198 protein-coding genes, 2 tRNA genes, 1 rRNA gene, 1 other RNA gene and 1 pseudogene (1 of these 203 cut by a window edge) are annotated in these 230,686 nt (G+C 61.5%); 45 read left to right on the forward strand and 158 right to left on the reverse strand.

The window, feature by feature from the left end; translation table 11 throughout:
• From LQE90_RS05440 to LQE90_RS05465, 6 genes are all read right to left on the reverse strand, one after another.
• Nucleotides 1–69 (reverse strand): 16S ribosomal RNA (locus tag LQE90_RS05440); the annotation flags it as partial.
• Nucleotides 70–488: 419 nt separating this feature from the next.
• Entirely contained in the window at nucleotides 489–1,367 is an 879-nt protein-coding gene (locus LQE90_RS05445; protein ID WP_216528852.1) for an anti-sigma-I factor RsgI family protein, read from the reverse strand.
• Nucleotides 1,364–1,855: an RNA polymerase sigma factor gene (locus LQE90_RS05450; RefSeq protein WP_216528851.1), complete on the reverse strand. Its 492-nt coding sequence runs from the start codon at nucleotides 1,853–1,855 to the stop codon at nucleotides 1,364–1,366. The genes LQE90_RS05445 and LQE90_RS05450 overlap by 4 nt, the downstream gene beginning before the upstream one ends.
• Before the next feature lie 19 nt (nucleotides 1,856–1,874).
• Nucleotides 1,875–2,324 carry a hypothetical protein gene (locus LQE90_RS05455; protein ID WP_216528850.1) on the reverse strand — a complete coding sequence of 150 codons (450 nt, stop codon included), beginning with the start codon at nucleotides 2,322–2,324 and terminating at the stop codon, nucleotides 1,875–1,877.
• Nucleotides 2,325–2,446: 122 nt separating this feature from the next.
• On the reverse strand, nucleotides 2,447–3,658 hold the full coding sequence (tyrS, locus tag LQE90_RS05460) for a tyrosine--tRNA ligase (protein ID WP_216528849.1): 1,212 nt from the start codon (nucleotides 3,656–3,658) through the stop codon (nucleotides 2,447–2,449).
• Nucleotides 3,659–3,733: 75 nt separating this feature from the next.
• Nucleotides 3,734–6,208 (reverse strand): U32 family peptidase, encoded by a 2,475-nt coding sequence (locus tag LQE90_RS05465; RefSeq protein ID WP_216528848.1) that lies wholly within the window; start codon nucleotides 6,206–6,208, stop codon nucleotides 3,734–3,736.
• Between the two features lie 132 nt (nucleotides 6,209–6,340).
• Between LQE90_RS05465 and LQE90_RS05470 the strand changes: the two genes are divergently transcribed.
• Nucleotides 6,341–8,512: a transglycosylase domain-containing protein gene (locus tag LQE90_RS05470; RefSeq protein ID WP_216528847.1), complete on the forward strand. Its 2,172-nt coding sequence runs from the start codon at nucleotides 6,341–6,343 to the stop codon at nucleotides 8,510–8,512.
• 107 nt (nucleotides 8,513–8,619) lie between these two features.
• Here the strand turns inward: LQE90_RS05470 and LQE90_RS05475 are convergent, their stop codons facing one another.
• The 10 genes from LQE90_RS05475 to LQE90_RS05520 all read right to left on the reverse strand — a co-directional run bounded on the left by LQE90_RS05475 (nucleotide 8,620) and on the right by LQE90_RS05520 (nucleotide 21,952).
• A complete protein-coding gene (locus tag LQE90_RS05475; RefSeq protein WP_216528846.1) occupies nucleotides 8,620–9,123 on the reverse strand; it encodes a hypothetical protein in 504 nt (167 codons plus the stop codon).
• Between the two features lie 69 nt (nucleotides 9,124–9,192).
• A complete protein-coding gene (locus tag LQE90_RS05480; RefSeq protein ID WP_216528845.1) occupies nucleotides 9,193–11,433 on the reverse strand; it encodes a transglycosylase domain-containing protein in 2,241 nt (746 codons plus the stop codon).
• 178 nt (nucleotides 11,434–11,611) lie between these two features.
• Nucleotides 11,612–13,000, reverse strand: coding sequence for an argininosuccinate lyase (gene argH, locus LQE90_RS05485; protein ID WP_216528844.1), 1,389 nt, complete (start codon nucleotides 12,998–13,000; stop codon nucleotides 11,612–11,614).
• 81 nt (nucleotides 13,001–13,081) lie between these two features.
• Nucleotides 13,082–14,410, reverse strand: a complete 1,329-nt coding sequence (locus tag LQE90_RS05490; RefSeq protein WP_216528843.1) for an argininosuccinate synthase — start codon at nucleotides 14,408–14,410, stop codon at nucleotides 13,082–13,084.
• Between the two features lie 260 nt (nucleotides 14,411–14,670).
• Complete coding sequence (locus LQE90_RS05495; RefSeq protein ID WP_009305040.1) at nucleotides 14,671–15,099, reverse strand: arginine repressor; 429 nt, start codon at nucleotides 15,097–15,099, stop codon at nucleotides 14,671–14,673.
• Nucleotides 15,100–15,354: 255 nt separating this feature from the next.
• On the reverse strand, nucleotides 15,355–16,632 hold the full coding sequence (locus LQE90_RS05500; RefSeq protein ID WP_216528842.1) for an aminotransferase class III-fold pyridoxal phosphate-dependent enzyme: 1,278 nt from the start codon (nucleotides 16,630–16,632) through the stop codon (nucleotides 15,355–15,357).
• Between the two features lie 10 nt (nucleotides 16,633–16,642).
• Nucleotides 16,643–17,620 carry an acetylglutamate kinase gene (gene argB, locus LQE90_RS05505; protein WP_114567629.1) on the reverse strand — a complete coding sequence of 326 codons (978 nt, stop codon included), beginning with the start codon at nucleotides 17,618–17,620 and terminating at the stop codon, nucleotides 16,643–16,645.
• Nucleotides 17,617–18,948 carry a bifunctional glutamate N-acetyltransferase/amino-acid acetyltransferase ArgJ gene (argJ, locus tag LQE90_RS05510; protein ID WP_216528841.1) on the reverse strand — a complete coding sequence of 444 codons (1,332 nt, stop codon included), beginning with the start codon at nucleotides 18,946–18,948 and terminating at the stop codon, nucleotides 17,617–17,619. Before argJ ends, argB begins: the two co-directional genes overlap by 4 nt.
• Before the next feature lie 32 nt (nucleotides 18,949–18,980).
• Nucleotides 18,981–20,045, reverse strand: coding sequence for an N-acetyl-gamma-glutamyl-phosphate reductase (gene argC / locus LQE90_RS05515; protein WP_216528840.1), 1,065 nt, complete (start codon nucleotides 20,043–20,045; stop codon nucleotides 18,981–18,983).
• Nucleotides 20,046–20,242: 197 nt separating this feature from the next.
• The gene (locus LQE90_RS05520) at nucleotides 20,243–21,952 is read right to left on the reverse strand and encodes a polysaccharide biosynthesis protein (protein ID WP_225749519.1); all 1,710 of its coding nucleotides are present in this window, start codon (nucleotides 21,950–21,952) and stop codon (nucleotides 20,243–20,245) included.
• 264 nt (nucleotides 21,953–22,216) lie between these two features.
• Here LQE90_RS05520 and LQE90_RS05525 point away from each other — a divergent pair, with 264 nt between their 5' ends.
• Genes LQE90_RS05525 through LQE90_RS05535 form a run of 3 tightly spaced genes read left to right on the forward strand, consistent with a single transcriptional unit; the run spans nucleotide 22,217 to nucleotide 24,485 of the window.
• On the forward strand, nucleotides 22,217–23,518 hold the full coding sequence (locus tag LQE90_RS05525) for a glutamate-cysteine ligase family protein (RefSeq protein ID WP_216528839.1): 1,302 nt from the start codon (nucleotides 22,217–22,219) through the stop codon (nucleotides 23,516–23,518).
• The gene (locus LQE90_RS05530; RefSeq protein WP_216528838.1) at nucleotides 23,515–24,024 is read left to right on the forward strand and encodes an FKBP-type peptidyl-prolyl cis-trans isomerase; all 510 of its coding nucleotides are present in this window, start codon (nucleotides 23,515–23,517) and stop codon (nucleotides 24,022–24,024) included. Before LQE90_RS05525 ends, LQE90_RS05530 begins: the two co-directional genes overlap by 4 nt.
• 32 nt (nucleotides 24,025–24,056) lie before the next feature.
• A complete protein-coding gene (locus tag LQE90_RS05535; RefSeq protein WP_216528837.1) occupies nucleotides 24,057–24,485 on the forward strand; it encodes an FKBP-type peptidyl-prolyl cis-trans isomerase in 429 nt (142 codons plus the stop codon).
• Nucleotides 24,486–24,757: 272 nt separating this feature from the next.
• On the opposite strand, the gene LQE90_RS05540 is transcribed toward LQE90_RS05535, so the two are convergent.
• From LQE90_RS05540 to LQE90_RS05555, 4 genes are all read right to left on the reverse strand, one after another.
• A complete protein-coding gene (locus LQE90_RS05540) occupies nucleotides 24,758–24,928 on the reverse strand; it encodes a hypothetical protein (RefSeq protein WP_181792612.1) in 171 nt (56 codons plus the stop codon).
• Nucleotides 24,929–25,054: 126 nt separating this feature from the next.
• Complete coding sequence (locus tag LQE90_RS05545) at nucleotides 25,055–26,200, reverse strand: helix-turn-helix domain-containing protein (protein WP_216528836.1); 1,146 nt, start codon at nucleotides 26,198–26,200, stop codon at nucleotides 25,055–25,057.
• An 88-nt stretch (nucleotides 26,201–26,288) separates the two neighbouring features.
• Nucleotides 26,289–27,110, reverse strand: a complete 822-nt coding sequence (locus LQE90_RS05550) for a hypothetical protein (protein ID WP_216528835.1) — start codon at nucleotides 27,108–27,110, stop codon at nucleotides 26,289–26,291.
• Between the two features lie 404 nt (nucleotides 27,111–27,514).
• On the reverse strand, nucleotides 27,515–28,975 hold the full coding sequence (locus LQE90_RS05555) for a helix-turn-helix transcriptional regulator (protein WP_225749525.1): 1,461 nt from the start codon (nucleotides 28,973–28,975) through the stop codon (nucleotides 27,515–27,517).
• A 273-nt stretch (nucleotides 28,976–29,248) separates the two neighbouring features.
• Here LQE90_RS05555 and LQE90_RS05560 point away from each other — a divergent pair, with 273 nt between their 5' ends.
• The gene (locus LQE90_RS05560; protein WP_216528834.1) at nucleotides 29,249–30,910 is read left to right on the forward strand and encodes an FAD-dependent oxidoreductase; all 1,662 of its coding nucleotides are present in this window, start codon (nucleotides 29,249–29,251) and stop codon (nucleotides 30,908–30,910) included.
• 66 nt (nucleotides 30,911–30,976) lie between these two features.
• On the opposite strand, the gene LQE90_RS05565 is transcribed toward LQE90_RS05560, so the two are convergent.
• The 8 genes from LQE90_RS05565 to LQE90_RS05600 form a co-directional block, all read right to left on the reverse strand.
• Nucleotides 30,977–31,861, reverse strand: a complete 885-nt coding sequence (locus LQE90_RS05565; RefSeq protein WP_114567641.1) for a methionyl aminopeptidase — start codon at nucleotides 31,859–31,861, stop codon at nucleotides 30,977–30,979.
• A gap of 366 nt (nucleotides 31,862–32,227) precedes the next feature.
• Nucleotides 32,228–33,088, reverse strand: a complete 861-nt coding sequence (locus LQE90_RS05570) for a DegV family protein (protein ID WP_114567642.1) — start codon at nucleotides 33,086–33,088, stop codon at nucleotides 32,228–32,230.
• Nucleotides 33,089–33,198: 110 nt separating this feature from the next.
• A complete protein-coding gene (pheT, locus tag LQE90_RS05575) occupies nucleotides 33,199–35,670 on the reverse strand; it encodes a phenylalanine--tRNA ligase subunit beta (RefSeq protein WP_216528833.1) in 2,472 nt (823 codons plus the stop codon).
• Nucleotides 35,671–35,683: 13 nt separating this feature from the next.
• Nucleotides 35,684–36,745, reverse strand: a complete 1,062-nt coding sequence (pheS, locus tag LQE90_RS05580) for a phenylalanine--tRNA ligase subunit alpha (RefSeq protein ID WP_114567678.1) — start codon at nucleotides 36,743–36,745, stop codon at nucleotides 35,684–35,686.
• A 582-nt stretch (nucleotides 36,746–37,327) separates the two neighbouring features.
• Complete coding sequence (locus LQE90_RS05585) at nucleotides 37,328–38,509, reverse strand: coiled-coil domain-containing protein (protein ID WP_216528832.1); 1,182 nt, start codon at nucleotides 38,507–38,509, stop codon at nucleotides 37,328–37,330.
• Entirely contained in the window at nucleotides 38,506–39,480 is a 975-nt protein-coding gene (locus LQE90_RS05590; protein ID WP_216528831.1) for a serine hydrolase, read from the reverse strand. The genes LQE90_RS05585 and LQE90_RS05590 overlap by 4 nt, the downstream gene beginning before the upstream one ends.
• 370 nt (nucleotides 39,481–39,850) lie before the next feature.
• Nucleotides 39,851–40,417 (reverse strand): hypothetical protein, encoded by a 567-nt coding sequence (locus LQE90_RS05595; RefSeq protein ID WP_216528830.1) that lies wholly within the window; start codon nucleotides 40,415–40,417, stop codon nucleotides 39,851–39,853.
• Between the two features lie 4 nt (nucleotides 40,418–40,421).
• Nucleotides 40,422–40,631: a helix-turn-helix transcriptional regulator gene (locus LQE90_RS05600; protein ID WP_114567647.1), complete on the reverse strand. Its 210-nt coding sequence runs from the start codon at nucleotides 40,629–40,631 to the stop codon at nucleotides 40,422–40,424.
• Nucleotides 40,632–41,410: 779 nt separating this feature from the next.
• Between LQE90_RS05600 and LQE90_RS05605 the strand changes: the two genes are divergently transcribed.
• The 6 genes from LQE90_RS05605 (at nucleotide 41,411) to LQE90_RS05630 (ending at nucleotide 45,308) form a co-directional block, all read left to right on the forward strand.
• Complete coding sequence (locus LQE90_RS05605) at nucleotides 41,411–42,052, forward strand: GNAT family N-acetyltransferase (protein WP_231088216.1); 642 nt, start codon at nucleotides 41,411–41,413, stop codon at nucleotides 42,050–42,052.
• 3 nt (nucleotides 42,053–42,055) lie between these two features.
• Nucleotides 42,056–42,982 (forward strand): helix-turn-helix transcriptional regulator, encoded by a 927-nt coding sequence (locus tag LQE90_RS05610; RefSeq protein ID WP_216528828.1) that lies wholly within the window; start codon nucleotides 42,056–42,058, stop codon nucleotides 42,980–42,982.
• 95 nt (nucleotides 42,983–43,077) lie between these two features.
• Nucleotides 43,078–43,542 carry a GyrI-like domain-containing protein gene (locus LQE90_RS05615; RefSeq protein ID WP_114567650.1) on the forward strand — a complete coding sequence of 155 codons (465 nt, stop codon included), beginning with the start codon at nucleotides 43,078–43,080 and terminating at the stop codon, nucleotides 43,540–43,542.
• 10 nt (nucleotides 43,543–43,552) lie between these two features.
• Nucleotides 43,553–44,176, forward strand: coding sequence for a DJ-1/PfpI family protein (locus tag LQE90_RS05620; protein WP_216528827.1), 624 nt, complete (start codon nucleotides 43,553–43,555; stop codon nucleotides 44,174–44,176).
• A 22-nt stretch (nucleotides 44,177–44,198) separates the two neighbouring features.
• A complete protein-coding gene (locus LQE90_RS05625) occupies nucleotides 44,199–44,585 on the forward strand; it encodes an MmcQ/YjbR family DNA-binding protein (protein ID WP_216528826.1) in 387 nt (128 codons plus the stop codon).
• 18 nt (nucleotides 44,586–44,603) lie between these two features.
• A complete protein-coding gene (locus LQE90_RS05630; RefSeq protein WP_216528825.1) occupies nucleotides 44,604–45,308 on the forward strand; it encodes a GyrI-like domain-containing protein in 705 nt (234 codons plus the stop codon).
• A gap of 1 nt (nucleotide 45,309) precedes the next feature.
• On the opposite strand, the gene ucpA is transcribed toward LQE90_RS05630, so the two are convergent.
• Nucleotides 45,310–46,101, reverse strand: a complete 792-nt coding sequence (gene ucpA / locus LQE90_RS05635; RefSeq protein WP_216528824.1) for an SDR family oxidoreductase UcpA — start codon at nucleotides 46,099–46,101, stop codon at nucleotides 45,310–45,312.
• Between the two features lie 250 nt (nucleotides 46,102–46,351).
• Between ucpA and LQE90_RS05640 the strand changes: the two genes are divergently transcribed.
• Both LQE90_RS05640 and LQE90_RS05645 read left to right on the forward strand, forming a co-directional pair.
• Nucleotides 46,352–46,789: a LytTR family DNA-binding domain-containing protein gene (locus tag LQE90_RS05640; protein WP_216528823.1), complete on the forward strand. Its 438-nt coding sequence runs from the start codon at nucleotides 46,352–46,354 to the stop codon at nucleotides 46,787–46,789.
• 21 nt (nucleotides 46,790–46,810) lie between these two features.
• Nucleotides 46,811–47,281 carry a hypothetical protein gene (locus LQE90_RS05645; RefSeq protein WP_114567656.1) on the forward strand — a complete coding sequence of 157 codons (471 nt, stop codon included), beginning with the start codon at nucleotides 46,811–46,813 and terminating at the stop codon, nucleotides 47,279–47,281.
• Nucleotides 47,282–47,331: 50 nt separating this feature from the next.
• Here LQE90_RS05645 and LQE90_RS05650 read toward each other — a convergent pair whose 3' ends face one another.
• From LQE90_RS05650 to LQE90_RS05670, 6 genes and pseudogenes are all read right to left on the reverse strand, one after another.
• Entirely contained in the window at nucleotides 47,332–48,789 is a 1,458-nt protein-coding gene (locus LQE90_RS05650; protein ID WP_216528822.1) for a sensor histidine kinase, read from the reverse strand.
• Complete coding sequence (locus LQE90_RS12555; protein ID WP_370632890.1) at nucleotides 48,777–48,962, reverse strand: winged helix-turn-helix domain-containing protein; 186 nt, start codon at nucleotides 48,960–48,962, stop codon at nucleotides 48,777–48,779. Before LQE90_RS12555 ends, LQE90_RS05650 begins: the two co-directional genes overlap by 13 nt.
• A gap of 156 nt (nucleotides 48,963–49,118) precedes the next feature.
• Nucleotides 49,119–49,460 (reverse strand): annotated as a pseudogene (locus LQE90_RS12560) (response regulator); the annotation flags it as partial.
• A 73-nt stretch (nucleotides 49,461–49,533) separates the two neighbouring features.
• Nucleotides 49,534–50,358, reverse strand: coding sequence for an ABC-2 family transporter permease (locus tag LQE90_RS05660; protein WP_216528821.1), 825 nt, complete (start codon nucleotides 50,356–50,358; stop codon nucleotides 49,534–49,536).
• Complete coding sequence (locus tag LQE90_RS05665; RefSeq protein ID WP_231088217.1) at nucleotides 50,343–51,197, reverse strand: lantibiotic immunity ABC transporter MutE/EpiE family permease subunit; 855 nt, start codon at nucleotides 51,195–51,197, stop codon at nucleotides 50,343–50,345. The genes LQE90_RS05660 and LQE90_RS05665 overlap by 16 nt, the downstream gene beginning before the upstream one ends.
• On the reverse strand, nucleotides 51,194–51,937 hold the full coding sequence (locus tag LQE90_RS05670; RefSeq protein WP_216528820.1) for a lantibiotic protection ABC transporter ATP-binding protein: 744 nt from the start codon (nucleotides 51,935–51,937) through the stop codon (nucleotides 51,194–51,196). Before LQE90_RS05670 ends, LQE90_RS05665 begins: the two co-directional genes overlap by 4 nt.
• A gap of 303 nt (nucleotides 51,938–52,240) precedes the next feature.
• Between LQE90_RS05670 and LQE90_RS05675 the strand changes: the two genes are divergently transcribed.
• A complete protein-coding gene (locus LQE90_RS05675) occupies nucleotides 52,241–53,020 on the forward strand; it encodes an SDR family oxidoreductase (RefSeq protein WP_216528819.1) in 780 nt (259 codons plus the stop codon).
• 9 nt (nucleotides 53,021–53,029) lie between these two features.
• Nucleotides 53,030–53,377, forward strand: coding sequence for a hypothetical protein (locus LQE90_RS05680; RefSeq protein ID WP_114567663.1), 348 nt, complete (start codon nucleotides 53,030–53,032; stop codon nucleotides 53,375–53,377).
• Nucleotides 53,378–53,453: 76 nt separating this feature from the next.
• Here LQE90_RS05680 and LQE90_RS05685 read toward each other — a convergent pair whose 3' ends face one another.
• The gene (locus LQE90_RS05685) at nucleotides 53,454–54,014 is read right to left on the reverse strand and encodes a hypothetical protein (RefSeq protein ID WP_216528818.1); all 561 of its coding nucleotides are present in this window, start codon (nucleotides 54,012–54,014) and stop codon (nucleotides 53,454–53,456) included.
• An 80-nt stretch (nucleotides 54,015–54,094) separates the two neighbouring features.
• On the opposite strand from LQE90_RS05685, the gene LQE90_RS05690 reads away from it, so the two are divergent.
• Both LQE90_RS05690 and LQE90_RS05695 read left to right on the forward strand, forming a co-directional pair.
• Nucleotides 54,095–55,510, forward strand: coding sequence for an ATP-binding protein (locus tag LQE90_RS05690; protein WP_216528817.1), 1,416 nt, complete (start codon nucleotides 54,095–54,097; stop codon nucleotides 55,508–55,510).
• A gap of 121 nt (nucleotides 55,511–55,631) precedes the next feature.
• Complete coding sequence (locus tag LQE90_RS05695; protein WP_216528816.1) at nucleotides 55,632–55,826, forward strand: hypothetical protein; 195 nt, start codon at nucleotides 55,632–55,634, stop codon at nucleotides 55,824–55,826.
• 484 nt (nucleotides 55,827–56,310) lie between these two features.
• Here the strand turns inward: LQE90_RS05695 and LQE90_RS05700 are convergent, their stop codons facing one another.
• Nucleotides 56,311–56,469 carry a hypothetical protein gene (locus LQE90_RS05700; RefSeq protein WP_216528815.1) on the reverse strand — a complete coding sequence of 53 codons (159 nt, stop codon included), beginning with the start codon at nucleotides 56,467–56,469 and terminating at the stop codon, nucleotides 56,311–56,313.
• Nucleotides 56,470–56,664: 195 nt separating this feature from the next.
• On the opposite strand from LQE90_RS05700, the gene LQE90_RS05705 reads away from it, so the two are divergent.
• Nucleotides 56,665–57,081: a hypothetical protein gene (locus LQE90_RS05705; protein ID WP_216528814.1), complete on the forward strand. Its 417-nt coding sequence runs from the start codon at nucleotides 56,665–56,667 to the stop codon at nucleotides 57,079–57,081.
• Nucleotides 57,082–57,326: 245 nt separating this feature from the next.
• Here LQE90_RS05705 and aguA read toward each other — a convergent pair whose 3' ends face one another.
• The 3 genes from aguA to ptcA form a co-directional block, all read right to left on the reverse strand.
• Nucleotides 57,327–58,487 carry an agmatine deiminase gene (gene aguA, locus LQE90_RS05710; RefSeq protein ID WP_114567667.1) on the reverse strand — a complete coding sequence of 387 codons (1,161 nt, stop codon included), beginning with the start codon at nucleotides 58,485–58,487 and terminating at the stop codon, nucleotides 57,327–57,329.
• Between the two features lie 100 nt (nucleotides 58,488–58,587).
• Nucleotides 58,588–60,081, reverse strand: coding sequence for an APC family permease (locus tag LQE90_RS05715; RefSeq protein WP_114567668.1), 1,494 nt, complete (start codon nucleotides 60,079–60,081; stop codon nucleotides 58,588–58,590).
• A gap of 135 nt (nucleotides 60,082–60,216) precedes the next feature.
• On the reverse strand, nucleotides 60,217–61,260 hold the full coding sequence (ptcA, locus tag LQE90_RS05720; protein WP_216528813.1) for a putrescine carbamoyltransferase: 1,044 nt from the start codon (nucleotides 61,258–61,260) through the stop codon (nucleotides 60,217–60,219).
• A gap of 285 nt (nucleotides 61,261–61,545) precedes the next feature.
• Here ptcA and LQE90_RS05725 point away from each other — a divergent pair, with 285 nt between their 5' ends.
• From LQE90_RS05725 to LQE90_RS05740, 4 genes are all read left to right on the forward strand, one after another.
• Nucleotides 61,546–62,511 carry a helix-turn-helix domain-containing protein gene (locus tag LQE90_RS05725; protein WP_114567670.1) on the forward strand — a complete coding sequence of 322 codons (966 nt, stop codon included), beginning with the start codon at nucleotides 61,546–61,548 and terminating at the stop codon, nucleotides 62,509–62,511.
• Between the two features lie 165 nt (nucleotides 62,512–62,676).
• Nucleotides 62,677–63,342, forward strand: a complete 666-nt coding sequence (locus tag LQE90_RS05730) for a GNAT family N-acetyltransferase (RefSeq protein ID WP_216528812.1) — start codon at nucleotides 62,677–62,679, stop codon at nucleotides 63,340–63,342.
• A gap of 9 nt (nucleotides 63,343–63,351) precedes the next feature.
• Entirely contained in the window at nucleotides 63,352–64,176 is an 825-nt protein-coding gene (locus LQE90_RS05735) for a MerR family transcriptional regulator (RefSeq protein ID WP_216528811.1), read from the forward strand.
• A 41-nt stretch (nucleotides 64,177–64,217) separates the two neighbouring features.
• Nucleotides 64,218–65,519 (forward strand): MFS transporter, encoded by a 1,302-nt coding sequence (locus LQE90_RS05740; protein ID WP_216528810.1) that lies wholly within the window; start codon nucleotides 64,218–64,220, stop codon nucleotides 65,517–65,519.
• A gap of 6 nt (nucleotides 65,520–65,525) precedes the next feature.
• On the opposite strand, the gene LQE90_RS05745 is transcribed toward LQE90_RS05740, so the two are convergent.
• From LQE90_RS05745 to LQE90_RS05815, 15 genes are all read right to left on the reverse strand, one after another.
• Entirely contained in the window at nucleotides 65,526–66,329 is an 804-nt protein-coding gene (locus LQE90_RS05745; RefSeq protein WP_216528809.1) for a histidine phosphatase family protein, read from the reverse strand.
• The gene (locus tag LQE90_RS05750) at nucleotides 66,322–66,804 is read right to left on the reverse strand and encodes a YbaK/EbsC family protein (RefSeq protein WP_216528808.1); all 483 of its coding nucleotides are present in this window, start codon (nucleotides 66,802–66,804) and stop codon (nucleotides 66,322–66,324) included. Before LQE90_RS05750 ends, LQE90_RS05745 begins: the two co-directional genes overlap by 8 nt.
• Before the next feature lie 181 nt (nucleotides 66,805–66,985).
• The gene (locus LQE90_RS05755) at nucleotides 66,986–67,753 is read right to left on the reverse strand and encodes an amino acid ABC transporter ATP-binding protein (protein ID WP_216528807.1); all 768 of its coding nucleotides are present in this window, start codon (nucleotides 67,751–67,753) and stop codon (nucleotides 66,986–66,988) included.
• A gap of 41 nt (nucleotides 67,754–67,794) precedes the next feature.
• On the reverse strand, nucleotides 67,795–68,448 hold the full coding sequence (locus tag LQE90_RS05760; protein ID WP_216528806.1) for an amino acid ABC transporter permease: 654 nt from the start codon (nucleotides 68,446–68,448) through the stop codon (nucleotides 67,795–67,797).
• Between the two features lie 187 nt (nucleotides 68,449–68,635).
• On the reverse strand, nucleotides 68,636–69,460 hold the full coding sequence (locus LQE90_RS05765) for a transporter substrate-binding domain-containing protein (RefSeq protein ID WP_114567680.1): 825 nt from the start codon (nucleotides 69,458–69,460) through the stop codon (nucleotides 68,636–68,638).
• Nucleotides 69,461–70,181: 721 nt separating this feature from the next.
• Nucleotides 70,182–71,141 carry an NrfD/PsrC family molybdoenzyme membrane anchor subunit gene (nrfD, locus tag LQE90_RS05770; RefSeq protein ID WP_216528805.1) on the reverse strand — a complete coding sequence of 320 codons (960 nt, stop codon included), beginning with the start codon at nucleotides 71,139–71,141 and terminating at the stop codon, nucleotides 70,182–70,184.
• A 2-nt stretch (nucleotides 71,142–71,143) separates the two neighbouring features.
• The gene (locus tag LQE90_RS05775) at nucleotides 71,144–71,803 is read right to left on the reverse strand and encodes a 4Fe-4S dicluster domain-containing protein (RefSeq protein WP_216528804.1); all 660 of its coding nucleotides are present in this window, start codon (nucleotides 71,801–71,803) and stop codon (nucleotides 71,144–71,146) included.
• Nucleotides 71,804–71,833: 30 nt separating this feature from the next.
• A complete protein-coding gene (locus tag LQE90_RS05780) occupies nucleotides 71,834–72,859 on the reverse strand; it encodes a molybdopterin-dependent oxidoreductase (RefSeq protein WP_216528803.1) in 1,026 nt (341 codons plus the stop codon).
• Between the two features lies 1 nt (nucleotide 72,860).
• Nucleotides 72,861–74,483 carry a molybdopterin-dependent oxidoreductase gene (locus LQE90_RS05785; protein ID WP_216528802.1) on the reverse strand — a complete coding sequence of 541 codons (1,623 nt, stop codon included), beginning with the start codon at nucleotides 74,481–74,483 and terminating at the stop codon, nucleotides 72,861–72,863.
• A gap of 272 nt (nucleotides 74,484–74,755) precedes the next feature.
• Nucleotides 74,756–75,688, reverse strand: a complete 933-nt coding sequence (locus LQE90_RS05790; RefSeq protein WP_216528801.1) for a slipin family protein — start codon at nucleotides 75,686–75,688, stop codon at nucleotides 74,756–74,758.
• A 22-nt stretch (nucleotides 75,689–75,710) separates the two neighbouring features.
• Nucleotides 75,711–76,085, reverse strand: a complete 375-nt coding sequence (locus LQE90_RS05795; RefSeq protein ID WP_114568038.1) for a GntR family transcriptional regulator — start codon at nucleotides 76,083–76,085, stop codon at nucleotides 75,711–75,713.
• Nucleotides 76,086–76,960: 875 nt separating this feature from the next.
• Nucleotides 76,961–78,511, reverse strand: coding sequence for a hydantoinase/oxoprolinase family protein (locus LQE90_RS05800; protein WP_114566284.1), 1,551 nt, complete (start codon nucleotides 78,509–78,511; stop codon nucleotides 76,961–76,963).
• A 4-nt stretch (nucleotides 78,512–78,515) separates the two neighbouring features.
• Nucleotides 78,516–79,619, reverse strand: a complete 1,104-nt coding sequence (locus LQE90_RS05805; protein ID WP_114566283.1) for an S-methyl thiohydantoin desulfurase family protein — start codon at nucleotides 79,617–79,619, stop codon at nucleotides 78,516–78,518.
• Nucleotides 79,607–80,719 (reverse strand): S-methyl thiohydantoin desulfurase family protein, encoded by a 1,113-nt coding sequence (locus LQE90_RS05810; RefSeq protein ID WP_216528800.1) that lies wholly within the window; start codon nucleotides 80,717–80,719, stop codon nucleotides 79,607–79,609. The genes LQE90_RS05805 and LQE90_RS05810 overlap by 13 nt, the downstream gene beginning before the upstream one ends.
• 12 nt (nucleotides 80,720–80,731) lie before the next feature.
• Nucleotides 80,732–82,120: a cytosine permease gene (locus tag LQE90_RS05815; protein WP_216528799.1), complete on the reverse strand. Its 1,389-nt coding sequence runs from the start codon at nucleotides 82,118–82,120 to the stop codon at nucleotides 80,732–80,734.
• A 281-nt stretch (nucleotides 82,121–82,401) separates the two neighbouring features.
• Here LQE90_RS05815 and LQE90_RS05820 point away from each other — a divergent pair, with 281 nt between their 5' ends.
• Nucleotides 82,402–83,085: an alpha/beta fold hydrolase gene (locus LQE90_RS05820; protein ID WP_216528798.1), complete on the forward strand. Its 684-nt coding sequence runs from the start codon at nucleotides 82,402–82,404 to the stop codon at nucleotides 83,083–83,085.
• Here the strand turns inward: LQE90_RS05820 and LQE90_RS05825 are convergent.
• Nucleotides 83,082–84,581 carry a helix-turn-helix transcriptional regulator gene (locus LQE90_RS05825; protein WP_231088218.1) on the reverse strand — a complete coding sequence of 500 codons (1,500 nt, stop codon included), beginning with the start codon at nucleotides 84,579–84,581 and terminating at the stop codon, nucleotides 83,082–83,084. The genes LQE90_RS05820 and LQE90_RS05825 overlap by 4 nt on opposite strands.
• Before the next feature lie 294 nt (nucleotides 84,582–84,875).
• Here LQE90_RS05825 and LQE90_RS05830 point away from each other — a divergent pair, with 294 nt between their 5' ends.
• Nucleotides 84,876–86,657 carry an FAD-binding protein gene (locus LQE90_RS05830; protein ID WP_216528796.1) on the forward strand — a complete coding sequence of 594 codons (1,782 nt, stop codon included), beginning with the start codon at nucleotides 84,876–84,878 and terminating at the stop codon, nucleotides 86,655–86,657.
• Nucleotides 86,658–86,757: 100 nt separating this feature from the next.
• Here the strand turns inward: LQE90_RS05830 and LQE90_RS05835 are convergent, their stop codons facing one another.
• From LQE90_RS05835 to LQE90_RS05875, 9 genes are all read right to left on the reverse strand, one after another.
• Nucleotides 86,758–87,420 carry a TetR/AcrR family transcriptional regulator gene (locus LQE90_RS05835; RefSeq protein WP_216528795.1) on the reverse strand — a complete coding sequence of 221 codons (663 nt, stop codon included), beginning with the start codon at nucleotides 87,418–87,420 and terminating at the stop codon, nucleotides 86,758–86,760.
• 180 nt (nucleotides 87,421–87,600) lie between these two features.
• Complete coding sequence (locus LQE90_RS05840; RefSeq protein ID WP_216528794.1) at nucleotides 87,601–87,966, reverse strand: cytochrome c3 family protein; 366 nt, start codon at nucleotides 87,964–87,966, stop codon at nucleotides 87,601–87,603.
• Between the two features lie 6 nt (nucleotides 87,967–87,972).
• Nucleotides 87,973–89,673: an FAD-dependent oxidoreductase gene (locus LQE90_RS05845; protein WP_216528793.1), complete on the reverse strand. Its 1,701-nt coding sequence runs from the start codon at nucleotides 89,671–89,673 to the stop codon at nucleotides 87,973–87,975.
• 284 nt (nucleotides 89,674–89,957) lie between these two features.
• Nucleotides 89,958–91,286, reverse strand: coding sequence for a cytochrome c biogenesis protein/redoxin (locus tag LQE90_RS05850; RefSeq protein WP_216528792.1), 1,329 nt, complete (start codon nucleotides 91,284–91,286; stop codon nucleotides 89,958–89,960).
• Between the two features lie 10 nt (nucleotides 91,287–91,296).
• Nucleotides 91,297–91,773 (reverse strand): RrF2 family transcriptional regulator, encoded by a 477-nt coding sequence (locus LQE90_RS05855; RefSeq protein WP_216528791.1) that lies wholly within the window; start codon nucleotides 91,771–91,773, stop codon nucleotides 91,297–91,299.
• Nucleotides 91,774–91,962: 189 nt separating this feature from the next.
• Nucleotides 91,963–92,709: a DUF975 family protein gene (locus tag LQE90_RS05860; RefSeq protein ID WP_216528790.1), complete on the reverse strand. Its 747-nt coding sequence runs from the start codon at nucleotides 92,707–92,709 to the stop codon at nucleotides 91,963–91,965.
• 75 nt (nucleotides 92,710–92,784) lie between these two features.
• Nucleotides 92,785–93,933 (reverse strand): 4Fe-4S binding protein, encoded by a 1,149-nt coding sequence (locus tag LQE90_RS05865; RefSeq protein ID WP_216528789.1) that lies wholly within the window; start codon nucleotides 93,931–93,933, stop codon nucleotides 92,785–92,787.
• Between the two features lies 1 nt (nucleotide 93,934).
• Nucleotides 93,935–95,290 carry a molybdopterin-guanine dinucleotide biosynthesis protein B gene (gene mobB, locus LQE90_RS05870; protein WP_231088219.1) on the reverse strand — a complete coding sequence of 452 codons (1,356 nt, stop codon included), beginning with the start codon at nucleotides 95,288–95,290 and terminating at the stop codon, nucleotides 93,935–93,937.
• 250 nt (nucleotides 95,291–95,540) lie between these two features.
• A complete protein-coding gene (locus LQE90_RS05875; protein ID WP_216528788.1) occupies nucleotides 95,541–97,391 on the reverse strand; it encodes an FAD-binding protein in 1,851 nt (616 codons plus the stop codon).
• Between the two features lie 310 nt (nucleotides 97,392–97,701).
• On the opposite strand from LQE90_RS05875, the gene LQE90_RS05880 reads away from it, so the two are divergent.
• Entirely contained in the window at nucleotides 97,702–99,111 is a 1,410-nt protein-coding gene (locus tag LQE90_RS05880) for a helix-turn-helix transcriptional regulator (RefSeq protein ID WP_216528787.1), read from the forward strand.
• Between the two features lie 341 nt (nucleotides 99,112–99,452).
• Here LQE90_RS05880 and recR read toward each other — a convergent pair whose 3' ends face one another.
• The 27 genes from recR to LQE90_RS06015 all read right to left on the reverse strand — a co-directional run bounded on the left by recR (nucleotide 99,453) and on the right by LQE90_RS06015 (nucleotide 126,976).
• Nucleotides 99,453–100,049, reverse strand: a complete 597-nt coding sequence (recR, locus tag LQE90_RS05885) for a recombination mediator RecR (protein WP_114566270.1) — start codon at nucleotides 100,047–100,049, stop codon at nucleotides 99,453–99,455.
• Between the two features lie 22 nt (nucleotides 100,050–100,071).
• A complete protein-coding gene (locus tag LQE90_RS05890; protein WP_114566269.1) occupies nucleotides 100,072–100,380 on the reverse strand; it encodes a YbaB/EbfC family nucleoid-associated protein in 309 nt (102 codons plus the stop codon).
• Between the two features lie 79 nt (nucleotides 100,381–100,459).
• Entirely contained in the window at nucleotides 100,460–102,646 is a 2,187-nt protein-coding gene (dnaX, locus tag LQE90_RS05895; protein WP_216528786.1) for a DNA polymerase III subunit gamma/tau, read from the reverse strand.
• 181 nt (nucleotides 102,647–102,827) lie between these two features.
• Nucleotides 102,828–103,490, reverse strand: a complete 663-nt coding sequence (locus LQE90_RS05900; RefSeq protein WP_114566267.1) for a VTT domain-containing protein — start codon at nucleotides 103,488–103,490, stop codon at nucleotides 102,828–102,830.
• A 98-nt stretch (nucleotides 103,491–103,588) separates the two neighbouring features.
• Nucleotides 103,589–103,682, reverse strand: an RNA gene (ffs, locus tag LQE90_RS05905) — signal recognition particle sRNA small type.
• A 226-nt stretch (nucleotides 103,683–103,908) separates the two neighbouring features.
• Entirely contained in the window at nucleotides 103,909–105,687 is a 1,779-nt protein-coding gene (gene aspS, locus LQE90_RS05910) for an aspartate--tRNA ligase (protein WP_114566266.1), read from the reverse strand.
• An 812-nt stretch (nucleotides 105,688–106,499) separates the two neighbouring features.
• The gene (locus LQE90_RS05915; RefSeq protein ID WP_114566265.1) at nucleotides 106,500–107,171 is read right to left on the reverse strand and encodes a hypothetical protein; all 672 of its coding nucleotides are present in this window, start codon (nucleotides 107,169–107,171) and stop codon (nucleotides 106,500–106,502) included.
• A gap of 51 nt (nucleotides 107,172–107,222) precedes the next feature.
• Nucleotides 107,223–108,599, reverse strand: coding sequence for a histidine--tRNA ligase (gene hisS / locus LQE90_RS05920; RefSeq protein ID WP_216528785.1), 1,377 nt, complete (start codon nucleotides 108,597–108,599; stop codon nucleotides 107,223–107,225).
• Nucleotides 108,600–108,653: 54 nt separating this feature from the next.
• Nucleotides 108,654–111,371 carry a hypothetical protein gene (locus tag LQE90_RS05925; RefSeq protein WP_231088220.1) on the reverse strand — a complete coding sequence of 906 codons (2,718 nt, stop codon included), beginning with the start codon at nucleotides 111,369–111,371 and terminating at the stop codon, nucleotides 108,654–108,656.
• Nucleotides 111,372–111,523: 152 nt separating this feature from the next.
• Nucleotides 111,524–111,904, reverse strand: coding sequence for a NifB/NifX family molybdenum-iron cluster-binding protein (locus tag LQE90_RS05930; RefSeq protein ID WP_216528784.1), 381 nt, complete (start codon nucleotides 111,902–111,904; stop codon nucleotides 111,524–111,526).
• Entirely contained in the window at nucleotides 111,897–112,406 is a 510-nt protein-coding gene (locus LQE90_RS05935) for a PadR family transcriptional regulator (RefSeq protein ID WP_216528783.1), read from the reverse strand. The genes LQE90_RS05930 and LQE90_RS05935 overlap by 8 nt, the downstream gene beginning before the upstream one ends.
• A gap of 312 nt (nucleotides 112,407–112,718) precedes the next feature.
• The gene (locus tag LQE90_RS05940; protein WP_114566261.1) at nucleotides 112,719–112,958 is read right to left on the reverse strand and encodes a hypothetical protein; all 240 of its coding nucleotides are present in this window, start codon (nucleotides 112,956–112,958) and stop codon (nucleotides 112,719–112,721) included.
• A gap of 210 nt (nucleotides 112,959–113,168) precedes the next feature.
• Nucleotides 113,169–113,816 (reverse strand): recombinase family protein, encoded by a 648-nt coding sequence (locus LQE90_RS05945; RefSeq protein WP_216528861.1) that lies wholly within the window; start codon nucleotides 113,814–113,816, stop codon nucleotides 113,169–113,171.
• A gap of 259 nt (nucleotides 113,817–114,075) precedes the next feature.
• A complete protein-coding gene (gene leuB, locus LQE90_RS05950; RefSeq protein WP_231088222.1) occupies nucleotides 114,076–115,185 on the reverse strand; it encodes a 3-isopropylmalate dehydrogenase in 1,110 nt (369 codons plus the stop codon).
• 91 nt (nucleotides 115,186–115,276) lie between these two features.
• Nucleotides 115,277–115,771, reverse strand: coding sequence for a 3-isopropylmalate dehydratase small subunit (locus LQE90_RS05955; protein ID WP_216528781.1), 495 nt, complete (start codon nucleotides 115,769–115,771; stop codon nucleotides 115,277–115,279).
• A gap of 15 nt (nucleotides 115,772–115,786) precedes the next feature.
• Complete coding sequence (gene leuC / locus LQE90_RS05960) at nucleotides 115,787–117,055, reverse strand: 3-isopropylmalate dehydratase large subunit (protein WP_216528780.1); 1,269 nt, start codon at nucleotides 117,053–117,055, stop codon at nucleotides 115,787–115,789.
• Between the two features lie 159 nt (nucleotides 117,056–117,214).
• The gene (locus LQE90_RS05965; RefSeq protein WP_216528779.1) at nucleotides 117,215–117,667 is read right to left on the reverse strand and encodes a spore coat protein SP96; all 453 of its coding nucleotides are present in this window, start codon (nucleotides 117,665–117,667) and stop codon (nucleotides 117,215–117,217) included.
• Nucleotides 117,668–117,961: 294 nt separating this feature from the next.
• A complete protein-coding gene (locus tag LQE90_RS05970) occupies nucleotides 117,962–118,864 on the reverse strand; it encodes a peptidoglycan-binding domain-containing protein (RefSeq protein WP_114566257.1) in 903 nt (300 codons plus the stop codon).
• 219 nt (nucleotides 118,865–119,083) lie between these two features.
• Nucleotides 119,084–120,133 carry a polyprenyl synthetase family protein gene (locus LQE90_RS05975; RefSeq protein ID WP_216528778.1) on the reverse strand — a complete coding sequence of 350 codons (1,050 nt, stop codon included), beginning with the start codon at nucleotides 120,131–120,133 and terminating at the stop codon, nucleotides 119,084–119,086.
• A gap of 247 nt (nucleotides 120,134–120,380) precedes the next feature.
• Nucleotides 120,381–120,465 (reverse strand) — tRNA-Leu (locus LQE90_RS05980).
• A gap of 93 nt (nucleotides 120,466–120,558) precedes the next feature.
• On the reverse strand, nucleotides 120,559–121,533 hold the full coding sequence (locus tag LQE90_RS05985; RefSeq protein WP_231088223.1) for a Ppx/GppA phosphatase family protein: 975 nt from the start codon (nucleotides 121,531–121,533) through the stop codon (nucleotides 120,559–120,561).
• 10 nt (nucleotides 121,534–121,543) lie between these two features.
• The gene (locus tag LQE90_RS05990; RefSeq protein WP_216528776.1) at nucleotides 121,544–122,497 is read right to left on the reverse strand and encodes an FtsB family cell division protein; all 954 of its coding nucleotides are present in this window, start codon (nucleotides 122,495–122,497) and stop codon (nucleotides 121,544–121,546) included.
• Nucleotides 122,498–122,767: 270 nt separating this feature from the next.
• Complete coding sequence (locus tag LQE90_RS05995) at nucleotides 122,768–123,148, reverse strand: metal-dependent transcriptional regulator (RefSeq protein ID WP_114566254.1); 381 nt, start codon at nucleotides 123,146–123,148, stop codon at nucleotides 122,768–122,770.
• A gap of 338 nt (nucleotides 123,149–123,486) precedes the next feature.
• Nucleotides 123,487–123,714 (reverse strand): hypothetical protein, encoded by a 228-nt coding sequence (locus LQE90_RS06000; protein WP_114566253.1) that lies wholly within the window; start codon nucleotides 123,712–123,714, stop codon nucleotides 123,487–123,489.
• A 108-nt stretch (nucleotides 123,715–123,822) separates the two neighbouring features.
• The gene (gene feoB / locus LQE90_RS06005; protein ID WP_114566252.1) at nucleotides 123,823–126,177 is read right to left on the reverse strand and encodes a ferrous iron transporter B; all 2,355 of its coding nucleotides are present in this window, start codon (nucleotides 126,175–126,177) and stop codon (nucleotides 123,823–123,825) included.
• 107 nt (nucleotides 126,178–126,284) lie between these two features.
• Entirely contained in the window at nucleotides 126,285–126,521 is a 237-nt protein-coding gene (locus LQE90_RS06010) for a FeoA family protein (RefSeq protein ID WP_114566251.1), read from the reverse strand.
• Nucleotides 126,522–126,685: 164 nt separating this feature from the next.
• Nucleotides 126,686–126,976, reverse strand: a complete 291-nt coding sequence (locus LQE90_RS06015) for a FeoA family protein (protein ID WP_225749863.1) — start codon at nucleotides 126,974–126,976, stop codon at nucleotides 126,686–126,688.
• Nucleotides 126,977–127,196: 220 nt separating this feature from the next.
• Here LQE90_RS06015 and thrC point away from each other — a divergent pair, with 220 nt between their 5' ends.
• Both thrC and LQE90_RS06025 read left to right on the forward strand, forming a co-directional pair.
• The gene (gene thrC, locus LQE90_RS06020; RefSeq protein ID WP_231088224.1) at nucleotides 127,197–128,795 is read left to right on the forward strand and encodes a threonine synthase; all 1,599 of its coding nucleotides are present in this window, start codon (nucleotides 127,197–127,199) and stop codon (nucleotides 128,793–128,795) included.
• Between the two features lie 41 nt (nucleotides 128,796–128,836).
• Nucleotides 128,837–129,181: a winged helix-turn-helix domain-containing protein gene (locus LQE90_RS06025; RefSeq protein ID WP_114566249.1), complete on the forward strand. Its 345-nt coding sequence runs from the start codon at nucleotides 128,837–128,839 to the stop codon at nucleotides 129,179–129,181.
• Between the two features lie 17 nt (nucleotides 129,182–129,198).
• On the opposite strand, the gene LQE90_RS06030 is transcribed toward LQE90_RS06025, so the two are convergent.
• Together LQE90_RS06030 and LQE90_RS06035 are read right to left on the reverse strand one after the other, a co-directional pair.
• On the reverse strand, nucleotides 129,199–129,867 hold the full coding sequence (locus LQE90_RS06030; protein WP_114566248.1) for a response regulator: 669 nt from the start codon (nucleotides 129,865–129,867) through the stop codon (nucleotides 129,199–129,201).
• Complete coding sequence (locus LQE90_RS06035; protein WP_216528775.1) at nucleotides 129,864–130,943, reverse strand: sensor histidine kinase; 1,080 nt, start codon at nucleotides 130,941–130,943, stop codon at nucleotides 129,864–129,866. The genes LQE90_RS06030 and LQE90_RS06035 overlap by 4 nt, the downstream gene beginning before the upstream one ends.
• A 198-nt stretch (nucleotides 130,944–131,141) precedes the next feature.
• Between LQE90_RS06035 and LQE90_RS06040 the strand changes: the two genes are divergently transcribed.
• The 3 genes from LQE90_RS06040 to LQE90_RS06050 are packed head-to-tail and all read left to right on the forward strand — an operon-like array spanning nucleotide 131,142 to nucleotide 134,480.
• Entirely contained in the window at nucleotides 131,142–132,080 is a 939-nt protein-coding gene (locus LQE90_RS06040) for an ABC transporter ATP-binding protein (RefSeq protein ID WP_114566246.1), read from the forward strand.
• Between the two features lie 8 nt (nucleotides 132,081–132,088).
• Nucleotides 132,089–133,270, forward strand: coding sequence for an ABC transporter permease (locus tag LQE90_RS06045; RefSeq protein WP_216528774.1), 1,182 nt, complete (start codon nucleotides 132,089–132,091; stop codon nucleotides 133,268–133,270).
• On the forward strand, nucleotides 133,257–134,480 hold the full coding sequence (locus LQE90_RS06050) for an ABC transporter permease (protein WP_216528773.1): 1,224 nt from the start codon (nucleotides 133,257–133,259) through the stop codon (nucleotides 134,478–134,480). Before LQE90_RS06045 ends, LQE90_RS06050 begins: the two co-directional genes overlap by 14 nt.
• A gap of 82 nt (nucleotides 134,481–134,562) precedes the next feature.
• Here the strand turns inward: LQE90_RS06050 and LQE90_RS06055 are convergent, their stop codons facing one another.
• From LQE90_RS06055 to cpaB (LQE90_RS06170), 24 genes are read right to left on the reverse strand one after another with little or no spacing between them, the layout of a single operon-like run.
• Entirely contained in the window at nucleotides 134,563–136,455 is a 1,893-nt protein-coding gene (locus tag LQE90_RS06055; RefSeq protein WP_216528772.1) for an InlB B-repeat-containing protein, read from the reverse strand.
• A gap of 3 nt (nucleotides 136,456–136,458) precedes the next feature.
• Entirely contained in the window at nucleotides 136,459–137,067 is a 609-nt protein-coding gene (locus LQE90_RS06060; RefSeq protein WP_216528771.1) for a hypothetical protein, read from the reverse strand.
• An 11-nt stretch (nucleotides 137,068–137,078) separates the two neighbouring features.
• Nucleotides 137,079–138,011 carry a type II secretion system F family protein gene (locus tag LQE90_RS06065; RefSeq protein ID WP_231088225.1) on the reverse strand — a complete coding sequence of 311 codons (933 nt, stop codon included), beginning with the start codon at nucleotides 138,009–138,011 and terminating at the stop codon, nucleotides 137,079–137,081.
• A gap of 51 nt (nucleotides 138,012–138,062) precedes the next feature.
• On the reverse strand, nucleotides 138,063–138,983 hold the full coding sequence (locus tag LQE90_RS06070) for a type II secretion system F family protein (protein ID WP_216528770.1): 921 nt from the start codon (nucleotides 138,981–138,983) through the stop codon (nucleotides 138,063–138,065).
• 12 nt (nucleotides 138,984–138,995) lie between these two features.
• On the reverse strand, nucleotides 138,996–140,315 hold the full coding sequence (locus tag LQE90_RS06075) for a TadA family conjugal transfer-associated ATPase (protein WP_216528769.1): 1,320 nt from the start codon (nucleotides 140,313–140,315) through the stop codon (nucleotides 138,996–138,998).
• Entirely contained in the window at nucleotides 140,308–141,210 is a 903-nt protein-coding gene (gene cpaB, locus LQE90_RS06080; protein WP_216528768.1) for a Flp pilus assembly protein CpaB, read from the reverse strand. Before cpaB (LQE90_RS06080) ends, LQE90_RS06075 begins: the two co-directional genes overlap by 8 nt.
• 17 nt (nucleotides 141,211–141,227) lie before the next feature.
• The gene (locus LQE90_RS06085; protein WP_216528767.1) at nucleotides 141,228–141,830 is read right to left on the reverse strand and encodes a hypothetical protein; all 603 of its coding nucleotides are present in this window, start codon (nucleotides 141,828–141,830) and stop codon (nucleotides 141,228–141,230) included.
• Entirely contained in the window at nucleotides 141,827–142,306 is a 480-nt protein-coding gene (locus LQE90_RS06090; protein WP_216528766.1) for a TadE/TadG family type IV pilus assembly protein, read from the reverse strand. The genes LQE90_RS06085 and LQE90_RS06090 overlap by 4 nt, the downstream gene beginning before the upstream one ends.
• Nucleotides 142,307–142,320: 14 nt before the next feature.
• Nucleotides 142,321–142,851, reverse strand: coding sequence for a TadE/TadG family type IV pilus assembly protein (locus LQE90_RS06095; protein WP_216528765.1), 531 nt, complete (start codon nucleotides 142,849–142,851; stop codon nucleotides 142,321–142,323).
• The gene (locus LQE90_RS06100) at nucleotides 142,848–143,078 is read right to left on the reverse strand and encodes a hypothetical protein (RefSeq protein WP_114566236.1); all 231 of its coding nucleotides are present in this window, start codon (nucleotides 143,076–143,078) and stop codon (nucleotides 142,848–142,850) included. Before LQE90_RS06100 ends, LQE90_RS06095 begins: the two co-directional genes overlap by 4 nt.
• 48 nt (nucleotides 143,079–143,126) lie before the next feature.
• Nucleotides 143,127–144,026 carry a prepilin peptidase gene (locus tag LQE90_RS06105; protein ID WP_216528764.1) on the reverse strand — a complete coding sequence of 300 codons (900 nt, stop codon included), beginning with the start codon at nucleotides 144,024–144,026 and terminating at the stop codon, nucleotides 143,127–143,129.
• The gene (locus LQE90_RS06110; protein WP_216528763.1) at nucleotides 144,023–144,625 is read right to left on the reverse strand and encodes a hypothetical protein; all 603 of its coding nucleotides are present in this window, start codon (nucleotides 144,623–144,625) and stop codon (nucleotides 144,023–144,025) included. Before LQE90_RS06110 ends, LQE90_RS06105 begins: the two co-directional genes overlap by 4 nt.
• Nucleotides 144,622–145,047, reverse strand: a complete 426-nt coding sequence (locus LQE90_RS06115; protein WP_216528762.1) for a DUF192 domain-containing protein — start codon at nucleotides 145,045–145,047, stop codon at nucleotides 144,622–144,624. The genes LQE90_RS06110 and LQE90_RS06115 overlap by 4 nt, the downstream gene beginning before the upstream one ends.
• Complete coding sequence (locus tag LQE90_RS06120) at nucleotides 145,047–145,616, reverse strand: hypothetical protein (RefSeq protein WP_216528761.1); 570 nt, start codon at nucleotides 145,614–145,616, stop codon at nucleotides 145,047–145,049. Before LQE90_RS06120 ends, LQE90_RS06115 begins: the two co-directional genes overlap by 1 nt.
• Nucleotides 145,613–146,050 carry a hypothetical protein gene (locus tag LQE90_RS06125; protein WP_225749856.1) on the reverse strand — a complete coding sequence of 146 codons (438 nt, stop codon included), beginning with the start codon at nucleotides 146,048–146,050 and terminating at the stop codon, nucleotides 145,613–145,615. Before LQE90_RS06125 ends, LQE90_RS06120 begins: the two co-directional genes overlap by 4 nt.
• Nucleotides 146,041–148,164 carry a molybdenum cofactor biosynthesis enzyme gene (locus tag LQE90_RS06130; protein WP_216528857.1) on the reverse strand — a complete coding sequence of 708 codons (2,124 nt, stop codon included), beginning with the start codon at nucleotides 148,162–148,164 and terminating at the stop codon, nucleotides 146,041–146,043. The genes LQE90_RS06125 and LQE90_RS06130 overlap by 10 nt, the downstream gene beginning before the upstream one ends.
• Complete coding sequence (locus tag LQE90_RS06135) at nucleotides 148,161–148,691, reverse strand: TadE/TadG family type IV pilus assembly protein (RefSeq protein WP_216528760.1); 531 nt, start codon at nucleotides 148,689–148,691, stop codon at nucleotides 148,161–148,163. Before LQE90_RS06135 ends, LQE90_RS06130 begins: the two co-directional genes overlap by 4 nt.
• Nucleotides 148,692–148,724: 33 nt before the next feature.
• A complete protein-coding gene (locus LQE90_RS06140; RefSeq protein WP_225749854.1) occupies nucleotides 148,725–148,892 on the reverse strand; it encodes a hypothetical protein in 168 nt (55 codons plus the stop codon).
• Between the two features lie 47 nt (nucleotides 148,893–148,939).
• Nucleotides 148,940–149,140: a Flp family type IVb pilin gene (locus LQE90_RS06145; protein ID WP_114566229.1), complete on the reverse strand. Its 201-nt coding sequence runs from the start codon at nucleotides 149,138–149,140 to the stop codon at nucleotides 148,940–148,942.
• Nucleotides 149,141–149,169: 29 nt separating this feature from the next.
• A complete protein-coding gene (locus LQE90_RS06150; protein WP_216528759.1) occupies nucleotides 149,170–150,099 on the reverse strand; it encodes a type II secretion system F family protein in 930 nt (309 codons plus the stop codon).
• On the reverse strand, nucleotides 150,099–151,070 hold the full coding sequence (locus tag LQE90_RS12510; protein WP_216528758.1) for a type II secretion system F family protein: 972 nt from the start codon (nucleotides 151,068–151,070) through the stop codon (nucleotides 150,099–150,101). Before LQE90_RS12510 ends, LQE90_RS06150 begins: the two co-directional genes overlap by 1 nt.
• Entirely contained in the window at nucleotides 151,040–152,362 is a 1,323-nt protein-coding gene (locus tag LQE90_RS06160) for a TadA family conjugal transfer-associated ATPase (RefSeq protein WP_216528757.1), read from the reverse strand. The genes LQE90_RS12510 and LQE90_RS06160 overlap by 31 nt, the downstream gene beginning before the upstream one ends.
• Nucleotides 152,353–153,738, reverse strand: coding sequence for a CpaE/TadZ family protein (locus LQE90_RS06165; RefSeq protein ID WP_216528756.1), 1,386 nt, complete (start codon nucleotides 153,736–153,738; stop codon nucleotides 152,353–152,355). Before LQE90_RS06165 ends, LQE90_RS06160 begins: the two co-directional genes overlap by 10 nt.
• Complete coding sequence (gene cpaB, locus LQE90_RS06170) at nucleotides 153,735–154,430, reverse strand: Flp pilus assembly protein CpaB (protein ID WP_114566224.1); 696 nt, start codon at nucleotides 154,428–154,430, stop codon at nucleotides 153,735–153,737. Before cpaB (LQE90_RS06170) ends, LQE90_RS06165 begins: the two co-directional genes overlap by 4 nt.
• A 494-nt stretch (nucleotides 154,431–154,924) precedes the next feature.
• On the opposite strand from cpaB (LQE90_RS06170), the gene LQE90_RS06175 reads away from it, so the two are divergent.
• A tRNA-Val gene (locus tag LQE90_RS06175) sits at nucleotides 154,925–154,999 on the forward strand.
• A 138-nt stretch (nucleotides 155,000–155,137) separates the two neighbouring features.
• On the opposite strand, the gene LQE90_RS06180 is transcribed toward LQE90_RS06175, so the two are convergent.
• From LQE90_RS06180 to LQE90_RS06200, 5 genes are all read right to left on the reverse strand, one after another.
• The gene (locus LQE90_RS06180; RefSeq protein ID WP_216528755.1) at nucleotides 155,138–156,718 is read right to left on the reverse strand and encodes a Cna B-type domain-containing protein; all 1,581 of its coding nucleotides are present in this window, start codon (nucleotides 156,716–156,718) and stop codon (nucleotides 155,138–155,140) included.
• Nucleotides 156,719–157,034: 316 nt separating this feature from the next.
• Nucleotides 157,035–158,228, reverse strand: coding sequence for an MFS transporter (locus tag LQE90_RS06185; protein ID WP_216528754.1), 1,194 nt, complete (start codon nucleotides 158,226–158,228; stop codon nucleotides 157,035–157,037).
• Nucleotides 158,229–158,463: 235 nt separating this feature from the next.
• On the reverse strand, nucleotides 158,464–159,111 hold the full coding sequence (locus LQE90_RS06190; RefSeq protein ID WP_114566218.1) for a DNA-3-methyladenine glycosylase family protein: 648 nt from the start codon (nucleotides 159,109–159,111) through the stop codon (nucleotides 158,464–158,466).
• 156 nt (nucleotides 159,112–159,267) lie between these two features.
• Complete coding sequence (locus LQE90_RS06195; RefSeq protein WP_114566217.1) at nucleotides 159,268–159,927, reverse strand: cytochrome c3 family protein; 660 nt, start codon at nucleotides 159,925–159,927, stop codon at nucleotides 159,268–159,270.
• Between the two features lie 141 nt (nucleotides 159,928–160,068).
• A complete protein-coding gene (locus LQE90_RS06200) occupies nucleotides 160,069–161,730 on the reverse strand; it encodes an FAD-dependent oxidoreductase (RefSeq protein ID WP_216528753.1) in 1,662 nt (553 codons plus the stop codon).
• A 387-nt stretch (nucleotides 161,731–162,117) separates the two neighbouring features.
• Here LQE90_RS06200 and LQE90_RS06205 point away from each other — a divergent pair, with 387 nt between their 5' ends.
• On the forward strand, nucleotides 162,118–163,668 hold the full coding sequence (locus tag LQE90_RS06205) for a LuxR C-terminal-related transcriptional regulator (RefSeq protein ID WP_225749845.1): 1,551 nt from the start codon (nucleotides 162,118–162,120) through the stop codon (nucleotides 163,666–163,668).
• Between the two features lie 92 nt (nucleotides 163,669–163,760).
• Here the strand turns inward: LQE90_RS06205 and LQE90_RS06210 are convergent, their stop codons facing one another.
• Nucleotides 163,761–164,471 carry a peptidylprolyl isomerase gene (locus LQE90_RS06210; RefSeq protein ID WP_216528751.1) on the reverse strand — a complete coding sequence of 237 codons (711 nt, stop codon included), beginning with the start codon at nucleotides 164,469–164,471 and terminating at the stop codon, nucleotides 163,761–163,763.
• Between the two features lie 176 nt (nucleotides 164,472–164,647).
• Between LQE90_RS06210 and LQE90_RS06215 the strand changes: the two genes are divergently transcribed.
• Nucleotides 164,648–165,430 (forward strand): 4Fe-4S ferredoxin, encoded by a 783-nt coding sequence (locus LQE90_RS06215; RefSeq protein WP_216528750.1) that lies wholly within the window; start codon nucleotides 164,648–164,650, stop codon nucleotides 165,428–165,430.
• Nucleotides 165,431–165,595: 165 nt separating this feature from the next.
• On the opposite strand, the gene LQE90_RS06220 is transcribed toward LQE90_RS06215, so the two are convergent.
• Nucleotides 165,596–167,413: an FAD-dependent oxidoreductase gene (locus LQE90_RS06220; RefSeq protein WP_216528749.1), complete on the reverse strand. Its 1,818-nt coding sequence runs from the start codon at nucleotides 167,411–167,413 to the stop codon at nucleotides 165,596–165,598.
• 312 nt (nucleotides 167,414–167,725) lie between these two features.
• Between LQE90_RS06220 and LQE90_RS06225 the strand changes: the two genes are divergently transcribed.
• On the forward strand, nucleotides 167,726–169,192 hold the full coding sequence (locus LQE90_RS06225) for a helix-turn-helix transcriptional regulator (RefSeq protein WP_216528748.1): 1,467 nt from the start codon (nucleotides 167,726–167,728) through the stop codon (nucleotides 169,190–169,192).
• A 217-nt stretch (nucleotides 169,193–169,409) separates the two neighbouring features.
• Here LQE90_RS06225 and LQE90_RS06230 read toward each other — a convergent pair whose 3' ends face one another.
• Both LQE90_RS06230 and LQE90_RS06235 read right to left on the reverse strand, forming a co-directional pair.
• Entirely contained in the window at nucleotides 169,410–170,783 is a 1,374-nt protein-coding gene (locus LQE90_RS06230; protein ID WP_231088226.1) for a helix-turn-helix transcriptional regulator, read from the reverse strand.
• Between the two features lie 191 nt (nucleotides 170,784–170,974).
• Nucleotides 170,975–172,795, reverse strand: coding sequence for a flavocytochrome c (locus tag LQE90_RS06235; protein ID WP_216528746.1), 1,821 nt, complete (start codon nucleotides 172,793–172,795; stop codon nucleotides 170,975–170,977).
• Nucleotides 172,796–173,730: 935 nt separating this feature from the next.
• Here LQE90_RS06235 and LQE90_RS06240 point away from each other — a divergent pair.
• Entirely contained in the window at nucleotides 173,731–175,440 is a 1,710-nt protein-coding gene (locus tag LQE90_RS06240; protein WP_216528745.1) for an FAD-dependent oxidoreductase, read from the forward strand.
• A 64-nt stretch (nucleotides 175,441–175,504) separates the two neighbouring features.
• On the opposite strand, the gene LQE90_RS06245 is transcribed toward LQE90_RS06240, so the two are convergent.
• The 12 genes from LQE90_RS06245 to LQE90_RS06300 form a co-directional block, all read right to left on the reverse strand.
• Nucleotides 175,505–176,782 carry a type II toxin-antitoxin system HipA family toxin gene (locus tag LQE90_RS06245; RefSeq protein WP_216528744.1) on the reverse strand — a complete coding sequence of 426 codons (1,278 nt, stop codon included), beginning with the start codon at nucleotides 176,780–176,782 and terminating at the stop codon, nucleotides 175,505–175,507.
• Nucleotides 176,779–177,129, reverse strand: a complete 351-nt coding sequence (locus tag LQE90_RS06250; RefSeq protein ID WP_216528743.1) for a helix-turn-helix domain-containing protein — start codon at nucleotides 177,127–177,129, stop codon at nucleotides 176,779–176,781. Before LQE90_RS06250 ends, LQE90_RS06245 begins: the two co-directional genes overlap by 4 nt.
• Before the next feature lie 108 nt (nucleotides 177,130–177,237).
• On the reverse strand, nucleotides 177,238–178,836 hold the full coding sequence (locus tag LQE90_RS06255) for a response regulator transcription factor (RefSeq protein ID WP_231088227.1): 1,599 nt from the start codon (nucleotides 178,834–178,836) through the stop codon (nucleotides 177,238–177,240).
• 441 nt (nucleotides 178,837–179,277) lie between these two features.
• Nucleotides 179,278–180,135 carry a hypothetical protein gene (locus LQE90_RS06260; protein WP_216528741.1) on the reverse strand — a complete coding sequence of 286 codons (858 nt, stop codon included), beginning with the start codon at nucleotides 180,133–180,135 and terminating at the stop codon, nucleotides 179,278–179,280.
• Between the two features lie 309 nt (nucleotides 180,136–180,444).
• The gene (locus LQE90_RS06265; protein WP_216528740.1) at nucleotides 180,445–181,707 is read right to left on the reverse strand and encodes a 4Fe-4S binding protein; all 1,263 of its coding nucleotides are present in this window, start codon (nucleotides 181,705–181,707) and stop codon (nucleotides 180,445–180,447) included.
• 4 nt (nucleotides 181,708–181,711) lie between these two features.
• On the reverse strand, nucleotides 181,712–182,755 hold the full coding sequence (locus LQE90_RS06270) for a 4Fe-4S binding protein (protein ID WP_216528739.1): 1,044 nt from the start codon (nucleotides 182,753–182,755) through the stop codon (nucleotides 181,712–181,714).
• Between the two features lie 4 nt (nucleotides 182,756–182,759).
• Entirely contained in the window at nucleotides 182,760–183,401 is a 642-nt protein-coding gene (locus tag LQE90_RS06275; RefSeq protein ID WP_114566207.1) for a 4Fe-4S dicluster domain-containing protein, read from the reverse strand.
• Nucleotides 183,401–184,111 (reverse strand): TorD/DmsD family molecular chaperone, encoded by a 711-nt coding sequence (locus tag LQE90_RS06280; RefSeq protein ID WP_114566206.1) that lies wholly within the window; start codon nucleotides 184,109–184,111, stop codon nucleotides 183,401–183,403. Before LQE90_RS06280 ends, LQE90_RS06275 begins: the two co-directional genes overlap by 1 nt.
• Before the next feature lie 14 nt (nucleotides 184,112–184,125).
• Nucleotides 184,126–184,887 carry a hypothetical protein gene (locus LQE90_RS06285; RefSeq protein WP_216528738.1) on the reverse strand — a complete coding sequence of 254 codons (762 nt, stop codon included), beginning with the start codon at nucleotides 184,885–184,887 and terminating at the stop codon, nucleotides 184,126–184,128.
• 42 nt (nucleotides 184,888–184,929) lie between these two features.
• Entirely contained in the window at nucleotides 184,930–186,717 is a 1,788-nt protein-coding gene (locus LQE90_RS06290) for a DEAD/DEAH box helicase (RefSeq protein ID WP_216528737.1), read from the reverse strand.
• Nucleotides 186,718–186,839: 122 nt separating this feature from the next.
• A complete protein-coding gene (locus LQE90_RS06295) occupies nucleotides 186,840–187,373 on the reverse strand; it encodes a LysR family transcriptional regulator (RefSeq protein WP_114566203.1) in 534 nt (177 codons plus the stop codon).
• Nucleotides 187,374–187,379: 6 nt separating this feature from the next.
• On the reverse strand, nucleotides 187,380–188,843 hold the full coding sequence (locus LQE90_RS06300) for a helix-turn-helix transcriptional regulator (RefSeq protein ID WP_216528736.1): 1,464 nt from the start codon (nucleotides 188,841–188,843) through the stop codon (nucleotides 187,380–187,382).
• Nucleotides 188,844–189,219: 376 nt separating this feature from the next.
• Between LQE90_RS06300 and dadH the strand changes: the two genes are divergently transcribed.
• The 4 genes from dadH to LQE90_RS06320 all read left to right on the forward strand — a co-directional run bounded on the left by dadH (nucleotide 189,220) and on the right by LQE90_RS06320 (nucleotide 197,665).
• Complete coding sequence (dadH, locus tag LQE90_RS06305) at nucleotides 189,220–192,273, forward strand: dopamine dehydroxylase (RefSeq protein WP_216528735.1); 3,054 nt, start codon at nucleotides 189,220–189,222, stop codon at nucleotides 192,271–192,273.
• A gap of 3 nt (nucleotides 192,274–192,276) precedes the next feature.
• Nucleotides 192,277–192,909 (forward strand): 4Fe-4S dicluster domain-containing protein, encoded by a 633-nt coding sequence (locus LQE90_RS06310; RefSeq protein ID WP_216528734.1) that lies wholly within the window; start codon nucleotides 192,277–192,279, stop codon nucleotides 192,907–192,909.
• Complete coding sequence (locus tag LQE90_RS06315) at nucleotides 192,909–193,778, forward strand: dimethyl sulfoxide reductase anchor subunit family protein (RefSeq protein ID WP_114566199.1); 870 nt, start codon at nucleotides 192,909–192,911, stop codon at nucleotides 193,776–193,778. The genes LQE90_RS06310 and LQE90_RS06315 overlap by 1 nt, the downstream gene beginning before the upstream one ends.
• Nucleotides 193,779–194,179: 401 nt before the next feature.
• Nucleotides 194,180–197,665: an EAL domain-containing protein gene (locus tag LQE90_RS06320; RefSeq protein ID WP_216528733.1), complete on the forward strand. Its 3,486-nt coding sequence runs from the start codon at nucleotides 194,180–194,182 to the stop codon at nucleotides 197,663–197,665.
• Here LQE90_RS06320 and LQE90_RS06325 read toward each other — a convergent pair.
• From LQE90_RS06325 to LQE90_RS06345, 5 genes are all read right to left on the reverse strand, one after another.
• A complete protein-coding gene (locus LQE90_RS06325) occupies nucleotides 197,662–198,537 on the reverse strand; it encodes a dimethyl sulfoxide reductase anchor subunit family protein (RefSeq protein ID WP_216528732.1) in 876 nt (291 codons plus the stop codon). The two genes, LQE90_RS06320 and LQE90_RS06325, sit on opposite strands and share 4 nt — an antisense overlap.
• Nucleotides 198,538–198,546: 9 nt before the next feature.
• Nucleotides 198,547–199,212 carry a Tat proofreading chaperone DmsD gene (gene dmsD, locus LQE90_RS06330; RefSeq protein WP_231088228.1) on the reverse strand — a complete coding sequence of 222 codons (666 nt, stop codon included), beginning with the start codon at nucleotides 199,210–199,212 and terminating at the stop codon, nucleotides 198,547–198,549.
• Nucleotides 199,213–199,236: 24 nt separating this feature from the next.
• Entirely contained in the window at nucleotides 199,237–199,854 is a 618-nt protein-coding gene (locus tag LQE90_RS06335) for a 4Fe-4S dicluster domain-containing protein (RefSeq protein ID WP_216528731.1), read from the reverse strand.
• A 171-nt stretch (nucleotides 199,855–200,025) separates the two neighbouring features.
• Complete coding sequence (locus tag LQE90_RS06340; RefSeq protein WP_114566194.1) at nucleotides 200,026–200,640, reverse strand: 4Fe-4S dicluster domain-containing protein; 615 nt, start codon at nucleotides 200,638–200,640, stop codon at nucleotides 200,026–200,028.
• 29 nt (nucleotides 200,641–200,669) lie between these two features.
• Nucleotides 200,670–203,117 carry a DMSO/selenate family reductase complex A subunit gene (locus LQE90_RS06345; protein WP_216528730.1) on the reverse strand — a complete coding sequence of 816 codons (2,448 nt, stop codon included), beginning with the start codon at nucleotides 203,115–203,117 and terminating at the stop codon, nucleotides 200,670–200,672.
• Between the two features lie 1,041 nt (nucleotides 203,118–204,158).
• Between LQE90_RS06345 and LQE90_RS06350 the strand changes: the two genes are divergently transcribed.
• Entirely contained in the window at nucleotides 204,159–205,682 is a 1,524-nt protein-coding gene (locus LQE90_RS06350; RefSeq protein ID WP_253288111.1) for a helix-turn-helix transcriptional regulator, read from the forward strand.
• A gap of 176 nt (nucleotides 205,683–205,858) precedes the next feature.
• Here the strand turns inward: LQE90_RS06350 and nrfD (LQE90_RS06355) are convergent, their stop codons facing one another.
• The 4 genes from nrfD (LQE90_RS06355) to LQE90_RS06370 form a co-directional block, all read right to left on the reverse strand.
• The gene (gene nrfD, locus LQE90_RS06355; RefSeq protein WP_216528728.1) at nucleotides 205,859–206,725 is read right to left on the reverse strand and encodes an NrfD/PsrC family molybdoenzyme membrane anchor subunit; all 867 of its coding nucleotides are present in this window, start codon (nucleotides 206,723–206,725) and stop codon (nucleotides 205,859–205,861) included.
• 7 nt (nucleotides 206,726–206,732) lie between these two features.
• Nucleotides 206,733–207,269 carry a 4Fe-4S dicluster domain-containing protein gene (locus LQE90_RS06360; protein ID WP_216528727.1) on the reverse strand — a complete coding sequence of 179 codons (537 nt, stop codon included), beginning with the start codon at nucleotides 207,267–207,269 and terminating at the stop codon, nucleotides 206,733–206,735.
• 1 nt (nucleotide 207,270) lies between these two features.
• A complete protein-coding gene (locus LQE90_RS06365) occupies nucleotides 207,271–209,466 on the reverse strand; it encodes a molybdopterin-containing oxidoreductase family protein (RefSeq protein ID WP_216528726.1) in 2,196 nt (731 codons plus the stop codon).
• A gap of 148 nt (nucleotides 209,467–209,614) precedes the next feature.
• Nucleotides 209,615–210,313 carry a molecular chaperone TorD family protein gene (locus LQE90_RS06370; RefSeq protein ID WP_216528725.1) on the reverse strand — a complete coding sequence of 233 codons (699 nt, stop codon included), beginning with the start codon at nucleotides 210,311–210,313 and terminating at the stop codon, nucleotides 209,615–209,617.
• A 203-nt stretch (nucleotides 210,314–210,516) separates the two neighbouring features.
• Between LQE90_RS06370 and LQE90_RS06375 the strand changes: the two genes are divergently transcribed.
• Nucleotides 210,517–212,034 carry a LuxR C-terminal-related transcriptional regulator gene (locus LQE90_RS06375; protein ID WP_216528855.1) on the forward strand — a complete coding sequence of 506 codons (1,518 nt, stop codon included), beginning with the start codon at nucleotides 210,517–210,519 and terminating at the stop codon, nucleotides 212,032–212,034.
• Between the two features lie 151 nt (nucleotides 212,035–212,185).
• On the opposite strand, the gene nrfD (LQE90_RS06380) is transcribed toward LQE90_RS06375, so the two are convergent.
• From nrfD (LQE90_RS06380) to LQE90_RS06395, 4 genes are all read right to left on the reverse strand, one after another.
• Nucleotides 212,186–213,052 carry an NrfD/PsrC family molybdoenzyme membrane anchor subunit gene (gene nrfD, locus LQE90_RS06380; protein ID WP_216528724.1) on the reverse strand — a complete coding sequence of 289 codons (867 nt, stop codon included), beginning with the start codon at nucleotides 213,050–213,052 and terminating at the stop codon, nucleotides 212,186–212,188.
• A 6-nt stretch (nucleotides 213,053–213,058) separates the two neighbouring features.
• Entirely contained in the window at nucleotides 213,059–213,592 is a 534-nt protein-coding gene (locus LQE90_RS06385) for a 4Fe-4S dicluster domain-containing protein (RefSeq protein ID WP_216528723.1), read from the reverse strand.
• 1 nt (nucleotide 213,593) lies between these two features.
• Nucleotides 213,594–215,783 (reverse strand): molybdopterin-containing oxidoreductase family protein, encoded by a 2,190-nt coding sequence (locus tag LQE90_RS06390; RefSeq protein WP_216528722.1) that lies wholly within the window; start codon nucleotides 215,781–215,783, stop codon nucleotides 213,594–213,596.
• Between the two features lie 75 nt (nucleotides 215,784–215,858).
• Nucleotides 215,859–216,488, reverse strand: coding sequence for a molecular chaperone TorD family protein (locus LQE90_RS06395; RefSeq protein WP_231088230.1), 630 nt, complete (start codon nucleotides 216,486–216,488; stop codon nucleotides 215,859–215,861).
• A 220-nt stretch (nucleotides 216,489–216,708) separates the two neighbouring features.
• Between LQE90_RS06395 and LQE90_RS06400 the strand changes: the two genes are divergently transcribed.
• On the forward strand, nucleotides 216,709–218,340 hold the full coding sequence (locus LQE90_RS06400) for a helix-turn-helix transcriptional regulator (protein ID WP_216528721.1): 1,632 nt from the start codon (nucleotides 216,709–216,711) through the stop codon (nucleotides 218,338–218,340).
• A gap of 29 nt (nucleotides 218,341–218,369) precedes the next feature.
• On the forward strand, nucleotides 218,370–219,062 hold the full coding sequence (locus LQE90_RS06405) for an aspartate/glutamate racemase family protein (RefSeq protein ID WP_216528720.1): 693 nt from the start codon (nucleotides 218,370–218,372) through the stop codon (nucleotides 219,060–219,062).
• A gap of 32 nt (nucleotides 219,063–219,094) precedes the next feature.
• Here LQE90_RS06405 and LQE90_RS06410 read toward each other — a convergent pair whose 3' ends face one another.
• The 3 genes from LQE90_RS06410 to LQE90_RS06420 all read right to left on the reverse strand — a co-directional run bounded on the left by LQE90_RS06410 (nucleotide 219,095) and on the right by LQE90_RS06420 (nucleotide 222,400).
• Nucleotides 219,095–219,745, reverse strand: coding sequence for a SanA/YdcF family protein (locus tag LQE90_RS06410; RefSeq protein WP_114566183.1), 651 nt, complete (start codon nucleotides 219,743–219,745; stop codon nucleotides 219,095–219,097).
• Between the two features lie 160 nt (nucleotides 219,746–219,905).
• Entirely contained in the window at nucleotides 219,906–220,961 is a 1,056-nt protein-coding gene (locus LQE90_RS06415; protein WP_216528719.1) for an NADH:flavin oxidoreductase, read from the reverse strand.
• Between the two features lie 35 nt (nucleotides 220,962–220,996).
• A complete protein-coding gene (locus LQE90_RS06420) occupies nucleotides 220,997–222,400 on the reverse strand; it encodes a response regulator transcription factor (RefSeq protein ID WP_114566181.1) in 1,404 nt (467 codons plus the stop codon).
• Between the two features lie 238 nt (nucleotides 222,401–222,638).
• Here LQE90_RS06420 and LQE90_RS06425 point away from each other — a divergent pair, with 238 nt between their 5' ends.
• Nucleotides 222,639–224,453 carry a flavocytochrome c gene (locus tag LQE90_RS06425; RefSeq protein ID WP_114566291.1) on the forward strand — a complete coding sequence of 605 codons (1,815 nt, stop codon included), beginning with the start codon at nucleotides 222,639–222,641 and terminating at the stop codon, nucleotides 224,451–224,453.
• Between the two features lie 76 nt (nucleotides 224,454–224,529).
• On the opposite strand, the gene leuS is transcribed toward LQE90_RS06425, so the two are convergent.
• On the reverse strand, nucleotides 224,530–227,103 hold the full coding sequence (gene leuS, locus LQE90_RS06430; RefSeq protein WP_216528853.1) for a leucine--tRNA ligase: 2,574 nt from the start codon (nucleotides 227,101–227,103) through the stop codon (nucleotides 224,530–224,532).
• A gap of 434 nt (nucleotides 227,104–227,537) precedes the next feature.
• Here leuS and LQE90_RS06435 point away from each other — a divergent pair, with 434 nt between their 5' ends.
• Nucleotides 227,538–228,791 carry a Fic family protein gene (locus LQE90_RS06435; protein ID WP_216528718.1) on the forward strand — a complete coding sequence of 418 codons (1,254 nt, stop codon included), beginning with the start codon at nucleotides 227,538–227,540 and terminating at the stop codon, nucleotides 228,789–228,791.
• A 140-nt stretch (nucleotides 228,792–228,931) separates the two neighbouring features.
• On the opposite strand, the gene yaaA is transcribed toward LQE90_RS06435, so the two are convergent.
• The gene (gene yaaA / locus LQE90_RS06440; RefSeq protein WP_216528717.1) at nucleotides 228,932–229,687 is read right to left on the reverse strand and encodes a peroxide stress protein YaaA; all 756 of its coding nucleotides are present in this window, start codon (nucleotides 229,685–229,687) and stop codon (nucleotides 228,932–228,934) included.
• A 5-nt stretch (nucleotides 229,688–229,692) separates the two neighbouring features.
• A protein-coding gene (locus LQE90_RS06445) for an amidohydrolase (RefSeq protein WP_216528716.1) crosses the window boundary here: on the reverse strand, nucleotides 229,693–230,686 show its 3' portion. Its footprint extends 221 nt past the window's final position; only the last 994 of its 1,215 coding nucleotides appear in the window; its start codon lies beyond the right edge, outside the window; the stop codon is at nucleotides 229,693–229,695.

Raw genomic sequence — 230,686 nt, forward strand, 5'->3', positions numbered from 1 at the left:
CCGTTCGACTTGCATGTGTTAGGCACGCCGCCAGCGTTCATCCTGAGCCAGGATCAAACTCTCCGTTTAAAAGAGTGCGGCATCGCTGCCGCGTTCGATCTTGGTTTCCCGCCGCCCGCCTCCCCGAGGGGTCCGCGGCCGGCCGGGGTCCGTCTCATGCGGATCCGTTCACTTGGCTTTTTTCTCGCTTGTTCTGCTTCTCAGTATCCGGTTTTCAAGGTTCTCGCGGACCCGCTTGCAGGCCCTCCGCTCGGTATGCAACCGTTTGCGGGAGGGTTCGTTTTCCCAATCGCTTTTCGGCGATTCGCGCTTCCCTCAAACGCGGGAGTTGTATATTACCGGTAAGTTCTAAGTAACGCAATGGTAAATTTCGAATTTGCTGCATATTTCGGGTGATAATTTGCAAAACCCCAGGTCACAGATTGTTGAGTTGTGAACTTTGCACACAACTGGTTTGCAACCCGAATCTAGCCCATGTAAAAGCACTCTTATAGAGAAGCACCCGGGTTCCCTCCTTGTCCTCGACCCATTCCGTTCCCGGATCCGGAAGAAGCCCCCTGCCCGAACCGTCCCCCGCCGGCTGGCCCATGACCCTCCCCTTTGCCGCCGGAAGTCGTCTCGCCATCGGGGTGAGCGCACGCCTCGATGCGATCGCGGAGCTCGCGCATGCTCATCTTCGAGCATGCTTCAAGCGTAACATTGGGATCGTACTCCATCAGCTCGAGAGCCGCACGGTAGCGACCGACCCCCATGCCCGCGTCGGCCGCAGCCGCTCGGTCTCCTTCACTTACGACGGCGCAGGCGCCCGCGCACGGCAGCGCCGCTAACTGCGCATCGCTCTCGGCCCGAAGGCTCTCAGCTTGCCGGTTGTCGCCCGACGTGACGCTCACTTCGACAAAAGACGTCTCCTGTATATAGGGAGCAAAGCCCTCGCTTTCCGTCAGCGCCTCCAATGCCGAAGCGTACGGACGATTTTCGAGCGAAACCGAATCCAGGACGGCACGGCCATCCTCGTTGAGCGCCCTTGCCTCCACGACCAATCCGAATCGGTTGACGGAAAGCTCGAGAGACGGGTTAACGTCTATTCCCACGTACGCCGTAGGCTCCGCGTACAGGCGGTATCCGCTCAGGCACGCAACCGCCAACACGAGGCACGCCGCAAGAGCCGCCACCCTGCGGACGCCATGCGCCCGGAAGTGGGAGCGCGGCGAGGGTTCTTTTTCAGAAGACGACCCCACCGGCGCGGGAACGGGAGCCTCGGCGGCGCAACGAGCCGCCTCTATGCAGGCAAGGGTTTGATTCTTCACGGATTCGGGAACCTTGACCTCGTCGAAGGCCTCTCGGACGCGCTGATCGAGATAGCTCATGACAAGACCTCCTTCAACTGCTGCTTGCCGCGCGCGATCCACGAGTAAACGGTGTTGACGGGCGCATCGACCATGCGGGCGATTTCGGGCGCGGTGTATCCTTCATAGAGCGAGAGGTACAAAGGCGTGCGCGGCGGATCGTCGAGCGACCTCATGGCGTCGGCCACCTCGCTCTCGAAAGAAGCCGGCTGAACCGCAGGATCCGTCGACACGGGATGCGGGGACGCCGCATCGGCATCGAACGAAACGTTGCGGCGGGCGGCGGCTTTCAGCATGTCTTTGCATACATTAGCTGACACGCGAATGAGCCAGGCTTTGCGATGCTCTTCGTTCTCGAACGCTGCACTGTCGGCGAGGGCGTACTTCATGAACGTATCTTGAAATGCGTCCTGAGCGTCGGCATGCGCGCGGAAATAGAGGCCGCACACGCGCCATACGGCATCGCCGTGAGCCTCTATAGCCCGCTCGATGTCTGTACCCGGTCTCATGGTGCGAACAAGTCGGCCTTTAGCCGCGCTGGCAACCGGCCCCGTAGCCGCAACCGGCTCCGCGACCCAGACCGAAGCCCTTGCCCTGGCCCTGTCCTTGGCCCTGACCCTGGCCGTACCCCGCGGAACCGCGGTTGTCGCAGACACCGTCGCCATCGGCGTCGACATAGCCGGAACCCGCGGCGCGACCGTCCACACGGTTGTCGCAGACGCCGTCGCCGTTGGCGTCGACGTAGCCCGAGCCCATGCCGCGACCGTCGACGCGGTTGTCGCAGACGCCGTCTTGATCGGCGTCGACGTAGCCCCCGCGCGCTGCGTTTGCCTCCTGATCGGCCAGTACGGGCTGCACGCGCGCGCTTTGCCCCAGCCCCATCCAAGCATGGGGCATCGCATTCGCGAACGCGACGGCGGGCACCGCAAGCGCCACCAGAGCGATGGCGGCGGCGATGGCGATGGTTTTCTTCTTCATGAATCGGTCCTCCTGGTTGTTCGTTCGTGCTTCCTTCATATACAACACGAACGAGCGGCGGCCATCCTTGCAAGAGTTTTGAAAAAAATGCAACAGAGGCGACCCGAAGGCCGCCTCTGCGATTAGACCAGCTTCACGAACTTGCGCTTGCCTACTTGCAGCACCGCGCCTTCGATTGCGGCCGGCTCCACGTTGTAGGACTTCGGAGGCAACGCTTCGCCGTTCACCTTGACGCCGCCGCCGTCGATCAGGCGCCGAGCCTCGCCGGCACTCCCCGCCAAACCGGCGTCAGCGATAAGCTTCGCCAGGTACACGAAGCCGTCCTCGTTCGGCGCCAAGTCGGCAGCGTACTCGGGGATGTCGTCGGGTACCGCATGCTGCTTGAACACGAGGTCGAACTGCTCTTCAGCTGCCGTGGCAGCCGCTTGGTCGTAGTACGCTTCCACGATGTTGCGAGCAAGCGCGCGCTTCACCTTATTAGGATGCAGCTCATCGGCAGCCAAGCCGCGCTCGATCGCGTCGATCTCGTCGACCGAGAAGGCGGAGGCCAGACGGTGGTACTTGATCATGAGCTCGTCGGGAATCGACATGACCTTGCCGAACATGTCGGCAGGCTCGTCGGTCAGGCCGATGTAGTTGCCGTAGCTCTTCGACATCTTCTGCACGCCGTCGGTGCCTTCGAGCAGCGGAAGCGTCAGGCACACCTGCGGCTCCATGCCCATCTTCTCCATGAGCTCGCGACCAGCCAACAGGTTGAACAGCTGGTCGGTGCCGCCCAGCTCGACGTCGGCCTTGATGACCACCGAGTCGTAAGCCTGCATGACGGGGTAGAGGAACTCGTGCAGGCTGATGGGCTGGTTGCCCGTGTAGCGGTTATGGAAATCGTCGCGCTCGAGAATACGGGCCACCGTGAAGTTACTGGCCACCTTGAGCAAGCCCTCCATGTTGAGGGAGAGCAGCCATTCGGAGTTGTAGCGCAGCGTGGTCTTCTCGGGATCGAGGATTTTGAACGCCTGGTCAACGTACGTTTGAGCGTTCACCTTGATCTGATCGGACGTGAGCTGCGGACGCGTGGAGTTACGGCCCGACGGATCGCCGATAAGCGCCGTGCCATCGCCGATGATGAGCGTGACGCCGTGACCGAGGTCCTGGAACTGGTGCAGCTTGCGCAGCGGAACCGCATGGCCCAGATGGATATCGGGAGCCGTAGGGTCGACGCCCAGCTTGATGTTGAGCGGCGTGCCGCGCTTGAGCTTTTCGAGCAGCGCGCTTTCCGGCACGATCTTCGCGGTGCCGGAAGCGATGATGTGCAGTTGTTCTTCAGCGGATAGCATCGTTTCCTCTTTCTTTGCCTCTACGTAAGTTGCGATTCTAGCACACATTGGGAAAGCCCGATCGAGCCCGAAGCGCTACGAAACCCCCCGGAACAGATGACCGCTTGTCGTTCCCGGCGTTTTCGCGATTGCGCTGCCGCTTGAGTTGGCGACGTTGCGCGCACGGACGACGCGAGCCACCGCCTGGGTTGTCTGCTCCACGTTCATGAGCGTGGTGTCGACCATGAGCGCGGTCAGACCGGCGCTTATCAAGTCGGGCAGCGCGTGGACCACGTCAAGCTGCACTGCGTTGTACAGGTGAGTGCGCCCGAGGGCATCGGTGACCACGGGGAACTCGAAATCTTTCCGATCGCGCAGGTAATGGGGGCTTTTGCGACGAGGGCACGCATCGCAATCCTGGTCGCACGGACCTTGGCTCATAAGCAGGCAATGCTCGGTCACCATGAGCTCTTGGGAGCCTATCACTGTAAGACCCAGCTCAACAGGGGAATCCTCCGCCAGGTCGGCGATCTGGCCCAAGGTCAGCTCGGGAGACAGCCACACGCGCTGAGCTCCTAGATTGGCGGCCGTGGCAAGCGAAAGCTCGTTCGTCACGGGAATGTGCGGGCCGACTTCCACCTGAGCTCCAAGTTCGACCGCGCGCACAAGCGCTCCCAGGTTTTCAACAAGAACGGGCTTGCCGGGCTTGACGTAGCGCCAAGCGTCGAAGTCGAGCGCCATCTCGCGCGTACCGGGCACAAGGTCATGCTCGATGGTGGGAAGGGCCACGACGGCCTGCTTCGGATAGCCGGCTTGCTCGGCCGTTTGCGATCGCTGGCCGGCAACGACGGCTTCGCCGCGCTTGTAATGCAAAGCGGGCACGTAGATGATATCCGCCCCTGCACGCTTCGCGGCACGAGCGCATGCGGGGTTCGTAGCCCATGCCGCAATGCGAAGCCCCTTCGGCCTGGCCGGCTGCGGGGTTTCGCGCACCGCCACGCGCGGAAGCGCGCGGTTGCAATCGCCTTCGAGCAGCAGGTCGACCAGTTCGTCCAAAGCTGCGGCGCGCACGCGATGCAGCTGGGAGAAGCCCACTCCCACGCCGTCGTCCAAATCGATATCCAGTCGTTCGATCGTAAACGGCGTTTGGCCGAGTCGGTCGATGTGAGCCCGCACGTCGTCTGCGGAAACGGGCTTCGTGCGCGCAGCCTCCACCACTTCGCCTTCCGCAACGGCAAGAGCTTCCGACGCAGCGGACGTGCGCGCGGCAGCCTGAGGCGCAAGCGAGAACTCGACGCGCAGCGGCTCGCCTATCTTCAGCACGGCGCGCCCGACGATCGGCACGCGCGGCTCGAACGCATCATCTTCGAAAGCTGCGGCGGCGCTGCGCACGCGAAACACGCGATCGCCCTTGCCCACCGGACGCTCCGGCGACACGCGCACGTTTCCTTCGCGATCAAGCTCGACGGAATCGAGCGTGTACGCGAAATGGCCTTTGTTCGTCCAAAACTCCAGGACGTCGCCGCGGACGAGCTCGCGCTCGGCGGCAACGGTTGCCACGCCGCCCTTGGCGGAAGCAACGCGCCCGACGAATACGCCTCGATTGTTGGGGCGCCCGTAGCTCATGATGTCATTGCCGCGCTCGCCCTCAAGGTACGCGGTGGTGAAACCGCGCGAGAACGCTTCGGCAAGCGCACGCTGCTCGTCGTCGTTCGCACGAGGGGCCTCCCCCACGCAACCCTGCGCACGCCAGGCGAGCACCCGATCGAGCACGGCCCGATACACGCTGGTGACCGCGAACACGTACTCGGGCGATTTCATGCGGCCCTCGATCTTGAACGAAGCGACGCCCGCCTGCACCAGTTCAGGCAACAAATCCACAGCGCACAGGTCCTGCGGGGAAAGCAGGTGGTCGCCCGGCGAGGGCAGGCTTTTGCGCAGCGCTTTGTTACGCAGCTCGTACGGCAAGCGGCACGCCTGCGCGCACATGCCTCGGTTTGCCGAGCGGCCTCCGATGAGCGACGACATGAAGCACTGGCCCGAATAGCACACGCACAGCGCACCATGTGCGAACGTTTCTACGTCCATGTCGAAGCCATGCGCAACCTCGGCCAAATGCGCGATCTCGGCAAGGGACAGCTCGCGAGCAAGCGTCACGCGACGCGCGCCCAAACGAGCCGCCGCCTCTATGCCCGCAGCGTTATGCGTGTTCATCTGCGTGGAAATATGCAGGCGCGCCTCCGGCAATGCGCGGGACACCTCAGCCGCCACGCCGATATCCTGCACGATGAACGCGTCGGCCCCGGCGCGGTATGCCTGTCGAATCGTTTCGAGCGCGCGCGTTAATTCGGAGGGCAACACGGCCGTGTTGAACGTCACGTACACGCTGACGCCGCGCAGGTGAGCGTAATCGCACGCCTCGGCGAACGTCTCCATCGTGAAGTTGTCGGCGCCGCGCCGAGCATTGAAAGAGTCGAGTCCGAGGTACACCGCATCGGCGCCGCCGCGAACGGCAGCATGAAGCGCGGCAGCGTTTCCGGCCGGAGCGAGCAGTTCGACATCGTGAAGCATGGCAATCCTTACCTATATATAATGAAATTCAACGGGAGGGCGCTGCGTCAAACCAGACGCGCTGCATCGCGATCCCCCGCCCCTCTGTCACTCAGCGATTCAGCTATAGCGCTATGGTAGTATAGTCGAACGATGAAAATACGCCGAAAACAGCGTGAAAAGCGCACCCATGCGGTGCAATGGCTGCTTCTTCTGACCACAGCGGCCCTGTGCTTCGTCGCCTTCTGGGGCGTACGAGGAATGCTCAACGTCATGAACCAGTGGACGGAAGATCTCCCATCCATCGAAGACACCGACTTCACCAGCCACGCGCAGGAATCCGTCATGTTCGCCGACGACGGTCAGACGGTCCTCGCCGAATTCCAGCTGGAAAAGCGCGACCCTATCGAACTGAGCCAAATAAGCCCATACGTCTTAAAAGGCACCGTAGACACGGAAGACGTGCGATTCTACGAACACGACGGCGTTGATTTTCCGGGCATCGCGCGCGCCCTCGTCAACAACCTGCGCGGCGGAAAGCTGGAGGGGGCGTCCACCATCACCCAGCAGCTTGTTCGGAACACCGTGCTGACGCAAGAAGCTCATGAGATTTCTTTCGAACGCAAGATTCGGGAAGCCGAACTGGCCGTCAATCTGGAGAAACGATTCTCCAAGGACGAAATCCTGCTCATGTACCTTAACACCATCAACTACGGAGACGGATGCTACGGCATCGAAGCGGCAGCGCGGAACTACTTTCAAACGTCGGCCGCCGACCTCACGCTCACCCAAGCTGCCACGCTCATCGGCATACCCCAATCCCCCACGTACCTCAATCCCAAGGAGCACCCCGAGGCATGCCTGGAGCGGCGAAACGTCGTGCTCGACCGCATGCTTTCTGCAGGAGACATCACGCGGGACGAGTACGAGGCGGCAACAAGCGCAGAGCTGGGACTCAGCCTTGCTCCGGACGCTCCCGCCGACGGCATCTACGCCTACCATTACTTCACCAGCTATGTGCGAGACCTTCTGCTATCCGAGAACAATCCGTACGGGTGCTCGTACGCGGACCTGTTCAAGGGCGGTTTGACCGTCTACACCTCCATCAACCCGAGCTTGCAAGACAAAGCAGAAGCCGCCTGCAGTGCGCAGCGCGAGCGGATGGATGCCGACCTAGAGGCATCGCTTGTTGCTATCGAAGCGCAAACAGGCCAGGTAAAGGCTATGGTGGGCGGCAGCGATTACGATACGAGCAAGGTGAACCTTGCAACCGGAACGGGCGGATCGGGACGCCAGGCGGGATCGACGTTCAAGGCGTTCACGCTAGCCGCCGCCATCGAGCAGGGCGTATCCCCGCAAACGCTCGTGGACTGCACGTCCCCCATGACGCATGTCATTGACGGGCAGAGCCACGAGTTCGAGAACTTCGACGGCTACAACTACGGGATTCGCAGCATCCAGAGCGCCACCGCCATCTCCTCGAACACCGGCTACCTGCGCCTTTCGGAAGCCATCGGGCAATCGTCCACCACCGAGATGGCTGCCCGCTTGGGGGTCGCATCGCCGATGACCACCGTGTATTCCACAACGCTGGGCGCCGCCGACGTTACGCCCCTTGACATGGCAACCGCCTACGCAACGCTGGCGTCGGGCGGGATCAAGCGCGCCCCTGTGGTGGTGACGAAAATCCTCGACCGCAACGGTCAGGTGATATACGAAGCTCCCGACACGAGCGAACGCGTGCTGGACGAACGCGTGACGGCAGCAACCACGAAAGTGCTGCGCACCGTATTCGAGACCGGCGAGGGCACCGCGAACAATGCGCGGCTCTACAGCGGCCAACCCGTTGCCGGAAAGACCGGCACTTCGAGCGACTTCGCCGACCATTGGCTGGTCGGCTACACGCCCGCCCTCTCGGTATCCACCTGGATCGGCAATCCGGCAGGCGCCATCGCAACCGATCGGGGCATCACCTGCAACGCGCTTTGGAAAGACTTCATGGACCGCGCGACCGAGGGGCAGGCTATCGAGCACTTCGTCTCGATGCAAGATCCTGCGTACAACAACCCGTACAACACCGCCCAGAAGAACAAGCTTGAGTCGCAGTTGAACAAGGACGAGGACGACAAGGACGATCGGCGCGATCTGCGCTCGGCCCCCAGCACCGTAGGACGCACGCTTTCGGAAGCCGCATCCATCCTCGAGGGCTACCCTGCAGGCTATCTCGAAGAGTATTCCGACACCGTGCCCGCAGGCATCGTCATAAGCCAAAGCGTACGAGACGGGCAAGTAGTCATCATCGTGTCGCTTGGACCTAAACCTTAGAACGGCGAAGCGCCGCAAGGACAATACAAGACGGGGTCAACGGCTTGCGTTCCGACCTGCGGTCGAAAACGGGCCGTTGACCCCGTCTCTTGCTTGGTTCCTTTTGCTTAGTTCTTTTCCGATGCCTTGTTGTCGCCCGACTGCAGCTTGCCGATGCCGTCATCGTACTGCTGCTTGATCTGCGCGACGCGGTCCGCGTACGTAGACCAATCGAAAGGCTGGGCTTCCGTTGCGCTGTCGATTTCGGTGTACAGGTCGATGTACGAGTTCAGCGCATCCTTCAAGCCGTTCGCTCCGTCGACGTATTCCTGCTGGATGTCCTTCAGGTCGTCGGGAACTTCAAGCTTGCCCAGCGAATCGATCGCCTTGAACGCATTGTCGGCCTGAGCGCGCATGCCCACTACGTCGCCGCGCGACACCGCGTCGGTGAAGCTGTCCAGCCTGCTTTTCAGATCCTCCATAACCTGGTTCACCTGGGTCATGTACTGACGGTTCTGGGACTGCTGCTGAGCGGCCGCAGAATCCTGCTGCGCGCAACCGCCCAAAGCGAACACCATGAGCACGCCCGCGAACAAAGCAACGAGCACTCGGGCGGATCTCGATCGTTTCATTATCTACCTGCTTTCCTGCATTGAATCGTCGTTATCGTATCGTAGCGGTTTTCGTCGGTCTTGAAACCGCTACACCGCATACAGCAAATGCTCGTACCCGAACGGTTGCCTGATCCACGCATCTACGCGCATCGAAACAGCGGCGGCCTGGGGCTTTGGATCCGGTTTCGGATCAGGCTCCGGGTCGGGTTTCGGATCGGGATCGGGCTTCGGATCGGGCGTGGGCGTAGGGTCGGGGGTAGGATCGGGCGTGGGCGTAGGCTTGGGCTTGGTGTCGCCCGTGCCGGTAGAGGGCTTCTCCTCTTCCTTCGACTCGTCCTCTTCCTTTTCCTTCGTCTCGCTGCCGTAAGCTCCGCCAATATGATACTTGGAATCGGAGTACGACGGCAGGTACTTGGGATCGCTGGCCGTCGGGAACTTCTCGGCCGGCTGACCTTCGAGCACCTGGTCCATGAAGTTGGCGAACACGTCCCCTGCGCTTACGCTCACGGGGATTTCCTCCACGTTGGAAGGATCGCCGAACCAGATAGCCACCGACAGCTGCGGGGTGATGCCGCAGAACGTGATGTCCTTGTAATCGCTCGACGTACCGGTTTTCGCAGCTACTTCCTGGCCGTTCGCCAACCGAGCGTTACCGCCCGTGCCCTCAGGATCGGTAACCACGGTCTTCATCACATCGGTTGTTGCCTTCGCCACTTCAGGAGACATGACGCGCTCGCCTCCGGGAGCCGAGTTGTCAGCAATGATATTGCCGTTCTTGTCGGAAATCCGCAAGATAGGCTGCGCATCGTACTTCGTACCGCCGTTCGCGATGGGAGCATACGACTTCGCCAAGTCGAGAACCGTCACGTTTTGCTGGCCCAGCGTCAGCGAACCTACCGGGTTCAGCGGCGAGGTGATGCCCATGTTCTTCGCAGTGTTGATAACCTTGTCGATGCCGACCGCCATCTCCAAGCGCACAAAGCCCGTGTTCGATGACTTCGCAAACGCCTTCTGCATGGAGATGTTGCCGAAGCTTTGATTGTTGATGTTGTTCAGCGGGTTGCTCGCAGGATAGCCGGCATCAGGTATAACGGCCGGAGACGTGCAGTCCACCATGGTCTTCGGATTGATCCCCGCCTCGAGCGCCGCAATGAGCGTAAACGTTTTGAACGTGGAACCGCAGGGACGACCGGGATTCGTCGGGTTCGTGCCCTTGCCCGTTGCGAGGTTCAATTCGCTGTCACCACGACCCCCTACCAGCGCCTTCACATGACCGGTGTTGGGATCGACGGCAACCAAAGCCCCTTGGATCGTGCCGCCGAGCCTCTGTTCCTTCTCCTCGATGGCGGCTTCGGCGGCCTGCTGCGCAGACACGTCAAGCGTCGTGACGATGGTAAGGCCGCCGGCGAAGATCTCGGCTACGCTGTACGTCTCTTTAAGCTTGTCGATGGCGTAGCTGGTGAAGTACTGGTAGGCCAGGATGCCATCGTTCGTGGGTACGGTTTGGTTGAGAATAAGCTCCTCGGCCTTCGCCGCATCGCATTCCTCCTGGGTGATGACCCCGTTCGAAAGCATGCGGTCAAGCACGACGTTGCGCCGAGACACGCAGTTATCCAGGTTGTTGATCGGTTCGTTGTACGTGGGCGACTGGGGAATGCCGACGAGCGCGGCTGATTCCGCCAGCGTCAGGTCGGCCGCGTTCTTCGAGAAGTAGCGCTCCGCCGCAGCCTCGATGCCGTAGGTAGCGTTGCCGTAGTTGATGGTGTTGAGGTACATGAGCAGGATCTGGTCCTTGCTGTACACCTCTTCCAGCTTGACGGACAGGTACATCTCGCGCACCTTGCGCTTGAGCGAGATCTCGGTCATCTCGTCGGACAGGATGGTGTTGCGGACGAACTGCTGCGTGATGGTGGACGCGCCTTCGCGGCCAGAGCCGGTCAACGTCACCACGGCCGCGCGCATGATGCCCCAAAGATCAAAGCCGCCATGCTCGTAGAAGCGCTCGTCCTCGGTGGCAACCGTGCCCTTCACCACGTACGGGCTGATCGCGTCGAGCGAGGAAACCGGGTCGCGGTTCTCCAGCTGCAGCTTCGCCAGCTGCGTGGTCTCATCGCTCGCGTACATTTCGGACGGATGAGAAACGTTCAGGTCCTCGACTTGCGATACGTCATACGTAGTCAAATCGCCGATCCACGACGTTCCGAGCGCATATATACCTACGCCGCCAGCGGTTACGACGGCAACGAGCACGGTGAATATCACCAAAAGGCCAATGGATGGATGCTTCTTTTTAATGCTCGGCCTGTTTTTTATCGAACGTGAAGCCACGTGACACCTCCCAGAAAACTTCGCCCAATTGTATCATCGGGACATGGCTCCCCATGAATCAACATAAACTTGTTGGAAAAAGGGCATAACGCAAAACGCCCGGTCGGAACGTAAAAGTACCGACCGGGCGGTCATGTTGCCCAGCGTTTTGCGAAGGATGCGCCTTGGAGCGAAACGGCTACAGAGACGCCTCGTCGGCAGCGAGCGCGCTCTTCGCTTGCTCCAGCTGCACCCGTACGGCGCTGCCTCCGGTTCCGCCTTCGGTGATGCGCGCGGAAACGATGCTTGCCAGGTCAAGCTCGTTCACGATATCGTCTTCGAACAGGTCGCTTGCTGCTTTGAAGTCTTCGATCGACAGATCGCTCAGGTCGCATCCGCGCTGTTCGCACGTCAAAACCAAGTGGCCAACCACCGCGTGGGCGTTTCTGAACGGCAAGCCTTTCTTAGCCAGATAATCAGCCACGTCCGTAGCCGCCAGATAGCCCTTCTTCGCTTGAGAGAGCATCGAAGCCGGCTTCACCTCCATGGTCTCGATCATGCCGGCTGCGCACACCAGGCAGTCCTCGAGGGTTTTTGCCGCGTCGACGGCACCTTCCTTGTCTTCCTGGAGGTCCTTGTTGTACGCCAGCGGCAAAGCCTTCATGGTGACGAGCAGCGCGACCAGGTCCCCCACCACGCGACCTGTTTTCCCGCGGATGAGCTCCGCGAAATCAGGGTTCTTTTTCTGCGGCATGATGGACGAGCCCGTAGAAAACGCATCCGAAAGCTCGATGAAATCGAACTCGGAGGTGGACCACAGCACGATCTCTTCGCACAAGCGCGACAGGTGCATGCACGAAACGCTGCACGCGTACGAAAGATCCAGCAGAAAGTCGCGATCGGACACCGCATCGAGAGAATTGGGGATCACGTTCGAAAATCCCAGGTCATCTGCCGTCATTTGCCGATCAAGCGGGTAGGTGGTTCCCGCGAGAGCAGCGGACCCCAGCGGGCTGGCATCCGCTGCGCGACGAGCGGCCGCCAAACGCTCGAAGTCTCGCGTGAGCATCCATACGTACGCCAGCATGTGATGGGAGAACAGCACGGGCTGCGCATGCTGCAGGTGCGTGTAACCGGGAAGAATGACGTCGAAGTGCTCCTCTGCCTGCGTGATGAGCGCCTTGCGCAGCATGACGTTCGCCTCCATAAGCTGCGTGCACCGCTGCTTCGCGAACAGGCGCGTGTCGGTTGCCACCTGGTCGTTGCGGCTGCGCCCGGTATGCAGGCGGGCGCCCGCGTCCCCTATGTCGGCGATAAGCGCACGCTCCACGGACATGTGAATGTCCTCGTCGTTGATATTGAACTCGAACGTCCCCGCATCGATGCGCGCCTTGATGCGATCAAGGCCGCCGACGATCGCGGCCGCGTCATCGTTGGAGATGACGCCCGTTTTCGCGAGCATGCGCGCATGGGCCTGCGATCCTGCTATGTCCTGCGCGTACAGCGCCTTGTCAACCGGCAGCGATGCTCCGAACCGCTGCGTGAACTCGCTCACGTCCTGGGTGAATCTACCCGACCAAAGTGCCATGGTACCGTCCCTTTTATCGTATCGTTTCAGTTCCGCGCGTCGGGCGGGCGTCCGCAACGCCCCGCCCGAACACCTGCGCGCCTACGCCAGCTCGGCTTCGGCGGCGACCACCTGCTTCCAAATGGGAGTCACGTCTTCGTACTTGCCCTTGGTCAAAGGGCCCTCCTGCTTTTCGGCGTCGAACAGCTCGGCCGGAGCGCCTTCCTTCCGGCGATTCGAGGCCCAGGTCTTCGCAGACAGCGTGTTGAGCTGGATGAAGCCCTTGGCGGCCTCGTGATCGAACACATCATCGGCGTCGTAGGTTGCCAGCGCGTAATCGTAAAGCGAATACGAGCTTCTCCGGCCGACCACCGTGCAGGATCCCTTGTAGAACTTGAGCCGAACGGTACCGCACAGGCAACGCTGCGTGTTGAGCAGGAACGCGTCGATGGCTTCCTTGAGGGGCGAGAACCACTGGCCGTTGTACACGCACTTCGCCCACGCCTGCTCCATGCCCAGCTTGAAGTGCAGCACTTCGCGCTCGAGCACCAGGTCTTCGAGCGCTTTGTGCGCCTGAATGAGCGACAGGGCACCTGGCACCTCATAACACTCCCGGCTCTTCACGCCGACCAGCCGGTTCTCGATCATGTCGATGCGACCGTAGCCGTGCTTTCCCGCAATCTCGTTCAGCGCGTATATGATGCCGAAGAAGCTTTTCTGGTTGCCATCGAGCATGTACGGCAAACCGCGCATGAACTCGATCTCGACGTACTGCGGCTCGTCAGGAGCCTCGACGGGGTCAACGGTCATGGCATAGATGTCCGCCGGAGGCTCCGCCCACGGGTCTTCGAGCACGCCGCACTCAATTGCCCGGCCCCACAGGTTGTCGTCGATGGAGTACGGGGATTTTTTGGTGGTGGGCACCTCGATGCCGTGCTGCTGGGCCCATTCCATTTCCTCGGGGCGGGTCTTCAGATCCCATTCGCGCACCGGGGACAGAATCTCGAGATCGGGGTCGAGCATCGTGATGCTGGCCTCGAAGCGCACTTGATCATTGCCCTTGCCCGTGCAGCCGTGCGCAATGTACTTCGCGCCGAACGCATGGGCTGCGTCCACGAGATGCTTGGATATCAGAGGCCGCGACAAAGCGGAGACCAGCGGGTACTTGTTCTCGTACATCGCGTTGGCGGCTAACGCCTTGCTCAGGTACTCCTGAACGAACGTCTGCCGCATGTCCACCACGATACATTCGAGCGCGCCCGATTTGAGCGCTTTCTGCTTGATCTTTTCGAGGCCTTCGTGCTCTTGCCCCACGTCGCCCACCACTGCGATGACGTCGAGGTTCTTTTCCACCTGAAGCCACTTGATGCAGCACGACGTATCCAGCCCGCCCGAATAAGCAAGTACAACTTTATCCTTCTGATCAGCCATGATTATGTGTTCCTTCCTTTGATGGCTTGTACCTGATTTCATGCCCGTTTCGCAATGCAGGTACAGAAAGCCACCCCCTTCAACCGAAAGGAGGTATGCCAAGGAAGGCGTCGAGGAAAATCGAGCGCACGTGATCCGTACATGCACCGCGGCTTTTCGCTGCGGCACAGCCAAGCCGGGCGACTTGGATGCGGGTGCTTATACTAAGCTTGGGGTGAAGGTGGGGAGGAAAAGCGTCTCCCGCAAAAGAAAGTAGACGACTAACGTCGTCGCAGTCGGTCGATGGCGCGCTCAACTTCAACGGCAGCCTCGGGGCTTTCCGCTGCGATCATGATCGTGTTGTCGCCTGCCACTGTTCCCAGAGCACCGCGCAGGCTGGCCTTATCGAGCGCAGCAGAGACGCCGGCAGCTCCGCCGGAAAACGTCTTGACTACGACCATGTTGCCTGCCACGTGTACCTCTTCGACCAATTCGGAAACCATACGCTGGAGTCGCATCTCCTCAGGGAGAACGTAATAGCCCTCGCGCGACTTCACCAGACCCATGTCCATGATGTCGCGGGATATCGTAGCCTGAGTGCACTCATAGCCAGCGGCCTGCAGCTGATTTGCGAGATCTCGCTGCGTCTTGACATTGTGCTCGCGAATGATGTCGCGAATAATGTCATGCCGTTGTTGCCGCTTCCTCATGCCTGCGATACCCTCTGTTCCTCGAGAACGATCACATACAATTCCGCTCATTCATTCTCGCATGAGGTATGCAAAATTGCGAAACACTCAGCGAAAATATGCATTAAATAGTACCTCATAATTCGGCTTTTCTAGCCCAGAATTTCAAAAGTCTCGAAACTTTTCCGGTAAGCGAGCTGCACGCGAATACCACGCACGTGCGTGCAGCTCTCACCGAGGCGCCCCAGGACCGACTCGTCCCAAGACGTGTCTTTTCTAGTACGAACTCAAGATGTCGCGCAAGCGCTCCCCCAGCGTATCGACATCGGCTTCCGTGCATACGAGCGGAGGCAGGAAGCGAAGCGTATGCGGGCCGGTGCAGTTGAGCAGCAACCCCTTGTCAAGCCCCGCGGAAACGACGTCGGACGCGTTCACGTGCTCTTCAAGGTCTGCGGCAACCATCAGCCCCAGGCCGCGCACCTCGACCACGTGCGGAAGCCCTTCGAGCATCGCGCGCAGGTACGCGCCCACCCGCTCGACGTTTTGAGCTGCGCCTTCGCTTGCCAGCGTACTGAGCGTGGCCTCGGCAGCGGCAACCGCCAAACAGCTGCCGCCGAACGTGGATCCGTGATCCCCTGCCCCGAAAGAGGCCGCCACTTCCGCACGGGCAGCGCACATGCCCATGGGAACGCCCGACGCGACGCCCTTCGCAATGGTCACGATATCGGGAACCACGCCGAAGTGCTGGAAGCCGAACGGGTGCGTTCCGCAACGGTAGATGCCGCACTGGATCTCATCGCACATGAACAGGGCGCCGCGCTCTTCGGTAAGGCGACGAACAGCTTGCAGGAATTCCGTCGTGCACGGATGCACGCCGCTTTCCCCTTGAACGCACTCCACCATGACCGCGCAAATCGCATCGCCCTGGCTTGCGAACAAGGCTTCCAGCGCTTCGACGTCGTTGAGAGGGGTTCGCACGAACCCGTCGGGCAAAGGCTGAAATGCCTCCTGCTTCGCAGGCTGGGCCGTTGCCGCCAACGTGGCAAGCGTTCGCCCGTGGAAGCTGCGATCGAGCGTGACGATGATGCGCGGTGCGGCCTCGGCGGCGGCATGCGCCGCAGCTTCGTCGGCGCCGGAAGCCAAAGCGGCAGCGCGGGCGCGCTTCTTCGCATGCAGGCGGGCCAGCTTGAACGCGCACTCGTTCGCCTCGGCGCCCGAATTGGAGAAGAAGCTCTTCCACAGCGCGCGGAGCTCTTCGGGGACGCAAGCGTTCAGAAGGTCGGACACCATGCGCGCCGCTTCCCCGCGATGCTCGATGTAGTAGTAGTTGCTCACGTGAATCAACGACCGGGCCTGCTCTTCGAGCGCCGACACGAGAGCCGGATGGCAATGCCCCAGGCTGACCGCGCCTACGCCGGAAACGAAATCGAGGTACGAACGTCCCTGCGCGTCTTCAACCCGCATGCCCGAACCGCGTACAAGCTCTACAGGCTTGCGCGCATACGTTCCCATGACGAAATCGGATTCCAGCTGCTGTTCTTCTTGAAAGCCCATGATTGCGCTCCTAACCGTTCGACGATACCGCGTTGGCTGCCTGGCGATTCTCTAAAAGCTTGGAAGCGAAGTTACCCAGCGGATGCGAATCGAACGCGCATGCCTCCTCGGTGGAATGCATGGTGGTTCCCACGCCGGTGCTGGTCAAAAGCTCCAGCAGCAAAGAATGCGGAGTTGTCCCGTTCAGGATGTGAGCGCGGAACACGCCGGCATCCAACGCGTGAATGCAGGACTTGAGCTTGGGTATCATGCCCGTGGACACGATATTGTTCTCAACCATGTACTGCGCCTCGAACAGCGTCAGGTTCGAGATGAGCGAATCTTTATTCTCGAAGTTCTCGTACAGGCCGTCCACGTCGGTGAGGAACACCACCTTGTGCGCGCCGATGGCCGCAGCTATATGACCGGCGACCATGTCGGCGTTCACGTTGTAGAAGCCGCCGTCCTCGCCAAGGGCCACCGAGGCCACCACGGGAATGTAATCAGCGCTTACGAGGTCGTCCAGAAGAGGACGGTTGATGCGCGTGATGCGGCCCACGCGGCCCAGTTCCGGCGAAGCCTGCTCGGCTACGATGACGCCCGCATCGGCGCCGCTCACGCCTACGGCGAAGTTGCCATGCTCGTTCAATGCCTCGACAAGCTCCTGGTTCACCTTGCCCATGAGCACCGTGCGCACCAGGTCCATGGCCTCGGGCGTGGTGACGCGCTGGCCTTCCCGAAACTCCACGGGAAACTGCATGAGATCCATGGCTTCGGTGATAGCTTTGCCGCCGCCGTGCACGATAACGGGATTCACGCCGACGATCTTCAGCAGCACGATATCGTTCATGACGTCGGCGCGCAGCCGCCCGTCGACCATAGCGGAGCCGCCGTACTTGATGACAACGGTTTTACCTGTAATGTTCTTAATCCACGGCAGCGCCTCGACGAGGACTTCGGCAGCCTTGGTTGATGCGCCCTTGGGGCGTGTATCCTTCGCGTATTTCATGAGCGGTAATCTCCGTTGATCGTAATGTAGTCGTGCGTGAAGTCGCACGTCCAAACCGTAGTTTCCGAATTTCCTGCGCCGAGGTCTACGTCGATGACAATCTCGGCCTCCTCGAACCGGCGCAAAGCCTCGTCCTCGTCGAACGCGACGGTCAAGCCGCCCCGGCACACGGGCATGCCCATGATGTCGATTGCAGCGTCTTCCTGGCGAAACGCGGCGCCGCTTTTCCCGATGGCCGCCGCAATGCGGCCCCAGTTGGCGTCGTGACCGAACACGGCCGTCTTGACCAGCGGCGAATTGGCCACGGCGCGGGCCGCCGCGTCAGCATCTTGGTCGGTCGCAGCACCGGACACGTTAACCGTGACCAGACGCGTTGCCCCTTCGCCGTCTGCAGCCATCGCGCGAGCAAGGTTTTGGCAAACCGCATGAAGCGCCTGCTCGAAGCGCGCGAACGCCAAGCCGGACGGATCGAACGACGGCGCGCCCTGCGGTGCAGCCTCGCCGCTTGCGAACAGGAAGCACGAATCGTTCGTCGACGTGTCGGAATCGACCGTCACCTTGTTGAAGCTGACGTCGACCGCACGAACGAGCGCGTCATGGAGCGCATTGGACGCGATGGGCGCATCCGTCGTGATGACGGCGATCATCGTGGCCATGTTCGGCATGATCATGCCGGAGCCCTTCGCCATGCCGCCCACCGTGAACGTGCAGCCGTCGTAGCCAACGCCGTCGCCCGAAAACGTGACGGCAGCTTCCTTAGGCCGCGTGTCGGTCGTCATGATGGCGCGAGCCGCCTGGGCGCCGCCTTCCGCTGAAAGCTGGCCGACCGCCTGGGGCAAGCCGGTCCCGAACGGAGCCAGGGGCAGGTGCACGCCGATGACGCCAGTGGAGGCCACCAGCACCTCGTCAGCAGGGCAACCCACGGCGTCGCCGGCAAGGCGAGCCGTCTCTTCCGCAGCTTCAAGACCGATAGCGCCCGTTGCCGCGTTCGCATTTCCCGAGTTCACCACCACCGCGCGCGCCGTGCCGTAGCCCACGCCGTCGAGGTGTCGGCGCGATACCGTGACCGGAGCCGAGCAGAACACGTTTTTCGTGAATGCGGCGGCGCAGGCGCACGGCTGGTCGGCAGCGACCAGCGCAAGATCCAAGCGACCGACCTCCTTGCGGAAGCCCGCATGCACGCCGGCTGCTCGAAATCCGCGCGCGGACGTCACGCCGCCGCCCTCGACCGGCGGAGGCACCGTCGCGCCGAATGGCGCGGAAACCGGGCGCAAAGGCGCCACGGAATCGCCCGTGGCCGATGTCGGCGAATTGGTCTGGTGCGTCATAACAGCCTCTTTCTCGTGAGGGTCGACGGGAATCACACCGGAACGGCAATCGGTTCAAGACCGCAGGTCTGGGGTATTCCCCATACCGCGTTCGCGCACTGCACGGCCTGCCCGGCCGCGCCTTTCGCCAGGTTGTCGATAGCGCATACCGCAATGAGCATACGCGCGCGTTCATTGACGGCAAGCCCGATATGGGCATAGTTCGTGCCCGCGACCGACGATGTCTTGGGCATCAAGCCGGCGTCAAGCACCTGCACGAACGGGGCATCGCGGTAAAACGCGCGGTAACGATCGAGGACGGCGGCTGCATCGTCGGCGACATCGGCAGCAAGCGGAATGTTGACGGTCGAAAGCAGCCCCCGGTTAAGCGGCGCAAGGTGCGGCGTGAACACGAGCCGCCCGTCCATGCCAAGGATCTGCTCGATCTCGGGCGTATGGCGATGCGTGGCGACACCGTACGCCTCCAGGTTCTCGTCCGCAAAGCAGAAGTGCGTGCGGGCAGAAGCCTTCTTGCCAGCGCCGGTCACGCCCGAAATAGCATCAACCACCACCGGCGCGCCATCGGCGGCAAGCCCTGCGCGCACCGCAGGCGCAGCCGCAAGCGACGTGGCCGTAGGATAGCAGCCCGCGCACGCGACCAGCACGCCCTTGCCTTCCGCCCGGTCGACAGCCGCACGGGCAAGATCGTCGGGGAACAGCTCAGGCAGGCCGAAAGCAGCCCGCGCAAGCAAGTCGGTCTGCGTATGGGGCGTTGCATACCACTGCTCGTAAACCGCAGGATCCTTCAAACGGAAATCAGCCGAAAGATCGACCACCGTTGCCCCGCGCTCAACAAGGCGCGGCGCCATGGCCATGGCCGCAGTGTGCGGCACGGCAAGAAACACGAGGTCGCATGCGTCGAGCGCAGGACCATCGTGCGTGGAGAACGCAAGATCGGTAGCTCCGGTGAACCCGGGATACTCGGAAGCGACGGACGAGCCGGCCAATTCGTTGGACGTGACCACGCGCAGTTCGAACTCGGGGTGACGTAAAATGAGCCTCGTCAGCTCAATGCCTGCGAATCCGGCCGCTCCAACGATTCCCGTTGCGATCGCCATGTCGATCCCCTCCGTCTTCCGTATGCCCGCACCGCAGGCTCGACGTTTCGGCTCGCTTGTTTTGTGCGGTTGCACAAAACAGAAGCGATTCAATACCGGAGACCATCCTAAAAAAGATCTGGCCGTTTGACAAGCATGGAAATGAAAAGGATACACGAGCAGCAGAGCAGCTGCTCGAAAACACTCCAGCTGCCCTGCTACTTATTCGGCGTGTGGCGGTACGTGGGCACGGCGCTTTCCAGAATGGCCACCGCTTCTTCGTCGCTTTTACCCAAAGCAACCTTCAGCTCATCGAGCTTCGCCGCCACCTCGTTGTAGCTGATGTCCTGACCGGTAGAGATCATGATGGATTGGTTGTCGGTGGGAAGCGTGCTCTCTTCGTCCATCAACAGCTCTTCGTACATCTTCTCGCCTTCGCGCAGGCCCGTGAACACGATTTTGACGTCCACGTCGGGCGTGAGCCCCTGCAGCTGAATAAGGCCCTTCGCCAAGTCGACGATCTTGACCGGCTCCCCCATGTCAAGAATGAAGATCTCGCCGCCATGGGCCATGCCGCCAGCCTGGATGACCAGACGCGAGGCTTCCGGAATGGTCATGAAGAACCGCTCGATTTCAGGATGCGTGACCGTAACCGGCCCGCCCGCGGCGATCTGGCGCTGGAACACCGGGATGACGCTGCCGTTGCTGCCAAGGACGTTACCGAAACGAACTGCCGAGAAGATGGTCTTCGACGTGCGTGCGTAATACTGGACCACCATTTCGCCCATGCGCTTGGTGGCTCCCATGACGCTGGTGGGGTTCACCGCCTTGTCGGTGGAGATGAAGATGAAGCGGGCGGCGCCGTAGGCATCGGCTGCGCGCACGGTGTTGAGCGTTCCGAACACGTTGTTGCGCAGGGCCTCGCGCGGGCACGACTCCATCAAGGGAACGTGCTTGTGGGCGGCCGCATGAAACACCGCGGCAGGGCGGTACTTCGAGAACACCTCGTCGATGCGCGTTTCTTCGCATACGCTTCCGATTTCGATAACCACTTCGATGTCGTCGTACTCGGACAGCAGCTCGTTGCGCAGCATATACGCATCGTTTTCGTAAATGTCGAAGATGACGATGCGCGCAGGAGCCACCTTGCACAGCTGACGGCACAGCTCGCTGCCGATGGAACCGCCACCGCCCGTGACAAGCACGGTCTCGCCCGCGATGTAGCCCGACACGGCTCGCGTGTTGAGCACGATCTCCTCGCGGCCGAGCAGGTCGGCCACATCGACGTCGCGCAAGGTGACGTCGCCGATCTCGTCAAGCGAAAGCTCGCGCACGTTCGGCAGCGTGCGCAGCTTGCAATCGGTTTTCGTGCATTCGCCGTAAATGCGCTTGCGCTCCTCGGGCGTCGACGACGGAATGGCCACGACGATCTGCCGGATGTCGTACTTGTCAACCAGCGCAACGATGTCGTCGGTAGTGCCCTCCACCTTCACGCCATGGATGCGGCTGCCTCGCTTGGATCGGTCGTCGTCGGTGGCCACCAGCGGAATGCCGGGCATGAGCGGATCCATCGAGGCCATGCGGCCGATGGCCAGAGAGCCGGTTTCGCCTGCGCCCACCACGAGCGTCCGGGGGCGATCGCACGTGCGCTGCGCCGAGGCGAGCGCGCGGCCTTTCTGCCGCATGACGCGGAAGAGGAAGCGAATGCCCCCCATGAAGAATATGAGCAGAAAGCAGGCCACGAAGAACACGCGTATGGGAAGGCGCACGTCGATGACCCAAAGAAACACGGCGCCGCCCAACGTGGAAAGCACCACGGCCAAGACGATCTGGATCGCCTCGTCAACGCTGGCATACTCCCATAAGTTGCTGTAGAGGCGGAACATTCCCAGCACAACGACGTTTATGATGGCCAAGATGCCCAGCATAAAGTAGATCTCGTTGTTGACGAAGACCTCGCCTTCCACATCGGTGAGAAGAGATGCCAGCCAATACGCGGCGTATGTTGTAACTATGTCGAGCAGTAGCAGTAGCGCTGTTCTTTTTGTGATACGAACGTCCAAACCCAGCCTCGTCCCCGAATGGAAAAGCGAATGGATATCATTTTGCCGACAAGCTCGGCGACCAAAAGAGTATTGTATAGAAAATACCGTACGATTTCATCGGTCATACGATGTTCAGGAGTCTGCTACATGAATAAAACAGCCACACGCGACGGCGCGGCTTCCGCTTGCACGATGCAGCACCAGCCCGCGCGCGAACAAAACATTGAAGCGCTGACGGCTTTTTTCGAGAGCGGCATCAAGCCCGAGGGAAGCCGCGGCCAGCTGGGAATCGAGCTGGAGCACACCATCGTGCACGACGATATGAGCCCCGTTTCCTATAGCGGTCAACACGGAGTTGCCTGGCTGCTCGAGCAGCTTCGCGCTCAGTACCCCGAAGCAACCACCGACCCCGAAGGCGATCTGCTGGGCGTGGCCCGCCCGGGCGAAGCTGTCACCATCGAGCCCGCCGCCCAGGTGGAGCTTTCTGCGGGCCCCTTCTCCGACCTGGACAAAGCTCGCGAAACGTTCGACAAGTTCGAGCGCTTGGTCGAAAAAATCCTAACGCCCGTGGGCGAGCGCATGCTCACCGAGGGGTACCACCCAACTGCAACGGCGCGCAGCTTGGAGCTCATTCCGAAACGGCGCTACCAGTTCATGAACCTGTACTTGAGCGAGAAGGACACGTGCGGTCCCTGCATGATGCGGGGCAGCGCCTCTACGCAAGTGTCCATCGACTACACCAGCACGGCAGACTGCCTCCGCAAGCTGCGTCTAGCGTATGCGCTGGTCCCGATCCTGTCGCTTATCACCGACAACACGCCCGTGTTCGAAGGGAAGCCCCGCACGCACCAGCTGGTGCGCACCAAGATCTGGCAGCACATGGACAACGATCGATGCGGACTGGTGCCGGGCGTGCTGGACCCCGGGTTCGACCTTCGAAGCTACGCCGCCTACATCCTTGACGCTCCAGCCATCCTGGTTCCCTGCAAAAAGGAGCAGTGGTGCTATTCGGAGCGCACGTTCGGCGACATCTACGCCGACCGCGTCATGACGAGCGCCGAAGTGGAGCACGCCGTGTCCATGTTCTTCAACGACGTGCGCCTGAAAACCTACATTGAGATCAGGCCCGCGGATGCCATGCCCATCCCCTACGTCATCGCGTATGCGAGCCTTATCAAGGGGCTGTTCTACTCCCCCGAAAGCCTTGATGCGCTCGACGAGCTGTTCGCACAGGTGAACGCGAGGGACTACGAGGATGCGAAAAACGCGCTCATGGCGCACGGATACGAGGCGACCGTGTACGGAAAGCCCGTCGCAAAGCTGTGCGATCGCGTGATCGAGCTGGCCAAGCGCGGACTGGAAGCCGAAGACCGCCCCCACCTGGAACCGCTTGCCCGCCTGGTCGAGCAGCGCACGACGCTGGCAACGCTTGCGGAAAGATCCCGATGAGCAACGAAGGGCGCCTGGTGAAGGTGGCGTACCGCGGGTTCTTCGACGATGGGTTCACGTTCATCGACCAAACCGAGCAGCCCATCGAATTCCCTTGCCTTGACGGGTGGATGCCGCCGGAGTTCATCGAAACGGTGCGCGACATGGCCGTTGGCGAAACGCGGCTTGCCCGCGCAGGGGCGGACGTCGCCTACGAAGATCGCCGAGACGATCGGGTCATGGAGATGCCGCTCGATCGGATTCCTTCAGACGCCCGTTTGGTCGTGGGAGAGATCGTTAGCCTGGAAGGCGTCGACGGACGCGTGTGCCCGGCTCGTTTGATCGAGTTGTCGAATACACACGCCGTATTCGACTTCAACCACGATGCCGTGTGCAAAGCGCTGAATTTCGAGATAACCCTGCTTGAGGCGCACGACATGCCTCCAAGAGGACGCTTGCAAACTTGTGGCAACTTGGAGCAAGTTTGTCCCGCCGACGAGAATGACGAAAACACTCAGGTAGACTGAGGATATTGATTTCTAGATGAAAAGGAGCTCTTATGAGCAACGAAGGCAAGAAGGTCAAGGTCCACTACACGGGAACGCTTGACGACGGCTCCAAGTTCGATTCTTCCGTGGATCGAGGCGAGCCCATCGAGTTCACGTGCATGGCCGGCCAGATGATCCCCGGCTTCGACACGGCCGTGAAGGACATGGCTCAGGGAGAGACGAAAACGGTCCATATCCCCGCAGCCGAGGCGTACGGCGAGCGCGACGACAGCATGATCCAGCAGGTTCCCATCGATCAGATCCCGAATGGCAACGAGCTTCCCGTGGGACAGACCGTGTACATGATGGGCCCTGGCGGCCAGCCCTTCCCCGTGTTCGTCAAGTCTATCGAAGATGGCGTGGCAACGTTTGACATGAACCACGAACTAGCGGGCAAGGACCTCAACTTCGAGATCACGCTGGTTGAGGCTGCCGACTAACGGTCGATGCTCCATATCTTTTCAAAGAAGGCGCCCGCGGGCGTCTTCTTGTTTTAGCGTCGATTTCCTTGGCGGCGCGCTGGCGGCAACGCGCGGAGAGAAGCGCGCAAGGCATCGTGCGAACCGCACGAAAAGGAACTGACGAAGCGCGGGCATGTTGCATGCCGCCCAAGCGAGCAATCCGAACCAGCAATGCATCGAGGGCCACGTCGCTCTCAACGCAGCCCTCGATGCATCTGGTCGGGAAACCTTTGACCGTCTGGCGAAATGTTCTATTCAGATGGAATTGCGTCCCGCTCGATCAGATCGCACAAGCCGCTGCTCGCACGCTCTCCGTCCACGCCAAGCCTTTCAAGGCGCTTTGCCAACTTGAGGCAGTACGAAAGGTCTTCAAGCGGAAGCCCGGCCATAGCCGAAACGGCTGCTTCGTTCAATCCGTTCATCTTGCTGGCTCCTTCCTGTTCGGTACGTCCAGCATAGACGACAGGGCGCGCTAGACCGTTGTACGAGCAGCCAAAGCCGCATGCAGGCTTTTGTGCAATTGCACAAAAGCCTGTACATAAGCCAGCCTACACGAACACGAGCGACAGAAAGCGAGCCAGCTCTCGATCGGATGAATCGGGCATTCCGAGCACCGCTTTGATCTTGCGCAAACGATACCGTACGGTGTTGGGGTGCTGGTAAAGAGCCTCTGCCGCGCTCCGGACATCGCCGAATGCCTCCGCAAACGCACGCGCCGTTGCCAGAAGATCGGTATCATTGCACTGGTCGTGCAGCTCCAACTCGCGCATGTACAACGCGCTTGTGCGAGCGAACAACCTATCGGCCCGCGCAGCCGCATGAAAAGCATCGACGCCGAGATCGGCCCATCGAACGACCGCCGATTCCGACTCCCGTGCGCGCTCAAGGGCGAACCGCGCCTGGCGAACGGCCAGATCGCCCTCGCCCAAAGGGACCTCTTCGCTCACCCCGCAACGCACGGAGGACATCGCCTCGATGCGACCGATCAGATCGGGTTCGGAATGAGAGCGTCCGTCAATGGGAGGCCTGGAATACGACACGAACGCCAGCAAGCAATCGTGATAGCGACACGCATACGCCGTTTCAACGCTCCCCCAGTCTTTCCTGAACGATGCGAGCACCGAAGACAATGCGCTGAGCTCCGCATACAAAGAGCAGTCGTCGCCGCCCACCGGCTGCACCGCAAAGCACTGCAGCGTCGCCCCCGTTGCGCGCGCTATGTCGTACATTGAGGCGCGGACGTCAGCCGCCACCCGATCGGCCACAAGGCCATCGATAAGGCGGCTTTTGCTGGACTGCTCTTGATCGGTTCGAATAAGGGAGAGAACCGACGACAATATCTGCTCGTAGTATCGGCCTTCGTAGAACAGGATAGGAATGCCCCGCCGTTCGCTCAGCTCGATAACGCGCGGACCGATGGCGTTTTGAGCAGCGGGCTTGATGGCAAGGGCGGCTACGCCGCATTCCATGACGGAGACGATAGCGCGCTCCGCCAAGGCAGGATCGCGCCGCGCGAACCCGAGCGACGAAAGGATGAACTCGTTCGGGAAGAACTCTCTGTACCCGTTCGCAGGAGGTTCTTCGTCCAGAATGCCCGCATTCACAACGGGACGACCGGCAAAGCCTTCGCAAGGAGCGGCTAGGCGCACGCTCTCGAACACAGGAAGGGCAAGCACGTCCCCTACGGTGATCATGGCAGCCCTCCCTTCCCTGTTCATCCGCATCGTCTTCCAACTGATCGCCATCATACGATGACGCTTGACACGTGTCCAGCGAGCCCTATCAAGAGCCCCTGCCTTCCTCCAAATCCACGATCCGACAGCAAAGATCAAGATCGGCAGCGCGATTGAGGCGAGCCACGCGCGCCGCGAAACACGCACGGCGCGCTTCGTCAAAACGATCGGGAACGATCAGCCCGAATTCCGTCGCCCTACGCAAACGCAAATCAGACACCGTGGCGGAAAGACGCCCGTCGAATACGGAATCCTCTGGGGGCGTTTTCGTTTTCGCACGCGCCTGAGCAGCCGCGACGCAGTCGCGATCGAACCCGAAATACGTCATTTCCCAGAATGCAGACGAGAGCACGAGGTAGCGTTCGTACAGGCTCCAAGAACCCCCGAGCCACACGCGACTCGATAACGCGTCCTCCCAAGGAGCAAGCGCGAGAGAATGCTCCGGTAGACTGACGCTCTGCTCAACGGACTCTGCGGGATGCGCCCTGAGCGCAGCCCGGGCAAGAGGAACGTCCGCACGGCGCATGAGCCAAACGCCCACGCGCCGCTCGATCAAGCCCGTCTGCTCATGGGGAATAAAGAACTCGCGCGGCAAAAGGACTCGATCGCGCCCGCCCTTTCGCTTGATGGGCATACGTTTCATCGAATCAAGCGTACGGGCTAGCCGACGCTCCTTCTTGCGACGCCGCTTGGGCGAATCGTCGCCGCAGGGCGCGCAAAGCCGCGCAGCATGTTCGTCCAAGACAACCCGAACGAACGCATCGACATTGCAGCATGCCAGCAAATCCTGAAGGGTAGGCAGCTTCTCGACAGGCTCTCTTCTCTGCTCCCAATACGAGCCCTCGGCCGCGTGCAGATCAAAACACGACATCGCCAACCTCCTCGGCGAATGCGAGCGCCGTCGCGCAGGGCATAACGGCAGCGCAGCGCACGGGCAGACCGAAGGACGATAAGTCAGAATCTGCGGCCGCCTCTATCTGCATTGCAAGAGCCGCAGCTTCAAGCGGGTCAATGCAGCATAAGGGCATAACTTCAACAAGCACAAGAGCTTCGGATTCGACGCAGCACATTCCTCGACGAATATCCAGCATGGCAAGCACCCCTTCGCAAGCGTCCCAAGATTTGAGAGGATCTTGCAAGCGTGGTACGGGCGACGCGGAACACCGACGCCATCTATGGGCTGCCCATCGCGAAGGCCCGATGGGAAACAGCGCTTGCACTGGCTCTTTTCTTTCTTTGACAGTATACCATAGAAAACGAACGTATGTTTGTTTTCTATTCGTAAAGACCAAGCGAGTTTATGAGTTCGTCTCGCGAGTGAACGTCGAGTTTGCGGTAAATATGCCGTATGTGAGTTTTGGCTGTACCATTCGCGATGAACAGCTCGCGTTCGATCGACCCCACCGTTTTATGCTGGGCAAGCAGCAGCAACACCTCTTCTTCGCGAGGAGACAGACCCCGCTCGCGCGCAAGCGCCTGGCAGCGATTTGCGAGCTCTTGCTTTTTGACGAGCGCCGTATCGGCCTGCGCGTTGTACTCGGCAAGAAACGTCATGCCCCAACGGCTGGAAAGCTCTTTCTCCGAAAACAAGATCATGGTAGCGGCAACCACCATGACGATCACCAGACCGCTCAACACCGCATCCGATCCCGCAAGACCAAACGTCGGAGACCCGAGCAGCATTTCAGTTTGACGGCCAAGCAGCGAAAACAGCGCACGTACGCCCCGCTCGATGCCGAACAGCCAAACAGCCGACACGCCGTAGCGATAACTCAAGTTTGCCATGATGAGCATGACGAGCACGGAAAACGCCGTATACGAAGCGCTCGTGCAGAAATCGGACATAGCCTGGTTGAGCACCCCGACGTTCGGAAGAATGAGAAACGCCGCCACCATGAGCGGCAACGTCAGCCGATAGATGATGGCGAAATCGAATTTGCCGCCGCGAGCAATGACCCCGACGAACACAATAGCTGCGACGGCGAGCGTCCCGAAAGCCGAATGAGGCCCGAAGGTCGATTGGTACATCGACGATTCCTTGAGCCCATAAGCAAACGCATAGATAGCCATGAGCAGCACGATTTTCCACGGAAACGAGAACGACGTCGCAGACGCCGAAGGCAGCTCGTCTGCCGGAAGCGATCGGAAGCTAGCTGCCGCCCACGCAAGAGACACCACGGGAAACGCCGGCACAACCACCGCAAGCCAAGAGACGGACATCCCCCGACATACATAGATGAGCAACGCCGCCGCCATCATGGAAGCCGAGTAGTACAACGCCACGCGAAACGGATTCAGACAGCTGTACAGCTCCGACCAAAGCAGGATGACCAAAGCGATGCCGAACCCGCCCAGCAAGGCGGCGGGCAATCCCATATGCACTGAAAGCGAAGGCGCTCCGATAGAGACGAACATGCAGCACGTCGAAAGGACCAGCGCGACACCCGCCAGCACGTACACCGATTTACGACCGAACAAGGGACCGATGCGCTTAGCTAAAGCCGCGCATGAGAACATCGTCGCGATCATCACAAGATCGAACACATCATGACTTGCAACCCCGGTTGCCGGAAACGAGATGAACGAACCCACGAACACGATCTCGATCCAAGCACGATACACGCCAAGCCCCAAAAAGAACACGGGTATCGCGGGCATCCAAGGAAAGAGAGGTCCCGGCGGACGATTTCCTTGCTCGGTCTGATCGCTTTTCGCCATAAGAATCTCCCCAAACACCGTTCCCCTTGCCGCATGCTTGCAGCCCATTGTACCGAAGGAAACGGCTGCTTCAAAACATCCGGAAAACTCAGCCGCAGGAAAACCCCTGGTAAAACTAGGGTGATAACAAAGGATGATAGAAATAACCCCAGGCGAAAAGCCGTAGACGAAAGACAAGCGGATCGATTGAGCGCTATGGTCTCGACCGAGGGAGCCGCCCTGAAGAAACCTTCGACCACCGGATGTCGAGCGTCAAAGCGCGGCAAGCACCGACGTTCAAGGAGGATGAACATGCCCAAGCAAAGCAAGCAGCAAGGTATCAGTCGTCGAGATCTGCTCAAATTCGGCGGCATGACAGCAGCGGGAATGGCGGCAGCAGGCGCCCTGAGCGCATGCGCGCCGCAAGAAACCGCAGCGAAAAACGCGGCGAGCGCCCAGGCCGGAGCAGGCGAGAAAACCACAGCAGCCGGTCACCTGCGAACCGGAATGCCCGCTTTCCTGGAAAAGCCCGCCGCTATTACCGATATCGCAGCCACCGAAGAATACGACGTGGTGGTCATAGGCGCAGGCGCATCCGGAGTCCCTGCTGCGCTTTCGGCTTTGGAAGCGGGCGCGCGCGTCGCACTGCTTCAGAAAGAGAATCAGGCCATCAGCCAAGGCAACTCGGGCAGCGGCATCGATCTGATAACGAGCGATCAAGCCAACATAGAGGACCTCGTTTCCCAGCTCATGACCGACAACCAGCATCGCCCTGATCGAGCGCTCATCGAACTCTGGGCGAAAAACTCAGGGGAAGCAGTGTCTTGGGTTATCGAAAAAGCAGCCGAAGGCGGCGCGCAGGTTATCGACCAAGGAAACCAACAGCATATACCCTTGATCAACCGCAAGGGCTACACCATGAACTTCGTCACGTCCTTCTTCGGACCCAAGCCCTATAACGCGGGCGACGGCATGCGGGCGCTGGCGGCCACTGCGGAAAAAGAAGGCGTCGAAATCTTCTATTCCACCCCAGCCGAGCAGCTCGTCCAGAACGAATCGGGCAAAGTAGTGGGCGTTATCGCGAAAGGCAAAGACGGCTACGTCCAGTTCAACGCGTCGAAAGGCGTGATCGTAGCATGTGGCGACTACCAAAACGACGAGGACATGCTGCACTATTACCAGCCGGACATGACGAATTTCCAGCCCAAGCAAAACAACAAGACCGGAGACGGCCATAAGATGGTAGTCTGGGCCGGCGGCAAAATCGAGAACCTTGCCCATACGAAGATGCTCCACGATTTCGATGCGGGTCCCGCATCCATGTGCGACATGCCGTTCCTTTCCGTGAAGATGAACGGCGAGCGCTTTGTGAACGAGACCGTAGAGATGTCCCTCATGAACTGCTATCTGAGATCGGCCGAGGACGCTGGACACTATTGCCAGGTGTTCGACAGCAACTACATGACCGCAGCGGCAGACTGGCCGGGAAAGCTGGTAGACCCCGAAGCCCTGAAGACCTACATGCCCGAAGAGAACGTCGAGCGCACGGGCGTGTTCGAAGGGCAGATCAATACGTTCAAGGCCGACACCCTTGAAGAACTGGCCAAAAAGCTTGGAATCACCGATACGGAAGCGTTCAAGAAAACGATCGCCCACTACAACGACCTGGCCGCGGCGGGCAAGGACGTCGATTTCGGGAAAGCGGCGAAGTTCCTTGCCCCTATCGACACCCCGCCGTATTACGGCATTCACCGTCACGTGCGTATGAGCGCCATCTGCTCCGGCGTTGACATCAACGAAAAGCACGAGTGCCTGACGCCGGAAGGCGAGGTAATAGAAAACCTGTACGCCATCGGCAACTGCTCGGGTCATTTCTATGGCGGAATCGACTACCCGCTCACCGTATTCGGACTGTCGCTCGGGCGCTGTTACACCGAAGGCTACGTCATCGGCCGCATGGTAGCCCAGAAATAACCAAGCCTTCTTATTCCCCTCCTGAAAGGGCTCGGCGCGATGCGTATCGCTGCCGAGCCCTCTTCCCTACCAGCTCAGAAGCTCGTAGCCGTCTTCGGTAACGACCAGCTGAACCTCCCACTGAGCCGTGTCGGAACGATCTGCCGTGCGAACGGTCCATCCGTTCGGATCGCTCATGTCGATTTCCTGCTCGCCCGCGTTGATCATGGGCTCGATGGTGAAGCAGCAGCCCGGAGCAAGCACCATGCCGGTACCCGCTTCGGCAACATGGCTCACGAACGGATCTTCGTGGAAGTCGAGTCCGATGCCATGCCCGCCGAACTCGCGCACCACCGAATAACCGCACGACTTCGCATGCGCGTTCACAGCCGCTCCCACATCGCCCAGCAAGCCCCACGGCTTGACCGCGGCAAGGCCTGCTTCCAGGGCTTTCTTGGTTTCCTCCACCAAACGGCGACGCTCCTCGGATACTTCGCCGATGCAGAACATGCGCGACGAATCCGAATAGTAGCCGTCCAGGATAGTAGAGCAGTCCACGTTCACGATGTCGCCTTCGCGCAGCACGTCGTCCTCTGAGGGAATGCCGTGGCACACCACTTCGTTGATGGACGTGCACACGCTTTTCGGGTAGCCCTCGTAATTGAGGTCGGCGGGAACGCCGCCGTGCTCCACCGTGAAATCGTGCACCCATCGATCGACTTCCGCCGTGGTCACGCCCGGTCCGATACGCTCGGCAACGTAATCGAGCACGCCGATATTGATAGCGGCGCTGCGCTTGATGCCTTCGATATCGGCCGCCGTTTTGAGCATGGAACGCTGCGGTACCTCGAATCCCTGCTCGTACAGCTCTTGCAGCCGCTCGTCATGGACGAGGTGACACTTCTTGTACTTTTTGCCGCTGCCGCACCAACATTCGTCGTTGCGGCCCGGACTGATCAGTCCATCATACATACGCGCATCCTTTCTTTCGCGGCCCATTGTACCGCTGTTAGCGAAAGCGAACAGTCAGAAAACGCGCGCCAACCAAAGTACTGCAACGATGCCTTGCGCCCGCTGTCAAAACGGATGAGTTTTGCGGCGGTTTTTCGCCTTGTTGGGGCGATTCTTCCGTGGGAGTTTTTTATCGCACCAGGTCAATCGCCTGACACTTCCCTTTATCCTAATTTAAGGACCAACAAAACTCTTCCATTTTGACAGCGGGCCGGCAAGGGGGCAACGGGGAAGCCGTCGCCCGGGCATCAAGGCAGGGCGACCATCGGCAGGCGAGCGGGCGCCGCCAGAAACCCGCAACGCTTCGCCGAACCGCCGCCATGCGCCCTAGTCTTGGATTTTCGCGCACCCGACGCCCAGGGCACCGGGGCCCACATGGCAGGCAATGCTCAGCGGCAAACGATCCACGAACACATCGTCGCTGCCGAATTGGTCCCGCATATCCTGCGCAAGCGACTGCGCGTCGTCGTCACGATCCGTATGAGCTACGTAAAGATGCACGTTGCCAACACCGCCGAAACGTTCGTCCACATCGCGCGCAAGCGCTTTCAACATGGTGCGCTTCGCCGCCTTCGTGGACTTGGCCACCGAAAACGCGTCGAGCTTTTCTCCCTGAATCTGCAGGACCGGCCTTATCTTGAGCACCGACCCGATGGCCGCAGCTGCCGGGGTGATTCGGCCGCTCTTGTGTAGGTAGGCCATGGTGTCCACCATGATGTAGATGCTCGCGTCGAACTTCGTGGCATGAAGGCGATCGCAAACCTCCTGCGCCGAAAGCCCAGCCTCAACCCAGCGCAGCGCGTCGATCGCCGACTCGCGCTGCATGACCGAGATGCGCTGGTTGTCCACCACGTGCACGCGGCCTTCGAAGTGCCGAGACAGGGTGCATGCCGTTTCGCAAGACCCGGAAAGCCCGCTTGACATGGGAATGTAGATGATATCGTCGTACGTGCCCAGAAGCTCGTGCCAACGCTCCCCCAAGTCGACGATAGAAGGCTGGGAGGTGACGATGTTCGCTCCGGCACGCTGCCGCTCGTAAAACCGATCGGCGTCAAGGCTCACGCCCTCGAAGCCCTCCTCGCCATCTACGACAAACGGCATAGGCACGACGAACACGCCGAGCTTCTGAGCCTCTTCGGCCATGATGCCGCTATTCGTATCCGTCATGATCGCGATCTTCTGGTTCATGCTGGTCGCCTCCCCCATGCGAAGACGGCGGGATTGCTCCCGCCGTCTGGCTGCGCGGCGCTCTCGAGCAACCGCGCAATACTCTCGATTAGTCTATTATGACCGAAACGCTAACCGCGCACCTCGGCACCCGTCGCCCCGCACACCTTCTTCACGAGACGCTCGTGAGCCTTGTCGACTTCCTCGCTGGTAAGCGTGCGATCGACCGCGCGATACGTAAGCGCATAGGCCATCGACTTCTTGCCGGCGCCCACGCGCTGCTCGTCGCGGTACACGTCGAACAGACGCGCGTCCTCGAGCAGCTTGCCGCCAGCCGAGTTCATGCACTGCATGAGGCGCTCGTGCGCAACGTCCTCGTCCACCACGAACGCCACATCCATGGACACGGCCGGGAACGTGGGCACGTCCACGTAATCGCGCGACGCGCGGCTTGACTTCACCAGCGCGTCAACGTCCAGCTCGAACGCCACCACCGGTGCCGTTGCCTCGTACGCATCGACGGCCAGCGGATGCAGCTCGCCTACCCAACCGAGCGAGGTGCCGCCCGCCAGCACCTCGGCCGCGCGTCCGGGCTGCAGATGCGGGGCCTCTTCGGCGGAAAGGGCCTTGAAGCGAAGTTTCGCAATGGCCAGCTCGCGCGCAAGGCTTTCCACAACGCCCTTGCCGTCGAAGAAGTCGAAGGCGTCGGGGCGTTCGTTCCATCCCGCATCGCGCATGGCGCCGGCCAGCACGCCAGCCACGCGACGGCGCTCCTTCGGCTGCTTGCGTCCCTCGTGAGCGAAGAACACCTGGCCGGTTTCGTACAGCTGGACGTTCTTCACGCCGCGGCTCTGGTTGTAGGCGACGCTGCGAAGCAGACCGGGAACGATGCTTTGCCGCATGACCGACTGATCGGCGTTGAGCGGGTTGATCAATTCGACCGGCTCCCCCAAGCCTCCAGAGGACATGCGCAGGCGACCCAGGTCGCCCGGCTCGGCGAACGAATACGTCATGGTCTCGTTCAGGCCGCTTGCGCGCATAACGTCGTTGACGGTATCGAGCGCATGCTCGAGCGCGGAGCGCGTGCCTACGCGACCCGGGCCGCCGGGCAACGTGGAAGGCACGCGGTCCATGCCCCACAGGCGCAGCACTTCCTCGTACAGGTCGATCTCGCGTTCGAGGTCGGGCCGGAACGTAGGCGCGACCACGGCCAGCACGTCCGCCCCGTCAGCGGACGAGACCGCGCACCCCAAGCGCTCGAGAATGTCGACGATGTCCTCGCGCGGAATGTCGGCGCCCATCATGGCGCAGAAGCGCGGAACGCGGAACTCCAGCTCGACGGCCTGCGACGGCATCGGCCACTCGTCCACGATACCGAGCTGGTTGGCTGCGGCAGCGCTCACGCGACCGCCTGCGACCTCCACGATCAGCGCAGCGGCCGCAGCGGAGCGCTCGTCGATGCCGTGGTCGTCCACCCCGCGCTCGTAGCGCATGGAGCTTTCGCTGATCAGGCCCAGGTTACGGCTGGTGCGGCTGGTGCGGCCCGGCTCGAACGCAGCAGCCTCCAGCAAGATGTCCACGGTGTCCTCGGTCACTTCGGTGTCAAGGCCGCCCATGATGCCGGCCAACGCCACCGCACCGAGCTCGGGCGTGGCGATGACGGTCATGTCGGACGTGAGCGCGCGCTCTTCCCCGTCCAGCGTAACCAGCTTCTCGCCGTCTTCGGCCGCACGGACCACGATGGAAGCGCATCCGTCAGCACCCGAAAGCTTGGCCAGGTCGAACGCATGAAGCGGCTGGCCGAACAGGAACAGGATGTAATTGGTAACGTCCACGATGTTGTTGACGGAGCGCTGGCCGATAGCGGCCAAGCGCTCGACCATCCAGTCGGGGCTCGGCCCCACCTTGCACCCGCGAATCACGCGCGCCGTATAGCGCGGGCAGCGTACCGAATCCTCAATGCTCACGCGAACCACCTGATCAACAGGCTGGTCGCTCGCATCAACCTCCAGCTTGGCAGCCATGTCGGCAAGCGGGCTGACAACGTTCGTGCGATACATAGCGCCCACTTCGCGCGCCATGCCGACCACGCTCAAGCAGTCGGGACGGTTCGGCGTGACCTCAAGATCGAGCACCGTGTCGGACATCTTCAGGTACTCGGCAATGGGCATGCCCACAGGCGCGTCCTCGGGAAGAATCCAAATGCCTTCGTGATCGCCGCCGATGCCCAGCTCGCGCTGAGAGCAGCACATGCCGCAGCTGGCAACGCCGCGCAGCTTCGACTTCTTGATCTTGAAATCGCCGGGCATGACGGTGCCGATGGTGGCAACCGGCACTTTAATACCGGCCGCGATGTTCGGCGCGCCGCACACGATCTGCACCGGTTCGTCCGCGCCCACGTTTACCGTGGTCACGTGCATGTGATCGCTGTCAGGGTGCTGCTCGCACGTCTCCACGTAGCCCACGACCACGCCGTCGAACGACGCGCCCGTCTTCTCCACAGCCTCGACGCCCGTACCGGTCAGGTCCAATCGATCGCAAAACGCCTTGACGTCGCCCGGTACCTCGACGTATTCGCTCAACCACTTCAAAGATATTTTCATAGCTTGCGGCTCCTTAGAACTGACGAAGGAAGCGCATGTCGCCTTCGAGGAGCATGCGCAGGTCGGGAACGTTGTACTTCAGGCAGGCAATGCGCTCGACGCCCATGCCGAACGCGAATCCGGAGTACTCTTCCGGGTCGATGCCCGACATGGACAGCACGTTCGGGTCGACCATGCCGCAGCCCAGGATTTCCAGCCAGCCCGTGCCCTTGCAGAAGCGGCAGCCTTCGCCGTGGCAAATGCCGCAGCTTACGTCCACTTCGGCCGAGGGCTCCGTAAACGGGAAGTAGTGAGCGCGGAAGCGCGTCTTGCGCTCCTCGCCGAACAGCTGCTTGCACAGGTAGTCGAGCGTGCCCTTGAGATCGCCGAACGTGATGCCCTTGTCCACAACCAAGCCCTCGATCTGCGTGAACTGGGGAAGGTGGGACGGATCGGCCACGTCGCGACGGTACACTTTACCGGGAGCGATGATGTAGATGGGCAGGTCCTGATCCTCCATGGCATGCACCTGCACGCCCGAGGTCTGCGTGCGCAGCAGCACGTCGGACTCGCCGCGCACCGCAGCCTTCTCGCCGGAACGGTCGACCACGTAGAACGTGTCGGCCAAGCTGCGGCTCGGATGATCGGCGGGAGCGTTGAGCGCCTCGAAGTTGTAGTAGTCGGTCTCCACCTCGGGACCCTGCGCCACCGTGTAGCCCAAGCCAAGGAAAATCTCGCTGACCTCGTCGGTTATACGGTTGATGAGGTGACGGGTTCCCATCTGCTGAGCACGTCCGGGCAGCGTCACGTCAACCGCGCTCGCGCCGATCTTGGCCTCGAGCTCGGCAGCCGAAAGCTCGGCCTTGCGGGCGGCCAACGCTTCCTCCACGGCCACGCGCACCTCGTTCACGGTTTTGCCAACCGCGGCGCGTTCCTCTTTTGCCACCTGGCCCATGCTGCGCAGGTACCCCGTCAGCGTGCCCGCCTTGCCCAGCACCGCCACGCGCACGTGCTCAAGCTCGGCGGTTTCGCCCGCCTGAGCGATCGCGTCGAGCGTCTGCGTGCGCAAGGCCTCCAATTCGTCCACGATTGCCATGTTTCGCGCTCCCTTTCCGTCTTCTTTTTGCAACGCCGCCGCAGCTCGCGCGAACGCGCTCATCGGCGGCGAAAAACAAAAGAGCCTTCTCTCGCCGTTGGTTGAGGGAATTGCTTCCCAATCCAAGGACGAGAGAAGGCTCTCGCGGTACCACCTCGGTTGACGACCTGCGCGCACGCTCGACCGGACATCGCGATGACCAGGCAAGGCACGCGACCGTTGGCCGCCCGCTCATTACGCTCTGTAACGGGAGCCCCCGTCAAAGCCTACTGCACGTCCGCGCTTGCGCGCCCCGCGTTCAGCCTTGCTGCTCGGAAGGGAATCGCCGCGTTGGCCGCCCGGGTCCTTTCAGCCGATGAGACCCGTCTCTGGAGGCGGCGCCGCTACCCGGCGCTGTCTTCGTCTTCGCATGTAACGATGCAGTATAGCGCATTTCGTCGAACGTGAGGAGATATTCCACGACGAAGCGGCGAACTGCGCCCCGCGCCGATTGACACTGGCACCACCCCGGCGCACGGGATTCCGGCCCGCGAAGAGGGAGAACGCAGGACCCGCGGCCGAACGGCGAAACGAGGCGAAACGCTACAGGATACGGTAGCTGACCGTGCGCAAGCCCCAGTCCAGACACGACGAGTACCCGAACGCCTTCCACACGCCGGGCTGCAGATCAAGAGAACGACGGCCTCCGTCCATGCCGCCGCAATCGTTGATGGTAGCGAACACGGTTTGCCCTGCGTAGGATATTTCGACGGTGCGTCCGTAGTACTGCCAGTAGTTCGGCCACGCCATGGGAACGGCCACGCCCATCGACCAGTCGTCGCAAACGGCGCCGGTAGCCGTTATGCCGGGGCTGGGCGTGTAGGGATCGGTGGATCCTCCATAAGCGGAAGCCACGCCCGTCGACCATCCGGCAGTGCTTTCACCAGGCGATTCGCTGGAGCCGCCGCCGGATCCGCCGCCGGAATCACCACCGGATCCGCCACCGGTATCGGGAACAACGGGATCCGGATCGGGCTCCACCGGCGTTGACGGAGGAACCACCGAAGGCCTGTCCACCGTGTTCGCGTCTTCGACCTCCACCGGATCCGTCACCGCGCCGGCAGCTGCCATCTCCTCTGCTTTGCGCTGCAGCTCGGCCAAGCGAGAAGCCTGGTCGCTTTCGGCGTTCTGCAGTCGCGAAGACGCGTCGGCCACCACCTTCTGCGCTTCCGCCTTCTTCGCTTCCAACTCCGCCAGCTTCTTTTCCTGTTCGTCTTTTTGGAAGTTCAAGCTATCCGCAAGATCTTGGAAACGCTTGCTGCGCTCCTGCTGCGCGGCAACCTCATCGGCCTGATACGTCATGATGCTGCTCAAATACGACATGTTGCGCAGAAGCTCGGAAAAATCGCCTGCGCCCAAGACCAGCTCGACAAGGGAGCGCGCCGAGCCGCCCGTGCGATACTCGTACACGGCCAATTTGCCCACCGCAGCGCGCCCCTCGACCACCGCTTTTTGAGCCTCCAAGACCTCCGCCGCCATGTCGTCGATCTGCGTTTGAAGTTTGTCGATCTCCTGCTTGAGCGTATCGTAATCGGAAGAAAGCGCGGCCATGCGGGATTCGGCAGCGCTCAAGCTGGAATGAGCGTCGTCGACCGCTTTCTGGGCGGCGCTCGCCTGGGCGTCCTCGTCAGCCCACGCGAAGCATCCAAGCGCGGCAAAGCCCGCCAAGACAATCGCCGTCAGCACCGCAGCAAGCAAAAGCGCAGCGCGAGAAAAAACCCTCACGAACGAACCTCCTGAACAGTAGGATGAACGAGCACTTTATCACGAGCGGCGCCCAATGCAGCTGCCAAGTCGACGATCAGGCGCTCGTTGTCTGTAAAGTAATCGCTATCGTAGTCGGCATCGGACATGATAGCCACCACGTACGGACCGTCCCCGGCAAGCACCACGCCCGCATCGTTGAGAGCTCCGGCGCCCGTTTGGGGAGTGTTTATCTCGAATCCAGGCTTCGAAAGCACCGTGCCGCGCGCACCGAGCGCAGCGCGCAGAAACGAGGAGTCCGTCTGAGACAAAAGACCGGCGCACCATGAGGCATGGCCCTGCCCGGCAGCCACGTACGACCCTACGTTCAACCACAGCTTGGCCAGGTCGAGCGGCGTGCAATACGGATACCACTCGCCTTCCCAGGCCCATGCGTCCACGCCTGCGGCGGCGCACCACGATTCGAAGTTCCCGTAACTGAAGCGCTCGCGCAACAACGCGTAGCCGGTGTTGTCCGAATGGACGATGGCATTGGCCAGCACGTCTTCCAAACGGTACTCTTCCTTATCGTCGAAAGCCATGACGCCCGTGCCCTCTACTGCCACGTCTTCGATCACCATGTCTTCGAAAGAAGCAAAGCCAAGGTCGATCTCGTCTTGCACCGCATAGACAACAAAGGGGGCTTTCATGGTGCTCGCGCAGAAAAACGCCTCGTCAGCATTGTAGTTCATGCCACGTTGGACCGAGAAATCATATACGACGAACCCAACTTCATAGCCAGCTTCGTGAAACGCGTCGACAGCCCGCACCACCTCGGGAGCTTCCTTGTTGTCAAGTTCGCGCGCAGCACCCGTTGCAGCGTCGAACACGCTCACAAGATCTGTCATGGGCGCCGCATCGAGCGCCGAACGCGCGATCTCTATTGCCGCGCGCGGATCCGAATTCGTTAATCGATCAGGAACGGCATCGGTCGATCCACGCTCTTCGCGCATGGAAGAACTTACCGGGAACGGTTTTTCGTGCCGGGTTGTGAAAGCGTCCGTTGCGCTGACGACCGCGCACGTTGCAACGGCCGTTGCAACGACCACCGCAGCTACGCCGATCCAACCGAGAGACCGACCGCGATGAATTCGCTTGTTCTGGGGCCAACCCGCCACGCACGCCTCCCCCCGGCGCGCCTGCGCCGTTCGATTCCCGGCGCTGCAACGCGCCTCCTGCATGCGCAGTATTCCCTAACGGCGGCCCAGCAACAAGCCTGCTCCCTTCAATTAACAAAGTATGGGCACGAGGTTTCCGCAACCCGATACCCTCCGCAGCGCAACGAGGGGCATCGGGCTGCAAGCGCAAAAACGTGCAGCTGCCTTAGTCGTCCAGCAGGGCCCCGATTGCCCGGCGACGGGATTTCGCCGCGCGGAACGAAACGTAGAAGGCAACCACAAGCAGGACGAACAGCAACGCCGCAATCGACAACCCCAGCACTGCGGCGGCAAACCATGCGGAGGCGCCAACCGAACCAAGTACCTGGAGTTCGGCGAGGACTCGCAAAAGTGCGATCAGGACGCCCGCGACCACCGCCGCAAGCCCCGACACCAAGGCGAAGTATCCGCCAGGGAAGCGGTCGGTTTCCGAAAAGCGGTTGCCATCGTCCGCGAACCCCTTGCGACTCTGAAGCACCGCACACGCAAGGCACGTCAGCAGCAGCCACGAGACCACCATGACGTGGAACATATCGAACTGCATAACCCCCGATCCCGTCATGTCGATCTCGTGCATCCACACGATCTGCCTGACCATGGTGTCGTAACCAAGCGCCACAAGAAGGCCGAACGTCAACATGATGAAGCCGACTTTGTAAATACGATTCGACTCGGCTTCCACCCGTTCGTCAACAGGGCCGACGTACGCCCTCCACTGCTCGATAAGCTTCATATCGCTACTCTCCTTCTTCCCAGAACAGGTCGTCAAGCGTTGCGCCCAGCACCTTGCATATCGCAATGCACAGGTTGAGCGTGGGGTTGTACCCACCGGCTTCGATAAGGCCGACGGTTTGGCGCGTCACCCCGACCGCCGCCGCCAACTCGGCTTGCGAAAGGCCGCACGCCACGCGCGCCGCCTTCATGCGCAAGTTCTTTTTCCCTCCCATAAATCACCTTCTCTTTTCCTGTTATGCCTAATATTCTGTACGCAATGTCATAAATATATTGCATATTGGGAAAAATGACAAGTATATGTTGCATTTTATTTTCGAAGTCGTCTTCCGCACGCGTTTCGGGCAAGCGAACGGGCGCCCCCTCCCGTCCGCACGGGAAGCGCCCTTGCCGTGCTGCAAGGTGACGCGCATTGCCGCTTGAGGCGTGCGAAGCGCCCCCGTCCGGCCCCTTGCAGCTTGGCAGCGCTTGAACCGTTGCCGTCCGAAACGCGCGAAACATCGCCGTCCGACTCTTCGCGAGGCGCCTCCGCACGAACCGCCGCCCCCGTCCGACCCCTTGCAGGCTTGGCAGCGCACGAACCGCCGCCCCCGTCCGACCCCTTGCAGGCTTGGCAGCGCACGAACCGCCGCCCCCGTCCGACCCCTTGCAGGCTTGGCAGCGCACGAAAAATCGCGTTCGCTGGCAGTTTTTTGCGGTTTGGGGTCCTCATGGCAGGCCCGCACGAACAGGTCGAGCGCTCGATAAATCACTGCGCTTCTCTGACCTGGTAAAACGCGATGCCGGACACGCGGCGTCAAAATCGCAAGCTCGTCCGACGACCGCAAACCGTCAGAACCTGCCAGCGAACGCGATTTTTCGTGCGCATGCGGTAGCGGATCCGACAAAGCGGATCCGATCATGCGAACGCGCGACCCTTCCGCGAAGCCCTCGCACGATTCGCGGACGTGCTACCATGAACGCCGCAGCAACTCGACCAACGCAAGGAGCAGCCGTGTCCGGAGTCGAAAACGTCCCCATTCGCATACGCCTGGCCACCGACGACGACGCCGCCGGCATCTTGTCCGTATACGCCCCTTACATCGACACGCCCATCACGTTCGAAGAATCGGTGCCCAGCGCAGAGGAATTCAGCGCACGCATAGCGCACATCCAAGCCGGCTACCCGTACCTTGTGGCAGAAACCGTCAGCACGCCCAACTCGGGCGAAACGCCGCGCATCGTTGGCTACGCGTACGCCCATGCGCAAGCCGAACGCGCCGCATACGGCTGGAACGCCGAGCTTTCGGTGTACCTGTCGCCCGAAACGCGCGGGCGCGGCCTGGGAACCGTGCTGTATCGCGCCCTTGTGGACCTGGTGCGCGAACAGGGCGTGAAAGCAGCGTATGCGCTGGTCACAGTGCCGAACGCTGCAAGCGAACACCTGCATGAAGCCTTCGGGTTCACGTGTATGGGCGTCCAGAAGAACGCGGGGTACACCTGCGGAGCGTGGCGCGACGTCGCCTGGCTCGTGCTTGCCCTTGCCCCGTTCGACGCAGAACCCGAACCCGTCGTCCCCTTCCCCACGTTGGCAAGCGAGCGGCCCGAAACGGTACGAAGCGTGCTCGCGCGCGCAAACGCCTGCGCGAAAGGCTGACCGATGCAAGCAGGCCGCCTTTTCGAGATCGTGTTCTTGCTCATGGAACGATCGCCGCGAACGACGGGCGATCTTGCAGCGCGGCTTGAGGTATCGGATCGCACGGTGCGCCGCGACGTCGAGGCGCTTTCGGCCGCAGGAGTTCCCGTATACATGACGCGCGGCAAGGGCGGCGGCGTGCACCTCATGAAGGGATACGTTCTAGATAAATCCCTTGTTACCGACAGGGAGAAAGACGACATCCTTGCCGCGCTTTCCGCGCTCAGGGCAACCGGAGCCGCCGACTCGCCCGCCACGCACGAACGGCTTGGGCGCCTGTTCCAACGGGAAGGCGCCGATTGGCTGGACATCGACCTTTCGTTTTGGGGCGCGCCGCCCGAATACAAGAACGTCTTCGACGTGGCACGACGGGCGATCCTCGAACGACGCCCCTTGCGATTCAGGTACCGAGACGCCGCGGAACGCACGAGCGAGCGCGTGGTCGAACCCGTCAAGCTCCTGTTCAAGGAGCGTTCCTGGTATATTCGCGCGTGGTGCCGGATGCGCGAGGACTGGCGCACGTTCAAGCTGTTCCGCATCGTATGGGACTCGATGGAGCTGTTGCCGGAAACGTTCGTCCCGCGCGAGCTTCCAGCCCAGATGCAGGAAGGCTATACGACCGCCTCGGCTGAACCGCTGGTGCTGCTGTTCAGCCCGCAAACGCCGCAAGACATCGGCCGCATTCGGGAAGAATTCGAACCGTCGGCCATCGAGCAGCTGGAAGACGGCCGCCTGCGCGTCCGTCTATCCTGCGACATAACCGAGCGCATGATGTTCTACCTGCTGTCGTTCGGCGACCGTTTGGAAGTAGCCGAACCCGTGCGCCTGCGCGCCTGGCTGCAATCGCAGGCGGAAGCGATCGCGCGGACGTACGAAACGCGAACCCCTTGAAAATCCCTTCGATTCTTGCTGTAGCGGACACGCCTTGTCCGGTTTTGTTTCATACAATCACCTTGCCATCGAAACCAAAATCGAGAGGAACTGCCATGGAGTACACGATCGTCGAGCTTCCCGAGCGCACCGTTGCGGGAATCACCCTGCGCACCGCCAACGACAGCCCTTCCTGCACCGCGGACATCGGCGGCCTATGGCAGCGGTTCATGGAAGAGGGCATGGACAAGAGCGTGCCGGGGGCGATTGCGAACCCCTACCCCTGCTTCGCGCTTTACTACAACTACGACCTGGCCACGAACGAGTACGACCTGCTCATCGGCTGCGAGACGAACGAAGCCGAAGCCGGCTCCGCACGCCAGGTTATACCGGCCGGCCGCTACGCGAAGGTGGAGATCCGCGGCGGCGACTGCGTGGAGAGCGTGCAGAAGGCCTGGATGGACATCTGGACCGACGAAGCGCTCATGGCGCAACGGTCGTTCACCGTCGACTTCGAAGCGTACCTGCCCGGCGAAGACATGAGCTGCGCCGACATCGATATATTCGTGGCTTTGGCGTAAAGGAGCTTCAGTGAGCGAACGCGACAACGCACTAGGACCTCAGGGGAATCGCCGCGGCACCGTACTTGCGTTCCTGCCCGATCGATTCGCAGATTGGGAGGTGGGGCATGCCTGCTCTGAAATCAACAAACCCGAAACCGGATATGCCGTGCGCACCATGGCGACGCGGCAGGGCAATGTGCGGTCGATAGGGGGACTGACCGTAGTGCCCGATTTGACGGCGGAGCGCGACGAGGTTCCCGAAGATTTGGCCCTGGCGATTCTCGTGGGCGGCGAAAGCTGGCAAGAACCGGACATCGTACGCGCGGGCGCGTGGCTGGTGGACGCGTGCCTGGCCCGCGCGGTGCCGGTAGCTGCAATCTACGGCGCATGCTCGTTTCTAGCCGAACGCGGCTACTTGGACGACTGCGATCACACGGGCAACGCGGACTACGAGTTTGCCCAGCTAGCACCCCATTATCGGGGCCACGATCGATTCCGGAACCAGCCCGTCGTAGACGGCGGGCGCTTCATCACCGCGAATGGCGCCGCGGGAATCGAACTGGCGTGCGCGCTGTTCGGACGCCTCGATATCAAGCCGTGGGGCAACGTCGAGACCTGGCGCACCGCATTCAAACGCGGGGCATTCGCATAGCACGGGCAAAGGAGCGCAAACCATGCACGACTACATAGACGCATACCTGCTTGCCAAGCCGGGCTGCACCAAAGATTACAAGGCGGAATGGGACTGGTGGCGCTACCAGGTTGGCGGAAAGATGTTCGCTGCCGCCATGAAGCCCGGCCAAGAGCACGCCGCCGCATACGCAGGTCGCTCGCTCCTGTCGCTCAAATGCGATCCAGCCTGGTCAGTTGCATTGCGCAGCGAGCATGCCGACATCCTGCCCGGCTTTTACGCCGACAAGCGCCACTGGATATCCATCGACCTGGACGGCGCGGTGCCCGACGAACTGCTGTACGAATTGTGCGATCATTCCTACAGCCTGGTATTCGGCAAGCTGACGAAAAAAGCGCAGCGCGAGATAATCGGCAATCCAGTCATCTGAGTCAAGGAGGATAGCCTCATGACATTCGATTTCACGAAGGAACACAAAGACCTTTACGTTCCGAAGACGAAGCCGGCGCTCGTGGAGGCGCCTGCCATGACGTTCATCGCCGTTGCCGGCGAGGGCGACCCCAACGACGAAAACGGCGCGTACGCGCAGGCCGTGGGACTTCTGTACGCCTTGTCGTACACCATCAGAATGGCGAAAAACGGCGATTGGCAACCGGATGGCTACTTTGAATACAAGGTAGCGCCGCTCGAAGGCCTTTGGTGGACGGCCTCCGGCGGCTTCGACGGACGTCGCATTACAGACAAAAGCAAGCTGCAATGGGTCTCTTTGATTCGACAGCCCGACTTCGTGACGACCGAAACCTTCACTTGGGCGCGCGAAAAGGCAGCCGCGAAAAAACCGGGGCTGGACACCGCGCAAGCTCGCCTGGTCCGCTTCGCCGAAGGCCCCTGCGCGCAGGTTCTGCATCGCGGTCCTTACGACGACGAGCCGGCCACCGTCGCAGCCCTGTCCGCCTTCATAGCCGACTCCCACCTGAAAGACGACATCGCCGATCCCGAGAACGCACGCGCGCTGCTCGCCGAGCTTGACGCGAACGGCGGCGTGCCCGGCGTGCGCCTGCATCACGAGATCTACCTGAGCGACCCGCGTCGATCCAAGCCGGAGAACCTGCGCACCGTGGTTCGCCACCCGGTGAGACCTGCGTCAGCTTAGCCTACACGCCTACGCTGACGGATTCCGGAAGCGTGGAGCCGCCGTCGATAACGAACTGGGAGCCGGTAATGTAGCTGGACTCGTCGCTGCCGAGAAACGCGGCCAGCTCCCCCACTTCTTCGGGACGGGCCAGCCTTCGCATCGGGATAGCCTTCGCCATCTCGGTCAAGACGCTTTCCGGATCGTCGGGATTCGACTGCTGGGCGATGCTCTCGGCCATGGGAGTGACCACGTACCCGGGCTGGAAGCAGTTGACGCGAATGTTGCGGGCGGCGAATTCCACGGCCAGTGCCTTCGTCAAGCCCACGAGCGCCGCTTTCGACAGCGCGTAGGCGCATTCGCCCGGGTCGGCAACAAGGTCGCCCGTTACCGACGAGGTGATGACCACGCTGCCGCCGCCCTGCTCGACCATGACGGGAAGCGCGGCGCGCGCGGTGTTCCATACGCCCTTGATATTGACGTCGATGTGGAAATCGCGATCGGCGTCCGTCATGCTCAGGAAGTCTCCCAACCGACACACGCCCGCATTCGCGCACAGCACGTCCAAGCTCCCGAACGTCTCGACGGTGCGCGCGACCGCAGATGCAAGCGCAGCGGAATCCGTAACGTCCAGGACGAACGCGACGGCCTCGTGCCCGGCCTCCCGCAGATCGGCGGCAACGTCCTCCACGCGCGCAGACACGTCGGCCAAGGCCACGCGGGCGCCGTGCTTCGCGCACACGCGCGCAATGCCCTCGCCGATACCCTGAGACGCTCCCGTGACGAATGCAACCTTGCCTTCGAGCTTTGCCATGGCAGATCTCCTAGCCGTACGATTTCACCATCGTTCTCAGGGCGATTGTAGCATGGGGCGCCTTCCTGGCCGAGGAAAGGGAGCGCACGTCAAACAACCGAAACCAACGCAACCTACAGCGGCCTGCCTGCAACTGAAGCTCGCCCATTTGCAACTGGGCGCACCTGCCTTGTGCGCCGCCGGAAGGTCGGGGATACTGTCGGCATCGGCCGATGCACTACCCGCTTCAACCCCAATCGAAAGCGATGCCATGAACGTAACCATTACCGAAATCCCTCGAGCGAACGGCATCAGCGTGGCCATCGAATGCCCGCGGATAGACGAGCGCGTGCAGCGCATCGTCGCCTCGCTCAACGCGTTCGATCGCAAGCTCACCGGCACCCGCGACGGCGCAACCCTGATCGTTGCAATCGGGGACGTCCTGTACGCCGAAACCGTAGACGGCTCCACGTTCCTGTACCTGAAGGACGCCGTACTGGAAACGCCGCTTCGCCTGTACGAGCTGGAGGACCGGCTAGCCGGAACCGAATTCGTGCGCGCCTCCAAGCAGTTGCTGGCAAATTTCGACCACGTTGCAGGCATCAAACCGTACCTGAACGCCCGACTCCAGCTGCTGCTGGACAACGGCGAAACCGTCATCGTATCGCGTCAGTACGCTCCCGCCATCAAGCAGAAGATCGGGCTGTAGCCCGCAGCAAAGGAGTTCGCCATGAAGCGCATAGCCATTCAAACCGCCCTTACCATCTGCGTTTTCTTCACCGTGTCCATGATCGTGTGCCTAGTCATGGGCTACATCTTCGCAGGTCCCAGCTACGGGCTGAACCTCACCGCCTCGCTGCTGATCGCCACCGTGTCGATCGGCGTGCTGCAAGCCTTCTGGTTCACCGAAGCGGTGCTCAAAAAGCCCGCTTACCTTGCCCGCATGATCGGATTCGACGCATGCGCGCTGCCCGCGCTAGCCGCCTGCGCCTGGATCGGCGCCTGGTTTCCCCCGGACATTCCCCTTGCGTGGGTCGAGTTCGTCGTGATCTTCTTCATCATATCCGCCTTGTCGACCATCGGGTACAACGCCTATTTCCGCAGGACCGCCGGCAGCTACGAGCAGGCGCTCGCCCGCTACCGCAAGCAGCAAAGCACCCAAGCGGACACGCGCACAGCGGATTCCGAACGGAAGCGATAGCACCCGCCGCAACCAGCTTTCCGCCGCTGAGGAAATCGTCGAGCGCGACTTTACGCCAGCGGCAGCTTCACCACACAGCGCGCGCCGCCCTTGCTCCGGTTGGATATCTCGAAGGATCCGCCGTGCGCCGCCGCGATGTCGTCCACAATGGAAAGGCCCAGACCGAAGTGGCCGGCCTCGGCGTTGCGATCCGCGGACCCCGTGAAGAAGCGCTCCTTTCCGCGCTCCAACGCAGCTGCGGAAAACCCGGGGCCTTCGTCTTCCACCGTCATGCGCAAGCAGCCTTCGGTCACGTCGAACGTCACCGACACCTCCGAGCCGGCAGGAGCGTGCTCGACGGCGTTCGACACCAAGTTCGCAATAGCCCGAACAAGGCTGGTCGCATCACCGCGAACAGCACCCGAGCACGTGGCGTCGAAGGAAAGCGCCGTCCCGCCCGCATCGCACAGCTGCCGCGCCTGGCGCCGCACCTCGTCGGCCAGAACGGCAACATCCACATCGGAGGCAACGGCAGGATCGCCCGCCTGGGAAGCCTCGACCAAAAGCCGTACGTAGCCTTCCATGCGTCGCACGCTATCGGACATATCCTCGACGCATGCACGCTGCTCCTCGTCGAGCGCGGTCTCGTGCAGCAGGTCGGCGTTCCAGCGCGCAACGGCCAACGGCGTTTTGAGATCGTGCGCAAGCGCCGACACCTGCCGGCGGCGCGCATCGTCGGCGGCCCAACGCGCCTGCAGAGAATCGGCCAGCGCCGCGCGCATGCGTTCCATGGCGCGCAATACGTCGTTCACCTCGCGCACGTTGGTCGACCCCACGGCAAAGTCGAGGTCCTGCCGCTCGATCTGAGCCACGGCTTCGGCCAAAGGCTGCATCTTGCGGGATATCACCCGCGCCGCGCGCACGGCGATCAGCGCGACCGTGGCAACGAACAGGACGAAGAACGCACCGATGAGCAGCGTCTGAGGATCGGGAAGCGCATCGCGCAGGGCCCGAGACGTGAAATCGGGAACGAAGTCGTATTGCAGCGCGCACCGGTTTCCATTCGGCAGCACGGCCGTTGCCTGCTGGCGGACCCCGCCCAAGCCGTCAAAGCCCGCAACGGTCGATCCGTCCTGAACGACCGTCCACGCAGCTGCCCGGTCGCCGTCCGCCATATCGGATGCGAGCACGCGCCCTTCCGCATCAAATACGCACCAGCGATAGCACGAAGGGACGTCCGCAGGCTCGACCGCGCCGGATTCGAGCGCGGCGACCATGTCGGGAGCGCGCTCGTCGGCATAATTGGCAACGTAGACGAGCCCGCTGCTGGCCATCAAGCTGAACGTCGTCCAGAAGCCGACCAGCAGCAACGCCACCGCAACCAGAACGTAGCCGAAATAGCGTACGATAATCAGCGCCAACGGAACGCCGCGACGCGAGGCGGACAAACCCGATCGCTCGTCCTCCGCATGCGTGGCACCCGCCTTGACCCGTGCAGTCCGCGACTGCGCGCCCCCTAAAGCTCCCATTTGTAACCCACGCCCCAAACCGTGCCGATAGGATTGACTCCCATCGCTCTGAACTTCGCCCGAATGGCGCTGACGTGGGCGGTGATGGTTTCGGCGCTGGCCAGCGAATCCCAACCGGACACCTCCTCGAGCAGCGCGTCTTTGGAGAACACCTGACCGCGGCGGCGCGCCATCAGCTCGCAAAGCGCGTACTCGGTAGGCGTCAGCCGAACGGGAACGCCGTCGACTGCAACCTCTTTGGCCGCAAGGTCGATGCGCACGGGTCCGAACGCAAGCGCCACATGGTGGTCGCGCTGCTCTCGTCGCAGGTGAGCCGCCACCTTCGCGCGCAACTCGGCTGCTCCGCACGGCTTGCGGATGTAATCGTCGGCCCCCAAACCGTAGCCGATCACGGCATCGCCTTCCTCGGTTTTGGCGGTAAGGAACAGGATGGGGCAGTCTACCCGGTCGCGCATGCGGCGCACCAGTTCGAAGCCGTCCATATCGGGCATCATCACATCGGTGATGACAAGATCGAACCGAGCAAGGTCAAGATCGAGCGCGCGCGTCGGACGGGACTCCGCAACCACCGTATGACCGTCCCGCTCGAGCACGCGCGCAAGCGCATCGAGAATAGCCTTCTCGTCATCGATCACCAGCAAGCGAGCCATGCCGCTCCTTTCGCCCTTCATCGCCGCAGGCCGCTATCTCGCAAGCCCCTTTGCGCGACATCGGTCTTTTCGGCTTCATTGTACCTTGAGCGCCTTACTCCCCGGCGCGCTTCTTGTCTTCGAAACGATCCGCGCCTACGAGGAGCGCCGCTACGAGCGCGATCGTCGAAACGGCGCACGCGATGCCGATGCGCACGAGCGCGTCGACGAGTACCGCCACAACCTGCGCCCCGGCCGACAGCGGACCGGCTATCGCCAGCTCTATGGCCAGCGATGCGAAACGCGAAGGCCATGCAAACGGGATGAAAACGGCAGCGTTCGCGCCGAACGATCCGCTCAGCGTACCGGTGACCAGCCCGTTTGCCAAACCGCCCATCGAGGCGAGCGCCACGCCGAATCCGATTGCGCCCAACCCGATGGCTGCGTTTCTTCCGAAGCGCAGCGCAACCCACAGCGAAAGGGCGTACAGCGCCGCGCTGCCCGCCGCGATGCCGCACGCACTCGCAAGGCACGCCGCCAGCGAAGGAGCGTCTCGCCCCGCCGCGACGACGATCCCCCAGAACAGCACCGCCGCAACAAGCGCAGCCGCGAAGCCGAGCGCCAGCAGCACCGCGCCCTTCGCCGCGAACGCGATCCTGCGCGACGGCACGCCCAGCAGGTTCGCACAATCGCCGGCCTCGCGTTCCGCATCCACGGAAAGGCCGCACGACAAGCCCACGATCAGGGGCGCACCGGCGCCCAGCAGCTGGAAGAACGCATCGGCGCCCAGCAGGCTGTCCCAAGCGGAGCTCGCGAAATACGCACCGGCGGCCGCCCCCAGGGCCAGCGCGATCACCAGGTGCATCGCCGCAAGCGGCGAGCGGCGCACGCGCACGATCTCCGAGCGAACCGCACGCCCGAACGTCATCCGAACCGCCATTTCGCCTCCCTCCTTCCATGCCATCGCGCACCGAACACGGCCAGCGCGACGAAGATCGCAACGGCGATGCCAAGCCCCTGCATCGCCTCCCACCCGAACGACAGCAACGGATCGCCCGCCTCAAGCGGCACGCCTGAAGGCGCGACGCCCATGAACGGCGACACCGCGCGCAGGGCGGTTGCCGGAGGAAAGAGGAACCATGCGGAGCTCGTCCAGAACGCGATGCCCGCTCCCAGCTGCAGCGCGACGGGAATCGCAATGCCCACAAGCGTGCCGAAACGCGTGGTAAGCACAAGCCCCGCCGGAACCATCCAGGCGTTTCCGACAACCAACAGCACCGCTGCGACCAGGCCCGCCGCCGCAGATGGCGCATCATAACCCAGAAGGTTCACCGCGACGCCAGCCGTCAGCACCACCAGGTTCGCCGCCAGCGCAAGCACCAACGCGTACGCGGTCTTGGCCCACCACGCGCTCGACGGGGGCAGCGGCAACCCAAGAACGGGCCGCAGCTTCTGCCGCGCGTCGATGTTGGCGATCGATGCGGTCATGAGCGCGACGGCAACGGGGAGCATGAGCGCGTACCAGTAGTTCCAGCCGTACGTGGCAAACGCCCCGATCGCGCCGCCGCCGAACACGCCGGCCGCCGCCATGCCCATCGCGCAGAACGGCAACGGAGCAACCAATGCGATTTTGCGAGGTGCGGCACGCTTGCCCTTGAGCACTTCGGCCCTGAATGCTGCCGCATAGGCGGCAAACGCGAAAGGGCACCCGGTACGGGCGGCGCAAGCGCGGGACTGCTCCGCGTTCGCTGCGCACTCGTCTGATCGCCGCGCCCTCATCGCATGCCCCCGTCCTCGCCAGCAGCCCTGCGTTCCACTGCCACCCGACGGCACACGTCCATGAACAGCCACTCGAGATCGGTGCCGGGCGCAAGCTCGTCTTCGTACGCCAAGCAGCCCTCGGCGATGATGCCCACATGGTCAGCCGTATGCGACACCTCGGTCAGAATATGGCTCGACACCACCACCGTCACGCCCTGCGCGGGAAGCGAACGTATCAGGCCGCGCAGCTCCTCGATGCCGATAGGGTCAAGCCCGTTGGTCGGCTCGTCCAAGATGAGCAAGCGCGGACGATCGAGCAGCGCAAGCGCAATGCCCAGACGCTGCTTCATGCCCATCGAGAACTGCCCCGCGCGCTTCTTGCCGGTTGCGGCCAGATCGACCGTTTGCAGCACCTCGTCGATGCGCGCCTCGGGGATTCCCAGCAGCGTCGTGCGCACGCGCAGGTTTTCGCGAGCCGTGAGGTTAGCGTACACCGGCGGGTTCTCGATAAGCGACCCGATGCGGTATAAATCACTGCGACACCACGGTTGACCTGCGAATAGGATATCGCCCTCGGTAGGGCGCAGCATGCCTGCGACCATCTTGAGCGTTGTGGACTTCCCCGCCCCGTTCGGACCCAAAAGGCCGTACACGGCACCTTCGGGAACATGCAAGGACACGCGGTCGACCGCCGTTTGGGCGCCCGATCCGCGACCGAATCGCTTGGTGAGATTCCTGGTTTCAAGCAGGTGGCTCATGCTGGCTTCCTTTCCTTCGCCTTCTTCGCAATCCACGATACGAGCCGTTTCTCAAGGATTTCTAAAGGAAGCGGAAAACGAGGACGCGAACGCGTTCGCGAAAAAAGGCGCACAGCAAAAAGTCAACGGCTCGCACGTTCATGCACGTGCGCCGCTCGCCGAATCGCGCAGCCCGTGCATGAAGACCAACCGACCGCTGGCCTGCTGCGGCGAGCCTCGCGTGCAAGAACTTGCTACGATTCGAAGCGAAACGACAACCATCGTCAGCAAGGAAGCAAGCACCTTGCAAGGGGAAGGACGGGCATGGGCATCTACGTCATCACCGGAGCCACAAGCGGCATCGGCGCGAAAACCGCCGAAATCCTACGCGGACGCGGCCACGAGGTGGTCAACATAGACCTGAACGGCGGCGACATCAACGCGAACCTGGCTACCAAAGACGGACGCGCGCACGCGATCGCCGAGTTGCACGAACGCTACCCCGAAGGCATCGACGCCATGATCTGCAACGCGGGCGTTTCGGGCGGCAAGGCTCCCATATCGCTTATCGTGTCGCTCAACTATTTTGGCGCCACCGAGATGGCTCGCGGCGTGTTCGACCTGCTGGAAAAGCGCGGAGGAAGCTGCACGGTCACGTCGTCGAACTCCATCGCGCAAGGAGCAGCGCGCATGGACGTAGCCGGCATGCTGAACAACCATGCCGACGAGGACCGCATTCTCGAACTGGTCAAAGACGTGGATCCTGCCATCGGCCACGTGTACTACGCGTCCACGAAGTACGCGCTTGCCCGCTGGGTGCGGCGCATGAGCCCCGAGTGGGGATCGCGGGGCGTGCGCCTGAACGCGGTGGCGCCCGGCAACGTGCGCACCGCGATGACCGACAACATGCTGCCTGAGCAGCGCGCGGCCATGGAAGCCATTCCCGTGCCCACGCATTTCGGCGAAGAGCCCCTTATGGAGCCCATCGAGATCGCCAACGCCATGGCGTTCATCGCCTCCCCTGAAGCATGCGGCATCAACGGCGTGGTCCTGTTCGTGGACGGCGGCACCGACGCCCTGCTCAATTCCGAGAAAGTCTACTAGGAGGCAGCCATGGTCATCAACGATTTCGTCGCAGCGATGCAAGCGAAGGACCACCGGGCGCTGGCCGCCTGCTTCACCGAGGAATGCCGCCTGGTCGACTACTGCCCTTCCCTGGTGAAGCGGCAAAACGCGTTTTTGTACGGGCGCAATTCCATCGAGATGTTCTTCCATAACAAGTTCGTCTTCGGAGGCTTCGCCATGCGCGACCCGCGCGTGACGAACGAGCGCACCGTGAACTTCTACGCCGACTACAACGGGGCCATCATCCATGCGCTTGCGCAGATCGAGAACTGCAGCGACGGCGCCTGCAACTTGAACGACAGCCTAATCCAGGAGCTGGTGATACGCCCGGCGTAGGAGCGGCACGAGCCGATCCGCATGCCGCGAGAAAGAAGAAGGGGGCGCCTTTTCCAGACGCCCCCTTCTTCTCGTTCTACGGATTGCATTTTGAGCAAGCGCCGTAGCCTTGCGCGATCGCGTTTGAGCGCGAGATGGGAATTTGGCTTTTCTTCAGGTACTGGCATCCGTCGCGGTGGAACTTCTCGCCCGTCTTCGTGATGTAGACCGTGACGTCGTCTCCACCACCCCCGCCTTCGCCCGAGACTGCGGCCGCAGCAGCGGCTGCTTCCTGCTCGGCGGCCGCCGCTGCGGCCTGCTCCTCGGCCGCCTTCGCCGCGGCAGCCTCCTCCTCGGCCTTCTGGCGCTCGGCCTCCTTCTCCGCCTCGATCTTGGCCATGCTCTCGGAATCGAGCTTCAGGGACAAGCGGGCCGTCTGATCCCTCGTGCCGTCGAAGGAGCACTTCACCGGATCCGATGCGAAGACGCTCTCGCCCACTTTCAAAGACGAAGGATCGAGCTTGAATACGTACGTTCCGGCCGGGTAGGCGAGCACGTAGCTTTTACCGAGCGCGGCCTCGTGCTTGTCGTCGACCTTCGTGCCGTCGTCCTGCGTGCCGGTGACGAGCGCGCGTACGGCGCGGCTTGCGAAAAGCAATGCCGCTCGACAGTAAAACTAGTACAAATGTTCGCTATAATGTGCTATACTTCTCCCCAAGAAAAGGAGGGGTCGGCAGCATGAACCTGGGGCATGAAACCGAGCGGATCGAGTTCAAGAAATCGACTTCCGAGCTCAAAGAGGCGGCCGTCTCTGTGGCCGCGATCCTCAACAAGCACGGGAACGGCACGCTGTACTTCGGAGTGAAGCCGGACGACGAGGTGTGCGGACAAGACGTGGCGGAATCGACGCTGCGGGAGGTGAGCCAAGCGATCGGCTGCGCCATCGACCCGCGCGTGCATCCCGTCGTCGAAGCACTCGACGACGAGGGGCGCCGCTACGTGCGGGTGGACTTTTCCGGAAGCGACGCTCCTTACGCCTGCAAGGGCGCCTACCGCATCCGCGTCGCGGACGAGGACGTACTCATGGCACCGGCAGAGGTGCGCCGCATGGCGGTCGAGGCCGAAGATCGGATCAACCCTTGGGATTCGCGGCTTTCGCAGCGCAACGTCGCCGACGCCAGCGAGAAAGAGCTGCGCGCCTACATCGAGCGCGGCAACGCGTGCGGCCGCATCAGCTTCGCGTACGAAGGCGTGGAGAGCACGCTCACGCGTTTGGGGCTCATGCGGGAAGGACGGCTCACCAACGCAGCCGAGGTGCTGTTCTGCGAATCCTTCTACCCCATGCTCAAGATGGCCATCTTCGCCAACCACCAGAGAGTCGACATCCTGGACATCCAGCAGGAGCAAAGCACCTTGTTCGAGCTGGCGCGCAAAGCCGAGTTCTACGTGCTCAGCAGCATCAGGAGAAGAGCCGTGTTCACCGGCAAGATCGAGCGTGACGAGATACCGGAGCTTCCCATGGACGCCGTGCGCGAGGCCATCCTCAACGCGTTCGCACACCGCTCGTACCGCTCCGATCTGGCAATCCAAGTGGAAGTTTACCCTGACAGCGTCGAGATCTTCAGCCCCGGCTGGTTTCCGCACGGCAAAACCCCGGAAGCTCACCTGTCGGGCGAGGACAAGTCGTCCACCAGCAGGAACAAGCTCATCGCCAAGGCGCTGTTCCTATCCAAGGAGATCGAGTCCTTCGGCACGGGCCTCCCCCGCATTAAAAAACTCTGCGATGCCGAGGGCATCGAACTCGAGTACCAGAAGGACATGAACGGCACCACCGTGGTCTTCCACCGCAATGATCCGTTCGCGGCGATGTCCGAACGGGAAACGCAGGCAACAACCGCCCCGAAACCCGACTGGACGCTTTCCCGGGCAGCGCTAGACGTCTTCCGTACGGTCAAAGCCGAATCCGATTTGACCGTGGCGCAAATTTCTGAGCGAACACACAGGTCGATCCGAACAGTCGAGCGTTCGCTCAAAGAGCTTCGAGACGCGGGGCTCATTACCCGAAAAGGCTCGAACAAAACCGGCAGCTGGATGGTTTTAAGCGGTGCAGATGACGGAATAAATCCTTCACAAAGCCTGACAAAAGGGACCTGAAGATAAATGGCGGGATAAATGGCGGGATAAAAACGAACTTCGATAGCGCAGACGCGAACGGGGCGTTGGCGACGCACGCAGATACCCGTCCTTCATCGTATTTGCGTTGACCACAGGCAGCATGAAGCTACAAGATGCACTCAATATACTGCTGGATCGGGACGCTCGCGGGCGCTACGTGTTCCGCAAGCGCGACCTTGCCATCGTGCTGGACGAATCGGGTCGCACACTCGACCAGACGTTCGAGAGCTTCGAGAGCGCCCTTTCGCTCTACGGCGAGATCTCGCAGATCCCGTCGACCGGCTCGCTCTCATGATCACCGGCCGCAGCGGCGAGTACCGGACGCCCTACGGCGTCATCGAGTTCACCCATACGAAGCAGTCCGTCGAGCGCATCCTGCCGTAGCTCGTCAAGCGCGAGGGCCATGCGCTGTCGCTGGCCTCGAAGCGACTCGCCTACGATGACCTGCGCTCGACCCGCCGCACCCTCGACCTCGTCGACGAAGGAAAGCCGCATGCCCAAAATTGACTTCAACGCCTACGTCGCGCAGCTCGCGCGCGAACGGTCGGCAGGCCATGACTCCCGTCATCGAGAAGGAGCTTCTACACTACGAGATCCTACGCGCCCTGGAGTAGGGCGGCTTGCTGGCGAGCCTCGCGTTCCAAGGCGGCACGCGCCCCTACCCAAACCAAGGTCGGCGCGAGCGGGCCGACGACCACGCTCGCGCGCCCAAATGCACGATTCTTCCCGAAATGTTGCGTGCGAGCACATACCGAGGCCCGCGCACCGACGGCAAGCATTTACGACCAGGCAAAACGCACAATCGCATCGAAGACATCCCCTTGGTAGGCCCTTTGAACGCAACATTGGGGGAAGAATCGTGTAAAAACAGGATGCCCGCTGCCAACGCGGGTAGCAGCCACCGAGCCGAGCGCGCGCGGCATCAGCCGTTCAGCCACGACGACGCCTTCTTCCGTCGCAAGGCTAATAAACCGTTGGGCAACAGGCGCGAAGCCCGCTCGTGCGCATTTCGCAAACCTCGTATCGTGGGAACGCGCCCTGCAGCAGCTCAAAACTCGGAGCCTGCAGGGCGCTCTGCGGTAGAATGGCACTCCATGAAACCGCAACAGCTTACTCGGCGAAAGGCAGCACACGTGAAGGACTTTTTTCAGCGCATAGCATTGAAGACCGCTCGATGGATGCAAGGGCGCTACGGGCTTGACGGATTGTCGAACGGCCTGATGGCGCTGGGCATCATCTCCATGCTGCTATCCGTGCTTCCCTACCTGGAAGCATTCTCATGGGTCGCGCTGATAAGCATGGCCTTGGCCCTGTTCCGCACCTGTTCCAAGAACTTCGCCCAACGACGCAAAGAAAACGCCGTGTACGAGCGCGTCATGGCCAAGCCGAAACACGCGTACGCCCTTGCCAAGAAGAAGTGGGTCAACCGTAAAACCACGCTGTACTTCACCTGCAAGAACTGCGGCCAAGCCCTTTCGGTTCCGCGCGGAAAAGGCACCCTGCGCGTGGTCTGCCCGAAATGCAAGACGGAGATCACCAAGAAGTCGTAGCGATCGCGTTCGACGGAAAACGAACCGGCAAGGCGAAGATGCGAATGAAGCAGGGGGACGGAGGCGATAACCTGTCCCCCTGCTTCATTGAAAAGAGCGACCCGACGATACGGGTCGCTCTTTGGCCGCTCGGCTCGATGCCCGGTGCGCACCGGATTTTCGCATCGAACCAAGCGGCTTCGCGGAAAAGGCGGAATTGCATTGCGGCAGCCTGGGCAAAGCGCAAGCCGCCGCAATCGATCAACTTACTTGCCGGCAGGCTCCTGCTGCGTGATGCAGTGGATGTTGCCGCCGCCGAAGACCACCTGGTCGGTCTTCACGCCCACGGCCTTGTACGCGCCCTCGCCCCAAGCCTCGTCGAACGCGGCCTGGATCTGCTGGACGGCCAGCGCGTCGTTCTCGTCGCCGTACTGCGGCACGATGACGCCGCCGTTGACGATGAGGAAGTTCATGTAGGACGCGATCAGCGGCTCGTCGGCAACGCGCGGCTCGGCGTTTTCGTCGATATCGATGGAGTCGCAAGAAGCCTGGTCCATGTACAGCGGCTTCACCGGCATGACGAGCTTCGTCACTTCAAGCTTGCGGCCCTTGGCATCCACGGCGTTGGACAGTGTCTCGTAAGCGGCGTGGCACTCGTTGTAGAACGGGTAGTCCGGATCGTCGGACCAGATGCACAACATCTTGCCGGGGGCCACGAAGCACGCCACGTCGTCGATGTGGCCGTTCGTCTCCTCGGGGTCGATGCCGTCCTTCACCCAGATGACCTTCTCGACGCCCAGGTAGTTCTTCAGGCCCTCGTCCATGTACGCGCGCAGCTCTTCGGACCATGCCTCGTAGTCGGTCACGGATGCGTTGCGGCCGGGATCGAGCAGGCACATGTCGGTGGTGACGACCGTGCCCTCGCCGTCCACGTGGATGGAGCCGCCCTCGAGGATGAGGCTTTCGGGACGGTAGCGGCGGCATCCGCTCATCTCGGCCATCTTGAGCGCGATCTGCTCGTCTTTGTCCCACGGGAAGTACAGGCCGTTCTCGAAGCCGCCGTACGCGTTGAAGTGCCAATGCACGGCGCGCTTGTCGCCCTCGCCGTTGACCACCCAGGTGGCGCCGGTGTCGCGCACCCATGCGTCGTCGGTGGTCATCTCGATGACGGTGATGTTCTCGTCGTCCTCGAACACGGCCTTGGCGTTGGCGTAGTCGACCTGGTTCACGCACATGGTGACGGGCTCGAACTCGGCGATGGCGCGCGCAACCGCCGCGTACTGCTTCTGAGCGGGCTTCGCGCCCCATGCCCACGTGTCGGTGCGGTGCGGCCATGCCATCCAGATGCGGGTCTGCGGCTCGAACTCGCCGGGCATGCGGTAGCCGTCGGCCTTCGGGGTGGACTGGGATTCGGTAATCGTCTTCATGATGCACACCTTTCTGTTTGGTTTGCAAATCCTGTTTCGTAGATTCTCCCACGGGCGGGACGTTCGAATCGCCCCGCCCGTCCAATCGAAATCGCAGCGTTTACGCTACTGGCTGAGCCTCGGAGTCTTTCTCCGCAGCGCTCTGCGAAGCCTCGCGCGCCTCTTCGGCGGCTTCCTCGGCCAAGCGCTCAGCAGCCAGTTCGGGCGTCAGGCCCTTGTACTCCTCCGTGCGGCCGCGCTTCGACCAGATGCGCACGACCTCGCCCAGCACGACGAACACCAGCACGCCAACCAGCATCGGAATCTTCGAAAGCTCTTCTTCCGAACCGTTCAACGGAACGATGGTAGCGATGATAGCCAGCACCAGCTCGATGGCGGGGACGGCCAGCATGACGTACATGAGCTTGCCCTTGAAGGGGAAGGTGAACACGCGCGGGCGGTTCGGATCGACCTTGCGCAGCTTCAGGAACGCGGTGAACATGGGGATGTAGCTGATCAGCAGGAACACGACGTTCATGGAGAACAGCATCCAGAAGATGCCCTCGGAGATAGCCGGAATCGGGATCAACTGCAGCATGAGGGCCAAGGACGCCACTACGCCGTTGATGATGGCCGCGCCCGTAGGCATGCCGGTCTTCGCGCTCTCATGGGCGAACAGCTTGGGCATGTTGCCGTGCTTCGCCGCATAGTCGGCCACGAAGTTCACGCCGAAGGACCAGGAAGCCATGTTCGCGAACAGCGTGACCAGGAACACCACGCAGATCAGCATGAAGATGGGGGAAGCCTCGCCCACCATGGTCATGACCGCGTAGATCATGCCGAAGTCGGGATCGATCTGATCGGCCGGAATGGCAGCGCCGATGCCGAACGAGCAGAACAGGTAGATCGCAGCGATGGCCAGGCCGCCCAAGATGATGGCCTTGGGGATGTCGCGCGAGGGGTTCTTCATGGCGTCGGCGAAGGTGCAGATGACCTCGAAGCCCATGAAGTTGAACAGGATGATGGACAGGTACGTAAGCGCGTTGGTGTTGGTGAGGTCGGGAACGAACGTAGCCGGGGACATATCGCTGGCGAAGCCGTTGTTCATGGCGTACCAAATGCCCAGACCGCCGACCGACACCGCGATGAGCACTTTGAGGATGGCGCCGCCGTTGAGGATCCACGCGGAATCGGACACCTTCGAAAAGCTCATGAACACGACGATCCATACGAATGCCAGCTCGATGGCAAGCACCGGGCCCAGCTCGAACTCAACGCCGAACACCATGCCCAGAATATCGGGGAACAGCGTTGCCAAAGACGCGATCCACAGCGGGAAGTTAATCCAATAGTACCAGGCCACACGGCTGCCCCAGCGATCGCCGAACGCCTCGCGGATCCAGTCGTACAAGCCGCCGTCGGAATCGTACGTGGTTCCCAGTTCGGCCACCACCATGCCGTACGGAAGCAGGAACGTGATGATGAGGAAGATCCACCAGAAGAACTGCTGGTTGCCGATGGCGGCTGCGGGTGCTGCGGCCTCGGCAACGAACACGACGCAGATCACCGACAGGATCACGCTCATGAATGAAAACTTTTTAACTTTGTTGCTCATGCGTATCCCCCTTCCAGGGGTTCGGCTCCACCGAGCCGCGCCGGCTTGGCGACGCGGGCCCGGCCCGGTGGAGCGCTCGATCATGGTGAACGGGTTGCGCGCCTCGCGCCGCGCAACCCGCCAAGGTCTCTTTTGCTACTTGCTGATCTTCTCGAGCACCGCGTTCATGCGGGCCTCGGCGGCGTCGGCCACGGACGCGTCCTCGACGGTCTTCGGGCACAGGTAGGCCAGGATGGCGCGGATGGAGTGCTTGCGGTTCTCGGCCTCGACCCAGCACAGCGAGCGCTCGGGGCTGTCCATGACCTCGTCGGTCACTTCCTCGCCGCGGGTGGCCGGCAGGCAGTGCATGAACTTGGAGTCAGGCCCGGCGAAGTCCATCATCTCCATGGTCACCTGGTACTTGGGGAAGAAGACGTCCATGTAGGACTCGCCGCCCTCCTCCTCGTCGTACAGGCCGTACCACACGTCGGTGTAGATGAAGTCGGCGCCCTTGATGCACTCGATGTCGTCGGAGACGGTGACGGTGCCGCCGGACGCCTTGCAGTTCTCCTCGGCGATGGCCATGATGTCGACGTCGGAGTCGACCACCAGGCCGCCGTCGGTGACCTGCTTGCCCTTGGGGCCGAAGTGCACGAAGTCCATGCCCATCTTCGAGGCGATGAACATGAGCGACACGCACACCTGGGTGGCGTCGCCGATGAAGGCCAGCTTGCAGTCCTCGATCCTCTTGCCCTCGGGCAGGTTCTCGATCATGGTCAGCAGGTCGCCGAGCTCTTGGGTGGGATGGTTGTAGTCGGACATGCCGTTGACGACGGGGGCGGCGCTGTTGGCGGCCAGGCCCACCACGTCGGGGTGGCGGTTCACGCGGGCCATGAGGATGTCGACGAGCGAGCCCATGACGCGCGCGGTGTCCTCGAGCGTCTCGTGGCCGCCCAGCTGGATGGTGCCCGGGCCGTAGAACTGCGCGTGGCCGCCCAGGTCGGTCATGGCCGTCTCGAAGGAGATGCGGGTGCGGGTGGACACCTGCTGGAAGATCATGCCGAGCGTCTTGTCCTTGAGCACCTGCGGGTAGCGCCCGCCCTCCTTGATCATGGTCTTCATGGAGCGCGCCAGCTCGATCATGTCGAGCAGTTCTTCTTTGGTGAAGTCGTTGGTGTCGATGTAGTCCTTCACGGCCATGCTGGTCCTCCTTATTGACTGCCGCGGCCGATGCCTTTTCCCGGCCGCTTCTCTTGGCGCCTACCATGCTGCGAAGATGGCTTCTTGTGAAGGAATAATGAAGATTATTTTTCGCACGCTTCTTCTATATCTCAAATAATCTTGGGTGTTTAATTGATTGATCAGGTGTTATAGTAAGCGTCGCCAATTGCCCTACAACCTCGCTACACCCTTCTAAACCTGCGAGGTAGAATTACCGAAAGCGGCACAGACACTTCGTCCATCGGAAAACGAGGGAGTATCGCCTTGGAGATCGCATTCTATTTCTATACGATTCTCATCATGCTCGTCTGCGTTGCCGCAGGAACGATTTCGCTTTCTGCATACTTCGTCTCCCGCAGGCGCAGCCATTTGTTCATGGTGGCGTTCTTCCTGTTCTACTTCCTTGATCTCGCGATCATCTTCCAAAACGAATACCTTGGGCAGAATACGGATTTCCCCCTGGACGCGTTCTACGCCATCGATCAACCGCTGCTCAGAATCTTGTTCGCAGCCGGCGTTATCGAATCGCTCTGGCTTGTCGCCTGTGACTTCGTGGATGAAAAAAGGCTCGCTTTGCGAATCGTTCCCGCTGTAGGATTCGTGATCTTGAGCGGCGCGATCGTCATCATCCTTCCCGAAGGGCAATTCAAGCAGTGGCTGTTCTACAGCATGCGGCAAGTGTTTTTGATCTGGTGCCTTGCCTACCTGCTGCGCCGGTACTGGACTTCTACGAACGAGATAGAAAAAACGCGCATGAAGCGACAGGAGCCGCTGTTCCTGATCACGATAGCGCTGACCTTGGGCATCCTTGTGGAAGACACGTTCATGATGCTGGTCTGGAACCCCGAAGCGGTATCTGCAACCATGCTTCCCCTCTACATATCCGAGCGCAACTTCTGCGAGAACTTCCTTATGCTGGCCTTCGCGTTCTTCAGCTTGAAAGAGTCGGGGGAAACGCTTCGCATGCGGTTCAAGGAACCGCCGACATCCGAGAATCCCACCGTGCAAAGGCACATCGACGACCTGCTGCCCACGTTTTGCGAGCGGCACGGCCTGACGGCGCGCGAGCGCGAGATCTTGGCCCTTGTGCTGCAAGGCAAGGACAACCAGAACATTGCAAGCGAACTGCAACTGGCGTTGGGAACCGTGAAGGCGCACGTGCACAACATCCTGAAGAAGACCGACCACGCGAGCCGCCAAGAACTGGCGCGCGACTTCTGGAAGGAATAAAGCGGCGCCGCGCGGCCAACCTTCGAGCGTACGGGGGCGGCTCGACAAGTAAGCGCGGTCATGCGAGAATCAAGGGGCAACAGAGGAGCACGCACCGCTTCGGCGTTGTCGCGGCGTTGACACGTCACCGTTGCGACAACGCCGAAGCCTCGAAAGGATCTTGTCATGAACCCGTCCGGCCTTGTCACCATCGAACCTGATCAAACCGACCTTCTTGAAGAACTCGCGCGCATGCTGGGCACCTGCTTTCGCGAAGAGCTCTGGTACGTCACATGCTTGGACGCGCTCGATGCGGACGAAGACCGCAAGCTTGCCATCACTCAGACATCGATCAGGTCGGACTTCATGACCACCGCGCCGTACGGCTGCGTGCACGCGTTGCCCGACCATGCCGGCGTGGCGAACGCCTTCCTGCGCAGCGATCTGGGCGATGCTGCATGGGCGGATCTTGAGGAGCGGTCTTGGAGCTTGGTGGAAGCGCAGCTGACGCCGGAAGAGCAGGCCGTACTGCTGCCGCGCGCCGAAGCCATGGAACCCCTGTCGGACACGAACTGGCCCTTCGCGCATGCCGCCTGCGACGAAGACTTCATCTACTTCGTGTCCATCGGCGTGGATCCCGCCCGTCGCGGCAGCGGGGCGTTCGGTCGCCTGATCAAGCCTATCCTGGCCTACGCCGACGCGCGCAACCTGCGCACGTACCTGGATTGCTACACCGATCGCCTGGAGCAGATCTACGGCCATTACGGTTTCGTCACCGTCGAGCGCAAAACGGCACCCGGCTTCGACCTGGTCGAACGCTGCATGGTGCGCGATCCGCAACCCGTCGCGTAGGAGCCTTCCGTGCGCAGCAACGAACTTGCCAAGCTTGTAGGCGTGACCGTGCGCACGCTGAGGCACTACCACGCCATCGGGCTTATGGCGGAGCCGCCGCGCGCGGAAAACGGGTACCGCGAATACGAGGCGGAGGACCTGGTGCGCCTGCTGCGCATCAAACGGCTTTCGGCTTTGGGGTTCTCGCTTTCGCGGATCGGCGAAGTGCTCGACGAGATGGACGCGAACCTGGAAGCGGCGTCCGGCCCGAACGCCGACGCCGCCCTTGACGAGCTTGACCGAGAGCTGGAGCTGCAAATTGCGCACCTGCAAGAGCAGCGGCGCACCATCGCTCTGCTGAAACGCGAGCAGCTCGATCCTGACCTGCCGATACGCTTCGCACGTGCTGCGAAAACCCTCATGGGCGATGCGTACGAGACAGCCTCCGTCCATTCAGGGAACCGCCAAACGCTCCTCATTGCCGGGCACCTCTACACCGACGAGGACGTAGCGGAGCTGGAACGCGCCGTCACCGCGCTCGATCAGCGCGGGCTTCTGGACAGGCTGCATAAGATACAGGATCAGTTCGAAAACCTGGCTCCCGACACCCCGCGCGAAGAGATCGATCGCCTGGTGGCCGAGACCATGAACTGCCTTGATCCCATTATCGATTCCTTCGATCCCGACAATTGGGATCGAGACTTCGACACGCCGGCCGATCTGCTCATAGACGAGATGGCGAAGCAGGGGCTGAGCGAAGCCCAAGCGTACGCGCAAGATCGCATCGAGGAGGAGATGGAGCGACGAATTATGAAGAAACGGGAGCTGATGCTTGACCCCGACGTTACGTCGTAGTTTTTACTGCTCGGTAGATCACCGACGCAGAAAGGACTATCATGCACGGCAAAGGCACTACCATCCGCTTCCTCGTTTCGAGTACGCTTTCGCTTCTTGGCAACTCGATCGCAGCCATCGCGCTCCCCCTCATCCTGCTCGCCACCACCGGCGACGCACTGGCGGCCGGCGCCCTGGCGCTCGTATGCGCCGTTCCGCAGATGCTGCTGGGCGTTCTGGGCGGCGCCGCGCTCGATCGCTTCAACCGGCGAAACATCTCCATCCTCTCGGACTTGATATCCGCCGCCAGCGTCGCGCTCATCCCCCTCGTGGACCTGCTTTGGGGCTTGAACTTCTGGTGGTTCGTCGTTTTGGGCCTTATGGGCGCTGTCGGAGACATCCCGGGCATGACCGCACGCGACGCCCTGCTGCCCACCGTCACCAAGCGCGACGGTGTTGACCTGCAACGATTCATGGGCATGTCGCAGTCTTTGGACTCGCTCACCACCATCGTGGGCCCGGCGATCGCCGCGCTGCTGATCGGCACGGTCGGCGGAACCTCCGCCCTTTGGTTCACGGCGGCGCTCTCCGCCGCGGCAGCCATCGTTACCATGACCCTGCCGCGCGTTGTCGGAGTTCCCGAAACCGCCGCAGGCGAACCGATCGATGCCGCAAGCCCCAGCCCTTCCCGGGGTATCGCAGCAGCCGCGTTCGGCGCGATGCGAGAGGGACTGCGCGTACTGCTTCGCAGCGATCGCGTCCTTGCCTGCTCCACCCTGTTCTCGTTCGGCATCGTCATGGTCATGGGGTCGTTTCAGGGATTGGTGCTTCCCGTGCATTTCACGCTTACGGGCCAGCCTGAGCTTTTGGGCTACGTGTTGTCGGCGCTTTCCGGCGGCATGCTGATAAGCTCGCTTGCATACGCGGCGCTCGCGCCCCGCTTGAGCAGGCGCGCGTGGTACGTGACGTCGCTCGTCGGCATGGCGGTGGGCGTGGCCCTGCTCAGCACGCTGCCGCCCTTCCCCCTCATGCTGCTCGGCGCGCTCGTGCTGGGCATTGCGGCGGGCCCGGCCTCGGCGCTATTGGGATTCTTCATGTACGACCGCATCCCCGACGCTTCGCGCGGCAGCGCGTTCGGCACCCAGAACTCCATCATGCTGATTGCCGCTCCGGTAGCCGTGTTCGCCACGTCCGTTGCCGTGAGCACGCTGGGAGAGAGGCCGGCGGCGCTGATCCTCATGGCGTGCTGGGGGCTTATCACCGTAGCGGCTCTGTTGGTGAAGCCGATGCGCCACCTGGACGATGAAAGCGAGGCCTCCGGCGAAGAGGCGTCCCCGGAGGCCGCTCCCGCCGCCGACCGCTAGCGCAGGCTAGCGGTCGCGCTCCTGCCACGACGTGGAGCCGATGCGCCCGAGCGAAAACGCCGAGCCGTCGAACGCAAGCTCCGTGACGCTCGCGTTGGGGATCTTCACGGGATCGTTGACGCGCAGCGGATCGACCAGGTACACGATCGTGCGCACTACGAACGAATGCGTCACCACCAGCACGTTGCCGCCGCCGGAACGCTGCACGGTCGCAGCAGCCTCGCAGAAGAAGCCGCGGAGCCGCTGCTCGATCGTTGCAAAGCGTTCAGCGCGCCCCGAGCAGTCGGCATTCGCCAGAACGTCGGCCACCTCGGGCAGGCGGCGGTTGTGCTCCTCGAAGGAAAGATCGGCCCCGAAGCCCGCCGTGAGCGTCGCATGCAGAAGCTCGCCTGGTTCGCCCTCCAAATCGCCGTAGCACCATTCGCGCAACCGCGCGTCATGGGCCAGGGGAAACGAAACGCCCGAACAGGACGGCTCGCCGCCGCTCAGGGACAAGAACGGCTCGGGAGCAACGTAGGATTCACCGCGCGCGTGCGACCGCGCGTCCAGCAGATGGTCGAGCGTCTGCACGGCGCGACCGCTGTCGCTTGAGTAGGCGGCTGCGAAATCCACGCTAGCCAATCCGCGCCCAAGTGCCTGAGCTGCACGAATACCCTCGTCGGTAAGCGGAGTATCGCACCACCCCTGCACTTTCCCCATAACGTTGAACAGCGTCTGCCCATGGCGGACCACGTAGAAGTTGACGGGGGCCGCTTCGCCGCGCGCAAGATCACCGCAGGGAGGTTCGCGCAGCTCGGACTTCCTATTCATGGGAATCCTGAGGCAGCTTGCACACATCGACCCACGCGCACGGAGAAGCGCATCGCTCCAGCTCGTCGGGGGTCAGGCGCACGGCGCTCGCCGCGTTGCCCGCCGCCGGGTAGACCACGTCGAAGCGTCGCAGCGATTCGTCCAAGCACACCTCAACGCCCTCGTTGACGGCGAAAGGGCACACGCCGCCCACCGCATGCCCGATCAAAGGCTCGGCCTCTTCGGCCTTGAGCATCTTGGGCTTGGCGCCGAACTGCGCTTTGAACTTGGGGTTGTCGATGCGCGCATCGCCGGCGGCCACCACAAGCACAACGCGATCCCCTACGCGAAACGAGAGCGTCTTGGCAATGCGCGCCGCCTCGCAGCCCACCGCGGCCGCCGCAAGATCAACCGTTGCGCTTGACGTTTCGAACTCGAGCACGCGATCTTCCATGCCGCGCTCCTCAAGAAACGTTCGCACCTTATCGATAGCCACGTCATGCCTCCCATCTTCAAACGACCGGCCCAGTATAGCAATCTCCTGGACGTTTCGGTCGAACTCCCGTATAGAACAGGGAGGCGGGGCAACCTTCGCCCGCCTCCCTGCATGTTCGCTTCATCCGCGCCGCCCGGCCCAAGCGGAATGCGAGCGCGTCCAAAAATCCCGCCGCGTTGCCCTATTCGTATTTGGAAAGGAACGCGCGCGTGCGCTGGTGCTGCGGGTTCTCGATCAGCTGCGCGGCCGGGCCTTCCTCCACGATCACGCCGCCGTCCATGAACACGATGCGATCCGCCACGTCGCGCGCGAAGCCCATCTCGTGCGTGACGATGACCATGGTCATGCGCTCGTCAGCCAAGTCGCGGATGACTTTGAGCACGTCCTGGGTCAGCTCAGGGTCGAGCGCGCTGGTGGGCTCGTCGAAGAACAGCACGTCGGGATCGAGGGACAGCGCCCGGGCAATGGCCACGCGCTGCTGCTGGCCGCCGGAAAGCTCGCACGGAACCATGTCTTCCTTGCCGGTCAGGCCCATCTTCGCCAGCAGCGCCTTCGCCTCGGCCATCACCTGGTCCTTGGGGCGCTTCTGCACATGGAGGGGCGCGTCGGTCAGGTTTTTGATCACCGAGTAGTGAGGGAACAGATTGAAGTTCTGAAACACCAGGCCGAAGCGCGTTTTCGCCTCGCGCAGAACCGCTTTCGACGCGTACTTCGCCCGCCCCGTCCCGTCGTCTTCGGCAACCACCAAGTCGCCGTACGCAAGACGCCCGGCATCAAGCGTTTCCAGCAGCGTCAGGCAGCGCAGAAGCGTGGACTTGCCGCCGCCTGACGGGCCGATAACGGCCACCACCTCGCCTTTGCGCACCGTCAGGGATATATCTTTGAGCACGTGCGCGTCGCCGAAGCTCTTACGAGCGTGATCCAGCTGCACAAGCGTCTGTTCGGTCATGGCTCTACTCCTTCTTGCAGGTCAGAAAACAACGAGGCGGATCAGTCGCGGTAATAGTTGAGACGCTTCTCGATGCGAGTCAGGATCATTTCGACGATGAAGTTGAATATCCAGTAGATCGCACCGGCGATCACGTACGGAACCATGCTGATCTGCGACGCCGCCAGCGCCTTCGCCTGGCTGAACATTTCCATGATGCCCAGAACGAACGCGAGCGACGTGTCTTTGACCAGCGTGATGACCTCGTTGCCCATAGCCGGAAGAATACGCTTGACCACCTGGGGAAGGATGATCTTCATGAAGGTTTGGAGACGCGAGTAGCCCAGAACCGAGGCCGCTTCGTACTGGCCGCGCGGAATGGACTGGATGCCGCTGCGGTAGATCTCGCCGAAGTAGGCCGCGTAGTTGATGATGAAGCCGATGGAACAGGCGATGTACTTCCAATCGTTGCCCATCTGCAGGCCAAACAGGTAATACGGCCCGAACATGAGGGCCATGAGCTGCAGCATGAGCGGGGTGCCGCGCATGATCGATATGTAGAACCGCGTGATGAGCGCGACCGGCTTGAACCGGCTCATACGGCCAAGCGCCACCAGGATGCCCAAGGGGAGCGCCCCCAAAAGCGTGGTCACGAAGATCTGGAAAGTGAACACGAAGCCCGAAAGCAAAAGCTCCATCATGGTGGAAAATTCCATACCCGGCCTTTCTTGAAACGTCGCAGGTCCAGCAAAGTCAGCGAGAAGCGCTGACGTGCCCCGAATTGCCCCGGTTCGCGGCCGAGCGTGCTTTGCACGTGAGGGCAAGCGAACAAGGGGCAAAGCGGGGTGCGTCAGCGCTTCGCAGCGTCGAGCGGTTCAGGCGGCCGGTCGGCCGCCTGGAGTCTTACAGCACCCAGTTGTCGTACGTGATGCCCTGATCCTTATACTTCTCGCACAGCTGCTTGACGAAGCCCTCGTCATCCAGCTGCTTCAACGCGTCGGTGACCTGCTTGGCAAGCTCCGTGTCGCCCTTCTTGAAGCCCACCGCGTAGTTCTCGGGAGCCAAAACGCCCAGCTTAACGTACGCATCGGACTTAGCGGCCATCTGGTAGCTGGCGATGGACAGGTCGCACGCCACGGCGTCTACCATGCCGGACTCAAGCTGCATGAACGCGTTGTTGTAATCGCCGATGGTCTGAAGCTCCTTGAAGGTATCGGCAAGGGCCTTCTGACCCTTCTCGTCCTCCAGCACGTGCAGCGCCGCGGAATCAACCTGCGTCAGGACGATCTTGCCCTTCAAGTCCTCAAGCGTCTTGATGTCGCTTCCGGACTTCACGACCACCATCTGCTCATTGTACATGTACGGCTCGGAGAACGTGTACCCGTCTTCACGGCCTTCCATGGTAAAACCGTTCCAGATGCAGTTGATGGAGCCGCTGTTGATGAGCGCGTCTTTGGCGTCCCAGTCGATAGGCTCAAGCTTGAGATTCCAGCCCATCTTTTCAGCCACGGCCTTGGCAAGCTCCAAATCGAAGCCCGTGAACTGGCCGTCGTCGCCCACGTAGCCGTAGGGCGGATAGCTCTGGTCGAATCCGACCGTCAGCGTGAACTGGCCGTCCTTAGCCGCATTGTCTGCCTCCTGGTTGCCGCCGGAACAACCCGCCAGCATCACCGCAGAAAGCGCCAGCGTCGCCGCAGCTGCGACAATCGCCAAAAGCTTCTTCTTCATTGCCTCTCCCATCATGTCGCGCAGGATCCGCCCCTTCCCCGGTATGCATCCTGCCACTCTTTTACTTTACTGCACTAAAGTGCTGGAGCAGAGTATAGCATAGATGACGAAAAGGGAAAGCCCCTCTTTGGACGTGACGCGGCAAGCGGCAGAACGTCGCTCGGAGCGAGGCGGGACACGGCGACGGGGCGGGCGGAGGGCGCCTCCGTTTCGAGCCCCCGCACCGCCTCCCCGTCGCCGCGCCCCGCCTCGTCTCGCCGGTTCGGGCATCTCCGCTTCGCACCCCCGTCGCCACACCCCCCGTTTCGCGCTCCCGCGCCGCCACGCACCCGTTTCGCGCTCCCGCGCCGCCCCCACCTCCCGTCCCTGCCCCCACAGCGGCGCTTGCGCGCGAAAAACCGCTCCCGCTGGCAGGTTTTGACGGTTTGAGGTCGCTTGAGCCGACCGGTCAAGCTCTCGCAAAAGCGCAGCGCAACAGCCCAAGGCCGTGACCAGGCATAACGAAAAGCGAGCCGAACGGCAACGGGAACGGCGCCAACTTCGACGACCCCTAAACGTGAAAACCTGCCAGCGGGAGCGGTTTTTCGTGCGCAAGCTAGCGAAAGGGGCGAACGGCGCGCACGCGTCGGACTCCCGCGCCGGCATCGCAAGAACGGCCTTACAGCAAACGGCGCCTCGGAGCATTTCCGAGGCGCCGTTTTCGCTATCAGATCGTGTCGTGCTAGCCGATCATCCTCATGACCGTTTCGCCCACCACGTCCGCATGGACGCCGGCGGCAAGAACCAGGAAGCGCAACGCGCACCCGCCGACGAGCGCGCCCACAGCGCCGCACGCCATCAATCTGCCCGCACCCTTCTTGTGCTTCACCAGCCCGACAACGGACGCGACCAAAGGCAACACAAGGCCGCATCCGACCACCAGACCCCAGAAAAGCGGGGCAAGGGAACCAGCAGCGAGCATCTGGGCGGACTGGGCAGCTGCTACAGCTACGGCCGACCCTTCTCCGCCCAACGAAGAAACCAAAAGAGCGCCAAGCACGAAGCATTCCACGATCACGAGCGCCACCACCGCGACTTCCATCAACCAAGAAGCACGAGATGCCAAAGGATCCTTTTTTGCCAGCACCACAGCCGTCACCTCAACCAGAGCAACGCCCGTATCGATACCTGATACCGCAAACAAACACGGCAGCAACAACGTATTCCATAGCGGCACGCCCGGAGCCATCATGAGCAGCATGCCCGTGTACACCGCCACGAACAAACCGAGCGCAATGCCGATGACCGCCAACACCTTGCGCATGCGAACAAGCCCCTTCGCTCGTTCCGCGCTGTTGGCAAGATGCCTTTCCACTTTGCCCACGGCCAGCACCGCCGACAAGCCGAACACGATAATGGCCGCAAACGCACCCCAAGCACCATACGTCATCCACGAGGTGAAGTGACTGAAGCTTTGCCACATCATAAGCCCGCGCATCGGTTGGGTCAGTTCAGACAGCAGTAGCAGCAAGCCAACGCCCAAGCACACCGCCGATGCCCACATGGAAGCACAAATAATCTTGGCGTGACGCTTCTGGTCTATCAGATAGAGCACCGCTGCCGTAACGAACCCCCCAGCTCCCATGCCGCCTAAAAACAGGTACAACGCGGGCTGCCAACCCCATATCGATTGCATCTCCATACTCACTTCTCCGTTCCCAGCAGCAAGCAAGACGGATCGTTCGCTTGGGCGATGGGAACCGCAGAGCCCCCTGTAGACTCCATCAGCTCGTCCAAAGGTCCGAATTGCAGAGCGCCGAATTTGCACGCACGCACGCAGTACGGCTCGTCCTCAATAGAAAGCCCCGACCCACGGCAGCAATCGCACTTATCCATGGCAGCCGAATCGTATCGAGGAACCTCGTACGGACACGCTTGGAAGCAGTACTTACAGCCTATGCACACGTTCTTGTTTACCCGCACAACACCGTTAACGTCCTTCGAGATCGCACCAGCCGGGCAAACCTTCATGCAGCTCGGATCGGCACAATGCATGCAGGATGTGGAGATAAAGAACGTCCGTCCTCTTTTACGCTGGTACGAGGAAACAGTCCGCCTGTCAGGAGCATCTTCGGCCAGGCCGTTATGCTTCCTGCATGCTTCAACACAACGCCCGCAGCCAGAACAGCGAGACAAGGCAACCAAGAAACCGTACCGAACGCCGTCATGCTCAGGCGCCAAATCCACTTCTTGAGCGCGCGCCTCATCGCCAGAAGTAACAACTCCTCCCAGCGCAAGCGCGCATGCGCCCGCGGCCGATGCCCGCAAGAGCACTCGGCGCGTTACGTTCGCTTCTTCTCCCATGTTTACACCTACTTTCAATGTCGACGGCGGCTATTCCTCGACGTTAAACACAACACTAGAAGCAAGGGGAGAAACAACGCCGTCTTCGGCAACGGCCCGAACGTCAAGTTTGAACGAACCCGGCTCCTCGGTCACATAGTCGAAGTGCCAATGCACCCAATCCTGCGTGGTGGCCTCAGACGTATCGAACGCACTCCACGTCTGTCCGCCGTCCAGAGAGAACTCCACGGCCTTGATCTGCTTTCCGCAATCATCCGCATAGCCCTCGAACGTGACCATGTCTCCAACCTTGAACGTATCGGAAACCGTGTTGAGCACGCTCACCTTGGCACGATAGTCTGCATCCGGGCCTTGAACCTCGGGAACCTCGTCGGACACGGATAGCTCGATATCGGTAACCGCACGCGTGAAGTACTTCGCCACGGTATCGGGAATCCAAACCTGCAAGCGCTCGCCGTCCGAAAGCTTCTGGTCGCCGATCTGGTACACCAGCATTGCTTCTTTATCCGTCACATACGTCAGCGGCATCGGCAGGCCATAGCCATCCTTGTCTTTGAACGTGATCGTGTTAACCTGCGGATCAACGTCAACCAAGGAAAGCATGTCCGACACTTTAACTCCTGTGACGCTGGCCATGGCAAGCGCGGGGCTCATGCTGCAAGTGCAGCGCATTTTCTCGGTCTCGGCCTTCATGCGCTCGATTTCCTCGAGTCCTATGGTGCGCACCTTCTCCACATTGCCGCCGATATTGACATAGTAGCTCTCGTGAGTCACCGCATCAAAGGCATAGCCAGGCTTGGCGCACATGCTGGTGGCAGCCGTGCCGAACAGGTTGAACACCTCGTCGGTTGGCGTGAGCGTGTCCTGGCAAAACGAGAAGCTACCGGCCACGTTCGCAACTTTGACGTAGTCCACTGCATTGCGCTGCATCACTTGAACAGGGCTTAAATCCTCCGCCGCAATCGCTACCCCGGGACCGAACGCGCTTATGCCGCCCAGCGCGATACTGGCACCCATCGTGCAACCCAGCACCTTCGTCCCAATGGAATGTCTCATGTTATCCCTCCACATTGCTCTTAGCAGTAACCATGACTTTTTGGTTATTAACGCTGACCAGGCCCGTTTCCGTGGTGCCGCGGATCGTCAGCACGTAGCTGCCGTCGGTTTCGGGCGTCCACGTATAGTGCCAGTACACCCACTGTCGAGGATCGGTCTGGCCCAAGTCGTAGGCAGTCCACGTTTTGCCGTTGTCCATGGAGAACTCAAGCTTGGTGACCGCTTCGTCGTACGCATCGGCATAGCCTTCGAACGTGAACGGCTTCCCGGTCTCGATGATCATGCCTTCAGGGACCTTCAGGATAGAGGCGTTGGGCTTGTTGATGTACGGGCCCTCGCCATACGAGTTGAAGCCATTCATCATCCAGTCTTCCCAAGGCTTCTCTTCGTCGGTCAGCGTATAGCCCATGCACTGCTTCACGAATGACTGAGCATCGCATCCCTCGACCCAGTTGATGCAGGGGCTACCCTGACTAGGATCGAGACGCTTGCCGCCAATTTCGTACACCAGGTACACGTCGTCGAAGCTTGCCTCCGGCACGCCACGGTTGCTATGCGTCATTTCGCCATTGGTGTGAAACTCCCGACGATCGAACAACACACCGGTAATGTCTTTGCTTGCGCCGCCGCCCTTCTCAATGAGCCAGCTCAACGGAATGCCCGTGATTTCTACGTTGGAAATACCGCCACCTCCAGGCATGTTGTCCACGCAGTGGATTTTGGAGAGTTTTGTAACCGTTGCACCGGCGCCCTCGGCCTCAGCGATGAGATCAGCAAGCTTGGCGGTATACGGCTTGTTCACCAGGCCGTTTATGGTGACTTCCCAACTGTCCACGAAGTCCTGCGGCATTTCCGCATCAAGGACGTTTTTACCCATGATATGGATCAGGTGATCGTAATTGGAATGAATCCAATCGTAGGTAAACATATCTTCGGGTGCAGTGGTGGTGGTTTGGTCGAACTTGAATTCGCCCTGGACATCCTTCACTTTAACGATCCCGTCCAGATGATCGTACTTGACCTCGTCCCAAAGCTCAGCACCGTTGCCGTTCTCAGTAATGTTATGGCAGCTGATGCATTTTCCGCCACGGTCCTCGAAGTTGGCGCCGTTGCGCTCGCCATAGTGCACGGCATGCATCACGGTACCCATTTCTTGGCCATCATCGGCGCTGTGGCACAGCATGCACTGATCGACGGTGAGCTTGCTGCCTAGCGCATCGTTCCATACGGTGGGGTGAGCATATTCCATGTTGGACAAGGCGTCGCCAAGATCTTCGTGGCAAGCTCCGCAACCACGGTTGTCGGCATCCAAGAAATAGTTATTGTACGTCGTACCTTCTTCATAGGGGCGGTTCCAGTGGTAACACTGATACTCGGATGGCGTACGCTGGACCTTGGTTCCGTCTTCCAGCGTGCGAATCTCAGGAGCGTACTCCTTGTTAATCTCCTGCCAGCGGGCATTCTCCTCGGCAAGCACCGCTTCGGACTCCTCGATGCTGTTGGCGTATTGTTTCCCCTCGCCCGAAGCATCGCCCTCTGCTGCCGGGTCCTGCTGCGCACAGCCAACAGCGCAAAGCGATCCGGCCAAGAGCACTGTAGTTACCCACACGAACTTCTTTTTCATTCCCCTTCCTTTCTCTCCCTGTGGCGCGAAGAGGACAGACGCCTCGAATCTTGCTCGTCTCAAGCATTTCGAGCGGTCTAGCTCCCCCGTCGCTTTACCTCCAAGCTGTATCGTATCATAAATCATACAAATATGTGATACTTGTCTTAGTGATATATGATTCTTTTTCAAGAATGGATCGAGCTTTGCCCAAAACGATAACCGGGCTCCTTTTCAACAAGGAACCCGGTTATCGTTTTTGCTGTTCAAAGACCTATTTTGCCGAAAATGTCCTACCCTTTTCTAGCAAGGCTCTCCAACCCCTCGAACGCATCCGACAACGCGCTGGGTATCACCACAAAGCCGCCCTTCTCCTTCACGCTATCCGACACGAAGCTCATAGCGCGAAGCTGCAGCGCCGCATCTTCTTCTTTGTACGTGCGCGCGGCGTCCACGAACATTTCGGATATCTCCTTCTCAACTTCAGCCAAGATGACGCGCGCGTTGTACTCGCGCTCAGCGCGGGCTTCAGCCGACATGGCCTCCTGCAGCTCTTCGGGGATCTTGATGTCGCGGATCTCCACCGACACCACCGTAATGCCCCATTCGCTGGTTTTCCGCTCAAGGATGGCTGCGATCTCTTTGTCGATTTGGGCGCGACGCATGCCCATCTGCGCGATATTGACGCCGCCGATCACGTCGCGCAACGTGGTTTGGGCAATCCAGAACACCAGGCGCTCGAAGTTGCGAATTTCAGAGCACGCCTTGCCCGCGTCCCACACCATCCAGAACAAGACCGCGTCTACGTTCACAGGAACCAAGTCGGAGGTCAGTACCTGCTCAGCTTTGAACGACGTCGACCGCATACGCAAGTCGATGACCGCCGACGCGTATTCGACAAAGGGAATCATAAGGATAAGACCGGGACCGGCCACGCGGTTGAACCGACCAAAGCGCATAACCACGGCGCGCTCCCATTCAAGTACAACATGCGCACAGCTGAACAAGACAGCACCTGCCACTATGCCGACCACAAGAATCGCAACCGACGATGCAAGCCATGCAATCAGTCCGAAAACAGCCACAACGGCCAGAACCAGAACCCAGCGCAACATCGTAGCGCCCCAGCGACTTGTAGCCGTATCCTTGAAATTGTCTTCGATCTCAGCCGAAACGCTCGAGCGATCCCGCTCTTCGGGCTCGCTGAAAAACGACCTCTCCCCCATGTTATCTCCCCTATTCGATCGGTTACTCGGAAAAGCGTTCCTTCACCCGCACCAACACGTCCCCCTCCGAGACGTTGCTCTCCCGAGCCACGCGTACCAGTTCGTCGATAACAAGGTCCACGGGAGATTCCGGTAGCTGCAGTACATCTTTGTCGACGTCGGCAACGAACGATCGCTTGCCGCGACTCGAACAAATGAGATTGTCCGCTTCAAGATCCTGGTACACCTTATGAATGGTGTTGTAGTTCACGCCAAGCTGCGTCGCAAGTTCGCGTACAGTTGGCAGCACATCCCCCGGCTTGATCTGGCCGCTTTTAATAAGGAAGATCAAGTTGTTGCGAATCTGCACCCATACGGGCACGCCGGATTTCTCGTTTATGTGCAATGATTCAAACAAAGGGGTGGACTCCGCCTCTCAAAAGCATCCTGCATATGTATGATACCATGATTCAAAAGAGGTCATCCAAGCAGCACAATCCGAACGCATTGGGAAACGTGCGGATCCAAGCCCGGCGGGCGTCTGGCGGGACGAGGGAACGGGACGCGGCGCGGGACTGGCGAGACGCAAGCTCGCTGCCACCCCGCCCACCGCTCCCGGCCCCGCCCCGTTCGCGCAGGCTCCTCTGGTTCGGCGGCACGAACCGAGCCAGCTCTTCGCCGGTCGCCTACCTCGTTCGCGGAGTGCGCACCCGTTTCGCGCTCCCGTTTCGCGCTCCCACGTCGCCACACCCCCGTTTCGCGCTCCCGCGCCGCCCCCACCTCCCGTCCCTGCCCCCACAGCGGCGCTTGCGCGCGAAAAACCGCTCCCGCCGGCAGGTTTTGACGGTTTGAGGTCGCTTGAGCCGACCAGACAAGCGCTCGCAAAAGCGCAGCGCAACAGCCCAAGGCCGTGACCAGGCATAACGGAAAGCAAGCCAAACGGCAACGGGAACGGCGCCAACTTCGACGACCCCTAAACGTGAAAATCTGCCAGCGGGAGCGGTTTTTCGTGCGCAAGTTAGCGAAAGGGGCGAACGGCGCGCACGCGTCGGCCTCCCGCGCCGGCATCGCAAGAACGGCGAAGGGGCATTCGATGGCTCATTGCCGACTTCTCCCTTCCCCATGCTGCGCCGGAGCTGCCTTTCGCAGCAATTGGAGCCCTTCGCGCCCGCGACCTTCGCATCATGTACGCGGGCGCCGAAAAACAAGGGCGCTCCGACCAGTTCGTCAGAGCGCCCTTGAAAATCGCATTGTCCCTGCCTGGACCAGCGGACCTGCAGGCATCCGCCTTGCTTACGCCAAGTCTCCCGCAGCCTTCACCTTCACGCGGTTCGTATGGCCAGGATAGTACGCCAAGGGAACGTCCTCGGCATCGATGACCTCCACGGTATCGCGAATGGCACCGGCTTCCACGGCAGCCTCGCACGCAGCGACGCGCGCGTTCTCCAACGCCTCTTCGCGCGGCGTCACGTCGTAGTCGATCAACGCTTCGTACACGCCGCTCACCTTCGAGATGGCCGAGCCGATAGCGTTCGCGCACCCGGCATGCTCGGGCGTAAGCACCTGAGCCGTTCCTGCCAGGTCACGCGGCAGCACGATAGCGCCGCCGCCTACCAGCACCACGTCGATGTCGTCGCTCGACACCTTCATCACGTCGATGGCTTCCTCCACCGTCTCGCGCATGGCGTCCATGGCGCGCGCAGCCACATCCTGCGGGATATCGGCCACGAGCGCCGCATCCCCCACTTCGGCCATGCCCAAGCGCACGGCGATGTCGGTGGCAGTCATAACGTCGCCGCCGAACACGAGCGCGCGCTCGGCAATCTGGTAGCCCACCGAATCCGGGCCGACCGTCACGCTGCCGTCGTCGGCAACACGCACGATGGAACCGCCGCCCAAGCCGATGGACACCACGTCGGGCATGCGGAAGTTGGTGCGCACGCCGCCGATGGTCACGGCCACGCCGCTTTCGCGCGGGAACCCGTGCGAAAGCACACCCAGGTCAGTGGTGGTGCCGCCCACGTCGATCACGATCGCGTCAGCCATGCGCGACAGATAGCTTGCGCCGCGAATGGAGTTCGTGGGGCCGCAGGCGATCGTAAGGATGGGGTATTGGCGCGCATGCTCCATGGTCATGAGGGTGCCGTCGTTCTGCGACAGGTACACCTCTGCGTTCACCACGCCCTTGTCGGCAAGACTGGCCGCGAAGCCCTCGGTAAACCGACGCGCCACATCGTAGAGCGCCGCATTCAAAATGGTAGCGTTCTCGCGCTCGATCAGGCCCATCGACCCGATTTCGCTGGAAATGGACACGTGCACGTCATCGCCTAGCACCTCGGTGGCAATCTCGGCGGCACGCAGCTCATCGTCGTTTCGCACCGTGGAGAACACGCACGAGATAGCCACGGCTTCCACGCGTCCGCGCACGCCCTCGAAAAACGCACGACACGCCGCTTCGTCGAATTCCGCCAGGCGCTTGCCGTCGTATTCGAAACCGCCCTCGATAATGGCGGCGTCCACGCTGACCGCGGCGATGTCCTGCGCCCAGTCCACCATGGGCGGGATACCCACCGAAGCGGGCGCGCCGATGCGCAAGATGGCGATAGGCGCCAGGCCCTTGCGCTCCACGATGGCGTTCGTGCACTGCGTGGTGCCCAGCATGGCCTGCCCGATCTGCGCGCGATCGACGCCGCTATCGGCCAAAACGGCGTCCACCGCACCCATGATTCCGCTGTAAATATCCCCTGACGTGGGGTTTTTCACCGCGGCAACAACGTTTAAATCCTCGTCGATCAAAACAGCGTCGGTGTTCGTGCCGCCTACGTCGATTCCCAACTTGTACATAGCCTTATGCTCCCTTCCGCATGCAGCGCTCTTCAACGGGGATGTAGTCGGTGTCCAGGCCGAAGTAGCGCGGCCCCACCAGATCGATACCGGCCGGCGTGCGCCACATGCCGAAGCACTCCAGGCCCAGCGCCATCACGCGCTTGCCGTACTTGAGCGCGTCGGTGGGAACCGGCGTGAAGGTGTCGGGGTCCACCAGGCAAATGAGGTCGGGGGTGGTGGCCAAGATCTCGCCGTCAACCACGCAGCTCAGGTTCTCGTTCTGGAACTCGACGTAAGCCTGGCTGCCCCGATCTTCGGCAATGCCCTCAAGCACCACTTTGCCAAAGTTGAACGCGCCACGCGTTTCGCGCAGAACGTCGGAAATTTTACCCTTGAACAGCTTGTAGCCACCCGTGAACTTGAGGAAGAACTCTTCGGGCGTCAAACCCGCCGCCGACGCCTCGCTTTTCGCCAAGCGGATTGCGCGGCCCAGCTCCTCGGAGCGCGTGACAATGCCGTGCACGCCGTATTCCTTGCACGTTTGCGTATCCATGCAGAACAGCGCGATGGTCAGCGTGCCACCGCAGGTCATCGTGGCCGCGCGAGCGATGTCTTCGGTCCACTTGTTCGTAATGGTATCCAGAATGCCCGAGTTGCCCTTCTCGTCGATGAACGCCATGGGCGTAGCCGACGCGCCGCCGATAGTGAACGTGACCATCTGCAGCTCCGGGAAAGCACGGCCCATGCCGTCCACGTCCACCATGGGAATGCCCAGGCGCGCAGCGGCGGCAATGGGCAGCATGGAGTTCACGCCGCCCGCTTCGATGGGCATGGTGGCGTAGATGGGCTTGCCGTAGTAGCGCGACACCATGTCGAACAGCTTGGCGAACTCGTTGGCGCCGACGCCCTTCTCGGCCAGGATGGTGGGAGCGCCCATGGACGCCGCCGGCATGATGAGCGCGCCTTCGGGCACTTCGTCGATGCCGATCATCTGCACCGGGCCGCATTCCTTCACCGCCCCGATAGCCGTGAGCTTGCCGATGTAGGGATCGCCGCCCCCGCCGGCGCCCAGCAGCGCCGCACCTAAAGCGATGTCCTCGATTTCCTGAATTCCTAGTTCTCGCACGCTTTTTCTCCTTCGAACGATGCGTAGCTTATCTCAACCGGCACGTACGGTATGTCGAAACCGAAAAACGCAGGGCCGCCCAACGCGACGCCCTGAGGCGTGCGCCATGCAGCGTCGCACGCCAATCCTACTAATAGCACACGTTTGCCGTACTTGAGCGACTCGGTGGTCACCGGCACGAAGGTATCGGCATCCACCAGGCACACCAAGTCGGGAACGCTCATGGCAACGCGCCCGTCCACTTCGGCGTACAGGTTCTCGTTCTGGAACACGACCGAGCCCGCATGCCCCCTATCGTCGCCCACGCCTTCCAGCACGGCGCGCCCGAAGTTGTAGCCATCCCGCGTCTCGCGCAGCACGTCGACGATCTTCGCGCATAAGAACAGGCGCGCGTCCGATTCCTCCAGGAAGAACGCACGGGCGGAGCGCTCGCGCGCGTCCTTCGCCGTACGGATAATACGGCCGAGGCGTTGAGCCAGGTCAACCGTCCCGCGAACGGCGCACTCCTTCATCTTCGCACCCGACATCGAAGCTCCCAGATTGATGAGCGAGCCGCCGCATGCCGTGGTCACCGCGCGCCCGATGGCCTCGGTCCAATCGTTGTCGATGGTTTCGATGAGGGCGCGGTTGCCCTTCTCGTCCACGAACGCCATGGGCGTAGTGGGCACGCCGGCCATGCAGTACGTATCCTGCTGCAATCCGGGAAACGCGCGGCCCATGCCGTCCACGTTGACCACCGGTATCCCCACGCGAGCCGCCGCGGCAATGGGAACCAGCGAGTTCAAGCCACCGGCCTCGGCCAAGACGAACGCGTCAATGGAGCGGCCCAGCCTGCGTTCCAGCAGGTCGAGCGCGCGAACGTACTCCTGGCCGTTAACGCCCTTCTCGAGCACCACCGAAGGCGCGCCCACGCTGCCGATGGACGCCACCGTCCAATCGTCGGGCACCTCGTCGGCATCCAGCAGACGCACCGGGCCGCATTCGCAAATGGCAGCAGTGGTTTCGAGCGAGCCCATGTACGGATCTCCCCCGCCGCCAGCACCCAGAAGCGACGAGCCCAACGCTATATCGGCGATGTCCTCCACCTGGATAAGACGCACGCTGCTGCCCCCCTACTTGCGATGAACGATAAGTTGAATTGTACCGGGGAATGCGGGAAGTTTGGCCAGCTTGTAAGCAACAACGTAAACCACCATAGATACCGCTATGCCGTTCACCGGCCCGATGAAAAACGGCATGTCGAGAAACTCAAGCCCGGGAACAAGGGCGAACGTGCCGCCGGTCACCACGCCGACCGCTATACCGGCTACAAGCCCGGCCAGGCCCGCAACCGAAAAGCCCTCCTGCACGCGCACGTTTTCAGGACGGCCTTTGCGCACGAGCCAGTAGTCGGCAATCATCACGCCCGCAAGAGCCGGGCCGCATGCGGAAAGCACCGTGAGGAACGCCTCGAACTGCCCCAGGATGCCGCCCACCGCCAGCACGATGCCCAGCACGCCGGACACGGCCGTGGTCCACTTGGACCCGTCTTCGTCACGACCCATCATGACGGCGAAGCCCAACCCCGCCGAGTACACGTTGCCCGCGTTCACCGTCCACGCCGACAGCACGAGCGCCACCAGGCCCACTGCCGGAAGGCCTACCGAGTTCATGATGACGGCAATGTCGGACTCGCCCGTGACGATAGCCAACGAAGCGCCCGCCACCAGCGCCACGAGCGCGGCCGGGATCACGCCCACCACGCATGAGAGCACGGCATCCTTGCGCGTGCGCGCGAATCGAGCGAAATCGCCAGCCGTGGCCCCCGCGAACGCGAACAAGCCCACGGCCATGTTGACGCCGGCGATGAACCCGATGGCGTCGGCCGGCAACGGCACGTACCCCAACAGCGGCTCCAAGCTTCCTGCGCGCGCGATGGAAGCTCCCACACCGTACAAGCAGATAAGCACCAGCAGCGGCGCGGCGACCGAGCTCAACCATTTCAGGCCGTTGAACCCGATGACGGCCGTGATCAGCATGAGGGCGCCCAAGGCAACCGAGCAAGCCCACACCGGGGCTTCGATGGCGAACACATCGAGCAGCATAAGGGACAGCGAAGCTCCGCATACCGCCGTTTGCACGCCGAACCAGCCAATGGTCACCACGCCCACGATAAGGGAAACCAGGTAGCGAGCGCCCGCGCGCCCAAGCGCCGGCGCAGCCAAAGAAGCAGTAGGAAGACCCAGGTCAGCAGCCTGCATGCTGACGAAGCACATATACGCCACAATAAATCCAAACCCCGCCAGCGTAGCGAGGGCGGCCCCCGACAGCGCCAGTCCCATGCCCAAAGCGGCGCCGACCATGAGCGTGGGCGCGCTGAACATGCCGCCTGCGCGGACGAAGGCTATGTCCAGCCAAGACTTCCGATCGGGTTCGGCAACGTGCAGGCCGGCGGCAATGCCGGTTGGCGATGCCGCCGCTTCGTCAGCCGCCGCAGGGAAATCACGTGCTGAAGACGTCATGCGCGTCCCCTTTTCGCTGTTCATGTTCGGATAAGGATGACTTCGAAGTGTAGCACAACCGATCCTGCGCACGGGAGGGGCAAAGCGCGCAGGATGAGGCCGGGTGGAGGCGACGTGCGGACGAGATGGGGGGGGGTTCGGGTCGCGGCGCGGGTGCGAGCGGGCAGGGGTTGGACGGGGCTGGATGGGAGCCGGATGGCAAAGCAAGGGGCGCAAGCGACGCGCGTAGTCTATGATAGGCGGAGCGCCAAAACGATTGCAGGACGAAGGAGGGGCGTGCCATGGACGTCAAGCTGCACTACCGCGAGCAAGGATCCGGCACGCCGCTCATCTTGCTGCACGGTAACGGCGAGGACTCAACGTACTTCGAGCATCAGATCGAACGATTCTCGCGCAGCTTTCGCGTGATCGCCCTGGACACACGCGGGCACGGCCGATCGCCGCGAGGGAGCGCCCCGTTCACCATTCGCCAGTTCGCCGACGACCTGCTGCGATTTATGGACGCGCACGCTATCGAACGCGCCCATGTTCTGGGATTCTCGGACGGCGGCAACATCGCGCTCACGTTCGCGCTCGCACATCCGGATCGCGTGGACCGCCTTGTCCTGAACGGCGCGAACCTGAACGCAGCCGGCGTGAAGCGATCCGTGCAGATTCCCATTGAACTGGGGTATCGCGCGGCGTCGCTGTTTGCCCGCTGGAGCAAAAAGGCGCATGACAACGCCGAGATGCTGGGGCTTATGGTGAACGACCCGAACATCGATCCGCGGCAGTTGAGCAGACTTGACGTGCCGACGCTCGTGATAGCGGGCACGGACGACATGATCGAGGAGGGCCACACGCGGCTGATCGCGAAAAGCCTGCCCGATGCACGCCTGACGTTCGTTCCCGGAGATCACTTCGTGGCAGCCAAGAACCCCGAAGCATTCAACCGCGAAGTCGAGCGCTTCCTGCTCGAACGCTAAGGCCGTGCCGCTGGCGCGCGCCAATCCTCCACCAAGTCAATCAACTCTTGTTGAGAGTGAACGCCCAATTTGGCATATATATGCTTAACGTGGCTTTTCACCGTGTTTCGAGAAACTACGTAATAGTCCATGACGAATTGCCCGTTGCGCCCACGCGCCAACATCGCGAATATCTCGGTTTCGCGCTCGGTCAAACCACAATCCACCCCGATAAAACGACATCGTTCCTCAATGCTCGGCGCAACCGCAACGCTCGTCGTCGCGTCTCCCCTTTCGCCCCGCGGCGCAGTTTCGTTTTCCGACAACTCGTTCCGCATCCGCGCGCGATCCGCCGACGCGCCCATGCCCACTACGCCCTGGATAGTGTCAGTGAAACTGAACTTCCGAAAGCCCAACCACAGGAAAGCAACGAACGCGAACAGCACCGTTTCGGCAATGAGCATGGCGGCATCGCCATTCGTCCCCACCAAGTCGTTCGTCGTATGACCGGCAACGGCGCCTATATCGGTGCCGACAGCGTTCATGCAGCGTATGAGCGCATACGTCGGCAGCAATGCAAGCAGGTTGCGCCTTCCAACCGAAAGAACCACCAGCCACACCAGCATGTCGAAACAGCGCACGCCAATGCGCAATAAAGCATTTGCCGAAGGAATGCCTGTCAAAAAAGTAAAGGGAGCAATGATGAATCCGGCGACCACAAGCAGTACTGAAAAGGAGAACAGCAGATCCTCCTTGCCCTCCCCGCCGGAGAGCAGCATCCAGACCGCCACGCCCATCAGAACAAACGCCGAAATCTCCACGCCTACCGGGGCGTGCGAAACTTCGTTAAGCGTCAAACCGTACCCCGTTGCCACGCTAAACAACGCCGCACATAAAAACAAAGCGTGCGCTGGCTGCAAAAACGATTCAGGATTAGAAAGCTCAAGACTGGCCGGAGACGCGCCGCGCGCCACTTGGTCAAGCCTTAGACCGCCGCGACGGTACAGCAACATGATGACCAGCGCGTGGCAGGCCACAACCTCGACAACACCCACCTGGAACAACACCGGCGGATGAACCACGCGCACCACCTCGCCCAGCGCCGTGCCGCACACCACAGCAACCAGCACCGCTTCCATCGAACGCAAGGACGCCAGAGTGCATAAAAGCATGACGGAAGCCCAAACCGAAGCAACGTTCGAAAACAGGAAGCCAACAATCGTTAGAGGCCCGTTGCCAAGGGATAGCGCGAATTCCAGCACAAAAGCCGCCGTGATTGCGCAGCCGAGCGCACCTACGGTTAACAGCCGTCGATCAAGCAGAACGGGCTTGCGCGAGGCGACGAGGAACACCCCTAAAAACAGCGCGCCCGAAAACAGCGTGGCCACCTCGCGAGCGATCCCGCAGTACTCGGCCACGCGCGCATACAAACTGGCATTTAAAACTCCGCCAACAAACCCCATGACGGCAAAGCCCACCACGCACAGCAACGTAACCGAATCCACAGCCTCTCCCAAGCTACGAATTCGTTGTGCAACCGATTGCAAGGTCCCTCCCCCCCCCTTGATCACGTGTCCCCATTGTACGTGAAACACGCCCGTGCTGCGAGCGCAGGAAGCGTCAATCCAATTCCCATCAGGCATAATGCGCACAAATCACCCCATCGGGGGGAGCAGAAGCCACCCGACGACCCCAATCGAAACGCCCCTTGCAGGGTGGTTTCAGCACCGCGCAACGTCGATAAGGTGAAGACCGAGGGATGCCGCATGACGCTGTCGGGCGGCAAGAGAACACATTTGAAGGAGGAACGTATGAAATCACAGGGAATATCTCGTCGCAGTTTTTTGGGCGGCATGGCAGGAGCCGGCGCGCTTGCCGCTATTGGGCTAGCCGGCTGCGCTCCGCAAGCTCCTGGCTCGGGCGATGCTAAAGCAGCAGGCTCCACCGAAGCGAAAGCCGCTTCCAATGGCGTTGTAGCCACAGACAACGGCAGCAGCGCCATAACCGTTGACTGGCTGGGATCTGCGCCCGAAATCGCCGAAAGCGACATCGCGGAAACCAAGGACACCGATCTTCTTATCGTGGGCGCCGGCAACGGCGGCATGATCGCAGGCGCCTACGCATCTGACCAGAAGATGGACTTCATCCTATGCGAGAAGGGCTCCGAAGTAGGCGCCACGCGCCATTGGTTCAATGCCGTTGACACCAAGCCCTTCACCGACCAGGGCTATTACACCGACCGCGCTCGTCTGCATGGCGAATGGGCTCGCTACTCCAGCGGAACGTGCGACCAGGCTCTCATCAACATGTGGATGAACGAGAGCAACGACATGTTCGAGTACGTCGACAAGTACATGAGCGCTGCTGGCGCGAAGGTCATCGCCGATGAGTTCGAAATGCCCGGCGGCATGGGCGCCACCCCCTTCTACACTCCGTGCGGCGAGCATCACTACGGCAATGCCGAAGGCGGACGAGACGGCATTCCGGAGCGCAACAAGCTGTTCGAGCAAATCATGAACGACAACGGCTACCAGATTTCCTACAAGCACGAATTAGCCAAGCTGGTTACCGACGAGTCTGGCAAGGTAACGGGCGCCATCTTCAAGACCGACAACGGCTACACCCAGATCAACGCCAAAAAAGGCGTGCTGCTGACAACGGGCGGCTACAGCGCCAACCCCACCATGCTGTCCGCCCTGTCCCCCATCACCACCGCTTCGGTTACCGCCTTGGGCTACAACCAGAACAACGACGGCATGGGCATCAAAGCCGCCCTGTGGGCTGGTGCCGTAAAGGATATCACCAGCGCGACCATGATCTTCGACCGCGGCCTGGTAGCTCCCGGAACCACCGCCGGCTACACCCAGGAATCCATCGAAGCCGGCAAGCCGCAGTTCCCGGGCAACGGCCAGTTCAACCCAGGCACGCAGCCGTTCCTGAAAGTGAACACAAAAGGCAAGCGCTTCGCACTGGAATCCGCCGACTACGACTATCTGCCGCATGCGGCAGCCCAGCAGCCTGGCGGCGTGTACATTAGCGTGTGGGACGGAAACTTCGGCGAAGACGTGCAGCGCTTCCACACATTGGGCTGCAGCGCCGGCACCCGCATGGGCGTTCAGCGCGTCAAGCGCGAAGACGGCACCTACGATTTGGAAAAGTACTTCGAGAAAGAGCTTGCAGACGGCCGCCTGCAAATGGCCGATACGCTTGAGGAACTGGCCGACAAGCTGGGCTTCGATGCCGATGCCAAAAAGAACTTCCTAGCCACCTGCAAGCGCTACAACGAGCTGTTCGACGCTCAGGAAGACGTGGACTTCGGAAAGGAAGCGTACCGCCTGTCCGAGCTTCGCACGCCTCCGTTCTTCGGCGCTACGCTGGGCGGCACGCTGCTGACCACCATCGACGGCGTTCGCATCAACGAAGACTGCCAGGCCCTCAATGCAGAGTTTGAGCCTATCGAAGGATTGTACTGCGCCGGCGACTGCTCGGGCTCCCTGTTCAGCGGCAACTATCCCGACCAGATGCACGGCGTAGCTTGCGGTCGCACCATGACCGAGGCGCTGCATGTGGTCAAGCTGCTGGCAGCCAAATAGCGCAATACCCCTTACGGTCGCGCACACCCCTCCCACGCGCGACCTTCCAGCACGAAGCGCCCACCTATCTCGGTGGGCGCTTCGCATGTCCATCTGCAGTCTAGGCAGGAGTGCGCCATTCGCACGGATCGGGCGCAGCCAGCCCCCTCACGCCGATAATGATCATCTCGATACCGTTGGCAAAGGAGTCTTCGGTATAGGCGCTGCGCACGATGCGTTGCCACGGAGGCAGACAAGAGGACTCATCGCCATGCGTCTCTTCTGCGCTTCGAAGACGAGCGGCTCCGATTGCGCTGGCGTTGAATCCCGAGAGAAACGCATCGACCATCGCCCATGCTTTGGCAAGAACGTCCTCCGGCATCCCTTGCGCGAGATGCAGGGATACGATTTTTTCCGTATGCGCCGCCAGTCCCGCATACGAAACGAACGGATCTATTCCGTTGTCCACATCGTGCATGTGCGGGTGCGCGAAGAACTCCCGATGGATCGAGGTCATGGTGCGGCGCAGCGTATCATCCCAGCGTTCACCGGGAACGGGGTCGGTATCCATCGTTTCCATGAATCGCGTAAGCACCGCCGCAAGCACTTCTTCGCGCGAAGAAAAGTGCGCGTAAAACGCCATGGCCGAAACGCCCAGCTCCGCTCCGAGCGCGCGCATGGTAAACGTGCTCAATCCATCGCGATCGATCATGCGGTAGGCAGCATCAACGATAACGTCCTTGTTCAGTCCGCATTTTCGATTCCTCGCAAACTCCGAGCCCACGATGTTCCCTCCCGACGCGCATACGTTTCATCATCAGCATAGCACGACGATTCGCGCGCCCCGAGGCGCCGGACGCACATCATGCGAAAACCAATCAGGCCGGCACAAAGGCCGGCCTGCGTATTACGCAATCAAGAAGCAGGGACTTAAACCGCTATGCAGACAAGCGGCGAATCGCGCCTAGGCCGTCTTGGGATTATGGGGCCAATCATGACAATGGAGGCACTGGTTGTCGGTGACCTCCTTGTCCTTCGCATGGCAATTCACGCAGGAATTGTAACCTCCGTGGATAGAATCATGAGGGTTGCTGGCTCCGTACGATGACGTAGTTTCAGCAAGAGCCTCGTAGCTTCCACCATGACAGCTCAAGCATTGCTCATCGGACACATAAGCCCCCGCGACGTCGCCAGATGTTTGCGTCGTCGCCACAGACGACGAGCTTTCCTGAGTTCCGCTTGGCGCGCATGCCGCAAGCCCGAGCGAAAAGCACAGCGCGGCGGCAAAAACGACAGTTTTCACGCGTGCGGATCGGTTCGCATTCAACATAGTTCCTTACGCTCCCTTCACGGCATGCTCGGCAGCCACGTAGCCGAACGTGACAGCCCTACCGATAGACGTTCCTGGAATATGACGCGGGTAATTCCCTGCAAAGAAGTTCCCCGATGCGTTGCCGACAGCGTACAAGCCCTCGATAACCTGATCATCCGCGTCAAGCACACGACAGTCGCCGTCGATAGTCAATCCGCCAACCGTAGCTAGCACGCAGCTATTCGTAGTCAGGGCAAAGTAGCGCGTACCCGTAAACGGCATGGTTTGGGAGAGATCACGCCCGAAATCCCTGTCTACGCCATCCTTAAAGAACTCGTTGTAACGTGCGATAGTGTCCGCGAGACCCTGGGGATCTACGCCGCACTGCTTTGCAAGCTCCTCAGGAGAGGAACCCTCGAAGAGCCACCCCTTCTCCTTAAACTCGTCGACCGCGTCTTCCATGCCTTCGAACATCGTCTCGTCGAACACTTGCCAGCAATTCTTTCCATAACCGGGCTGGGCGTTTTGAGCATTGGACACGCTCTGGAACGGAAGATCCTCGCGCACGAAGCGCTTTCCCTGACCGTTGACCATAAGCGCGAAGTAGACAGCGTTCCACGTACGTGCATCGTAAAACGAATCCGGATTACCCCAACGAAAGTTCATGATCGGCTGCGGGCAAGAATCCATCTGAGCACCTATCTTGATACCCATCAGGTGTCCGTCGCCGGTAGTCCCCCAACCGGGATTCCACCAACTCGACGTCGCGTAGTCCTCCGGTCGCGTCCAGGCTTGCATAAGATCAGGGTTCGCATCGTAGCCGCCAGTGGCAAGAATAACGCCTTTGCCGGCATTGATCTTCACGTACGTATCACCGCTTTTAGCGATAACGCCACTTACGCGACCGGACTCGTCACGAACCAACTGCACGCCGGGAGTTTCAAAGCGCAGATCCAAATTGTCGTAGAGCTTTGCTACTTCCTGCATTTCAAGGCACACGTAAATGCCCGAATAGCCAGAACGCACGCCCGCATCGGGCGGAAGCGAGGGGCTGTCGTAAAAACCCAGCTCGGTATCAATAAGCGGGTTCAACGCAGGCATGCCGTTAGTAGAGGGAGCCCCTTCAACCTTGGATATAACGAAGCCGTTTTGCCCCTTGTCCAGCATCGACTGCCAGAAATCCGTAGCCTCCCCCGAGCGATCAACATACGTACGCGTGGGTTCAGGACGCACGCGCCAATATGCGCTTCGATATATCTCATCGAGCAGCGCCACCTTGTCGATAGCTGTGCCTTCCTGGCATTTCGCACCTGCGGCGCCAAAGCACTCGAAGCAGCCGCGACCTTTCGTCATTTTTTCAATGCAGATAACCTTCGCGCCTTCTTCTGCAGCTTTGAGGCTTGCCATAAGGCCGCCGATGCCGGCACCCACCACCACGATGTCGCAGTCTTCGGTAGACCCTATTTCGCTTGCAGCGATGTCGCGATCCTCGAATCCGACCGGCCCGCGCGGTCCAGGGCAAGCAGCCTTGTTTACCGGAATCAGGTTTGTGTCGCTGGCAAGCTGTCGGTACACATCGCCCGCATCGCTTGATGACGCACCAGCTGCCGCGTCATCGGCAAACGCGATGCCCGCAGATCCGAATGCACCCATCGCCCCAGCGGACAACCCGGCCAAGCCGACGCCCTTCAGGAACGAACGACGTGAAACGTCCGCTTCTCCCATTGCTCCTCCTTTGTTGATGCCTTGGTCCGGCGTTTAAGCCGGACTCCCCCAGTGCTTTCTTTACACTGTAAAGCAAATGGTAACGCGATTTCTTTACGCTGTAAAGTAAGAGATCTCGCGCCGCGCCTAAGCACCCTAAAAACCAGGAGCACTATTAGGACGGCTAGAAACGGTTTAGCCCCCGCATCGACTGCAAGCGAGAGCCTTTCATCACCCGGAATGTCGCAAGACAAAAAACCGCTCGCCCAGAACGGAACGAGCGGTCAGAAACCTCCGCGCAAAACCTACTTCCGCACGCCGGTCATCGTTTGCTCTACGATGCTGTTCATGACGTCGGCGGTGAGCATGCCGGTGACGTATCCGAACACGTTACCGTCTTTGTCGATCATGAACGTAGTGGGAAACGACCTGATCCCGTACGCGCTGAACAACTGGCCCTTTGTGTCCATCAGCACCGGATACGTGATGCCGTATTCCTTGATGAACGATTTCACATCGCCCTCGGAAGCATCGCTGTTCTGCGGTCTATCGGCGGTTTTAGGATTCGCCACGCCCAGAACCACCAGATCGCCCTGATTCTGACCACGATCGCGGTACAGTGCCTCGATATCGGGAATCTCGCGCTGACACGGCCCGCACCACGTGGCGAAGAAGTTCAGGAACACGGTCTTGCCGCGATAATCGGACAACTTATGCTCCACGCCATCCTGATCAACCAAGGAGATATCGGCCATGGGAGCCAAAGCGGCATCCTCCGAGGAACCCTTTCCAGCAGCGTCCCCATCAGGCGACGATGCGGACGACGAAGGCTGCTCGTCCGAGTTCGTCTTGCCCGCATCGCCCGCCCCATCAGCAGGCTGCTCCTGCGCGGCGGGAGCGGCGCCGAACGAAGACAGGTAGCTGGTCACGCCGTTCATCCATCCCGTCACCGTCATCAAGCCCATGACGATGAGCAGCGCTCCTCCCACCTTCACCGTGTACTTGACCACGTTTCCGTGCGTGCGGAAAAAGCGCAGCACCTCGCCGGTGAACAAGCCCACCATCAAAAACGGCAGCACGAAGCCCAGCGTATACACGGCCACCAGCACATAGCCCCACGCCGCCGACGCGCTCGACGACGCCATAAGCAAAACGCCTGCCAGCACCGGCCCCACGCACGGCGTCCACGCAAAGCTGAACGTAAAGCCCAACACCAAGGCGACCAGGGGATTCATAGCGAACGAGCCCAGGTTGAACGGTAGGCGACGCTCGGATTCGATCAGGCGCGTCTTGCCGAACGCGCCCAGCATGTACAGGCCGAACGCCACCATGATGATGCCTGCCACCATCGAGAACACGCGCTGGTTGCCCGTGAAAAACTGCCCGAGCGCCGTAAACCCAAAGCCCAGCAAAAAGAACGCGAAGCTCACGCCAACAACGAAAAACAGCGTGTTCACGAACACTTTCTTGCGCGGGTACTCGATGAGCCCGTCTTCGCCCACCTTGCCTGCGCCGCCGGCAAGATAGCCCACGTACAACGGAATCAACGGCAGCACGCAGGGAGAGAAAAAGCTCAGGAGTCCTTGCACGAACACCGTCAAAGCGGGAATGCTCGTTTCGAGAGAAAAACCCATGGGACGTCTCCTAATCGGTCGAATTGCTTGGGATCAGCGAATGGGGATGCGTCGCACGATCGGCGTCTCGAGCGCTCGGCTCGAATATGCGCGCATCGATGTCGGCTACGCTCGTGCGATCAAGCTCCTCGAAACAGCGCTTGTTCAGGTCGGCGAAGATGCCGTCCATGACATCGGCCATCCCGCACGCGATAAGGCAATCCATGTCATGACTGCCGCTGTGCCAGGTCGATTCGACGAAACGCACGCCCAAAGCGTCAGCCACCGTTCGCAGGCTCACTTCAGCAGCATCGGCCGCGAATCGGTATCCGCCCACGCTTCCTTCGCGCGTCGACACCAGGCCCGCGCGCTTGAGCGGCACCATCACCTTGCGCACGCGCGCCGCATTCGTGCAAATGTTCTCGGCAAGCGCCTCGCTCGAAACGGTGTCCGCCTTATGGTTCAAATACACAAGCGCGTGCACCGCTACCATGAAATCGCTGTTCATACTTACTCCGAAAATCGAATGGGCCGATCGAGGACAATCGGCCCCTGTCTGCTGCACCTACTTATACAACAGTTCTGTACTCGTTTTCAATACAGTTTACAAATCGACATATGGCAACCTCGCCGAAGGCTCGAAAGCTCGTTCCAAGAACTTCGAGCGCAAACGCTTGTCCCGCCTTGATTCTCTGAGCTAGATGAAAGCGGAGCTGTTTTCGTACGTGCTTGGAAGCTGATCGGTTCGCTCCAGATAGAAAGCCGCCTGCACCGCCTCCATGTAGGGGTTCAGCCAGAGAAAGCCTATCCCAAAGGTCAAAACCGACAGGAGCACCCACCCAATGAAGGTCAGGCTCAACCAGAACAGCCGGCCTTTGTGCCCCCTCATAAGCTCCTTGGACTGGCCGATGGCGTCCATCACGCCAATATCCGGATTTTGCGCCATGATGTAGGGAGCCATAGCGTAGCGGTAGGCGGCGATGATGCCCGGAACGATGAGCAGCAACGACCATGCAAAAATGAGAAGCCACATGGCAAGATTCAGTAAAAGACACTTGCCCAAGTTCGAAAACTTCGAAAACAAGACGTTGAATTCCGCAGGGGCATCTTTCTTGATCAGGTTAATGCTGAACTGGCAAAGTCCTTGCCGCACCGCCCCGCCGATTATCAGAACAACAACGCCGTAGATGCCGATGACAACGCCCAAGAAACCGAACGGCTCCGCAAAAGCAAGCTCGAACGCGAAAGGAATATGCACCAAGTACGAGAATCCGTCAGAACTGCCGACGGTATAGAAAGCATCGCCCGCTTGAACGGTGAAAGACGGCAGCACGGCGGCGTTTACGTCGCCTATGATCACGGCCACCAGGGCAACAACGAGCGCAACGCCCCACATGCCCCGCAGAGCACTCCGAGCGATGGCGCGAACCTGACGGGCATACATGGCGGCCTCCTTTTATCCGGCAAGCTCAAAGCCTAGCATACCCCAGAAAGAGACCGCCCGCATCCGAATGCTCGACTAGCGCTTCAGGCCGCCCAGAATACCGGTGCGCTTCGGAGGGTTCGGCAGATGGATGAGGCGCGGCTCGAAGTCGAACAGCTCATCGGTGCTCACCGTAGAGCTTACGGTCAAGCAACTCTTCAAGCATGCATCGGAGCACAGGCGGCACTGCACGCAATCGGCCGCGGAGAATTCAAGGAAGCTGCCTTCGCCGTCCGCGGGCTTCATCTCGCTCTTCTTGAGCGCTCCCGTAGGACAGAACACCGTGCACATGCCGCATGAGCTGCATGCTTCTTCGTCGATCGACACCGACCCGAACAGCCGCGTATCGATTTCAGGCACCGTCGAAGCGCCCAGCCCATCCATGGCGTCGAGCACGCGCATACGGCGCTCGGGGTTGAACTGCGGAAGCGTTCCCGCGTCGGACATGCGCAGGCGATCGCGTAGCGACGGACCAGCGGTGCCATCGTTTTTGAACACCATCACTTCGGCGGTTTTCCCGGCCGCATCCACCGCGCGCGAACGAGCGCTGGTGAAAAATCCCCGGCGCGATTCACCCAGCAAGCTGCGCTTGTCCTGCAGCAACACTTCCTCGGGAAACGCCGACGCCCGCCTCACGCGGATCTCGGAACCTTGCGCGGCAATCAGATCGTTCGCCGAACGAACGGTGGCGTCGATCCCCGGCACATTCGCTCTGAATTTACACGTCGAGCACGTGCCGTCAACCAGCACGATATCCTCCACGCCGCGCGCGGCAAGCCCCAGAAGCACGCTTTCTTCCATGCGAGCCAAGCACGGAACCTCCGCGTAACGTCGGGGATCGCCCACGCGCTTCGACGCTATGCGAGCGCACGCGAATACGGCCATCCCTTCGGTATTCACCACGCCTTCCGCCACGCTTGAAGCAAGGTCCTCGTCAAGCGGCTGCAACGGAATAAGCGCTTCGGTGGGACAGACCGTCGTGCAGGCCCCGCATGCCACGCAGGCATCGCTGTCAAGCGACAGCACGTTGTCGACCGCCTCAACTGCGCCGGTCGGGCACGCATCCGAGCACTTCGTGCACGAGGAATGACGGTTTCGCACCACCGTGCAGCGATCGGAGGCCAAGTAAACGGCCTTGCTCTCAAGCGCTTCCGCCACTTCGACTATGTCGATAAGGTTGGGCATGCTACCCCTCCAAGAAAGATTCTTCCAACGAGCGAAGCTCTTCGGGCGTGTTCGCATTAATAAAGCAGCCGCCCATGGGCTCGGCCTCCAAGACGCGCGCTTGCGGGAATTCGAGCACGTTCACGTCGGCGAAGAACGCCTGGGCGCGCTTTTCTCCCCGGTCGAGCGCCGCGGTCACGGCAGGCAGGCAGCCCGAGCGACGATACATTGCGTGGAACGGCTCGTAGCCGTGCTTGTTGATGGGAACCACCACGTCGGCGCCCGACTCGTTCATGGCCAGGGCTTCGGCAACAACAAGCGACGGCGATGCGAACACCATGTCGCACGCCACTACGGCAACGTACGGGTTGCCGGCCGCCTGCAGAGCCGTGTACAACCCCGGCAGCGCACCGCGGCATTCGCACGCATCCCGCACGAACTGGATGCGGTACTGCGGGAACATGTCGTACAGAAACGTCAGGTTTTCCGGCTCGTTCGTCGTGATGATCAAGTCATCCGAAGCGGGAGCAAGTCGCTCGACCATGCGGGCGATAAGGGGGCGGCCCGCGAACGGAACCGTCGCCTTGCTCTGACCCATGCGACGGCTCTCCCCGCCTGCCTGGATCACCACGGTCACACGCGGCCGAGCGTAGCGCTGCGCGACGAAATCCGCCAATCCGGAAACGTCGTTCAAATCGAACGAGGGGATGCCGTACGTCTCGGCAGCGCGATGCGCATCGGCGATATCGGTCACCACGGCAACGGTCTGCGCCGTGGGAAGCTTGTTGGAAATATCGGCATGATCGGGATGCTGCACGGCGAAGTGACTGCCCGTTGCTGAAGCAGGCGCTTGCTGGGAACGTTCGAGCATCTCGTGAGCGGCCGGGTCGTCAGCAGGAGGAACCGTACCGCGCGTGAACTGCGTGAAGTCGGTGCCGAGCGGCCAACCGCAACGCGCGCCTTCGGCGAACACGTCGGCTACGCGTGCGTCGGCTTCGTTGCCCGAACGCATGATTTCGATGGTGGGAAGCCCACTTTTGCGATAGCCTTCCACCACCACGATGTCATGACCGGGCATGCTGCGCACGATTTCAGCGCACTCGATTTCGCCTTTGACGGTTTTCACGCGCGCCATCTGGCCCGGAGCTGCAATCACCGTCTCGCTTGCACCGGCGGCGCGATGGCGATACGAGTCCTTTCCGGGAATATCGATATCGAAGCCCACGTGGCTGTGGTGCTTCACGCTACCCACGTCGAGGCCTCGAGCCACCAGTTCAGCGATAAGCTTTTCGATCAGCGTGGTCTTGCCCGAATTATGGCGTCCAACTATGGACACCGCCGGACTAGGAATGTTCACCATGCGCTTCCCCCTGTTCATTCGGCGCTCAGTATAGCACGACGCACGGAAGGGAGCTTGACAGGAAGCGAGCGCAAACGCGAACGCGGGCGGCACCGGCGCATCAGGGTCCACCTCCAGCAACCGATCATGCTAGCCGCGCCCGAACGCACGAAGGCCGCGCTCGAGCGCGGCCTTCGCAGGAGGGAGGAAAAGACGATGCCGACATGCGCGGACGGACGGTGCGCTGCATCACCGCTCGCTCGCCGTTCCCAGCATCGTCGCGAGTCGTTTAGCTTCGAGCAGCGTGCTTGCCAGCCACGCGGCCGCTCGTCATGGCGTTGCCCATGTTGTTGCCCGCAGAGGGACAGTTGTAAGCGTTTCCGTAGCGCTCGCCCATCGTGTTGCCCACCGCATACAGACCCTTGACGACATCGTTTTTCGAAGCCGTAAGCACCTGGTAGCTTCCGTTGACGCACAAGCCCGCAAGCGTGTTCAGGCCAGGACCGTACAAGCGCTCGGTGCCCTGCTTGGCAATATAGAACGGGGCCTCGTCGATCGGAATGAGCAGATTCTCCGGCTTGCCGTAATCTGCATCCACTCCAGCAGCGCACAGTTCGTTGTAACGCTCGACCGTGGCCTTTGCGGTTTCGAGAGCCTCCCCGGAAAGCCCGGCATTTTTCAGCGCTTCCTCCACGGTAGCCCCGACGAACACCTCGTTCACAAACGGCCTCGTGCGGTTCGCAATTTCCAGACCGCGAACCTCAATGGTGCCAGCAGAGGGGTCTGCGCCGTCCATCTGCGCCCGATATTCTTCGATGCCCTCAGGAAATCCCCAGTTAGGAGCACCGTGATCAAGGCCGCCCGCCTGAATATACTGCATGTGCTTTTTATCCATGATGGCGAAGTTGCCCACCATGGCCGCCTCGAGATCAATAGGCTGACGGCACGACTGAGCCAGCACCAGCCCCGCATACGATTCGTTCATGAAGCGCTCGCCCTTGCAGTTCATCCACAGGCTTGGAGCCGAACCCCAGGGACCGAACGAAATGGAAGGCGCGTCGCCAGCCACGGGGCGCGGATGGCTCTCGATGGCGCCGCCCGCCCAGCAGCCCATTTTGTGACCGGAGCCATCGCAGTCGGTCATACCCGTCAACGTTTCCCTATCCACGCCATGTCGCTCGGCGTTTTCGGCGCATTCCGAGCAAAGCTCCCACACCATGTCGGCATTGGCACCGAAGTCGCCCGTAGCCAGGATAACGCCCTTGGATGCGTCGAAGCGCACATAGGATCCGTCGGCATCTTGAGCGATAACGCCAAGGACTGCGCCCTCGTCACTCTGCACGCAACGCACCGCAGCATGACCGCAAAACCATTTCGCGCCCAGATCCTCGGCGGCATCGCGGCAATACGTCTCGAGCTCGGCCAAGCGGGAAACGTCCGTCAAGCCACTCTTGCCCACTGGGTCGGCATTTTTCGTACCAACGGTTTGCACGGTGGACGCCCACATCTTATAGCCGGACACCTCCACCGGGTAATCGGCTCCGTTCGGCTTGTCGTAAGCGATCTGAACGATGCACTCGCCGCCTTCGAAATCGAACACGTTCGACGTATCGGGAACGAGCGAAGCCAGATTGTCCATCATTTCGCCCGAGTTGTACACGAACGAACGAATGACATCGGTGCTGCACCGTCCATTGGCGCGACGCACGTACTCGTTCACGATTTCATTCAGATCGTACGGACCGAAACCCCAGCTTTCCAGCAGCTTCGAATTGTACGAGCAGATGTCGTCGCCCCGATACACGATTTCGCCGTCGTTGTGCTTCTCGATCACGGCCACGCTCGCGCCCTCTTGCGCAGCAGCCAACGCCGCTTGCGTGCCAGCATGACCGCCGCCCACCACCACGACGTCGAAAGACTTCGTCTCCGCAATGTCGCCATCGGCAATCTCGGGCGCGGAGCCCAGCCAATTCTCGTCGCACATATAGTATGCCGGGCGGGCCGAAGCGGCCTCGCCCGTAGCCGCGCTTCCCCCGTCCGGCTCCTTAGCCGGCTGCGGAGCGCAGCCGGCTAGCCCCATGACGCCCAGAACGCCAGCACTCGCCGCTCCTGCCAGGAAATTCCTTCGTGAAAGCTCCATCGCTCTCCCTCTCCTTCGCACTCCAACTCCCAACGCTGCACTGCGTTGGCTTCAACATGCTCCATCCTGACCAGAAGACCGGTTTGGCGCTATCCGATGAACCGTTGATTTCGCCTTCAACGAAGGCAAAGGCGCTCAACGTTTTTACGTAGATGTTCTCAATCTCATGCGTTTCAGCAGATCAAACAAGCATTTTGATTAACGAAGAGACGTAGCAATGCTATAATGCAGCCTGCCCCAAGCAGCCAGGAGGAACCGCATGGCCAAGGCATGCGACAACCAGAAACCAAGAACTTCCAACGAGTCGCCAATGACCGCAATCGCCTTGGTCGTAGGATTAGGCTGCTTGTTTTCAACGCTTCTAATCTACTCAGGTGCCGTCATATCGTTTTTAAGGTTCGAGCACGCCGAGTCCTTCATAGGAACCTTCGCCGAGACCACGCTTCTGTGCGCGACCGTTTTAGGGGCCCTGTTCCTTGGGCTCACCCTTGCCGGAAAACGCGTTCCCTACGTGATGCTCAGTTCGTTCGGAGGGGCAATCTACCTCTGCTGCTCGCTTACGTATGCTCTTTTCGCCTGGTCCGGCAGCTTCGGAACAACCTCGGTGGTGGCACTCGCTTTCACCACGGCACTAGCAGACACGTGCTTAGTGCTTGCCTGGGGCCGCGTGTGTACTCGATTCAAGATCAAACGCGCCCTCGAAATAGTTTCTCTCGCTAGCATCCTCTCGGCGCTCTTATGCCATCTTTACAGCATTCTACCGTTGGCTGGCGTAACCGCGCTGTTCGTACTGGCTTCAATAACAGCAGTCATCGTACCGTTGGCGCTTGGCGCAACCGTCCCCTCTTGCAAAAAGGCGAAACGCCGGTCAACTGGCGAACCGCGCGCAATCGCCGCATCCCTTGTTGATGTCCTTGCAGCTCCAGGCCTTGGCCTGATCGTATTCGCTTTCGTTATGGCGGTAATGCGCACGTCGTTCAACCAGAGCCAGGACGCCTACCTAGCCATGCTTGCACTCGATGCAACAATTCTTCTGGCGTATGCATTGCTAAGAAAAAGGCGGCTATCGCTGCGTGGCGGTATGCATCAAACGTTTCTTCCGCTTATGGCCATGCTGCTCTTAGCCGTCACAAGCATCACGGCTACCGTAGGCCAGGGAGAACAGCTGGCAACGTACCTCACGTATGCCCTCTACGCATTAGCGGCCATACTCACCCTTGCAACACTGTGCGCCATAGCCAATGCGGGCGAATTCCCATCTGACGCGGTCTTCTCGCTTGCGGTTTTCCTCTTTGCAGCCGCGTCGTTCACGGGCCAAGCGTTTGCCACCGCGATGGGCGACCACGTAACCCCTATCGTAGTGACGATAATTACTACGCTGTACGCATTCGCGATGGTCTTCTCGTCGCATATTCGATACCAGCGCGAAACGCAATGGACCTCAAGCGACGAAAACGACCGCGTCGAACCTACAGGACAATCGAACGCCGGCCCCACTCCCGCATCCGTGCGCTGCGCCCAACTGGCCGAAACGTACAATCTGACAGCCCGCGAGCAAGAGATCCTTTCGTATCTTGCCGAAGGACACAGCGGGGCTTATATCGCAGACGTGCTGTTCATCTCTCCCAACACCGCCCGAACGCACATTCATAATATTTACCGTAAGCTAGAGGTGTCGTCTCGCGAAGACATACTGAAGCTCACAAAGGATCGCGCCTAAACACCGCTTTGCAACGTAACGCGCGAAGGCCGCGAAAACGCTCCAGAGACCGCTTCAAGAAGGAAACGCTTTGGAATATTAAGCTTTTCCGAGCAAACATTTCACCAGGTCAACATAGCCCTTTGCTATTCGCCGAAAAAACATGTTGTGATTTCGTGGAGATCGGTGGTATACTACAACCTGCTTTACAGAAGCTTGATGCTTCGATAAAGAAAAGGGTTCTGTTTTTTGGAGGGGGCAGAACCCTTCTTCTTATCTTTGGGACGGAGACGTCCCCTTTTTTATGCCCGAAAACGCTCCCGCGGGCATCGGCCGTCATGCACGGACGCTCGCCGCGCCCGCTACAACGGCCTGCGAGCCTCGATAGCGCGACCAAGCGTGACTTCGTCGGCAAACTCCAAATCGCCGCCTACGGGCAAGCCGCTTGCAGGGCGCGTAACGCGAATTCCCAGCGGCTTGATAAGGCGCGCAAGGTACGCAGCCGTGGTCTCGCCTTCCACGTTTGGGTTCGTCGCCAACACAACCTCTTGGACCTCGTCGCTTGCCAAGCGCTTCATAAGCTCGGCGATGCGCAGATTGTCCGGCCCGATGCCCTCCATAGGAGAAAGCGCGCCCCCCAGCACGTGGTAGACCCCGGAATAGACGGTCGTTCGCTCGATGGGAGGAATATCGCGCGGCTCGCTTACCACGCAGATCGTGCTCGCATCGCGCTTGGACGAGCGGCATATCTCGCACAGATCGTCCTCGGCGTAGTTGAAACAGCGTTTGCAGAAGCAAACCTGGTCTTTCACCTCGGCAATAGCTTCGGAAAGACGCAGCGCCGTCGCCTTGTCGGCATTCAGTATCCAGTACGCTATGCGCTGGGCGGACTTCGGACCAACTCCAGGCAAGCGCTCCAGCTCATCGAGCAGTTTCTGGATAGACGGCGCTGCGTGCATGACAAATTCCCCTTCGCCTGATCTACATGAGGCCCGGGATGCTCATGCCGCCCGTCGCGGCGTTCAGGCGCGTGGCGCTCATGTCGGACACGCCGCGAAGCGCCTCGTTGACAGCAGCCGTCACCATATCCTGAAGCATTTCCACGTCCTCGGGGTCAACGGCCTCGGGATCGATCGTGATGCTGCTGATGGCCATGTCGCCCGTCGCAACAACCTTGACCATGCCGCCGCCAGCCGTAGCCTCGAACGTCATGTCCTTGATTTCTTCCTGCGCGCGAGCAAGCTCCATCTGCATTTTCTGAGCCTGCTTCATCATCTTCTTCATATCCATAGTACGGTTTCCTTTCAGATTCGTTAGCACGCGATCGACCGGTCCGGCACATCAACCGAACCTCGAACGGCGCGGATTCCTATTCTTTCACTTCTTCCACGACCACGCCAGCTCCAAAACCGGCGGCAAGAATGGCTTGCAGGTCGCTGGGGTCGGCGGGAGAGCTCTGCACGGTCGCAGGGGTTGAAGCAGGTGCCGAAGCCGGGATGGAAGCGGGCGCGCTCTGAGGCTGCGGCATCCGAGCCGGCTGCGCGGCAGGCACCGGCGAAGCATCGGGCATCGCAGGCGCAGGCGCAGGAACGTCGAAGTCGTCGTAGGGCACCTGCTCGTCCTCGTACGGAGGAACGTCGTAGGTCGGCATCGCCGCAGACGGCTGCGGCTGGGGCTGGGGCTGCGGACGAGACGTCGAAGCGACCGGAGCCTGCGCGTGGGATGCGGCCGCCTGCGCACGAGGCGCGGCAGAGGCCGCAGGAGATGCGGAGACCGCCGAAGCGGGTCGAGCAGCGGAAGCAGCAGCCGGAGACGCGGGGGCGCTTGCACCGGCCTGCGAATACGCGAACGGCACCGCGGAACCGCACGCCTGAGTCAATGCGGCGGACACGGCATCTTGGACATCTTGCTTCTGCACGGCCTTGAACGCGAAGGCGTTTTCCGCAGGGAATTCGATCAAGAGGATGCGCTTGCCCGCATCGTACACGGCCTTCGTGTTAAGGAACAAAACGCCGTAAGCGGCCTTGTTCTTCTTGAGCGTAGCAAGAACAGCCTGCCAAACGCGCTGGAGAGCCGCGGGGTTTTGCAGGCTGTCGGCAACTTGGCCCGAAGCTGCCGCCGGTGCGCCAGGATCCGCCTGGACAACTGCGGCGGAAGCGGAGGCCGCAGGAGCAGCAGAAGCCGGAGAGGCGGTCGCGGACGGAGCGGCCGCGGGCGCCGGGCTCTGCGACACAGGCGCAGGCTGGGCAGCGGGTGCAGGCTGGGGCGCAGCGTGAACAGCCGCAACGGGCTGGGCAGGTTGCGAAACCTGAACAGGCTGAACGGGCTGGGCAGGCTGGGCGACAGGCGCAGATGCCGGGGCCGCCGCAGGAACGGCCACCGGAGCCGCCGCCGACGTCACGTGGGCAACGGCCGAATGCCCGCTTTCCAGCGCTTCGATGCGCTCGGCAAGCGCCTCGAGCGTCAAATCCGAATCGGGACGAACCATGCGCGTGAGCGCAATCTCGAACGACAAGCGCGGATTCGTCGACGTTTTCAATTCGGCAGACAAGTCGCCCAGCACGCCGAGCAGACGCGACAGACGATCCGCCCCGAACAGCGGCAGTTCGCTCACCAGTTCGCGCCGCTCGGTATCGCCCACTTCCAAGGCAACGTCGGCATCGGTCAGCGACATGACGTACAGATTGCGGACGTGCTCGGCCAAATCGCGCGTGAACTGAGCCAGATCGGCTCCCGTTTCCACGAACTCCGCCGTCCAGCGAAAGCACGTGGCCACATCGCGCTTGCCAATGGCCTGCATGATCTCGGCCAGATCGTTCGTATCCACCCCGCCCAGCATGCGCTCGGCCACCTCAAGCGTAACCTTGCCCTCGCCGAACGCGATAAGCTGCTCAAGCGAGGTCAGCGCGTTGCGCATGCCGCCTTCAGCGCGATGGGCGATCAGGTCAAGCGCCTCGCCCTCGAACTCCACGTCCTCGGACACGCAGATGGCGCCCAGTCGCGACACGATGGACTCAGCCGAAATGCGGCGGAAATCGAAACGCTGGCAGCGCGAGTGGATGGTTTCGGGAACCTTCTGGGGATCGGTAGTAGCCAGCACGAATACCACGTGGCTCGGCGGCTCTTCAAGCGTCTTGAGCAGCGCGTTGAACGCCGCCGTCGACAGCATGTGAACCTCGTCGATGATGTAGATCTTGTACCGACCGCGCGTAGGAGCGAACTGAACGCGACCGATGATCTCCTCGCGCACGTTCTCCACGCCCGTGCGACTTGCGGCGTCCAATTCGTACACGTCGGGATGCTCGCCGTTGGCGATCATCGTGCAATCATCGCACGTTCCGTCAGGCTCGGACGTAGGGCCGTGCTCGCACAGAAGCGCCTTGGCAAGCAAGCGCGCCGTAGTGGTTTTGCCGGTGCCGCGCGGGCCGGTGAACAGGTACGCGTGACTTACCTTATCCTGCTCGATCGCGTTTTTGATAGTGCGTTCGATATGCTCCTGGCCAACGACGTCTTCGAATATCTGCGGCCGGTATTTTCTGTACAATGCCTCTGCCATAGCGCGCGGCTCCCGCTTTCCCGTATGCATCCGTGGTTATGCGAACGCGGGCGCCCTGCACTGGCATGCGCCCGCGTTTTCTGCGTTCTTGCCCATTATAGAAGAAGCGCGCTTTCCGCGCAGCCGCCGCAGCGCGCCACCACAGCATCAGCAGGGGCAGCGTCACAATGCTACGATCGGGCTATTTCCCAGCCTTCGCCTTGGAGGAACTCAGTTTCGCCTTGATCGCGCCCGCTACGGCCGGTATAAGGGAAATGGCCACAATTCCAACGATCACCAGCTCGAAATGCTCCTGCACCACCGGAATGCCGCCGAAGAAGTAGCCCAGCAGCACGAAGACGGTGGACCACGTAATACCGCCGATGATGTTGAACAGCAAGAATTTGCGGTAGTGCATGTGCCCGAAACCTGCAAAGAACGGCACGAACGTGCGGATGAACGGGAAGAAACGACCCAGGAAGATCGCCAGCGGGCCGTACTTGTTAATAAGGCCTTCGGTTTTCTCGATGCGCTCGGGCGTCATCGACTTGACGCGCCCGGAATCGATGATGTGCTTGCCGAATTCGCGACCGATCCAGTAGTTGCACGAATCGCCCAAGATCGCCGCCACCCACACCACCGGAAGCAGCAGCGCCAAGTTCAAGCCGCCGCCGTCGGCCGCGAACAAACCCGCCGTGAACAGGAGCGAATCACCGGGCAGAAACGGCATGATAACCACGCCGGTCTCGATGAAGATGATCAAGAAGATGGGGATGTACGCGCCCATGCCGAACGCTGCAATCCATTCGGCAATGAAGCCGCGAGGGTCTTGCAGCAAGTCAATGAAGAACTGGATGATTTCCATGGGGTTTCCTCGAAGCGCACTCGAAACTGCAGTCGCGCCCGGTCGGCTGGAAAGGCAGGCCAACCCGTCGGCCGCAAGCCGTCAAGATAAAAGAATATCCCGGATAGGCAGGGGCGCTCGTCAGCGGTCCCTTATGGCTGCTTCCTCCCGGACCTGACCAGGTTCAGAACATGGCGCCGCCCCGGCCCATCCGAGATATTCTCGAACATGCTCGCGCATGCGAGGCATTAGTATATACGATCTCGCAAAATCCAAGCCAACCGACTTATTTGAAGCAACCAAAAGCACACAGACCCGTTGCAAGCTTAAATGAAGCGGGGGAGCAGAGTCGATGACCCCGCTCCCCCGCCTTGCTCCCGCCAATCGAAAGCTCGCCTTTGCGCAGCGAGCTCCCGACAAGATGAGAGATTGCGCGCCCTTACAGCGTGCGCAGGTTGACCTCTTTGAGCTGACGGCCCGTCACGGCGCTCGGGGCGCCCGTCATCGGGTCGCTCGCGGAGCTCGTCTTCGGGAACGCGATAACGTCGCGAATGGACGACTTGCCGCCCAGCAGCATGACCAGACGGTCAAGACCCAGGGCGATGCCGCCATGCGGCGGAGCGCCCAGCTCGAGCGCGTGGATCAGGTGCCCGAACTTCTCGTCGATTTCCTCGTCGGTCAAGCCGCACACGCGCAGCACGCGACGCTGCTCTTCGGCATTGTGGATACGGATGGTGCCGCCGCCCACTTCGAAGCCGTCCATGACCAGGTCATAGGAATAGCTGCCGCATTCGAGCGGAGCAGACTCGATCTTGTCCACATCCTCGTCCAGCACATGCGTGAACGGATGATGCTCGGCGGCGTACTTCTTCTCGTCCTCGTCGTACTTGAACATGGGGAAGTTCACGATCCACAGGAGCTGATGCCCCTCGCGCGGAACGTTGAGCGCGTCGGCCATGTGCAAGCGAAGCGCGCTCAGCACGGCGTTCGCCACCGCGGGCTTGTCGGCCGCGAACAGCAGCAGGTCGCCCGGCTCCACGTCCATGGCCTGCTTGAGAGCGGCGAACTCCTCGTCGCTGAAGAACTTGATGATGGGGCTCTTCTCGTTGCCGTCCGTCGTGAACGCGATCCAGGCCATGCCCTTCGCGCCGTTCTCGGCGGCGATGTCGGCCAGCTTCTCGACCTCGCCGCGGCTCCAATCGCCTGCGCCCTTCGCGTTGATGGCCTTCACCACGCCGCCGGACTGGGCCACGCTCGAGAACACCTTGAAGCCCGTGTCCTTCACGATGTCGGTGATGTCCTTGAGCTCCATGCCGAAGCGCGTGTCGGGACGATCGTTGCCGAAACGCTCCATGGACTCGGCGTACTGCATGCGCTGCAGCGGGAACTCGTGGTCCACGCCCACCGCCTTCAGCGTCTCGGCCATGACGTCTTCCATCATGTCGATGACGTCGTCGCCGCGCACGAAGCTCATCTCGATGTCCACCTGCGTGAACTCGGGCTGACGATCGGCGCGCAGATCCTCGTCGCGGAAGCAGCGGGCAATCTGGTAGTAGCGTTCGACGCCGGCCACCATGAGCATCTGCTTGAACTGCTGGGGGCTTTGCGGAAGCGCGTAGAAACGGCCCGGGTTCGGACGGCTGGGCACGATGTAGTCGCGCGCGCCCTCCGGCGTGGAGTTCGCCAGAATGGGGGTTTCCACTTCCAGGAAGCCGCGATCGTTGAGCGCGCCTCGCATGGCCTGGGCAACCTTGTGACGCAAGTGCAGGGCCTCGAACATCTCAGGACGGCGAATATCCAGGTAGCGCCACTTCATGCGGGTGGTCTCGTCGGTCTCGATGCCGTCTTCGATCGAGAACGGAGGCGTGACGGACGTGTTCAAGACCTCGACGGCCTTCGCCAGAACCTCGATCTCGCCCGTAGCCATATTGGGGTTTGCGGCTTCGGCGCCGCGCTCGCGCACCGTGCCGGAAATCTTGAGCACGTACTCGCGACCCAAATGCTCGGCCTTCGCGAAGTCGTCGACGCTCACGCAATCGGGGTCGACGACCACCTGCGTATAGCCCGTACGATCCCGCAGATCGATGAAGATAAGACCGCCGTGGTCGCGATTGTGCCACGCCCAACCGCACAGCTCGACCTCGCGCCCCACGTCGCTCTTGCGCAGCTCGCCGCACGTGGCGGTGTGCATGCAGTATTCGTTCCTGAAGTCCGTCATGATGATGGTTCCTTGCTCCTTGGCACTGCTATCTGCATCTGCCGTTCGTAGTTACGGCAGACGTTACTCAAACCTAGTCATTGTACTGGCAAACGAGGGAAAACAAACCCCTGATCGCGTCTTTTCATGCAAAATGCGCGCGAACAACCCGCCAGGACGCCGCATCCGCCAACATGCGGTTCATCCCGCTGCCCAGGCGCAGCTGCCGCAACCTGCGGTCGAACGCGAACGTCGCGGCCGCACTGCATCGCGCGAACGCGAGACGAATCAGGCCGTGCAAGGAACGCCGCAAGCGGGCAGCCTCGCCGAAAGCTTCAACCCGGCAGTCCCCTATCGGACGAACCGCGTCAACGACGCTGCGCCATCAACGAGGGCCGTCACGCTCCGGCCGCCTTCCGCGCATCGCCGACGATCGCCGCATTGGCGCCACGCGCCCACAGGCCCGACACCCTGCTCGTGCCCCTGCAGACAAGGGGTTGCGCGCGAAAAACCGCTTTGCATGGCAGTTTCTTGCGGTTTGATGTCGTAGCGACGGGCTCTTGATGTCGCTTTGCATGTTGTTCTCATCGGAGATGGCATTTCACCTGGGGAAACGTAGCTCGATTTTTCGCGTGTTCGGGAAGGGGCGTCTCGGACGACCTCAAACCGTCAAAACCTGCCAAGAACGCCGGAATCGCGAGCGCAAGGGGCCAACCGCGCGCAAGAGCCCGCCATGTGCAGGGCCAGCCATGCGCGGGACGCAACATCGCGAGCGCAAGGGGCCAGCCGCGAGCGCAAGGCACTCGCGGCGCATGCGGGACGCTACCGCGCCGTCACGCTTTCGGCTTGTTGTACGACTCGTCCGCGCCCAGCAAGTCGACCAGGCCTTTTCGGTTCTCCTCGATCCCTTCGGCCTGGGTAAACGCCAAAATGTAAACGGGCTGACGATACTTTACGTCTGCGTACACGTCCGGATTACCCAACCCGATCAAGTGCTCGCGAATGCTTGCTCCCAGATTGACCGAGCTCCCTACGTACACGCCGTGGTACGAGGAGTAGTCGTCGTCCCTCACGGCGTGCTTGCAACGAAGGATCACGTAGCACCCCGGAATCTCCAGGTAATGGGCCACGCCTTCCGGATCGAAGCCCGCCATCTTGTCCCAAGATTCCAAAAACTCTCGCGACGACAGCTTTACCGCAGCCGCCTGGAGCACGTCTTTCACTGCCGAGCGTCGAACCCGCTGCTCTTCCTTCTGCCCTTTGGCCTCCGTCCGCGCATCGGAAACTCCCTGCGCAGCCTGCTCGACGCTTGCCCGGGCCTGCCTGGCTGCTGCGGCCGCCTTGTCCGCAGCCGACTTGGCAACCGGAGCAACCTTGGGCGCCACCTCGGCAGCTACCCCTGCGGCAACTTCAGCTGCCGCCTTGATCTCGCTTCGATGGGTCGCCACGAACTTCGCCGCAGCGCCCGCGCCCTTCGCAACACCGCTCCATTTGCCAGCAGCCATTCCAAGCCTCCTCAGACAGCGCGCCCGAACGTCCCGAACGCGCAAGCGCGTCTATTCCGCGTCGTCCAAACCGCCGAACACCTCATCGACCGAAGGCGCGCGCCCATCGAACGGCTCGCCGCCGAAATGAGCCAGCAGAGCCTTGATCTTGGACAGTTCTATCGCGCGCTCGCGATGCGTCTGCATGTTGCGAACCGTCACTTCGCCCCGGGCCAGTTCGTCGGGTCCCAACACGGCAACCATGGAAGCCCCCAGCTTGTCGGCAAGCTTGAACTGGCTTTTCAGGCTGCGACGCTGGTGGTCCATCTCGCCCACAAGCCCCGCATCGCGGCACGCCTGCACCAAAGAGAACGCCTCGGCGCGCACGCTCGCATCAACGCACGCAACGAAGAAATCGCAGCGCTGCGCCTTGGGGAACGCATGCCCGGCCGCCTCGAGCGCCAGCACGCACCGCTCGTAACCCAGAGCCCAGCCGAATCCCGGCGTCGGACGTCCGCCGACTTCCTCGGTCAGCTTGTCGTAACGGCCGCCTCCGCCGATGGCGTTCTGGCTTCCCATTCCCTCGGTCACCTGAACCTCGAACACCGTGCGCGTGTAGTAGTCCAAGCCGCGCACGAGCGTCGGGTCCTCGACGTACGACAAGCCCGCGCCGTCGAGGTACGTCTTCACCGACAGGTAGTGCTCGCGGCAATCGTCGCACAAATGCTCGGTTATCTTCGGAGCACCCTCCATAACGGCGGCGCAGCCAGGGTTTTTGCAATCGAAAGCACGCAGCGGGTTGATTTCCGCACGGCGCTTGCATTCGTCGCACAGCTCGTCGGCATGCGCGTCCATGTACGCCTTCACGGCTTCGCGGTACGCCGGACGGCACGTCTCGCACCCCATGGAGTTCACCAGCAGGCGAGTAGCCCGCACGGGAATGCCGATCGCGGCGTAGAACCGCATGAGCATGATGATGCCCTCGGCGTCAACGCTGGGATCCTCGGCGCCCAAGCACTCGATGCCCACCTGGTTGAACTGGCGCTGGCGTCCCTTCTGGGGACGCTCGGCGCGAAACATCGGACCGGCGTACATGAGCTTTGCAGGAGCAGCTCCCTGGGGGACCAAGTCGTGCTGCACCACGGCTCGCACCGTGCCGGCGGTTCCTTCAGGGCGCATGGACAAGCGGCTCTTCGCCTTCACGCTGCCGCCCTCCAGGAGCTTTTTCAGGTTCTCGCCGGATATCGCGGTGAACATCTCCTTGGACACCACGTCGGTAGCCTCGCCAATGCCGCGCACGAACAGCTCCGTCTGCTCGAAGATGGGCGTTTCGATCGGCAGGTAACCGTAGCGACCGAAAATCTCCGCCGCCGTCGCCTTGAAATGCGTCCAGAACTTCGCCTCGTCCGGCAGAAGATCGCGCGTTCCCTCGGGAGATTGAATTGCCATGGGTCGACCCTTCGTTTCTATTGTTCGGAATCTTGCTATTGTAACGTAAAAGACCTACGAGCTTTCCAAAGAACGAAGCACGTTAACGAGCGCATCGTCCGGCCGGTAACGCGACCGCGCGGCCATCAGGCTGCGAGCCACGCGAAACATCCCCTCGTCGGTGGCCGCAACCGCCGCCTCGTCCAAGGCGTCCAGCACGTCCGACGTTGGCGCCACGGGAATCCCCGCACGCGTCAATTCAAGATCCACCTGGTCGCGCGCGGGAAGATCGATGCCCGTTTCCCCGACAAGCTCCTGCAGCTCGGCCGTAGCCTGAACAGCCACCATAGACGACGTTGCGAGCGATTTCAAATAGCAAGCCGCGCCATCGCGCGCCCGCCCCATCTTCCACAGCACGTACGCCAACTGATAGTAAGCCATAGCTATATCGCTTGGCTGAAAAGCTATGCGCAGGCCCTCCAGAAGGGTTGCGGAAGCGTTCTCCATATCCCCTACCAACATGTACGCGCGACCCAGCTGACGATAGCCCGCAGCCGTCGCGGGCGCTATCTCAACGGCGCGACGCCCGTATCGCTGCGCCTCGTCGGCACGCTCGAACGAATGCTCCAGCAGACGCACGATTTCCAGATGGCAGAGGTAGAACGTATCCGTGGCAAGCCGTACGCGTTTGCCCGCATCGCGTACGGCGCGCGACGGATAGCCCGCGCCCGCATATCGCGCTCGGTTGTACAGAACGCGGGCAACGTACGAGTCGAACGCTCGGTACGCCGTTGACGATCCGTCGACGAACCCGTCAAGCGCGGCGGCCTCGGCCACCGCATCGATCAGCACGTCGACCGCCTGGCCCAGATCATGCTCGGCAAGCGCTTTCGCACGGCCAAGCGCAACCAGGCAGCGATCTTCCCCCAAGTACCGGCCAACCACGACGTTTTGGTCGCGTGCGTCCAAGCTGCCGGCGGCAAGCGCCGCCATCAAACGCGTGCACGAAGAAACGGCCCGATCGTCAGAAGCCGCGGCCGCCTCCTCCTGCGCAACGCGAACGATGCGAATGGCATCGGAAGCGCTTTCGGCCTGCACGATGCGATCGGCCAGCCCTTCCGCCAACCGACGGTACGCCGCATCGTAGCTGATGCGCATGTCGCGGCTGCTATCCGCCCCCAACACGGAACGGACGCTGTCGGAAAGCTCTTTGTCGCACGTTTCAGGAAGATCGGCGCGCACGGAACTGGAGGCGAGTCCTTCAAGGTACGCGAACGCCTGAGCATCGTCGCCATCGAAGCAGGCGGCACACGCCTGATACGCAGGCAGGGGATCGAACGCACGAGCCTGCTCGAAACCGTCGAAGCGCTCGTACGTCGCACGGTCGAACGCAGCCTGAACATACGCGGGAGCCCGATCTTCCTGCGGAAACTCTCCCCCTTCCGACGCCTGGTCGCCCTGCTTCCGGGAAAGAGGACGCACCGCCACATCCACCCTGCTCGCCGACGCCACCGCCTCGAACGCGATCGAAACCAAGACCAAGCCAAGGTGCAAAGCGTACCGGCGCGCCTGCGCATCGCGAAACTCCCAATCAGCCTCGAGCCAGCTTCCCGACGCATCCTGATCGACGCCCTCGCTCCAAACCCACGTCGGCATAAGCAAGGCGTCAGGAACCGTCACGTCAAAGGCAACCGCGCCTGCTGCAACGTCCAATCGAAAGGACGCGTCGATCCGAAACGGCAAGCGCAGGCGCTCGATCGCAGCGGCAATCCTGCAGCGAGCATCCCATTCGCCGCCCTCGTTGCCTTCGGGCGCGTCAACCGCCCGGTCAAGCTGCGGGCGCTGCACGGCGGCCGCCTCGATGAGGTACGCGTCCCATCGCGCGCAATCAACGTCGGTAGCAAACGCCGCACGATCCCCAAACGCCTCTTTGACCAGCAAGAACCTATTGAGGGCGGCTTCAAGCGCCCATATCGTAGGCGCAGGTATCCGCACTTCTTCGTCATCGACCGCCACATAATACGTATCAGCGTAGCGAGAAGTCCGCACAAGACGCACCGACTCGTCCTCCATACCGCGGCCTTTGAGGTCGTCCAGCCCCGCGTCCTCCAGCCACTGCGCCAAGCACCGCACAAGCGCGGGAGGACGGAACGCAGGATCGCTCTCGGCTTTGCGCGCGTCGAGAACAATAGAGCGCATGGCCGCCAAAGGCTTGTCGCCGCGCAAGCGCTCGAACACGCTCTCGAGGCCACGCTCGGGTACCGCCGGCGCGCCCAAAGACGGCCGATGCACGAAAGCCAGGTAGGCGCGGGCCATCGCATGATCGTAGCGAAGCCCTCCGGCATAAGGCCCGAAATCGTACCAGGAATCGAACAGCGCGTACCTCCCCTGGGCGCTGAGGTACTGCGCGACCTCGCGCTTGGCATCCTTTTCGTGCACGTACACGCAACCACGTTCCTCGCGCGACGAAGAAGCCTGGTCGGAGTAGCGAGCGAACGAGAGATCGGGCTGGCGCGCGGGCGGCGCGCTCAGCGCTTCGGACGTCGAAAACACGCGTCCGTACGGATCGATGTAAGCCAGAACGCGCACCGTAAGCTTGTCGGGAAGCGCAACAACGTACGATCCGCCCGTGCCGGGCGTCGGCAGCCCCCGAGAGACGAACCCGTACGAACCTGGCTCGTCCAACGCACCCGGAATGGGAGGCATTCCGGCCTCAAGCACATGCACCTTGTTAAAGAGTCTGTCGCCCGCATTCATGCGATACAGACCGTCCTGCCCTGCTACCTGCTGCACGGATGTTCCTTCCTGGTCGTATCCGAGCAGCATAGCACGACAGAAGCACCGCACAACATCGAGCGCCCCCGGATCGCACATGCTTTCCGGGGGCGCTTCTAGAAGAAGAGCGTCGCCGTTGGCGGCAAGGGTGCCGCCGGGCGGGAGGAATCCTAGTGATGGTGGCTGCAAGCCTGATCGGCGGACATCACCGGAGCGTCGCCAGCTGCAACCAACTTGGCGGCATCGCCTACCAGAGGATGCTGATTGTCGAAGTAGACCGTGATGCCCGCCTGGTTGAAGCCCATGAGCGGGCGCATCCCCATGCCGGCGGCCACGATCGCGTTCACGCCGGCGTCGGCAAGAAGGCCCACCGGGCGCAAGCACCCGCCTTCCTCATGCGGCGGATTCGCAATCTCGGTCGTTCCGGCGATCTCTCCGTCGACGATCTCGACCACCGTAAAGCAATCGCAATGGCCGAAGTGACCCGCTCGCTGAGACTCGAGCCCCGCTTGGCCCATCGTGGGCACGGCCAGCTTCATGGTTTCACTCATCTGTTCCTTCTTTCTTCGAAGCGATGCTGCTTCGATCCGCATCATCCGACGCGGAAACGCTCCGGTCGGCTTCTTCCAAACCGCTCTCCAACAACCCGACCAGCAACTCGTCAAGCCGCTGCCGATCGCGAAGCGCCTCGAGCCACTGCTCGGCCATCTCCACGCCGATGCGCGTCAGCTCGTACTCCCGCCTTCGCGGACCCGACTCCTCGTCGCACCAGCGAGACACCACCGCGCCAGCCTCTTCCAATCGACGCAAGCTGCGGTACAAGCCGCCCACGTCAACGTCTACGTGACCGTCGGTTTTCTCGAGAATGATCTTGCGCATGTCGTACCCGTATCCGCCCGCATGCAAAAGAGCAGCCAACGCCGCCGGCTCCACCAGCGCGCCACCGCCGCCGCCTCGCCTGCGGCAACAAGGCTTGCGGCCCGCTCCCAAACCGGACTCGCCGCAAGAAGCGCCGTTTCGGGTGCCCGACGTTTCGCAATCACCTTGCGGCATAGCGCCTCCTTCATGCAGGGTACTATATGACATGAACATATATACTCCTTCAACATGCATGCTGTCAACATATAGATGTCGAAAGGAGTCTTTCTACGAACGACAAAACGGAACGTAGCGCGACAATGCGCTCGTTTCACCCGATCCCCGCCCGCTCATTGGGGAACGGAGAATTCAAGAACGGCTGTTTTCGAGGGTTCGGCTCGCAACGAAACGGCACGCGATTTCACGGCGGTGGCGGTTTTCAGCAAGCAGGAAGATTCGTCGACGCACCGGCCTCGCAATGCGACAAGCCCCGATCACGACGAAAGGCTACGACGAAACCGCGTCCAAAGAGCGCACGATCGCATCTTGAGCGGCACGACATGAAGATTGGGGCTTGTATGCGGAAACCAGATAGACGCCCGCCCGGTTCCATTCATCAAGGGCGAATGCCTCCGGATTGTCGAGCTCCCGCAAGGCATGGGCACATTCCCCCAGCCTAAAGCGCAGATCAGACAGGTAAGCGGCAGATGTATTCAAAACCAGATAATCGAGCAGGGACATGATCACAACAAGCGTTCCTCCCTCTGCCCTTGCCCATCTTCCGGCTGAAATAGCAGACTTTTTCGAAACGGTCGGCTATTATCGTATTTTATTAAAGATCGAGAAACGCACTCAGGAAGGGCATGCGTATTCGACGGTACGACGCGCCTTGCCACACGGTCTAATAACGTCTACTTTTTCAGACCCGAAATCCTACTGTTGAACTTAAATATACCCTCACCGCGTGGCATCGTACTCGCGTGTCCATTTGAAAAACGTGCTCCGAGCAACTCCGAGCCGACTCGCCGCCTCTTTGCTTCCAATCGCGCCCTCCCTCCACATTGAGTACACGTACCCGAAATCGCAGGGCAGTTGCTTCGGCGGCCTGCCGAAGCGCACGCCGCGAGCGCGAGCCGACGCTATCCCTTCCGCTTGGCGCTGCCTGATATTCTCGCGTTCGACTTGCGCCACGTACGAGAGGATCTGCAAAACGATGTCCGCGATAAACGTGCCCGTGACGTTTCGCTCGCTCGTTCGCGTATCGAGCAGCGGCATGTCCATCACCACAACGTCCACGTTCAGCTGCTTGGTCAAAAATCGCCATTGCTCGATGATCTCGTCATAGTTTCGACCCAGGCGATCGATGCTCTTGATCACCAGCGTATCGCCCGGCGCAAGAACGCCCGTCAAAGCCTGATAACCAGGCCGATCGAAGTTCTTGCCGCTCATGCGATCGGTGTACACGTTGGCGATGGGAACGGAGAACTCCGCCAACGCGTCAAGTTGCCTATCCAAATTCTGATCCTTGCTGGAAACTCTTGCATACCCGTACATCACCACAACTGGTCTCCTTTCCGTTCGGAGAACGGCCGGCCCCTTCACCATGGCACAAAGCCACGCGCGACGCCCGCTCTCAGTCAAGCGATTGGCACTTGTTGCGCATTCGTCGGAAGTTCGTAGAGAAGCCAAGGGAAACGTGCGAAAGGAGCTCTTCGAACCTCAAAAACGCAAAAGAGGTTGCGGGGTCTGCGCATCCCCGCAACCTCTTGTTCCCCGGCATGCCCGGATCCGGCAACGCACGCAGCCCTCGCTGCGGCTGCAATTGCAGATGCAGCCGTCAAGACCGCCGCGCAAAAGGGCCGATTCACATACGAGCAACCACCAGATCGCCCATCGTACCCGTGCCGACAACCTTGTTGGCAGGCGTGTCAAGCTGCCTGATATCGCCCGTGCGCCACCCCTCGTCAAGAACGGATGTCACACCACGATGGATATCGTCGGCTGCTTCCTGCATGCCGAAGCTGTAGCGCAGCATCATTTCCACCGAAAGGATCTGCGCAAGCGGGTTCGCAACACCCCGACCTGCGATATCCGGCGCGCTGCCGTGGCTGGGCTCGTAGAGCGCCGTGCCGTCGCCAAGGCTTGCACTGGCAAGCATCCCCAAAGAACCCGTAATCTGCGCCGCCTCGTCGGACAGGATGTCGCCGAACATGTTCTCGGTCACCACTACGTCGAAATCAACCGGGCGGCTGATCAGCTGCATGGCCGTATTGTCCACCAGCAGGTCCTCGAGTTCCACGTCCGGGTACTCGTCGGCGCCGATGCGATGCACGATTTCGCGCCACATGCGGCTCGTTTCCAGCACGTTCGCCTTGTCGACGCTCGTCACCTTGTTGCGGCGCCTTCGCGCAGCTTCGAACGCCTGGCGAGCGATGCGCTCCACTTCGTACTCGCGGTACTCCAGCGTATCGTAGGCGCGCTGGCCGGGAGCGCCCTGCGCTCCGCAGCCTTCCTCGTTGTAGAATCGCTCGCGCTTGCCAAAGTACAAACCGCCCGTCAATTCGCGCACGATCATCATGTCCACGCCCTCTACGATTTCCGGTTTGAGCGTGGACGCCTCGGAAAGCGCGTCGAAAATCTGTACGGGACGCAGGTTCGTGTACAGGCCAAGCGCCTTGCGAATACCCAAAAGTCCCTGTTCGGGGCGCGGTTTCTCAGGATCGGTCGTGTCCCACTTCGGACCGCCGACAGCCGCCAGCAACACGGCGTCGGAAGCTTCGGCCGCACGCAGCGTCTCGTCGGGAAGCGCAGTGCCGCACGCATCGATAGCACAGCCTCCGATAAGCGCTTCGGTATAGGAGAACGTCGTGCCGTACTTCGCGCCCACGGCATCGAGCACCTTGACGCCCTCGGCGATGATCTCCGGACCGATGCCGTCGCCCGGAAGCAGGCAGATATTGTAGGTTTTGGTCATGGGTTTCCTTACGTTGCGGGTCCGATAAAGTCAACGAGGCTTTCTGCGGCAGCGCCGAACTGCTCCGCCGTTCGCAAAACGACGGAACGGCTTACTTTTCCAGTTTCGACTTAGTCCGGTTGATCAAGCCGCCCGCTTCGATGATCTCGCGAATGAACGGCGGGAACGGCTGAGCCTGAAACACGTCGCCCGTCGTCTCGTTCGTGATGATGCCCGCATCGGCGTCCACGTTCACCATGTCGCCCTGGGAAATGGCATCCACCGCTTCGGGGCACTCCATGATGGCCAGCCCCGTGTTGATGGAATTGCGGTAGAAGATGCGCGCGAAGCTCTTGGCGATGACCACGTCGACGCCCGCCGCCTTGATGGCGATGGGCGCATGCTCGCGCGAGCTTCCGCAACCAAAGTTCTCGTCGGCCACGATGATGTCGCCCGGCTGCACGCGCTCGACGAACGAGGCGTCCAGATCCTCCAGGCAATGTTTCGCCAGCTCAGCCGGATCAGACGTGGTCAGATGGCGAGCCGGAATGATAACGTCGGTATCGATATCGCGCCCGTAACGGTGCGCGGTTCCCTTGAAATGCATGGCAGCTTCCCTTTCCTAGTCCAGGTCTTCCGGCAGGCCGATACGACCCAGCACGGCGCTTGCCGCGGCAACGGCCGGCGAGGACAGGTACACCTCGCTGGTGGGGTCGCCCATGCGGCCGACGAAGTTGCGGTTGGTGGTGGCGATAGCACGCTCGCCAGCGGCAAGAATGCCCATGTAACCGCCCAGGCACGGACCGCACGTAGGAGTGGACACGGCGCAGTTCGCGTCGAGGAACACGTCCATCAGGCCCTCTTCCATGCACTGACGGTACACCGCTTGCGTGGCCGGGATCACGATGCAACGCACGTTGGGATGAACCTTCCGACCGCGCAGCACGTCGGCAGCTTGGCGCATGTCCACGATGCGACCGTTCGTGCAGCTTCCAATAACAGCCTGGTCGATGCGCACGTCGCGCGCTTCGGCAACCGGGCGCGTATTCGACGGCAAATGCGGGAACGCGACCGTCGGCTGAATGGATGCTGCGTCAATCTGGTAGACCTTCGCGTACTGCGCATCCGGGTCGGGATGGTATTCGGTGTAAGGACGCTCCACGCGGCCGTCCATGTAGGCGCGCGTCACGTCGTCAACCTCGATGAGGCCCGCTTTGCCGCCCGCTTCGATAGCCATGTTGGAAATGGACATGCGCTCGTCCATGCCCATGTTGGAAATGGCGCTGCCCGTGAACTCCATAGCTTGGTACAAGGCTCCGTCTACGCCGATCATGCCGATGATATGCAGGATGACGTCCTTGCCGGTCACGCCAGGAGCAAGCTCGCCGTCGATCCTGAACAGCAGGCTTTCGGGCACCTTGAACCATGCCTTGCCGGTGGCGTAGCCCACGCCCGCGTCGGTTGAGCCTACGCCCGTAGCGAACGCGCCGAGCGCACCGTACGTGCAGGTATGGCTGTCCGCGCCGATGATGAGATCGCCCGCGCCCACAACGCCCTGCTCGGGCAGCAGCGCATGCTCGACGCCCATGCAGCCCACTTCGTAGTAATGGGTAATGCCCTGCTCGCGCGCAAAGTCGCGAACGATCTTGGCCTGTTCGGCGCTTTTGATGTCCTTGTTGGGAACATAGTGGTCGGGCACCAGGGCGATCTTCGTAGGATCGAACACCTTCTCGACGCCGATCTTGCGGAATTCCTTGACAGCGATGGGGGCTGTAACGTCGTTAGATAGCACGAGGTCGAGATCGCATTCGATCAGTTGACCTGGCTCCACTTCGTCGAGCCCCGCATGGGCGGCAAGAATCTTCTCCGCCATGGTCATGGGACGTGCCATGTTTCACTCCTTTGTATGCGGTGGTCTCGTCTGGACTCGCGTTCGAGCCGCGAGCAGATAGGAAATCGTCGCCCATTGTACCACTGGGATTTACCGGTAAAAAAGAAGAGCCCCGAAGGGCCCTTCGATGTGAAGCGATTTCCAGATAAAACCGGCCAACTACCAAGATCCGTGATAGTCGTAACCATAGTAGCCAGCAGAACCCATCGCTCCCGCGACAAGCGCCGTAACCATGCCGCCGATCATCAAGCTCAACAGGAGGCCGAGCACGATCCAGATGACGAAGCCGATGATCGAGAACTTGAGCGCATCGCTTTTCACCTGCGCGACCTTGTCGGCGTTCGCCAGCCAGGCGATGATGATGCCCGGAATGCCCAGGAGAGCGCCCACTACCAGCCAGCCAAACTTCATGCCGCCGGTCAGCTGCATGAGCGGCGCGGGCGGATAGACGGGCTGCGGGACGTAAGGGGGCTGAGCCTGAGGCTGGGGCTGGCCCATCGGAGGCTGCTGCGGAGGGACCGGAGCTGTCGCCGGGGGCTGAGGAGCCGCCTGCTGCTCGGAAGCCTGCGGGGCCTCGGGAGCAACCTGATCGTTCTTGTTCTCTTCGCTCATAATGAACCTGCTTTCCATCGGTATACTTCGTTTTCGTCCATGCGATGCGGCTTTCTCAGGCGTCTCGCATGGACGAAACGCGCGGCACGTCAATGCCGCCTGTCCCCAGTATAAAGGGCGCGCGCACCGCAAAGGAGCACCGTCAACGAATCGAAACCCAAATACATCGGATGGTGTAGCCTGAAAGAAGCAGACGGAGCGGGCGCTCCATACTCCGCACACAAGCAAAAGACCCTCCGCCGAGGGTCTTTGAGAGCCTTTCGAAAGCAAGGAAAGCCCAGGAAGCAATCGCGTTTACGAAAGCGCCGTGCACAGCGCGTCGAGCAAGGCGATGGCAAAATGCTGGGCGGAACGGCCAACGCCGGCATCCTCCCACATGGTGCCGGGCAGCTCAATGGCGATGCGCGAAGGAGCGGACGAGTCGGCAACCCCGATGGCCGTCTCCAAACGAAGCGACAAAGTGCCTTCGTCGTCAAAGCTCACGCGAGGAACGTTCTCGGTAGCCTCATCAGGCAAAACAATATGAACGAGCAGCATGTTGCCATCAGGGGCAACCAGCAGCGAATCAGCGCTCATGATCTTGGACGCAGGATTGGTCGCCAACGCCAAGTTCGACATGCGCGAAGCCACGCTGCGCGTGAACTCCTGCGTTCCGAACAGGCAAAGCGCGTTGTGCTCCAGCACGTCGGCAGCGCGCGCGAAGCCCAGGTGATTGGAGCCATGAACTGCTTCCTTGCCCTCCCACGAGTGATGGAGGTTGCGAATGGCGGCGTACGTGTACGCCCCGGCGATTCCATCGGAAGGCAACCCCATGTTCAGCTGGAACTTGCGAAGGGCCAGCTCCGTGAACGCGCCGAAAATCCCGTCGGTCGCGCCGCAGGCGAACCCGAGCGCACCCAGCGCCCGCTGAAGCTCCAAAACGTCATGCCCGTGAAAATGAGGCATGCGCAGATACAGCGTACGATCGCCCAGCGTGAACGAGGCGTCAACCAAAGCCGCCCACACGCGATCATCGACCTCGTCGGTCACGGGAATGTTTCGCTGCCCGCAGAACGCGCGAACGGCGGCGGCGGTCGCCTCGCCGAACGTTCCGTCAACGCCCGCAGGAGCCAGCAAGCCGATCGTCGCCAAACGCTGCTGCACGTCTTCGACGGCCGGACCGGTGTCATGTCGCTTAATGGTATCCATGCCTGCCATGGTAGCGTACCCCGCCGAGCCAGCCTCGGATCCAAGCGAGGTTCCACAAGAGGAACAGAGCAAGAGCCCTGCAGGGCGAAGAAGGTCGGCCCTTCGCTTCGCCGGTCGCTTACGCAGCTAGCAGATTCGCCTCAATCCATCCAAAAAGGGCGGCCGTGTGGCCGCCCCGCTTGCTTCGTTCATCGAAGCGAGGCACCGGCCCCGTTCCGTTTCCTTGCTTTATTTCAGGCGGTTGACGAACCAGTCCGCCATACCGACCAGCAAGTCGAGCGCCGTCGACGGCCTCACTAAATCGATCAGGCGATTCTTGGCGATGTCGGTCAGGTTTTCGGCGTAGTTGCGCGCATAATCTATGCTGCCGGACTCCTCCATGATGGCCACAGCCTCGGCCAACACCTTCGGATCTTTCTCCTTCGACGAAAGAATCTCGATCAAGCGATCGCGCTTCGGGGAATTCTGCAACGCGTGAACCACCACGAGCGTGCGCTTGCCCTCGGTAATATCGTTGCGGAAATCCTTCTTCGTGCTTTCCTCGGACCCCACAAGGTTCAAAAGGTCGTCCTGGATCTGGAATGCAAGACCCGTGTCCAAACCGTAATTGCGCAGGGCCTCGATTTCAACCTCGGTACCGCCGCCGATGATGGCGCCGATTGCCAGGGGCACCGCACCCGAGTAATGCGCGGTCTTGTGCGTGGCCATGACCAAGTAGTCCTCGGGCGTGATGTCGTAGCGACCGTCGCGCGCCCAGCCAATGTCAAGCGCCTGGCCCTCGATGGTTCGGCGCGTCATCTCGATAAGCTCGGAGATCACGCGAACCTTCATGGAGTCATCCAGGTTCGGGTCGGAGATCACGGTCCCGTTCACCAGGGAAAGAGCCAGGTCACCGGCGTTAATGGCAAGGCCGTACCCTTCCGTCAGGTGCATGCACGGCTCACCACGACGAAGCTCGGCCTCGTCGGCGATGTCGTCGTGAATAAGCGCAGCTGTATGGAAATGCTCGATGGCGGCCGCAGCGCTCGTAGCGCGCGACATGTCCCCGCCAACGGCGCGACATGCGGCGAAGCAAATGAGCGGACGGTGGCGCTTTCCCCCGTTTTTGCTGTACTCGATAAGAGGATCGTACAGGTAGCGATCCATATCGGCATGCGAGCCCTTCGGAATATACGCATTGACTAAGCCGCCGACGCGGTCGGCGTACACCGTCAAATACTCTTCGAACGACTCGGGGGGCTCTTCCACTGCGGCGATGATCTCGTTGATGTTGTCCATAGCGCTTTCTCTGTAAGCTTTGACAAATTCCGGAAACCTCATGGTATCACAAGAATTGAATATGGTTTCTCGACGGTTCCCCAGCGGTTCATTTTTTCGCTTTCTCCGCATATCCGCCAAAGATTATGCGAAATGGAACATAATCGAAAGCGCGAAACCTCGCCGAACGGGGCAGCACCATGCACGAGGAACGCGGAACGACCGAACGGTCGCAGCCCTCACGCGGCTGCCGCACGCGCGCATAGTATGGTAGGAGCGGTGGGACTCGAACCCACAAGACCGAAGCCGGCGGATTTTAAGTCCGCTGCGTATGCCAATTCCGCCACGCTCCCCCGTTGCCGCGCATCGTCGATCAACCCCAAACGCGCAAGGCTTTTTTCGACGCGGTATATGGTAGCAAATTTTGAGCCGTATGACCGGATGAACTAGCGCGTCGCCGCATCCAGAATAATGCCGTGCAAGATATCCGACTCGCTTACCGTGAAAGAATCCATGCCCGCCGAATCAAGCACGCTTTGCAGGATGATCATCCCCGCCACGATCACGGGAGCGCGTCCAGGATCCAGCCCCACGATCTGCTCGCGATCGGCAAGCGCAACGCTGCGAAGCTGGTCGTACACCTGATCGAGCGCAGGACGGTCGACCAGCGCCTTGTGAACGCGAGCGGTGTCGTAAACGCTCATGCGCTCGCGGATGGAAACCACCGTTGTAGCCGTTCCCGCCACCGCGACCAGCCGATCAGCGCGAAAGCCCGACGCCCTCAACTCCTCGAAAAACAAGGACATGCCCGAAGAAATCCACGCACGAGCGGCCTGCAGCTCGGCGCAGCTTGGAGGATCGGAGGCCAGGAACTTTTCCGTCACGCGACGACACCCGATGTTGAACGAATGGGATTTCACGGGATCGCCGCCGGAAGGACCTGCTACGACCTCGGTAGAGCCCCCGCCGATGTCGACGACCACAAGCTGCTCGCCGGGAAAATCGCACGAAGCCCCTTTGAACGAGAGCGACGCTTCCTTCTGCCCCGGAATAACCGACAGGGAAACGCCCAGCGCGGACAGCATGCCTGCGAATTCCGCGGCGTTGCGCGCGTCGCGCGCAGCCGACGTGGCCATAGCGGTCACGTGCACCTGCGGATGATCGGGCGAGACGAAGGAATCCAACACCTCGCGATAACCCTTCACGGAAGACGCCACGCGCTCCATGGCCTCAGGCTTCAGCACGCCCGAAGCATCCACCCCTTCGCCAAGGTTCGTGATCTGGTATTCGCGATCCAGCTCGTGCAGCCGTCCTTGCTCGTCCACGTCCGCAACCAACATGCGGCACGTCACGGTTCCGATATCGATTGCCGCGTATCGGCCAGCATGCAGCACGCGCGAGCCGTCGACGTCTTTTTCCACGAAAGGCCTCCTACTCGACACCGAACAGCGCATCGAAAAACGGCGAGTACCAGGTATCGGGAGCCTCGATGCTGCCGGGGGTTATGTTGGCGCGAAACGTGCTGGCGTCCTCTTTCTCGATTTCAAGACCGCGCACGGTAGCCGTTTCTTCGCCATCTTTCACCCATCCGAACTGCTCATGAGCGCGCGCCTCCACGCCCGAATCGGTCTGAAGGGACGACACGTCGCTTTGCAGGGCCTCGTTGCGCTCTTCGAGGGCAGCATACTCCGCCTGCAAGCGATCGTTTTCACGAACCGCGTGATAGTACTGCTGGGCGGCCGGATACAGGAACACGCACGAAAGAGCCAAGCACGCGGCAACCGCGGCCGTGGCTATGAACTTCGGAGACGATTTCAACGCCGCAACGGAACCGAACGAGAAGCCGCGCTTCTTGGACGCACGGGGGCTCGACTCGTTCTGCATGCGCGCAGCCTGCCGATGCTTCGCGCCCATCTCGCCTTTGTACACGGCAGCGCGAGAGCCCGATGCTTCCCCGTCCGCCCCCTGACGCGCGTCCCCGAACTGCTTGGCGAACGCCCGACCCGCCTTGTCCTTGGCGCGCTTCTTCTTGAAAGCGGCCATCCGGGACACGCGTTCGCCGCCGCGGTTCTCGGCGCGATCGCCATCGTCTCGATCCGCTTCGTCGCCGCGGCGCGAAACCGGACGATCCGCCGCTGCCGAACGGCTCGAAGCGCCGAACGGATCGTCGGACAAGCGCGCATGGCGGCCGACCGAAGCCGGGCGAGACGGCTCGACGCGCACGGCATCCCTTCCGCTGCGCGCGGAAGCGCGGGGCTGCTCGAAACGAGAAGACGCAACGACCCGCACCGTCGACGCCGAAGCGCGCGACGAAGAGCCGCGGGCGGAAGCCTGCCGAAACGGCGATTCGAAGGTGGAAAGATCATCGGAGAACCGAGGGGGCATCGATGGCACGACCCTCGATGAGCGGTATGCGCCCACGTCGCGTTTTGCCTCGTCGAACGAGAGAATATTCGCCTGCCTTGACACCTGGATTGCGCCCCTTTTGCATCGTGTTTCGTTGAATGGTTTGTTTAATGCGAGAGCTGCTGCAAGGATACCACACCGCAACCCGAGCTGCCACCGAAGGCAACGGCTCGAAACGGCCTGTCTCCAATTTGTTGAACGCCTTGATAGCCGCGAAAAAAGGGCCGCGCGAACGCGGCCCGAACACCCTTACAAATCGAGTTTCTTAATATAAGAACTCCATTTTTTGTACGAATCGTCGCTGATAGCATGCTCCATGAGGCACGCCTCCTTCTCGGCTTGCTCGTCCGGCACTCCGAGAGCCTTGGTCAAGAACGTAAACAGCATGTGATGCCGATCGAGCACCGACACGCCGTATTCGTACCCCTCGTCGGTCAACGTGATATCCCCGTAGTAAGGCTGCTCGGCCAGGCCCTTTTCCTTGAGCAGCGAAACGGCTTTATTCACCGAAGCCTTGGAAACGCCAAGCTTCGTCGCAATATCAACCGACCTCACGGACGCTTCCGTCGTACCCCCCAGCATGACGATCGCCTCAAGGTAGTCTTCGTGCGACATGGACATCTTTTCCACTGAATCCTCCTTCGATCACCGTGCTATGGTACCACACGGCATCGCAAGAGCAGGGGAAGCCCGAACAGAATGGAAGCAGTACGAGGAGAGTGCCGGCGAGGGAAGAGGGGGAAGATCCCTCGCCGGCTGCTGTGTGGTGGACGACCAGACGAGGGAGTCTCCACCACCGGGTCAGCAAAAAGAGGAGGTGTCCTTCAGGTTTGCTTTCGCGTCCCTGTTGACATTTGTTAGTATAGGTTAACTTTGATCTGCACGTCAACTACCTTTGAGGAAAGTTTGCTTTGGCATACAATTCCTCCATATATCGCGAACCCGGGGCAATCCCCTTCGATGCTCGCTCAGCGACGGGCGTCCGCCGCCTTCTTCATATCGGCCATCATCTGGTCGACGGCTCCGCAGCCGGCGCAGCCTCCGCAACCTCCCGAGCACGATCCTCCGTGGGCGTCGTCGCCCTTGTGGCAATCGCACATGCCGTTGCGCCACATGCGGCGCACGGCCAGAAACGCCAACGCCGCAACCAGCAGCCCCACGATCACCGTAGCGGGGGTGAATTCCAAACCGAACATGTCCAGCTCCTTTCCAATACGCTGCAAATGCGGGCGGGCGGCGCCCCGTCTTGGCGCGCCGCCCAACCCCTTCAGCAAGATTCTCGTTCGCGATCCAGCTTCACGAGCCTACGCAGCGCCGCCTTCGGCCTTCAAGCCCTCGACAGCGTTTTTCTTCTTGTACGACGGCATGGGGCGAAACATCTGGAACAACATGCCGCCCAGAATCACGATGGCCACAACCGTCCACACGTTGAACTCCACCTCGCCGGACAACAAGCCGCCGAACTGGTAGAACATAAGCCCCACGCACCATGCGAACACGGTCATGTACCCGATGGCGAACCATGTCCACTTCGCGCTTTCCATCTGGCGGCGAATAGTGCCGATAGCAGCGAAGCACGGCGCGCACAGCAGGTTGAAGGCGCAGAAGGCCAAGATCGCCGGAACGGAACCCGCCATCATGCCGGCGAACGCGGCCCACATGGTGGGGTCGGCCTCGCCCGCATCGCCCAAGCTGGTGATGATGCCAACGGTGGCCACGACGTTCTCCTTCGCCACCAATCCGGTGACGGACGTGACCGTAGCCTGCCAGTCGCCGAAGCCAAGCGGCGCGAACACCCAGCCGATCGCATTGCCCAAGCCAGCCATAAGGCTTTGCTGGATGTAGCCTTCGGCCTCGGAATCAAGCAAGCCGAAGCCCGCGCCCGTGTCGCCAAAGTTCATGAGGAACCAGATGACGATGGTGGACAGGAAGATGATGGTACCGGCCTTCACGATGTAGCTTCGAATGCGCTCCCACGTAGCCAGCAAAATGGACTTCACCGTAGGCAGGTGATAGGACGGCAGTTCCATGACGAACGGGGACACCTCGCCCGCGAACATGCGGGTCTTTTTCAACATGATGCCGGAAATGATGATGGCGATGACGCCCAAGAAGTAGAACAACGGCGCGACCCACCAGGTTTCCGCGGTATTGCCGCCCGCAATGGCGCCGAACACCAGCGCGATGATGGGCATTTTCGCGCCGCAGGGAATCATGGTGGTCGTCATGATGGTCATGCGGCGATCCCGCTCGTTCTCGATGGTCTTCGTGGCCATGACGGCGGGCACGCCGCAACCGGAAGCCACCAACATGGGGATAAAGCTCTTGCCCGACAGGCCGAACCGGCGGAAGATGCGGTCCATGATGAAGGCGACGCGCGCCAAATACCCGCAGCCCTCCAAGAACGCGAGCAGCAAGAACAAGATGATCATCTGCGGAACGAACCCGATAACGGCTCCCACGCCCGCGACGATGCCGTCCATGATAAGGCTTTGGAGCCACGGGGCGACGTCGGCCGATTCAAGGGCGTCTCCCAGCACCGTGCCCAAGCCGGGAATCCACAGGCCAAACTCGGAGGGATCGGGCTCCTCCTCTTTAAGGGACGCGATTTCCTCTTCGCTGGCCCCGGCCTCCTCGGCCTCGGCCACGCTCTCTTCCCAGGCGCCGACGGCTTCTTCGTACTGCTCGTTGCCGGTGTAGAGCCATCCGTCGCCGGAAATGCCGTCGTTCGCCCAGTCGGTAACGACGCCCGTTCCCACGGAAATGGCCAGATAGTACACAAGCGCCATGATCACCACGAAGATGGGCAGGCCCAGCCAGCGGTTGGTCACCACGCGGTCGATCTTCTGCGTCGAGGTCATGCCCTTGCTCGAGCGCTTCACCGTGTCGGCAACCACCTGCGTGACGGCATCGTAGCGTTCGGTTGTGATAATGCTCTCGGCGTCGTCGTCAAGCGCGTCTTCGACCTCTTTGCGCAAGGCATCGATGGCGCTGAGATCTTTTGCGGGAAGGTCCAAGCTGGCAACGGTCATGTCCTCGCCCTCGAACAGCTTGATGGCGAACCAGCGCGCCGTAGCGGGAGAAACGCGCCTGCCCAGAATGCCCTCAATCTTGACAACGGCGTCTTCCACGACCGCATCGAAAGGCAGCCGAGGCTTCGGAGCCGCGCCTTCCTTCGCCGCTTTCACGGCGGCGTCCAAAAGCTGCTCCATGCCATGGCCCTTGAGCGCCGAAGTCTCGATGACCGGGCAGCCCAGCCGCGCGGACAAGCCGGGGACGTCGATCTTGTCGCCGTTTTTCTTCACCAGGTCCATCATGTTGAGCGCAACGACCACCGGCACGCCCAGATCGAGGATTTGCGTGGTCAGGTACAGGTTGCGCTCGAGGTTCGTAGCGTCAACCAAGTTGATGACGGCGTCCGGCCCGCCCTTCAGCAGGTAGTCGCGCGTCACGATCTCTTCAGGAGAGTACGGGGACAACGAGTACACGCCCGGAAGGTCCGTGATGACGATGTCTTTGTTGCGGGTGTACTTGCCCTCTTTCTTTTCGACGGTCACGCCCGGCCAGTTGCCAACGTATTGGCTTGCACCGGTCAGGTCGTTGAACATCGTGGTCTTGCCGCAGTTAGGGTTTCCGGCAAGCGCTATTCGAATTGTCATTGTCTGCCTTTCCAGCAAGTTAACTTCTGCTAACTCATTCCCAAAAAAGAAGCGCTTTCGCGCCGATCCTCGTCATCTGACGCATGCTTCGCGCACGCGCGAGAGCGTCAGCCGACGAGGATGCTTTCCGCTTCGCTTTTGCGCAGCGACAGCTCGTAGCCGCGCACCGTGACCTCAAGCGGATCGCCAAGCGGCGCAACCTTGCGAACGAACACGTCCGTGCCCTTCGTGATGCCCATGTCCATGATGTGGCGCTTAAGGGCGCCCTCCCCCGTTAGACGGCGGACGGTAGCCACCTCCCCAATTGCCACGTCGCGCAGCGTTCTGTTCTGACCTTCAGTCATGCACGTTCTCCTTCCTTAACTCTATTTCCGCTTTGCTCGCCCGACAGAAACGCCCCGCGCGCGGCACCTTGGTCGCTGATTGCGAAACCGTTCGGCACGGCGTGGGGCGAAGCACGCACGAAAGCGCACGGTGAAAAACCGTGCTTCCGCGCAGAAGCCGCTTTTTAAGCTGCAGTGATGATGCGCGACGCCACCTGCTGGCTCAACGCAACTTGGGAACCCTTGATCTCCACGATCAAGTCGCCAGCCGCATGCGCGACGACCTGCACTTGGACGCCCTCGACGAATCCCAGGGTTTCCAGATGATGGCGCAGCTCGCCTTTGCCTCGCACCTTCGCGATCACGGCCACCTCCCCGCTTCTCAAAAACGATAGCGGCATTTGATGAACCGTCGCGCTCGGCACCGAGGCTTGAGAAATAGCTCCCTGCGTGCTGGCAGCCACTGCGTTGTCCATGTCGACTCCCATCGAGTTAGCTTTGTATAACACAAAGTATCTTATAGCAAACATTTTGCAAATGGAAGCCATAGTTAACATTTTCTACAGACGGACGCGAAGGCGGGACCGCAAGCCGATTGCGGTTTCGGAGCGAACGATGGGCGCGGCCTTCGGCGAAGAGCGTAATTCCCTTGCCGATTCTCCTGCTTGCCGACGAGGGCCGCATAGTATACTGAAAATGGATAATGAACTGCAGGACTTCGGGCAGAAAGCGCAGAACATGGCTGAAAACCTCTATATCGATACGCGCGGGCGGACCGAACGCCCGGTTACGTTCACGGAAGCCGTCGTCGACGGTCTGGCCGCAGGCGGCGGGCTGTACGTTCCCCAGAGCATTCCGCAGCTTTCCCTTGAGGACATAACCGCGTTGGCCCAGATGCCGTACGCGCAGCGCGCATCCTACGTTTACCGCGCCTTCGACGTTGACCTGCCGGCCGAAACCGTAGACGCGCTTATGGCTCAGGCTTACGGCGACAACTTCGATAGCCAGGCCGTCTGCCCTATTTCGTCGCTCAACGCGAACACGCACGTGCTGGAGCTGTGGCACGGCCCCACGAGCGCGTTCAAGGACATGGCGCTGCAGTGCCTGCCGCGGTTCTTCTCCGCCAGCGCCAGCCAGCTGCGCGACCAGGGAAAACTTGACCACGAATTCCTCATTCTGGTAGCCACCTCCGGCGACACGGGCAAAGCGGCGCTCGAAGGGTTCCGCGACCAGGACGGCGTGTCCATTGCCGTCATGTACCCCGACGGAGGCGTGAGCGACATCCAGTTCAAGCAGATGGCCACGCAGCAGGGCCGCAACGTGCAGGTATGGGGCGTGCGCGGGAACTTCGACGACTGCCAAACGGGCGCGAAGAACGTGTTCAACGACGACGCGTTCGCGCAGAAGCTGCTTGACAAGCAGGGCGTGGCGCTTTCCAGCGCGAACTCCATCAACTGGGGACGACTGCTGCCGCAGGTGGTGTACTACGTATCGGCCTACGCGCAGCTGGTGGCGGATGGCAAGCTGGGCGCCGGCGACGAGCTGGACGTATGCGTTCCCACCGGCAACTTCGGCAACATCCTGGCCGCGTACTACGCCAAGCGCATGGGCGTGCCCCTTGGCATGCTCCTGTGTGCCAGCAACGAGAACCGCGTGCTGACGGACTTCATCAACACGGGCACGTACGATATTTCCGATCGCGACTTTGTGCTGACGCCGTCGCCGTCCATGGACATTCTGGTATCGTCGAACCTGGAGCGCCAGCTGTTCGAGCTGACCGACCGCAATGCCGAGGCCATCGCCGGCTGGATGGCCGACCTGCGCGAACAGGGCCGCTTCCGCATTGACGAGAGCACGTTCGCCCGCGTGCGCGAGACGTTCGCATCCGACTCCATCGACAACGCCGCGTGCCTGGCAACCATCAAGGCCGTGCTGGACGAGCACGATTACCTGCTGGACCCGCATACGGCCGTAGCCTACCAGGTGGCCGAGAACCTGCGCGGGCAGAACCCGGTGCTCATTGCCAGCACCGCCCATTGGGCGAAATTCGGCGACAACGTGTACCGCGCCCTGCACGACATCGAACCGGGCGCGCCGCTGCCGGACGACGTAGCTGCCCTTACCGGGTGCGCGCTCAACGAGCTGATCGCGCGCGAAACGGGCAAGCACGACATCCCTCGCGGGCTTGCCGAGCTGGACGAGCTGCCCATTCGCTTCACCGACGTGATCGACGCGGGAACCGGCGACATCGAAACCGCAGCGCTGCGGTTCCTTGACAACCTGAGCAAACGATAGACGAACCGGCCACGAGCGCCGTACGAGAAAAGGACGAGACCATGAGCGAGCTTGCGAACCTGAAGCCGACCATTCGACTTTCCATCATGAACCCCGACTCCGACAGCGGATCGCTGTTCGGGCGGGGCATCGCCAGCCTGTGCTTGGGCGTACGAGAAACGGGATCGCTCAACGCAGCCGCGAAGAGCATGGGCATGGCGTACAGCAAGGCTTGGCGCATCATCAAAGACACCGAGTCGGCGCTGGACATGCAGCTGCTGCATCGCGACGGGGCGCACGGCAGCAGCCTGACCGATTCGTGCAACAAGCTGCTTGACGCGTACCTGTCCATCGAGGAGAAGCTTCAAGAAGAAGCCGAGAAAGCGTTCGCCGACATTTTGGTGTAGCGCCGGGGCGCGAAGACTCATGCGCCCCGATAGTACCAAACGGCAAGCTGGGTGCGGTTCTTGCATCCCAGCTTCTGCAGGATCGTGCTGATGTGATTGCGCACGGTTCCGTCGCTCAAGTACAGCTGCGCGGCGATTTCCTTGTTGTCGAGGCCTTCGGCCACCAGCGACACGACGGCCTGCTCGCGTTCGGTGAGCAGGCCGTCGCTTTGAGCACCGCGTTGGCCCGTCGAAGCAGCGTGGCTTCCCATGAGCTTGCCCACGCGGCCCACCACCTCCTCCCCCAGCACGTTCTGGCCGGACATAACGCTGCGCAGCGCCGGCGCAATGGTGGCAACCTCCTGCTTGATCAGGTAGCCGCGCGCGCCCAGGCGGAGTGCGCGAACGATGTACTCGTCATCGGAGAACGTGGTCAGAAACACGATGCGCGCAGAGGGACGGGCGGTCAAGATGCGCTCGGCCGCGGCCAAGCCGTCCATGCCCGGCATCTGGATATCCATGAGCAGCACGTCGGGCTCGTGCGCATCGTAGAGCCGTACCGCATCTTCCCCGTTTTCGCCGCAGGCGACCACGTCCACGTCGGGCTCGGCCGACAGAATGGTTGCAAGAGACGCGGCAACGAACGCATCGTCGTCCACGACGACCACGCGAATGGACCGTCCATTTGCCTTGGAACCGTCGATCATACCCGCTCCTCCCCCGCGCCTTTCGGCACGGACGCGAACACCTTGCATCCCTTTTCGAACGACACGCGGAACACGCCGCCCAGCGCACGGGCCCGATCTTCCATCGTGGTCAGGCCGATGCCGCGCCCGTCTTCGCCCATCGCGGGCGGACGCGTGCCGTCGTCATGCACGACAAGCCGATAGAATCCCGGATGCTCCACCACCGAAACCTCTACCGTGCCGGCGTTGCTATGACGCACCGCGTTGGAAAGCGCCTCGCGCACAATGGCGATGAAGCCGTAGCCGACCTCCGCAGGCACGTGGTCCGCCCGAAACTCAACGCGAACCGGCAGCGCGCACGCCTCGGCCGCAGCGCGCACCTGCGTTTCCAGGTCGAACGCGTCGTCGTGCAGGTCATGGACGCTCGCACGCACGGTGCCCATGGCCTCGTGCAGCGTCTCGCCCACCTGGGCAAGCTCCGAGCGCACGCGCTCGTCGTCTCGATGGACCACCTGCAGCGCCTCGGTTTGCATGATGGCGCGCGTCAGAAGATGACCCACGTTGTCGTGTATCTCGCGAGCGATGCGGCCGCGCTCGGCCAGCGTGGCCAAACGGACCTCGAGGTCTTGCCGCTCGCGCAGCTGGGCGTTTTTCTCCTCGAGCGCCAACGTCCCTTCCCGCAGGTCATCGCGCAAATGACGGGCCTCTTCCTTCTCGCGCAAGCTGACGGCGGTGCGACGTGCGAGCGCGTAGGCGAGCACGCATCCGAACAGCATGACAACGGCCGCAAGCGACTCCATGCGCAGAACGCACACGAACGCGGGAAGCAGCCATCCAAACCGAAGAACCCGGCAGGAGCCGCGCGCCAGATCGTACACCGCAAGCGGCAGAAACGTGCCGAGCACCGGATCGACCAGGCACGCGAGCGCATAAGAGCACGGCAGCCACCGCGCCCAACGACGCGGAAGCACCTCTGCAAGCGCCGAGAACAGCACTGCGATCAGCATCGCGGCCACGTACGCGCCGCTCCACGCGACAACGGCCACGCCCAACGCCGTGCAGGCAAGCACGGCAACCTTGTCGACGATTCTCTCCATGCGCCCATGGTAGCAGGTCAACGCAAGCTTTGCGGAAAAGGCATGGGCGCGCCGACGCTTTCGTGACAGATGTCATGGCCTTGCGGCCAAGGGGATGACCGCGCTCACTGGCGAACTCCGGTCAAACGGGCGATTATGGTGACAACGCTTGCAGGCTTGCGGAAAAACGCGCCGCGAAGCGTCCGAGAAAGGAACCCCATGGACATCATAGCCGTCGACAACCTGGTCAAACGCTACGGCAGCGCCATCGCGCTCGACCATTTCAGCCTGCATATCGCACCCGGCGAGATATTCGGGCTGCTCGGTCCGAACGGATCGGGCAAGACCACCGCCATCAACTGCATCTTGCAGCTGCTCACCTTCGACAAGGGAACCATCAACCTGTTCGGAGAGCCCATGGCGCCGACGCGCTACGACCTGAAGCGGCGCATCGGCGTGGTTCCGCAAAACGTCGCGGTGTTCGAGGAGATGACGGTGCGCGAGAACATCGACTACTTCTGCTCGCTGTACGTGTCCGACCGGCTGCGCCGGCGCGCGCTCGTAGACGAAGCGATCGCGTTCGTGGGCCTAGAGGAGTTCGTCAAGCACCGCCCCCGCAAGCTGTCGGGCGGCCTTTTGCGACGCCTGAACATCGCCTGCGGCATCGCGCACAAGCCCGAGCTCATCTTCTTCGACGAACCCACCGTGGCCGTGGACCCGCAAAGCCGCAACTCCATTCTGGAAGGCATCAAGCGCCTGAACGCCGAAGGCTCCACCGTGGTGTACACGAGCCACTACATGGAAGAGGTGGAGGATATATGCAGCCGCATCATGATCATGGATCGCGGCCGCACGATAGCCGCGGGAACGAACGACGAGCTCAAAGCCATGATAAGAACCGGAGAACGCATCCGCATCGAGCTGGACGAAGCTCCCGAAGCGCTTGTGGCCGACGTGCGGGAGCTGCCGCACGTACTGCGCGCATCGTTCGACGGCGAGGCGCTGGAAGCCGTTTGCGACAACGGCACGCACAACGTGGCCGACGTGCTGGACGTGCTGAAATCCCACGGCGCGGCCCCCGGTCGCATTTGGGCGGAACCGCCCACCCTCAACGATGTGTTCCTGGAGATCACCGGGACCGAACTGCGGGATTCCTAGGAGAGGCCATGTGGACCACGTTCAAATACACCGCGAAGATGCTCACGCGAACACCGTCGTTGTTCGTCTGGGCCTTCGCCTTCCCCATTTTGCTTTCGACGCTGTTCATGTTCATGTTCTCAGGGCTTGACGCACAGGAGTCGATCAGTCCCGTGCCGAGCGTCGTGGTTGCGGACGCCGCGTATGAAGGCTCTGCGTTTGCGCAGATGATCGACCAGCTGAGCACCGGCAACGACCGACTATTGGACGTTCGGCAGGTGGCAAGCGAGGACGCTGCGCGCGACTTGGTCCGAAGCGGCGAGGTGGCCGGAGGGTTCTCCGTCGACGACGAGGGCAATCCCGTGCTCATCGCGGCAGCGGGAACGCAAAGCCTTAACAGCAGCCTGAGCCGCATCAATGCCACCATCCTGCAGACCATCGCCGATTCCTACGCGCAGAACGCGGAGCTTTTGACGCAGATCGCCCGCACCAACCCGCTTGCGCTGGCCGACGCCGACGCCGTGCGGCAGGCCCTCGACACCCCGGCGGCAACCGAACAGGTATCGCTCACGCACAGCTCGCCTTCCCAAAGCGTTCGGTTCTACTACGCGCTTTTAGGCATGGCGGCCCTGTTCACCAGCCAGGTTTCCATGTTCGCCCTATGCCAGATGCAACCCAATCTCTCGATTTTGGGAGCGCGACGCACGGTAGGCGCGATCAGCCGCACGAAAGCGCTGGCAGCCACGTTGGCGGCAAGCTGGTCGCTGGCCCTTGCATGCCTTTTGGCAGCGTTCGCCTACATTCGCTTCGTCGTAGGGGTGGACTTCGGAGGAAGAGAAGGGCTGTGCATGGTGGGACTGGCGGCCGCCGCGCTGCTGGCCACGGCGCTCGGCACCCTTATCGGCGCGCTGCCGAAAATGAGCCTTCCCGCGAAATCGGGCATCCTGACGGGCGCGACTTGCTTCCTGTCGCTGTTCGCGGGCCTGTACGGCGAACCGTGCATGCAGCTTGCCGACAGCATCGCCCGCGCATTTCCGATAACCGCCACGTTGAACCCCGCAAAGCTAACGACCGATCTGTTCTACAGCCTGTACTACTACGACGCGCTGGGGCCGTTCTTCGAGAAGATGCTCGTTCTGCTTGCATTCGGCGCGGTCCTGTTCGCTCTGTCCGCTCTTTTCATTAGGAGGCAACGCTATGAGCATCTTTAAGGCAGCCCTTCGCGTTGCACTCAGCCACCCTGTGTACCTGCTGGTGTACGCCGTATGGCTGAGTGCCATGGGCGTGTTCGTCACCAGCGGCGTTGCCGCGGACACCGGTCAAGACGAATTCGAAAGCTACACGGCCAATATCGCCGTGATCGACCGGGACGGGTCGGACCTGTCGCGCGGCCTGGAAGATCACCTTGCCGAACGGGCGACGCTGGTCGAAGTGGAGGACAACACGCTCGCTTTGCAAGACGCCGTAGCAACGGGCCTGGTCGAATGCTTGTTCATTGTTCCCGACGGCTTCGGGGAAGCGTACGTGAACGCAGCCAGGACGGGCGGAGACGCACCCGTTGTGGAATCGGTTTACAGCTACCAGTCGATGTCAGGATCGCTGTTCGATCAAGATGTCAATCGGTACCTTTCCCTGGTGGCCGCCGCTGCCGCTCTTGACGAAGCAGCCGAAGCAGACAGCTTGGTGAAGCAGGCGAACGAGGCGGCCGCGCATACGGCGAGCGTGGACGCCGTCACCTCGGCAGACGCCGCAGCCCCTACCGATCAGCTGGCGTTCTACCTGCAATGGAGCACGTACACGCTCACGGTGGCCATCATCGTATGCGTAAGCCTGCTTATGGACTCGTTCAACCGCACCGACGTATCCCGGCGCAACGTCTCGTCGCCGGTTAGCCCGCTTTCGTACGGGCTGCAGATGACCTTGGGCTGCCTGTCCGTAACTTTGATGATAGGAGGGTTCAGCATCGGCTTGGGCATCGCGGTGTTCGGATCGTCGCTAGGAAGCGTGCCGCCCGCTGGAATAGCCTTGATGCTGGGCGCTTCGCTGGCGTTCTCGCTTGTTCCGTTGGGCATCGGGTTCTTGCTCGGACAGATAGGAACGAGCGAGCCCATCGCAAACGCAGCGGGCAACGTGCTGGGCTTGCTCATGGCGTTTTTGGGCGGTGCATGGGTCAGCCTGGATTTGCTCGCCCCCGAAGTGCAAGTGGCCGCGTACTTCACGCCTGCGTCCTGGTTCAACGACGCCGTGAGCCGAGCGCTTCGCCTTGACGCCGTGTCCTGGGATGCGATCAGCCCCATTCTGGGCGATATCGGTATCGTGCTGCTGTTCGCCTCCGTTTTGATCGCGTCCGGCCTGGTTGCCGGAAAGCTGCGAGCGTCAAGCTCGAGGGCCGGCGGCAACGCGGCGGCCGCGCGAGCGTAAGGGAAGCCGCCGGGGGGCCGACGCAGCACCGTCGGCCCCCTCTAAAAAGCAACCCCGCAGGAGCCCCTCTACCACACGGCCTCTACGACACGGCTACGCCGTCGTAGAGGGGAATGCGCCAGTTGAGGTACGCAATCGTGTTGCACGTGAGCACCACGGTGCGCGCAGGCAGCCCTTCGGCTGCGGCCGTAGCGTAGGCGCCCGGCTCGCACGACGCTTCGCGCAGGCGATCGCGATCTTCGAACCACACGGAAGGCCCGCGGTCGAACGTGATCCGATCGCCGTAGAAAAGCGTTTCGCCCGGCGGCAGAAGCGCGTCCCGATCAAGCAGCGAGCCTGCATCTTTATCGGCGTAGAGCGTGCGGTCGGCGAACAGCGCCGTACTGCGATCGGTTTGCGCATAGCTCACGGAAACCTTGTTGCGGCCGTACAAGCGAAGGCCTTCGCTTGGCAGCGGGGATCCTTCCGCGTAGCGCTTCGTGCACGAAGCGTCCACGAACCACCCCTCGAACCCCGCGCAATCCTGCTTGACGGCCGCTGCGGCAGCCTCTGTGCTCGTTCGGTACGCCACTCCCGCGGGCAGCAGGTCCCCGAACCCCGAAAGAACCTGTCCATCCGCATAGTACGTCACCTCGGCGAGCACTTGCCAACGCGCGTAGCACGTCGTATCGGCCGCTATCGAAATCGACGCGCCGGCACTGCCCACGAAGTCGCCTCCCGACGCAGCCGAGTACCAGCCTTCGAACACGTGCCCGGGCTTTTCCCCGGGATCAGGAAGAACAACGGCGCCGGGACGCCATTGGGCGTACAGCGTTGCCTTTCCCTTCGTGGATCGCATGTTCTTGACCAGGGAGCCGTCGCCGTAGGACTCGCCCGAGCCGTCAGGACGCGCGTTCCACGACGCCCACGGCCAAACGCATGCCAGCGAGGCGACGCCCATCGACCCGCCTTGCGCGTCGCACGTCAACCGGTACGAGCGCTCGTACCCGTTCATCGTCAAGGCTTTGGGAGCGTCGTACACGTGCACGGAATCGCTCGTCGATCCCCCGGTCGCGCCGTTTCCTTCGTACGAGACAACGTAGGATACAGGCTTCCACTGGGCATACAGCGTGATGGTGTTCGAACCGCTCGGCGAAGGACGCCCCGCGCTCGGATCGCGCCAGAAGTCAGAGGGCCCGTTGTTCCATCCGTGCGGCACAAGGCTTTCCACCTGAAGGTTCCAATCCTGATAGCCAATCTTCTGACCAGGACGAACGTTCACAGGGCCCTGTCTTTCGGTCGACCATCCCTCGAACGTATACCCCACGCGAACGGGCAGCTTCGAAGACACCGCGCCAACGCTGCCGATGTACTTGTACTGGGAGCCGGGCGCGCCCGAGCCGCCGTTCGCATCGTAGCGGATGCTGACGCGCGGCCAGAAGTCGACGCTGCCGTAATTGCGCAGGCCCGTCCCCTCGGTATCGCCCACCCCGGCAATCGTGCTGTGAATGTAGATATGGTTGTGCATGAGCTCGTCCAGGCCGCCGTGGCTCGAAAGGACGGTGCCGCCCCATCCGTACCCGTACGTAGCGATGCAGCCGAACCCCGTGCCGTTCTTGCTGCCGGTCAAATCCCCGGTGCCCATGTTCGCGCCGCCCCTAGACCAGCTTCCGTTGCCCGCCGTGTACCAGACAAGGTCGTCCTGCCCGCCGGCGTCTCCCCAAATCGCGAACTGGTAGGCCACCACGTAAGCGTTCGTCCCGCCCGGAAGCTCCCAGTTCGGCATGCCCGGTCTGGGGCCGTTCGGATCCGAGCCGATCAGCTCAAGATAGCCCGAAGGGCTCGCGGATATCCAAGCACGATTGTAGATGCTGGTCGTGTCGGAATGCAGGTACTCGTATCCGAACGCCTCACGCGGGAGGCACGCTGCGAACCCAACCGCCAGCAAAAGCACCGAGAGCAGCAGCGAAACGGCTTTCGCGTAAACTCTGCGCATACCCTACCCCCTTCCTTCGTCGCGCTTCGCTCTTGCCTGCGCAAGCGCTTTTTCGGCATCGTTTTGATCGCGAAAGCTCGACCTTGCGATTTCGGACAGATCTTGATCGGGCAACGCGGCTGATTCGATATCCCGGTAAGCAACGGCCGCCCGAGCAGGCGAACCCGACTCACCGAATCGGATCGGGACCGGATCCCCCGCAGCGCGCATCGACCCGTCCTCCACCATAATCACGGGCAGTTGCAGCGACAGCTCGTAAAATCCTTCGGGAACGTCGACGACGCACGTGCCCGGCCCTTCGAACAGCATCTGCTTGTCGATTTTTTCGCCGTCGACCGAGAACCCCGAGACGAAAGCCCCTAAAGCAACGTTGCCGATCGACCATCCTTCGCAGGAAACCGTCGCCTCGAGACACCGAAGAGGAGCGGGCGCTTCGGCTTGCCCCTCGCGTTCGAAGCCGGCCGCAAACCCACCGAGCGCAAAGGCGGCCCAGGCCGCAACCGCAGCCCCGAGCACGGCGGTGGCAATCGGGACGGGCCTTCGCGAAGCCGACTTGATCGCACGTCGAACCCTGCTCGCAAACGAACGCGACCCGCATTTCCCATACTGCATACCCGTCCTCCCTACGCCATCGTGTCGTTCAAGAACTCCAGCAAGCTGACCACGGTTGGCACCACCACCAACGCAACCGTCGGCGGCAGAAAGCACATCGACAGCACGATGTCGAGCTTCGTCGGCATCGTGCGAATGCGCTCGAGCACGTCAGCCTGCGCCGTTTCACGCGCCACGGCCGCCTGGGACGCAAGCCCTTCGGCAATGGACGACCCTTGGGTGATGGCCTGCGTCACGTGCGCCGCGAACGCGGATACGTCTTGGCTGCGGCAACGCGCTGCAAGATGCTCAAGTGCAGCCTCGCGCGAGTGACCCAGAAAGTTCACCTCCTGGTCAACAATGAAAAGTTCCTCGGAAATAGGCCCGCTCAGGCTTTCCGCAACCTCCCTGAAGCACTGCTCGACCGGGGATCCGGCGGCAAGCGCCACGCTTAAAAGCTCCATGGCTTCGGGCAGGGCGGCCTCGATGTCACGACGCCGACTTTTTTCCTTGCTTGAAACGATCAGAGCGGGGAGCATCCATCCCGCAACAACCCCTATGCAAAAGGCAAGCATCCGCACGGCAGCGTGCGCACCGGGTGCAAACGCTGCCGCAAGCGTCGCCAAAAGACCCGCCGCAACAGCACAGACAACACGCAGGCTACGCCAGGTTTCCGGTTCAAGGCGAACGCCCGCCCGCGCCAAACGGTCGCGACGCACATCGATATCCGCGCGGGCAACCGGAGCCAAGCGGTCAAGGCCGCAGGACAAAGCGGACAGCGCCTCGCGCGCGCAGCGACGTAAAGCTCCTTCGGCGCGGGCAGGTTCAACCGCGCGCACGCGTCGCGCCGGCACGGCGAAGCCGCGCGGTTGCGGCGCGCATGAACGAACCAAGATCTCGTACGATGCAAGCCCGAGCAACGCCCCCAACATAAGCAGCGATCCCATAACCACAACGTCCAACACGATCGCCCCCTTTCAAACGAATGAGAATCCCAAAATTCGCCCTCGGACCCGTCACCGACCACTATTCGATACGCTCGTTATGCGCCGACACGCCAGCAAGCCGCCGACCTCGCACAACGCAGCCACCCCCGCCACCGCCCACCCGAGCGGCTCCTCTGCGTAAAAGCGCGCGAAATCAGGATTGGCGACGAACATGAGCAGAAAGATGGCCGGCATGGCCGCCGCAACAAACCACTTCGCCAACCGCGTGCCCGCGAGCTCCGTACGCAGTTCGCGGCTCATCTTCAAGCGCACGTTCGCGTGCGCAGCGATCATGTCGAGCACAGGAGCGATCGCCCCTCCGAAACGTTGCTGCACGCGAACGGCGGCGGCCAACGCCTGCACGTCAGGGCTGGCCGTCCTGCGAGCCATCTCCTCAAGCGACACGTTCAACGACGTCCCGTATGCAGCGTCGGCAAGCACGCGGGTAAGTTCCTCGCGAAGCGGGTCGTCCACATGCGCCGCAACCGCGCGTATCGCGCGCTCAAGCGTTAGCGAGCTGCGGACGCCGCCCGCAATCTGAGGCAAGGCCCGACAGAATTGCCTGTCCAGAAGCGCGCTCCTGCGTGCTCGCAGCACGCCCACCCGCAGCCAAATCGCAGCGGCCGCCGCACCGCCCGTGAAAAAGCCAACGGGACAGCTTCCCGAAAGCGCCGCCGCCAAGCACCCTGCAAGGAACACCGCGCACAGAGCCTGCGCAACCCACATCGAGGGAACGGTTTCGATACCCGCCTCGTGCAGCATCGTCGCAAGCGGGCTGCGCGAAACCTTTGCGCGTGCAGCCGCAGCAGCCTTCCCGGCTGCGTACAGCTCGGTTTCGCCCAAGCTGCGCGATCGCAGCTCGGCGCGTTGCCGTCGATACGAGGAGAACGCGATCAACGACAAGGCAGAGCAAGCGCATAGCAAAACCGCCGGTAGTGCGAGACCAATCATGAAAGCCCCCTGTCACGCCGAGAAGAACCACGCAGGGTCGTACCACGCCCCCGCCGTTCGCATACGCTCCTTGATGCGCTGCGGCTGCACGCCCCGCGCACGCCATGCCCCCGCAATCGCGCCCGCCGCATCAACGCCTTCCACCTCGAACGAGAACAGCTCGGAACGCAGTATCACCGAACTTCCCTCGGGCAAAGAATCCACTGCGACGATGCTTGTCACCTTCCTCCTGCCATCGCGCAAGCGCTCGACATGCACGATCAAGCCGCCTTGCAAAGATTCGGCGATCTGCTGAACGATGACCTCGCGGCTCAAATCCCCGTCGGCGTACCCGACCATGGTTCGCAAGCGGCTGATAGCGTTCGCCGGGTCGTTCGCATGCACGGTGGTCATGGACCCGGGATGGTCCGTCTGCATAGCCTGCAGCATGTCGTACGCCTCGGCCCCACGGCATTCGCCGATGACGATGCGATCAGGACGACGTCGCAAAGCAAGCGTCACCAGATCGCGCATGCTCACCGCGCCCTCGCCCTCCGCGTTCGCCTCGCGCGTCTGCATGCGCTCCACATGAGGCGACAGTAACCTCAGCTCCGGGGTGTCCTCTATGGTGATAACGCGCTCGTCAGGCGGAATGAACCCCGAAAGCGCGCCGAGCAAAGTGGTCTTGCCCGACCCCGTCCCCCCTGATATGACCATGGGGCAGCGAGATTGCACCGCCGAGCACAAGAACTCGGCCATGACCTCCGAAAGGGTCCCGACGCTGATCAAATCGCCGATCCCCAGCGCATCGGCCGAGAACGTTCTCACGTTGAGCGCCGGCCCGTCCGGCGCCACGGGAGGAACCACGTAGGTTGCGCGGGCACGGCCTCCCGGCAGCATAGCGCATCCCATGGCATGGGATTCGTCGCAGCGCATGCCCGCCTGCTCGGCAATCCTGTTGATGATGCGCCGAACGTGCTGCGCGTCGTCGAACACCACGTCGGGCCTGCGCTCGATCATCCCAGCCCGCTCGACGTACACCACGGGGTCCCGAAAAGGCAGCGCGGGATCGGACGCGTCGACGCCCCCTCCGTTCACCATGATCTCGGTGATGGAGGCATCTTCGAGAAGCGGCTGCAGCGGCCCGTAATGGAGGAAGTCGTCTATCATGGCCTGCGCAAGCGCTTCGGATTCCAAAGGTGACAGGAAAAGCCCCCAATCCCGAGCAGCCGCGCCCACCGCGCTCCTGATCAAAGATTCGACCGCCGCCTCGTCGAACTGCCCGCCTCGCAGCTGAAGGGCCACCTCGTCGCGCACGGCGCCCTTCAGCGAACGCTCGATCGCCCTATCCACGATCATCGCCTCCAAGCAGGGCGTCTTCCGAGGAAATCATCACCAAACTCACCCGCCCGGCGTACTGGGCCTCGCGAATCGCATCGGCCTCCTCGGGCTTCACCTCCACCGTAACCGAAGCGTACGAGCCGTCGCTGGACGCGGCGGCGTCGCCTACCGCAAGCACCCGCGCCTGCGCGCACAACGTGGAAAGAACGGAGGCTCCCGAAGAAGAGCCTTCGGCTGAAACCACGCGCACCGTGTCATGCACGCCGATACGACCGGCAAGGCCCGTTTCCGCATCCACCCCCACGGTAACCGCTTCCATCCCGGCATGAAGGCGAGCCGACAAGCGACCGCCATCGGCGGAACCTGCGACGAACGAAGGCAGCACCTGCGTTCCAGCAGCCATGTCCACGAGCGCGCATCTGCCCTCGAAACCCTCCTGGCCCATCTGCGCAAGCCCGATAGCCTCGGACGCGCGATACGCGGCGGGTATGTCCTTCTCCACGAACGACTCCGACGTCAGCACGTCGCCCGCGCGAATGTCGGTGGCGGCCACTAACACGGGGGCCGCTCCGGCCGTCGCCTCCTCGACCGCCGATGCCGAAGCCGCCCGCGCCCACAAACCGTAGACGATCGCTGCAAACGACACGGCGACCGACACGGCGACCAGCGCGGCAAGCATCCGCACGCGCCGGTACGTTCGCTGCGAACCATCCGGCAACCGAGCGCCGGAAGGGCGAGGCTCGACCGAAGGGGAATCCGGCGCCTGCGCAACCGGCCCGCCTCGATCGAAGCCTCCGTATCGGGACGTCCGTGCAGACGCGCCGTCCGCTTGCGCATCGGCAGCCTTCGACGCTCGCTGCGCGAACCCTCCTTTTCGAGTCGAGGGTCGCAAACCGTCCATCGTCATTTCAACGCTCCTTCCCTTTACGCGGCCTGCCGCTCCGGCAGCGCCGAACGCAACGCCTCCACCAAGGGAGCGGGATACTCCTCCAACGACCCCATGGGAACGAACGAAACGCCGTTCGATCCCGCATCCGCCCCGTACCTGCCGCACCGTCGTTCATCCGGCCGCCATGCGCGCTCGCTCGCGTAGGGCACGGCCACCATCACCTTATGCGAGGCGACGGGCAGGCTCGGCACCCCGAAGCCGCGCGCGAACACCGTAGGAGCATCCTCTTCAAGCTGAACCCCTATCCCCCAAAGCCGTTCGGACGACGGCAGCAAGGATTCCGCCGCCTCGTAGAACCACACCGTTGCAGAACCGGCGAACCCTTCCTCCCGGGCCGTGCGAACAACAAGCTCGGCAACCTCCCGTCCCGGATCCTCGACGTTTTTTGCGTACAAGGCGAACGTCGGATCCATACAGGCCGAGCGAACCGCATCCAGCGCGTTCTCCTGCCTTGCTTTCGCGGAGTACGCAATCCCCTGGTCGATAGCGAACGACGAGACCGAGAAAAGGAAGAACAGCGCGATCACCGCAAGGGGCAGCATGTTCGCCGCCTCGTTGCAGCGCAACCGGCGGCTCACGACGCCCTCCCCAGTTGGATCTCGACCGCGCAGCTTTCGACGTAGCGGCAATCGACTTGGCGAGCGAACGAGCGACCGCTCAAGCCGGGCACATCCAGGATCGAGGGAACGTCGTAGCGCACCTCATAGGAAAGAGACGTCACCTTCGAGCGGCGATCGACAGGCTCGCCGGAAGCCGAGAAGCCCGCCGCCTCAACCTCCTCGGAGCGGGATAGGACCCGATCGACGCTCAAGTTCTCAGGATTCAACTGCGTAGCCGAGCCCAAGATGCCCGCCTTGACGAAAGCTTCTTTGTCGGCGGCATGCCGCAGCCCGGCCACGTCGAGCTGACGGCACGCCCGAACGATATCGGACGACAGCTGGGTTGCCGCAAGCATCATGCCGCCCACCTGCATGGTCGAGAACACCACCAGCAGCAGCAACGGCGCCGCAATCGCGAACTGCACCGTCTCGCTCCCTCTATCCGAGCGAACCATCAAGACCCCCTTCCCTACCCTTCGGCGACAGCTCCGGCCGAACGGGATTCGTACGAAAACCGCCCCTCGGCATTGCCCGCTACCGCAGCCAACGCATTTCCTATCGGCGTGAGATACCGCCCTTCAAGGCGCACGGCAACCTCGACGGGTTGGCGCAGAAGCCGCACCGGACGCGTCTCGAACGACTCGCCCGCATCCACGTAAACGTGATGATCGTAAGAGACGACCTCTTCGGCTTCGTATTCCACGACAACGCGCATGGCAAGCCCTTCGGCGCCCAAGGCGGGCGCGGCCCTGAGCGCCGCATCGTACGCAATCGGCGTCGCACCTCCGGCAGGCGCCGTCGAGACAGCCGCGCATGCCGCATGAGCCGCATCGTCCACTGCAACCCGCAAGAACACCGCGCGCCCGACATCGAGAATCCCGCACAGGAACACCAACAGGATCGGAAGCGACACCACGAACGCGACGACGCTTCCTCCCTGTTCGGCGCATGCCTGCGCGCGGCTTTTGCGCAGCGGAACGCACAGGCCGCAAAACCTCACGCCGCGCCCGAAGTGACCTTCGAGAACATATCGGTCACCGACGTGCCCGCCTTGGTGATGGCGCTTTGGATGTTGCCCTGCAGCAGAATCAACGCCGCGCCCAAGCCGACCGCGAACCCCAGCACGATGACCGTTTGAACGATTTCCGAACCGCCGTCTTCCTCCCCGCGAACCAAAAGCGCCTTGACCTTGCTCTGCTTCGACCATACGTTCTCCTGCTTTTCCATAACTCCTCCTTGATTCGGCTTCGCCAACGCCCGACAGCGCCGGCTCCTTTACATGCATACGGCAACGTATACGCCGCCGATCAGCCACAATGCTAAAAACGGTGCCATGGGGATACCGTCGCGAAGCGAGAGCTTGCGCGTTGCCAAGCCCACTGCCGCAACCACGCCGGCGCTTGCGTAGCACGCTGCCAGCCCCACCGGCGCCGCCGCCCCGGTAGCCAGGGAAAGCGACGCCATGCACCGCACGTCGCCGTGCCCGATCGGGGCCGCCCCGCGCGCACCCCACCAACGGTTCACGGCGAAGCACGCCGCAACCACGACCGCCCCGAACGCGCATCCGGCGCCCATGCTTGCAACGCCCGCCCACGACGCCTGAAACGCCGCCCCCGCAACAGCCAGCGCAATGCAGCATTCGAGCGGCAGCATGCGAGCGCGAAGATCGCACGCAACGGCCGCCAGCATGAAGAACGCGCACACCGCCAGGCATGCTGACGGCACCGCAGGCAAGCCCGTAAGAACGATCGCGACGCCCGATGCAGCTCCAGCCAGCGCAAGCGCCGCCCTTTTGCGCGGGGTTGCCGGAAAGGAGCACCGCTTTTCCTGCTCGCGCTCCGTGCGCGCCGCGCTCGCGGGCGACACCTCCAAGCCTGCTTCCTTCAACGCTTGAACCCGCTCCTGCGCAAGGCATCCCGACCGGGCAGCCCTCAGGGCGTCTTCGAGCCACAAAGCCACGGCCCCCTCCTCGCCCCGCGCCGACACCGACAACGGCCGATCGGGAAAAGCCCGCTTGAACGACCGGTATCCTTCGAAGGACTGCCACCACCAGGTTGTCGCACGGTCGTACGCCCGCTTCAACAGCGCATCCGCCGCCCAGGGAACCGAACGCCACCCCAGCGCTGCGCCGACAAGAGCGGCAAGTACCAGGCCGAGCGCAGCGTGCCCGGTCATGCTTTCTCCATCGTCGGGGACAGCATGCGCGAATCGATCATCGAGGCGCGCACGTGGCTGCCGTGCGAAGGACGGCGCCGAGCACCCTCGTCGCGCGGGGCATCGGGCTGGAACCGAACGATGAACCCGCACGCATCGTTCTTCGGCTCAGACGATACCGCCGCAGCCCCGCCGCCTGACGAACCGCCGGCGCAACCAGCTGCGGCGCCTTCATGCCGGCCAGCCGAGCAGGAAACCGGAGCGAAGCCGGGAAACTCGAAGCGAAGCGTCCAGCTTGCACCCTCGACAACCCCAAGCTCCCTTGCAGCCTCGCAGGCGGCCTCGCCGGCGAATCCGCCCGTCCGAGCGGGCACCGCCCCTTCTTCAGCCGATTCGCCCGCCGCACCCGACGTCGCGACCTCCCCGCCTTTCGGTTGAGCGGCAAGCTCCGAGCCAACCGCACCGTCGCGCACGCCGCCGGACTGCCGCGCAACAGGCGCAGCGGGCCGAGGCAACGACAACCCTCCCTGAAAGGAATCGCTTCCGTACCGGTGCAAGCACCCGTAGCAAACCTCGGCGTCGTCGAACGCCCCCGAACCGCACACTGGACACGTCTTCACGATCTTTCTCCTTTCACTCGTTCCAACCCTATGCGGTCCCCTTCTTCGAACCAGGGCGCAGCGCACGACGAGAACCGCTCGATCACGGCGGCGGCGCCCCGCTCGCGCAGTCTGCGAAAAGGACCGACGTCCCGGCACGACCTCATCACAACCCCTTCCGCATCAACGAACGCAATGTCCAGGCGACGCCGCATACCCACCGTGTGCACGTCGCTGCACGGCAGCAAAAGCAACGCCTTGTCCGTCGGCTTGGCCAACAGCAGGCCTCGAGCCCTGCGCAAGAACCCGGTCGCCACGGCCAACGGCACGACGCTCGCTGAGGCGCAATCCAACGGGGCGCGGCGATCGGCGTCGATGCCCCGACCCTCGCCGCCGACGCTCCCCGAAGCAGCCCCTCCCTCTTCCTCATCTTGCACGCACATCAAGACGCCCCTCCTTCCATCGTGTAATGCACGGTCACGCTCGTCGCATCGCCCACGCGCGTGCAGACGACGAACAGCCAGCGATACGCCCCCGAGCCCTTCACGAACGACCCGCAGTCGATCCGCCCTCCCTCCATTGCGGTCCAGCCCCTTTGCAGCAGCAGGTCCCGAGACGAATCGAACGCGCGCTCCGATTCCTCGGAAACCACGAACCCCACCACCCCGCCGCCCGCGCGAGCGTCCACCCGCACGTCGTCGGCGCCATCGGGCAGGCCGACCTCGTCCTCAAAGCCCTCGGGAAGCCGCTGTAACCCGAAGGATTCGGTCGAGCGAGCAGCCGAATCGAAAGGCTCCCCGATTATTCCCGCTCCCCGCAAAGCCTCGACCGCGGCCTCTTGGAGAGGGCCCGGCCGCGCAAGCTGAAAAGCCAGGTCGAGCAACGAGGCTGCGGATATGATCGCAACCACCGCCAGACCCGCTCGCTTCGCACGGCGCGCCATCGTTTTCCGGAGCGAACCATCCTCCCCGCCAAACGCTCGCTCCCGATCCTTGCCCTTCATCGTGCTCATACGATCACCCCCGGCTTGTAGCAGCTCACCACGAACGACGCCGTATGGTTCAAGGAAGGAAGCACAACCCCGAACACCGACGACTTCAAACCAAGTCCGAACAAGGTGGGCGAAAACTCAAGCGTAGCCGTGAAGCGCGTATGCCCCGCCGCTGCGCCCTCGACCGAAACCTGCGTCGTCTCGAAGGGGCGATCGAACGATGCAGCAAGGTCGGACGCCACCTGCGCTCGGCTTTGCTCGACGCCCTGCCCGTAAGCAGGGGAGGTCGCATGTATCCGAACGGCGTCGCGAAACGCATTGTCGAACGCCGCGCACTCCGAAAAGAACAGGAGCGCGTTCGTCGCCACCACGGCCACAACGATAAGCACCGGAAACGCCACCGCAAGCTCAACGGTCATCTGGCCCGATTCTCGAAGCTTTCGCCTTACTCCCATACCCTCACCCCCGTCACGTGCGCGTACACGGCCCTCACCTCGTCGGCTGCGCGCTCGACCACGTCGATCGCCGCATCTTTCACAACGGGCGGCAAGGTGATCTCGATAGAAACGGACGGGCCTCCCTCGCCCAACAGCTCCACAACGGCTATCTGCACCTTCCCGTCGAACGACGAGATCTCCTCGATCGCCCCTTGTTCCACCGCGCCCACCATCGACGTGAACACGTCGTTTGATTGCGCAGGATGCGCGATCGCCTGCTCTTTCAAAGTCAACAGGCGCGCGGAGAAAGCGCTCCCGTCGGCCCGCGCAACATGCGCCGAGTTCACAAGCACGGGCTTCAAGGCATCGAGGTTTGCAGGTTGAAGCCCCACGGCCGCGATGGCATCCCGAAGGGCCCGCGCCGCCCAGGGACCCAAACCGCTGTTCCCCGCCAAAGGCATGCCGTCGAGAGCCGTCGAAACGGCGTCGTCAAGCGCCTCTTGCCCGCGCGCGTACGATTCGAGCAATGCCGACCAACAATCGAGCACCGCGCTCAAAGCGCCCGTGGCAACGCCCGCGTCCGGCGAGCCGTCCAACACCGACGAGATCACGTTCGCCCCCTCGCCCGACGGATCGGATCCGAGCGTGGCTGCCGAAACGGCCGCGCAAGCCCCCAACGCTTGCGACCCCTGCACAAACGAACTCGCGAACCCGCTCGACGCCGCCTCCCTTCCCGTGTTCGCCGCAAGGACCACCACGCCGAACCTTCCGGGCGGCTCGGCGCTTATGCGCATGTCGCAGGCATGGCCCACCGCTTCGCGAATACGGTCAAGCAGGCCGGAAACGCGGCTTTTGACCTCGCTCGACAAAGGATCGAGCTCCGCGCGTGCCTTCTCGTAGCGCTCCACCGCAACCGCCACCGCCTCGTAGTGGTACTCGAAGCCGTTCTCGATCGAGCTTGATGCGGCGGCAACCTTGCCCATGCTGGAAGCCGAGAATTCGCATTGGGCGCACGTCGGGTACGACCCGGCTTCCATGTGCGCAATGGAGCCGAAGCCGTCCGCTCCGCTGGCGCCCGGGCACCCCGGCCAAGCATGCATCGTCGTCCGCCCCTCGGAATCCGTCGTACATGGGTAGACGGCTTCGGTATACAGGCTGGTAGCCCTCATCTCCGCGGTGTTTTTCGGCAAGCGCGGGAACAGCGCATCGAAAGAATCCTCCGTCTCCCGCACGTACCCGCGCGCAACCTCTTCCGAAGCGAACGCGTAGAACCTCGAGCGAAGCGCCGATCGAGCGCGATCCCCGACGGACGACCCCTCGGGAGCCTCCATCGCAAGGCGCCGCGGGTAGTAGGCCTGGGCCCGCTTGAGGGCAACCGAGAACGACCATGCGTCAACGCTTTTGTACAACGGGTTCTCCAACCCCGACATTCCCGCGAGCGCAGACGCGCGCTCGTACATGCAGGCTTCGGGATTCGCACCGCAATCGCGCTCGAAAGCGGTTCTCTTCGCCTCGTTCGCCTGCTCGGCAGCACGTTCCGCCTCTTCAGCCGCACGCTTCACGTCGGAAGCGTCGCGGTCGACCTCGTCCTGCACGGTCGACGCACCCTCATGCGCTCCAACGGCGATGTCCTTCCCTTCGAAAGGAGCCAGGACCGCCAACGCCACGTAATTCGACGCACCCGCATTGTTCGCCGCAGCCACCGAAGCGGCGCTCGCCCCCGAGAAGAACGGCAAAAGGCGCTGCAAACGATTCAAGCCCGAAGCCGCTTTCTCAGCAAACGAATCGCGCGCATGGGACACGTCGCGGCCCGCCTTGAGCAGCGTTTCGGACGCCGACGCCATCGTCGGCACGCACAGGGCGACCACGCCCAAGCCCGTCGCCACAAGGCTCGTAAGCGAAAGCGAGAGCACCACCGCATCGCACACGCGCACGACCACCATGAACTCGGCCACTTCGTTTTCAGCTGCCAAAGCGGCGGCGTCGGCCACGTTCTGCACCTCCGAAGCCGCAGCGTTCACCCGGCACACCTGCCCAGCCGAGAACACGAGGGACAAGGTGAGCAGCAGCGCCAGGACCATCCCCGCCGAAGTCAGCCCCGTTTCGTCGCGAAACGGATCGCGCCACCTCATTGCAACCACGCCCCTATCCAATCCTTCGGGTTTCGGCCCGCCTCCATGCGGCTCGCCCAATCAGGCTGCACGGGCTGCCGGCAGCTCACCCGCACTTCAAGATTCCCCCGTTCGTTCACGAGGCCCAGCAAAGCCGCTCCGGCATCCAGCAGCGGTAACGGCCGCAGCTCGTTGGAGATGGTCGCGCTCACCGCGTCGGATTGCTCGTCGCCCTCGAGGACAATGCCCCAGCTGCAACCTCCTTCGTGAACGTGAAAGCACGAGATCGAAGGCACGGCTCCCAAGCGATGCCTCACGAACGCTTCGCAGCTTTCGTCCATCGGGCCTGCGGCATCGGTCTTGGTTGCCAGAAGACGGCACGCCTCGGAAGCGGCCGCGTGCATGACCATGCGGTCGTACAGCACGATCGCCGGCTGTATCAGCAGCAGAAGCCCGACCAGCAGAACCGGTATCAAAGCAGCCGCCTCCACCGTCGCCTGCCCAACAGGCTCGCGTGCGCGCAGCGCCGTCGCCGTATCTCTTGCCATTCCCGATGCCACCTCCTTCGCGCCTTCCGGCCTTCAGTACAAGAACACGTCCGCGATACCGCCCGCCAGCACCCCTTGAACATGATGGGAAGCCGAAGCCAAGGCGTGATCCACGAACAAGCCGCTCTTCAATGAGCGCCACAACGCCCCCAACGCCACAAGGACCGAGATGAACGCCGCCGCAACAATGGCGAACTCCACCGTGCTCTGACCTGCACATTTCCAGGGAATCCGCCCATCAAGCCAAGCTACAGCCCGTTGATGCCCTCCGCGATGGCGTTCCAAAGCTCTTGGAGCTTGGGCCTGAACACCGTGATAGCGATAATCGCAATGACCACCAGCACGCCGACCAAAATCGCATATTCCGTGGTTCCCTGCCCCTCCTCCCGACGTCGCAAACGGCCCGCTTGACACGTCGCCTTCGCCAACAACCTGCGGTATTCGTCCATGAGCGTTCCTCCTTGCTCCGGGGGCCATTTCAAAACCCCTCCATCAGTTCAAGCAGCACGGGGCCCAAAACCAGCAGCAGCATAGCTGGCAGGATGAGCGTCCCCGTAGGCACCATCATCTTCACGGGCGCTTTCGCCACGCTTTCCTCCACGTAAGCGCGATGCTCCGCGCGCGCTTCCACCGAAGCCGCCTCCAGGATCTCCGCAAGGGACGTCCCGAAGCGCAGCGACCTGACCACGTTCTCCACCACCCGCCCAAGCGCGGGTGCATCGTACGAGGCAGCCAAGCTGCGAAGCGCGTCCTCCCTGGTGGAAAGCCCCGATGTCCAAGCTCTCTGCGCTGCGGCGCACTCCTGAGCGAAGGGCGTGTTGAAATGGGTTCCGTACAGCTGAAAGCTCCTGTCGAACGAAAGCCCGCTTCTCAATCCCAAAGACACCACTTCGAGCATTTCCGACAGGCTTCTGCCAAGCGCCTCGACGCGCTGTCGCTCGGCCCTGCGAACCGCCCGCGCGGGCAACGTCGCCCCCGCCGTTGCCCCAGCCAGCGCCCCGATCGCCGCCAGCTCCACCGAGAACAGCAATCCTGCCGCCACGCCAACCAGCATGCCCGCACCTGCAAGGCGCACGGACGCCTCGACGAACCCCTGCGCGGAAACGCCGTCCTTCAAACCCGCCTTCCTCGCATGCTCGGACAACCAGGCTTGCGCACCGGCCGAACGCATGCCGCCCGAAAGCGGCCTGGTGGCGCCCAAGGCAAGCAGCCGGGTCAATCGCTGCAGATAGCCAACGACCCCGCGCCCCGCGCGCATTGGCTCCGTCTCCAGCGAGGCGCGCGCACGCCTGCGCCGACACGCTGCAGCCCGCGCATCGGCCCACGTCGCGGCAAAGCACCACCCGCCGATTCCGGCCGTCAAAGCAGCACCGGCGGCTAACGCAAACGAAAGCTCCGCGAGCAACATCAGTCCACCTCCACAGCCAGCATGCGCCGCACGGCGAGCACGCCCGCCGCCTGCATCCCAAGCGCAAGCGCCAAAAGAGCCACACCCAGAGGGCTTTCGAAAAACGGTTCGAGAAACCCCTCGCTGACAAGCGAGAAAACCGCTATCAGGGCAAAAGGCATGACGCTTACCACGCGGGCCGACAGCTTGGCCTGCGCCGTTTGAACGCGCAACGACCTTTTCAAATCCAGCTCGCCTTCCACCATGTCCCGCGCAGCATCGAGCACCTGCCGCATGCTGCCGCCCGCCTGGTGCTGCACATCCAACGCAACCGCGACGAACGCCAGCTCGGGCACCGACGCTCCGCTTCGCAGCGTTTCAAGCGCTTCATGTGCCCCGCGCCCCGCCTCCATACGACCGGCCGCACGTTCGAACAGCTCTTTCAAAGGACCCTTCGACTCGTTGGCCACCTGCTGAAACGTCTGTATAAGAGACAGTCCCGACTGAAAGCACGTGCCCATCGACCGCAAAGCGTCGGGAACGGATTCCCGCAAAGCCTCGCGCCTTTTGTCCCGCACAGCCCTCAACCGAGCAGCAATAACTGCGCACGAACACGCCGAAACCGCCGCGCCGCACACCCAAGAAGACGTCGCCAAGCTCAAAGCCGCCGCAAACGCGCCCGCCCATACCACGAACACGGAAAGCAAGGATTCCTCGGAAGCCGAAAAACCACGAGCCCGAGCAACCCAAACCGCCTCCTTAGCCAAATCCTCCAAGCCGGGACGTCGTAACAGCCACCGGGAAGCAGGACGCGCCCACCGAACCCCGTTTCTCAACCGCCACGCCAAACGACCCGTTCTTCCCCGAGGCACAACCGAAGCGGATCCGAAGGCTGGAGCAAGCGGGCGGGCGCCGGCCGCGAGCACCGTGGAAAGCCCGAACCCGAATGCCGCAAGCGCCCCTACGCCGCCAAGCACGCCATAGACCTCCACCGCTCAACCTCCTTCCAATCGGCAACGCCCATGCGCGGCAGCTGCTCAAGCCACCGAGGAGGAGCCGACCACACGCCCGCGTCTGACGAGGCTTCGCGCTTGAACAACGTATGCACCTCGCAACGACGCCGTTCCTGGTCGAACTCAAGTTCAGCCACCTCTGAAACGAATCGACGCCCATCCAAGGAGCGCGTCGTCTGCACAACGACGTCGAAGGCGCTTGCCACGTTCGACTCGATCACGTCAACCGGAAGATCCACCGCGTAGCGAACCATCGTGGTCAGCCGCGACACGACGTCGGCCGGGGAATTCGCATGCAGGGTGGTTAGCGACCCGGAATGACCCGTGTTCATGGCCTGCAGCATGTCGATCGCTTCCGCCCCGCGGCATTCGCCCACCACAATCCGGTCGGGCCTCATTCGCAGCGCGTTGATGACCAGTTCGCGAATGGACACCTCGCCCGTGCCCTCCGCAGAACGGGGACGAGCTTCCAAGCGAACCACGTGCGGATGCTCGAGGAACCGAAGCTCCGCAGAATCCTCGATGGTTATGATGCGCTCGCTTTGCGGAAGCGCGCACGAAAGCGCGTTGAGCAACGTGGTCTTGCCGCTGCCGGTGCCCCCAGACACGGCGATGCTCTTGCGCGCGCAAACGGCCCACACCAAGCATTGCCGCATAACCTGATCGAAAGACCCTTGCGCAACCATGTCCTCAAGCTTCATGACGCGCTTGGTGAACTTGCGCACGGTCATAACGGGTCCGTCAAGCGCAAGCGGAGGTATCACCACATGCACGCGATGCCCCTCGGGCAAGCGCGCGTTCACCAGCGGCGACGCTTCGTCGACGCGCCGCCCGAGCGGACCCAAGATGCGATCGATCAACGCCCGCAGCTGATCGACGCTCGCAAAGCGCTGATCGCTGCGGTGCAGCTTGCCGTCGCGCTCGAAATACACGCTGTCGGGCCCGTTCACCATGATCTCAGTGACCTTGTCGTCAGCAAGCAGCGGCTGAAGCGGACCGAACCCGAACACCTCGTCAACCAGTTGCTCGACCAAGGTGCGGCGACGATCCTCGGAAAGCGATGCCCACGACGAGTCCTCGAACGATTGACGGCAAGCGCACTTCAACTCGTTGCGAGCTCGGCCGGGATTTTCAGCCATCATCGAAGCGATGTCGTCTATCGAAACGTACCGCTGGATCTGGCTTCTCAAATCTTCCAGGCCAAACGGACGAACGCGGTCCTTTCGAGCGCATCCTCCATCTACGGCAAGCACGCGCCCTCTCAAAGACATGACGGCCCTCGCTTTCCTCCCCGCGAGCGCCTTCCCTTCAGTAGCCGCAGCCCCGAACCGCGCGTGCCGAACAAGCTCTCGCCCGCAGCGGCGCTTGCATTGGGAAGCACTTCGAGCAGCAGCCGCTCAAGGCTCGTGCACAGATCATTCTTCGATTCAAGCAGGTCAAGGGGCATACCCGCGCCCAGCAGCTCCTCGACGTCCCGCCCGCCGTTTTTCACCTCCGCAACATGAGCGCCCTGCAGCGCGCACGACACGTCGATGGACGTGAGCGGAGCGTTCTTGGCGCAACGATTCAGCGCGAAGAGAAACGGGCTGGTGGCGATGCCGCACCGTACGCACAAATCAAGCGCATGCTGGCAGGCGCGCAGCGAAGATGGCCTCTGATCGACAAGGAAGAGCGCCTTCGAGCTTCGCTCGAGCAGTACGGCATGCTGCTCGGCCCAAGCGGCGCCGGTGTTGCAGACGATCACATCGAACCGCTTCATAAGCTCGTCGAGAAGCTGGGGCGCTGCTTGCACCACGGCCTCCGCATCCTCAAGACGCTCGGGAGCAGCCAGCAAGGCGGGCATGCGGCCCTCCGGGCGCAAGCCGGAAAGACGGGCGGGAGCGGACAGAACATCTTCTATGCGCAACGGGCTTCGAACGCCCAGCAAGGCGGGCACGTCGCCGAACTGCAAATCGAAGTCGAGCAGCAGCGTATCGAATCCAAGCCCTTGCGACAGCAAGGCGGCGATCGTTGAAATACTGCTTTTGCCCGCCCCTCCGCTTCCGCTTACCACCGGCATGAGAAACGCCGAACCTGAACGCGCAGCAGCGGCAGGCGCGGCCGAGGCGCCGGGAAACGACCGGGTTCGGCTCGCCGCGAAATCCTGGAGAGCGCACGCGGGAGCCGACGCCGCAGCTGAGGTTGCGGACGCAGTTGCGGCCGAAGCTGCGGAAAAAGCCTGGTCCCCCGCTCGAGCAGGCCCCTCGACCTGCGAGCCTACTGCAGAAACGGCCTCCGCCGCCGCGCGGCGCTTGCGCTGCGCGTAACGGCCCAAGAATGCCTGCCGCGTCAAGAACGCATCGATCCCCGTTGCGCTTACGCGGCTCTTGAGCGACCCCGACTCCTGGAAGGCCAGCATGCACACAACCCTATCCGGCCGATCGCTTTTCAGCGTAGCCGCCAAGTTGACGGGCGCCACATCCTCGCTTGAAACCACCCACACCTCATCGACCAGGCGATCTTCGCGCAAGAACGCGCGCGCCTCTTCAGCCGAGGAGAACAGGCGCAGCCATGCCTGAGACAGCAGGTTCTCCCCCGTAAGCCCCATGGTTTCCGGATGCTGCAAGCAAGCGGCATCTGCGCAAAGCGCCACCGACGGCATCGTCATTTCCCTTCGCCCCCTTTTCCTTCGTTCGAACCGGAATCGCCGACAGACGTCGTTACCCCCTCCGCCGGCAACGCGAAGTACAGTTCCGTTTTCTGCGAAGCGGCAACCAGCTCCTGCACCGACTCCGGCTCGACAGCCACCGTTATCCACGACATCTTGGCCTCCGACGAACCGTTTGCAGCGCTTGCGCTCGTAGCCAGCACAAGCACGTCTTTGGCGATCGCTTCGGTCGAAGCCCCTCCCGTTGCGTACATGTCGACGCGCGACCCGGACGCGACAGCGCCACCGACAGCCTGCACGTCCTTCGCCGGCACGCTGACCGCGGTCAAGCCTTCGGGGACTTCCAACTGCGCGCCCGAATCGCGAAAACGACGCTCCGAAAGAACCTCGCCGGCAAGAATGGTCGAAGACGCCTTGCGACCAACCGCCTTTTCGGCGTCTTGAATGGATTCGCTGGGAAGAAGGTCCGCAACCCATAAGCGAGTTTCGATCAGTCCGGCGTCAACAACCTCGCCCGCCGCGATATCGCGCTTCGCCACGCATACTTCCAGCTGCTCCCCTCCGTAGCGCGCCAACGCTTCGGAGCGGGCGGCGTCCGCCTCGCCGCGCACGCCTTGCGTATAGGCAAGCACGCACGCCGCGCATGCCAAACCGCACGCCACGCCTACCGCCATCGTCTTGCCCCGCTTCATGAGACCCCCTTGCCATCCGGTTCCTTGCTACCAGTATGACCAGCTCATCTAGCAGATACATGACGCAGTTCTCCTTGAAAAACCGTCCAGATCTACAGCACTTCCAGCACTATGGACAACTGTTTCAAGCGGGATTGCCACGGCATTCCAGCAGGGTTGCCCCTCGAATCAAGCGCAGATCTAGCACAGATCTAGCGCAAAACCAACGTCGCAGGTCAACGCGACGCCGAAACAGGCACGGTCGATCCATGCAAGACGAATCCGCGCGCCGCTTCGACAGGTTGAAATCAGCGGGACGCGAACCGACGTCGCGCGCCGCGCTGTTTCCACCTGCCTTGCTCGCGCAGGACGACGGCCCGAACCAGAGCAGGAACGGCTTCACATCGAATTCTTGTGCAGAGAGGTGCCGATCGGGCAAAACATGCACGAAACGATTTGCGCAATGGCAACTTCTATGGGAGAATGGGAACCCGCCGAAAGGCGGAACGTTTTTCGGGCGATTGGCGCAGCGGGAGCGCAGGTCCCTTACAAGGACAAGGCCGGGGGTTCAAATCCCTCATCGCCCACCATGAATTTTAAAGGCCAGACAATCGTCTGGCCTTTTTGCTTGCGCTTCTCAACCCCAAGCCAAAGGGCCCGAACTCGCCAAACGCGAATCCGAGCCCAAACGCCAGCAAGCGTCTGGCGCCTGCACAGCGAAGCTCGGCTTACGATTCGCCGTGCCGCCGCCTGAAGAAAGCGCACGTCGCAACCGCCCCGGACAGCGCCACAAGCGCGGCAGCATCCGCGTACGCAAAGCCGTCGCCTGTCTTCGGAATTGCCTTGGCCTGCGGGTTTTGGGGCAGGGGGCGCGGAGTCTCGCCGCTTGGAGCATCGGGCTTGGGCGTGGGCTTCGGATCGGGACCAGGCTCCGGATCGGGATCAGGGCCGGGCTCCGGCTCCGGTCCGGGCTCAGGATCGTCCGGCTCGCCCGGAACCACCGGAAGCGCCCTGTTCGTCACCACGATCGAAGGATCCGCATCCGTGCCGTACGCATAGTCCACCTCGAACAAAGCGGCAACCGACGGATCCACGAACGCTTCGCTCACCGTATACGAAAACGGGCGCCCCTGCATATCGGCCTTGGGAAGATTCCTCCACGCCGTTTGCCAGGGAGCAAGCTCGAACTCGTCCTCCATCCCGTCGAGCACAACGGGCGCGCCGTAAGGCTCGCCGTTTCTCAACAGCTGAAACGCAACAGCCGGAAAGTCGTCCGACACGCCCTCCCATACCTTGCGCGCGGGAACATCGATCGTCGACGGCACCACAACAACCACGTTGCTATGCGCGCCGTACCCGTTTATCGTGAACGTCCCCTCGTTTTCGATCGGGTGCCGAGCCTCCTCTTTCAAAACGGCGGAAACCTTCAGCACAACCTCATGAGACGAAGCGGCTTCCGGATAGTTCACGACAAGCTGCGCGAGCTTTTCGCGCGTCAGCGCCGCAGAGACGAACGTCCCCTTGTCACCGCGGTCCTCCTGAACGATAGCGCACTCCTCAGGCGCAAGAAGATCCCCGTCCAGAAAGCACTCCACGCGCTCAACCTGCAGCATAGGATCAACCAAATCGCTCAACACAACCGAATCGTAGGCAATGCGCAGATCAGCAGCCGGCAGGAAGCTGAACGTATACCCCACCGCCGACCCCAACGTCGAGGAAACCTCGAATACAAGCTCATCGCCAGGTTCGGATTCGATACGATCGACACCGTTCACCGTCTTGGAAACAGAGGGGAGCCGATCAAAATACAGCTTGAACGGGGTTTTGCCCCCAAGATGGTTCACGCCGGGAAAGGACGGAGTCGGAGCCGCAGCGTTTCCGCTTTTCCCGTCAACCAGAACCCACCCCTGCGACGTGACCGTGATCAGGTATTCGTCCGATCCCGCCTTGTACTGATGCCGCACGGGAAACATGCCGTCAGGCATGCCCGTCACCTTGAACGTGTACGTGCCGTTCCATGCCAGGCCCTTGAACACCAGGTACCCGTTGTCCGACGACGACGCCACCGCCACCACTGCCCCGGCGTCATCGTACAGCGTGCCCTCCACGCCCAAAGCCATGTTCCCCGGGTCAACCAAAGCAGGTTGGGCTCCCTGCGCCATGACGCAGGCAAAGTACAAGGTCGAGGTCTGCGTCTCTTCGTCGTTCCATTCGTCAGCTTGCGCGGAAACAGCACCGAAGATCGCCGTCCACGCAAAGGACGCGACCACAGCCGCCGCAAGCATGCAGAAAACCTTCTTCAACGCCATCGTTGCCGACTCCTTCGATTCAACCGGCCGCTTATTCGGCCGAGCAACATCGCACATTCCGAATTCGCAAGACGCGCAGCAAGCGCGAAGGGAGCGTGCGAGATCCGAAGCAGCGCAGCCCTCGCATGCGGCAAGCACAGCGTTTTCTGCAACGTCCTGCGCGATGTTGAGGCGCATCCTAGCAAAAATAGCGCAAATCAACAATTAAGAAACCAAAGCATTACCCCAGGCAGACCGCATAAAATAGCCGAAAGTAAGGCAAGGCGAACACGCATTGAAGGCAAAAAAAAGGGGGGGGTTCGGACGAAGTCGACCGCTAGCGGGCCTTGGCAGGCTTTCTGTCGTAAGCGAAGACCACGCCCGCCACGACAACGGTCATAACGGCTAGGAAAGCCAGGATATCCGAAAAGGAGCACATGCCCACCAGCACGCCCATGACGATGCTCAGCGCAGACGTGCCCGCATACGCGGTCAAATTGATGGACGAGATAATGGCCGACGTCTCGGAAACATCCACCGCCAGCAGCAACATGCGCAACGTTGTGGACACGCATATCCCCATGGACAGGCTAAACGCCACCGCCGCCAGCAGAAACGCCGCCTGGAATCCAGCCGCCAGAAGAAGCGCCAGCAAAACAGTGGAGACGGCGAACAGCAGCACACCCGCTTTCAAGGCGGTCATAGGGGCCAACCGCGCCGTCAGCGGGCCGCCCAACGCGCTCGGAGCCATAGCGCATGCCAACACAAGGGAGGCGGTCAGGGTCGAATCGGCGGCAAAGCACTCCACGGAGAGCGGAGCGGAAAACGACTGGAAGAAGGTCCCTACGCTCCAAGTGGCAATGTAGACGCACCCGGAAATCAAGAACAGCATCCGAGCCGAGCGGGGAACCAGCACGTGCACTTTCGTTGCCGCCCGCCACGAAACCCGCTTCTCGAGCGGCTCGGGAACCAGCGGCAAAAGCAAAGCGATCAACGCCAAAACGGCGATCATTGCCCCGTACACAATATCGGTGCTGGTCGTGGCGCCATAGAGAAACCCCACGCCAAGCGAACCCAGCATGATGCCCACCATCGATCCGCAACTGGCCATAGCCGAACCCCAGCCCATCCGGTAATCGGAAATGCAATCGACGATAAGCGCGGAAACGGCGCTCATAGCCAAACCGCCGGCAACTCCTTGCACGAACCGCGCGGTCAAAATAGCGCCGGCATCGGCGGCGAACAGGAACAACGTGCAGCCAGCCACCGCCAACAGCAGTGCAACGAATGTCGTAGCTTTGCGGCCAAGCGCGTCAGACAAACGACCCGCCAGCAAAAGCGTCAAAATGACGCCGCCCAAATAAGCGAGCATCGTGAACGAGATCTCGGTATTCGTCAAGCCAATGGTCGTCTGGTACGTCGCGTACAGGGGAATGGGAACAGCCGTGGAGGCGAATACCGCGAAGAACGCCGCCGTGGCAACGAAGAACCCGCGAAACGCTTGGCCTTTCGATAGCGACCGCCTTTTCATGCGCCCTCCCCCGTTGCTAAAACCCGAAAACATCCCCTTGAAATCACGTGACCCCGCGCCATTATAGAAGCGTGTTGCGCCTGATAGCAAGCATAATTTGCAATCCAAGAAAAAGAGATGTCAACAGGATCGAAAAACAAGGCTCACCGCCAAGCCAAAGTCGACGGAAAGTCGCAAACCGGCTCGCCATCGGCACCCGAACCGAAGGGCGCATGGAACAGAAAGGCCCGGCTCGCTACCCCTTCTTCCCCTTCGGAGCCCAATCGCGCAAACCGGGAACCGCGCCTCCGGCTACGGCCCATAAATACAAGCTGGCCACGCTTCCGTACGGAGAATACCGACGCCGATACCTCGCGAACAGCTGAGGCGTGATGCGGCGATGGTGGTGCACCATGCGCAGACCGCGCTGAATGGCCAGATCGCCGTAGCTCATGATGTCGGGGCGCTGCATGGAAAACAGCATGAGCATCTCCGCCGTCCACACGCCGATGCCGGGAAGCTCCGAAAGCCGCCGGCACACCTCGTCGTCAGGCAGGCCGTGCAGCTCTTCCAGATCGATCTCGCCAGCCAGCACGCGCTCGGCGGCGCTCTTGATGTAGCCGGCCTTGCGATACGTGATCCCTACCGACTGCAACTCGTCTTCCGAGCGCAAGGCAATGATCTCCGGAGACACCGTACCAAAGGCATCTAACATGCGGTTCCAAACGGTTTCCTGCGCCTTGGTCGATATCTGCTGCCCCACGATGCTGTTCACAAGAGCGGCGAACAAGTCCGGGTGAACCTCGCGCTCGATATGCCCGACCGCCGCGATGACCTCGGCCATCCGCGGGTCGCGCGCGGCTAGGTACGCCGTTTCTTCTTCCCCGTATTGAAACACCGGCATGGCCGTCCCTTCGTCGTTGTTCCAACCAGTATAGCAACCCTGCGCAACGCGAAAGACCCGGCCGAGGGAGGAGGCCGGGTCTTCGACTATCTTGTGGGCGACGGGGAGGGAGGGTTGCCGTCCACAAGCGGATATGCTTGGTTGCTTCCCCGCCGGCTACTCGCGCAGCTCGTGGCAGGTGCCGCACTCGAACGTGCCGCGATGGTGACACTGAGCGCAATACTTCATTGCGTCCTTTTCGAGCGCCTTCGAATGGTTGTTGTGGCAGCTCGTGCACGTCGGCGGATTCGCGTCATGCTTCTGACCAGCGGGAATATCGTGAGGATTCACGGTGGTACCCTTATCGTCGGTCAATGCCTTGGAATCGGCGGTCTTAGCCGCAACATCGGCCATCGTGCCGTGGCACGACTCGCACGTAGCGGGGTCGACCGTAACGACGGTCGCCTTCGTGGACGTCTTGTCGCCGAACTTCACGTCGGCATGCTCGGTCTTCAGAACGTCCTGCTCGGTATGGCACTGAACGCAGGTCACGTTCTGAGCCCCGTGCGCCGCGCCCTGCGGGCAAGCGGCATCGGTAGCGGACTCGGCCTCAGCCGTATGGCACATAGAGCAGTCGGACTCCATGGTCCAGTTGACGGGCTGTCCGTCCATAGCCGTCGCGCCGGAGTCCTTGTCCTCGGATTGCGCGGGGGCCTGCGAAGCCTCCTGCGGCGCGCAGCCGGCCAGCGACCACATAGCGGCCGCCAGCGCGAGGACGACGCCGAGGACGGCGAGCACGACAAGACGCTTGTCGGCGGTGTGTGCTTGCACGGTCATGCGTTACTCCTATCTCGTCTTGAAAGCTCCTCGAAGGGAGCGGTCGTTCATCCAGCCCCGCCGCGCAAAGCGGCAGGGCCGAACCAAGAACCGGCGGGCGCATCCGGGGAGGACGGCGCCCGCGCGATTGCTACAGGAATGCTACTTCGCGTCCCATGCGTCCAAACCAGCAGCATGGCGAGCGGAGATACGGCCCCACACCTGGTTCTCGGCGTTGTTGCCGCCGGTGATGCCGTAGCTGTGCGCCTGGAAGTTGCCGAAGCAGCCCGCCGCGTACAGACGCGGGATGGGGTTGCGCTGCGGATCCAGCACCTGGGCATGCTCGTTCTTCATGGGGCCGCCCAGCGTGGAGCAGGAGCCGGGGTACACCGAGATGGCGTAATACGGGCCGCCGTCCAGGGCCACGAGGCTCTTCGCCGCGCGATCGAAGCGCGCATCCTTGCCGGCCGCGCAGAAGCCCTGGTACTCCTCGAACGTGGCCTTCAGGGTATCGACATCCATCCAGTGGTCGAATTCCTTGATCTTCTTGCCAAGCTCCTCGATGGTGTCGGCCTTGATGATCCAGCCCTTTTCCACCTCGGCCTTGTTGTCCTGGCTCCAGCCGTCCCATGCGCGCACGGAATCGGGCAGGTCGGAGGCGAAGTTGCCGCACTCGAAGAAGTCGCCCTGGCTGGTGGACAGCTTGCCGGCGTCGAAGCAGCTCTGGTCGAAGATGCACCACGTGGGGATGCGATCGTAGTCGTCGATGGCATCGTCGAAGTGCAGCAGCGTGTGCCAGCCGTTGTGCGGCGAGCCCATGGCCGTGTCGTCCACGAAGCGCTTGCCCAGACGGTTCACGTTGAAGTAGCTGAAGCCGGGCATGAAGTACAGGATGGAGAAGTCGTTCTCCGGGTCGCGCGTCCACATGGAGTACATGGAGATGACCATGTCCATGTGCCACAGCTTCGCTCCCACGTCCTCGACCATCTTGATGCCGTCGCCGGTGTTGTACTGCCAACCCTCGAACTTGAAGGGGTAGCACTTCAGGTACTCGTTCTTCAGCTCCTCGTTGAACTCGAAGCCGCCCAGCGTGAGGATAACGCCCTTGCGAGCCTTGACCGTCTTCTCCTCGTTGCCGATCATCGTGTACGCGCCGACGATCTCCTTGGTCTCAGGGTTCTGGATGAGACGCTCGTCATGGCAGTCGAAGAACAGCTGCACGCCCAACTCTTCGCGCTTGGCGTCGAGTTCGTGGAAGGACAGCATGCCGAAGCCGTCGACGGAGGACAGCTTGCAGGAGCCCTCGTAGGCGTTGTCGTCCAGGAAGTAGTACTCGGGAATGGCGCCAGCCAGCGCAACCTCGGTCACTTCGTAGGTCATGCCGTACTTGTCGGCGTACTCGGTGTTGCGAGCGCACTCGTTGACCCAAGCGTCGATCATCGGCTCAGGGGTCTTGCCGTGCGTGAAGGACTTGATGTACTTCTTGAAGCGATCCTTCTCGCTCTCCTCGACGATGGTCCATTCGCCGTTGTTGATGGAGCTGTTTCCGCCGCCGCGCTCGGGAGCCTTCTCCAGCACGATGACTTCCTGGCCGCACTCGTCAGCGCCGATGAGCGAAGCCCACATGCCCGCTCCGCCGTAGCCGATGACCAGAAGATCGCACTCGTAATCCCAATTCTTGGGCATCCAGTCGCCCGCTGCCGCGCCCGTAGAACCCGAAGCGCAACCGGCCAGCGCAGCGGAACCCGCCACGGCGGCAGCGGCAACGCCAGCGCCCTTCAGGAACGAACGACGGGAAACTCCGCCCTCCATGCCATTGCTCATACTGTTCCTCCTTCTCGGTGGAACGGGCCCCTCCGTTTGAGCACCCGTCCTTACTCGCCAAACTGTACCGAGGGATGGCCCCCTCGCGCATCTGATGGGCTGTCGGATTTTGCGCGTGCCTTCCGATGATGAATAGGATTTTGCAGGTCAGCAGCCTATCGGATTGTCAATCCGATAGGCTCGCGGGGTACAATTACGTATGATGAGTGCTATCATTTTCACGCACGCTCATGCACACGGGAGAGGGACGCGGACGTACTGCCGCGCCCGTGGCGATAACCACCGGGGAGAGACTATATGCCGCACCGCACGAAACGCGAAGACGATCGCCGCGTCGCAGACGCTTGCGATACAGCGAAGCCGTCGCAACAAGAAGCCGGCCGGACGTTGCGGCAATCGGAAGGCGGCCTTGATGCCGCAGAAGCGGCGAAGGACGCCCTTACCCTTGACTACCTTGTTACCATCATCGGATTCGGTCTCTGCCGCGCGTGGATCATTTTCTGCCTGGGAGCACCTTTGGTTGCGGGCGCAACCGCTTCGCTGCACTGGATGTATCTGGTGTTCGGAGCCTTGAGCGCGCTCATCGTTTCGTTCGCGGTGAACCGACAGGGAAAGCACGAGAGCGCCGTTCGCGTCGGAATGTTTCGAATAACCCCGTTTGCACTGCTGGCGAGCGGCCTGTTGATCCCCCTTGCCATCTGGATCGACAACGAAGCGCTCATCGCTTTGGGTTTCGTGGCGGGCGGACTTGGAGCAGGCCCCCTGCAAGTGCTCTGGGGCGATCGCTTCGCCGGGCATCCCACGCGATTCGCCGCGTTGGCATCGCCGGCTGCAGCGATCGTGACGGCACTGGTAACAGCCATGTCCACCGACAACACCAGCTTCGTCGGATTCGCCGTGATTCCGCTGCTTTCGTTCGGCCTTCTGATGTTCGAGGCGAACCGAACGGGCTGCTCTTGGCGAACCCTTGTTGAAAGCGCGGGCAAGCCCCATGGAGAACCCACGCCCGACGCGCCTGCCGAACCATGCGAAACCGCAGGCAGCAGCAGCGAACGGCATCAGATGGGCCTGGGCGTTGGCAAGCTCATGTTCTCCATCATGACGTTCTCGTTTCTCTGTCGTCTGTTCGACGCCGCGCCCCGGCAAGACGATCCGTTCGCGTTCATAGGCGGCAGCGCCATATTCGCGATCATCGTGGTTGGCGTGGTGTTCTTGGGAATCGTGGCCAAGCTCAAGGACAAGTTCGACCCCTCGCTCACCTATCGACTGTCTCTGCCCATCATGGTGGCGGGCTTCGTAGCCATCGCGCTATTTGTCGACACGCATGCCGCTGCGTCCATCCTGTTGATCAACATAGGATACGAGTTTTTCGACATCCTTGCCTGGATCCTGTTCGCCGACGTATCGCGCCGCAAGAACGAGAACGCCCTGCATATTTTCGGCCTGGGCGTAGCGTTCATGTTCGTTGGCATGGCGCTGGGGAACCTGGCGGGAGGCGTTCTCAATCCGCTTGTTGCCGACGGCAGCGTTCAGATCACCGCGGTGGCCATGTTGGCAACGCTGTGCCTGGTGATCGTGGCGTTCATGGTGCTGCCTGAAGGCGTGATCACGCAGCTTTCCGGCACGATGCGCTCGGGACGCAAGGACAGGGAGCCCGAAGGCCCGCGTCCGGACAACGCTGAGAAATCCGCCGAAGCAGAGGTTTCCGGCCGCCTGGAATCGCGCTGCGCCGCCGTAGCGCAGGACTTCGGCCTGACGCCCCGCGAAAGCGAGGTCATCGTGCTGCTGGCCTACGGACGAACGCTGTCCATCATCGCGCGCGATCTGCAGATAGCGAAGGGTACGGCGCGCACGCACATCGAGAACATCTACCGCAAACTCGACGTGCACAAGCAGCAAGAACTCATTGACCTGGTAGAAGGCTACGAGATCGGCTGACGAACCAGAAAGCGGCGGGGCGGGACGGAAAGATCGACGATCCTCCTGTCCCGCCCCGCCGCTTCGCTTGCCCCGACAATACTCAAGCGAATTTACGCCTGACCCTCCACGGGAAGACCGTCGGCTTCGACGACATCTTGACTTTGAGCGGCAGCTTCGTTTTCCGCACGTCGACGCTCCAGCTCTTCAAGCACTTCTCGAGCCGATTTCGGCCGAGGCGTTTCGTGGGAGATGGCCTCTGCCAACGCATCGTCGTCGGCGCCTTCGATGACGATGCTCTTGATGATGTCGCCGATGGTCAGCTGCTCGACCACGTCCAATCCTTCGACGGTCTGCCCGAACACGGTGAACTTATCGTCGAATTCCGGCTGCTCGGACAACGAGAAGTAGAACTGGCAGCTACCTGAATTCGGCTCGGACTTATGAGCGAAGCACAGGCTTCCTAGCACATGCTTGTTGTTCGGGTTCGTTTCCCATTCGTCGACGATAGTGTAGCGAGCATCTCCGGTGCCGGGATGAGTGCCGCGGATCAAGCCGCGCGCTGCAGAATCCACCTGAGCCGGACCAAGCGTTCGCGTGGTAGGGCACCCGCCCAGAACCACAGAGCCGGGTTTGTGCGCGTGAAACTTCAAGTTCTCATAGAATCCGCGTGCCGCAAGCTCTATGAAGTTGCCCGTCGTCACGGGAACGTCTTTGCCGGCAAGCTCAACGCGAATCGTGCCGCGCGAAGTCTCTATAACTGCAACCTCGTTGCCATTGGGAAGATAGTGCGGGGTGTATACAGGCAAGACGATTCGTCCCATATCGGTTCCTCCTAGTATCGCTTGAATCAAGTGCAAGCTCCATGATACCTACGCCCCATTTCACCGCATCAGATGGAGCATCGTATTTTGCCGAAGAACAAGGCGGGAGACGCGCCCGGTCACATGCAGAGGCGAAAAGGAGTATCATCGAAAGCTCCGAAAAGAGAGGAGCCGCTATGTCATCGATCGTACGCGCCGTGTATTTCAGCCCCACGCACACTACCAAAGCCATCGTGCGAGAGGTGGCAAGCGCGCTATCGGCACCGCTCTCGGCCACGATCGAGACCACGGACCTCACGCTGCCCCGCCAGCGCCCGACCGACGTTTTGTGCAATGCCGACGACGTGCTTGTATTCGGGTTCCCCGTATACGCCGGACGCGTACCCGTGCTATTGCGCGACGAGTTCGCGCACTTGGAAGGCCACGGCACGCCCGCCGTGATCGTAGGGCTGTACGGCAACCGCCACTTCGACGACGCCCTCCTGGAAGCCGCCGACCTGCTGAGCGAACGGGGGTTCAACGTGGTGGCCGCAGGCGCGTTCATCGGCGAGCACTCGCTCACAGCCCGTGTGGGAACCGGACGCCCCGACCGTGCCGACATCGCCGTCGCGCAGCGTTTCGGCGCGCAGATGGGAGCGCGCCTGGCACAGTCGCACAGCGCGCCCGCGCCCACCATCGAAGGCAACCGCCCGTACCGGGAGCTCAAGCCCGGCGCCGACGTACGCCCGATCACCACGGACGCATGCACGAATTGCGGCGTATGCGTCGCGTGCTGCCCGCTTGGCATCATCGACGAGGACGATCCTGCGCTCGTAGACGCCGGGTGCCTTCACTGCCGCGCCTGCGTCAAGAGCTGCCCCGAGGACGCGAAGTACTTCTCAAGCGAACCCACCGACCGGCTGATAGCCATGCTGGAATCGAAGTGCCTCGAACGAAAAGAGCCGCAACTGTTCTGGTAGAACGGAAGCCTCCGCCCCACCGCAAGGCCAACGTGCATCCTTCTCGAAGAAAGAGACGCGACGCAGCTTCCCCGCTCGCAAAAAAGCCGCCGCCCAGGGAGGGAGGGGCGACGGCTCGTCGATAAGGACCCAAGGCCGCGGGAGACGGCCTTGGGAGGGATATGCCTAAATGTCCAAGCTGGGAATCTTCTTTTCAGCATCGCCACCAGCAGCGTTGATGCCGGCGATGCGCCCGAAGGTCACGCAGCGACCATGACCGATGCCCGGCACGTAGGTGGGGTAATCGCCTGCGCCGAAGAATTCTCCAGCAGCCGAGCCGCACACATACAGGCCGTCAATCGGCTGATCCTTCGCATCGAGCACCTGGCAATCGGTGTTCGTGCGCAGACCGCCGCACATGGTAAGCAGGCTAGCAACAAGCTTTCCAGCATAGAACGGCGGGTCCATGACCTTGCCCATAACCTCGGGGCGCTTGCCGAAGTCCAGGTCCTTGCCCAGATCGCACAGTTCGTTGTAACGGGCAACCGTGGTCTCAAGGTTTTCGGCGGGCACGCCCATCTTCTCCGCAAGTTCCTTCAGCGAATCAGCCTTCAACGTCTGGCCGCTTTCAACTTCTCCTTCGAGAACGATCTTCTGAGCCTCGAGGTTGTACTCTCCGCCCACGGGCTGCGTGAGCTGACCCCACTGCAAGCCGCCGCCAAGGCCGGCGTCCATCTGAGCCTTCACCTGCTCCAGCCCGTGAGAGTCGTAAATGGTCCAAGCGTCCTTCTCGGTTTGCAGCGCTTTCGTGACGCTCTTGGACTGGGTGTTCACGTCTTCGTTCTTGAAGCGCTTGCCTTCCCAGTTCACATGCAAGAAACCGTAGCTGGCCGCACCGAAGTCAAGGTGCATAACCGCCGAATGCGGCTCGGACTTCTGCATGGCCGCCCCAGCCCAAAGCGCTTGCTTATGCATGTCGCCCGTGTCGCAGTCGGGCGGATTGTAGAAGCGACCGTCCATCGCGTACGCCGTCATGGGCGAATAGTACTGGAACATCTCGTCGTCGGCCGCATAGTCGCCCGAAGCGATGATGACCGACTTGGCGTTGATCTGCGCATACTCATCTTTCCCCGTGGCAACAATGGCGCCGGTCACCGGCCCGTCGCCGTCGCGCACAAGGCGCTCGCTCTTGGTGTTCCAGCGAATCTCTCCGCCCAGTTCGCCAATGGTCTCGTACAGCGCAGGAACAAGAACCGCGTTGCCGTACACGTCGCCCACGCCCGAGCCCTGGTAGAACGTAAAGTTGATAGTCTCTTCGTACTTGTCGGCCTGATAGAAGATGTGCGTGACCGGGTACTCGGTGTAGTCGGGGCCCTTGTAGTAGCCGTCCCACAGCAGCGCCTCGAGGCCCTTCTTCGTAGCCAGGTCGTACAGCCAATCGAAGCACGCGCCGCTCTTGTGCGCGAACTCCCACAGCAGCGGCTCCTTCACACGACCCTGCGCCCAGTTGATCCAACGACGCACCACGTTGTTGTAGTTAGGCTCTTCCAGCAGGCCCTTCTCCGTCAAGCCCTGCTGCACCTTCGTATGGAAGCCAGCGATGTGCACGCCGCGAGCAACCACCGTTTCGGGATTCTTGTCGATGGTGATAACCTTCTTAGCACCCTCTTCAAGCGCGGCGATCGTGGCGCAGCATCCACCGAGACCGGCGCCAATCACCAGGACGTCGCAGTCTTCGGTATTCGTGATCTTGTCCGCGGGAATAGCGTCGGGAGCAATCTCCCAGCTGTGCATGCCAGCCACATCGGGACCGGCCGAAGCTCCGCTTTCGGCCACGGGCATGCCCTCAACCGTAGATCCCGCGCCTTCCGACGAGGCCGAACCAGCGCTTTGCGGGGCGCAGCCAGCCATCCCGGCCACCGCCGCACCCGCCAGCGCGGCACCGCCCAAGCCCAAGAACGATCGACGGGACAAGCCCTTCTTCCCCATCTTCTCTTCCTCCATGGTACCCTCCTTGTTCGCTATGCGCAGACGTGCTGCCCTTGCCCGATGAAGGAAAAGCAACACCCCTCCGCGCGCAGCCCTCCGCTGCGCTGACACGACCATACCGAAAACCCCAGCCGCCACCATCCCGTCATCAGGGGGAAAACGGCTCGTCGCACGTGATTTCCCCCTGTTAGGGGGATACGTCCCGTCAGCGGATCAGGAGCAAAATCGCCGACCCCTGACGTATAATTTCGAGCGGGGAACGCGGTTGGGAGACCGTCCGCTCGCGCCATGGCGAGATCGGGCAGCACCGCATCAGGGAGGGATTCAATGGCATCGTCGTTAAAAAAGGAGCTTTGGAGAACGCCCGATCTTATGGGGTTCGCCGCGCATTGGACTTGGATTTGGTGCTTGTTCTGGAGCTCGTTGTTCTACAGCGAGGGCAAGCTGCTGACGCCGACGGCAGAAACATCCGGGCTGCAAGGTATCGCGATGCTCTCCCTTGAACCCCTCTGGGTTGCGTCCCTCTTGACGAACGTGGTCACTATCGCATGCCTGTTGGCATGTTCGCGCTTTCGCAATCCGCTAGCCGACATACGGTTCCTGCCCCATAGCGCGGGAATTCTGACCATGCTTGGAACCCTAGCGCTTTCCCACGACGCGCTCGCCCTGGCAGGAACGGCGGCTTGGAGCGTTTACCTGGCGGGATCGCTGCTTACGGGAATCGGCAGCGGCATCGTCGTGGTACTGTGGGCAGAGCTGTTCGCGTCGCTCGGCCCCAAGCGAACCGTCCACTACAGCGTGATCGCCCTGCTTTTCGCGGCGCTCGCCTACCTGCTGATACGCCTTCTCTCCAACGACGTTGCCCAGTTGATCGTAGCCTTTCTGCCCTGTATAAGCATGGGATGCTTCCTTCATTTCAAGCAAAGCGTGCCGCGCCCGCCGCGACGAACCCGCAACGCGCGAGTAAAAGAACGCCCGCCTGTGCGCATGATCGCGGTAGCCTCGTTTTTCGGGCTTTCGTTCGGAATCATGAAAGGACTGATCGCCCCCGTTGGAGACGATTGGATCGTCATACGCGACATATTGAATATCGTTGCCATTGTAGGGGGATCGCTCGCCATCTTCATCACAATGAGCGTGTACAAGATGGACTTCGACCATCTTACCTACCAGATAGCGCTGCCGCTGATGGCGGCAGGATTCCTGTTTCTTCCGCTTCACGAGCCGTGGAACGTTATCGGCACCGCCGTGCATCAGTTCGGGTACCAGTACTTCTACATTGTGCTATGGGCGCTCTGGCCGGTTCTGTCCGCGCGAAGAAACGTCCCTGCGGGGTGGGTGGTATGCTGGGGGCTTCTCTTTATTCAATTGGGGCAATTCGTTGGCTCGATAGCCGCTTCGTGCACGCTCTCTTTAATTGAAGACGATCTGGGAATGGCCATGGTTTCGGCCTTCGTTATATTCTTTATTCTGATTATCGCGTTGTTCGCCCTGGGAAATGGCTCCACCAGTACAGGATGGGGATTCGTAAAGCCCATGGAAGAAGCCGATGCAACGTCTAACTTCGAGAAGGCAGGCACGCGTCTGGCGCGCAGATGCCACCTGTCGCCGCGCGAGATCGAGGTATTCTTCCTACTGGCAAAGGGTCGCAACCGCGCCTACATCCGCGAGGAGCTGGTCATCGGCGATGAAACCGTGAAGAGTCACGTGAAGAGCATCTACCGCAAGGCCAACGTGCATTCGCAACAAGAATTGATCGACCTGCTGGAACAAGAAAGCAGCATAGAGAAGTAGGGTCAAGCCGTCACAAGCTTCGACGGATCGCCAGGCGCAACGGTTGCCATCCGCTGCTCAACCGTCATCGACATGCGCCCGCTCGCATCGATGGCAATTCGACACAGCGGAGGCTTCGGCCGCAAAATCGAGTTTCGCAACCAAAGCAGAGAGCATTCGATCACGTGGTGCGTCGCCGCTTTTCCAGCCACGCCTCGACACCGATCGGGTTCGTCGCTTATCTCACGTCGACGGACTCCAAAAGCTGCAATAGTTCTTCGCGATTGGACGTATTCGTTTTCGCGTAGATATGATTGAGATGGGTCTTGACCGTATTCTTTGAGATAAACAGGCGCTTCTCTATGTACGCACCAGTATGGCCGGTCGCCCAGATAGCAAGAACCTCCTGCTCGCGCGGAGACAGCTTGCATCGCGCGGCAACCTGGGCAACTCGCCGCTCCAAAACGCTGGCGGCATCTTCGGCAACCGTAACGCCCTTAAACGACGCGGGCGATCCCATGATGATCAGCAGCGCAACCATAAGCGACAGCAAAACGGCAATGGAGACGGACTCCGGCGTAGGAAGCACGTCCGCCGCAACTTGGCCCAAGCAGCTTCCCGTCCATTGCACGAAGCGCATAAGGGCCAAGCACAACAACGCCGCCAACCCGTCTTTGAAAAAGGAGTCGACAAGCAGGAACCACACCAGGTACTTGACAAGCTCCGCCCCCACAAGCGCTACGCAAAACGTGGTGCCACCGCCGAACGGATCAAGCGAGGCAGGCAGCAGCGAAGCCAGCGCCATCAGGGGAAACGCCAGATAAAAAGCCAGCATGGCGTTTTTCCGATAGAAGAAGTACGCAAGCACGATCGCCGCGAACGAAGCCAGCGCAGGCGCACCCGCCAAAGCGCCATGGAACACGGCAGCCGCCTCGAAGCCGCCCATGATGCCGTTCACCCTGGCGGCGCCGTAGCTGAAAAATGCTAGGGAAATGGCCGCCATCAGCTTCCAAGGGATGGAAGACGCACGTGCCCGAAAACTCCGAACATCCTGACAGTCGAACGAAACGTCCATCTCGGCGGAGTCTTTCAAAGACCCGGTTCGATCGGCGACCATCAGCAAAACGCACGCACCGAACGGCAGCAGCACAGAAGCAACCAACGCAGGCCATTCAGGCAGCAAAGAGACAAACGCGAACAGCAGAAAACCGAAAAGGTAAGCCGTCCCCGCGCACACGGCCGTTCGGTGCACTCCTTGCATGCTCAAGCGCTCTTCCCAACCCAAGCGCAGCGTGCTTCCGACGCCGCTCAAAGCGAACGCAACCAGCATCCAACCCATCGGAGCTTTGCCGAAGCCAGCAAAAGCAGCAAGTACGATAGCCAGGCTCGAAATCACCGCGAGCAGGGCAAGCAGCACGCGCCGGCGGCGCAAAGGAGCAATTTTGCGCGCCAGCAGCACCAGCAAAAGCGCAGCCGCAGCCGTCAACAGACTTTGCAGAATCTGAGCTTCGCCAACAGGGACTTCGTGCCGTAAATCGCCGAACAGAATCGAGCCGTTCCAAAAAACGAAGCTCCACGCTATGTAGCATGAAAGCCCCAGGCTATCGAACATAATGCCTCGATCGAATTTGGGAAAGATCGAAAAATCCTCCGCCGAAGAAGCCCCTGGAGTTGAATTCTTTGTTTTGAACGCGTCGCTTCTCATGGGGGAATCATAGAGGAACCGGCCCTTCGACACAAGAAGAGGCCCGCCCGGCGCAAATCACCGAGCGGGCAAGGAGGGCCCCTCTAAGCAATCACTCGCTATGCGAGCGCCGCCGCATTCGCACCGGCTATGCGACCGAACACGAAGATATCCGTAATCGAGCACGATCCCAAGCGGTTCGTTCCCATCTTATGGCCCGCCTGTTCGCCCGCAGCAAACAAACCGGGAATGGGATTGCCCGCGTCGTCCAGAACGCGCGCGTCGGTATCGATATGCAGACCGCCCATCGTGTAATGCACGGAAGGCTTGTACGCCAAAAGATAGTAAGGGCCGCCTTCGATAGGATGCATTGCGGCGCGGTAATTAAAGTCCGGATCTTTCCCGTCCTTACAGTACCCGTTCCACTTCCCAACCGTTTTTTCCAGTTCGGCTGCATCAACGCCAAGAGGCTCGCAAACCGCTTCGATGGTATCGCCCTTCACCAACTGGTTGCGCGCCATCAGCCCATCGAACTCTGCGGCGTTCACCGTCGCGATATCGGTAGCATCCAAACCGGCCTGGTTGAACAGCATGTAGCCAATGCCGTCGGTCTGCTTCTTGATAGCATTGGAAATGACGTCGCGGCGCTCCATCTCCTCCACGAACCGATCACCTTCCTTGTTGATGCAGATAGCGCGGTTTTCCAGGCGCATGTTGCCCACGTAGAGCAGCGCACCCGTCTGCGTATCGCACGTGGGATACGTCTGGATGTACTGCATGTCGATCAGGTTCGCGCCGATTTTCTCAGCCATCACGTGGCAGTCGCCCGTTGCGCCCACCGAGTCGGTCGACAGGATCTTCTCGTCCATCTCGGGGTTGTACTTCATGCGCATTTCAACGTTCGAGCCGAAACCGCCGGCCGACAAAACGACCGCCTTGCAGCTGAATTGATGCGCAGTGCCCGTCACAAGGTTCGTAGCTTTCACGCCCACGACCGCGCCCGATGCGTCGGTAATCAGCTCTTCCGCCTTCGTGTTACGGCAGATCACAAGGTTCTTCAAATCCTCGGCGCGCTTTTCAAGCTTGCAGATGATGCCGCTGCCCTCGTTGCCCTCGGGAATCAAAGAGCGCGCTACCGAATGACCGCCGAAAAAGCGCTCGTAAGGCTGCCATGCCACACCGCCTTCGAAGATCAACCAGTCCAGGGCTTCAGTCGCACCGTTGCAGATAACGTTCACCAGAGCCGGATCGCCCACATGATCACCGCCGACGATCATGTCTTCAGCCATGTTCTCCACGCTGTCCTGGATACCCGCTTTAGCTTGGAACCAGTTGTTGGGAACGGCCATGGCACCGCCCGAAAGAATAGTGTCGCCACCCGTGATGCCCAGCTTCTCCAGCAAGACGACCTTCTTGCCGGCGTCGGCAGCCGTAAGGGCTGCAGCGTATCCTGCACCGCCCGCGCCGACCACCACCACGTCAACGGCCTCCTCCAAATCCGAAGGCTCGGCAGGAACGGCATGATCGCGCTTCTTCCATTCGCTCGACTTCATACCGGACGCATCGACGGCATCGGAGACAGCCGACATGAACGCCATGCTGGTAACCGTGGCACCCGTCACCATGTCCACGTTGAGCGTTTGATTGTCGATGATAAGATCGGTCAAAACGTCCATCGCCGCAGTTCCTACGCCGTACGATTCGCGCGATTTCACCAGGTTGATACGGGCGATAGCGTCACCCTCGGTGACAACCTCCACGGAAAGCTCGCCGCCCTTGCCGTTGGCCGTGCCAGTCCATGCGCGGGCGCCTTCGCCCGAAGCGCCCGATTGTCCCGAACCGCTTTTCCCCGTTGGCGCGCATCCCGCAAGCGCAAGCGTCCCGCCCAATGCAGCAACGGCACCTCCTGCAATGAAGTTCCTGCGTGACAGGTTCGACATGATTCCCTCCTTGATGTTCGCGTATTGTTGCAGCCGAACTCCCGATTCGACTGCAACGATGCTAGCCGCTGCAAAAAAGGCGGCGCATCACCGCAGAGGTTTGAACGCTTCAAGAACCCCCGCATTACTCCCTCAAACCTCAGGGGTGATGCCGTTGAACTGGGGGAATAACGCCATCGAAAACGAGCCTTCACGTGCGTCGCCCGCAAAACCATCCTGGGGCTAGGATAAAACGGCGGCAACCGAGGGCTCTTGGAGGGCGAAGCGAGCGTGTCCGCCTCGTTGTGCGCCTTGCTGTGCGCCGGTCGTGCGTCGAGCGGGCTTCCTGAGCCCCCGACGCTACCGGCGCCTTTCGTCGCGGCACCGGTTCCGCTCATCCTGTCAAAACAAACGAGTTTTGCTGGTCCTCGAACCAGGATAAAAGCTACTGGCGGCTGCGTGACCTGGGGAGATGCAAAACGCATTTGAGAAGCAGCTCGCTCAGGGGTGGAAAATCGCCGCAAAACTCGCTCGTTTTGACAAGCGGCGCAAGACCTGCGAGCTCAAGCGCGGTAGCGCCTCCGCCCTTACCCCGCAGCGCGCAAAGCCACTCGCACCCCGCAAGTGCGAGCGTACCACCCAACGCGGCAACGACACCTCCGGCAATGAAGTCTCTGTGTGGTAGATCCGACATGATTCCCTCCTTGACGGTCGCGTATCGCTGCAAAGAAAACAGCGTGTTGCAGCGGAGGCTTGAACGGTTCCAAGACCTTCGTTTCAACCCCTCAAACCTCAGGGGCGACGCCGCCGGGTCCCTGTACCACACTCCCCCGTTTTCGGGTATCTTCGACGTTTTACCTGGACAAGGGCCAATATACCCGGTTCCGCGCGATGACGAGGCAGACGGCAGCGCGTAGCATGCATTCCGTTGAAACCGTACGAACAAGGAGGGAACCATGGGAGAACACACCATCAGCCGCCGCAACTTTCTGGCAGGGCTTGGCGCAACCAGCGCGCTTGCTGCAGCCGGAGCGCTCGCAGGCTGCGCGCCTCAAGCGCAAAGCTCAACCGCAGCCAGCAAGGAACCTGCGCAGGCAAGTTGGCGCGACAAGCCGGAAATGCCTACCAACATCGTCGAAACGCTAGAAGCCGACCTTGTGGTTGTAGGTGCCGGCAACGGCGGTCTGGTTGCAGCTACCACTGCAGCGCAAAACGGCGCAAAGGTTATCGTGCTTGAAAAGGGCGGCGCCGTCCAAGCTGCACGCGAAGCCATTGGCGCGCTCAACTCCGCACTCGAGCCCGATCATCATGAAGACGTCCCCACGCTGCTGAATCATGCAAACCAGACGCAGTCCGGAGACGCCAACATGCTCATGTACAAGACCTGGGCAGAAAAGTCCGGGGAAATGATCGAATGGATGAAGGAAACGCTCGAGCCCAAGGGCATGCTCTTTCCGTTCGAATGGCACTGCCCCAACGACCCGCACGCCTACTACCCCGCCATGTGCTACAACCCGTGCCTGGGCGAGTACAATCCCGACGGCCCCAACTACGGAGCCTACGCGCACCTCGAGGTCATGAGCGAGGTTCTGAGTGAGCTGGGCGGCCAAATCATGTTCCTGACTCCGGCGAAAATGCTGGTACAAAACGAATCCGGCAAAGTAACCGGCGTCATAGCTGAATCCAAAGACAAAGGCACCATCCAAATCAACGCAAAAAAGGGTGTCGTTATGTGCACCGGCGGCTACGGCGCGAACGATGACATGTTGCAGGATCTATGCCCCGGCAACTCCAACTGGTGCGTTCTGCGCGACAGCATCAACGAGGAAGGCGACGGCATCCGCATGGCGCTATGGGCGGGCGCAGAACTCGAGGCCGGCGGCGGCTGCATGATCTGGAACCGCGGCATCATGTTCGACGATACCGAATTCGACGGCTCGTACTCGGGCGGCGACATCTTCTTGCCCGGCAGCCAGCCGTTCCTGCACGTGAACGCCAACGGAGAGCGCTTCATGAACGAGGATCAGTGCTACCCCATGAGTTACGCCGGCGGAGCGAACCAACCGGGACATTTCTCTTGGATCGTCTGGGATGGCAGCTACTGGGAGGACATTCAAAAGTTCGACACCTGCGGATGTTCTCGTCTAGCCCCAGCTCCTTCGGGAACCGCATTTAACGCCGACGTATACGACTGCGAAGCCATCACGAAAGAGCACCTGGACTCGTTCTGGCTGGAGCCGCGTATCGAATCGGGCGCGCTCAAGAAGTGCGACACGCTCGACGAGCTGACCAAAGCCATGAAACTCGACGCCGATCAAGCCGCTGCGTTCAAGGCCACTATCGAGCGTTACAACGAGCTGGTCGCAGCGGGCGAAGACACCGATTTCGGCAAGCCGGCCTACCGCCTAAGCGCCGTCGATCAGCCGCCGTTCTACGCTGCGCGCATCGCCGGCGAGCTGCTGGTCACCATCCACGGCGTGATCACGAACACCGACTCACAGCCGTTGCGCAAGGACGGCAGCATCATCGACGGCCTGTACGTGTGCGGCAACGACCAGGGCGGTTTCTATCCGCATAACTACCCCAGCAACTTCACGGGCATCAACGCAGGCCGCACCGCCACGTTCGCCCGCATCGCCGCAAAGCACGCCTTGGGCATTGCGTAAGCGCACAGCAGCAGAACACCCTCCCTCCCAAGCAGAAAGGCCCCGTCCGGGGCCTTTCTGACTTTCAGAGCTTGGCGAGCGTCTTGCTGCACAACTCTTCGACCGGCTCGACAAGGCGCCTCCTCATTTCACCCGTACCGTCACAATCACCTAAATCGACGAACGTGCGCTCAAGCTCGGAAGGAACGTTCGCAGCCAAGCGCGCCAGAACCCCTATGCACGCTTCTCCATCCAGGCCAACGTCCTCGAGAGCGTTCGCTTCGACAAATCTGCGAATATGACGAGCGCCCAGCTTGCCGATCTCGTTCTCTCCCCCGACGCTCATCGCCATCTTGATGCGATCCTTTGGCTCACGGTACGGGAAAGCCGATACGACATCGTAGAGAGGCGCCAACACCGCCTGACCTTTCATCCCCAGCAGCACCGAGTAGTTCTTCGCATGGGCATCGGGTGCGCCGACGAGGTAGTTGAAGAACAGCATCTCGACGAACCGCCGAACATTCGCTTCGGCGTACTCTCCCGTCTTTTTGAGCACGTCGATCACCGCAGCGGCACTGGGACCACCGTATTCGGCATACTTGTTGTCGGGTAAAACCCCGAGAATCTGACAGAAATCTTCTTGGTGGAGGCGAATCACATCGTCCCGCTCGTCAACGACGCGGTCGTAGCGCTCGACAACGATAGCCGGCTCATCAACGAACATGCGGTATTCGACACTCGCTGCCGCTATTCCGCACGCGGAAGCAGTCCGCATGCAAACGAACTCGTTGAGCGCCTGGAAATTCAGGTGACCGATACCGGGTTTAAGGATATGAGTTGTCGCAGCTGCACCCAAACACCGAAACCAAGCCCCGTCTTTAAGGCGTAACGCGAATTTCGATTGCTGACCGCCTAGCGACCAGTGCTCGCGGTCGTCCATCCAGGATGCCTCGTAGTACTCGCGGCTCCTCTTCAACCGGCGAGCCACATCCTGTTCCGTCAACGGTTCAAGACCACCGAAACGACCGATCAACGTTTCCTCCACGGCCTCATCAGCACAGAATCGCACGGCGCCAGGGCATTCGAGCCCAACGTGCCCGAGCAAAGCAAACGGATTGTTGCCCGACACGCCGAACTCCCTGCCCATGTTTTGGCGAACCGAGGCATCATCGGGCAGAAGCCCGCACAAGAAAGGACGGACGCGCTTGTCTCCGTAAGTACGATTGGATACAGGCATCGACAAAGACAGCGGCGGCCCTTGATAGTTGCGCTCGTACTCAAAGGACAGTTTTCCGCTTTCTCGCTGCGCGAGCGTGCCCGCGACACGACCGGCCAACAGAACTTTGAGGATCTCCCCACTCACTCGATCGGCCTCCCCAGCTTCCCGACAGCGTTCTCGAAAGCACTCGAATAGCGCTCCTTGTCATTCTTGGCGCGTTCCTCCGACAACAGACTCACGTGACCGTCTTTCGCTTCCTCGGCAACCGCATCCTCTTCCTCGACGAGTAAAGCAAGCGATATGCCGAGAACCTCGAATATACGCAAAAGCGTGTTCATGCGTACGCCCGGAGTCTCCCCCATTTCAAGGGAAATGATGAACCGTCGAGACACGCCCATCATCTGAGCGAACATGCTCTGCGTTATGCCGAGAGTTTTGCGGCGCTCGCGTACAAGGTGCCCAACTTCTCTGGCAAACGATTCGCCGTCCATACACGAACCTCCCTGATTGATGTGCAGAATATTGCATACCAGTATACGTGCAATATTCTGCACATGCAAGAATGTGCAGAATATTGCACTTGAAATGTTACGGGGTGGCTAATGCACCAAATCGATAAGCTCCTGACGAGAATGAACGTCGAGCTTGGCATAGACGTGCTTGGCATGGGTTGCGGCAGTCTCGCGCGAGATCACCAGAGCATCCCGCACATAAGGGATAGAGCGTCCGCGCACCAGCAGATCGAACACTTCAGTCTCGCGCGGGGTAAGGCCGCTTCGTTCCGCAAGCTCAAGAATACGGGCGCTCAGTTCATCGGTGCCAGCTGCAGTCGCATCCACGTCTACAGCTTTGTCCGCGCATGCGCGTCCCGCATTCGCAGACCCCGCCGAACCGGAAGAAGCCTCAAGCGGCGCGAACTCTTCCCTGCACGCGCCGAAGGCAAACGCACGCCCATCGCTCAGCACGAACATGGTGGAGCTCACCAATAGCGCGATAGACACAGCTGCCACCTGCTCAATCGAAAACGCGTTCGCCGCCACACCGGATTCAACCAGCACAAGGGCAATCACGCCCAGCAGATCGCCAAGATGCACGAAAATCCACCCTAAGCCGTACGATTGCACGGGCGTAGCTGCACCTTGCACGGCATAGCGCGCAAAGTACATCTGCGTTATTAAGCAGAACGCGAACCGTGCGGCAATAGCCACTACGTAAGCAACGTACGCGCCCGCCCCCTCTCCCAACACGATGAACGCAGCGAAGCCCACGACGAGAGCCGGGCACATCCATCGATACAGAAACGATAGTGAAACGCGGCGCGGCCCTGCCGTAGCCGATAAGCCAACCATCAGCATGAACATGATGCTCACGACAATCGCCACCTGAGAAGCCGTAGCATCCTGCCCCGAAGCTCCCGTCCAAAACGAGCCCCCGACGCACACGAACAAGCATGCCGCAAGAATGCCAAATCCGGCGCGCCCCATCGACCTCAACACGCGCGGCAACCCCTTGCGCGCGCTGTCGTGCGCCTCGGCAAACGCGCGTTGCTCGATAGCGCCCCGGTACTCGGCCAGCGCGTCACGCTCCTGCGCATCGCGCCAAGAAAGAAAAAGGCACAGGCCCGACAGAAGAGGGAACGCCGTCACCACCGCAAGCGCCACCCAACCCTGCATCGCGGAAACCACAAGCACGAGCACAGCAGCCGTCACCGCTGACGTCGGCGCAAGAAACTCTACTTCCTCCTGCGTCACCTTCGCGTAGTACTCGCCCCACATCACCCACATGAAACCACTGCCGAAACCCGTGAGCACCGCGCCCGTCACGAACAGCATCGTCGTTGCAGCGAAGTCGGGCAGCTCGCAAAACAAAAGCGGTGTAGAAACCGCCGTAGCCAACGGCGCAATCCAGAACAGCGATGCATGCTGCGTAGGCGACCCCAGCCGCTTCTCCAGCACCACGACAAGCACCAGCATGGCAACTGACATAGATACAGGCAGCCCCGTAAAGAACAGATCCCAGCCCGCGCCTCCTTTCAGCATCGAAGCCTTCGCGCCGGTATAGCCGCTCACCGCATTGGTGTAGAACACGCAGAACACCCAAGCCAGCAGAAACGCCCAACCCAAACGCCGAATCGGCGCAAACCGCTCGACAGCCTCCACGAGCAACCGCTCGCGCCGTCCTTGCGCGCTCTCAACCATGCGCCCCATCTCCCTCCACCGTCATTCACGCCCCGCTTTTGTACCACAGCACGCAACGCTTGGCAAAAGAGCTTGCACTAAGGGCAGCTGGCACAACGACAGGCAGTCGGCGGCGCAAGATAGGGGGCGCCCGATGAGAAGAAGAGCCTTCGCATGGCGAAAATGCTGGTAAAAATTGTCATAGGTACCGATTTGCGCCCAGTTTTTCCCGACGCTACCGGCACCTTTCGTCGCGGCACCGGCTCCGCTCATCCTGTCAAAACAAACGAGTTTTGCTGGTCCTCGAACAAGGATAAAAGCTACTGGCGGCTGCGTGACCTGGGGAGATGTAAAACGCATTTGAGAGACGGCTCGCTCAGGGGTGGAAAATCGCCGCAAAACTCGCTCGTTTTGACAAGCGGCGTAAAACCTGCGAGCTCAAGCGCGGTAGCGCCTCCGCCCTTACCCCGCAGCGCGCATGACCAGGCGCTTGACGTCTTCACGATACGCGGGGCGCACCAGGTAGTACGCGTAGGCCTCCAACACCGTGGCGAACGGCACGCCGCGCCCGACAATTTTGAAGTACTCGATGCCGTGCGCATCGTGCAGCGCACGCGCCTCGTCGTTGGTGAACATAACCGGATGGCCGGGCCTATGGTCGAAGAAATCAGCGCGCTGCGCGATGCACGCGAAGGGCCGCATGGATTCCGTCATCTGATCCTGGCTGTTGTGCAGATAATGCTCCTGACGATGCGGGCAGTTGCGCTGGCAAAACTCGTTGACCATCACCTCCACCCGGGCGGCATCCTCGATAGCCGCAAGAAAAGCCGCGTCTTTGTGGCGATTGTAGTTGAGCACCACGTAGTCGTAACGATCGAGCATGCGGTTCACCGCACTCGCATCCTCGATCGCGCGCGTGGTGGACAGCACCAGCTTCATTCCGAAGTTCGCGCGAATGTAATCGCCCACGACATCCGCGTACACGATAGCCTCGGCTCCATGCCGCGCGCCGACCTCAAGAATCTCGTTGAAGTACGCATCGCCCAAGTGCTCGCTGCCGGCAAGCATGTTTGTGAACGTGATCCGCGGCTTCACGCCGCGCTCCTCCAACAGAGAGAACGCCTCGTCCATCTGTGCCTTCGACGCACGTTCGCGCACGTAAGCGCGACCGCCGTTCATGATGCAGTTGGGAAAGCATCCGTACACGCTGTCGATGGCAACGCCGTCCTGGAACCAATCGGGGCGCTGCTCAAGCAACCTGATGAAGAACAGGTTAAGCCCCAGCCCCACCGTGAAATCAGGCAGCGTGTACTTGATCATGTCGAATCCTCAATCTCTTCCAGAAAACGTGTCGAATCACCCACCCCACAGCGACAACCCGGCTCCCACGAGCAGACACCAGAACCAGGTAGGCGCAGCAAGTCAGCGAGGGGGTTCCATCAGCCATCGGACCAGCAAAACAGGTTGGCCCAGTAAGTCAGCGAGGGCCGTTGGGACGCCCAAGGTTGCGCCGTTTCGCGGCCGAGCGTGCTTTTGCACGTGAGGGTAAGCGAAAAAGGGACAAGATTGGGTATCCCAACGTCCCGCAGCGTCGAGCAGTTCCGACGGCCGCCAGACCGCCGGAACCTCTTAGAACATGCACATCTCCAAATCCTCGCCGATCATGAAGTGCACCTTATCGTACATCGACGCGGGTCGGTTCGGCGTCCACGAAGGACGCTTCATCGCGTAGCACACGGCCTCTTTGCCCATGAACTGCCTGATGGGAACAAGGCCGCTCACCTTGATGGCCTGCTCGGGGCAGATACGCTCGCACAGGCGGCACTGCATGCAGGCGCTCGGACGATGGATGATGCCGAACGCGTCGCCTTCGTCCATCTTCACGATGGCCCCGGTCGGGCAGAACACGGCGCACATGCGGCATGCGCTGCACGCCTCCTCGTCGATCGAAACGGCCCCGATCACGCGCGTCTCCACCTGGTCGGCCACCGGTTCGCCGATGTGCTTCAGGTAGTTGTACAGGCGCAAGCGCCTTGTGGGAACGAAATGAGACAGCGTGCCGTCCTTGTTCACCTTTCGGTAGGCAACGGGCACCGGTTTCGCATCCTCCCCCAAAACCGCAGCAACCTCCTGCTGCACGGCTGCGCCCGCCGCTCGTGCCGACCCGTCCTTCGCCGTGCGCAGGAAATCGCGCCGCGACACGCCTCCCGTATCGCGAGACACGCCCCCCTGGACGCAGCACACGCGCTCCGGCACCTGATCAACCAGGTCAACAGGCATGTTCGACCCAAACGCCTCCAGCATGTTGCACGCGCTATCAACCACCTGGCGAACCAGCGCGCCGCCGGGCGCATGCGCGCACGACGCGCAATCACCGCACACGAGCGTGGCGTCGAGCGCCTTGTAAGCAGCTATCCCCACCAGCGCCGACTCATCCACGCGGCCCAAGCACGGCAACGCCACCACGCACGCCGCGTCGTACGCCGGCTCTTCGTGACCGCGCGCGCCGAACGGCTTGCGCGTCTTCTGCGCAGCCGCCGCAACTTGAGCCTCGAAAGCGGCCAGCGCGGTTTCGCACGCGATGACCGGATGCCCCTTCGTAGCCACGATCGACCCTTTGATCAAGGAGGTCAATTCGTCATCGGTGGGGTTGCGAATCTCGATGGCGCAGGTCGGGCACGCAGTAGCGCACGTCCCGCAGCCTATGCACCGATCGGGTTCCACCTTCAGTTGGTTGTCGCGATACGCTATCGCGCCCGACGTGCAAGCCTCCACGCACCGCAGGCACGACGCGTTTCTGTTGCGCACCGAAATGCACCGCTCTTCGTGCACGGCCAGCGCATCGCTTTCGATAGCGCCCAGCATCGCCAGCAAACCGTCGATCAAGGACATGGCGCTACCTCCCTTCCGCCTCGGACGAGGCCGCCTTGTCAGCAGGCCCATCCGCCTGAACAGGCTCGGCTTCCCCAGCGATCATCGACGCCTTCGCCGCCTTCTTCGAAAATAGGGGAAACGTGATGGCATGCTCGGGGCAAACGTCGGCGCACGCCCGACACTTGCTGCAATCGTTGAGCGTCGTCTCCCCCGCCGCAACGTCGTGCAGGTTAATGCCCTCGGGGCATGCTTTCTTGCACAGGTTGCACGCCTTCCCCTGCGACTCGCGCAGACACGTTTCCGCGTTCACCTGGGGCCGAAACGTTCGATTCAACCCGCTGAACAGGGAAAGCAGCGCTCCTAGGGGGCAGAAGCGCTGGCACCATTTCGGCAGCAGCAGTATCTCGATGAGGATGATGGCGGGAAACGCGAGCACCGTCCACGTGACGTCGCCAAACGCGAACAGGCGCATGACCAGCAGCACCGTCGCAAACGTCAGGCCGATGGGGCAGATCAGGCAGAACACGGGGAACCCGAAGATCAGCGTCGACCCCAGCGCGGCCGCCAGAATGCCGTGACGGCTATCGATCTTGATGCCCTTGCTCTTGCCGCACGGAGACGCGCAGGTTGCGCATCCGCCCAAAGCCTTGCGCTCGGACGCCGTCAAGGGGGCGGGCTCGGCAGAGGCCCTCGCCTCTCCGGCATCCGACGCCTCTGCGTCCAGGTGGGCCGCACCTTCGGCCGCGCGCCTGCCGGAAGCCTTCTTGCCCTTCTTTCGGCGCAAGCCGGACATGAAGTGGACCGGGCACACCCACGAGCAGAACACCTTTCCCAGAACAACGCAGACCACAAGCACGGCCGCCACGCTCACAACGGCCATCGGGATGGCCGTCCGCTCCGCGATCATAGCCAAAAGCGCGCCCAGCGGGCACAAAAGCGTAATGGACTCGAACCCGATGCCGCACAGGTTGCCGATGCTGCCCGCCGTGAAATACCCCACGGCAACAACGGCGACCACGGCCAACATGATCAGGAAGCGAAGCCGGTACGTGTTGAACTTCTTCATAGCCCTACGCCTCCACTTCATCGACCGGCTTGATGACGATGGCGCGATCGGTCGCGCCCACGCCGATGGAGCCCGCGCTCAACGAAATGCACGCCAGCTCGCACGCGCCGCATCCGTTGCAGGCGTCCATATCCACCACGGGAACGCCGTCGTAGCCCAGCTCGATCGCCTCGTACTGGCACACGTCCACGCATTCGTGGCACCCCATTCCGCGCTGTGCCAAGCACCAATCGCGCACGAGCACCGCTTTGCCGATGATGGCCTTCGACGGGTCGGGGCTCGAAAGCGCATGGGTGGGGCACACGGCCACGCACTTCGGACCGCCCGGCTCGTTTTCGCAGAAGTCGCACCAACCCGCTTTGAAATCCATGCGCGGCGTACGGGCGTTCAAGATGCCGTCCTCCAGATGAGCAGGGGCTATGGCATGCTTCGGGCATATCTCGCGGCACCGCTCGCAATGCAAGCAGCCTCGAACAAGCTGCTCCTCGTCCTGGCCCCCCGGAGGGCGCAGCAGCGTCTTGCTGGGAAGGTACTTCACTCCGCCCAAGCCGATGACAGCGCATGCCCCCACCGCTCCCAAAGCGAACGTGCGGCGCGACACTGCAGGACCGGCGCCGGATTCAACCTCTTCGTCATGAGCGGCCATTACGCAACCTCGCCCTCGACAGCAGCGACCGCTTCCTCCCTCTCGGCCAGAACAGCGTCAAGGAACTCCAGGTCGTTCTGCAAGAAGCCCAGCGTCAGCTTGCCCAACCCGCGATAGAAGTCGGTCTTGGGGAATTTCTCCATGTCCTTCGCCATCATGGGGTACCACGCCAGCAGGTGATCTTCCAGGAAGTTGCGCTGCGACAAAAGCAGCTTGAAGCACGCGTCCTCGTCGTCGGCCTCGCATGCCGCAACGGCGCGCTCTATAAGAATCTGCTCGAATTCCAGCTCCAGCGCAATGTGGTCCTCGCCCTCTTTCCAGCTTTCCTGCTTGTCCAGGCCGGCGGCATGGTACAGCACCAGCACCTCGTCGCGCGCATCCTGCATCATGAGGCGCTTCGGGCTGGTGTACACCGACTCGAACGGATACGCAGCGGAGAACCCGTCGTTGCCCGACCCGATGAACGCATGCACGTAGTCGACGGCCAGCTCGGTGAGAACCGGGCCGTCGGCGCGGCTCAAGTATCCGCATATCAGACGGTACCCCTCGTCTACCAGGTCGTTTCCGGTATTTGCCGGAAAGCGCATCGCCAGCAGCGTATCGTAGAGCTCCTGGTCGACCTCAACGCGAAACAAACGCGAGAGAAACTGGTACGTTGCCATGCGGCCGCGCAGAACGTCGACGAAACTGATTTCCTGATCCTGAGACATGATGCTCCCCCGTTCTAGTTTGCGAAGATATCGGATGCGAACACGCGCGCGCCCAAGTCGGTAACCACCCAGGCATCGCGCCAGACCAAAGCGCCAGCGGTTTCGAGCTTGCCCAAAAAGTACGTGCAGAAACGGCGCGGCTCCTCGCACAGCGGGTTCACGTCGACGACCGCGTTCAGCTCCTTGGTGCTACCACCGCCCTCGACCGAACACATCTCAAGAATGGTGCGGTACAGCGGCAGGTACTGCGGCTCCTCGTTCAACATGTCCACAACCACGCGCTCTCCCACATGGTCGGCAACCGCCTGCAGCCCCGCCTCCGTCGCAACGAAGCGAGCCAAGGGAGCAGGCGTCACCACCAGGTAGTCCGCCTCCGGATCCTGCTCAACCGGCGGCTCATCGGTCGACGCCTCGTCCCCAAGCCGCTCCAGCGCGCCGTCGCGCTCCAGCAGCCGCACCACCTGCGCGGCGTCGTACACGCTCGCGCGCTGCGGATGCTCGACGTCGAGCACTTCCACCACCTCGTCGAGCGTCTTCGGCTCGGCGCACAGCTCCACCGCGCGCAGCAGGCGGAACTGCTGCCCCGGAATGCCCGCCAGCAGCTTCTCGATGCGCTCCTGGGGCGTCAAGGGAACCACCTCGGGCATCACGCTTTTGTCGGCATCGGGGATGGGGGGCATGTAGTCGGTTTCCTGGCCCTCGCCCTCCTCCACCAGCTCGAGATCGGCTAGGGGATCGAAATCGTCGTCGATGACGAACACGTCCATATCGCTCATATCATGTTCCTTTCAATTGAATGGTGCGAAGAAGTCGTCCTGCTAAGATGCCAGGCCGGAAACGAACTCGGAGGGAACCAGCGTCGCGTAGCGCACGTCGTCCTTCACGAACACGCGCCCGGTTTGCATGTTCAGCGACGCGGTGTTCTCCAAGAGGTCGCGCTTGAACCATGTGCATACAGTCTGGTCCTGAGCCGTAGCGGCAACGTCCTCGAACAGCGCGCGCTCGCGCTCCAGGGCAGCACGGCGATGGTCGATGGTGAATTTGTCGTCCACCGCGTCAAGCGCCGGAAGGAACCCGCCCACCAAGCCGGTCACGAACGTCGCGCGCGAGAAGCGCCCATGGCAGCGTCGGTACGGCGCAACCACCACGCCGGCCCCGTCGCCCGATCTCACCGGGCCGCCGAACGCGCTCGCGGCAAGTCCGTCAATGTCAGCATGGTTGGGGTCGTCGCCCAACAGCGCCTGCTGCGCAGGCGTAAGCAACATGCCAGCGCTTTCGAACAGCGCGATAGCCTGGTCACGCGTCAAACCGGATCGACAAGCATCCTGCAGGGCGGCAAGCTCGTCCAACGGAGCATCCAGCTTCCCGAACACCTCGGAAGCGCGCTCGGCATCGGGCACGCGACGCAAATCCGCAATAGCCTGCGGCACCGTCATATCGTGGTTACGCGCATACGCCATAAGCTCCAAAAACGCATCGGAACGAAGCAGCCAGTCGCCGAATCCCAGCCATGACCGCAATGCCGGCAGGTCGTTCGGATTGGCGTGCAAGCGCAGGAAGGCGGCAAGCTTCATGTGAGAAAACGCGCCCGGCGTGCGAGGGTCCCCTTTGATCTTCGCAGGTCCTGCGTCCACGCAGACGGCCACGCCGCGCCGCTCGAGCGCCGATGCAATCTGGGACGCCCACGTTTTGTTGGGAACGGCCACCAGCACGTCGCTCGGGTCCATGCCCTCTTCCAAACGCTGCGCAACGGCATCGGCCACGAACGCGAATTCGTCCACCGGACTGTCCAGCACCGCGCACGTGCGCACCGGCTGGGCGGCTTCGCCCACGCGCACGCATACGGCATCGCGGCGTTCGGCGAACGTTCGGAACCCCTCCCCATGCGGATACGCTTCGTCGGCGTTGCATACGGGCGCGGTCGTTCCGGCAACCACCATCCCATCGGTGGCAAGGTGCTCGATCAGCCGCTGGGACGCTTTGCTCAGCGTGCCGTAGTCGTCCACGAGCACCATCAGGCTTTCGCGCTCGACGCCCGCCTCCACCATGCCGCGGTACGCCAAGGCCGACGCCTCGAACGGCAACATGGCGCGACGCACTTCCATGTTCTCAGACAGCATGGCGAACAAATGCTGCTCTTCGTAGTTGATCAGCCAATCGTCCTGCTCGTTGGCGTACTCGCTCAAGCCTTTGTAGAAGAACTTGAGCATTTCGCGCAGGCGACGAGGCTTGAGGCCGCTCACCTTCATGTCCTCCATGAGCACGTCAAGTTCGTTGGCGTCCAAAATGCGCGGATCGCGATTCGTTGCCGCGCGCACCCCGTCTAACGCCGCCACGCGAAGCGCAACGCGTTCCATCGTGGAAACGGCGGCGGCGTCCAAAGCCGGGTACGCGGGCAAGCGATCAAGGTAGCGGCGCTCGGCCACGGTATCTGCGCACACGACGAGCACGCGCGCGCCGGCGGCAGCCCGCTGGTTCGCTTTCGCCAAAAGCGCATCGGTAAGATCGACGGATGAAGGACGCTCGATGCGCGCGCAGGCGCCGTCGTCCAAATCCAAAAGAAATCGCATCACGTCTTCGACTGATGCAACAGTATCAGCACTCATTGTCAGGCCTCCATCTTCTTGCAGTTCCAAAGATGAAGCCCTCTGCCTTGAAGCCCCCCAGCTTCGTATCAAGTGCTCAGCTACCGTCCCAGTATGCCCAACCGCTTCGGTCGGGTCTACGATCATTCCGAAATGGAATGGATAAGATCAAGGGCTTCCTGCTTGCCCTCCGCGCCGAGCTTCCGGTACGCGCCGCCCAGAACCTCGGCCACGTCGTCGCGCCCGATGCCCAGCTCCTCCTGGATGCCGTCGAACCCGCGTTCCTCCAGGTAAAGAACGAGCGCCCCCGCTTCCCGATCGGTCAAGCCGAACTTCTCGGCCGCTCGACGGCACTTGCAACGCAGCTCGGTGTTGCGTCGAACGTCCCAAACCACGCCCATATTGGAAACGACTCCCGAAGGCACGGCCTGCAAAAGCGCTCGGGTTTGCGCAAGCACGCGTTCTAGCTTCACGGCCTGGGCGTACAGAACCCTTCCCGCCTCGGTCAACCGTACGCCGCTGCGTTCGCGCACGAACAAATCAACCCCATACTCGCGCTCGAGCACGGCGATGTGCTTGCTCAACGTCGACTGGGTAAGGTGCAGCTCGCCCGCAGCAGCCGTGAAACTGCCCAGCCGCGCAACGCATACGTATTCGTGAAGGTAAGTCGTTTCCATCGCGCGCTAAACCGCCCCGTCCTCAAGCGAGCCGTGCGCCAAATCGATCAGCTCTTGGCGGTTGTTCACGCCGGTCTTCTGATAGATGTGCCTGATGTGCGTGCTGACCGTTCCCGCCGATATGAACAGCGTCTCCTGAATGCGCGATATGGTTCGCCCTTCCAGCAAAAGCGGCAAGACGTCGGTTTCGCGCGGCGAAAGCCCGAAGCGATCGGCGATAACGTCGCAAGGATCAACCTGGCTTTCCCGGCTTTCCTCGGCGTCCTCCGAAACAGGCGCGACCATGCTGACCTCGCCAATGCCTATTTTGATCAGGTCGGTTTCCGTGAACAGGAACAGATGCGCAATGAACAGGATCGACACGGCCACCAACGTCACCACGGTAAGATCGAACAGGGGGATGCCGGTAGCCTCCAGGGAATGAGCGAGCAAGGATCCCATGGTTTCGCCGCCGTACAGGGCAACGAATCCCAGCCCGATCGCTCGTGCGGCCCCAATCTTGAAACTGGTTGCCACGTCGATGCATACCACGCACAGCACCATGACGTAGCAATGGTATCCGCCGAATATGAGCGCGCTCGAATACGTGTTGTTGTCCGCCAGAAACGGCGTGGACAAGCAGCCCAGGCACAGCATGAGCATGGAAAGCCGGTACGAGAAAAAGATGCTGTCGCGGTGCAGAAACACCGCGATCAGGCACACCGCCAGTGCGCCGATGAACCCGGCAAGAAACAGGTACGCTCCGAAAATATCCTGCACTTCATAGGTTTTGCACCCCGAGACCACGTCGAAAAAACCCGCCAGCGCACCGATAAGGGCCGCCCCCGCAAGCGACTTCACGAACAGCGCAATCGTATTCCGAGACAAAGGCTCTTCGGTTTCCTTAACAAGCTGGACGTCGCTTTGCGAACACGATCGAAGCAGCCACGCCGATCCAATGGGAACCGCCGCCACGGCCACGATGGCGGGAAGCGGCGGAGTGGTAATAAGAATGAAGCCCGCAATGAACGCCATGCACAGCGACATGGCAAGTTCTACCAGGGCAAGACGTCCGCCCAAGCTGGACAGATGCTCAATCCAGCACAGGAACAAAACGGCGGACCCCGTGCCGGTCATGATGGCGCTGATGCCCAGAACAAGCATGCCCGTCGGCGTGTTCGGATCGGAGAACGGCGTGAGCGCGCTGCCCAAGCACATCATCACGGCCGACCCCGCCACAACGGACCGGTTCTGACATATCCGCTCGCGCCGCACGATCACGACCACGAACAGCATGGTGACCACCATGGTCACCAGCGATACAAGCAAACTCGCGTACAAGGAACCACGCACGTCCGACGAAAACCCGTACGGCACAATGCTGTAGAACATCATGATCATCCAAAGCCACAGCAAGGCCAGGCCCGCTACGCGTTTCAGGGAAAGATGCTTTCCCAACGTGGAATCCCATGCAGTACGAAGCTGTTCCATGCTCCCCCCACCCCTCGAGCCAATGAGAAACGCCTCTTGCGCCAGCCCCTCTGCCGGCGCGTTCGATTATACGAAAAAGCGGCGAGCGCGTTCGTGGGCGCATTTATCCTAGTTTCGAGATATTTTAAAGACCAAGCAGTAAAATACCAGGTCAAATGCACCTGTTCTTTTTCATGATTGCAAAATCATAAGAATTTATGATGCGCTGGTCCCGCCCTCGCAAGCTTTAAGCGATGCTCGCAACCCCCTCGCATCCGTAAGGTCATGACCGCGGAAACGAGGGACTCTGCACCGTCGGGCCACGGTCCACGGCAGCCCCCTTCCCTCTCATCCGCAGACGAGGAGAAGACGAGAAGCAAGGAGAAGGAGGAGGAGTATGGATACACTGACCATGTCTCGACGCACGTTCGTCAAGACCGCAGCCATCACGGGCGCAACCGTCGCCGCGTTCGGCGCGTCGACGCGTACGGCGTTGGCAGACCAGACGTACAGAGAAGTTTCCGGCAACGACACCGTCGCCGTGAAGACGTGCTGCCGCGGCTGCGGCAAGATGGAATGCGGCGTTAAGGTCATCGTCCAGAACGGCCGCGCCATCCGCATCGAGGGCGACGAGGGCGCGTATCAGTCGATGGGCAACTGCTGCACGAAATCGCAGTCGTCCATCCAGGCCGCGTACCACCCCGACCGTCTGCACTACCCCATGAAGCGCACCAACCCCAAGGGCGAAGAGCCCGGCTGGCAGCGCATCACATGGGACGAGGCGATGGAAACCATCATCAGCAACTTCATGGAAATCAAGGGCAAGTACGGCGGAGAGTCGATCGCCTGCCAGGTAGGCACCTCGCGCATCTGGTGCATGCACTCGGAGTCCATTCTGAAGAACATGCTGGAAACGCCGAACAACATCGAGGCGTGGCAGATCTGCAAGGGCCCGCGCCACTTCGCCACCACCATGGTGTCGCAGTTCGCCATGTCCTGGATGGAAACCATCACCCGCCCGAAGGTATACGTACAGTGGGGCGGCGCTTCGGAGCTGTCCAACTACGACGACTCCTGCCGCACCACGGTCGACGTCGCGTCGCGCGCCGATATCCACATCAGCTGCGACCCCCGCATGGCCAACATGGGCAAGGAAGCCGACTATTGGCAGCACCTGCGTCCCGGCACCGACGGCGCACTGGCGCTGGCCTGGACCAACGTCATCATCGAGAAGAAGCTCTACGACGATCTGTACGTCAAGAAGTGGACGAACGCGCCGTTCCTCGTATGCGAGGACATCGAGCCGTCCGGCTTCCCCACCGTCCGCACCGACGGTTCGTACTGGGACGTGAAGACGCACCTGCTCAAGGAAAGCGACGTCAAAGAGGGCGGCAGCCCCTACAAGTTCCTCGTGTACGACAACAACTGGGAGAAGCTTGCCGCCGAGGGCGTCAAGCACGAGTACGGCCCCTTCACCTGGTTCAACGCCGACCAGGAAGGCGTCATCGACGAGACGGGCGGCTTCTGGGAAGGCGAGAACTACGACTCCGAGAAGGCGCGCCAGGGCCGCGAGGCCGCGCAGGACAACCTGCTGCCCGGCCAGACCCAGGGCTGGCTGCCCGACCCCATGCCGTTCGATCCCGCCATCGACCCCGCTCTTGAGGGCGAGTTCGAAATCGAGCTCAAAGACGGCAAGAAGCACAAGGTCAAGCCGGTTTGGGAGCACTACAAGGCTCGCGCCGCCGAGTTCAAGCCCGAGGTTGCCGCGGAAATCACCGGCATCTCCGCTTCCGAGATCGAAGCCGCCGCTACGGCGTACGGCACGCGCCTCGACCCGTCCACCGGCTACGGCAACGGCGGCATCCAGTACATGCTGGCCGTAGAGCACGGTTGCAACGCCATCCAGAACTGCCGCGCCTTCGACAACCTGGTGGGCATCACCGGCAACATGGACACCCCGGGCGGCAACCGCGGCCCGACAATCGTCCCCATCGACGGCGACCTGCAGGGCTTCAGCGCCTGGGCTCCGGGCGCATCCACCCCGCCGGCGGAAGTCAACCAGAAGCAGATCGGCATCGAGAAGTTCCCGCTGATCAGCTGGTGGCAGTACTGGTGCGACAGCCACTCGCTGTGGACCGCCGTGCTCACGGGCGATCCGTACCCGGTGCGCGCACTGTGGAACGAGTCCGGCAACTTCATGAGCCAATCCAACAGCACCACCGCTTGGGAAGCTCTGCTGTCCTTGGACTTCTTCGTGGACCTCAACCTGTGGCATACGCCGCAAAACGACACCGCCGACATCATCTTGCCGGTTGCGCACTGGATCGAGCTCAACTCGCCCCGCGCAAGCCAGGGTTCCGCCGGCGCCATGGGCGCTACCGTCAAGTGCGTGCAGCCGCCCGCGGAAGCCAAGTACGACCCCGAGATCGTCATGGATCTGGCGCGCCGCATGAAGTGGAAGTGGACCGACGAGCCGGGCAACGAGTGGCCCGACATCCAGTGGCAGCTCGACGACTCCATCAAGCTCCTGACCGACGACGAGCTGACCTACACCACGTGGCATGTTGAAAACGGCGTTCCCACCTACGAGCGCCACGGCGTTCCGATGGCGGAAGTCAAGCCCAAGTACAAGACATGGGACGAGTACGTGGCGGCCTTCCAGGAGCACGGCTGGTGGCAGGCCAAGGACATCGAGCCGCGCAACTGGGGCACGTACCGCCGCTACCAGACCGGCGCGATGCGCGCACGCGACCGCGTGTGGGCCCGCCTGGACTACACGGCCGGCAAGGGCATCGGCGACTGGAAGCCCGGCTGGTTCACCCCCACGATGAAGCAGGAGATCTGGTCCACCGTCATGGAATCCCACCATCCCGATCGCAAGGACTGGTGGCTGCCCAGCTGGGTCGAGCCGCCCCATGGCCCGAAGGACGGCGACCGCATCAAGGAGTACCCGCTGACCGCTACCACCGGTCGCCGCATTCCGGTGTACTTCCACTCCGAGCATCGCCAGCTTCCCTGGTGCCGCGAGCTGTGGCCGGTCCCCCGCGTGGAGATCAATCCCAAGACGGCTGCGGAATACGGCATCGAGCAGGGCGACTGGGTGTGGATCGAAACCGAGTGGGGCAAGATACGCGAAGTGGCCGACCTGTACTACGGTGTGGACGAGGACGTTATCAACCTCGAGCACACCTGGTGGTACCCCGAGGTGCAAGACGCTGGCCACGGATTCCAGTTCTCGCAGGTCAACCAGCTGATCGACCACGACGCCCAGGACCCGCACTCCGGTACGTCCAACCTGCGCGCCTACCAGGTGAAGATCTACAAGGCAACGCCTGAGAACTCGCCGTTCAACAACCCGGTGCCGTGCGACAGCAACGGCACGCCCATCATCCATACCTCCGACGACCCCCGTCTGAAGGAATGGCTGCCCGTCTACGAAGGGAGGGAGTAAGACATGACGAAGGCTATCATCACCGACCTCAACCGTTGCGTGGGCTGCCTGGCCTGCTCGGTTGCATGCAAGGCCGTGAACAACGTGCCCATCGGCAACTACTGGAACAAAGTCGTCCGCGTGGGGCCGAACCCCATCCCGGGCGGATCGGGCCAGTTCCCCGATGTGTACATGTACTTCCTGCCCATCGGCTGCCAGCACTGCCAGAACCCCGAGTGCGTGAAGGTGTGCCCGACCGAAGCCTCGCATGTGGCCGAGGACGGCTCCATCCAGATCGATAAGGAAAAGTGCATCGGCTGCCAGTTCTGCGTCATGGCCTGCCCGTACGGCGTTCGCTACCTCAACGAAGAGGAAAAGGTCGTCGAGAAGTGCACGCTGTGCGAGCAGAAGCTTCTGCAGGGCGAGCTGCCCCAGTGCGTCAGCCAGTGCGGCGGCAACGCTCGCTGGGTGGGCGACACGGAAGAGGGCCTGGATTCCTACATGGGATCGTTCGACTCGGCCGACAAGCAGCGCAAGATGACCGAATTCCTGGAGCCGTTCGAGGAGTCCGATATCTACCACCTGCCCAACGTGGGCAACGACCCGGCGTTCTCGTTCATCTTGCGCGACCATCATTGGGAAGGAGGTGATGAGTAATGGAAACTCAGTGGCCTTTGGTTATCTTCACGCTGTTCGTTTGCCTGACGTGCGGCCTTCTGGCCAGCATGTCCATCCTGGCCATCAAGGGCCAGGGTCGCAACCTGCAGATGCCGGCGCTCGTCACGTCGTTCGCATCCCTGGTGATCGGCGGCATCGGCGCCTTCCTACACCTGGAGCATTGGGAGCGCATCTTCAACGGCTTCGGCCACATCACGTCCGGCATCACCCAGGAGCTTATCGGGTGCGTGGCGCTGGGCATCGTGATCGTGATCTGGTTCGCGATGCTGCGCGGTGACAAGGCTCTGCCCAAGTGGCTGGCCATCGTCACGCTGGTCGTGGCCGTCGGCATGGTGTTCGCAACCGCCCACTCCTACCTGATGCCGGCTCGTCCCGCATGGGGCATGGCGCTCATCGCCTTCTACCTGGGCAACGCCTGCCTGCTCGGCCCGGTGGCCCTGTGGTTCATCTCCGTTCTGAAAAAGGACGAAGCCGTCGAGAAAACGGCCATCCAGCTGACGTTCTTCGGCGCCATCGCCCAGCTGGTGGGCGACCTGATCTACGTGGCCGCCTGCGCCACGGCGACCATCGCCTCCTACGGCCACTACGCCGACCCGACGCAGATGACCACCGCGCCGGTGCATGTGGACAGCCTGCTGGCGGTCATGACCACCGGCGACGGAGCGATGATGTTCTGGCTGGCCCTCGTATGCGCCGTGCTTGCCCTTGCGTGCGCCCTCGTTGCCAAGAAGAAGGTCGGCGCGTCCAAGACGCTCATGATCGTGGCAGCCATCGTAGCCGTGGCAACGTCGCTCCTGTTCAGGGTTTTGATCTACCAGTTGGGATACTCGGTGTTCCTGCTGTACTAGCGCTTCATCCCGGCGCCTTCGGGCGCCGGACGCCCGATCTTCCCGGCATCAAGCTGCAAGCACCGGGAAGATCGGCGGAAGCGGGGCCCCTCCCTCCCCCAACGCCCCGTTTCCGCCGATCTATCGTCGCGTTGACAAGGCTCTCCTCCCTCCCTTCCGAATCAACGCGACAGATCAACAGCCGGCCCCTGGTCTTGCGTTTCCCCCTTTCTCCCTCCGCGTTGGAAAGCCAGGGGCCGGCATCTTCAACGAACGAGCCCCGAAAGGAAGCGAACGACGCCGACCGCTTCCCGCTTATTCGGATCTCTCCCTTGAGAATGCCCGTTTTTTGTCGCTGCTGGCCTTGACCATTACGCAAAGGCTCTACAATGGAGCAACCAGCAGAATCAAAGGGAGACCACATGCCGCGCACTCGCCTCCACAACAACGCGTCGACCGGACATGTATACGTCATAGACCACGAATACCGTATCGTGCACCTCGACCAAGCAGCCCGAAGGGTGTTTCCCAACGGGCGCATCGGCGCGCGATGCTACGAAAGCTTCCGAAGCCAATCGGAACCGTGCAAGGACTGCCCCTGGCAGCCAGGCGCGAACGAGCGCGTTACGCAAGCCGCCGTGTTCAGCGATCGGCTGCAGCAGTGGTACGAAACCACCTGCCTGGAACTGGATTGGTTCAAGCACGGCCCCTGCGTCTTGTTCTCCAGCCGCCCGATTAGCACCGGAGGAGAAAACCTGTTCACGGCACTCAAAGAGCCCCTTTCCTACGACGAGCTGTTCGAGATCAACCTCACCGAGCAAACGTACAAAACGCTTTGCAACGAACCCGGCAAATTCAAAACGCTGCCGCCTGAAGGCTCGTTCGGCGGCACGCCGGAAAAAACGTTCGAAGGATTCGTGCACCCCGACGACATGCAGCGGTTTTTGGAATTCTGGAACCTCGAAACAATGCCCGAGCGCCTGGACAAGGCGGGCGGAACGCTGCAAGGGGAGTTCCGCAAAAGCTTGCAATCAGGCGACTGGACCTGGACCTCGCAAAGCGTCGTTCCCGTAAAGCGAGGCCCCGACAGCGAAATCGTGGTCATGTGCTTCGTCTGCGACATCGACGCAAACGTGAAGCTGCGGGAAGACAGCCTGGAGAATGCCCATCTCGTCACCTTGAGGGAGCGAGATCAGCTAACCGGCCTGTACAACGCGGGCACGCTGTACAGAAAGGCCGAAGAGCTGCTGGAAAGCACGCCTGGTATCGTGTACGAAGCCGTCTACGTGGACATCGAGCACTTCAAGCTGTACAACGAATGGCATGGACACGAAGCCGGCAACGACATGCTGCGCGCCATAGCCGACCACGTATCGGATATCGCGGGCGCCAAGGGCGGAATCGCCGGGCATCTTGGCGGGGACGACTTCGTCCTGATCCTTCCACGCGGCCTGGTCACGCAGGAAAGCGTTGAGAAGCGGCTGAGAATGCCCCCGTTCGACTCCGAAGACGCCATCGGCTTCCAACCCGCCCTGGGCATCTGCGAGATCGATTATCCGCGAACGCCCGTCATCACCGCCTGCGACCACGCCATGACGGCGATGAACAACGCCAAAGGATCGTACACCAAACGCGTATCGCGCTATCGGCCGTTCATGACCGAAGCGCTGGAAAGCGAAACGAAAATCCTGCTGGAAGTCAAGCGGGCTCTGGAAAACTGCGAGTTCGTTCCCTATTGGCAGCCGCAATGCAGCACCCGCACGGGGCGCATCGTTGGGCTGGAGGCGCTCGTGCGGTGGAAGCACCCCGAACGAGGGATCGTCGCGCCCGGCGAATTCGTCCCGGTGCTCGAACGAAACGGGTTCGTGACGTCGCTCGACCTGTACGTATGGGAAGCCGTATGCCGCCAGCTGCGCGACTGGATCAACCGCGGCATAGACCCGCTGCCCGTCAGCGTGAACGTATCGCGCGTAGACATCCACACCATCGACGTGCCGGAGGCCATCGAAGACCTGACCAGGCGCTACGGGATTGACAGATCGCTTCTGGGAATCGAGATAACCGAAGGCGCGTACGCTGAAGACGAAAAGATAACCGACATGGTCAATCGGTTGAGGAACTTGGGATACGTCATCTTCATGGACGACTTCGGCAGCGGGTACTCTTCGCTCAACATGCTCAAGGACATCAACGTCGACGTGCTGAAAATCGACATGGGGTTCCTCTCCCAAGAAAAAAACGCTCGTCGGGGCGAAAGCATCTTGGAAGCCATCGTATCCATGGCCCGGCTTGTTGACCTTCGCGTTGTCGCCGAAGGAGCCGAAACGGAACAGCAGGTCGATTTTCTGCAGGACATCGGCTGCGAATACGCCCAGGGCTACCATTTCCACAAGCCCATGTGCACAACGGATCTCGAAGCGCTTTTGAGCGACGAAGACGCCATCGATCGCCACGGCATTCTCGATGCCGCAGTGCCCGCCATAGATATGCAGGCCCTCATGCGAGACAACGGCATCAGCCGCACCATGCTGAACAACCTCATTGGAGGCATGGCCGTGTACGCCGTGTACGACGACCACTACGAGCTGCTGCAAGTGAACAACGCCTACTATCATGTAACCGGATGCAACCCGGCCGCCCTCAAGGAGCGCCAGACTGTCATCTGGAAGCAGATTCACCCTGATGACCTGGGCATGGTGATGAGCGTCTTCGACGAGGCGGAACGCCACCCCGTCACCGGGGCGCAAGGCGTAGCCCGCCGCTACCGCATCAACGGCGATCTCATGTGGATGAAGGCACGCGTGTTTTTCCTGAGCCATCAAGAGGAGCGCCGCCTGTTCTACGCTTCGGTGGAAGACGTGACCAAGCAGCGCATGCACGCCATGGCCTCGCTCGGATCCGTAACGCAGCTTGGCCACGCATTCGAGCTGCTGGGCGCTCCGGCGATGAACCATTGGTACATCAACCTTTCGCGCAAGGCGTTCCTGAACGAGCAGGACCGAGCGCTCCTGAACGAAAAACTTGGCGTGCGCTTCGAAGACTGGAGCATGTACGACGTGGATGACGTTTTGAAAAGCGCCATCCGAACGAACCACGACAAAGAAGCAGTGCGCACGTTCCTGGACCAAAGCCGCATGCTCGACGATTTCTCGCAAGGCATAAGCTCGCGCAAGCTGGAATACCGTCAAGCGAAGCTCGAGTTCTCGCCGTTTTACGAAGACGGGGAAAGCGCCGACGAAGACCTGATCGACGACACCGCGTTTTGGGCCGAGCTCAATTACCACCTGATCCGCTTCGACGAAACCGGCGACGTGTACGTCTACCTGTACGCAATCGACGTGGACCAGCGCAAACGCCGCGAACTGAAACTTGAAAGCCAGGTTGATCACGACGCTCTTACCGGCCTGCCCAACCGCCAAACGGGCATGACGCGCATCCATAACCTGATTGAAAAAACGGTTGAGAAAAAAGCCGTGGGAGCCTTCGCCATCATCGATCTGGACAACTTCAAGTCGATCAACAACCGTTACGGATACCTATGCGGAGACACCGCGCTCTCGCACATGAGCCGCCACCTCCGCACGGCCCTTTGCAAGGAATCCCTTATCTGTCGCTGGGATGGAGACGAGTTCGTGGCGTACTGCGAGGGCATTTCAAAGGAAGAGGCTTCCGAGCGCATGCGGGCGTTGTGCGAAAGAACCTGGGAAACGGAAGCCGAACCCGGCCAGGTCATTGGCCTTTCGGTGTGCGCAGGCGTCTCCCTTGTTCCCGATCACGCAACCAGCTTCGAGCAGGCCTACGAAAAAGCCGATGTGGCGCTACGGCGGGCAAAGGAAGCGGGGAAGGGCCGCTTCTTCGTGCACGATCCCAACCAGCAGCAAGCGCACGGCCACGACCAGCTTCCCTAGATGCCCATTCCCACGGTCATGTGCATCATGTAGAACGCAAAGCGCATGACGAAAATGCCAACCAGGGCAGACCCCGCCGCGGCAAGCGCGCCGGGCATGCTCAAGCGCGAACAGCCCCACAGGGCGAACGCGTCCAAGCCTACAGCCAGCGCGCCCGCAGCGGCGAACACGCCGACCATCGCCCCGAACCCCGGAACCAGGTCGGCCGCCGTGGTAAACGAGTTGCCGATAAGGGGAAGCTCGGCCCCCTGCAAAACAAAGCCTCCCACATTGAGCGCAAGAGCGGCTGCGGCTGCGGCAACCAAAACTCGGCCCCAACGACCGCGCACGCCCCCATATCCCGCCGCGCACAGGCCCGCAATCGCAAGAACAGGGCCTCCGACCAGGGAATTCAATATCAAGTTAAGCGGAACGTAAACCGTGTGCCACGACGCGATGGTTTCGGCCGCGTACGCAAAAGCAACCGCAATCACAAATCCAACGCCAGCGAACATCGCCGCCATCAGCCACAGACGCTGCAACAAGGGACGCGGATGCTCGGCAAAGCAATACAGCCAGTACAAACCGGCAAGCGCCAAGAACAGCACCGCGCAGAACACCTCAGTGGAAAGCGGACTGCGCCCGACGCCTAAAAACACGTAGAGCGCGTTCGCAGGATTTCCCAGATGCGTGGCCGAAGCCACCAAGCCCACCATGGATACGACCAACGGAGCAGCAAGAAACACGTTGAGGCGCTGGCGCATGGCCGCATCGGTTCCGCGCGCCAGCACGGGTACGGCCATGCAGAGGTACGCGACAACGCCCGATGGCGCAAGCGTCGTGAACAGCACCAGCGTGATCTCGCTGAAAGCGGTGTCGAATCCCGTGATCACAAGCGTCCTCTAGCGGTAGAACCGCGGATAGACAACCTCGAGCCCCAGCTCGTCTTGAATCCCCTCAAGCGACGCCTTCGTCAGGCGGGCAAGGCCCTCGTAAAACGGCTGCTCGGCTGCTTCGGCCAGCTGACCGAGAAAATGAGAAGACCAGGTAAGCAGGTGCAAGCGCATAAAATCGTCGAGCGCTTCCGGCTTCTCGCGGGCAATCCAGGCCATAAGCGCAAGCATCAGGCCGATATGATCCTCGGGCGTTTTATCGTCCACCAGGCGCTCGATACCCTGCTCGCGCATCCAGGCGCGCAGCTCAAGCGTGCTCTTGCCGAACACCACGCACTCGCGATCCGTGTACACCGAGCCCCACGGGGGAGCCGGCTTCACGGCGGGGCCGATGAACAGGCGACGATACTCCCAGACCAAAGCCTCATCGTCGATGCCATTCGCAAGCCCTTGCGCAATCAAGCCCAGGTCGCGACGCGCCTCTTCCTCATCCGCAAAGGGCCATTCGGCAGCGGCAGCGGCGGCATCGAGCGCAGCCATCGCGGCGAACGCCTCCTTCGCATCGCCCGTTTTCGGGTCCTGCAAGAAAAACGGCGCGAGCGTTTCGCCCGTAAAGGCAACGGCTTCGAGCACCAGATCCTTGTGTTCCTCCATGAGCAGTCCTCTCTCCCTCATGCTTGTCTTCTATCGGCTTGCTTGCTACAGCACTTCAAGCGGATTCACGATGCGCCCGTCCTTCGACTCCGATGGCCGTGCGTCCGAGCACGGCCGCACGAACAGGTTCGGAGCCGTTGCCGAAGCCTTGGGAAGCGGGGCGATGTCCGCGCGACGCCCAAGTTTCTCCATGGCTTCGAACGGGCCGAAATCCAAAGCGCGCGCCGGGCAAGCCTCAACGCACACCGGCTTCTTCCCCTCGTCAATGCGATCCCGGCAACCGTGGCATTTCACGGAATGCCCCTTTTCGCGATCGACCTTCGGGGCGTTGTACGGACACGACAGGTGACAGTACCCACAGCCAATGCAGCGACGCACGTCCACCAGCACCAGGCCCGATTCGGCCTCTTTATGCATGGCTTCGGTCGGGCACACCCGCACGCATGCCGGGTTCTCGCAATGGCAGCACGACACCGACACGCTGTACGCGAAGCACGTCGTGGCGAAACCGTCGCCCCGGCGAACCGTTTCGCCTCCGGTGTATTCGTACACTTTGCGATACGCCGTGCCCACGTCAAGATCGTATGCGTCCTTGCAGGCAAACTCGCAGGTTTTGCACCCGGTGCAGCGCGACGCGTCAAAAAAGAATGCCCGCTGAGACATGCAACGATCCCCCTTTCGTCAACATCCGAGCACGCACGCCCCTTACCGAAAAGGCGGGGCACGCCTATTTTAGCGTACCCCGCCTTTGTCCTACGGAACGTCGAGCGGATTCACGAACCCTCGGCAAGAGAGCCGCACGCCCGTCGACCGTCCGCATTCAGGCGATAGAGCCTACGCAACCTCAAGCGGGTTGACCACCTCGGCGCCGCCCACCGGCTGCGCGTCGGCAGAAGCCTTGACGAAGAAGTTCGGAGTGGTTTCCGATACGTCGGGCAAAGGCGCGATGTTGGCGCGCTCGCCCAGCTTCGCCATCTCCTCAGCCGTGCCGAAGTCAAGGGCGCGAGCCGGGCAGGCCTCCACGCACACCGGCTTCATGCCGGCGGCAACGCGATCGGCGCAACCGTGGCACTTGACCGACTTCTTGGCCTCTTCGTCGACCTTCGGAGCGCTGTAAGGGCACGTCAGAGCGCAGGTGCCGCAGCCGATGCACTTCTCGCGGTCAACCTCGACGAAGCCCGTTTCGGAATTCTTCGAGATAGCCGCCTGCGGGCACTTGGCCATGCAGACCGGGCTGTCGCAGTGGTTGCACGACATGGACACCGGGTAGCTGACGCACGTCGTGGTGATCGCGCCGTCGGCGTCGCGCGTGGTCTCGCCCAGCGTGGCCTCGAAGACCTTGCGGAACGTCAGGCCCACGCCCAGATCGTTGAAATCCTTGCACGACATCTCGCAGGTTTTGCAACCGGTGCAGCGCGTGCCGTCAAAGTAGAATGCCATTTGAGACATGATATATCATCCTTCCTGAAGCTCGCCGCTTACGCCTTCGCAACCTGGCAGATGTTCGTGTGCTGGGGGTTGCCCTTCGACAGAGGAGAGGGACGCTGGGTGGTCAGCGTGTTGATGCTGCCGCCCTTGTCCACGCCGCCCTTGCGGTCGCCGTCGTACCAAGCGCCCTGGGACACGGCCACCACGCCCGGAAGCGTACGCGGCGTGACCTTCGCCAGCAGCTCGATGGAGCCGAACTCGTTCTTGACCTGCACGGTATCGCCCTGCTTGATGTTGCGGGAAGCCGCGTCGGCCGGGTTGATCCATGCCTCCTGCGGGTTGACTTCCTTCAGCTCGGGCATGAAGCCCCACGAGGAGTGGATGCGGCCGCGATAGTGGAAGCCGTTGAGCACCAGCGGATACTCGTCGGTGGTCGTCTCCACGCCGTACCATTCGGGAACGTACACGGGAATCGGGGGCAGCGTCGCCATGCCGGACAGCGTATCGCCCTCGGTTAGTTCCCAACCCTCGGTGAACTGCAGCAGCTTCTCGGAGAAGATCTCGATCTTGCCCGAAGGCGTCTCGAGCGCGTTGGCCACGGGATCGTCACGGAACTTCTTCATGGAGATGACCGGAGCGTAGTCGCGCGTGTACACGCCCATCTCCACGGCCTCGTCCCACGTGGGAAGCTTCTCGTCCTTCTCGCGCGAGGTCTCGTAGATGCTCTTGATCCAGTCGTCCTCGGTTTTGCCCTCGGTGAACTGGTCCTTGACGCCCAGCTTGTCGGCCATGAGCTCGGCTATTTCGTAGGCGGTCTTGCGCTCGAACTTCGGCGTGGTGCAGGCCGTGCCCGTGATCATGTAGCCCGTGTCGGAGCCGGTGGCGATCTGCGACGTCTGCTCGAAGCGGAACAGGTCGGGCAGGATGATGTCGGCATACATGAGCGAATCGCACAGCACCGTATCGACGCCCAGGATGAACTCGCACTTGGACTCGTCAGCCAAGACCTCATGCGCCTTGTTGATGTCCGAATGCTGGTTCGTCAAGCAGTTGCCGGCGTAGTTGATCATGTACTTGATGCCGGTGGACAGCTGATCGACGCCCTTGACGCCTGCGTTCTTCGAGGTCATCTCCGGACCGTGATCGATAGCGTCGGTGAACAGGAAGCACGGGATGGAAGCCTTTACCGGGTTGTCGCCCTTGGGCAGCGAGCCGAGCGAAGGAGCGTTGCGCGCTTCACGCGTGCCGTTGCTGGTGCCCGGCAGGCCCACCTGGCCGACGAGGCACGGCAGGGTCATGATGGACCAGGCCGTCCATTCGCCGTTGCTGCGGCGCTGCGGCCCCCAGCCCTGGTTCACGTAGAGCGGCTTGGTGGTGCCGATTTCCTGAGCCAAGCTGCGAATGCGATCGGCGGGGATGCCTGTGATCTTCGCGGCCCACTCGGGGGTCTTCTCCACCATGTCGTAGCCCTCGCCCATGATGTAGGCGCGGTAGGACATGTTCTTGCCCTGGTACGCTTCGGGCATGGTCTCCTCGTCGTAGCCCACGCAGTACGTGTGCAGGAAGTCGAGGTCCACCATGTCGTTGGCGATCAGCTCATGGGCGATGCCGGCAACGAGCGCGGCGTCGGTGCCCGGGTTGATGGGCAGCCACTGGTCGGAGTGGCCCATGATGGAGTCGTTCATGCGGGGGTCGATCATGTAGATCTTCGCGCCGGTCTTCTCGCGCAGGCTCACCCAGTCGTAGTGCGTGGTCAGGCCGCCCTGACGCGTTTCCGTGGGGCTGGAGCCGAAGATCAGGATAAGGGCGGAGTCGCGCGCAGCGCTGAAGGAGCTGCCACCGTTGCCCTTGGCACCGTACATGTACGGCGTGATGCAGGAGATCTGCGCCGTGGAATAGCTGTTGTAGTAATTCAGGTAGCCGCCCACCAAGTTCAGCACGCGGTTGAACGGACGCGACGTGGTTGCGGACACGCCGGTAGCGTACGGGACGTACACGGCCTCGTTGCCGTACTTCTCGATAACTTCCTTGAGCTTCGTCATGGAAGTCTCGATGGCCTCTTCCCAGCTGATCTGCTCCCACTTGCCCTCGCCGCGCTTACCGACGCGCTTCATGGGGTAGTTGAGGCGGTCCGGGCTGTTCATCCAGCGACGATAGCTGCGGCCGCGCAGGCATGCGCGAGGCTGCGGATCGTCGAAACCGGCATCGGAGCTGGTGTAGGTATCAACCCACACAACCTCGTCGTCCTGCACGTGGAACTTCAAGCTGCAGCGACCCGGGCAGTTGATGGCGCAGTGGCCCCAGGTGATGGTCTCCTCGGCGCCCACGGTGTTCGCGCCCGTCACCTTTGCGTCGGCGGCCTCTTCCTTCGGCGCCTCCGCCTTAGGCGAGCAGCCGAACAGCGCGCCGCTGCCAAGCGCGGCAGCGCCCAGACCGGCGAGCGTCGAGCCCTTCACGAACGTGCGGCGCGACAGCGTGGAGTCATTAGAACCTAGCATGTTCCCTCCCTCTCCTCTATCTTCCTCGTCTTGCCAACCGGCTCGCCTCGTCCTGCGAACCGTAGCCTTCCGAGCGGGAAAGAGACGGAAGCCCGTGCACCAGGCAACGATGCGCTCAGCCCCTCCCCCTTGCTCAAAAGCTGTCGTCATTCTAGGAGAGGGCGCTTGCCGGCGTGTCACATAAAATATGCGAATTTGAAGTATACCCAGGTCAGAGACTGTCACATACGGTCGTCACCAAGCAACTGGCCCTGCAAGCACCAGCACGGCGCAACACGGCGCGCCAACGACGGCGCCGACGCAGGAGGCTTCTTCCGCGTGCCGCAGGGCACATCTCGCGTGCCCGATCCAACAGCGCGCCTGCGTGGAAACGCGATCCGCGATCAAGCCAGAGACAGCGCCAACCCGCAAACCAAACCGCCGTCAGCGAGAAATCGCCATGCCGCGCACGAAAAACCGGCTTTGCTGGCAGGTTTTGACGGTTTGAGGTCGTCTGACCCGACTGCGCGAGCGTCATCGAAAACGCAATGCGGAAGCGCGGCCTTCTGACCAGGCAAAACAAAAACCGAGCCGAACAACAACGAAGCCAAGGCCCGGCACAACGACCTCAAACCGTCAAAACCTACCACGAAACCCGATTTCGCGAGTGCGCGGGCCCTCGTCAGGTGGCGCCAACGCCGCGAGCAGCGCTCAATCGAACGCATCGAGGGTCGTGCGCGCTGCGTCCGCATCGCAGAGCGGCATCCACGCGGCAACCGCCGCCCGCGGCGCAGCCCGCATACCCGCACGCGGTCGCAAACCCCCTCGCCATGCGCGCGAGCGCCCCCTGCGCCAGCAAGCCGAGCCCGAGAATCGCTTGCCGCACCATCGAAGTCGGGTATACTGCACAGGCACAAACGCTCTTCAACCTTGCAGGGAGCAACCGTGTCCATTAAGAGCATCGCCCATATCCTCAAGCCGAACGTCACGTCGCTCGGCTATGGCTTGTTCATCGCCATCAACGCCGCCGGCGTTTGGGGCGGCGTGTTCCCCTTCCTGCCCATGGAGTTCCAAACGCCGCAGATCGTGTTCTGGTTCTTCCTGGCGCAATCGCTCGTGTTCTCGTTCAGCTACTTCGCCAGCGCGTTGGGCGTGTACTTCTTCCCCGGCCCTACGCGCACCTTCATCGTGCGCCTGGCCACCATGCCCTACCTGCTGGGATGGTGCTGCCTGATAGCCGCCATCTATCTTGACGGATACAAGCTTCCGCTCGTGGTTGCCGGCGGCGCGCTGCTGGGCCTGGGCTCCGCCGGGTTCTACATGCTGTGGCAGCGCGTGTTCGCAAGCCAAGACTCGGATTCGGGCAACCGCGACCTCATCTTGGGCACGGCATGGGGAGCCTTGCTGTATTTTTCGCTGTACCTTATTCCCCAGGCGGTGACGGCATTTCTCATCCCCCTGGTGTTCCTGCCGCTGTTCGGGCTGACCATCGCGCTGAAAAGCCGCCAGATCGACCGCGAGCAATCCATGTTCCAGGACATCCCCCGCGAGCATCCGCGCGTATACAAGCGCGTAATCGAAGACTATTGGCGCAGCGCCCTGTGCGTGGGCGCGCTGGGATTCTGCACGGGCATCATGCGGGCGCTGGCCATCGGGGAACCTTCGGTGGGATCGCTGGTGAACGTGCTGTCCATGGGCGGATCGCTTACCGCCGCGGTGGTGCTTCTGGTGTTGTGGCAGTTCAAGAACCTGCGCGTGAACGTCGTGGGGGCGTACCGCATATTCTTCCCCTTCGTTATCACGTCGTTTCTGCTGCTGCCGTTTTTCCCGGTCGAATATCAGCGTTGGCTGGCCGCCGTTCTGTATGCGGTATACAGCGTGGCCATCATGCTCATGATGATCCAATGCGCGCAAGCGTCGCGCGACCGCGGCATCAACCCGGTGTTCATCTACGGCTTTTTCGCGGGCATCGTGTACGTGCTGCATGACGTGGGCTTTGCCGGAGGAACCTTCGCAGAGCAGATCATGGTTACGGGAATTACGCCGATCGCCGTGATTGCGCTGGTGGCCGTGTACTTGCTGGGCCTCATGTACTTCGTGGGGCAGGGCGGTTTCAAGCGCATTCTGCGCCATGCGGGAGAAGGTGCACAGCACGAAGCGGCGGCAAGCATCGAGCTGGTCGCCCTGCGTCCGCGCGATGAGAAAACGCGACCCGTCGACGCATCGCCCGCCTCCAACGAACCGGCAGACAGCTCCGCCGCAACGCCCGATCCGCCGAAAAAGCGCCGAGCGGCACGTGCGGAATCCCCTAAAGCAAGCGCCGACGCCGCGCCCGTTTACCAGGACCGCATCTCCAAACAAGCAGCTCTTTTGCAGCAGCACTACCGCCTGAGCGCGCGGGAAGCCGAGGTCATGGAGCTGATCGCGCGAGGCAACACGGTCGCGCGCATCGCCGAAGAGCTGATCGTGTCGGAAAACACCATCCGCACCCACTCGAAGCGCATCTACGCCAAGCTGGCCATCCACAAAAAGCAAGAGCTCTTGGATCTGATTGAGTCCTTCGACCCGAACGACCTGCGAGAATAGCCGCGCATCTTGCGGCCAAAGCCGACGAGCGACGGCGAAGAATACGAGGGGGCGCCGCGAAGAGAAAGGGGAGGAAGTCGCGGCGCCCCAAGGAGGAAGATCGACGGCGCCGCAGGAGGGGGAAGCGCGGGCCGCCTTCGCATCCGCCGAGAAACCCGGCGGATGCACGAATATGCTTACAAGTACATAACCGGAAGCGCTGCCAGGATAACCAGCAGGCGCAGCAGGAAGCCGCCCACCAGCACGCCGGCCTCGCCCACCACGCTCACCGCAAGCGAGGTCGTGGACGTTTCCACGCGCTTCGCGATGAACACCGGGTAGCCCTCGATCAAAAGCGGCGCCACCAGGCCCAACAGCACGATGCCGCCCCAGAACGCCGGCGCGTACGGGCCAGCCACCAGCGACTGCACCGACGCGGCGCCTTCGTAGCTGCCAGCGCTCACGATGACCAGCATCGTCGCAAGAACCACGATCTCGACAACGGACAGAATCACATGCGACTTCTTAACGAGCCACATCTGCTCGAAGCGCTCGCGATCCACGATAAGCCCCACCAGCGACGTTGCCGCCAAACCAGCCGACAGCGCCGACACCACGAACAGGATGGGCAAAATGGCGTTGTTCCACAGCGGGAACGCCTTCACCACGCCCAGCAGGAAGCCCGTGTAAGCCGCCACGGCAAACGCGAACACGACGCCGATCCACATGAGCCACTTCGGCACGCGGCGCTTCAGAAGCTCAAGCACCGCAGCCGCCAGAACAACGGGCATGTAGATGCAGATGAAGTACACGCCCAGTGTCATAACCGACCCGGGATTGGAAACAAGCAGGAAAAAGCGCAGCGGGTTGTGCAGCCCGGCTTCAGCGTCCAACATGAGCATAAGCAGGCCGATGCCCAGAAAGATGGGCGCGATGATGCGCCCGGCCACGCGCATCTTCACGCTTTCGGGGTACTTGGCCTCGACGAACGCGGCCGTTAGAAACGCGCCCGCCGACGCGCCGGCCAAAAACAGGTACCACGCGATCATAGGTCCCCAAACCATGGCTTCATCACCTCACGTAATAGATTTTCGAAACGGTCAGATTGTCAGCGAGCGGCTGCGCATGGTAGTGCGCGATAGCCTGGTTGATCTCGCTGTTGGGATCATCCAGGTCGCCGAAGATGCGCGCGCCCGAAATGCAGGTTCCCACGCACGCAGGCGGGTTGCCCGGATTCTGGCCGTCCCAGCAGAAGCGGCACTTCTCCACCACGCCAGTTGACTCCTGCACGATGCGCGCGCCGTAAGGGCACGCGGCCATGCAGTACTTGCAGCCGATGCACTTTTCCGCATCCACCAGCACCACGCCGGAATCAGTGATGTAGGTGGCATGCGTCGGGCAAACAGACGCGCACGGCGCATCCTCGCAATGCATGCACTGGGTGGGCACAACCTCGTTGTACACGTTGGGGTACTCCCCCGTTTCGATCTCGTGATATTTGATGAACGACTCCGTCGGCTCCAGATGGTTCTTCATCTGGCACGCCACGCGGCACGCCAAGCATCCCACGCACTTCTTCGTGTTGATGAGCATTCCGTACCGTGTCATGTTACGCCCCCGCCTTCTTCACCGTAACGGCCACTTCCTGGCTCATCATCGAGCCCACGCCCGGTTCCGCATCAAGCGGAATGAAATCGGTCAGACTGATGCCGTACTGATACGCGCGCGTTTGAGCAGGGGAATCCCCACCGTAATGCGTGGGCAGGAACACCACGCCCGGCTTGAGGCGCTGCGTCACGCGAACTTCCACCTGGCCGGTGTGCTCGCTTGACGACACCTCGACCGTATCGCCGGTTTCAACGCCTATGTCCTGAGCGTCCTTGGCCGACATCCACAGCCGCTCCATGTGGTACTCGCGCGAAATGGCATGCAGCGCTTCGATGTTCTGCGTCATGGTGTGGGAGTGAATGCCCTGCTTGCCGCCGACGATGGCGAACTCCCCTTCCTTGAACGCCACCTTGCGCGGAATCCAGCCGATCACCGGGTTGAGCCCTGCTTCGGCGAACTTGTCCGTCTTGAACTCGAATTTGCCTGATGCCGTCTTGAACTTCGGAGGACCGTACTCGAAGGGGGCGGCGGGAAGCTCCATCACGCCCTCGCGCTTCAAATCCTCGATGTCGACACCCACCGTAGCCAACTGCGCAGCAGCCCAGTCTTCGGCCGTGAACTGGAAGAATCGCCCTACGCCGCATGCCTGTGCCAAGCCGTTGAATATCTCATCGCACGTCTTCGTTTCCGGATGAATCCGGTCCAAGACCACCGTGCGCATGCCCACGAAGTGCTTCTTGCCGCCCACGAATTCGGGCAGCTCCAAACGCTCGAGATACGTCACCTCGGGCAGCACGTAATCGGACTGGAGCGCCGTTTCGGACATCTGCACGTCGATGGTCACCACAAGATCGGTCTTGCTCAGCGCCTCGGTCCACGCCTTCGGCTGCGCGTAGCCCTTCGCCGCGTTGGAGTTGTAGAAGAACAGGCCCTTCAGTCGTCCGTCAAGCGCTGCCTGCAATGCAGCCACGTTCGTTCCCGCACTTGAAAGCACCAGCGGATACTCCTTGTCGCCGATGCGCTTCGCCTCGGGCTTCGGCGGCTCGGCGAAACGAGCGTCAGCAAGGGCGCCAACCTTGGGCGAGGACGTGATCAGCGCGCCGCCCTTCGCGCCCCAGCTGCCCAGCAGGGCGTTGATCGCCGTGATGGCACGCGCCGTTTCGAGCGAGTTCTTGTACGAGCAGCCGATAACCGAGCGCCATCCAGACTCGATAGACGCAGCGGGCGCGGCGGCGGCCATAGCACGGGCCAGCTCCTTGATGCGCTCGGCCGACACGTCGGTTATTTCCTGCGCCCAGGCCGGCGTGTACTCTTTGGCCTGCGCGGCGAACTCGTCGAAACCGTAGGTGTACTGCTCAACGAAGTCATGGTCGTACAGGTCTTCCTCGATAAGCACGTTCGCCATGGCCATGAGCAGCGCCAGATCGGTTCCGGGGTTGATGGGAACCCAGTCGCTCGCGAAAATGCCGGAGTTGTTCAGGCGCGGGTCCACCACGACCACGCGCGTTCCGTGCTCGGCGGCGTCGGCCAAGCTATGCACCGACGACGGGCGGATGCCGTCGCCGTAGCTGCGACCGATGAACATGACCATCTTCGCGTTGGCGAAATCGTTCGAGAAACCCGTAGCTCCGATGGTCAGCTGGTAGGCGCTTTCCTTCGACAGGTTGCATGACGAGGAATGCGCGTACACGTTCGGCGAGCCCAGCGCATGCATGAAGCGCTTGGAGTACTGCTTGCCCGACGGGCGCGGATCCTGGATGATGGCCAACGACTCCGGTCCGCTTTGAGCGATGACGTCCTTCACCTTCTGCCCAATCTCGGCAAACGCAGTGTCCCAGTCGATGGGCTCGAACGAGCCATCCTCCTTGCGGCGCAGCGGCTGGGTCACGCGCTCGTCGGAATACGCCAACTGAGCCAAGCCATGGGCGCGGGCGCAGATGCGGCCTTGGGCGTACGGGTGGATTTCGTTGCCGCGCAGCGTCCACAACCGCCCGTCAACCGTTGTGGCAACCAGCCCGCATTTGCTCGAGCACCCGTTACACAACGACGGAGCCTCCACCGCCCTGCCTGTTTGTCCGCCGGCTTCGGCAGCTTGAGCGCGCCAAGCGCCCACTGAAAGCGAACCCGCTGCTGCAAGGGCCGCCGTCGCCGCGGTTCCCTTCAGAAACGTTCGCCTTGAAACATCCGAAATGAACATTTCGCCTCTTCCTTTCCCTGTTGTCAAATCTCGTCTTCGCTCGTCTATCGGCGTCGAAACGCCTTGAACCCTTGAACACCGCTGCACGCAGCGGATGATCACTTGGAACGGTTCGACGCGCGCATGCGTCGAACTGCCGGAAGAGCCCTCACGCCAGCGCAGGCTGACCTGATCGCGCGACAACCTCGTTTGCCAAGCACTGCGTCACGCCGAGCAGCGCTCGCACCTGCGCGATACCGCGCAGCACCGCGTCAAGCGCATCGGCATGAGCATGAGCATCGGAGCCGAACAGCAACGGCGCTTCTTCAGCCCGACGGGAAAGGGCCTTGTCGCAGCTCCCAAGCCAATCGAAGTGGTCGGCAACAAGATCGCGCGCAGCAACGCGGTTTTCGCACTGCGCGTACAAAGCAAGCAGGTCCAGCAGCAGCGAAAGATGATCAGGAGCAGCCGCGAACCGCGCGGGAACGTCGATCTCGAGCGAGCGGTACACGGCCTGAATATGCCGGGCGGAATCCCCCAGGAATAAACCGCGCGATGCCCCATAGCCGTTGCCCGGCTCTTGGGACCACGGCTTGTACAAAGACTCCACGGGCAGCGCCGCAAGCGGCATCCCGGATGCGAGCACGTTACGCTGAAACGCGGCGCGGTCGGGCCAGTCGAACGGCGCCGACAGCGCTCGCTCCCACGAATCGGCCTCCTCGGCCGACCGAGCCAAGCTGCGCGCGGCGCTTCGCGCGCACTCCCCCGCACCGCTTTGCAGAACCTGTGCGTATTCCTCTTCACTTAAACATGTGAACAGAGGTGCAATAAGTGATAATGTACGTGCCAAAGCCAGTTCCGCCCGCATGATCTCGTCCTCTCTCGTCGGGACAATCGTAGGCATCTGGAAAATTCGGCAGGTAATCAGTTTTTGGTGATTTAGACATTTTGCCTGATAGATAAGCCATTATTAGGAAATTGCAATCAAGGGCGCGCACTCGTCGAAGCGCGTCACTGCAAGGAGGTAAGCTTTTGAGCGATCCGCTGATCGCCACACGCGGGCGGCGCAGCATGCGCATGGTATGGAAAACGCTGAGGCTTCGTCATGTCGGGCTGGCGTTTTTCTGGGCATGCAGCATGCTCACGTTCCGCAGCTCCATTCTGCTTGCGGGCCCGGCGAACACGCCCGGGTACGAAACGTTTGTCGTGCTGGTTTCGTTCGTAGCGAACATGACCACGCTCTTCGCCATGGCCGCCTTCATGGAACACAACCCCTCCGTTATCGACCGGCTTCCCGGGAAGCTGTTCTGCGCATGCATCATAGCGGGCATCGTCGCCCTTGCAAGCGCGGGACGCACGGAAAACGAAGGAGCGATGATCGTGCTGCTCGCAGGCGGCGGCGCGCTGACCGGCATCGGCTACGGATACTACTGGGGAAGCTGGGCGGAATGCCTGGGACGCATGCACCCGTCACGAACCTCGTTTTACATCCCGGCGGCGTTTCTGGTGAGCGCAGCGCTGTTCCTGGCAATCTCGTTTGCCGCCGAACTTGCCGGCGTGCCGCCTCTTGCGCTCATGGTCCCGCTGCCTGTTTTGTCGCTGGCGTGCCTGCACCGCTGCCGCGGCGAAGCCCCTGACGGAGGCCATGCAAGCGCCACAACGTCCAAGCGGTACCTTTCCGCGCTCGGCTCGCTGGTAACGCTTATCGTGGCAAGCTTGGTATTGTCGCTGCTGTTCGGGTTCGTATGGGAAATGACCGTGCTGTCGGTCGGCTCGGTCAACGAAGCCCATCAGATCCCTCTCGTCGCAGATCTTGCGGTGGCGGTCGGGCTCATCGGCTTGGTGCTCTACACGAACAAGCGAATGGATCTGGCGCTGGCGTACCGCGTGATCGTTCCCATCATCGTGGTCCTGTTCGCCGTCATGCCGTTTTTCTGGGAGACGAATCCCGTGGTTCTTAACGTCGTGATGAGCGCAAGCTATGGCGTGTTCGACGTCATCATCTGGTACATGGTGGCTTCGACCGCCTACGATTACGCTGTGTCGGGATTCGTGGTGGGCGGCATCGTACGGGCGCTGTCCATCCTTGCGCGACTGGTGGGCATCGGCATCGGGTATCTGCTCATGCTCATTCCCGGCACTCCCTCCATGCTCATTGTCGGCGTGTCCACCGGAGGCGTATACGTGCTGGCTATGCTGGGCCTTTTCTACGTCGCGCGCAAAAAGTCCGAGGGTGCGACGACGGCGGGAAGCTCTGCAAAGCGCATCGAGTCCGCCGCCGACGCGTCGAAGCCGCAAACCGCGCCGCCGCACGCACGGCCCGAAACGCCAGGACTTCAAGCTTCTCCTGCGCCAAATTCGCCGAGTTCAGACCAGGCTATCTACGACATGATCGCCGAGGACTTCAGCTTGACCCGTCGCGAATCGGAAGTGCTTCCCGACTTGGCACGCGGACGATCGGCCAAGGTCATCGCCGAAGCGCTGTTCGTGTCGGAGAACACCATTCGCACCCATACGCGACGCATTCTGGAAAAGACCGAGCTGCACTCGAAGCAGCAGATCATCGACCTTATAGAAACGTACCGCTAACGCGCGAAACGAAGAATCCGAGACTCCGGAGCTTCGCCGCCGTGCCCCCAACCCGGCCTCGAAAAGTACGTCGCAATCGAAAAAGGACGCCGCCCGGAAAAGGCGACGTCCTTCAAGGAGGGGCTTGCAGCAGCGATCGCGCGGCGGTGCGCTACAGGTACGCCACCGGCAGCGCGGCCATCACGACCAAAAGGCGCAACAGGAAGCCGCCCACCAGCACGCCCGCCTCGCCGATGACGCTCACCACCATAGAGGTCATCGAGGTTTCGACGCGCTTGGTGATGAACACCGGATAGCCTTCGATCGCGAAGGGCAGCACCAAGCCGAACAGGACGATGCCTATCCAGAACGGCACGGCATACTGCCCGGTCAGCAGCATCTGAACGGACGCCGCGCCCTCGTAGCTTCCAGCGGACACGATCACCAGCATGGTGAACAGCACCACCAGCTCGATAGCCGACAAGATGACGTGCGACTTCTTGACCAGCCACATCTGCTCGAAACGCTCGCGGTCAACGATCAGTCCCACGAAGCTGGTGGCAGCCAAACCGGCCGACAGCGCCGACACCACGAACAGGATGGGCAGCACGGCGTTGTTCCACAGCGGATACGCCTTCACCACGCCCAAGAGGAACCCGGTGTAGGCCGCCACGGCGAACGCCGCCGCCACGCCGATCCAGGTGAGCCACTTCGGCACGGGCTTCTTGAGCACTTCCAGCAGCGCCGCCGCCAGGGCAACCGGCATGAACACGCAGATGAAGTACACGCCCAAAGTCATCACCGATCCGGGGTTCATGACCAAGTACACGAACCGCAACGGGTTGTGCAGCCCGGCCTCGGCATCGATCATGAGCATGATCAGGCCGATGCCCAGAAAGATAGGCGCGATGATACGTCCGGCGATGCGCATCTTCGTGCTGTCAGGATACTTCGCCTCCACGAAAGCAGCCGTTAGAAACGCGCCGGCCGACGCGCCCGCCAGGAACAGGTACCAAGCGATAAGGGGTCCCCATACCATTGTTCATCACCTCACGTAGAAGATCTTGGATTCGGTCAGGTCGCTCGCAAGAGGCTGAGCGTTGTAGCGCGCGATAGCCTGGTTGATCTCGCTGTTGGGATCGTCCAGGTCGCCGAAGATGCGAGCGTTCGTGATGCACGTGCCCACGCACGCCGGCGGGTTGCCCGGCTCGCCCTCGTACCAGCAGAAACGGCACTTCTCCACCACGCCCGAGTGCAGCTGCACGCGAACGCCGTAGGGGCACGCGGCCATGCAGTACTTGCAGCCGATGCATTTCCCCTCTTCAACCAGCACCACGCCCGAATCGGTAGTATACGTGGCGCCCGTCGGGCACACCGACTGGCACGGAGCGTCCTCGCAGTGCATGCACTGCACGGGCACATTTTCGGCGTACACGTTGGGATACGCCCCCGTTTCCAGCTCTTCGTAATGGATGAACGCCTTGTCAGGATCCAGGCCATTGATCATCTGGCACGCCACGCGGCACGCGTAGCATCCCACGCATTTCTTCGTGTTGATGAGCATTCCGTAACGAGCCATCTTACGCCTCCACCTTCTTCACCGTGACCGCCACTTCCTGGCTCATGGTCGAGCCGACGCCCGGCTCGCCGCCGTGGAACGGCACGAACTCCGTCATGCTGATGCCGTACTCGTACGCGCGCGTCTGGTACGGCGACGTTCCGCCGTAGTGCGTGGGCAGGTACAGCACGCCAGGCTTGAGGCGCTCCGTGACCTTCGCGCGCACCTGGCCGGTATGCTCGCTAGACGACACTTCCACCAAGTCGCCGTCGGCGATGCCACGATCGGCCGCGTCCTTCGCGCTCATCCACACGCGTTCAAGGTTGTATTCGCGCGAAATGGCGTTCAGGGACTCCACGTTCTGCGTCATGGTGTGCGAGTGGATGGACTGCTTGCCGCCGATGAAGTGCAGCTGATCGCCCTGCGGCATGACCAGGCGCTCCACGTAGCCGATTACCGGGTTCAAGCCCGCGCTGCCCGCCTTCTCGCTGACGAACTGGTACTTTTCCGTCGGCGTCTTGAACTTCGGCACGCCGTATTCGAACTTCTTGGACGTCACGTCCACGATGCCCTTTTCTTTAAGCTCGTCGAAGCTCACGCCCAGCGTGTCAAGCTCGGCCTTCGCCAGCTCCTCAACCGTGAAGTCGAAGTACTGACCCACGCCGCACGCCTGAGCCAGGCCGGCGAAAATCTCGTCGCAGGGCTTGGTTTCGGGATGCAGGCGATCGATCACCTGGGCGCGCAAAGCCACGAACTGCTTCTTGCCGCCAATGTAATCCGGCGCCTCCATGCGCTCCAGGTACGTGCACTCCGGCAGCACGTAATCGGCCTGCATAGCCGTCTCAGACATCTGCACGTCAATGGAAACCACCAGGTCAAGCTTCTCGAACGCCTCGGACCACACCTTGGGCTGCGCATAGCCCTTCGCCGCGTTGGAGTTGTAGAAGAACATGCCCTTGACGCGGCCGTCCAGCGCAGCCTCAAGCGCGGCGATGTTCGAGCCGGAGCTGCTAACCGCACCGTACTCCTTGTCGCCGATGCGCTTCGCTTCGGGCTTCGGCGGCTCGGCGAAACGCTCGTCAGCTATCTTGCCGGCCTTCGGCGAGGAGGTGATGAGCGCACCGCCCTTCGCGCCCCAGCTGCCCAGAAGCGCGTTCACCGCAGTCACCGCGCGTGCCGTGTCGAAAGAGTTCTTGTACGCGCAACCGAACGCAGCGCGCCAGCTGGCCTCCACCGCGGCAGCCGGGGCCGCCTTCGCAAGAGCCTGCGCCAGTTCGCGAATGCGATCGGCGGGCACGTCGCAGATCTTCTCGGCCCATTCGGGCGTGTACTCCTTCGCCTGCGCGGCGAATTCCTCGAAGCCCACCGTATGCTGCTCGATGAAATCATGATTGTACAGGTCTTCCTCGATGAGCACGTTGCAGATGCCCATGAGCAGCGCCAGGTCGGTGCCGGGGTTGACGGGCACCCAATCGCTGGCGAAGATGCCCGCGTTGTTCAAGCGCGGATCTACGATGACCACGCGCGTGCCGGCCTCGGCAGCATCCGCCAAGCTCATAGCATGGGACGGACGAATGCCGTCGCCGTAGCTGCGGCCGATGAACAGGACCATCTTGCACGATCCGAAGTCAACCGAATAGTTCGACGCGCCGATCGTTTCGGTCAAGCCGGCTTCTTTGGACAGGTTGCACGCCGCCGCATGCGTGTAGACGTTCGCCGATCCCAGAGCGTTCATGAAGCGCTTCGTGTAATACTTGCCCGACGGGCGCGGATCGTGAACGAGCGCAAGCGACTCGGGGCCGTTCGCAGCCACGATTGCCTTTACTTTTTCGCCGATCTCCCTGAACGCGGTGTCCCAATCGATGGGCTCGAATTCACCGCTTTCCGTACGCCGCAGCGGCTGCGTCACGCGTTCCTCGTTGTACGCCATCTGCGCGAAGCCATGTCCGCGAGCGCACAGCTTGCCCTTGGAATACGGATGCTGCTCGATGCCGCTCAGTGTGAACAGCGTCCCGCCCAGCGTAGTTGCCATCAGGCCGCACTTGCTCGAGCATCCGTTGCACAGCGAAGGCGCCGTGCCCCGCTCGCCCCCGGCCGCATTCGCGCGCTCGGCGCTCCAAGCGCCCAGCGAAAGAGACCCGACCGCTGCAACCGATGCGGCGGCGGCCGATCCCTTTAGAAACGTTCTGCGCGAAACCGTTGAATCGAACATTTCTCCTCCTACCATCTCGTCTTCGCCGCGAGCAAGCCCGCAGCCTCCTCCCTGTTGGCCCCAGAATCGAAGCGGCTACGCAAGCCGAGCATGCACCGCTTTATCGACCGCCGTCGTCAGCGTCCGCAGAAAGGCGATCCCCTCCGCAAGGGCGCGGCGCTTGGCTTCGTCGAAAGCGGGGGCGTCGGCGGCGCGCTCTGCACGGTCGCGCAAAGCGGCATCGTACTCGCCCAGCCAATCGAAGTGATCCCGGATCAGGTTGTCCGCAGCCTGATCGTTGCCAACCTCGAGAAAAAGCGCCAGCAGCTCCAAGAGCAACGACAGGTGGTCCGGCATCGCCGAGAACTCCTGCGGAATCTCCAAACCGCACGCATCGAACAACGCTTGCGCGTGACCCGCCGTTTCGCCGCCGTACAGTCCGCGCGACGCACGCACGGTTCCGTCGGGCGCCCGCCACGGCTTGTAAAGCGATTCCACCGGCATAGCGGCCAGGGGCAGCCCCGGCACAAGCAGCTCGCTTTCAACCGCATGGCGCGCATCGGCCGAAGGCGCTTCGATAACCACGCCCGCGCACGCCGCCATGCCCTCCCATGCACGTCGCTCGCTTGCAGCGGTGAACCCGTCTTCACCCATTCTCGTGAACAGCAAAGCGGCCGCGGCGCAAGCGTGCATGAGCGCCTTGTTGGATTGCTCTTGGGAATTCACTAGCGTCCTTTCTCGTCGCGAAAAAGGCTAAATCCAGCAGCTTGCTTACATATCATCAGTTTCTGATGATTCTGCGTTTTGGCTGGTAAACTATAGTGTGACAAGCAATAGAACACGTAGGCAATCACGGTGTACAGCTACAACCGCAACGAGGCGGAACGCTATCGGGGGGCATCGATTCATGGTTGGAAACTCGCGTATCAATGCAGATCGGCGAAGCATGCGCATGATCTGGAAAACGCTGCGGCCGCATCACGTGGGACTCGCATTCTTTTGGGCGTGCAGCATGCTGACGTTTCGCAGTTCTCTTCTTCTGGAGGGGCCTGCCGACAACACGTCGTGCCAAACGCTTATCGTCATCGTCTCGTTCGTAGCGAACATGACAACGCTGTTTCTGATCGCCTCGCGCATCGAACGAAACCCTGCGTTTTACGACCGCTTGAAGCCGGGGGCGTTCACCGCGCTCATCATTATCGGGCTTGTGCTGCTGTCGGGATCGGGTCCTCTAGCTAGCATGGGATTGCTACCGGAATCGGCTCTTGCCGTCCCTATCGTCACGGGCGCCGTGCTTGCGGGCGCCGGGTACGGCTACTACTGGGGAAGCTGGGCGGAGTACCTGGGACGCATGCACCCCTCGCGCACGTCGTTTTACATCCCCGTCGTGCTGCTGCTAACGGCTTCGCTGTTCGTCGTGATCTCGATCTGCTCGGATCACGGAGGCGTCCCCGCGCTCCTGCTTATAGCTCCCCTGCCCGTTCTTTCCCAGCTTTGCCTTGCGCGATGCAAGCAAGAGGTTCCCGAAGGGCGCTACGCCAGCAACGCCAATTCGGATCGGTACCGCACCGCGCTCGGATCGCTGGTGAGCCTGATCGTATCCAGCTTGGTTCTTTCGTGCCTGTTCGGCTTCGTCTGGCAGATGACGGTCGTTTCGGTTGGGTCGGCGGACGACGCGCACCGGCTGCCCTTGATCGCCAATATCATCGCAGCTGCAGGGCTGATTGCGCTCGTGCTGCTGGCGCGAAAGCGCATCGATCTTTCCTTCGCGTTTCGCGTGATCGTGCCCGGTATCGTCGTTTTGTTCGCCATCATGCCGCTGTTCTGGGAGTCGAACCCGGTCATGCTCAACGTTATCATGAGCACCGGCTACGGCATGTTCGACGTCATTATATGGTACATGGTGGTTTCGACCGCCTACGACTTCGCAGTGTCGGGTTTCGTGATCGGCGGCATCGTGCGAGCGCTGTCCATCATCGCACGACTTGTAGGCATTGGCATCGGGTACGTGATCATGCTCATCCCGGAAAGACCGTCCATGTTGATCGTGGGCATCTCCGTGGGCGCCGTGTACGTGCTCGCCATGCTCCTGGTGCTTCAAAGCACGCGCCATCGATTCTCGTTCTTCTTCCAGGAAGCAGACGCTCGACAGGAGAAGAGTACTTCCGCAAACATCGGCGACGCGTCCGCAACGCTCACGGGCCAGATTGCCGCCGCAATGCCAGCGCCGCAGGTCAACGCTGCGGAAGCGCCCGCCCGAAGCGCAAATCGCATGGCTGCGGAAGCGCCTGAACAGCCTGATACGAAGCCCGCCGCCACCGGAGCAGGATCCATGAGCGAGGCGGAGGCGGAGTCGGCCAGCGAGCGCGTCTACGACCAGATAGCCGAGTACTACGGCCTGACGCGCCGCGAAGCGGAAGTGCTTCCGTACCTGGCGCGCGGGCGATCGGCGAAGGTCATCGCGGATGCCTTGTTCGTATCCGAAAGCACCATCCGCACGCACACGCGGCGCATTCTGGAAAAAACTGCGCTACACTCCAAACAGGAGCTGATCGACTTGATCGATCGGTACGAATGACAACAGATCCCCGCAAGAAAGAGGTCGATATGAGTCCTGCGTACACCATGGGCATTATTCGCGTGATCACGCAGGAGCAAGCCCAGGTGGACGCGCACGGGCAACTGATCGAACAGTGGATCCCCGGCGTGAAAACGCTGTCGCGCTGCATCCCCGACCAGCCCGAAGGAGTGCACGACGCGCGCACCAAACGCGCAGCTGCGCCCAAAGTGGCGGCCCTGGCCCAGGAACTCGAGCAGGCGGGCGTCGCCGGGATTATCGTGAGCTGCGCGGACGATCCCGGGGTTCTCGAAGCGCGCGCAGCCGTGCGCATCCCGGTTGTCGGCGCAGGCGAGAGCACCGCTTCCGCCGCCGCGCGCTTCAACGGACCGGTCGGCGTTCTGGGCATCACGCCCGAAGCTCCGCCAGCGTTCGACCGCATCCTGGGACCGCAGCTGCTGGCAAACGTCGTACCCGCCGGAGTGAAGAGCACCCTTGACCTGCAAACTCCCGAAGGGCGAGCAAGCGCTCTGAAATCCGTCGAAAGCCTCTCCGCGCAAGGAGCTCAGGCGATCGCGTTGGCATGCACCGGGTTCGCTACCATAGGATTGGCACCGGAACTCGAACGCGCAGCAGGGATTCCCGTGCTCGATGCCGTGCAGTGCGAAGCTTGCGCCCTGCTGTTGGAGCTTTTAAGAACGCGAGCCACCGCATTCGGGGAACCGCTGCGTCGGCCCGAATAGCAGGATCGCCCTCTCCCGTTCGGAGAATCGACTCAGTAGCCTTCGGTCACGTCGCCCGATTGGTCCAAGCTGATAGGATCGCCCACGAACGTCGACGGGACCTCGAACAGCGTCTTGAAAAAATCCTTCGTGCGCGCAGGTATTTCACGCAGATCGTATTGGGTCTGCTTCGCGTACGTGCGATAGTCGCTCGGAACTCCAATAGCCTCAAGCCCCAGGCCATGTGCCGCATAGAGCGCTCGATACAGATGGTAGGTCTGCGTGGCCACCACGATGCGCTGCGCGCCGAACACGTGCTTGGCGCGGTACATGCTCTCGTACGTGGAGAACCCAGCGTGATCGCAGAACACGTCTTCGCTAGGAACCCCCTGGGAAACGGCATAGTCTTTCATGGCCTTGACTTCGTTGTACGCGATCGTGCTATTGTCCCCGCTCATGATCAGCTTCGGAGCAACGCCGGATCGGTACAAAGCGATACCGTCGTCAAGCCGGTCCTGCAAAATGCTCGACGGCGTTCCGTCCGCGAACACGGATGCGCCCAGCACCACTATGGCGTCGGCATCGTAGCCAATCGCCTCCTGCGAGTCTACGATGCTCCCTTTCGCCGTGACCACGGTCACGACGTTCGTTATCGCGAACACCGCCCCAACCGCAAGCACGCATCCGAGCACTGCACCCAGCATCGCCTTTACCCATCCATGTTTCTTCGCCTTTGCCATAGGCGTCGATGATAGCAAACGAGGGGTGCCCGTGCGCTGCAACATCGGCGTTGCCATCGAAACTCAAGGGGGAATCCACGCAAACTGCGAGCCAAAGCAGCCGGAAAGCGCCGATGCGAAACGCCTACGGCACTATGCAGCGATGGCCGGGCGAGGAACTGCATCCGTTGCACGATACGCAACGCGGCACGGCATTCGGGTCGGCGCTCCAGCGTCGCACAAGGTACGGCTCACAAATAAGCGGGCGACACAAGCCGAAGCCCGCGATGCCGCCTTCCATTGCAAGGCGATCCATCGCAGCAAAGCTGCGGTTGCCGCCCGTCAAGATCACAGGTATGTCGAGCTCACGTGCAAGACACTGCGCGTAGGAAGCGAAGAACGGCTCGCCCGCATAGTCTTTCACCCGGCAGGAGCGCCAATTTCCGCTTACGTCGATAGCCGACACGCCATGTGCCTCAAGCAGCTTCGCCACTTCTGCGCTTTCGCTTTCGGTCAAGCCGCCCTCCACGCCGTCGGAGCTGTTCAGCTTCACGATCAGCGGAAACGCCTTGCCCACTCGATCGCGGACGGCATCGACAACCTCTGTTAGGAAGCGGGCGCGATGCTCAAGGGAGCCACCGTACCCGTCTGTACGCTTGTTGAACAGCGGGCTTAGAAACTGGCTGAGCACGTAGCCGTGCGCCGCATGCAGCTCCACACCGTCGAACCCTGCGGCCTGGGCACGTTCAGCCGCGTCCGCGAACGCGCACGCAAGCGCTTGCAGATCGGCGTTCGTCGCCTCCACGGGAACGATGCCGGTCTTCGGATTGGCAACGGAAGACGGCCCGAGGATTCGCGTGCTGGGCGGATCGAGCCTGGTGGCCGAGCCGCCGTACACGATCTGCGAAACAACGCGCGCGCCGCGAGCGTGTAGGTCGTCAACGAACGCACGGTACGCGGGAACGAACGAGTCGTCATAGATGCCAAGCATGCGCGGGTTCGGCTGCTCGTCGCGCGTGACGTACGCGTAGCCCACGATGATCGTGCCCACCTCGCCGCTGGCAAGCTCCTCGTAAACAGCTCGGAGCTCTGGGGTCATGCGTCCATCGTCGGTAGCCAATCCTTCGTAAGTTGCCGCGCGCACGAACCTATTCCGCGCTTGCAACGCCCCTATCTCCAGCTTTTCGAACAACGTGCCCATCAAGCCGCCCCCCTTGCTATGCGTTTCCGTATTCGTCAATCCCCAATGCCCAGCAGCTCATAAAGCTCGTCCCGGCTGTGGACTCCGAGTTTGCGATAAATGCGACTCGTATGCGCTTTCACCGTACCGCGTGCTACGAACAAGTTTTCCTCGATCTGCGCTGAAGTTCCTTTGCGCGCGAGCAACTGCAACACCTCTTCCTCACGCGGGCTCAAATTATGCTCGCGCGACAAATCGGACACGCGCATAGCAAGCAATCCCGGCGAGAACACGTCATCGCCGTCGGAGGTTTGTTTCAAATTGATGCCCCACTTGGCAGATAGCCGTTTTTCCGTAAAAAACAGCACCGTGAACGCCAGCGCCACAACCGCTACGATTCCTAGATGGATTGCCGTTACAGTATCTTTTGACAAATAGAAAGAAGTGACCGCAAACAAACTCCAGCCCCCTGCTTCCACCAGATAGCGAATACCACGTTCAATACCATTCAACCAAGCAGCTGCAATATCGAATCGGTACGTGATGTTGCTCAAGACAATCATAATGAAAATGGACAGCATGGTATAACCTGCATCGTAGCAACCCGCTACTGTTTTCGAATCAAGCGAGAATTGCGGAGCAATGAGCAGAAGCCCCACGATCATGAGAGGAAACGCCAGTTGGTATATGATGTCGAAATTAAACCACCTCGACGATGAAAGGACGCCAAAAAACACAAACGCCGCAACCGACATCGTACCCACAGTATTTCCTGCCGCCAAGGGCTGATCAGGAAGAACCCCAAACCCTGTCGCAAACGTGCATATCCCCATGAGAGCAATCGGTTTCCAGGGAATTTCGGAAATCCCTGCTTTACCCATAGGTTTAGGCAGGTCGATTTCTGGTAAATGCTTCATAGAACGGCGCACCCAATCAAGGGAAACGAGCGGAAGAGTTAAAGAGAATACGACGATATATGCAGGTTCAAGTCCACTAAACAGCCACTTTAACACCTCTCCCAAAAAAATAGCCGCGGCATAATAGGCAGCAACACGCATAGGATTAAGTGATCCAAAAAACTCCGTCCACATGAGAATGAGCAGCCCAAGCCCCGCGCCCGCCAACATAAGCCCAAGATACTTGAGCGCCGCAATCTGCACCCAGAAGCATGCAATGGCGCACAGCGCCGACCCGCCCACCATGCCGAAGGCAACCAGGCCCACCGCCACCCGGTTCGACCAGAGAGGAGTAACGCGACGCGCAAGAAAAACAACTGCAAACGACGCAACGCCTATGGCTCCCTCGAACAACGCATAATCAAAAAAGTCGACGGTCGGAAATGCATCGTACCGAAAAAAAGTTGCAAGCCACGCACGGTACAATCCAATACCGAGAAACGCAACGGGCATAGTCCCGATGCGCGTAAACACATTCTTCCAACAACCGCACAACTCCTTCATGCAGAACCTCCCCTTCCTGCAATTTCGGGTTTTCATCTTACCCTGAAAAAGCATGATGCACCGAGCGTTTTGCCTAGGGTTACCTATTTAAACCAAGGCTGGGTTACACATTGAACCCCTTCGGCGTCCATCCGATGCGGTACTGCGGTGCTATGTTCTCGTCGTCCCGAACAGCGCGACCAAAAAAGGTGGCGCACCATGGGAGGCGGGACCGGATACAACAAGGAGGATGAACAAGATGGCAGGACTTTCACGTAGACAGTTTCTTACGGGTGCTGCGTTAGCGACGGCAGGAGGCGCGTTGACATTGGGCGGATGCACGTCATCAGGAAGCGCCGCGAAAGAGCGGTCCGCCGACGCAAGCATCGCAACCGTCGGCAGCGGCATGGGAAAGCACGGCGCCATACAGATCGAGGTTGTCTCGAAAGATGGCGCTATCGAACGTATTGATGTATTAGATTCTCGCGAGTCCGCAGGATTGGGCGATGTGTGCATGAAAAAGCTGGGCAAGCTCATCGTCGACAATCAAACGTTGAACGTTGACGTCGTGACGGGCGCCTCGCTATCCAGCATGGCGTACCTCACCGCCGTTGCTGAAGCACTTGACAAGGCAGGAGAGAAGTCATCCGAATGGAAGAAACGCGACAGAGCCGTGCAACAGCCAGAGAGCGATATACCCACAGCGTTTGATATTGTAGTCGTGGGTACAGGCGGCGCAGGATTTACTGCCGCCATTAGCGCGGCCAACAAGGGCCAGAAGGTACTGCTCATGGAGAAGCTAGGAGTATTCGGGGGCTCCACCGCATTGTCCGGAGGAGAGATGGCCGTGCCCGGCAATTGGATCCAGCAAAACTCAGGATTAAGCGACAGCTCCGAACAGCTGGCGAATGACATGCTAGAAGGCGGGGACCACCGCGGCGACCCTGCCCTAGTGAACGTCATCGCAAACGGCGTGTACGACGCAGCGCAATGGCTCACTTACGAAGGAGGAATATCTTGGGAGCACAACCTTCTGTTCTTCGGCGGCCACTCGGTCAAGCGCTCCATCATTCCTTCGGGACACATAGGCAACGCCATGACGACCAAGTTGACCGCCCGGGCCCAGTCAATCGATAACATCACGCTCATCGACAACACGAAAGCAACCGCGCTCGTGCAAGATGCGAATGGAGGCATTGGCGGCATCAAGGCAACGAATACCGTCACCGGTAACGAATACTCCTTCGAATGTAAAGCCGTCGTACTGGCATGCGGCGGGTTTGGCGCAAACGTCGAAATGCGCGAGCAGGCAAATCCTGAGTTTGGGAAGCAATTCAATTCAACCGATTCGGTAGGAGCGCAGGGAGACGGACTTACCATGGCATCCGCTATCGGTGCCGAGCTCGTAGATATGGAACTCATCCAAACCTATCCCATCTGCGATGTAAACACCGGAGCGCTGCTGTATTTGGACGACATGCGCCTGGACGAACGCACGGTCATGTTTAACAAGGAAGGAAAACGCTTCGTCGAAGAACTTGGCCGACGAGACGTTTTGTCCAAAGCCATTCTCAAACAGACCGACGAACGCGCTTACGAAATCTGGGATCAGGCGGCTGCAGACGAGACTAAAGTGGTCGACATCCATGCAGACGAATTTGAAAACCTCGTTTCACGGAATCTTTGTACGAAAGCAGATACGCTTGAAGAAGCCTGCGAACCTTTCGGCATCGATGCCGCCGCGCTCGCAAAGACAATCGAGCAATGGAACAGTTACGTAGACGCAGGATCCGATCCCGATTTCGCCTACCGCGGAACCATGCATAAGATCGATACGCCGCCCTACTACATCATGGCGTACAAGCCGGCCGTGCATTACACCATGGGAGGCCTGCACATCAACGCGAACGCCGAGGTGCTCGACGCGAACGGCAATCCCATTCCCGGACTCTTCGCTGCAGGCGAAGTGGCCGGCCACAAGATGGGGGCAAACCGCCTAGGATCCACATCCATGGCAGACATCTACACGTTTGGTCGTGTAGCGGGAAACAACGCCGCCGACTACGTGGGATAACGCCTCATCGACCCCCCTCAACGAAAGCGGCTCGGATACCCGAGCCGCTTTCGCATTATCCATCTTGCCTGCCGCCCTACTTCGCTACGATGTTGACCAAGCGACCGGGAACCACAACAACCTTTTTGACGTCCTTGCCTGCCAAAGCAGCCTCGACGGCAGCCAAACCATCGGCCTTGATATCGTCTTCGGCGGCATCGGCAGCAACCGTGATCTTCGCCTTCACCTTGCCGTTCACCTGAACTGCAAGCTCCACTTCGTCAGCCTTCGCCTGCTCGGGATCAAACTCGGGCCACAGCTGCACATGCACCGAGCCTTCGTTGCCCAGTGCGTCATGCCACAGCTCTTCGGCCCAATGCGGGGCAAACGGAGCCATAATCTTGACGATAACCTCGGCAACCTCGCGATCGAACGTCTGCGAGAACGCGCTTGCGGCGCGCTCGTCCGCGGAGCACTTGCGCAGGTAATCGCTCGCCGCATTCGTCAGCTCCATGATGGCGGCAAGCGCCGTGTTGAAGTTGTTGCGATCGAAGTCATCGGCCACCTTGCCCACCACGCGATGGCGCTCGCGTACCAGCTTCTCAAGAGCCTTCTTGCCCTCGTCCTCCGAAGATCCCGCTTGGAACAGCGTTTCTTCATCGGCGGTGCCCATCAGGTCGCACACGATGCGCCACGCGCGGTTCATGAACTTGTAGATGCCAGCCAAGCCGCCTTCGTCCCACAGTAGATCCTTGTCAGGCGGAGCCATGAACAGGATGTATGCGCGCACGGCATCGGTTCCGTATTCGGCGATCATGTCCTCAGGCGCAATCACGTTGCCCTTCGACTTCGACATGGTCTCACCGTGCTCGTCCTTTACCATGCCCTGGCACAGCAGGTTCGCGAACGGCTCGTCCACGTTCAGCAGTCCCAAATCGCGCAGCACCTTCGTGAAGAAGCGGCTGTACAGGAGGTGCAGGATGGCATGCTCGATGCCGCCGATGTACTGATCAACCTGCATCCAACGGTTCGCCTTCGCAGGATCGAACGGCAGCTCGTCATTATGAGGATCGGTGTAGCGCAGATAGTACCAGCTCGAACACGTGAACGTGTCCATGGTGTCGGTTTCGCGCTTAGCCGGGCCGCCGCACACGGGGCACGTCGTGTTCACGAAGCCCTCGTGGGTAGCCAGCGTCTCGCCAGCAGCCAAATCGATGTCCTCGGGCAGGCGCACCGGAAGATCCTCTTCGGGCACGGGCACCAAACCGCAGGTCGGGCAGTGAACGGCAGGAATGGGATTGCCCCAATAGCGCTGACGGCTGATAAGCCAATCGCGCAGGCGGAACTCGACCTTCGTGCGGCCCTTTCCGGCCGCTTCGAGGTCGGCGATGATCGCGTCAACCGCCGGGCTGTGCTTGCCGCCCACCATGCCCGTGTACTTGCCGGACTGCACCAGCACGCCTTCGGCATCGTAGGCATGGTCCCAATCGACCGAGGTGACGCGACGATCCTGCACCCCGTTCAGCTGATCGAACAGCGGGTCGTCCTCGCCCAAGATGATGGGAATGATGGGCAGGTCGTATTTGCGCGCGAACTCGAAGTCGCGCTGATCGCCGCACGGAACAGCCATGACCGCGCCGGTGCCGTAATCGCTCACGATGTAGTCGGCAACCCACACCGGCACCTTTTCGCCATTGATGGGGTTCACCATGTAACGGCCGGTGAACGCGCCGTGCTTCTCGCGATCGCCCTGCGCGCGCTCGACAGCGCTCACCTTGGACGCCTGTTCGACCACCTCGCGGACGGCAGGTTCGTATTCCGTGCCCTCGACCAAGCTCATCAGGCCCTTGTACTCGGGGGCCAGCAGGAAGAACGAGCAGCCGAACAACGTATCAGGACGCGTGGTGAAGACGGTGATCAGATCGTCATCGGTCGGGTTGGCCGGAGCCTCGCCGTCGGCGCCGCACAGCGTGAACGTGACTTCCGCGCCCTCGGAGCGACCGATCCAGTTCGCCTGCATCTGCTTGACGCGATCGGGCCAACCGTCCAGATGATCCAAGTCGTCGAGGAGCTCCTGCGCGTAGTCGGTAATTTTGAAGTACCACTGCGTCAGGTCGCGCTTCTCCACCGCGCCGTGGCAACGCCAGCACTCGCCCTCGATCACCTGCTCGTTCGCCAGCACGGTTTCGCAGTTCGGGCACCAGTTCACCGGGCTGTTGCGGCGCTCGACCAGGCCCTTCTTCCACATTTGGAGGAAAATCCACTGGCCCCAGCGATAGTACTCAGGATCGCACGCCACCACGGTGCGGTCCCAGTCGTACGAGAAGCCCATGCGCTTGAAGCTGGCCTTCTGGGTTTCGATGTTGGCGTACGTCCACGTAGCCGGGTGGCTGTTGTGCTTGATGGCCGCGTTTTCCGCCGGCAGGCCGAACGCGTCCCAGCCCATGGGATGCAGCACGTCGAAGCCGCGCATCTTGGAGTAGCGGGCGATCACGTCGCCGATGGTGTAGTTGCGCACGTGACCCATGTGAATGTCGCCCGAAGGATAGGGGAACATCTCGAGCACGTACTTCTTAGGCTTCGAGGCATCCTCGGTCACCTTGTTGAGGTCAGTGTCGGCCCATACCTGCTGCCAACGGGGTTCGATCTCGTGCGGATTGTAAGGTTTCATGGTCATGTTGCTTTCCTCGTCAGGTCGGCACCGCCCGCGCGCGTCCGCGCAGAGGGTCGTTTATTCGCGAATGCTCCCATTATAGTGATTGCGGCGCGAAAGCGAAGCGTTATCGATCGACTTCACGACTTCGCAGGGGCAATCAAACTCTTGCGCGCAGACCTCGATCGTTTTAATCGCAAGCGGACGAACAAGGCCTCTCCTGCGTCAGCAGATCGAAGCCGCGCCCCCTTCGCAAGCTTCCTCGACGTCGTCGAGAGCCCCTTCGCGTTGGCCTGTGTTTTAAGTTGTTAGCCAACCGCTACCGGACAGGCGTATTCATCATAAAGTATTCTGCAATACTATCTAATAGTGAAATATTGAGATTTTTCACTATTAGATAGTATTAACATGCGTTAAAATCGTGAAAAGCATTCGAAAGAAGGTCTTACGGTATGGCATACAAAAGAATGGACAGGCTCTTTTACGAAGACGCTTCGAGCGATCGCAAGGGCGAAAACGAGCGTGAAGCCCGCAAGCGCCTCACGGCTGCTTCGTCATTCAGGACCGGGATCAACGTAGAGACAGGCGAGCTTTTTCTTGCCGTGCCGCGCGAGCTGTCTCTTGTCACGGAGCAGGTTCTTCGCGCCGAGCGCAAGGTGTCAAGATCATGGAGTGCCTTACCCGGCATTGCGCAGGGCGCTTACGTACGCAACCTCATCGTCGACGAAGTGGTATGCACGAACGAAATGGAAGGCGTTCGCAGCACGCGCAAGCAGATCAGAGAGGCTATCGACAGCATCGAGCAGCCTGTCGGGGAGAATCGGCGGACAAAGCAGTTCATGGAATTCGCTCACCTGTACCTTGGCCTGACGAGCGGCGACGTCGTGCCGCCCAAGACTCCTGAGGATATCCGTGCGCTGTACGACGCCGTCGTGGCGGGTACGCTCGACCCGGGCGACGCGCTTGACGGCCAGCTGTTCCGCGCCGATGGCGTGGACGTCAAGGCGTCCTCGCAACGGATCGTCCATCGTGGCGTGCAACCCGAATCCGCCATAATCTCGTATCTCAACGCTATGATCAGGCTGGTCAATTCCGAGGAAGTGCCGGAACTGTACAGTGCGTTGCTTTCGCATTACCTGTTCGAGTACATCCACCCCTTTTATGACGGAAACGGGAGAACGGGCCGATTCTTGCTGGCGCTGCACTTGAGCAGCCCGTTGTCCCTACCCACCACGCTATCGCTTTCGCGCGTTATCGCCGAGCATAAAGGAGTGTACTACCAGGCGTTTTCGGTAACTGAGCACCCCCTTAACCATGCCGAGGGCACGTTCTTCGTGCTGCAAATGATGAATTTGATCAGGACGGCTCAAGACGAACTGGTAGCCGAGCTGCAGGCAAAGCGGGAAGCGCTGATGAAAGCCGAAGAAAAACTCGGCAGCGTGCGCGCTGAGTTTGACTTGTCGGAGCGCGCATGTAATTTGCTGTACCAAGTGGTGCAGGTGTCGCTTTTCGGCGCGAACGCGGACGTGACGCTGCAGGACGCCGCGACGCACCTTGAAGTCACAGCCCAAAGCGCTCGCAAATACGCATCCGAGCTAGAACGGACCGATCTTGTTGAAACGACAAGCCGCCGACCGCTCAAGTTCAAACTGAGCAGCCAAGGTGAAGAGACGCTCGGCGTGGCGAACGCGGCCGGGATCCGTTAGCCGTACGCCAAACCGCAAAAGGAGCTAGCCGAGCCGAAAGAGGGCGCCCAAATCCGCGAGCCGTCAAGGACATCAGACGCTCGCCTGCCGGCCCGACGCTGGCTCTCAAAGCGAGGATCGCCGCGAACGCTTTCTGCCTCCTACTGCACAAACACCAGGCAGTCGTCAGTAGAGCGCGCCTTGTCGAACGCATAGCCAGCTACGTCGAACGCGCGCAGATCAGCGACGGACTCGACGGAGCATTCGGCGCACCAACGTACCATGGAACCGCGAGCCGCCTTGGCAGCCGTCGAACGCTGCGCCAAGCGGCCGCGCGCATCGATCGTACCGAACAAACACGTGACGGTTTGCAAGCCAAGACACTTCGCATGCGGAAGCACCGCTTTCGCATATTCGACCGAAGCCAAGTTCACCACAACGTCAGCCTCCGAAGCCAACGCGCGCGCCAGCGAATCGCCCCAAAACTCGTATAAGGTGCGCGCCGGGCCCACCGCCAACTTGGCTTGCATCTCAAGACGATACGGCGCCACGCCGTCGAACGGGCGCAGCACGCCGTAAAGGCCCGACAGGATGCGCACATGCTCCTGCACGTATTCCAGCTGCGCGGCGGTCATAACGCGCGGAGCAAGATGCTGGTACTGGATGCCTTCGTACGCAAGCACCGCTGGAACAAGCGAGCCCGCGCCACCGGACACGTCCATCGTGCGGAAGCGATCGAAATTGAGCTCGGCCAGCGCATCGCTGCACTGCCACAGCACCTTCACTTCTTCATACGTCAGAGCCCGTACAGCTTCGACCAGCTGCTCGGCACGGTCAACGAACGCCGGCAGCTCGCGCCATGCGAACATATCGTCCGCTACGTTCATCTTCTTGGCGGGCGAGATAATGAAGCGCACGACTCCTACCCTTCTCCCAACATGTCGACCGCCCACTGAGCAGCCACCATGGATCCCTTGACCAGCACGCTTTCGTCCACTTCATAGTAGCAACTGTGCTGGGGATGCTCGGCGCCCACAGCAGGATTGCGCGTACCCACGAACGCCATGACTCCGGGAACCAGACGCAGGTACTCGCTGAAGTCTTCGCCGGAAAGCGTACCCTCGTAACTGCCGACGGCTTCTTCCCCCAGCACCTCGACAACAGCGCGCCGCGCCGCTTCCGCGCACTGAACGTCATTCGCCAAGCCCGCATTGCCCGGCTCGAACGTGAACCGAGCTTCAGCGTTGAACGCACGAGCGATCTTCCCCACAATGCGCTCCAAACGGTCAGGCACTTCGGCGCGCAGCTTATCGCTCCAGGTACGCACCGTGCCGGTCAGGTAAGCCGTCCCCGCCATGATGTTGCGCGCTTCGCCGCCATGGAACTCCCCCACCGTAACCACCACGGGTTCAAACGGCGAAACGTCTCGGCTGACCAGAATCTGCAAAGCCGTCACCATTTCAGCACCCACCACCACGGCGTCCACACCCTTGTGCGGCATGGATCCATGTGCGCTAACGCCTTCGATATCGATGCGGAACCAATCGGTATGAGCCATACGCTGTCCGGGCTCGCACGAAATCTTCCCGGCATCCACTTCGCTCCAAATATGAGCCCCGTAGATCGCGTCGACCCCGTCGAGCGCACCGTCTTCGATCATTTTGAGCGCGCCGATAGATATCTCCTCCGCAGGCTGGAATAGCACGCGAACCTCGCCGCAAAGCCGATCGCGCAAGCCGTTCAGAATGCGAACGGCGCCCAGCATCATAGCCATATGGCAATCATGGCCGCATGCGTGCATGATCCCTTCGCTTTGCGAAGCGTAAGGCGCGCCCGTCTGCTCGGTCACGGGAAGAGCGTCGATGTCGGCGCGCAACGCCACGCGCTTGGCAGGATTGCCGTCGGCGCTGTACGCG

The organism is Paraeggerthella hominis, from assembly GCF_021044775.1.
GTDB lineage: Bacteria > Actinomycetota > Coriobacteriia > Coriobacteriales > Eggerthellaceae > Paraeggerthella > Paraeggerthella hominis.

What these genes read in the sequence shown, in the direction of transcription:
- LQE90_RS06435 (WP_216528718.1), top strand. Translation starts at nt 227,538, where the DNA reads ATGGCATACAAAAGAATGGACAGGCTCTTTTACGAAGACGCTTCGAGC.
- dadH (WP_216528735.1), top strand. Translation starts at nt 189,220, where the DNA reads ATGGATACACTGACCATGTCTCGACGCACGTTCGTCAAGACCGCAGCC.
- LQE90_RS05670 (WP_216528820.1), bottom strand. Translation starts at nt 51,937, where the DNA reads ATGAGCCACCTGCTTGAAACCAGGAATCTCACCAAGCGATTCGGTCGC.
- LQE90_RS05800 (WP_114566284.1), bottom strand. Translation starts at nt 78,511, where the DNA reads ATGTACAAGTTGGGAATCGACGTAGGCGGCACGAACACCGACGCTGTT.
- nrfD (WP_216528724.1), bottom strand. Translation starts at nt 213,052, where the DNA reads ATGGTATGGGGACCCCTTATCGCTTGGTACCTGTTCCTGGCGGGCGCG.
- LQE90_RS06070 (WP_216528770.1), bottom strand. Translation starts at nt 138,983, where the DNA reads ATGATTGGTCTCGCACTACCGGCGGTTTTGCTATGCGCTTGCTCTGCC.
- LQE90_RS05970 (WP_114566257.1), bottom strand. Translation starts at nt 118,864, where the DNA reads ATGGCAGGCATGGATACCATTAAGCGACATGACACCGGTCCGGCCGTC.
- aguA (WP_114567667.1), bottom strand. Translation starts at nt 58,487, where the DNA reads ATGAAGACGATTACCGAATCCCAGTCCACCCCGAAGGCCGACGGCTAC.
- LQE90_RS05965 (WP_216528779.1), bottom strand. Translation starts at nt 117,667, where the DNA reads ATGAGCGAAGAGAACAAGAACGATCAGGTTGCTCCCGAGGCCCCGCAG.
- LQE90_RS05955 (WP_216528781.1), bottom strand. Translation starts at nt 115,771, where the DNA reads ATGCATTTCAAGGGAACCGCGCACCGTTACGGGCGCGATATCGATACC.
- LQE90_RS05845 (WP_216528793.1), bottom strand. Translation starts at nt 89,673, where the DNA reads ATGGGAGAAGCGGACGTTTCACGTCGTTCGTTCCTGAAGGGCGTCGGC.
- LQE90_RS06060 (WP_216528771.1), bottom strand. Translation starts at nt 137,067, where the DNA reads ATGCAGTATGGGAAATGCGGGTCGCGTTCGTTTGCGAGCAGGGTTCGA.
- LQE90_RS06000 (WP_114566253.1), bottom strand. Translation starts at nt 123,714, where the DNA reads ATGTTCGGTTTGGAATTCACCCCCGCTACGGTGATCGTGGGGCTGCTG.
- LQE90_RS06340 (WP_114566194.1), bottom strand. Translation starts at nt 200,640, where the DNA reads ATGTCTCAAATGGCATTCTACTTTGACGGCACGCGCTGCACCGGTTGC.
- pheT (WP_216528833.1), bottom strand. Translation starts at nt 35,670, where the DNA reads ATGAAAATATCTTTGAAGTGGTTGAGCGAATACGTCGAGGTACCGGGC.
- LQE90_RS06365 (WP_216528726.1), bottom strand. Translation starts at nt 209,466, where the DNA reads ATGTTCATTTCGGATGTTTCAAGGCGAACGTTTCTGAAGGGAACCGCG.
- ucpA (WP_216528824.1), bottom strand. Translation starts at nt 46,101, where the DNA reads ATGGCAAAGCTCGAAGGCAAGGTTGCATTCGTCACGGGAGCGTCTCAG.
- LQE90_RS05860 (WP_216528790.1), bottom strand. Translation starts at nt 92,709, where the DNA reads ATGTATGCCCGTCAGGTTCGCGCCATCGCTCGGAGTGCTCTGCGGGGC.
- LQE90_RS06280 (WP_114566206.1), bottom strand. Translation starts at nt 184,111, where the DNA reads ATGTCTCAGGATCAGGAAATCAGTTTCGTCGACGTTCTGCGCGGCCGC.
- LQE90_RS06030 (WP_114566248.1), bottom strand. Translation starts at nt 129,867, where the DNA reads ATGATCGACGGTTCCAAGGCAAATGGACGGTCCATTCGCGTGGTCGTC.
- LQE90_RS05645 (WP_114567656.1), top strand. Translation starts at nt 46,811, where the DNA reads ATGAAGCGCATAGCCATTCAAACCGCCCTTACCATCTGCGTTTTCTTC.
- LQE90_RS06120 (WP_216528761.1), bottom strand. Translation starts at nt 145,616, where the DNA reads ATGAGCACGATGAAGGGCAAGGATCGGGAGCGAGCGTTTGGCGGGGAG.
- recR (WP_114566270.1), bottom strand. Translation starts at nt 100,049, where the DNA reads ATGCACGCAGCGCCGTCTATCCAGAAACTGCTCGATGAGCTGGAGCGC.
- LQE90_RS05780 (WP_216528803.1), bottom strand. Translation starts at nt 72,859, where the DNA reads ATGAGACATTCCATTGGGACGAAGGTGCTGGGTTGCACGATGGGTGCC.
- LQE90_RS05665 (WP_231088217.1), bottom strand. Translation starts at nt 51,197, where the DNA reads ATGAGGGCGCGGCGATCAGACGAGTGCGCAGCGAACGCGGAGCAGTCC.
- nrfD (WP_216528805.1), bottom strand. Translation starts at nt 71,141, where the DNA reads ATGGAGATGCAATCGATATGGGGTTGGCAGCCCGCGTTGTACCTGTTT.
- argB (WP_114567629.1), bottom strand. Translation starts at nt 17,620, where the DNA reads ATGAAATACGCGAAGGATACACGCCCCAAGGGCGCATCAACCAAGGCT.
- LQE90_RS06180 (WP_216528755.1), bottom strand. Translation starts at nt 156,718, where the DNA reads ATGGCGTTGAAGAAGGTTTTCTGCATGCTTGCGGCGGCTGTGGTCGCG.
- LQE90_RS05760 (WP_216528806.1), bottom strand. Translation starts at nt 68,448, where the DNA reads ATGGAATTTTCCACCATGATGGAGCTTTTGCTTTCGGGCTTCGTGTTC.
- LQE90_RS05850 (WP_216528792.1), bottom strand. Translation starts at nt 91,286, where the DNA reads ATGGGTTTTTCTCTCGAAACGAGCATTCCCGCTTTGACGGTGTTCGTG.
- cpaB (WP_114566224.1), bottom strand. Translation starts at nt 154,430, where the DNA reads ATGAAGCGGGGCAAGACGATGGCGGTAGGCGTGGCGTGCGGTTTGGCA.
- LQE90_RS06240 (WP_216528745.1), top strand. Translation starts at nt 173,731, where the DNA reads ATGGGAGAACACACCATCAGCCGCCGCAACTTTCTGGCAGGGCTTGGC.
- LQE90_RS06150 (WP_216528759.1), bottom strand. Translation starts at nt 150,099, where the DNA reads ATGTTGCTCGCGGAGCTTTCGTTTGCGTTAGCCGCCGGTGCTGCTTTG.
- LQE90_RS06210 (WP_216528751.1), bottom strand. Translation starts at nt 164,471, where the DNA reads ATGGGACGAATCGTCTTGCCTGTATACACCCCGCACTATCTTCCCAAT.
- LQE90_RS05765 (WP_114567680.1), bottom strand. Translation starts at nt 69,460, where the DNA reads ATGAAGAAGAAGCTTTTGGCGATTGTCGCAGCTGCGGCGACGCTGGCG.
- LQE90_RS05625 (WP_216528826.1), top strand. Translation starts at nt 44,199, where the DNA reads ATGCACGACTACATAGACGCATACCTGCTTGCCAAGCCGGGCTGCACC.
- feoB (WP_114566252.1), bottom strand. Translation starts at nt 126,177, where the DNA reads ATGACAATTCGAATAGCGCTTGCCGGAAACCCTAACTGCGGCAAGACC.
- LQE90_RS05565 (WP_114567641.1), bottom strand. Translation starts at nt 31,861, where the DNA reads ATGTATGATGGACTGATCAGTCCGGGCCGCAACGACGAATGTTGGTGC.
- LQE90_RS06300 (WP_216528736.1), bottom strand. Translation starts at nt 188,843, where the DNA reads ATGGAACAGCTTCGTACTGCATGGGATTCCACGTTGGGAAAGCATCTT.
- argH (WP_216528844.1), bottom strand. Translation starts at nt 13,000, where the DNA reads ATGGCACTTTGGTCGGGTAGATTCACCCAGGACGTGAGCGAGTTCACG.
- LQE90_RS05875 (WP_216528788.1), bottom strand. Translation starts at nt 97,391, where the DNA reads ATGGAGCTTTCACGAAGGAATTTCCTGGCAGGAGCGGCGAGTGCTGGC.
- LQE90_RS06190 (WP_114566218.1), bottom strand. Translation starts at nt 159,111, where the DNA reads ATGCCGGTGTTTCAATACGGGGAAGAAGAAACGGCGTACCTAGCCGCG.
- LQE90_RS06410 (WP_114566183.1), bottom strand. Translation starts at nt 219,745, where the DNA reads ATGCTGGGTGCAGTGCTCGGATGCGTGCTTGCGGTTGGGGCGGTGTTC.
- LQE90_RS05830 (WP_216528796.1), top strand. Translation starts at nt 84,876, where the DNA reads ATGAAATCACAGGGAATATCTCGTCGCAGTTTTTTGGGCGGCATGGCA.
- LQE90_RS06265 (WP_216528740.1), bottom strand. Translation starts at nt 181,707, where the DNA reads ATGTCCTTGATCGACGGTTTGCTGGCGATGCTGGGCGCTATCGAAAGC.
- LQE90_RS06165 (WP_216528756.1), bottom strand. Translation starts at nt 153,738, where the DNA reads ATGACGATGCCGTCGGTGGCGCTTTGCGCAGATGCCGCTTGCTTGCAG.
- LQE90_RS06235 (WP_216528746.1), bottom strand. Translation starts at nt 172,795, where the DNA reads ATGTCGAACCTGTCACGCAGGAACTTCATTGCAGGAGGTGCCGTTGCT.
- LQE90_RS06250 (WP_216528743.1), bottom strand. Translation starts at nt 177,129, where the DNA reads ATGGACGGCGAATCGTTTGCCAGAGAAGTTGGGCACCTTGTACGCGAG.
- LQE90_RS06345 (WP_216528730.1), bottom strand. Translation starts at nt 203,117, where the DNA reads ATGCTAGGTTCTAATGACTCCACGCTGTCGCGCCGCACGTTCGTGAAG.
- LQE90_RS05495 (WP_009305040.1), bottom strand. Translation starts at nt 15,099, where the DNA reads ATGAGGAAGCGGCAACAACGGCATGACATTATTCGCGACATCATTCGC.
- LQE90_RS06350 (WP_253288111.1), top strand. Translation starts at nt 204,159, where the DNA reads ATGGAGTTCCAAACGCCGCAGATCGTGTTCTGGTTCTTCCTGGCGCAA.
- thrC (WP_231088224.1), top strand. Translation starts at nt 127,197, where the DNA reads ATGGATAATGAACTGCAGGACTTCGGGCAGAAAGCGCAGAACATGGCT.
- LQE90_RS05820 (WP_216528798.1), top strand. Translation starts at nt 82,402, where the DNA reads ATGGACGTCAAGCTGCACTACCGCGAGCAAGGATCCGGCACGCCGCTC.
- LQE90_RS06400 (WP_216528721.1), top strand. Translation starts at nt 216,709, where the DNA reads ATGCGCATGATCTGGAAAACGCTGCGGCCGCATCACGTGGGACTCGCA.
- LQE90_RS06130 (WP_216528857.1), bottom strand. Translation starts at nt 148,164, where the DNA reads ATGAGGTGGCGCGATCCGTTTCGCGACGAAACGGGGCTGACTTCGGCG.
- LQE90_RS05755 (WP_216528807.1), bottom strand. Translation starts at nt 67,753, where the DNA reads ATGACCGAACAGACGCTTGTGCAGCTGGATCACGCTCGTAAGAGCTTC.
- LQE90_RS05525 (WP_216528839.1), top strand. Translation starts at nt 22,217, where the DNA reads ATGAATAAAACAGCCACACGCGACGGCGCGGCTTCCGCTTGCACGATG.
- LQE90_RS05520 (WP_225749519.1), bottom strand. Translation starts at nt 21,952, where the DNA reads ATGCTGGGCATCTTGGCCATCATAAACGTCGTTGTGCTGGGAATGTTC.
- LQE90_RS05915 (WP_114566265.1), bottom strand. Translation starts at nt 107,171, where the DNA reads ATGGCTGCTGGCAAATGGAGCGGTGTTGCGAAGGGCGCGGGCGCTGCG.
- LQE90_RS06115 (WP_216528762.1), bottom strand. Translation starts at nt 145,047, where the DNA reads ATGTGCGTGCAAGATGAGGAAGAGGGAGGGGCTGCTTCGGGGAGCGTC.
- LQE90_RS05990 (WP_216528776.1), bottom strand. Translation starts at nt 122,497, where the DNA reads ATGCCCCCTCGGTTCTCCGATGATCTTTCCACCTTCGAATCGCCGTTT.
- LQE90_RS05775 (WP_216528804.1), bottom strand. Translation starts at nt 71,803, where the DNA reads ATGGGAGAAGAAGCGAACGTAACGCGCCGAGTGCTCTTGCGGGCATCG.
- LQE90_RS06055 (WP_216528772.1), bottom strand. Translation starts at nt 136,455, where the DNA reads ATGCGCAGAGTTTACGCGAAAGCCGTTTCGCTGCTGCTCTCGGTGCTT.
- LQE90_RS05465 (WP_216528848.1), bottom strand. Translation starts at nt 6,208, where the DNA reads ATGCTTCACGATGTCGAACTGCTCGCTCCGGCCGGAAACGCTGCCGCG.
- LQE90_RS05715 (WP_114567668.1), bottom strand. Translation starts at nt 60,081, where the DNA reads ATGAGCAACAAAGTTAAAAAGTTTTCATTCATGAGCGTGATCCTGTCG.
- LQE90_RS05560 (WP_216528834.1), top strand. Translation starts at nt 29,249, where the DNA reads ATGCCCAAGCAAAGCAAGCAGCAAGGTATCAGTCGTCGAGATCTGCTC.
- LQE90_RS06320 (WP_216528733.1), top strand. Translation starts at nt 194,180, where the DNA reads ATGCCGCGCACTCGCCTCCACAACAACGCGTCGACCGGACATGTATAC.
- LQE90_RS06195 (WP_114566217.1), bottom strand. Translation starts at nt 159,927, where the DNA reads ATGACCGTGCAAGCACACACCGCCGACAAGCGTCTTGTCGTGCTCGCC.
- LQE90_RS06390 (WP_216528722.1), bottom strand. Translation starts at nt 215,783, where the DNA reads ATGTTCGATTCAACGGTTTCGCGCAGAACGTTTCTAAAGGGATCGGCC.
- LQE90_RS05530 (WP_216528838.1), top strand. Translation starts at nt 23,515, where the DNA reads ATGAGCAACGAAGGGCGCCTGGTGAAGGTGGCGTACCGCGGGTTCTTC.
- mobB (WP_231088219.1), bottom strand. Translation starts at nt 95,290, where the DNA reads ATGAACAGGGGGAAGCGCATGGTGAACATTCCTAGTCCGGCGGTGTCC.
- LQE90_RS06295 (WP_114566203.1), bottom strand. Translation starts at nt 187,373, where the DNA reads ATGGAAACGACTTACCTTCACGAATACGTATGCGTTGCGCGGCTGGGC.
- LQE90_RS05475 (WP_216528846.1), bottom strand. Translation starts at nt 9,123, where the DNA reads ATGAAACGATCGAGATCCGCCCGAGTGCTCGTTGCTTTGTTCGCGGGC.
- LQE90_RS05455 (WP_216528850.1), bottom strand. Translation starts at nt 2,324, where the DNA reads ATGAAGAAGAAAACCATCGCCATCGCCGCCGCCATCGCTCTGGTGGCG.
- LQE90_RS06225 (WP_216528748.1), top strand. Translation starts at nt 167,726, where the DNA reads ATGGCATCGTCGTTAAAAAAGGAGCTTTGGAGAACGCCCGATCTTATG.
- LQE90_RS05570 (WP_114567642.1), bottom strand. Translation starts at nt 33,088, where the DNA reads ATGAACCAGAAGATCGCGATCATGACGGATACGAATAGCGGCATCATG.
- LQE90_RS05490 (WP_216528843.1), bottom strand. Translation starts at nt 14,410, where the DNA reads ATGGCTGATCAGAAGGATAAAGTTGTACTTGCTTATTCGGGCGGGCTG.
- LQE90_RS06360 (WP_216528727.1), bottom strand. Translation starts at nt 207,269, where the DNA reads ATGACACGGTACGGAATGCTCATCAACACGAAGAAGTGCGTGGGATGC.
- LQE90_RS06230 (WP_231088226.1), bottom strand. Translation starts at nt 170,783, where the DNA reads ATGTTCGATAGCCTGGGGCTTTCATGCTACATAGCGTGGAGCTTCGTT.
- nrfD (WP_216528728.1), bottom strand. Translation starts at nt 206,725, where the DNA reads ATGGTTTGGGGACCTATGATCGCGTGGTACCTGTTTTTGGCCGGCGCG.
- LQE90_RS06040 (WP_114566246.1), top strand. Translation starts at nt 131,142, where the DNA reads ATGGACATCATAGCCGTCGACAACCTGGTCAAACGCTACGGCAGCGCC.
- LQE90_RS05695 (WP_216528816.1), top strand. Translation starts at nt 55,632, where the DNA reads ATGAAGCTACAAGATGCACTCAATATACTGCTGGATCGGGACGCTCGC.
- LQE90_RS06315 (WP_114566199.1), top strand. Translation starts at nt 192,909, where the DNA reads ATGGAAACTCAGTGGCCTTTGGTTATCTTCACGCTGTTCGTTTGCCTG.
- LQE90_RS05785 (WP_216528802.1), bottom strand. Translation starts at nt 74,483, where the DNA reads ATGAAAAAGAAGTTCGTGTGGGTAACTACAGTGCTCTTGGCCGGATCG.
- LQE90_RS05500 (WP_216528842.1), bottom strand. Translation starts at nt 16,632, where the DNA reads ATGGGCTTTCAAGAAGAACAGCAGCTGGAATCCGATTTCGTCATGGGA.
- LQE90_RS06135 (WP_216528760.1), bottom strand. Translation starts at nt 148,691, where the DNA reads ATGGCAAGAGATACGGCGACGGCGCTGCGCGCACGCGAGCCTGTTGGG.
- pheS (WP_114567678.1), bottom strand. Translation starts at nt 36,745, where the DNA reads ATGGCAATCGTGGACGAATTGGAGGCCTTGCGCACGCAGACGCTCGAC.
- LQE90_RS05545 (WP_216528836.1), bottom strand. Translation starts at nt 26,200, where the DNA reads ATGATCACCGTAGGGGACGTGCTTGCCCTTCCTGTGTTCGAGAGCGTG.
- LQE90_RS06035 (WP_216528775.1), bottom strand. Translation starts at nt 130,943, where the DNA reads ATGGAGAGAATCGTCGACAAGGTTGCCGTGCTTGCCTGCACGGCGTTG.
- LQE90_RS05610 (WP_216528828.1), top strand. Translation starts at nt 42,056, where the DNA reads ATGCAAGCAGGCCGCCTTTTCGAGATCGTGTTCTTGCTCATGGAACGA.
- LQE90_RS05600 (WP_114567647.1), bottom strand. Translation starts at nt 40,631, where the DNA reads ATGGGAGGGAAAAAGAACTTGCGCATGAAGGCGGCGCGCGTGGCGTGC.
- LQE90_RS05935 (WP_216528783.1), bottom strand. Translation starts at nt 112,406, where the DNA reads ATGCCGCAAGGTGATTGCGAAACGTCGGGCACCCGAAACGGCGCTTCT.
- cpaB (WP_216528768.1), bottom strand. Translation starts at nt 141,210, where the DNA reads ATGACGATGGACGGTTTGCGACCCTCGACTCGAAAAGGAGGGTTCGCG.
- LQE90_RS05790 (WP_216528801.1), bottom strand. Translation starts at nt 75,688, where the DNA reads ATGGGGGAGAGGTCGTTTTTCAGCGAGCCCGAAGAGCGGGATCGCTCG.
- LQE90_RS06200 (WP_216528753.1), bottom strand. Translation starts at nt 161,730, where the DNA reads ATGAGCAATGGCATGGAGGGCGGAGTTTCCCGTCGTTCGTTCCTGAAG.
- dmsD (WP_231088228.1), bottom strand. Translation starts at nt 199,212, where the DNA reads ATGAGGGAGAGAGGACTGCTCATGGAGGAACACAAGGATCTGGTGCTC.
- LQE90_RS05900 (WP_114566267.1), bottom strand. Translation starts at nt 103,490, where the DNA reads ATGGAAATCATCCAGTTCTTCATTGACTTGCTGCAAGACCCTCGCGGC.
- LQE90_RS05675 (WP_216528819.1), top strand. Translation starts at nt 52,241, where the DNA reads ATGGGCATCTACGTCATCACCGGAGCCACAAGCGGCATCGGCGCGAAA.
- LQE90_RS05880 (WP_216528787.1), top strand. Translation starts at nt 97,702, where the DNA reads ATGACCGCAATCGCCTTGGTCGTAGGATTAGGCTGCTTGTTTTCAACG.
- LQE90_RS05650 (WP_216528822.1), bottom strand. Translation starts at nt 48,789, where the DNA reads ATGGGAGCTTTAGGGGGCGCGCAGTCGCGGACTGCACGGGTCAAGGCG.
- LQE90_RS05865 (WP_216528789.1), bottom strand. Translation starts at nt 93,933, where the DNA reads ATGCCCAACCTTATCGACATAGTCGAAGTGGCGGAAGCGCTTGAGAGC.
- LQE90_RS05540 (WP_181792612.1), bottom strand. Translation starts at nt 24,928, where the DNA reads ATGAACGGATTGAACGAAGCAGCCGTTTCGGCTATGGCCGGGCTTCCG.
- LQE90_RS05450 (WP_216528851.1), bottom strand. Translation starts at nt 1,855, where the DNA reads ATGAGACCGGGTACAGACATCGAGCGGGCTATAGAGGCTCACGGCGAT.
- LQE90_RS06370 (WP_216528725.1), bottom strand. Translation starts at nt 210,313, where the DNA reads ATGCGGGCGGAACTGGCTTTGGCACGTACATTATCACTTATTGCACCT.
- LQE90_RS06375 (WP_216528855.1), top strand. Translation starts at nt 210,517, where the DNA reads ATGCGCATGGTATGGAAAACGCTGAGGCTTCGTCATGTCGGGCTGGCG.
- hisS (WP_216528785.1), bottom strand. Translation starts at nt 108,599, where the DNA reads ATGGCAATTCAATCTCCCGAGGGAACGCGCGATCTTCTGCCGGACGAG.
- aspS (WP_114566266.1), bottom strand. Translation starts at nt 105,687, where the DNA reads ATGACGGACTTCAGGAACGAATACTGCATGCACACCGCCACGTGCGGC.
- LQE90_RS06185 (WP_216528754.1), bottom strand. Translation starts at nt 158,228, where the DNA reads ATGAAAAGGCGGTCGCTATCGAAAGGCCAAGCGTTTCGCGGGTTCTTC.
- LQE90_RS06255 (WP_231088227.1), bottom strand. Translation starts at nt 178,836, where the DNA reads ATGGTTGAGAGCGCGCAAGGACGGCGCGAGCGGTTGCTCGTGGAGGCT.
- LQE90_RS05595 (WP_216528830.1), bottom strand. Translation starts at nt 40,417, where the DNA reads ATGAAGCTTATCGAGCAGTGGAGGGCGTACGTCGGCCCTGTTGACGAA.
- argJ (WP_216528841.1), bottom strand. Translation starts at nt 18,948, where the DNA reads ATGACGCACCAGACCAATTCGCCGACATCGGCCACGGGCGATTCCGTG.
- LQE90_RS05945 (WP_216528861.1), bottom strand. Translation starts at nt 113,816, where the DNA reads ATGGTGAAGGGGCCGGCCGTTCTCCGAACGGAAAGGAGACCAGTTGTG.
- LQE90_RS05615 (WP_114567650.1), top strand. Translation starts at nt 43,078, where the DNA reads ATGGAGTACACGATCGTCGAGCTTCCCGAGCGCACCGTTGCGGGAATC.
- LQE90_RS05660 (WP_216528821.1), bottom strand. Translation starts at nt 50,358, where the DNA reads ATGGCGGTTCGGATGACGTTCGGGCGTGCGGTTCGCTCGGAGATCGTG.
- LQE90_RS05470 (WP_216528847.1), top strand. Translation starts at nt 6,341, where the DNA reads ATGAAAATACGCCGAAAACAGCGTGAAAAGCGCACCCATGCGGTGCAA.
- LQE90_RS05745 (WP_216528809.1), bottom strand. Translation starts at nt 66,329, where the DNA reads ATGAATAGGAAGTCCGAGCTGCGCGAACCTCCCTGCGGTGATCTTGCG.
- LQE90_RS05640 (WP_216528823.1), top strand. Translation starts at nt 46,352, where the DNA reads ATGAACGTAACCATTACCGAAATCCCTCGAGCGAACGGCATCAGCGTG.
- LQE90_RS05550 (WP_216528835.1), bottom strand. Translation starts at nt 27,110, where the DNA reads ATGTCGTGTTTTGATCTGCACGCGGCCGAGGGCTCGTATTGGGAGCAG.
- LQE90_RS05855 (WP_216528791.1), bottom strand. Translation starts at nt 91,773, where the DNA reads ATGAACAGCGATTTCATGGTAGCGGTGCACGCGCTTGTGTATTTGAAC.
- LQE90_RS05740 (WP_216528810.1), top strand. Translation starts at nt 64,218, where the DNA reads ATGCACGGCAAAGGCACTACCATCCGCTTCCTCGTTTCGAGTACGCTT.
- LQE90_RS06425 (WP_114566291.1), top strand. Translation starts at nt 222,639, where the DNA reads ATGGCAGGACTTTCACGTAGACAGTTTCTTACGGGTGCTGCGTTAGCG.
- LQE90_RS05680 (WP_114567663.1), top strand. Translation starts at nt 53,030, where the DNA reads ATGGTCATCAACGATTTCGTCGCAGCGATGCAAGCGAAGGACCACCGG.
- LQE90_RS12555 (WP_370632890.1), bottom strand. Translation starts at nt 48,962, where the DNA reads ATGGCGCGCCGCCGCGGTCAGGTGTTCTCCAAAGACGCGCTGCTCGAG.
- LQE90_RS05890 (WP_114566269.1), bottom strand. Translation starts at nt 100,380, where the DNA reads ATGGATATGAAGAAGATGATGAAGCAGGCTCAGAAAATGCAGATGGAG.
- LQE90_RS06025 (WP_114566249.1), top strand. Translation starts at nt 128,837, where the DNA reads ATGAGCGAGCTTGCGAACCTGAAGCCGACCATTCGACTTTCCATCATG.
- LQE90_RS06220 (WP_216528749.1), bottom strand. Translation starts at nt 167,413, where the DNA reads ATGGAGGAAGAGAAGATGGGGAAGAAGGGCTTGTCCCGTCGATCGTTC.
- leuB (WP_231088222.1), bottom strand. Translation starts at nt 115,185, where the DNA reads ATGACCAAAACCTACAATATCTGCCTGCTTCCGGGCGACGGCATCGGT.
- LQE90_RS05690 (WP_216528817.1), top strand. Translation starts at nt 54,095, where the DNA reads ATGAACCTGGGGCATGAAACCGAGCGGATCGAGTTCAAGAAATCGACT.
- leuC (WP_216528780.1), bottom strand. Translation starts at nt 117,055, where the DNA reads ATGGCACGTCCCATGACCATGGCGGAGAAGATTCTTGCCGCCCATGCG.
- LQE90_RS06015 (WP_225749863.1), bottom strand. Translation starts at nt 126,976, where the DNA reads ATGGACAACGCAGTGGCTGCCAGCACGCAGGGAGCTATTTCTCAAGCC.
- LQE90_RS06160 (WP_216528757.1), bottom strand. Translation starts at nt 152,362, where the DNA reads ATGTCTTTGAGAGGGCGCGTGCTTGCCGTAGATGGAGGATGCGCTCGA.
- LQE90_RS05535 (WP_216528837.1), top strand. Translation starts at nt 24,057, where the DNA reads ATGAGCAACGAAGGCAAGAAGGTCAAGGTCCACTACACGGGAACGCTT.
- LQE90_RS06335 (WP_216528731.1), bottom strand. Translation starts at nt 199,854, where the DNA reads ATGTCTCAGCGGGCATTCTTTTTTGACGCGTCGCGCTGCACCGGGTGC.
- LQE90_RS06145 (WP_114566229.1), bottom strand. Translation starts at nt 149,140, where the DNA reads ATGGACGAATACCGCAGGTTGTTGGCGAAGGCGACGTGTCAAGCGGGC.
- LQE90_RS05590 (WP_216528831.1), bottom strand. Translation starts at nt 39,480, where the DNA reads ATGCGCGAAGAGCGTGGATCGACCGATGCCGTTCCTGATCGATTAACG.
- LQE90_RS06045 (WP_216528774.1), top strand. Translation starts at nt 132,089, where the DNA reads ATGTGGACCACGTTCAAATACACCGCGAAGATGCTCACGCGAACACCG.
- LQE90_RS06260 (WP_216528741.1), bottom strand. Translation starts at nt 180,135, where the DNA reads ATGATCAAGTACACGCTGCCTGATTTCACGGTGGGGCTGGGGCTTAAC.
- LQE90_RS06310 (WP_216528734.1), top strand. Translation starts at nt 192,277, where the DNA reads ATGACGAAGGCTATCATCACCGACCTCAACCGTTGCGTGGGCTGCCTG.
- LQE90_RS05930 (WP_216528784.1), bottom strand. Translation starts at nt 111,904, where the DNA reads ATGAGTGAAACCATGAAGCTGGCCGTGCCCACGATGGGCCAAGCGGGG.
- LQE90_RS06050 (WP_216528773.1), top strand. Translation starts at nt 133,257, where the DNA reads ATGAGCATCTTTAAGGCAGCCCTTCGCGTTGCACTCAGCCACCCTGTG.
- argC (WP_216528840.1), bottom strand. Translation starts at nt 20,045, where the DNA reads ATGGCGATCGCAACGGGAATCGTTGGAGCGGCCGGATTCGCAGGCATT.
- LQE90_RS06125 (WP_225749856.1), bottom strand. Translation starts at nt 146,050, where the DNA reads ATGGGAGTAAGGCGAAAGCTTCGAGAATCGGGCCAGATGACCGTTGAG.
- LQE90_RS05730 (WP_216528812.1), top strand. Translation starts at nt 62,677, where the DNA reads ATGAACCCGTCCGGCCTTGTCACCATCGAACCTGATCAAACCGACCTT.
- leuS (WP_216528853.1), bottom strand. Translation starts at nt 227,103, where the DNA reads ATGAAACCTTACAATCCGCACGAGATCGAACCCCGTTGGCAGCAGGTA.
- LQE90_RS06420 (WP_114566181.1), bottom strand. Translation starts at nt 222,400, where the DNA reads ATGAAGGAGTTGTGCGGTTGTTGGAAGAATGTGTTTACGCGCATCGGG.
- LQE90_RS06215 (WP_216528750.1), top strand. Translation starts at nt 164,648, where the DNA reads ATGTCATCGATCGTACGCGCCGTGTATTTCAGCCCCACGCACACTACC.
- tyrS (WP_216528849.1), bottom strand. Translation starts at nt 3,658, where the DNA reads ATGCTATCCGCTGAAGAACAACTGCACATCATCGCTTCCGGCACCGCG.
- LQE90_RS06105 (WP_216528764.1), bottom strand. Translation starts at nt 144,026, where the DNA reads ATGACCGGGCACGCTGCGCTCGGCCTGGTACTTGCCGCTCTTGTCGGC.
- LQE90_RS05630 (WP_216528825.1), top strand. Translation starts at nt 44,604, where the DNA reads ATGACATTCGATTTCACGAAGGAACACAAAGACCTTTACGTTCCGAAG.
- ptcA (WP_216528813.1), bottom strand. Translation starts at nt 61,260, where the DNA reads ATGGCCGTGAAGGACTACATCGACACCAACGACTTCACCAAAGAAGAA.
- LQE90_RS06275 (WP_114566207.1), bottom strand. Translation starts at nt 183,401, where the DNA reads ATGGCCGCTCATGACGAAGAGGTTGAATCCGGCGCCGGTCCTGCAGTG.
- LQE90_RS06285 (WP_216528738.1), bottom strand. Translation starts at nt 184,887, where the DNA reads ATGAGCGATATGGACGTGTTCGTCATCGACGACGATTTCGATCCCCTA.
- LQE90_RS05840 (WP_216528794.1), bottom strand. Translation starts at nt 87,966, where the DNA reads ATGTTGAATGCGAACCGATCCGCACGCGTGAAAACTGTCGTTTTTGCC.
- LQE90_RS06405 (WP_216528720.1), top strand. Translation starts at nt 218,370, where the DNA reads ATGAGTCCTGCGTACACCATGGGCATTATTCGCGTGATCACGCAGGAG.
- LQE90_RS06010 (WP_114566251.1), bottom strand. Translation starts at nt 126,521, where the DNA reads ATGACTGAAGGTCAGAACAGAACGCTGCGCGACGTGGCAATTGGGGAG.
- LQE90_RS05975 (WP_216528778.1), bottom strand. Translation starts at nt 120,133, where the DNA reads ATGGACAACATCAACGAGATCATCGCCGCAGTGGAAGAGCCCCCCGAG.
- LQE90_RS06415 (WP_216528719.1), bottom strand. Translation starts at nt 220,961, where the DNA reads ATGGGCACGTTGTTCGAAAAGCTGGAGATAGGGGCGTTGCAAGCGCGG.
- LQE90_RS06090 (WP_216528766.1), bottom strand. Translation starts at nt 142,306, where the DNA reads ATGGTTCGCTCGGATAGAGGGAGCGAGACGGTGCAGTTCGCGATTGCG.
- LQE90_RS05445 (WP_216528852.1), bottom strand. Translation starts at nt 1,367, where the DNA reads ATGAGCTATCTCGATCAGCGCGTCCGAGAGGCCTTCGACGAGGTCAAG.
- LQE90_RS06290 (WP_216528737.1), bottom strand. Translation starts at nt 186,717, where the DNA reads ATGAGTGCTGATACTGTTGCATCAGTCGAAGACGTGATGCGATTTCTT.
- LQE90_RS05815 (WP_216528799.1), bottom strand. Translation starts at nt 82,120, where the DNA reads ATGACGTCTTCAGCACGTGATTTCCCTGCGGCGGCTGACGAAGCGGCG.
- LQE90_RS06100 (WP_114566236.1), bottom strand. Translation starts at nt 143,078, where the DNA reads ATGGAAAAGCAGGAGAACGTATGGTCGAAGCAGAGCAAGGTCAAGGCG.
- dnaX (WP_216528786.1), bottom strand. Translation starts at nt 102,646, where the DNA reads ATGGCAGAGGCATTGTACAGAAAATACCGGCCGCAGATATTCGAAGAC.
- LQE90_RS06385 (WP_216528723.1), bottom strand. Translation starts at nt 213,592, where the DNA reads ATGGCTCGTTACGGAATGCTCATCAACACGAAGAAATGCGTGGGATGC.
- LQE90_RS06270 (WP_216528739.1), bottom strand. Translation starts at nt 182,755, where the DNA reads ATGAAGAAGTTCAACACGTACCGGCTTCGCTTCCTGATCATGTTGGCC.